Source organism: Rhodococcus sp. Z6_132, from assembly GCF_058133635.1.
This window is the reverse complement of sequence record NZ_JBYUNP010000003.1, coordinates 56,279-282,456: the sequence shown is the minus strand read 5'-3', so window position 1 is coordinate 282,456 and position 226,178 is coordinate 56,279. Positions and strand designations below refer to the sequence as shown.

208 protein-coding genes, 1 tRNA gene and 2 riboswitches (2 of these 211 running past the window's edge) are annotated in these 226,178 nt (G+C 71.8%); of the genes, 74 read left to right on the top strand and 135 right to left on the bottom strand.

The features are described from left to right. Both AC3YO9_RS14455 and AC3YO9_RS14450 read right to left on the bottom strand, forming a co-directional pair. A protein-coding gene (locus tag AC3YO9_RS14455; protein WP_489983668.1) for a crotonase/enoyl-CoA hydratase family protein crosses the window boundary here: on the bottom strand, positions 1–697 show its 5' portion. It extends 110 nt beyond the left edge of the window; only the first 697 of its 807 coding nucleotides appear in the window; it begins with the start codon at positions 695–697; its stop codon lies beyond the left edge, outside the window. A gap of 31 nt (positions 698–728) precedes the next feature. Continuing rightward, a complete protein-coding gene (locus tag AC3YO9_RS14450) occupies positions 729–2,243 on the bottom strand; it encodes an acetyl-CoA acetyltransferase (protein ID WP_489983667.1) in 1,515 nt (504 codons plus the stop codon). Between the two features lie 151 nt (positions 2,244–2,394). Between AC3YO9_RS14450 and AC3YO9_RS14445 the strand changes: the two genes are divergently transcribed. The 5 genes from AC3YO9_RS14445 (at position 2,395) to AC3YO9_RS14425 (ending at position 6,169) form a co-directional block, all read left to right on the top strand. After that, a complete protein-coding gene (locus AC3YO9_RS14445) occupies positions 2,395–2,790 on the top strand; it encodes a response regulator (protein ID WP_489983666.1) in 396 nt (131 codons plus the stop codon). Continuing rightward, a complete protein-coding gene (locus AC3YO9_RS14440; RefSeq protein ID WP_489983665.1) occupies positions 2,787–3,173 on the top strand; it encodes a response regulator transcription factor in 387 nt (128 codons plus the stop codon). Before AC3YO9_RS14445 ends, AC3YO9_RS14440 begins: the two co-directional genes overlap by 4 nt. Further along, complete coding sequence (locus AC3YO9_RS14435) at positions 3,167–4,867, top strand: sensor histidine kinase (protein WP_489983664.1); 1,701 nt, start codon at positions 3,167–3,169, stop codon at positions 4,865–4,867. Before AC3YO9_RS14440 ends, AC3YO9_RS14435 begins: the two co-directional genes overlap by 7 nt. Then, a complete protein-coding gene (locus tag AC3YO9_RS14430; RefSeq protein WP_489983663.1) occupies positions 4,864–5,553 on the top strand; it encodes an Hpt domain-containing response regulator in 690 nt (229 codons plus the stop codon). Before AC3YO9_RS14435 ends, AC3YO9_RS14430 begins: the two co-directional genes overlap by 4 nt. An 82-nt stretch (positions 5,554–5,635) precedes the next feature. After that, the gene (locus tag AC3YO9_RS14425) at positions 5,636–6,169 is read left to right on the top strand and encodes an arsenate reductase/protein-tyrosine-phosphatase family protein (RefSeq protein WP_489983662.1); all 534 of its coding nucleotides are present in this window, start codon (positions 5,636–5,638) and stop codon (positions 6,167–6,169) included. Between the two features lie 9 nt (positions 6,170–6,178). On the opposite strand, the gene AC3YO9_RS14420 is transcribed toward AC3YO9_RS14425, so the two are convergent. The 16 genes from AC3YO9_RS14420 to AC3YO9_RS14345 all read right to left on the bottom strand — a co-directional run bounded on the left by AC3YO9_RS14420 (position 6,179) and on the right by AC3YO9_RS14345 (position 27,213). Then, on the bottom strand, positions 6,179–6,952 hold the full coding sequence (locus AC3YO9_RS14420) for an SGNH/GDSL hydrolase family protein (protein ID WP_489983661.1): 774 nt from the start codon (positions 6,950–6,952) through the stop codon (positions 6,179–6,181). 434 nt (positions 6,953–7,386) lie between these two features. Further along, a complete protein-coding gene (locus AC3YO9_RS14415) occupies positions 7,387–8,064 on the bottom strand; it encodes a class F sortase (RefSeq protein ID WP_489983660.1) in 678 nt (225 codons plus the stop codon). Positions 8,065–8,202: 138 nt separating this feature from the next. Next, a complete protein-coding gene (locus AC3YO9_RS14410) occupies positions 8,203–8,901 on the bottom strand; it encodes a hypothetical protein (protein ID WP_489983659.1) in 699 nt (232 codons plus the stop codon). An 85-nt stretch (positions 8,902–8,986) separates the two neighbouring features. Then, on the bottom strand, positions 8,987–10,669 hold the full coding sequence (locus AC3YO9_RS14405) for a DUF4012 domain-containing protein (RefSeq protein WP_489983658.1): 1,683 nt from the start codon (positions 10,667–10,669) through the stop codon (positions 8,987–8,989). A gap of 173 nt (positions 10,670–10,842) precedes the next feature. Beyond that, positions 10,843–12,300 (bottom strand): tyrosine-protein kinase domain-containing protein, encoded by a 1,458-nt coding sequence (locus tag AC3YO9_RS14400; protein WP_489983657.1) that lies wholly within the window; start codon positions 12,298–12,300, stop codon positions 10,843–10,845. A gap of 264 nt (positions 12,301–12,564) precedes the next feature. Further along, the gene (locus AC3YO9_RS14395) at positions 12,565–13,392 is read right to left on the bottom strand and encodes a glycosyltransferase (RefSeq protein ID WP_489983656.1); all 828 of its coding nucleotides are present in this window, start codon (positions 13,390–13,392) and stop codon (positions 12,565–12,567) included. A gap of 6 nt (positions 13,393–13,398) precedes the next feature. Then, on the bottom strand, positions 13,399–14,658 hold the full coding sequence (locus AC3YO9_RS14390; RefSeq protein ID WP_489983655.1) for a lipopolysaccharide biosynthesis protein: 1,260 nt from the start codon (positions 14,656–14,658) through the stop codon (positions 13,399–13,401). A 45-nt stretch (positions 14,659–14,703) separates the two neighbouring features. Then, positions 14,704–15,411 carry an O-antigen ligase family protein gene (locus AC3YO9_RS14385; protein ID WP_489983654.1) on the bottom strand — a complete coding sequence of 236 codons (708 nt, stop codon included), beginning with the start codon at positions 15,409–15,411 and terminating at the stop codon, positions 14,704–14,706. A 671-nt stretch (positions 15,412–16,082) separates the two neighbouring features. After that, on the bottom strand, positions 16,083–17,255 hold the full coding sequence (locus AC3YO9_RS14380; RefSeq protein WP_489983653.1) for a glycosyltransferase family 4 protein: 1,173 nt from the start codon (positions 17,253–17,255) through the stop codon (positions 16,083–16,085). A 65-nt stretch (positions 17,256–17,320) separates the two neighbouring features. Beyond that, positions 17,321–18,559, bottom strand: a complete 1,239-nt coding sequence (locus AC3YO9_RS14375; RefSeq protein ID WP_489983652.1) for a nucleotide sugar dehydrogenase — start codon at positions 18,557–18,559, stop codon at positions 17,321–17,323. Positions 18,560–18,690: 131 nt separating this feature from the next. Then, positions 18,691–19,257: a GNAT family N-acetyltransferase gene (locus AC3YO9_RS14370; protein WP_489984065.1), complete on the bottom strand. Its 567-nt coding sequence runs from the start codon at positions 19,255–19,257 to the stop codon at positions 18,691–18,693. A gap of 1,116 nt (positions 19,258–20,373) precedes the next feature. Then, the gene (locus tag AC3YO9_RS14365; protein ID WP_489983651.1) at positions 20,374–21,033 is read right to left on the bottom strand and encodes a sugar transferase; all 660 of its coding nucleotides are present in this window, start codon (positions 21,031–21,033) and stop codon (positions 20,374–20,376) included. Next, positions 21,033–21,632 carry a GNAT family N-acetyltransferase gene (locus AC3YO9_RS14360; RefSeq protein WP_489984064.1) on the bottom strand — a complete coding sequence of 200 codons (600 nt, stop codon included), beginning with the start codon at positions 21,630–21,632 and terminating at the stop codon, positions 21,033–21,035. The genes AC3YO9_RS14365 and AC3YO9_RS14360 overlap by 1 nt, the downstream gene beginning before the upstream one ends. Positions 21,633–22,051: 419 nt before the next feature. Then, a complete protein-coding gene (locus tag AC3YO9_RS14355; protein ID WP_489983650.1) occupies positions 22,052–23,191 on the bottom strand; it encodes a DegT/DnrJ/EryC1/StrS family aminotransferase in 1,140 nt (379 codons plus the stop codon). Then, positions 23,191–25,038, bottom strand: a complete 1,848-nt coding sequence (locus AC3YO9_RS14350) for a polysaccharide biosynthesis protein (protein WP_489983649.1) — start codon at positions 25,036–25,038, stop codon at positions 23,191–23,193. Before AC3YO9_RS14350 ends, AC3YO9_RS14355 begins: the two co-directional genes overlap by 1 nt. A gap of 705 nt (positions 25,039–25,743) precedes the next feature. Then, entirely contained in the window at positions 25,744–27,213 is a 1,470-nt protein-coding gene (locus AC3YO9_RS14345; RefSeq protein ID WP_489983648.1) for an NAD-dependent succinate-semialdehyde dehydrogenase, read from the bottom strand. 116 nt (positions 27,214–27,329) lie between these two features. On the opposite strand from AC3YO9_RS14345, the gene AC3YO9_RS14340 reads away from it, so the two are divergent. Next, positions 27,330–28,130, top strand: a complete 801-nt coding sequence (locus tag AC3YO9_RS14340) for a DUF732 domain-containing protein (RefSeq protein WP_489983647.1) — start codon at positions 27,330–27,332, stop codon at positions 28,128–28,130. Between the two features lie 59 nt (positions 28,131–28,189). Next, entirely contained in the window at positions 28,190–29,272 is a 1,083-nt protein-coding gene (locus tag AC3YO9_RS14335; protein WP_489983646.1) for an acyltransferase family protein, read from the top strand. On the opposite strand, the gene AC3YO9_RS14330 is transcribed toward AC3YO9_RS14335, so the two are convergent. After that, complete coding sequence (locus AC3YO9_RS14330; RefSeq protein ID WP_489983645.1) at positions 29,263–30,039, bottom strand: ESX secretion-associated protein EspG; 777 nt, start codon at positions 30,037–30,039, stop codon at positions 29,263–29,265. The two genes, AC3YO9_RS14335 and AC3YO9_RS14330, sit on opposite strands and share 10 nt — an antisense overlap. Then, complete coding sequence (locus tag AC3YO9_RS14325) at positions 30,032–31,711, bottom strand: hypothetical protein (protein ID WP_489983644.1); 1,680 nt, start codon at positions 31,709–31,711, stop codon at positions 30,032–30,034. Before AC3YO9_RS14325 ends, AC3YO9_RS14330 begins: the two co-directional genes overlap by 8 nt. A gap of 403 nt (positions 31,712–32,114) precedes the next feature. Between AC3YO9_RS14325 and AC3YO9_RS14320 the strand changes: the two genes are divergently transcribed. Beyond that, positions 32,115–33,359 carry an HNH endonuclease signature motif containing protein gene (locus AC3YO9_RS14320; RefSeq protein ID WP_489983643.1) on the top strand — a complete coding sequence of 415 codons (1,245 nt, stop codon included), beginning with the start codon at positions 32,115–32,117 and terminating at the stop codon, positions 33,357–33,359. A gap of 309 nt (positions 33,360–33,668) precedes the next feature. Here AC3YO9_RS14320 and AC3YO9_RS14315 read toward each other — a convergent pair whose 3' ends face one another. The 3 genes from AC3YO9_RS14315 to AC3YO9_RS14305 form a co-directional block, all read right to left on the bottom strand. Further along, positions 33,669–34,244: a DUF3558 family protein gene (locus AC3YO9_RS14315; protein WP_489983642.1), complete on the bottom strand. Its 576-nt coding sequence runs from the start codon at positions 34,242–34,244 to the stop codon at positions 33,669–33,671. Then, the gene (locus AC3YO9_RS14310) at positions 34,241–34,639 is read right to left on the bottom strand and encodes a hypothetical protein (protein ID WP_489983641.1); all 399 of its coding nucleotides are present in this window, start codon (positions 34,637–34,639) and stop codon (positions 34,241–34,243) included. Before AC3YO9_RS14310 ends, AC3YO9_RS14315 begins: the two co-directional genes overlap by 4 nt. Positions 34,640–34,718: 79 nt before the next feature. Then, positions 34,719–36,335 (bottom strand): class I adenylate-forming enzyme family protein, encoded by a 1,617-nt coding sequence (locus AC3YO9_RS14305; protein ID WP_489983640.1) that lies wholly within the window; start codon positions 36,333–36,335, stop codon positions 34,719–34,721. A 181-nt stretch (positions 36,336–36,516) separates the two neighbouring features. Here AC3YO9_RS14305 and malQ point away from each other — a divergent pair, with 181 nt between their 5' ends. Genes malQ through AC3YO9_RS14290 form a run of 3 tightly spaced genes read left to right on the top strand, consistent with a single transcriptional unit; the run spans position 36,517 to position 40,087 of the window. Continuing rightward, the gene (gene malQ / locus AC3YO9_RS14300; protein WP_489983639.1) at positions 36,517–38,358 is read left to right on the top strand and encodes a 4-alpha-glucanotransferase; all 1,842 of its coding nucleotides are present in this window, start codon (positions 36,517–36,519) and stop codon (positions 38,356–38,358) included. Continuing rightward, positions 38,355–39,116: a meso-2,3-butanediol dehydrogenase gene (budC, locus tag AC3YO9_RS14295; RefSeq protein WP_489983638.1), complete on the top strand. Its 762-nt coding sequence runs from the start codon at positions 38,355–38,357 to the stop codon at positions 39,114–39,116. The genes malQ and budC overlap by 4 nt, the downstream gene beginning before the upstream one ends. Further along, positions 39,113–40,087, top strand: coding sequence for an asparaginase (locus tag AC3YO9_RS14290; RefSeq protein ID WP_489983637.1), 975 nt, complete (start codon positions 39,113–39,115; stop codon positions 40,085–40,087). Before budC ends, AC3YO9_RS14290 begins: the two co-directional genes overlap by 4 nt. On the opposite strand, the gene AC3YO9_RS14285 is transcribed toward AC3YO9_RS14290, so the two are convergent. Next, positions 40,084–41,583 (bottom strand): FAD-dependent oxidoreductase, encoded by a 1,500-nt coding sequence (locus AC3YO9_RS14285; RefSeq protein ID WP_489983636.1) that lies wholly within the window; start codon positions 41,581–41,583, stop codon positions 40,084–40,086. The two genes, AC3YO9_RS14290 and AC3YO9_RS14285, sit on opposite strands and share 4 nt — an antisense overlap. Before the next feature lie 148 nt (positions 41,584–41,731). On the opposite strand from AC3YO9_RS14285, the gene AC3YO9_RS14280 reads away from it, so the two are divergent. The 4 genes from AC3YO9_RS14280 (at position 41,732) to AC3YO9_RS14265 (ending at position 44,808) form a co-directional block, all read left to right on the top strand. After that, positions 41,732–42,535 (top strand): GAF and ANTAR domain-containing protein, encoded by an 804-nt coding sequence (locus AC3YO9_RS14280; protein WP_489983635.1) that lies wholly within the window; start codon positions 41,732–41,734, stop codon positions 42,533–42,535. 5 nt (positions 42,536–42,540) lie between these two features. Then, positions 42,541–43,302 carry a 1-acyl-sn-glycerol-3-phosphate acyltransferase gene (locus AC3YO9_RS14275; RefSeq protein ID WP_489983634.1) on the top strand — a complete coding sequence of 254 codons (762 nt, stop codon included), beginning with the start codon at positions 42,541–42,543 and terminating at the stop codon, positions 43,300–43,302. Between the two features lie 250 nt (positions 43,303–43,552). Further along, complete coding sequence (locus AC3YO9_RS14270) at positions 43,553–44,110, top strand: CsbD family protein (protein WP_127782081.1); 558 nt, start codon at positions 43,553–43,555, stop codon at positions 44,108–44,110. Positions 44,111–44,139: 29 nt separating this feature from the next. Next, positions 44,140–44,808 carry an IF2 family translation initiation factor gene (locus tag AC3YO9_RS14265; protein ID WP_489983633.1) on the top strand — a complete coding sequence of 223 codons (669 nt, stop codon included), beginning with the start codon at positions 44,140–44,142 and terminating at the stop codon, positions 44,806–44,808. Positions 44,809–44,931: 123 nt separating this feature from the next. Here the strand turns inward: AC3YO9_RS14265 and AC3YO9_RS14260 are convergent, their stop codons facing one another. After that, positions 44,932–45,975, bottom strand: coding sequence for a DUF4352 domain-containing protein (locus tag AC3YO9_RS14260; RefSeq protein ID WP_489983632.1), 1,044 nt, complete (start codon positions 45,973–45,975; stop codon positions 44,932–44,934). A gap of 275 nt (positions 45,976–46,250) precedes the next feature. On the opposite strand from AC3YO9_RS14260, the gene AC3YO9_RS14255 reads away from it, so the two are divergent. After that, on the top strand, positions 46,251–46,442 hold the full coding sequence (locus tag AC3YO9_RS14255) for a DUF1990 family protein (protein WP_489983631.1): 192 nt from the start codon (positions 46,251–46,253) through the stop codon (positions 46,440–46,442). A 6-nt stretch (positions 46,443–46,448) separates the two neighbouring features. Here AC3YO9_RS14255 and AC3YO9_RS14250 read toward each other — a convergent pair whose 3' ends face one another. After that, on the bottom strand, positions 46,449–46,904 hold the full coding sequence (locus AC3YO9_RS14250; RefSeq protein ID WP_164860559.1) for a helix-turn-helix domain-containing protein: 456 nt from the start codon (positions 46,902–46,904) through the stop codon (positions 46,449–46,451). 225 nt (positions 46,905–47,129) lie between these two features. Between AC3YO9_RS14250 and AC3YO9_RS14245 the strand changes: the two genes are divergently transcribed. Both AC3YO9_RS14245 and AC3YO9_RS14240 read left to right on the top strand, forming a co-directional pair. Then, positions 47,130–47,202: transfer RNA gene (locus tag AC3YO9_RS14245), tRNA-Arg, on the top strand. A gap of 32 nt (positions 47,203–47,234) precedes the next feature. Then, a complete protein-coding gene (locus AC3YO9_RS14240; protein WP_127782076.1) occupies positions 47,235–47,570 on the top strand; it encodes a DUF6966 domain-containing protein in 336 nt (111 codons plus the stop codon). 515 nt (positions 47,571–48,085) lie between these two features. On the opposite strand, the gene AC3YO9_RS14235 is transcribed toward AC3YO9_RS14240, so the two are convergent. Together AC3YO9_RS14235 and AC3YO9_RS14230 are read right to left on the bottom strand one after the other, a co-directional pair. Next, positions 48,086–48,499 carry an excalibur calcium-binding domain-containing protein gene (locus AC3YO9_RS14235; RefSeq protein WP_489983630.1) on the bottom strand — a complete coding sequence of 138 codons (414 nt, stop codon included), beginning with the start codon at positions 48,497–48,499 and terminating at the stop codon, positions 48,086–48,088. A 235-nt stretch (positions 48,500–48,734) separates the two neighbouring features. Continuing rightward, positions 48,735–49,244: a hypothetical protein gene (locus AC3YO9_RS14230; RefSeq protein WP_489983629.1), complete on the bottom strand. Its 510-nt coding sequence runs from the start codon at positions 49,242–49,244 to the stop codon at positions 48,735–48,737. A gap of 277 nt (positions 49,245–49,521) precedes the next feature. Between AC3YO9_RS14230 and AC3YO9_RS14225 the strand changes: the two genes are divergently transcribed. Continuing rightward, positions 49,522–51,504, top strand: coding sequence for an esterase-like activity of phytase family protein (locus AC3YO9_RS14225; protein WP_489983628.1), 1,983 nt, complete (start codon positions 49,522–49,524; stop codon positions 51,502–51,504). Positions 51,505–51,526: 22 nt separating this feature from the next. Here the strand turns inward: AC3YO9_RS14225 and AC3YO9_RS14220 are convergent, their stop codons facing one another. The 4 genes from AC3YO9_RS14220 to AC3YO9_RS14205 form a co-directional block, all read right to left on the bottom strand. Continuing rightward, positions 51,527–51,823: a MoaD/ThiS family protein gene (locus tag AC3YO9_RS14220; protein WP_127782072.1), complete on the bottom strand. Its 297-nt coding sequence runs from the start codon at positions 51,821–51,823 to the stop codon at positions 51,527–51,529. After that, a complete protein-coding gene (locus AC3YO9_RS14215) occupies positions 51,820–52,935 on the bottom strand; it encodes a WD40/YVTN/BNR-like repeat-containing protein (RefSeq protein ID WP_489983627.1) in 1,116 nt (371 codons plus the stop codon). Before AC3YO9_RS14215 ends, AC3YO9_RS14220 begins: the two co-directional genes overlap by 4 nt. A 66-nt stretch (positions 52,936–53,001) precedes the next feature. Beyond that, positions 53,002–53,805 carry an alpha/beta fold hydrolase gene (locus AC3YO9_RS14210; protein ID WP_489983626.1) on the bottom strand — a complete coding sequence of 268 codons (804 nt, stop codon included), beginning with the start codon at positions 53,803–53,805 and terminating at the stop codon, positions 53,002–53,004. A 55-nt stretch (positions 53,806–53,860) separates the two neighbouring features. After that, positions 53,861–54,949 (bottom strand): phosphotransferase family protein, encoded by a 1,089-nt coding sequence (locus AC3YO9_RS14205; protein ID WP_489983625.1) that lies wholly within the window; start codon positions 54,947–54,949, stop codon positions 53,861–53,863. Between the two features lie 104 nt (positions 54,950–55,053). Between AC3YO9_RS14205 and AC3YO9_RS14200 the strand changes: the two genes are divergently transcribed. Next, positions 55,054–56,181, top strand: a complete 1,128-nt coding sequence (locus tag AC3YO9_RS14200) for a TIGR03857 family LLM class F420-dependent oxidoreductase (protein ID WP_489983624.1) — start codon at positions 55,054–55,056, stop codon at positions 56,179–56,181. Here the strand turns inward: AC3YO9_RS14200 and AC3YO9_RS14195 are convergent. Continuing rightward, entirely contained in the window at positions 56,141–57,469 is a 1,329-nt protein-coding gene (locus tag AC3YO9_RS14195) for a M1 family metallopeptidase (RefSeq protein ID WP_489983623.1), read from the bottom strand. The genes AC3YO9_RS14200 and AC3YO9_RS14195 overlap by 41 nt on opposite strands. Further along, positions 57,466–61,323 carry a Pls/PosA family non-ribosomal peptide synthetase gene (locus AC3YO9_RS14190; protein WP_489983622.1) on the bottom strand — a complete coding sequence of 1,286 codons (3,858 nt, stop codon included), beginning with the start codon at positions 61,321–61,323 and terminating at the stop codon, positions 57,466–57,468. The genes AC3YO9_RS14195 and AC3YO9_RS14190 overlap by 4 nt, the downstream gene beginning before the upstream one ends. Before the next feature lie 171 nt (positions 61,324–61,494). Here AC3YO9_RS14190 and AC3YO9_RS14185 point away from each other — a divergent pair, with 171 nt between their 5' ends. Together AC3YO9_RS14185 and AC3YO9_RS14180 are read left to right on the top strand one after the other, a co-directional pair. Continuing rightward, positions 61,495–62,391, top strand: coding sequence for an NAD(P)H-binding protein (locus AC3YO9_RS14185; RefSeq protein ID WP_489983621.1), 897 nt, complete (start codon positions 61,495–61,497; stop codon positions 62,389–62,391). Beyond that, positions 62,388–63,206, top strand: coding sequence for a CPBP family intramembrane glutamic endopeptidase (locus tag AC3YO9_RS14180; protein WP_489983620.1), 819 nt, complete (start codon positions 62,388–62,390; stop codon positions 63,204–63,206). Before AC3YO9_RS14185 ends, AC3YO9_RS14180 begins: the two co-directional genes overlap by 4 nt. On the opposite strand, the gene AC3YO9_RS14175 is transcribed toward AC3YO9_RS14180, so the two are convergent. Continuing rightward, positions 63,160–64,056 (bottom strand): oxidoreductase, encoded by an 897-nt coding sequence (locus tag AC3YO9_RS14175; protein ID WP_489983619.1) that lies wholly within the window; start codon positions 64,054–64,056, stop codon positions 63,160–63,162. The two genes, AC3YO9_RS14180 and AC3YO9_RS14175, sit on opposite strands and share 47 nt — an antisense overlap. A 141-nt stretch (positions 64,057–64,197) precedes the next feature. Here AC3YO9_RS14175 and AC3YO9_RS14170 point away from each other — a divergent pair, with 141 nt between their 5' ends. Genes AC3YO9_RS14170 through AC3YO9_RS14160 form a run of 3 tightly spaced genes read left to right on the top strand, consistent with a single transcriptional unit; the run spans position 64,198 to position 67,777 of the window. Next, positions 64,198–66,465: a xanthine dehydrogenase family protein molybdopterin-binding subunit gene (locus tag AC3YO9_RS14170; RefSeq protein WP_489983618.1), complete on the top strand. Its 2,268-nt coding sequence runs from the start codon at positions 64,198–64,200 to the stop codon at positions 66,463–66,465. Further along, positions 66,465–66,965 (top strand): (2Fe-2S)-binding protein, encoded by a 501-nt coding sequence (locus AC3YO9_RS14165; RefSeq protein WP_127782062.1) that lies wholly within the window; start codon positions 66,465–66,467, stop codon positions 66,963–66,965. Before AC3YO9_RS14170 ends, AC3YO9_RS14165 begins: the two co-directional genes overlap by 1 nt. After that, complete coding sequence (locus AC3YO9_RS14160) at positions 66,962–67,777, top strand: FAD binding domain-containing protein (protein WP_489983617.1); 816 nt, start codon at positions 66,962–66,964, stop codon at positions 67,775–67,777. Before AC3YO9_RS14165 ends, AC3YO9_RS14160 begins: the two co-directional genes overlap by 4 nt. A 13-nt stretch (positions 67,778–67,790) precedes the next feature. On the opposite strand, the gene AC3YO9_RS14155 is transcribed toward AC3YO9_RS14160, so the two are convergent. Next, positions 67,791–67,997: a hypothetical protein gene (locus tag AC3YO9_RS14155; protein ID WP_127782060.1), complete on the bottom strand. Its 207-nt coding sequence runs from the start codon at positions 67,995–67,997 to the stop codon at positions 67,791–67,793. A 118-nt stretch (positions 67,998–68,115) separates the two neighbouring features. On the opposite strand from AC3YO9_RS14155, the gene AC3YO9_RS14150 reads away from it, so the two are divergent. Further along, a complete protein-coding gene (locus AC3YO9_RS14150; protein WP_489983616.1) occupies positions 68,116–68,544 on the top strand; it encodes a CBS domain-containing protein in 429 nt (142 codons plus the stop codon). Positions 68,545–68,752: 208 nt separating this feature from the next. Here the strand turns inward: AC3YO9_RS14150 and AC3YO9_RS14145 are convergent, their stop codons facing one another. The 5 genes from AC3YO9_RS14145 to AC3YO9_RS14125 form a co-directional block, all read right to left on the bottom strand. Beyond that, the gene (locus tag AC3YO9_RS14145) at positions 68,753–69,085 is read right to left on the bottom strand and encodes a hypothetical protein (protein WP_489983615.1); all 333 of its coding nucleotides are present in this window, start codon (positions 69,083–69,085) and stop codon (positions 68,753–68,755) included. A 194-nt stretch (positions 69,086–69,279) separates the two neighbouring features. After that, entirely contained in the window at positions 69,280–70,224 is a 945-nt protein-coding gene (locus tag AC3YO9_RS14140; RefSeq protein ID WP_127782057.1) for a helix-turn-helix transcriptional regulator, read from the bottom strand. A gap of 114 nt (positions 70,225–70,338) precedes the next feature. Continuing rightward, positions 70,339–71,178 (bottom strand): aldo/keto reductase, encoded by an 840-nt coding sequence (locus tag AC3YO9_RS14135; RefSeq protein ID WP_489983614.1) that lies wholly within the window; start codon positions 71,176–71,178, stop codon positions 70,339–70,341. Positions 71,179–71,233: 55 nt separating this feature from the next. After that, positions 71,234–71,425 (bottom strand): ferredoxin, encoded by a 192-nt coding sequence (locus AC3YO9_RS14130; RefSeq protein WP_127782055.1) that lies wholly within the window; start codon positions 71,423–71,425, stop codon positions 71,234–71,236. Positions 71,426–71,462: 37 nt separating this feature from the next. Further along, positions 71,463–72,755: a cytochrome P450 gene (locus AC3YO9_RS14125; RefSeq protein ID WP_127782054.1), complete on the bottom strand. Its 1,293-nt coding sequence runs from the start codon at positions 72,753–72,755 to the stop codon at positions 71,463–71,465. Positions 72,756–72,896: 141 nt separating this feature from the next. On the opposite strand from AC3YO9_RS14125, the gene AC3YO9_RS14120 reads away from it, so the two are divergent. After that, entirely contained in the window at positions 72,897–73,676 is a 780-nt protein-coding gene (locus tag AC3YO9_RS14120) for an enoyl-CoA hydratase/isomerase family protein (RefSeq protein ID WP_489983613.1), read from the top strand. 57 nt (positions 73,677–73,733) lie between these two features. On the opposite strand, the gene AC3YO9_RS14115 is transcribed toward AC3YO9_RS14120, so the two are convergent. The 4 genes from AC3YO9_RS14115 to AC3YO9_RS14100 form a co-directional block, all read right to left on the bottom strand. Then, positions 73,734–74,435: a hypothetical protein gene (locus AC3YO9_RS14115; protein ID WP_127782052.1), complete on the bottom strand. Its 702-nt coding sequence runs from the start codon at positions 74,433–74,435 to the stop codon at positions 73,734–73,736. Beyond that, positions 74,432–74,581, bottom strand: a complete 150-nt coding sequence (locus AC3YO9_RS14110; protein WP_489983612.1) for a hypothetical protein — start codon at positions 74,579–74,581, stop codon at positions 74,432–74,434. Before AC3YO9_RS14110 ends, AC3YO9_RS14115 begins: the two co-directional genes overlap by 4 nt. 78 nt (positions 74,582–74,659) lie before the next feature. Beyond that, positions 74,660–75,400: a tyrosine-protein phosphatase gene (locus AC3YO9_RS14105; RefSeq protein WP_127782051.1), complete on the bottom strand. Its 741-nt coding sequence runs from the start codon at positions 75,398–75,400 to the stop codon at positions 74,660–74,662. Continuing rightward, a complete protein-coding gene (locus tag AC3YO9_RS14100; protein ID WP_489983611.1) occupies positions 75,397–77,058 on the bottom strand; it encodes a DUF885 domain-containing protein in 1,662 nt (553 codons plus the stop codon). The genes AC3YO9_RS14105 and AC3YO9_RS14100 overlap by 4 nt, the downstream gene beginning before the upstream one ends. An 87-nt stretch (positions 77,059–77,145) precedes the next feature. On the opposite strand from AC3YO9_RS14100, the gene AC3YO9_RS14095 reads away from it, so the two are divergent. The 4 genes from AC3YO9_RS14095 (at position 77,146) to AC3YO9_RS14080 (ending at position 86,109) form a co-directional block, all read left to right on the top strand. Then, entirely contained in the window at positions 77,146–78,777 is a 1,632-nt protein-coding gene (locus AC3YO9_RS14095; protein ID WP_489983610.1) for an ABC-F family ATP-binding cassette domain-containing protein, read from the top strand. 253 nt (positions 78,778–79,030) lie between these two features. Beyond that, the gene (gene gltB, locus AC3YO9_RS14090) at positions 79,031–83,611 is read left to right on the top strand and encodes a glutamate synthase large subunit (protein WP_489983609.1); all 4,581 of its coding nucleotides are present in this window, start codon (positions 79,031–79,033) and stop codon (positions 83,609–83,611) included. Further along, entirely contained in the window at positions 83,604–85,052 is a 1,449-nt protein-coding gene (locus AC3YO9_RS14085; RefSeq protein WP_127782047.1) for a glutamate synthase subunit beta, read from the top strand. Before gltB ends, AC3YO9_RS14085 begins: the two co-directional genes overlap by 8 nt. Positions 85,053–85,098: 46 nt before the next feature. Further along, positions 85,099–86,109 (top strand): sensor domain-containing diguanylate cyclase, encoded by a 1,011-nt coding sequence (locus tag AC3YO9_RS14080; protein ID WP_489983608.1) that lies wholly within the window; start codon positions 85,099–85,101, stop codon positions 86,107–86,109. A gap of 14 nt (positions 86,110–86,123) precedes the next feature. On the opposite strand, the gene AC3YO9_RS14075 is transcribed toward AC3YO9_RS14080, so the two are convergent. From AC3YO9_RS14075 to AC3YO9_RS14015, 13 genes are all read right to left on the bottom strand, one after another. After that, complete coding sequence (locus AC3YO9_RS14075) at positions 86,124–87,128, bottom strand: diguanylate cyclase domain-containing protein (RefSeq protein ID WP_489983607.1); 1,005 nt, start codon at positions 87,126–87,128, stop codon at positions 86,124–86,126. A gap of 116 nt (positions 87,129–87,244) precedes the next feature. Continuing rightward, positions 87,245–88,723, bottom strand: a complete 1,479-nt coding sequence (locus AC3YO9_RS14070; RefSeq protein ID WP_489983606.1) for an FAD-binding protein — start codon at positions 88,721–88,723, stop codon at positions 87,245–87,247. A 118-nt stretch (positions 88,724–88,841) separates the two neighbouring features. Beyond that, the gene (locus AC3YO9_RS14065; RefSeq protein ID WP_489983605.1) at positions 88,842–89,648 is read right to left on the bottom strand and encodes a prepilin peptidase; all 807 of its coding nucleotides are present in this window, start codon (positions 89,646–89,648) and stop codon (positions 88,842–88,844) included. 12 nt (positions 89,649–89,660) lie between these two features. Then, positions 89,661–91,274, bottom strand: a complete 1,614-nt coding sequence (locus tag AC3YO9_RS14060) for a hypothetical protein (protein WP_489983604.1) — start codon at positions 91,272–91,274, stop codon at positions 89,661–89,663. Next, entirely contained in the window at positions 91,271–91,948 is a 678-nt protein-coding gene (locus AC3YO9_RS14055; protein ID WP_489983603.1) for a prepilin-type N-terminal cleavage/methylation domain-containing protein, read from the bottom strand. Before AC3YO9_RS14055 ends, AC3YO9_RS14060 begins: the two co-directional genes overlap by 4 nt. Continuing rightward, positions 91,942–93,981, bottom strand: a complete 2,040-nt coding sequence (locus AC3YO9_RS14050; protein ID WP_489983602.1) for a putative Ig domain-containing protein — start codon at positions 93,979–93,981, stop codon at positions 91,942–91,944. Before AC3YO9_RS14050 ends, AC3YO9_RS14055 begins: the two co-directional genes overlap by 7 nt. 15 nt (positions 93,982–93,996) lie before the next feature. After that, entirely contained in the window at positions 93,997–94,650 is a 654-nt protein-coding gene (locus tag AC3YO9_RS14045) for a hypothetical protein (protein WP_489983601.1), read from the bottom strand. Beyond that, positions 94,650–95,414: a hypothetical protein gene (locus tag AC3YO9_RS14040; protein WP_489983600.1), complete on the bottom strand. Its 765-nt coding sequence runs from the start codon at positions 95,412–95,414 to the stop codon at positions 94,650–94,652. Before AC3YO9_RS14040 ends, AC3YO9_RS14045 begins: the two co-directional genes overlap by 1 nt. Beyond that, positions 95,411–96,490, bottom strand: a complete 1,080-nt coding sequence (gene pilM / locus AC3YO9_RS14035) for a type IV pilus assembly protein PilM (protein ID WP_489983599.1) — start codon at positions 96,488–96,490, stop codon at positions 95,411–95,413. Before pilM ends, AC3YO9_RS14040 begins: the two co-directional genes overlap by 4 nt. Before the next feature lie 104 nt (positions 96,491–96,594). Next, on the bottom strand, positions 96,595–97,047 hold the full coding sequence (locus AC3YO9_RS14030) for a type IV pilin protein (RefSeq protein WP_489983598.1): 453 nt from the start codon (positions 97,045–97,047) through the stop codon (positions 96,595–96,597). A gap of 180 nt (positions 97,048–97,227) precedes the next feature. After that, entirely contained in the window at positions 97,228–98,454 is a 1,227-nt protein-coding gene (locus AC3YO9_RS14025; protein WP_489983597.1) for a type II secretion system F family protein, read from the bottom strand. A 4-nt stretch (positions 98,455–98,458) separates the two neighbouring features. Continuing rightward, the gene (locus AC3YO9_RS14020; protein ID WP_489983596.1) at positions 98,459–99,586 is read right to left on the bottom strand and encodes a type IV pilus twitching motility protein PilT; all 1,128 of its coding nucleotides are present in this window, start codon (positions 99,584–99,586) and stop codon (positions 98,459–98,461) included. Positions 99,587–99,730: 144 nt separating this feature from the next. Further along, positions 99,731–101,401, bottom strand: a complete 1,671-nt coding sequence (locus AC3YO9_RS14015) for a GspE/PulE family protein (RefSeq protein ID WP_489983595.1) — start codon at positions 101,399–101,401, stop codon at positions 99,731–99,733. Positions 101,402–101,710: 309 nt separating this feature from the next. On the opposite strand from AC3YO9_RS14015, the gene AC3YO9_RS14010 reads away from it, so the two are divergent. From AC3YO9_RS14010 to AC3YO9_RS13965, 10 genes are all read left to right on the top strand, one after another. Next, positions 101,711–102,280 (top strand): pyruvoyl-dependent arginine decarboxylase, encoded by a 570-nt coding sequence (locus AC3YO9_RS14010; RefSeq protein WP_489983594.1) that lies wholly within the window; start codon positions 101,711–101,713, stop codon positions 102,278–102,280. Then, on the top strand, positions 102,277–102,879 hold the full coding sequence (locus AC3YO9_RS14005) for a hypothetical protein (RefSeq protein ID WP_489983593.1): 603 nt from the start codon (positions 102,277–102,279) through the stop codon (positions 102,877–102,879). The genes AC3YO9_RS14010 and AC3YO9_RS14005 overlap by 4 nt, the downstream gene beginning before the upstream one ends. A 24-nt stretch (positions 102,880–102,903) precedes the next feature. Continuing rightward, on the top strand, positions 102,904–105,279 hold the full coding sequence (locus AC3YO9_RS14000) for a putative bifunctional diguanylate cyclase/phosphodiesterase (RefSeq protein ID WP_489983592.1): 2,376 nt from the start codon (positions 102,904–102,906) through the stop codon (positions 105,277–105,279). Between the two features lie 57 nt (positions 105,280–105,336). After that, a complete protein-coding gene (locus tag AC3YO9_RS13995) occupies positions 105,337–106,350 on the top strand; it encodes an NADP-dependent oxidoreductase (RefSeq protein WP_489983591.1) in 1,014 nt (337 codons plus the stop codon). A gap of 54 nt (positions 106,351–106,404) precedes the next feature. Next, a complete protein-coding gene (locus AC3YO9_RS13990) occupies positions 106,405–107,298 on the top strand; it encodes an ABC transporter ATP-binding protein (protein ID WP_489983590.1) in 894 nt (297 codons plus the stop codon). Continuing rightward, on the top strand, positions 107,295–108,479 hold the full coding sequence (locus tag AC3YO9_RS13985) for an ABC transporter permease (protein ID WP_489983589.1): 1,185 nt from the start codon (positions 107,295–107,297) through the stop codon (positions 108,477–108,479). The genes AC3YO9_RS13990 and AC3YO9_RS13985 overlap by 4 nt, the downstream gene beginning before the upstream one ends. A gap of 91 nt (positions 108,480–108,570) precedes the next feature. Beyond that, a complete protein-coding gene (locus tag AC3YO9_RS13980) occupies positions 108,571–109,257 on the top strand; it encodes a hypothetical protein (protein ID WP_489983588.1) in 687 nt (228 codons plus the stop codon). Positions 109,258–109,339: 82 nt separating this feature from the next. Continuing rightward, positions 109,340–110,077, top strand: a complete 738-nt coding sequence (locus AC3YO9_RS13975; RefSeq protein WP_489983587.1) for a (Fe-S)-binding protein — start codon at positions 109,340–109,342, stop codon at positions 110,075–110,077. Further along, positions 110,074–111,543, top strand: a complete 1,470-nt coding sequence (locus AC3YO9_RS13970) for a lactate utilization protein B (RefSeq protein WP_489983586.1) — start codon at positions 110,074–110,076, stop codon at positions 111,541–111,543. Before AC3YO9_RS13975 ends, AC3YO9_RS13970 begins: the two co-directional genes overlap by 4 nt. Further along, entirely contained in the window at positions 111,540–112,157 is a 618-nt protein-coding gene (locus AC3YO9_RS13965) for a LutC/YkgG family protein (RefSeq protein WP_489983585.1), read from the top strand. The genes AC3YO9_RS13970 and AC3YO9_RS13965 overlap by 4 nt, the downstream gene beginning before the upstream one ends. Positions 112,158–112,218: 61 nt before the next feature. Here the strand turns inward: AC3YO9_RS13965 and fmdA are convergent, their stop codons facing one another. Then, positions 112,219–113,472 carry a formamidase gene (gene fmdA, locus AC3YO9_RS13960; RefSeq protein WP_489983584.1) on the bottom strand — a complete coding sequence of 418 codons (1,254 nt, stop codon included), beginning with the start codon at positions 113,470–113,472 and terminating at the stop codon, positions 112,219–112,221. A gap of 50 nt (positions 113,473–113,522) precedes the next feature. Further along, the gene (locus AC3YO9_RS13955; protein WP_489983583.1) at positions 113,523–113,813 is read right to left on the bottom strand and encodes an FmdB family zinc ribbon protein; all 291 of its coding nucleotides are present in this window, start codon (positions 113,811–113,813) and stop codon (positions 113,523–113,525) included. Positions 113,814–113,960: 147 nt separating this feature from the next. Between AC3YO9_RS13955 and AC3YO9_RS13950 the strand changes: the two genes are divergently transcribed. Then, on the top strand, positions 113,961–115,730 hold the full coding sequence (locus AC3YO9_RS13950; RefSeq protein ID WP_489983582.1) for an FAD-dependent oxidoreductase: 1,770 nt from the start codon (positions 113,961–113,963) through the stop codon (positions 115,728–115,730). Positions 115,731–115,811: 81 nt separating this feature from the next. On the opposite strand, the gene AC3YO9_RS13945 is transcribed toward AC3YO9_RS13950, so the two are convergent. From AC3YO9_RS13945 to pdxH, 4 genes are all read right to left on the bottom strand, one after another. Beyond that, positions 115,812–116,171 carry an FKBP-type peptidyl-prolyl cis-trans isomerase gene (locus tag AC3YO9_RS13945; RefSeq protein ID WP_127782023.1) on the bottom strand — a complete coding sequence of 120 codons (360 nt, stop codon included), beginning with the start codon at positions 116,169–116,171 and terminating at the stop codon, positions 115,812–115,814. A gap of 35 nt (positions 116,172–116,206) precedes the next feature. Then, positions 116,207–117,532, bottom strand: coding sequence for a citrate synthase (locus AC3YO9_RS13940; RefSeq protein ID WP_489984063.1), 1,326 nt, complete (start codon positions 117,530–117,532; stop codon positions 116,207–116,209). A 145-nt stretch (positions 117,533–117,677) separates the two neighbouring features. Further along, positions 117,678–119,021, bottom strand: a complete 1,344-nt coding sequence (locus tag AC3YO9_RS13935; RefSeq protein ID WP_127782022.1) for an MFS transporter — start codon at positions 119,019–119,021, stop codon at positions 117,678–117,680. Between the two features lie 52 nt (positions 119,022–119,073). Next, positions 119,074–119,718 (bottom strand): pyridoxamine 5'-phosphate oxidase, encoded by a 645-nt coding sequence (pdxH, locus tag AC3YO9_RS13930; protein WP_489984062.1) that lies wholly within the window; start codon positions 119,716–119,718, stop codon positions 119,074–119,076. A 194-nt stretch (positions 119,719–119,912) separates the two neighbouring features. Here pdxH and AC3YO9_RS13925 point away from each other — a divergent pair, with 194 nt between their 5' ends. From AC3YO9_RS13925 to AC3YO9_RS13910, 4 genes are all read left to right on the top strand, one after another. Further along, complete coding sequence (locus AC3YO9_RS13925) at positions 119,913–121,034, top strand: citrate synthase 2 (protein WP_127782021.1); 1,122 nt, start codon at positions 119,913–119,915, stop codon at positions 121,032–121,034. 76 nt (positions 121,035–121,110) lie between these two features. Beyond that, entirely contained in the window at positions 121,111–122,235 is a 1,125-nt protein-coding gene (gene serC / locus AC3YO9_RS13920; RefSeq protein ID WP_489983581.1) for a phosphoserine transaminase, read from the top strand. Positions 122,236–122,348: 113 nt separating this feature from the next. Beyond that, positions 122,349–123,230, top strand: coding sequence for a septation protein SepH (gene sepH / locus AC3YO9_RS13915; protein ID WP_489984061.1), 882 nt, complete (start codon positions 122,349–122,351; stop codon positions 123,228–123,230). A gap of 47 nt (positions 123,231–123,277) precedes the next feature. Then, entirely contained in the window at positions 123,278–125,743 is a 2,466-nt protein-coding gene (locus tag AC3YO9_RS13910; protein WP_489983580.1) for an HAD-IC family P-type ATPase, read from the top strand. Between the two features lie 4 nt (positions 125,744–125,747). On the opposite strand, the gene AC3YO9_RS13905 is transcribed toward AC3YO9_RS13910, so the two are convergent. Next, positions 125,748–126,248: a DUF2537 domain-containing protein gene (locus AC3YO9_RS13905; protein ID WP_489983579.1), complete on the bottom strand. Its 501-nt coding sequence runs from the start codon at positions 126,246–126,248 to the stop codon at positions 125,748–125,750. Then, on the bottom strand, positions 126,245–127,051 hold the full coding sequence (locus tag AC3YO9_RS13900; RefSeq protein WP_489983578.1) for a TrmH family RNA methyltransferase: 807 nt from the start codon (positions 127,049–127,051) through the stop codon (positions 126,245–126,247). The genes AC3YO9_RS13905 and AC3YO9_RS13900 overlap by 4 nt, the downstream gene beginning before the upstream one ends. 81 nt (positions 127,052–127,132) lie before the next feature. Here AC3YO9_RS13900 and AC3YO9_RS13895 point away from each other — a divergent pair, with 81 nt between their 5' ends. Beyond that, entirely contained in the window at positions 127,133–128,629 is a 1,497-nt protein-coding gene (locus tag AC3YO9_RS13895) for a glutamate-cysteine ligase family protein (RefSeq protein ID WP_489983577.1), read from the top strand. Between the two features lies 1 nt (position 128,630). Here the strand turns inward: AC3YO9_RS13895 and AC3YO9_RS13890 are convergent, their stop codons facing one another. Continuing rightward, complete coding sequence (locus tag AC3YO9_RS13890) at positions 128,631–129,539, bottom strand: universal stress protein (protein WP_489983576.1); 909 nt, start codon at positions 129,537–129,539, stop codon at positions 128,631–128,633. Positions 129,540–129,583: 44 nt separating this feature from the next. Beyond that, positions 129,584–130,018: a MarR family winged helix-turn-helix transcriptional regulator gene (locus AC3YO9_RS13885; protein WP_127782015.1), complete on the bottom strand. Its 435-nt coding sequence runs from the start codon at positions 130,016–130,018 to the stop codon at positions 129,584–129,586. Positions 130,019–130,069: 51 nt separating this feature from the next. On the opposite strand from AC3YO9_RS13885, the gene AC3YO9_RS13880 reads away from it, so the two are divergent. Further along, positions 130,070–130,330, top strand: coding sequence for a DUF2530 domain-containing protein (locus AC3YO9_RS13880; protein ID WP_127782014.1), 261 nt, complete (start codon positions 130,070–130,072; stop codon positions 130,328–130,330). On the opposite strand, the gene AC3YO9_RS13875 is transcribed toward AC3YO9_RS13880, so the two are convergent. Genes AC3YO9_RS13875 through AC3YO9_RS13865 form a run of 3 tightly spaced genes read right to left on the bottom strand, consistent with a single transcriptional unit; the run spans position 130,327 to position 134,749 of the window. Beyond that, positions 130,327–131,001 carry a phosphatase PAP2 family protein gene (locus AC3YO9_RS13875; RefSeq protein ID WP_489983575.1) on the bottom strand — a complete coding sequence of 225 codons (675 nt, stop codon included), beginning with the start codon at positions 130,999–131,001 and terminating at the stop codon, positions 130,327–130,329. The genes AC3YO9_RS13880 and AC3YO9_RS13875 overlap by 4 nt on opposite strands. Further along, on the bottom strand, positions 130,998–133,772 hold the full coding sequence (locus AC3YO9_RS13870) for a sacsin N-terminal ATP-binding-like domain-containing protein (protein WP_489983574.1): 2,775 nt from the start codon (positions 133,770–133,772) through the stop codon (positions 130,998–131,000). Before AC3YO9_RS13870 ends, AC3YO9_RS13875 begins: the two co-directional genes overlap by 4 nt. 26 nt (positions 133,773–133,798) lie before the next feature. Further along, positions 133,799–134,749 (bottom strand): DUF3027 domain-containing protein, encoded by a 951-nt coding sequence (locus AC3YO9_RS13865; RefSeq protein ID WP_489983573.1) that lies wholly within the window; start codon positions 134,747–134,749, stop codon positions 133,799–133,801. 67 nt (positions 134,750–134,816) lie between these two features. On the opposite strand from AC3YO9_RS13865, the gene AC3YO9_RS13860 reads away from it, so the two are divergent. From AC3YO9_RS13860 to AC3YO9_RS13850, 3 genes are all read left to right on the top strand, one after another. Further along, positions 134,817–135,638: a glutaminyl-peptide cyclotransferase gene (locus tag AC3YO9_RS13860; RefSeq protein ID WP_489983572.1), complete on the top strand. Its 822-nt coding sequence runs from the start codon at positions 134,817–134,819 to the stop codon at positions 135,636–135,638. Between the two features lie 201 nt (positions 135,639–135,839). Next, complete coding sequence (locus AC3YO9_RS13855) at positions 135,840–137,594, top strand: MFS transporter (protein ID WP_489984060.1); 1,755 nt, start codon at positions 135,840–135,842, stop codon at positions 137,592–137,594. A 21-nt stretch (positions 137,595–137,615) separates the two neighbouring features. Beyond that, a complete protein-coding gene (locus AC3YO9_RS13850) occupies positions 137,616–138,098 on the top strand; it encodes a DUF2771 domain-containing protein (RefSeq protein ID WP_127782011.1) in 483 nt (160 codons plus the stop codon). On the opposite strand, the gene AC3YO9_RS13845 is transcribed toward AC3YO9_RS13850, so the two are convergent. Beyond that, entirely contained in the window at positions 138,095–138,499 is a 405-nt protein-coding gene (locus AC3YO9_RS13845; RefSeq protein WP_489984059.1) for a cold-shock protein, read from the bottom strand. The two genes, AC3YO9_RS13850 and AC3YO9_RS13845, sit on opposite strands and share 4 nt — an antisense overlap. A gap of 153 nt (positions 138,500–138,652) precedes the next feature. Here AC3YO9_RS13845 and AC3YO9_RS13840 point away from each other — a divergent pair, with 153 nt between their 5' ends. Continuing rightward, the gene (locus AC3YO9_RS13840; RefSeq protein WP_489983571.1) at positions 138,653–138,877 is read left to right on the top strand and encodes a hypothetical protein; all 225 of its coding nucleotides are present in this window, start codon (positions 138,653–138,655) and stop codon (positions 138,875–138,877) included. A 9-nt stretch (positions 138,878–138,886) separates the two neighbouring features. Here the strand turns inward: AC3YO9_RS13840 and AC3YO9_RS13835 are convergent, their stop codons facing one another. Next, positions 138,887–140,563, bottom strand: coding sequence for an AMP-binding protein (locus AC3YO9_RS13835; RefSeq protein WP_489983570.1), 1,677 nt, complete (start codon positions 140,561–140,563; stop codon positions 138,887–138,889). Positions 140,564–140,948: 385 nt separating this feature from the next. Here AC3YO9_RS13835 and AC3YO9_RS13830 point away from each other — a divergent pair, with 385 nt between their 5' ends. Continuing rightward, complete coding sequence (locus AC3YO9_RS13830) at positions 140,949–141,329, top strand: YccF domain-containing protein (RefSeq protein WP_489983569.1); 381 nt, start codon at positions 140,949–140,951, stop codon at positions 141,327–141,329. 105 nt (positions 141,330–141,434) lie between these two features. On the opposite strand, the gene AC3YO9_RS13825 is transcribed toward AC3YO9_RS13830, so the two are convergent. The 5 genes from AC3YO9_RS13825 to AC3YO9_RS13805 all read right to left on the bottom strand — a co-directional run bounded on the left by AC3YO9_RS13825 (position 141,435) and on the right by AC3YO9_RS13805 (position 145,372). Further along, positions 141,435–142,196, bottom strand: coding sequence for an HAD-IIA family hydrolase (locus AC3YO9_RS13825; RefSeq protein WP_127784616.1), 762 nt, complete (start codon positions 142,194–142,196; stop codon positions 141,435–141,437). A gap of 107 nt (positions 142,197–142,303) precedes the next feature. Then, complete coding sequence (locus AC3YO9_RS13820) at positions 142,304–143,380, bottom strand: sulfate/molybdate ABC transporter ATP-binding protein (protein WP_489983568.1); 1,077 nt, start codon at positions 143,378–143,380, stop codon at positions 142,304–142,306. 11 nt (positions 143,381–143,391) lie between these two features. Further along, a complete protein-coding gene (locus AC3YO9_RS13815; protein ID WP_127782008.1) occupies positions 143,392–144,198 on the bottom strand; it encodes an ABC transporter permease in 807 nt (268 codons plus the stop codon). Then, complete coding sequence (gene modA, locus AC3YO9_RS13810) at positions 144,195–144,965, bottom strand: molybdate ABC transporter substrate-binding protein (RefSeq protein ID WP_489984058.1); 771 nt, start codon at positions 144,963–144,965, stop codon at positions 144,195–144,197. Before modA ends, AC3YO9_RS13815 begins: the two co-directional genes overlap by 4 nt. Before the next feature lie 2 nt (positions 144,966–144,967). Continuing rightward, positions 144,968–145,372, bottom strand: coding sequence for a TOBE domain-containing protein (locus AC3YO9_RS13805; protein ID WP_489983567.1), 405 nt, complete (start codon positions 145,370–145,372; stop codon positions 144,968–144,970). Between the two features lie 106 nt (positions 145,373–145,478). Here AC3YO9_RS13805 and moaA point away from each other — a divergent pair, with 106 nt between their 5' ends. The 3 genes from moaA (at position 145,479) to AC3YO9_RS13790 (ending at position 148,031) form a co-directional block, all read left to right on the top strand. Continuing rightward, complete coding sequence (moaA, locus tag AC3YO9_RS13800) at positions 145,479–146,549, top strand: GTP 3',8-cyclase MoaA (protein ID WP_489983566.1); 1,071 nt, start codon at positions 145,479–145,481, stop codon at positions 146,547–146,549. Between the two features lie 3 nt (positions 146,550–146,552). Next, positions 146,553–146,849, top strand: coding sequence for a MoaD/ThiS family protein (locus AC3YO9_RS13795; RefSeq protein ID WP_489983565.1), 297 nt, complete (start codon positions 146,553–146,555; stop codon positions 146,847–146,849). A gap of 256 nt (positions 146,850–147,105) precedes the next feature. Beyond that, positions 147,106–147,296, top strand: a riboswitch (cyclic di-AMP (ydaO/yuaA leader). Between the two features lie 6 nt (positions 147,297–147,302). Beyond that, positions 147,303–148,031 carry a transglycosylase family protein gene (locus tag AC3YO9_RS13790; protein WP_489983564.1) on the top strand — a complete coding sequence of 243 codons (729 nt, stop codon included), beginning with the start codon at positions 147,303–147,305 and terminating at the stop codon, positions 148,029–148,031. Between the two features lie 90 nt (positions 148,032–148,121). On the opposite strand, the gene AC3YO9_RS13785 is transcribed toward AC3YO9_RS13790, so the two are convergent. The 4 genes from AC3YO9_RS13785 to AC3YO9_RS13770 form a co-directional block, all read right to left on the bottom strand. After that, complete coding sequence (locus AC3YO9_RS13785) at positions 148,122–148,550, bottom strand: molybdenum cofactor biosynthesis protein MoaE (protein ID WP_127782003.1); 429 nt, start codon at positions 148,548–148,550, stop codon at positions 148,122–148,124. Next, positions 148,547–149,005: a MogA/MoaB family molybdenum cofactor biosynthesis protein gene (locus tag AC3YO9_RS13780; RefSeq protein ID WP_206518173.1), complete on the bottom strand. Its 459-nt coding sequence runs from the start codon at positions 149,003–149,005 to the stop codon at positions 148,547–148,549. Before AC3YO9_RS13780 ends, AC3YO9_RS13785 begins: the two co-directional genes overlap by 4 nt. 11 nt (positions 149,006–149,016) lie before the next feature. After that, positions 149,017–149,493 carry a cyclic pyranopterin monophosphate synthase MoaC gene (gene moaC / locus AC3YO9_RS13775; protein ID WP_489983563.1) on the bottom strand — a complete coding sequence of 159 codons (477 nt, stop codon included), beginning with the start codon at positions 149,491–149,493 and terminating at the stop codon, positions 149,017–149,019. A gap of 96 nt (positions 149,494–149,589) precedes the next feature. Next, positions 149,590–149,784, bottom strand: a complete 195-nt coding sequence (locus AC3YO9_RS13770; RefSeq protein WP_206518083.1) for a hypothetical protein — start codon at positions 149,782–149,784, stop codon at positions 149,590–149,592. Between the two features lie 61 nt (positions 149,785–149,845). Here AC3YO9_RS13770 and AC3YO9_RS13765 point away from each other — a divergent pair, with 61 nt between their 5' ends. Further along, positions 149,846–152,098 carry a helicase-associated domain-containing protein gene (locus AC3YO9_RS13765; RefSeq protein ID WP_489983562.1) on the top strand — a complete coding sequence of 751 codons (2,253 nt, stop codon included), beginning with the start codon at positions 149,846–149,848 and terminating at the stop codon, positions 152,096–152,098. A gap of 19 nt (positions 152,099–152,117) precedes the next feature. Here the strand turns inward: AC3YO9_RS13765 and AC3YO9_RS13760 are convergent, their stop codons facing one another. Next, entirely contained in the window at positions 152,118–152,867 is a 750-nt protein-coding gene (locus AC3YO9_RS13760) for an LppU/SCO3897 family protein (protein ID WP_489983561.1), read from the bottom strand. A gap of 151 nt (positions 152,868–153,018) precedes the next feature. On the opposite strand from AC3YO9_RS13760, the gene AC3YO9_RS13755 reads away from it, so the two are divergent. After that, positions 153,019–154,698, top strand: a complete 1,680-nt coding sequence (locus AC3YO9_RS13755) for a DNA repair helicase XPB (protein WP_127781997.1) — start codon at positions 153,019–153,021, stop codon at positions 154,696–154,698. Between the two features lie 68 nt (positions 154,699–154,766). Here AC3YO9_RS13755 and AC3YO9_RS13750 read toward each other — a convergent pair whose 3' ends face one another. The 15 genes from AC3YO9_RS13750 to AC3YO9_RS13680 all read right to left on the bottom strand — a co-directional run bounded on the left by AC3YO9_RS13750 (position 154,767) and on the right by AC3YO9_RS13680 (position 172,803). Continuing rightward, a complete protein-coding gene (locus AC3YO9_RS13750; RefSeq protein WP_489983560.1) occupies positions 154,767–155,687 on the bottom strand; it encodes an SRPBCC family protein in 921 nt (306 codons plus the stop codon). A 96-nt stretch (positions 155,688–155,783) separates the two neighbouring features. Continuing rightward, positions 155,784–156,113: a hypothetical protein gene (locus tag AC3YO9_RS13745; RefSeq protein ID WP_127781996.1), complete on the bottom strand. Its 330-nt coding sequence runs from the start codon at positions 156,111–156,113 to the stop codon at positions 155,784–155,786. A gap of 36 nt (positions 156,114–156,149) precedes the next feature. Then, a complete protein-coding gene (locus AC3YO9_RS13740) occupies positions 156,150–157,007 on the bottom strand; it encodes an FAD binding domain-containing protein (protein ID WP_127781995.1) in 858 nt (285 codons plus the stop codon). Beyond that, positions 157,004–159,505 (bottom strand): xanthine dehydrogenase family protein molybdopterin-binding subunit, encoded by a 2,502-nt coding sequence (locus AC3YO9_RS13735; protein WP_489983559.1) that lies wholly within the window; start codon positions 159,503–159,505, stop codon positions 157,004–157,006. The genes AC3YO9_RS13740 and AC3YO9_RS13735 overlap by 4 nt, the downstream gene beginning before the upstream one ends. Next, a complete protein-coding gene (locus AC3YO9_RS13730) occupies positions 159,505–159,981 on the bottom strand; it encodes a (2Fe-2S)-binding protein (protein WP_127781993.1) in 477 nt (158 codons plus the stop codon). The genes AC3YO9_RS13735 and AC3YO9_RS13730 overlap by 1 nt, the downstream gene beginning before the upstream one ends. Before the next feature lie 152 nt (positions 159,982–160,133). Beyond that, positions 160,134–161,066 carry a vWA domain-containing protein gene (locus AC3YO9_RS13725; RefSeq protein ID WP_241249674.1) on the bottom strand — a complete coding sequence of 311 codons (933 nt, stop codon included), beginning with the start codon at positions 161,064–161,066 and terminating at the stop codon, positions 160,134–160,136. Further along, a complete protein-coding gene (locus AC3YO9_RS13720) occupies positions 161,063–162,004 on the bottom strand; it encodes an AAA family ATPase (RefSeq protein ID WP_127781992.1) in 942 nt (313 codons plus the stop codon). The genes AC3YO9_RS13725 and AC3YO9_RS13720 overlap by 4 nt, the downstream gene beginning before the upstream one ends. Continuing rightward, a complete protein-coding gene (locus AC3YO9_RS13715; protein ID WP_127781991.1) occupies positions 162,001–163,116 on the bottom strand; it encodes an NDMA-dependent alcohol dehydrogenase in 1,116 nt (371 codons plus the stop codon). Before AC3YO9_RS13715 ends, AC3YO9_RS13720 begins: the two co-directional genes overlap by 4 nt. A 93-nt stretch (positions 163,117–163,209) precedes the next feature. Further along, the gene (locus AC3YO9_RS13710; RefSeq protein ID WP_127781990.1) at positions 163,210–166,530 is read right to left on the bottom strand and encodes an EAL domain-containing protein; all 3,321 of its coding nucleotides are present in this window, start codon (positions 166,528–166,530) and stop codon (positions 163,210–163,212) included. Between the two features lie 241 nt (positions 166,531–166,771). After that, positions 166,772–167,254 (bottom strand): DUF309 domain-containing protein, encoded by a 483-nt coding sequence (locus AC3YO9_RS13705; protein WP_489983558.1) that lies wholly within the window; start codon positions 167,252–167,254, stop codon positions 166,772–166,774. Positions 167,255–167,280: 26 nt separating this feature from the next. Continuing rightward, the gene (gene mftF / locus AC3YO9_RS13700; protein ID WP_489983557.1) at positions 167,281–168,732 is read right to left on the bottom strand and encodes a mycofactocin biosynthesis glycosyltransferase MftF; all 1,452 of its coding nucleotides are present in this window, start codon (positions 168,730–168,732) and stop codon (positions 167,281–167,283) included. 70 nt (positions 168,733–168,802) lie between these two features. Then, the gene (mftE, locus tag AC3YO9_RS13695) at positions 168,803–169,537 is read right to left on the bottom strand and encodes a mycofactocin biosynthesis peptidyl-dipeptidase MftE (RefSeq protein ID WP_489983556.1); all 735 of its coding nucleotides are present in this window, start codon (positions 169,535–169,537) and stop codon (positions 168,803–168,805) included. A gap of 108 nt (positions 169,538–169,645) precedes the next feature. Then, complete coding sequence (locus AC3YO9_RS13690) at positions 169,646–171,115, bottom strand: FAD-dependent oxidoreductase (protein ID WP_489983555.1); 1,470 nt, start codon at positions 171,113–171,115, stop codon at positions 169,646–169,648. A gap of 60 nt (positions 171,116–171,175) precedes the next feature. Further along, positions 171,176–172,108 (bottom strand): pseudouridine synthase, encoded by a 933-nt coding sequence (locus AC3YO9_RS13685; RefSeq protein WP_489983554.1) that lies wholly within the window; start codon positions 172,106–172,108, stop codon positions 171,176–171,178. Then, positions 172,105–172,803, bottom strand: coding sequence for a TetR/AcrR family transcriptional regulator (locus tag AC3YO9_RS13680; protein ID WP_489983553.1), 699 nt, complete (start codon positions 172,801–172,803; stop codon positions 172,105–172,107). Before AC3YO9_RS13680 ends, AC3YO9_RS13685 begins: the two co-directional genes overlap by 4 nt. Positions 172,804–172,934: 131 nt before the next feature. On the opposite strand from AC3YO9_RS13680, the gene AC3YO9_RS13675 reads away from it, so the two are divergent. Continuing rightward, positions 172,935–173,873 (top strand): NAD-dependent epimerase/dehydratase family protein, encoded by a 939-nt coding sequence (locus tag AC3YO9_RS13675; RefSeq protein ID WP_489983552.1) that lies wholly within the window; start codon positions 172,935–172,937, stop codon positions 173,871–173,873. A gap of 16 nt (positions 173,874–173,889) precedes the next feature. Here the strand turns inward: AC3YO9_RS13675 and AC3YO9_RS13670 are convergent, their stop codons facing one another. From AC3YO9_RS13670 to mftA, 7 genes are all read right to left on the bottom strand, one after another. After that, complete coding sequence (locus tag AC3YO9_RS13670; RefSeq protein ID WP_489983551.1) at positions 173,890–174,690, bottom strand: hypothetical protein; 801 nt, start codon at positions 174,688–174,690, stop codon at positions 173,890–173,892. 235 nt (positions 174,691–174,925) lie between these two features. Then, positions 174,926–176,866, bottom strand: a complete 1,941-nt coding sequence (locus AC3YO9_RS13665; RefSeq protein ID WP_489983550.1) for a mycofactocin system FadH/OYE family oxidoreductase 2 — start codon at positions 176,864–176,866, stop codon at positions 174,926–174,928. Further along, a complete protein-coding gene (locus AC3YO9_RS13660; RefSeq protein WP_489983549.1) occupies positions 176,863–178,755 on the bottom strand; it encodes a mycofactocin system FadH/OYE family oxidoreductase 1 in 1,893 nt (630 codons plus the stop codon). Before AC3YO9_RS13660 ends, AC3YO9_RS13665 begins: the two co-directional genes overlap by 4 nt. Continuing rightward, positions 178,755–179,954, bottom strand: coding sequence for a pre-mycofactocin synthase MftD (mftD, locus tag AC3YO9_RS13655; RefSeq protein WP_127781981.1), 1,200 nt, complete (start codon positions 179,952–179,954; stop codon positions 178,755–178,757). The genes AC3YO9_RS13660 and mftD overlap by 1 nt, the downstream gene beginning before the upstream one ends. Next, complete coding sequence (mftC, locus tag AC3YO9_RS13650) at positions 179,955–181,202, bottom strand: mycofactocin radical SAM maturase (RefSeq protein WP_489983548.1); 1,248 nt, start codon at positions 181,200–181,202, stop codon at positions 179,955–179,957. Then, entirely contained in the window at positions 181,199–181,498 is a 300-nt protein-coding gene (gene mftB / locus AC3YO9_RS13645) for a mycofactocin biosynthesis chaperone MftB (RefSeq protein ID WP_127781979.1), read from the bottom strand. The genes mftC and mftB overlap by 4 nt, the downstream gene beginning before the upstream one ends. Before the next feature lie 2 nt (positions 181,499–181,500). Beyond that, on the bottom strand, positions 181,501–181,599 hold the full coding sequence (gene mftA, locus AC3YO9_RS13640; RefSeq protein WP_127781978.1) for a mycofactocin precursor MftA: 99 nt from the start codon (positions 181,597–181,599) through the stop codon (positions 181,501–181,503). A 133-nt stretch (positions 181,600–181,732) separates the two neighbouring features. On the opposite strand from mftA, the gene mftR reads away from it, so the two are divergent. The 3 genes from mftR (at position 181,733) to AC3YO9_RS13625 (ending at position 185,306) form a co-directional block, all read left to right on the top strand. Beyond that, positions 181,733–182,344 carry a mycofactocin system transcriptional regulator MftR gene (gene mftR, locus AC3YO9_RS13635; RefSeq protein ID WP_489983547.1) on the top strand — a complete coding sequence of 204 codons (612 nt, stop codon included), beginning with the start codon at positions 181,733–181,735 and terminating at the stop codon, positions 182,342–182,344. A 12-nt stretch (positions 182,345–182,356) separates the two neighbouring features. Beyond that, positions 182,357–182,800 (top strand): DoxX family protein, encoded by a 444-nt coding sequence (locus tag AC3YO9_RS13630; protein ID WP_241249651.1) that lies wholly within the window; start codon positions 182,357–182,359, stop codon positions 182,798–182,800. Between the two features lie 208 nt (positions 182,801–183,008). Next, entirely contained in the window at positions 183,009–185,306 is a 2,298-nt protein-coding gene (locus AC3YO9_RS13625) for an MMPL family transporter (RefSeq protein WP_489983546.1), read from the top strand. A gap of 101 nt (positions 185,307–185,407) precedes the next feature. Here AC3YO9_RS13625 and AC3YO9_RS13620 read toward each other — a convergent pair whose 3' ends face one another. The 15 genes from AC3YO9_RS13620 to AC3YO9_RS13550 all read right to left on the bottom strand — a co-directional run bounded on the left by AC3YO9_RS13620 (position 185,408) and on the right by AC3YO9_RS13550 (position 201,335). Beyond that, complete coding sequence (locus tag AC3YO9_RS13620) at positions 185,408–186,019, bottom strand: TetR/AcrR family transcriptional regulator (RefSeq protein WP_127781975.1); 612 nt, start codon at positions 186,017–186,019, stop codon at positions 185,408–185,410. 61 nt (positions 186,020–186,080) lie between these two features. Further along, a complete protein-coding gene (locus AC3YO9_RS13615; RefSeq protein ID WP_489983545.1) occupies positions 186,081–186,869 on the bottom strand; it encodes an N-acyl homoserine lactonase family protein in 789 nt (262 codons plus the stop codon). Beyond that, a complete protein-coding gene (locus tag AC3YO9_RS13610) occupies positions 186,866–187,861 on the bottom strand; it encodes an ABC transporter permease (protein ID WP_489983544.1) in 996 nt (331 codons plus the stop codon). The genes AC3YO9_RS13615 and AC3YO9_RS13610 overlap by 4 nt, the downstream gene beginning before the upstream one ends. Before the next feature lie 9 nt (positions 187,862–187,870). Next, positions 187,871–188,749 (bottom strand): ABC transporter permease, encoded by an 879-nt coding sequence (locus AC3YO9_RS13605; protein WP_489983543.1) that lies wholly within the window; start codon positions 188,747–188,749, stop codon positions 187,871–187,873. After that, the gene (locus AC3YO9_RS13600) at positions 188,749–190,578 is read right to left on the bottom strand and encodes a dipeptide ABC transporter ATP-binding protein (protein WP_489983542.1); all 1,830 of its coding nucleotides are present in this window, start codon (positions 190,576–190,578) and stop codon (positions 188,749–188,751) included. The genes AC3YO9_RS13605 and AC3YO9_RS13600 overlap by 1 nt, the downstream gene beginning before the upstream one ends. 1 nt (position 190,579) lies before the next feature. After that, a complete protein-coding gene (locus AC3YO9_RS13595) occupies positions 190,580–192,145 on the bottom strand; it encodes an ABC transporter substrate-binding protein (protein ID WP_489983541.1) in 1,566 nt (521 codons plus the stop codon). Between the two features lie 95 nt (positions 192,146–192,240). Next, positions 192,241–193,008: an SDR family NAD(P)-dependent oxidoreductase gene (locus AC3YO9_RS13590; protein WP_127781969.1), complete on the bottom strand. Its 768-nt coding sequence runs from the start codon at positions 193,006–193,008 to the stop codon at positions 192,241–192,243. A gap of 1 nt (position 193,009) precedes the next feature. After that, positions 193,010–194,392, bottom strand: coding sequence for a glutamate--ammonia ligase (locus tag AC3YO9_RS13585; protein ID WP_489983540.1), 1,383 nt, complete (start codon positions 194,390–194,392; stop codon positions 193,010–193,012). A gap of 14 nt (positions 194,393–194,406) precedes the next feature. Continuing rightward, positions 194,407–195,192, bottom strand: coding sequence for a creatininase family protein (locus AC3YO9_RS13580; protein WP_489983539.1), 786 nt, complete (start codon positions 195,190–195,192; stop codon positions 194,407–194,409). Then, the gene (locus tag AC3YO9_RS13575; protein ID WP_489983538.1) at positions 195,189–196,226 is read right to left on the bottom strand and encodes an isopenicillin N synthase family dioxygenase; all 1,038 of its coding nucleotides are present in this window, start codon (positions 196,224–196,226) and stop codon (positions 195,189–195,191) included. The genes AC3YO9_RS13580 and AC3YO9_RS13575 overlap by 4 nt, the downstream gene beginning before the upstream one ends. A gap of 103 nt (positions 196,227–196,329) precedes the next feature. Then, positions 196,330–196,431: riboswitch (guanidine-I (ykkC/yxkD leader) on the bottom strand. 93 nt (positions 196,432–196,524) lie between these two features. Then, positions 196,525–196,941 (bottom strand): GtrA family protein, encoded by a 417-nt coding sequence (locus AC3YO9_RS13570; protein ID WP_489984057.1) that lies wholly within the window; start codon positions 196,939–196,941, stop codon positions 196,525–196,527. Positions 196,942–197,097: 156 nt separating this feature from the next. After that, positions 197,098–198,087 carry an LLM class flavin-dependent oxidoreductase gene (locus AC3YO9_RS13565; RefSeq protein WP_489983537.1) on the bottom strand — a complete coding sequence of 330 codons (990 nt, stop codon included), beginning with the start codon at positions 198,085–198,087 and terminating at the stop codon, positions 197,098–197,100. Positions 198,088–198,182: 95 nt separating this feature from the next. Then, on the bottom strand, positions 198,183–199,316 hold the full coding sequence (locus AC3YO9_RS13560) for an XdhC family protein (RefSeq protein ID WP_127781965.1): 1,134 nt from the start codon (positions 199,314–199,316) through the stop codon (positions 198,183–198,185). Further along, entirely contained in the window at positions 199,309–200,460 is a 1,152-nt protein-coding gene (locus AC3YO9_RS13555) for a vWA domain-containing protein (protein WP_489983536.1), read from the bottom strand. The genes AC3YO9_RS13560 and AC3YO9_RS13555 overlap by 8 nt, the downstream gene beginning before the upstream one ends. Before the next feature lie 11 nt (positions 200,461–200,471). After that, positions 200,472–201,335: an AAA family ATPase gene (locus AC3YO9_RS13550; protein ID WP_206518080.1), complete on the bottom strand. Its 864-nt coding sequence runs from the start codon at positions 201,333–201,335 to the stop codon at positions 200,472–200,474. Between the two features lie 60 nt (positions 201,336–201,395). On the opposite strand from AC3YO9_RS13550, the gene AC3YO9_RS13545 reads away from it, so the two are divergent. Together AC3YO9_RS13545 and AC3YO9_RS13540 are read left to right on the top strand one after the other, a co-directional pair. Continuing rightward, positions 201,396–202,268, top strand: a complete 873-nt coding sequence (locus AC3YO9_RS13545) for an alpha/beta hydrolase (RefSeq protein ID WP_489983535.1) — start codon at positions 201,396–201,398, stop codon at positions 202,266–202,268. Positions 202,269–202,443: 175 nt separating this feature from the next. Beyond that, complete coding sequence (locus AC3YO9_RS13540; RefSeq protein WP_127781963.1) at positions 202,444–202,623, top strand: hypothetical protein; 180 nt, start codon at positions 202,444–202,446, stop codon at positions 202,621–202,623. An 87-nt stretch (positions 202,624–202,710) separates the two neighbouring features. On the opposite strand, the gene AC3YO9_RS13535 is transcribed toward AC3YO9_RS13540, so the two are convergent. Further along, the gene (locus AC3YO9_RS13535) at positions 202,711–203,274 is read right to left on the bottom strand and encodes a nucleotidyltransferase family protein (protein ID WP_489983534.1); all 564 of its coding nucleotides are present in this window, start codon (positions 203,272–203,274) and stop codon (positions 202,711–202,713) included. 71 nt (positions 203,275–203,345) lie between these two features. Here AC3YO9_RS13535 and AC3YO9_RS13530 point away from each other — a divergent pair, with 71 nt between their 5' ends. After that, positions 203,346–203,642, top strand: coding sequence for a putative quinol monooxygenase (locus AC3YO9_RS13530; RefSeq protein ID WP_489983533.1), 297 nt, complete (start codon positions 203,346–203,348; stop codon positions 203,640–203,642). 2 nt (positions 203,643–203,644) lie between these two features. Here the strand turns inward: AC3YO9_RS13530 and AC3YO9_RS13525 are convergent, their stop codons facing one another. The 4 genes from AC3YO9_RS13525 to AC3YO9_RS13510 are packed head-to-tail and all read right to left on the bottom strand — an operon-like array spanning position 203,645 to position 209,185. Further along, on the bottom strand, positions 203,645–204,796 hold the full coding sequence (locus AC3YO9_RS13525) for an acyl-CoA dehydrogenase family protein (RefSeq protein ID WP_489983532.1): 1,152 nt from the start codon (positions 204,794–204,796) through the stop codon (positions 203,645–203,647). Then, positions 204,797–205,738 carry a hydroxymethylglutaryl-CoA lyase gene (locus tag AC3YO9_RS13520; protein WP_489983531.1) on the bottom strand — a complete coding sequence of 314 codons (942 nt, stop codon included), beginning with the start codon at positions 205,736–205,738 and terminating at the stop codon, positions 204,797–204,799. Further along, positions 205,731–207,671, bottom strand: a complete 1,941-nt coding sequence (locus AC3YO9_RS13515; protein ID WP_489983530.1) for an acetyl/propionyl/methylcrotonyl-CoA carboxylase subunit alpha — start codon at positions 207,669–207,671, stop codon at positions 205,731–205,733. The genes AC3YO9_RS13520 and AC3YO9_RS13515 overlap by 8 nt, the downstream gene beginning before the upstream one ends. A gap of 5 nt (positions 207,672–207,676) precedes the next feature. Further along, positions 207,677–209,185, bottom strand: a complete 1,509-nt coding sequence (locus AC3YO9_RS13510) for a carboxyl transferase domain-containing protein (protein WP_489984056.1) — start codon at positions 209,183–209,185, stop codon at positions 207,677–207,679. Between the two features lie 147 nt (positions 209,186–209,332). Between AC3YO9_RS13510 and AC3YO9_RS13505 the strand changes: the two genes are divergently transcribed. Genes AC3YO9_RS13505 through AC3YO9_RS13495 form a run of 3 tightly spaced genes read left to right on the top strand, consistent with a single transcriptional unit; the run spans position 209,333 to position 211,595 of the window. After that, the gene (locus tag AC3YO9_RS13505; RefSeq protein ID WP_489983529.1) at positions 209,333–209,908 is read left to right on the top strand and encodes a TetR/AcrR family transcriptional regulator; all 576 of its coding nucleotides are present in this window, start codon (positions 209,333–209,335) and stop codon (positions 209,906–209,908) included. Next, on the top strand, positions 209,905–210,585 hold the full coding sequence (locus AC3YO9_RS13500) for a carbonic anhydrase (protein ID WP_127781956.1): 681 nt from the start codon (positions 209,905–209,907) through the stop codon (positions 210,583–210,585). Before AC3YO9_RS13505 ends, AC3YO9_RS13500 begins: the two co-directional genes overlap by 4 nt. Continuing rightward, positions 210,582–211,595 carry a Gfo/Idh/MocA family protein gene (locus AC3YO9_RS13495; RefSeq protein WP_489983528.1) on the top strand — a complete coding sequence of 338 codons (1,014 nt, stop codon included), beginning with the start codon at positions 210,582–210,584 and terminating at the stop codon, positions 211,593–211,595. The genes AC3YO9_RS13500 and AC3YO9_RS13495 overlap by 4 nt, the downstream gene beginning before the upstream one ends. A 120-nt stretch (positions 211,596–211,715) precedes the next feature. Here the strand turns inward: AC3YO9_RS13495 and groL are convergent, their stop codons facing one another. Both groL and AC3YO9_RS13485 read right to left on the bottom strand, forming a co-directional pair. Beyond that, positions 211,716–213,344, bottom strand: a complete 1,629-nt coding sequence (gene groL / locus AC3YO9_RS13490) for a chaperonin GroEL (protein ID WP_127781954.1) — start codon at positions 213,342–213,344, stop codon at positions 211,716–211,718. Positions 213,345–213,580: 236 nt separating this feature from the next. After that, positions 213,581–214,711 (bottom strand): serine/threonine-protein kinase, encoded by a 1,131-nt coding sequence (locus AC3YO9_RS13485; protein ID WP_206518076.1) that lies wholly within the window; start codon positions 214,709–214,711, stop codon positions 213,581–213,583. Between the two features lie 104 nt (positions 214,712–214,815). Here AC3YO9_RS13485 and moeA point away from each other — a divergent pair, with 104 nt between their 5' ends. The 4 genes from moeA to pssA all read left to right on the top strand — a co-directional run bounded on the left by moeA (position 214,816) and on the right by pssA (position 218,174). Then, positions 214,816–216,009, top strand: coding sequence for a molybdopterin molybdotransferase MoeA (moeA, locus tag AC3YO9_RS13480; protein WP_489983527.1), 1,194 nt, complete (start codon positions 214,816–214,818; stop codon positions 216,007–216,009). Between the two features lie 72 nt (positions 216,010–216,081). Next, the gene (locus tag AC3YO9_RS13475; RefSeq protein WP_127781952.1) at positions 216,082–216,384 is read left to right on the top strand and encodes a GlsB/YeaQ/YmgE family stress response membrane protein; all 303 of its coding nucleotides are present in this window, start codon (positions 216,082–216,084) and stop codon (positions 216,382–216,384) included. Positions 216,385–216,525: 141 nt separating this feature from the next. Then, the gene (locus tag AC3YO9_RS13470; RefSeq protein WP_127781951.1) at positions 216,526–217,260 is read left to right on the top strand and encodes a phosphatidylserine decarboxylase; all 735 of its coding nucleotides are present in this window, start codon (positions 216,526–216,528) and stop codon (positions 217,258–217,260) included. A gap of 38 nt (positions 217,261–217,298) precedes the next feature. Next, entirely contained in the window at positions 217,299–218,174 is an 876-nt protein-coding gene (pssA, locus tag AC3YO9_RS13465; RefSeq protein WP_489984055.1) for a CDP-diacylglycerol--serine O-phosphatidyltransferase, read from the top strand. A gap of 24 nt (positions 218,175–218,198) precedes the next feature. Here pssA and AC3YO9_RS13460 read toward each other — a convergent pair whose 3' ends face one another. The 5 genes from AC3YO9_RS13460 to AC3YO9_RS13440 all read right to left on the bottom strand — a co-directional run bounded on the left by AC3YO9_RS13460 (position 218,199) and on the right by AC3YO9_RS13440 (position 221,931). Further along, positions 218,199–218,633, bottom strand: a complete 435-nt coding sequence (locus AC3YO9_RS13460) for an Rv3103c transmembrane domain-containing protein (protein ID WP_489983526.1) — start codon at positions 218,631–218,633, stop codon at positions 218,199–218,201. Beyond that, the gene (locus tag AC3YO9_RS13455) at positions 218,626–219,531 is read right to left on the bottom strand and encodes a mechanosensitive ion channel family protein (protein WP_206518075.1); all 906 of its coding nucleotides are present in this window, start codon (positions 219,529–219,531) and stop codon (positions 218,626–218,628) included. Before AC3YO9_RS13455 ends, AC3YO9_RS13460 begins: the two co-directional genes overlap by 8 nt. An 80-nt stretch (positions 219,532–219,611) precedes the next feature. Beyond that, entirely contained in the window at positions 219,612–220,163 is a 552-nt protein-coding gene (locus AC3YO9_RS13450; RefSeq protein ID WP_127781949.1) for a LytR C-terminal domain-containing protein, read from the bottom strand. Next, complete coding sequence (gene napA, locus AC3YO9_RS13445; RefSeq protein WP_489983525.1) at positions 220,160–220,492, bottom strand: nucleoid-associated protein NapA; 333 nt, start codon at positions 220,490–220,492, stop codon at positions 220,160–220,162. The genes AC3YO9_RS13450 and napA overlap by 4 nt, the downstream gene beginning before the upstream one ends. Before the next feature lie 191 nt (positions 220,493–220,683). Beyond that, positions 220,684–221,931: a sensor domain-containing phosphodiesterase gene (locus AC3YO9_RS13440; protein WP_489983524.1), complete on the bottom strand. Its 1,248-nt coding sequence runs from the start codon at positions 221,929–221,931 to the stop codon at positions 220,684–220,686. 232 nt (positions 221,932–222,163) lie between these two features. Here AC3YO9_RS13440 and AC3YO9_RS13435 point away from each other — a divergent pair, with 232 nt between their 5' ends. Both AC3YO9_RS13435 and AC3YO9_RS13430 read left to right on the top strand, forming a co-directional pair. Further along, positions 222,164–222,754, top strand: coding sequence for a peptide deformylase (locus AC3YO9_RS13435; protein ID WP_489983523.1), 591 nt, complete (start codon positions 222,164–222,166; stop codon positions 222,752–222,754). Next, complete coding sequence (locus AC3YO9_RS13430) at positions 222,754–223,671, top strand: N-acetylglutamate synthase, CG3035 family (protein WP_489983522.1); 918 nt, start codon at positions 222,754–222,756, stop codon at positions 223,669–223,671. Before AC3YO9_RS13435 ends, AC3YO9_RS13430 begins: the two co-directional genes overlap by 1 nt. Here the strand turns inward: AC3YO9_RS13430 and AC3YO9_RS13425 are convergent. From AC3YO9_RS13425 to nirB, 3 genes are all read right to left on the bottom strand, one after another. Beyond that, entirely contained in the window at positions 223,661–224,095 is a 435-nt protein-coding gene (locus AC3YO9_RS13425) for a MarR family winged helix-turn-helix transcriptional regulator (RefSeq protein ID WP_127781946.1), read from the bottom strand. The two genes, AC3YO9_RS13430 and AC3YO9_RS13425, sit on opposite strands and share 11 nt — an antisense overlap. Before the next feature lie 110 nt (positions 224,096–224,205). Then, positions 224,206–224,550, bottom strand: coding sequence for a Rieske (2Fe-2S) protein (locus AC3YO9_RS13420; protein ID WP_489983521.1), 345 nt, complete (start codon positions 224,548–224,550; stop codon positions 224,206–224,208). Then, positions 224,547–226,178: the 3' portion of a nitrite reductase large subunit NirB gene (nirB, locus tag AC3YO9_RS13415; protein WP_489983520.1), read on the bottom strand. 882 nt of this gene lie beyond the right edge of the window; the window shows 1,632 of its 2,514 coding nt (coding positions 883–2,514); the start codon falls outside the window, past its right edge — the gene reads right to left on this strand; it ends in the stop codon at positions 224,547–224,549. The genes AC3YO9_RS13420 and nirB overlap by 4 nt, the downstream gene beginning before the upstream one ends.

Here is a 226,178-nt window from a genome sequence, read left to right as displayed (position 1 = left end):
CGTCGCGCTCGGCGGGGGTGCTGCCGTCGACGATGCCGCGGGCCACACGCTTGCTGGCCTGCACCGCCAGCGGGGCGCCGGCGCTGACCTGCTCGGCCAGGGCCAGCGCGGTGTCGAGCACCTGGTCCTGCGGCACCACCCGGTTGACGAAGCCCCAGCGGTGGGCGTCGGTGGCGGGCATCGGCTCGCCGGTGAGGATGAGCTCCAGGGCCACGTGCTTGGGCAGCGCCTGGGTCAGCCGGAACACCCCGCCGGCGGCGGCCATCAGTCCACGGTGGACCTCCGGCAGGCCGAACTTGGCGTTGTCGGCGGCGACGATGAGGTCGCTGGCCAGGGCGAGCTCGGTGCCGCCGCCCATCGCGGAGCCGTTGACCGCGGCGATCACCGGCACGCTCACCGGGTGGTCCACCATGCCGGCGAAACCCCAGTGCTTGGTCTCCGGGGGCAGCACGCCGTCGCCGCCCTTGGTGCCCAGCGCCTTGAGGTCGGCGCCGCCGCAGAACACCCGGTCGCCGGCGCCGGTGAGCACCACCGCGCGGATCTCCGGGTCGTTCTCCGCCTGCTCCAGCGCCTCGCCGATGCCGTTGTGCACGTCGGCGTTGATGCTGTTGGACGCCTTGGGGCGGTTGATGGTGATGAGCAGGGTGTGGCCCCGCCGCTCGGTGAGGACTACTGCCTCGGGTGCCTCGTCGGTCACGCTCGCCTCGTTCCTGTCGGTGATGGTGGGTTCAGCTGCTGATGCGCACGTGGGCGCCGTCGACCTCCACGGTGACGGTGCGGCCCACCACCTCGCGGCGCTCCCCGGGCTCGCCCATCGACAGCGCCTCGGCGCTGGCGGTGTCGCCGGGGGCGGTCTGCGCGGCGAAGCGGGCGCCGTCGGCGGTGCGGGCCACCAGGAAGCCGGTGGCGGGCTTGCCGTCGCGGCCGTGCTCCACGGTGGCCGTCTCCACGGTCACCGTGCCGGAGACGGGGGCGATGATCGCGGGGGCGTTGGCCGACTCGATGCGCACCGGCTCGGGGTTGCCCACGTAGCCCTGGGCGTGCGGGGCGTCGCTGAGCAGCACCGCGTGCTGGTAGGTGACAAAGCCGCCGTTGCCGTGCAGCAGCGCCAGGCCCGGCTCCGTCCGCAGCCGCTGGGTGATGCTCACCGCGGCGAAGAGGGTGTAGGTGTTCATCGGCCCGCCGAAGGCGGAGTGCCCGCCGGTGACGCTGAGGCTGGCGTCGCGGGGCAGGTCCAGGGCGATCGACGCCAGCTTGGGCACCACCGGGAAGCAGCTGTAGATGTCCACGAGGTCCAGGTCGTCGGCGTGCACCCCGGCCTGGGACAGGGTGCGCTCGAAGGCGGCGGCCATGGCCGGGGAGTCGGTGAAGCCGTCCCGGCGCAGGTGCTCCTCTGCCTGGTCGGCACCGGCCCCGCCCCACACGTACACCAGCTTGTCCTCGGCCACGCCGTGCTCGCGGGCGGCGGCCAGGGAGGTCATGATGACCGCCGCGCCCTGGTCCACCTGCGGGTTGGCGTTCATCGACAGCGGGTAGGGCTCGGAGATCATCCGGTTGCCGGGGGTGACGGTGGCGATGTCCTCGGCGCTGCGCTGCACCGGGTTCCACGCCGCGGGGTTGGCCGCGGCCTCGGCGGAGAAGGCGGCGTAGATCTCCGCCGACCACGCCGTCGCCTCGTCCGGGCTCTGGCCCAGCTGGTGCGACAGCGCGTTGTCGAACAGCGGGTACACGCGGGTGGGCAGGATCAGCCCGGCCGCCTGGTTCTCCGGGCCGCCCAGCAGCTCGGGGTCGAACGCCGCGGGCCCGCCGGGTGCGGCGCTCCACGCGCAGTCCTGCACCGGGTCGACGCCGGCCTTGGCCAGGGCGCCGGTGGAGGACTGCGCCTCCCCGCCCACCAGCAGGGCGATGGTGCTCTCCCCCGCGGCGATGCGGGCGGCGGCGGCGTCGAGCAGCCGGGCCGGCCACTGCCCACCCACCGGGGTGTACTGGCGGTGCTGCGGGTCGGCACCCACGCGCTGGGCCACCAGGCCGGGCAGGTCGTCGTAGCTCCAGCTCACCACGTTGACCACGTCGATGCTGTCGGCGTGGGCGGGCAGCTGCGGGACGCCGGCGTCGGCGGCGGCCAGGGCCACCGCGTCGAGCATCAGCTCCAGGGGCTCGCGGGCGTCGGCCACCGTGCGCTCACGGTTGTGCCGAAGCTGGCCCACTCCGACGATGACGGGGATGTGGCGCGGGTCAGGCACGTCGCTCGCTCCTCAGGGGTCGGGATCTGGCCTGACAGTAGTGCAGCCAATAGTGACGCCCGCCACCCCCCTTGCGGCGTCGACCTCACGAACGGGGCACCTCAGCCGATGTGGGGTGGGTCACTGCTGATCACCGGAAGGCTGCTGCCCCATGGACACCCAGGACGTGCTGGACCGACCCGCCCGGCGGCGCCCGCCCACCGTGCTGCTGGTGGAGGACGAGGACGACCAGCGCGAGCTGGTCACCGTCTACCTGCGGCGATCGGGCTGCGAGGTCATTTCCGCCCCCTCCGCGGAGGCAGGGCTGGACCTCATCGAGGGGGTGGACCTGGACCTGGCGGTGGTGGACCTGTGCCTGCCCGGGATGAGCGGCTGGACGCTGTCCTCGGCGCTGCACGAGCGCGACCCGCGCTGCCCCATCGTGGTCACCTCGGTGCTCGACCTGGAGTCCTACCCGCCGGCGCACACCGCGCTGCCCAAGCCGTTCAGCATCGGCCAGCTGCGCACGGCCCTGGGCCGGCTGCTGCCGCACTGGAGCCCCACGTGAGCGGAGCCGTCCGCACCGTGCTGATCGCCGACGACGACCCGGACATCCGCCGGCTCATCGAGCTGGCGGTGCAGCGGGCCGGGTTCACCGTGCTGGCCTCGGTGGGTGACGGCCAGGCCGCCCTGGACGCCGCGTCGGTGCAGCTGCCGCACCTGGCCATCCTGGACGTGTCCATGCCGCAGGTGACCGGGCTGCAGGTCTGCGCCGCGCTGCGGGCCGAGCACGGCGACGCGCTGCGGGTGCTCATCCTGTCGGCCAACGCGGAGGTCTCCGCCGTGCAGGCGGGGCTGGCCGCCGGCGCCGACACCTACCTGCCCAAGCCGTTCGCGCTGCGGGAGCTGCGGGCCAAGCTGGGCGAGCTGCTCGCGGACCCGGTGTGCTGAGCAGCCGCGACGCGCTGGTGCGTCGCTGGCGGGCCACCCCCACCTTCGCCCAGCGCCAGGTGATCTTCTGCGCGATCTTCCTGGTGTCGGTGTCGGGCATCCCGCTCACCCGCATCGAGGTGCACGGCGTGGTGCTCACCGCGTCGGTGGTGGCGGTGCTGGTGATCACCCTGGCCGCGCTGGCGCTGCCGTGGCGGCGCTGGGCCCCGGGCTGGCGGATCAGCGTGGACCTGGCGAGCATCACCGCCTCGGGACTGCTGGGTGCGGCCACCGGGGAGGCCAGCTCGCCCTACGGGATCATGCTGGTGCTGCCCGCGCTGGCGCTGGGGGCGCAGGCCCGGCGCCCGCAGACGCTGCTGTGGGTCGTCGCCGCCACCGACCTCACGGTGTTCATGCCGTACCTGGTGCTGCCCGACCCCACCCCGTTCGCGCTGGACATGACGCTGCGCTGGCTGTTCACGCCCACGGTGGCGCTGCTGGCGGCGATGGCGATGTTCCAGGTGACCAGCCGGGTGCGCTACCGGATGGCCCAGCTCACCGAGTCGTCGCTGCACCTGGCCGGGGCCCGCGACGCCTTCGCCGGGGTGCTGGACGCCGTCACCGAGCAGTCCATCATCGCCACCGATCGCAGTGGCCTGGTCACCATCTTCAACCCGGGCGCGGAGAAGATGCTGGGGGCGGCGCGCACCCAGGTGGTGCGCGAGCGCCGCGTCACCGACTTCCTGGTGGACGCCGAGCTGGACGTCGTCGACGCCGCGGGGCGCAGCGGCTTTGCCGCGCTGGTGGCGCTGGCCGCCGACGGTGCCGCCGACGTGCGCGACTGCACCTACCGCACCACCGACGGACGGCTGCTCAGCGTGGAGCTGGCCATCACCCCGCGCCACGACGCCCACGACGAGCTGGTGGGCTACCTGTTCGTGGCCACCGACATGACCAAGACCCGGGAGGTGGCCCGGCTCAAGGACGAGTTCATCAGCCTCATCTCGCACGAGCTGCGCACCCCGCTGTCGTCCATCCTGGGCTACCTGGAGCTGGTGCTGGACGACCCCGACGACCCGCTGACCGAGCAGCAGCAGCAGTACCTGACCACTGTGGAGCGCAACGCCAACCGGCTGCTGCACCTGGTGGGCGACCTGTTGTTCACCGCGCAGGTGGAGGCGGGCAAGTTCGTGGTGGCCCAGCGCGAGGTGGACCTGGTGGCGGTGCTGGCCGCCTCGGCCGACACCGCGGTGCCGGTGGCTGCGTCCGCCGGGGTGCTGGTGGAGACCGAGCTGCCGGAGCACCCGGTGCTGGTGGCCGGGGACGCGGTGCGCCTGGGGCAGGCCTGCGACAACCTGCTGTCCAACGCGGTGAAGTTCACCCCGCGGGGCGGGTCGGTGTGCCTGTGCCTGGTGGTGGAGCCCGACGGCGAGGACGGGCCGGCGGCGCTGGTGAGCGTGCGCGACACCGGCTACGGCATCCCGGCCGGCGAGCTGGAGCAGCTGTTCACCCGCTTCTTCCGCGCCACCACCGCCACCACCAACGCCATCGCCGGGGTGGGCCTGGGGCTGGCCATCACCCGCGCCATCGTCACCGCGCACCAGGGCACGCTGGCGGTGCGCAGCGTGGAGGGCGAGGGCACCACCTTCAGCTTCCGGCTGCCGCTGCGGGTGGGCGCGGAACAATCCAGGCAGGACGCAATGGGGGCCACATGAGCACTCAGCTTCCGTCGCCGGGCACGCTCATCGCCCTGGTGGTGGACGACGACGCCGGCGACCTGGCGCACGCGGCCGGGGTGCTGCACGAGGCCGGGTACACGGTGCTCACCGCCAGCGGCCCGGCGCAGGCGCACGCGGTGCACGCCGACACCGAGATCGACCTGGTGCTCTCCGACGTGGCGATGGCCGAGCAGGACGGGCCGACCATGCTGTGGGCGCTGCGCAGCAACGGGTGTGCGGCCACCTTCATCACCATGACGGCGGACCCCTCCCCCACGGCGCGGCGCCGCTCGGAGGCGGCGGGGGCGGCGCTGTGCCTGCCCAAGCCGCTCAACGCCACGGTGCTGGTGACGGCGGCGCACCAGCTGCTCACCAACGGGCCGGTGCGCGACCCGCTGGAAGATCTTTACGACGCCGAGCTGCTCAACCAGATGCGGGCGGGGTACCTGCAGCTGCTGCCGGAGCGCACCGCCGCGCTGGCCGCGGCGAGCGAGGCCGGTGACCTGGTGGCGCTGGCCAAGGTGGCGCACGTGCTGGCCGGGGCGAGCGGGCAGTTCGGCTATCCCGGGCTGGCCGAGCTGTGCCGGGTGGTGCAGACCAGCGCCCAGGCCGGCGAGCTGGCGCACGCCGAGGTGGAGGCCGCGCTGGTGGCCGCCGGGCACGTCCGTCGCACCGGTCAGTAGCCGCGGCCAGCAGCCCGCCGGCACCGTCTGCACCCTCCACTGCGGAGCCAAGCTGCAGCAGCCCGTGCTGCATGATGACTCCATGCACCTGCTCTTCGTCTGCACCGGCAACATCTGCCGCAGCCCCACGGCCGAGCGGCTGACCCAGGCCTACGCCGCCCACCACAGACTCACCGGGCTGACCGCGAGCAGTGCCGGCACCCGGGCGGTGGTGGGCTACGGCATGGAGCCGTCAGCGGCCCAGGTGCTCACCGAGCTGGGCGGTGACCCCACCGGATTCCGCGCCCGCCAGCTCAAGCCCGCCATGGTCAACGACGCCGACCTGGTGGTGGGGTTGAGCACCCGGCACCGCAACCGGGTGCTGGAGGAGTCGCCGCGCGCCATGCGCCGGGCGTTCACCCTGCGGGAGCTCTCCACGCTGTTGGCGGTGCCGTCGAGCGAGACGACCCTGCTGCCCCGGCTGGCCCAGGCCCGGGCCGCGCGTCCACCGGCGCCGGACGCACTGGACATCACCGACCCGATGGGGCAGGACCTCGCCACGTTCCAGGAGATCGGCCGGCAGATCACCGCCACGCTGCTGCCGGTGCTCGACGCGCTGCGAGCCGAGCTCAGCTGAGGCTTGTCCTCACTGGCCGAGGATCGCCTTGCGCACGGTCTGGCCGATCGCCGCGGCCGCCGCCGCGTTGGGGTTCTCCCCGTCCGCCGACATGCCCCTGGCGTAGCCGTCACCCGAGCGCACTGACGCTCCGACGTCCACAAAGGTCCAACCCCGCTGGCTGGCCAGCTTCTGCAGCGCGGCGTTGGTCTGCGTGGCCAGGGTGGGCTCGGCCGCACTGGGCAGCGCACCGGTGAGGATCACCCGGGGGGCGTTGACCGCGCGCACGATCCTCTCGACGTTGGCCGTGGTGGACGAGGTGGGCACGTCCCGCTCCGCGTCAGTGAGATCGACCCCGACCACCACCACGTCAGCGGGCATGGACTTGGCCGCGGCGGCCATGCGCTCCGTGGTGGCCCCACTGTCGGCCCAGCCGCCGACGAAGGTGATGCGGTCCTTGGCTGCGTGGGAGACCCACGAGGTGTTGCCCAGGCTCTTGCCGATGAAGTCCGGGCTGTTGCCGTTGGCTGAGGAGCCGCCGATCACCACCATCCGCACCGTCTGGGGCATCGCGGAGGTCGGAGCGGTGGACGAGGCAGTGGGGCGGGCCGGCACCGAGGCCTGCGGCAGCGGCGCCGACGTCATCACCGGCGGCGCAGTGGCCATCGGGGCGGCTCCGGCGCTCTGCGGCTCCACTGGGGGCGTCCGGTTCTCCAGCGCGGTCCACATCACGGCGCCCGCCACGATGGCCGCCGCGATGAACACCGGGAACCCGTACTTCTCGACGCCGTCGTTCAGCTTCATGGGGTCATCATGCCCGAGACCGTTGCTGACCCACGAGCAACTTCCTTCCAGCCCAACGGATCTCACGCTCCGTGACGCACCCCGGGGCCCCTCCCCGTCGCCCCGAACCTTCGCGCCATTGCGGAGTAGCGACTTATCGCTGCTCCGTGTTCGTAATATCAACGAGCAGTGGGCGCCATTCTTTGGTTTACACTATCGATCACCTATCGTGACCTTGCTTAATGTCGTGAGATGCGGAGAATTCCCGTCATGCCACGCCATCACCGAAACGTCGTCGAGCGGCGACGTATGCAGAACCTTGCCTTTTGGGCCTTCCTCGCGGTCGCCCTCGTGGTGGGCGCCATCATGTACCTGACGTTGCAGAATCGTGGCGTACCGGCCAGTCGGCAGTCCATGGTGGAGCTGGTGGTGCTCGCGCCTTCGCCCACGGCCGGTCAGGCGGGTACCGCGGTCACCACCACGTTGTCGCGATAGGTGTTGCCGTAGCCGGGCACGTGCACAATGGGGCCCCCACAGGTCACCAGCACCAATTTGCGCTCACCCACGGGGCCGGCGAACACCGACTTGGGCAGTGCGGCCTTTACCACCACTTCTTGGCCGGTCACCCGCCAGCGGGTGGTGTGGCCTGCGGCGTCGGCTGCGTGCACCACGGCGCCGGGCTGCACCTTGTACAGGTCGTACAGCACGCCGTTGCCCTGGCTGTAGTCGTTGACGTGCCCGGCCAGCAGCGTGGTGCCCTCGGCCACGAGTTCACCGGCCGGGCCTGCGAGCGGGGCGCCGTGGTCCCACATTCCCACCACCTGTACGTCGCGGGGAACGTTGAGTGCGCCGGTCTCGGTGGTGCTGGCCGGAACCAGCCGTCCGCTGAGGCAGAGCGAGCCGATCACCACCGTGGAGGGGGCCACTGCCAGCTCGCACCCGGCAGGCTTGTCGCGGAGCGGGTCGGCTGCGGGGGCTGCCTCCAGCGGCGGCAGCTCAGCTGCGGGAACGTTGAACTGCACGCTGGGCAACGGCGCCGCGGCGGGCTCCTCTGATCGCGATCCCTGCACGATCAGCACCACGCCGGCCACCAGTGCCACCAGGATCACGACGACCAGTCCGCCTTGTGCCACTCGTCCTTTGGTGGTTTGTCCGCTCATGCCGCGCCTCCGCTAGTGGTCGCCGGAAAATGGGCTAAGCCCCGCCTCTGGTGCAGAGGCGGGGCTTAGCGACCAGGCGCCGAGGCGCCCGGGGTGAGAGCTAGTGCCTGATCAGGCAGCGTTGCGGCGACGCAGCACCATGACGCCCGCGCCGGCACCGGCGACGGCCACCAGGGCGATACCGCCAGCGAGAACCGTGCCGTCGGGGCCAGTGCCCTCGCCGGGAACGCCGGTGTCAATGCTGGAGGCGTTGTAGGACGAGGCGGAGCCGGTGCTACCGGTGCCGGTGCTACCGGAACCGGAGCCGTTCACGCCCGAGCCCGAGCCGTTGCTGCCCGTGCCGGTACCGGTACCGGAGCCGCCGCCGGTGCCACCCGCGCCGTTGCCGGAGCCGTTGCCCGAACCGGTGCCGTTGCCGCCGGGGATACCGCTGCCCTGGCCGGGGGCCACGACGGTGAACTCAACCCGGGCGACGTTGCCCTCATCGCCGACGAGGTCCACGTGGTGCGGACCGGCCTCGAGGCCTGCCGTCGAGAAGGTGAACGACACCGAACCCGCGCCGTTGGCCTCTGCACGGCCGATCTCCCGCGGCGTGGAGTACACCGTGCCGATGACGAGCTCACCGATGTTGAAGTTGACGCCGATCACGGTGACGTTCTGTCCCGCGACGACGATGGTCTGGCTGATGGACGCGACCGGCGGGGCGTCGGGGTTGTACACCTGGGCGGAGGCGGGTGCGGCGGCCAGCAGCGAGCCGCCCATGACCAGAGTGGCGGCCGCCAGGACGCGAGTAACTCGGAGTGCCTTCATCGCACTACTCCCTTTGAGATCGTATTTAGCAGACCTAGCGGCATGCTCAGTGAAACCCTAACAGCACCAAGGGTAATCAACAATCCTAGTTGGAACATTGCGGAACGTTGATCTCTGTACCCATCGGCTCCACCAGTGGCTGTACCGGGACAATCGCCCGGCCAGGGGCGGTGGGCTCGGTCAGGTTGTACTGCAGCTTCTTTGTGGCACCGGGGGGGATTTGCACGTCCACTGTGTACACCGGATGACTACGCTCCGTAGCTACACGGGCAGTGGCAGGTACTCCGTCCACCGTTACTGAGAGTAGTTCCGCTCCGTTGGTGGCATTCAGCGCGACGAGCAGCCGGGAGGTGCCCGGCGGTCCCACCGCGCCGCGGTCGATGCGGCCGTAGACGTAGGAGGGTGCGTCGGGCCCACCGGCGGGGACGTTGTTGGTGAGGTCCACCGTCACCGTCGATGCGCGGACAGGGCCGACGCAGGGGCCGGCTGTGTAGCTGACCTGGCGGCCCAGGTAGTACTCCAGCTTGTTGCCGGCGGCGTTGTTCACCACCACCTGCGCGTAGGGCTGGTCCGTCTCGGGCACCGTGTGGCCCAGCGGAGTGGCCGCCAGCACCTCTGCCTCGCCCGAGTTCTTGCTCCACACTGCCAATCGACCCTCGCCGGCCGCCTTCCCCAGGGCACTGACCAGCGCTGTGGTGGACCCGCCACCGCCACCGAGCATCTTGCTCACCACTGCGGAGGAGATCGACTGCAGGTAGGTCTTGCGCGCGCGCTGGTCGTCGGGGTAGCGGAGGTATGCCTCTGACTGGGTCAGCCGCACCACGTTGTCGGCGTCCACCGTCTCGCCGGTCAGGGACTTCACCGGTCCGGCCGCCTTGAGCAGGTAGCTCAGGGCCACGGGGTCGGTGGCGATGGCTCCGTCCAGCTCCTGGCCCGTCTGCTGCTTCCAGAGGGACAGCCAGATCTGGGCGGCGTAGGGGAAGTGCGCGCTGGCGTTGCTGTTCGACCAGCCGCTGGTGGATCGATAGACGTCATACTGCTGGGCGTACTCGGGCCCGAGGTCAACAGCCTCGCCGCCGTTGCTCTTCAGTTCGGTGTTGCTGCTCAGCGTGTCCAGGGTGATCCGGCCCTGGTCCGCGGTGAGAATCCCAAAACCACCCACCAGGCCCCCGGTTCCGCGAGCCTCCGCGTTGGTCTGGAAGGCCAGGAAGTAGTTGCGCGGGCCGTCTGCACCGAGCATCGGTGGCAGCAGGGTGGCCGCTTGCGACGCGTTGGCGAGCAAGCCGTCCAGCTCGGTGGCCTGACTTTTCAGGTCCGCCCGGGCGTTGTCCACAGCGCCCAGCCATCCGCCGGCAGGGATCGATGCGATTCGCCCCTGCAGCCGAGACGACGCGTTCACCGCCCGCACGAGGGGCTCCCGCGCCTGCGTCAGCGCAGCCAGGTCGATCTGCGACCCGGAGAGGCGCAACCGGTCGAGCGAGAGCACACCGGCCTGCGCGGCTACCGGCTCCAGCACATCCACCACCAAGTCGTCGACTGACTCAGCGATGGCAGCTGTGGCGTCGAAGGGTTGCCCAAAGTAGGGGACGGCTGCAGCAGCCCGCCAGACAATGCCCGACGTGGTCTTGCGGGCGTCTGCCGTGCTGGCGGCGGCCAAGCCCACTTCCCGCTCGACCCCGGCGCCGTCGCCCTTGGCCAAGAGCGACCGTGCTGCCTGGACGTGCTCCTGCGCGTCCTTCAGCGCCGACTTGGCGGAGAGGGCAGCCACCCCGGTCCACACGCCGACACCAACCAGTGCGGTGAAGGCGAGGCCCCCAGCGATCAGGGCCGTCCGGTGCCGCCGGTGCCACGCAATCTTCCGCCGTCGTCGTACCCGCCGGACGCCGGGAACCGGGGCTGGAGCGCTCGCCTCTGCGTCCGCCGAGCGCTCATCCGGCTCCGTCACCGGTCCCGTCCCACCCCAGCCGCCGGCTCGGGCCGGGTGTCCTGAGTCGACGTTCCGTCGTCGCTGTCAAGCTTGGTGGCTGTTGCCGGAGGAGCGGACCTCGGCTCCGTCTCGTAGTAGTAGGCGTAGTCGTAGCCGCTCGACTTGGTCGGCACCATGTTCAAGATGGTGCCCAACACCCGCCCGTCCACTGCCCGCAGGTTCTCCGCCGCTCGGGCGAGCTTGTCCCGCTCCGTGTGACCATGCCGGGCCACGAGGATTGCTCCATCGGTGTGCGCAGCCAGCACTGCGCCGTCAGTGACCGGAAGGAGCGGCGGAGCATCAAAGATGATGTAGTCGAAGCGCGCTCGCAACGTTCGCAGCAGCTCCTGGAGCCGGGTCGATCCCAGCAGCTCGCTCGGGTTCGGCGGGTGCGGGCCGGCCGCCAGCAGCGTCACCGCGGGGTTCGCGGTGGGCTGCAGCACGTCGTCGAGATCCGCGGTGCCCGACAGCACGTTGGTCATGCCCACGTTCTCCACCATCTGCAGGTAGCGGGCCAGCCGCGGACGCCGCAGGTCTGCCTCAATGAGCACCACCGAGTGCCCCGACTCGCCCAGCACGAAGGCCAGGTTCAACGCGGTGGTGCTCTTGCCCTCGTTGGGCACGGCGCTCGTGACGACCAGCGCCCGTGGCGGGTTGTCCACGTCGAGGAACTGCAGGCTGGTGCGCACCTGCCGGTAGGCCTCCGCGCTGCTCGAATGCCCCTCGGTGAACGAGACCAATGGCTGCTTGGGGCGGTCACTGTCGAATGGGATCGTCCCCACCACCGATGCCTGGGTCGCCTGCAGGATCTCCCGACGATCTTTCACCGTGTTGTCCAGACGGTCTCGCAGCGCCGCAGCGCCCGCTCCCGCGAGTAGGCCAAATATCAGACCAAGAGTCAAGTTCCGCGATGTCTTGGGCACCACTGGTGTCGTCGGCAAGCCAGCTTGTTCCACAACAGCAACTTTTGCCGAAGCCGTGGTGCCACCCTGAGGCGTTTCCAGTTCCGCTACGAAGCGGGTGAACTCCGTGGCCAGAGCATTCGCGATGTCTCGAGCACGCTCCGGGGATGCGTCCGTTACCGTGACCCCCAGTATGACCGTATCCGCGACAACCTTGACCGCGACCTTGGAACTAACTTCTTGCGCATTGATGTTGAGCCCGAGTGACGAGACCACCCGCTCGGCTACTTCTTTTCCACGAACCAACTCAGAATATGAAGCTACTCGCTGCTGCGAAAACAACCCGCCTTGATAGGCAGCCGCGGTCGTCTCCTGACCCGTCGTAGTCGAGACGAATAGCTGGGTAGAAGCGGCGTACTTCGGCGTTGTCATCAGCGACCAGGCGAGCGCAGCTAGCACGCAAACGACCGACACCGACACAATGACTCTCCAACGAGACCGAACCACGCGCACAATCTCTTTAATCTCCACTGCAGCGCCTTAACCTCCCTCAGGGCCACACGCTCCCTGTATGTCATCGCACGAATGTCACATCACGAAATTTCCCAACCAGGGCGGCAAACAAGCCAAGCGTGACCCGGCGTGGTGGAGCCAACACGAGACGCTACATCGGCGCTGTCCGCCACGCACACCGCGGGACGTCCGCTGTCAGCTGGAGATCAACCCCCCCGGCCCGAGCCCCCGCCGCACCGCGTTCGTACAGTGCAACGCACAACCAGGACCGCGCGACCCCGCCTAGCGGACCCCGTACAGGCGTTGCCAGACGTACTCAGCAGCCTCACTTTGCGCTCGTAGAATGGCACGACCCCGAAATACGCCGGTACTAACATGTTCCTCGTGAACCACGCGCATAGACGGTAAGTACTCCACACCGAGACCAGCGGACACACAGTTCTCGGCCATGGTAATTTCCTCCCCAAACAAAAACACCGGGTGACTAATAGTGCAACCTGCCCTAAAGTATGCACGACTTATCGCGAAACACGACCCATGGCCAGCATAGATCGCCGACTCGCCACCTGCAGCCGCCCGCGGGCCAACGCTACTATTTCCCCCCCGTAACTGTCGGGCGCTAAGCCAACTGGAGGCCGCTACGACCCACTTCGAAACGGCGGGGTAACGCAGCACCAGGCGACGCCGCAATGTCGCGTAGCGCCCCGGGCGGGTCGTCATATATGGGTTCTGGTTCCGCCCAGTTAGCAGACTAAACACGGCCGGAGCCACTACACCAACATTGGCCGACGAGAAGCTTTCTAAGGCGCTAAGAGCTCCCCCGCAGAATCTAATATCCATATTCGTAACCACCGTCCAGTCGCATTCCGCGCCATGGTGACGGTAGCCGAACGCGGCACCATTTAGATAACCCAAGTTCCTCCCGGCATCCACCACTTGCACCCTTGAATCACCCAACGAGATACGCTGAAGTACTTCCAGTTCGGAGGTGGATTCACTGTTCTCCACGACCACTAGATTCCACTGCGTGTCCCCCTGGGCCTGCAGCGACTCCAAGAGGCTACTGAGATATTCGCTCGACCAAAAATTCACGGCAATTACAAGAATCATCGCTCTTCAAGCCTTCCGCAGTTGCGTCAATGACCGGACAATAGTCCGCCGCGTTAATAGAATCAGGCAGAGATACACAGCCGGACCGACAAGAGCGCCGATCGCGGCACCCCTAATCCCAATAAGATTAGCCAGTACAACACCAACCAATAATCCGACGGCCCATGCGCCGGTGATACACATGAGCATCACGCCAGTCCGCTCGGCAAGCTCGTGGTACTTGTGCGCAAGCAACGCGACGTTCCACAGCACTGCCGACGAAGCAATCCCGCCGAGGGTGAAGGCATCCACCCCGTCGGTGGATACCGCGAGTTCAAGGACCGGCCGGCCCGCCACCATGATCCCCAGCACTACCACGATGGCGGCCACCCACAGGGCGCGTGACCAGGTCCGAATTAGGGCTAGCGATTCCAGGGTATCGCCCGCGTTGTAAGCCGCCATAATACGGGGATGCGACAGCATAGTGAGCGGAATCATCAACATCCCAATGCCACGGACCAGCAGGTCCGAAATCGTCGCATATATGCCCGAAACGTCGCCGCCAATAGCGAACTCGACAATGAACCGATCCGAGTAGAGGGTAAGTGTAGATACCGCGAGCCAAAGGGACATCGGCCATCCGTATGACCAGAATGCACGCGCAACCAGAAACGACGGCATCGTCCCAGTGTCGCGATCCGCCGACCACACAACCGAGCTCGCAACAAGATTCCCAAGCGTAGCCGTCAGCAACAATATGGCGACGCCATCACGCCCATGGACTGCGCCAATTGCCACGGGGACGCCAAAAGCAACGATACTGCGAGAGATCTCGGCGATGTTGTAGGAACGAGAATCCTGTTTACGCTGGGCCGACGCCAGTTTTAGCGCATAAACCCCCCCCGAGACAGTCATCGCGACCGCCAGGAAAACGCCGATGGCCTGCTGCGTTCCGCCAGTCGGCGACAACTCAAGTCCCGCGTATAGGCCAACCGGAACCGAAGGCGCGCACAATGCAGCCAGAAGAACCGGTCGGGGTATCTGGCGAGCACCGAAGTCGACTCTTCCAGCGTGCCGCAAGATCGCTTGGCGTGCCCAACCCACGGCAAGCGAAGAGGCAACGACTGAGACAGCCCAGAATCGGGCAAAGGAACCGTACTGAGACGCACCAAACATGTAAACCAGGAAAGGGATAGAAACAAACGTAATAATACCGGGGACCAATTTCGCAGTGAAGTAACTTAAGAGCGCTAAAACCTCCCTGCGCCATCCCTCAAGTATGCTCAAGTTCGACTCCACCCTCGCAGGCGACGTGACTGGAGCTCCAAATTGTCAGGCAGCACGCATCTCACCAACACCACCGTTACGTCCTCCGTCCGTCCGGCTCACCCCTTCAGCAAGCCGGCTTCCGCAGTACAGTCCCACCGAAAGCATGACCAGATGGGTGGACATCACCGCGGTCAGTGATTCCTGAACGGTGCCCGCGATAAACACACACAGGACCATTAACGCGGCGAGGCTACTGTAGAAGGACTCAACCTGCGTACGCCTCACGTTCAGCGCGTCGCGGGCAGAGCGAAAAAACACCACGACGAAGATGGAAAGATACACAGCGCCCAATAGCACCCCGTGATCCAACGCCGCACGGAGGAGGATCGAGTGCGCCTCGGTCCAGGGGAATGCATCTGTACCCAGGCTCCCGGGCCCAATTCCCACCAGCGGCCGATCCGCAACGATGTCGCTCAGCGGACCCCAGATCCCCCCACTGCGACCGGACAGTCCAGAGGATACGCCGGACTCGCTTAGTCGACCGACACTCGGCAAGCTGGGAAAGACGAGATAAGCAAGTAGTCCCAAACCGGCAGCCGGCAGGACGTTGAACGAAATTCCCGGACGTGGCGACAGGACGAGAATGATGGCACAGCAGGCTATACCCGCGAGGGAGATGCGAGATTGCGAAAGATATCCGGCCCAGAATGCCAGAGCCAAGCCCGCGAGGCAGAGCGACTTAGGGAGGATGCCCGAGCGATAGGCGCTCACAGCGACAGCGGCTACAAACACATAGAAGAAGCCGGTGCCGAACGCACTGCCCTCTCCAACCAGCCTAGGGCCATATGCCGCCAGCTGGTCACCAACACCCGAGCCGAAGAGCGTCTCCTTCGAGCCCCGGAGCATTTGTAGCAAAGCCCAAGCGCCGTTTCCGCAGATGACCACGGCTAGGGCCAGAACTACCGCTCGGTGAGCCCTTCGGCCCGCCATCCAATACAGCGTGGCTACAACAGAAGCTAATAGTAGCGCCTCGACAGTTCGCCCGTAGAAGGCGAGGGTTCTGAGGACCGACATTGATGGCTCAATGACCAGCCTTCCTACGACAAGCAATGTGGCACATGTGACAAACAATGGAACTGTCCGTCCCCATACTGAGCGGAGGGACCTTAGGCTTGCACCGACACACATCAGCCCAGCGAGGAGGACAAAATCTTGGAACCGGAGATCGACCGCACGGTCAAGTCCGCCGGGCAGACGTATGCGCGGCCCAAGCGCAATTGCTAAGACCACCGCCACGAGCAGCGTAGTCGCGCCGACCGCTGAGAGCCGTGATCGCGGGCTGACTTGTGCGTAGTCCCGCGCATAATTGTTCGGTAGGCCCGCATCTTCTCGGTTCCTGTCCTCCTGCCCAGCGAATCGAGTGGACGACATGTCAGGGAGCTTCATGCGGCAGGGCCCAGCACGGCGTCTCGAAACCGCCGATAGAGCATTTCACGATCAAACTGTGTCGCCAACTCGGCACTGCATCTGCCAGCCGCATCCCGCGCGGCAGGATCAAGCACAACACGTCGGACGGTGTCTGCAGCTGATTCAATGCTGCGGCCCGCTACGCTCCAGCCGGCACCCGCACTCCGGACGAGCTCGTTGAGCCAACCGCCATGGTTGAAAAGTACTGGCTTACCAGCACCCAAGGCATCGAAAACCTTATTTATGGATGCGGGATAGAGCGAGGGCTCTTCAATAACCGTAGAAAGCGCGACGTCTGCCGCACCGAGTAGCCCGACGACCTCAGCTTTTGCTAAAGGCCCGAGGAACATCCCATCTACGTTAAGACCAAGTTGATCAGCGAGAAGTCTAGACGGTGGTGCCATCGCACCATCACCTACCACCACGATCCGGATTGGCTGCGCCTTCAACGCGGCAGCTAGCCTCACTGTCCACTCGATATCGTATATCTTTCCGAGCGACCCTGCGTAAAGCACGACAACCTCTGACTCGGCCCACCCCATCCGGCGGCGTACGATATCTCGCTGTTCCGCCGCATGCGCGTACAGGTCGATATCAGCAGCATTCGGCACGACAGTTACCGGCACGTTGCTGTTCACACGACGGACACCAGCCTCCATGCCAGGCGACAGCGCAATGACCTCGTCAGCATAGTGGTATGAAATGCGCTCGAGGAGTCTCGCGATCGTGTGCAGATGCCGCGGAAGGAAGCCCAACGCGATCGGCACCTCCGGCCAAAGGTCACGAATCTCCAATACAAACCTGGTACGCCTTATGCGCGATGCCAGGATTCCGGGAACTGCGACAGTGAGTGGCGTACTAGAAGCGAATACAACGTCCGCCGGGGCACGGGCCGCTGCCACAGATGCGCTGACCATGAATTGAGCAAATGCGAGAAGCCGTCTACCGATCCCCATGGTATTTGCGTATGGAGTTGCTAATACTCGGATAGTCACGCCCTCGACCACCGAGGTTTCAGTTGACGCCCCCCCGCAAACAACCGTGACCTGGTGCCCGTCCTTAGCCAGTCGGCGGGCAAACTCCCATGGCCGGCTCCCTCCCGGCTGGTGAGGCAAGCGGAAATGTTGGTGTATGTAGGTTACCCGCATAGACATGTCCTTCAAGATTAGTGCTCATTGGCAATCCGCTTTACCAACCGTCTTTCGCGGATTCGCTACAGGCGCAACACTCCGGGCCCGTTCAACCTCCCCTTAGTGTCAAAGAGGAGCTTTGCAGCGTTCGCAATCTCGCGAAGGTCGAAAACCTCATGATCTTGCAAAAGGACCGTGAGATCGGATGACCCCAAGGCACTTGGAAGGTCTTCGACCGGTTGCGCTCCCGACCCATGCCAGCGTTCAACGTGCGGGTCATAGTAAGTAACCTGCGCACCCATTTTCTCTAGAATCTTTGATAGAGGCAAAGCAGGTGACTCACGTTGATCCGCGATGTTCGGTTTATATGTTACGCCCAACAGTAGCAACTTTGAGCCGTTGACAGCCCTGCCTGCGTCATTCAGGATTTCTTGAACCCGACTAGCGATGTACCGAGGCATACCTATGTTTATCTCTTGCGCTAACTCGACAAACCGGAACGGATATCCGAGGGTTGACCTCACCCTATGTGATAGGTAATTCGGATCGATTGGTATGCAATGCCCACCTACTCCCGGTCCCGGAAAAAATGACTGGAACCCGAAGGGCTTGGTCGACGCGCACCGAATCACGTCCCAAATGTCGATCCCCAGGTCGTGTGAGAACTTTGCCATCTCGTTGATGAGAGCAATATTAATATGCCGGTAAGTGTTCTCCAGCAATTTCGACATCTCCGCCTCCCGTGTGCCTGCGGCCTCGACAACAGTCGATACAAACTGTCGATAGAACTGTGCCGCAGCCTCGGTGGATTTGGTATTGACCCCGCCCACCACCTTCGGCGTATTCGCCAACCCGAATTTGGCATTGCCGGGGTCTATACGCTCAGGGGAAAATGCCAGGTCGAAATCAACTCCGGCCTGTAAACCAGAATTCTCGAGAAGTGGTCGGACAAACTCTTCGGTGGTACCCGGCCAAGTGGTCGACTCCAAGATAATAAGTTGGCCACGCTGCAGGTGCCTAGCGACAGACTCGACAGCCATGCCAACCGGCCCAAGATCCGGCCCGCCGTCGGATGACAGCGGAGTCGGTACACAGATCACGACGACCGACGCGTCCTGAAGAACAGTAGGGTCGGTGGTGGCTACAAATTCGTGACTGATCATATCCGCGACGTCGTCGTCGCTGATGTCGTCAACGTGGCTGCGACCGACGTTCAGGAGGTCGGTGACCTTTGAGCTCGTATCGAGCCCGACTACACGTATCCCAGCGCGTGTCGCCTCACGTACGAGAGGCAGTCCGACGTAACCTAGGCCGATAACCACTAATCTATCTGACACAACACATCCTTCTATTGGTATATTGCCCGTGTCAGCATTTTCTGCGTAGAGAATATCTGACTTGGTCTATGGTCGCCGATATCGCCCGTAGCGGGATTTTCCGCGCCACCGCTAAACTATGACTGTGCGCCACTGCGTACAAGGTCACGGTATCTACCGGCTTCCGGTAACGAGTCAAAGTCACTGCGCAGGACCCCAACCTGCAACAGGTCAACAAAGCTTCCATGCCTCCACACGTGGCTTCGAGATACGCCCTCGATTCTCCATCCGCAGCGCTCAGTGTATGCCTTGACCGAAGCTGCGTTATGTTCCAGTATCGACCCGTACAGACGCTCAAGACCGACGTCGTAGAACGCGAACGCCATCACTGCCATGATCGTGTCGACTCCGTATCCGCGCCCACGCTGCGGGTGCGCGCCTCCCAGCTTCACCGCGGTCAGCGCATTACGGTCATGCCAGTTGATATCCCAAAGTCCTGTGAGGCCGAGGGGGTTGCCCGCCAAGTCCTCAACTATCCATCGTCGAGTGGATCCTTCCCGAGACTCCGAGAACCACCTGGTCTGCGCAGTCAAAGACGACGGAAAGTCCCATCCTACAACGTTGCCGCGGACCATCGCCTCATTATTCAGTTCGTAGATAAACTGCTGGTCGCCAGCCTCGATCGGACGCGACCGTGTGCGCACTCCGTAGATCACCGTGTTTCACCTCTCGCGGTAGGTCGCCGTTCACTAAAGTAGTCAAGCACGTTTCTAGCGACCCGGTCCATATCAGCGGAATCATATCGTTGATCGACTGGAATTGATAGATAGTTCCTTGGCCAGTCGACCCCAAGCGCGCCCAGGATGCGGGAAGGCGGCCAATGGATCGGGCAGTAGATTCGCTGGCCCGCTAGGTGGACCTGCAGGCCCTTCGGATCTTCGGTCTTTATTACCAGGTGGGAAGGCAACGTACGGTCACCCGGCGGATTTATGATTTCGAAATGCCTTGCGTCCTTTAGTGCGCACGCGAGCTGGACGGCGTTTCGGCGACGCAGTTCGGCAATCTTTGCGAGGTCTAATCGCTTAAGTAGGCCCAAACTCGCTGGGCTCATTTCCGAAACCCGAGTCCGCCCTGCAAGGTACCGCTCAGCCTTGGCGAAAAGATTGAGGACCCCGTCAGATCCCCCCTCAACCATGCTGGTCGTCTTTACTTGCATCGCGTCCTGGCGGAGGCGCGCTACCAGCGGGTCCGGTTGGTCGATGACTTCCCTGGCAGACTCAGGCAATCCGGTAGCGTAACCTCCGTCATACAGTGGAAGCAACTTGCGGAGGCTCGCGAAAGTATAGTCCGAATTTTCTGTCGGGCCGGACAGCACTCGATGAGTCTCATCAGTAATGACAATAACTCCCCGCGCCCGCGCCCGAGCTATTTCCTCGGCCAACGGCCCGCCGTCCTGGCGGCCGAAATAGGGTGCATGCAGGAGTACCTGGCCGCTGGGAACGGCTCGAACCTTTTTCACAGACAACGAAAGGTCGTCATTTAATTGCATCGGGACGATCTTCCATTTTCCGGCCACTGCGAACGGCTCGATCATGCTGTCGCACAAGTAGTTGGGGACATGTATGTCGGCGTGCCCGAGTTCCCGTAAGTGCGATTCCAGCGCGGCCATAGCCTGCCGACCGGATTGGACGTACACGCAATCTGTTGGGGCGTGCCACTGAGTCTGCCCTGACGGCAGCAGAAGATGGTCGTCAACCAGCTCGAAGTCCGCCCCAACCGGGCGACCCATGGCCCGATGGCCGGCCGGGCGCATTCGATGGTCAGATGATTCCATGACGTCTCGCCGCCGCAACAGTGCCGCTCCCCAAGTCATCGACCTCACATGCCGTTTGGCCAACTTCCTGACCGTCCCCTCTCAGCGTTGCGGGGATGGTCCTTAGGATGAGGGCTAGATCAGTGAGGAACGAGATCGATGCGACGTATTGCAGATCGGCTTCGATGCGCCGAGACCACGGGGCACTGTTCCTAAAGTCGACCTGAGCCCGCCCGGTTAATCCAGGCCGCACGACCAATCTCCCCCGCTGGAGCGCCGTGTAACGTGCCGCTTGGTCAGGTAAAGCCGGACGCGGCCCCACGAAACTCATCTCGCCGACCAGGATATTTAGCAATTGCGGCAGTTCGTCCAGACTGAATCTGCGCAACAATTTGCCGATTGGCGTAACCATCTCCGGCGTCGGGTAGTTGTTGCTGCGTTGCTCCGTGCCGACGCTCATTGTGCGGAACTTGTGTAGACGAAACGGTACCCCCCGCCGGCCGACTCGCTGCTGGTGGAAGTACACCGGCCTGCCATCACTAAGAGCGATGCCGAGTGCGCACAGCACATGCACCGGCAGGGTGGTCACAAGCAGGACGGCGCTCCCTCCTATATCTATTCCCCGCTTGACACGCTTGGCGTAGAATCCGGACACCCCATGGCTCATTACTTGCCTCCGTAAGCCGGGAAATGACGTCTGAGCGACATGCTCTCCACACTGACCCCTTCAAGGGACGCTCGCCTCTGGACTTGGCGACTGTATGCGTTGGGGTTAACCACGATTCCCGTCGCAGCGTACTGCTTTCGGTCGCCGCCGAAGCTCCGCTTGAACTTGAACAGAGAGTCGCCGTTGACCAAACCACCGCCCAAATGAAATCGAGTCATTTGGGCGGCAGCGGCATGCTGACATGCTTCCCATAACATTAGGTTGTTCCCCCCGTTGCGACTGCCGTCGGGCGTCGAACCTGAGAGGTGGTAGTGAAGCGTCCTCCGGTAGGCCATCAATAGGCAGGACGCTACAACGTCGCCCTGTTCATTCCGCACCCGCGTGATGAACAGGTTGGAGCCCAAAGCATCGATTAGTGCTGCGTAATATCTATCGGTAAAGGCGTACGAGTCGGTGGCTTCGCGGCGCGCCATCGTCGAGTCGTATAGCCCTCGAAAGTCGCTATGTGCAGCAAGACTGGTGGCGTCGGCCACGGCAACTGATGCCCTTAGACCAGCGCGGCCAGCCTTCCGCACAGCAGTACGGCACCTACCCTCCATTGACTCCCACATAGCTTCGGGTGCGGCGATAGGTATCACGATCGTCTCGTGGCCGGTCACAATCGGCAACTGGTCAGAAGACATAGGTGCTTGGTGGACGAGCGGGGAATGTCGGAGAAATACGGAGACGACCTCTAGGTCCCGCAACAGGGAGAGTGTGCTTTTCCATGCACCGGCGATGTCTCCCTGTGACAGTTCCGGCGATGCGTGTACTCCTGAGTATCCATAAGGCGACGATGCGTCTATTACTCCGTTGCTGGCGTCCAACAGTAGCGGCACCTGCCACTTACCGTCGAATGCTTCTACCAGGATCCATCGGCCACCTGAGTGTATCTCGCACGCACGCCCGTAACCCGGCGTGAAGTACACGTCCGGGTACGCAATTTCACCTGGAGCGTCGGTGACGGAGAACTGATTAATCACGATGCCCTAGCATGCTTGAACACAGAGTCGATTACGGTTTCAATCTCGCTGTCGCCGAGGCTTGATCCGCTAGGCAAGGCGACTCCGCGCATAAATAGGCGCTCGGAGCACCCATTTACGAACGCCCGTTCGCCGGAGAACACTGGCTGTAAATGCATTGGCTTCCAGAGGTGCCGTGCTTCCACCTCCCATTCTTCAAGGTGAAGAATAAGGCCGTCGGCAAGACCCGGGAAGTAATAGGGATCTAGTTCGATGGTGGTTAGCCAGCAGTTGTCGCGCTGTTCAGGTGTGCCTTCCTCAGCGGCAAGAAAGCGGATCCCTGGGATATCAGAGAGTGCATCACGATACCGGCGGCGGATGGCGCGGCGTCGGTTAACCATCTCATCCAGGCGCGTTAACTGTGCCCGGCCCAACGCCGCCAGGACGTTGGAGAGGCGGTAGTTGTAGCCGATCTCGGTGTGGTGGTAGTACGGCACGGGCTGCCGCGCCTGCGTCGAGAGGTACCGGCACCGGTCGAGCAACTCCTCGTCGTTGCTCAGCAGCATGCCGCCACCGGAGGTCGTCATGATCTTGTTGCCGTTGAACGACAGTGCTGCCGCCCGCCCGAACGATCCGGCCTGGCGCTCGCCGTAGCTCGCGCCCAGCGCCTCTGCTGCGTCCTCCAGAAGCGGAACCCCCCGTGCGTCGAGCGCCTCCACGATCTCGTCGTAGTCGGCGCAGCGGCCGAACAGGTCGACGGTCATCACCGCGGCCACCGTGGTGCCCTCGGTCTGCAGGGTGTCCACCGCGTCGAGCAGCAGCTGCGGGTCGACGTTTCCATCGCTCGCCTGGGCATCCACGAACACCGGCGATGCGCCGGTGTAGGCGATGGCGTTGGCCGACGCCGCGAACGTCATGCTCGACACCACCACGGCGGTTCCCGGCTTGGCGCCCAGCTCCAGCAGGGCCAGGTGCAGCGCCGCCGTGCCGGAGGCGAGCGCCAGTGCCCCAGCAACCCCCACCCGCTCCGCGATCTCCGCCTCGAAGGCGTCGACGTGCGGGCCCAGGGGCGCCACCCAGCCAGAGCGCACCGCGTCGAGCACGTACTGCTCCTCGACCTCGGTGACGTCCGCCTTGGACAGGAAGATGCGCGACATCAGCGGCCTGCCGACACTGCGTGAGTGGAGTCCGCAGTGCGCGAGGCGCGTTCGCGCATCCAGTCAGCCGCATCGTCGTGGCTGGTCTGCACCACCTCGCGCACCCAGTCAGCGTCGATCAGCGGCACCGACACGCTGGAGACCAGCGGGTGCGCCGTCGGCTCCCGGGTCTCGCCCGGGTAGAACAGCTCCTCGGCCAGCTTCTCCCCCGGCCGCAGCCCGGTGAAGTTGACCTCCACGTCGGTGCGCCCAGACATGCGGATCAACGTGTGCGCGACGTCCACGATCTTCACCTGCTCACCCATCTCCAACACCATCACTTCTCCGTCCGAGCCGATCGCGGCCGCCTCCAGCACCAGCTGGCAGGCCTCGGGGATGAGCATGAAGAACCGCTTGACGTCGGGGTGGGTCACCGTCACCGGGCCTCCGCGCTCGATCTGCGCGGTGAAGGCCGGCACCACGGAGCCACGCGAGCCGAGCACGTTGCCAAAGCGCACGCTGACAAAGCGGCCCTTGCTGCGCCGGGCGAAGTCGGCCGTCAGTCGCTCGGCCACCCGCTTGCTGTAGCCGAGGACGCAGCTGGGGTTGGCCGCCTTGTCGGTGGAGATGTTGACGAAGGTGCCCACCCCCGCGTCGTCGGCGGCCTGCAGCACGTTGAGCGTGCCGATGACGTTGGACTTCCACGCCTCCAGCGGGTACCGCTCCAGCAGTGGCAGGTGCTTGAGCGCGGCGGCGTGGAACACCACCTCCGGACGCTGGCTCTGGAACACCGCGCGCAGCGCCTGGGGGTCGCGGATGTCCACCAGCAGCACGCTGTCGTCGTCCAGCAGCCCGTGGCCGGCGAGGCTCAGCTGCGTGGCGTGCAGCGCCGACTCGTCTCGGTCGAGCAGCAGCAGCTTGGCGGGGCCGAACTTGGCGATCTGCCGGCACAGCTCCGACCCGATGGAGCCACCCGCCCCGGTCACCAGCACCGTCCGCCCGCTGATCTGCTCGGCGATCGCCTCCTGGTCCAGCTCGATCGGTCTGCGCCCCAGTAGGTCTCCCAGGTTGACGTCGCGCAGGTCGTTGGCTGTGGGCTGGCCGTCCATGATCTTGCGCAGCGGCGGCAGCACCATGGTGCGCAGCCCCAGCGCCTCGGCCCGGGCCGTGACGTCGCGGATCAGCGCAGCGTCGGAGTTGGGCAGCGCAATGGCCAGGTCGGTCGCCTCGTACTTGGCCGCCACTGCTGCGAGGTCGTCGCGGGTACCGCGCACCCGGATGCCCTCGATGCGCAGGCGCGCCTTGCTCTTGTCGTCGTCCAGCATGGCTACCGGGATGAAGGAGTCGTCGCCGTCGCGCAGCATGCTCCGCAGCAACCGGCGGCCAGCTTCCCCAGCACCGAAGAGGATGACGCGGCGCTCCCGCTCCTGGGCGGCGTAGCGGTTGGTATTCAGGGTCCGCACCGCGAAGCGCAGGGCGAACATGGCCATCAGCGCGAGCGCGCCAGCGCTGATGGGGATGCTGCGGGGAATCATCACGGGGTTGACGCTCATGGCCCACACGAACAGTCCACAGGCGACCCCGGCGACGGTCCGCGCGACGTCCACGATCTCCTCGAACGAGCCCCGCTGGTGCCCCACCGCGTACGGGCCGATCAGGCCACCGATGACCAGCTGCCCGATCACCGCGACAAGGGCGAACCAGGCAGCGCCACCCACCGGGATGTCCGCGAGGACGAAGTCGAACCGCAAGAGGCACGCCACAAAGATCGCCGCACCCCAGAGGAGCGCGTCCGCGCAGGCCCAGGTCCACCGGACCAGCCGGTCGCGTTGCGCACCAGCCAGCTTGGCGTCTAGCGGATTCACCACCGGGGTGCGCTCTCTGGTAGCGGTCACTGCTGCCTGCGGTGGGTCGATGGTGCGCCGAGCAGGTGCGCAGTGGCGCTGGGCGTCGAACCGGTCTTCATGTGTGCGGCGTTCCCCTCCGAGTGCGGGCCGAGCAGCGCCGTCAGGCGGTCGGCCGGCGAGCGCAGTTCCCCCTGATCGCTCCCCCGAGAAGGCAACTCTACTGGGGCACTTGACCACTCAGGAATCGCGTCGCTCCTCATGAGACTCAACTTCTTTCTGAAGTCACCTGCACGCACGCAAACGTTGAAACTGAACGTAAACGAACGTGACCGTCAGTAACGACGGTAGACCCTGCAGCGCCAGGGATCAATCCCCCTCCAACCGGGACGAATTCACTGAAACGGGGGCAGATGTGCTCACCCGCCTGAACCCGTCGTGGCGATCAAATGCCTTTGTGGACTGGACGCGCAGGTGACATCACCGTGAATTGTTCACCTCTCGGCGAGTCGTCCCAGGTGGACCCGCGTCCTGCAACTTTTGACGATGCGCGCCAGGGTCAAAGCATTGCCCACCGACTGCACTCTCGGCATCTCAGTGATGATCTTCTTGACGTGACAGGGATCACGTCACTTGCACGAGAGAGAAGCCGCTCGGCGTCACCTTCTCGCCGGCCGACCGAGGGTGCCGTCCACGGTGGACGGCACCCTCGGCGCCGGCGTCTGGAGCTCAGCTGGTCAGTGCGACGTACTTCGTCTCCAGGTACTCGTGGATACCCTCGCTGCCGCCCTCGCGGCCAAAGCCCGACTCCTTGATGCCGCCGAACGGGCCGGCCACGTCCGACACCACGCCGCGGTTGATGCCCACGATGCCGCTCTCCAGCGCCTCGGCCACCCGCAGTCCCCGGTCCAGACCCTGGGCGTAGATGTACGCGCACAGGCCGTACTCGGTGTTGTTGGCCAGCGCGATGCCCTCCTCCTCGGTGTCGAAGCCGGTGATCGGCGCCACCGGGCCGAACACCTCCTCGGCCAGGATGCGCGCGTCAGCGCGCACGTCGCCCAGCACCGTCGGGGTGTAGTACGTGCCCTTGCCCTCCGGCGCCGATCCTCCACACAGGACCTTGGCGCCCTTGTCCACCGCGTCCTGCACCAGCTCGGTGACGGTGTCCACCTGGTCCTGGTTGATCAGCGGACCCACGTCGGTGTCGTCCTCGGTGCCGCGGCCCACCTTCAGTGCCTGCATCTTGGCCACCAGCTTGGTGGTGAACTCCTCGCGCACCGCGTTGGCCACGTGGAACCGGTTGGCCGCGGTGCACGCCTCTCCCCCGTTGCGGATCTTCGCCAGCATCGCGCCCTCCACCGCCGCGTCCACGTCGGCGTCGTCGAACACCACGAAGGGCGCGTTGCCACCCAGCTCCATGGACGTGCGCAGCAGGTGCTTGGAGGACTTCTCGATCAGCGTGCGCCCCACCTCGGTGGAGCCGGTGAAGGTGAGCTTGCGCAGCCGCGGGTCGGTGAGCAGCGGCTCGGTGACCTCGCTGGAGCGTGAGCTGGGCAGCACCGAGAACACCCCGCGCGGCACACCCGCCTCGGCCAGGATCTCCCCCAGCAGCAGCATGGTCAGCGGGGTGGCGCCGGCCGGCTTGACGATCATGGTGCAGCCGGCGGCAAAGGCCGGGCCGATCTTGCGGGTGCCCATGGCCAGCGGGAAGTTCCACGGGGTGATCGCCAGGCACGGCCCCACCGGCTGCTTGGTCACCAGGATGCGGCCCGTGCCCGCCGGGGAGTGGGTGTAGCGACCGTTCACCCGCACCGCCTCCTCGGCGTACCAGCGCAGGAACTCCGAGCCGTAGGTCAGCTCGGCCTTGCTCTCCGACAGCGCCTTGCCCATCTCCAGCGTCATCAGCAGGGAGAGGTCGTCGGTGCGGGCCACCACCAGCTCCCACGCCCTGCGCAGGATCTCCCCGCGCTCCCGCGACGGTGTGGCCGCCCACTCCTGCTGCACGGCGCAGACGGCGTCCAGCGCCATGACGGCGTCCTCCGGGCTCGCGTCGGCCACCTCGGTGAGCGTCTCCCCGGTGGAGGGGTCATCCACCGCGAAGGTCGCGCCGCCCTGCGCGTCCACCTGCGCACCGCCGATCCACAGCTTGGTGGGCAGCGAGTCGATGAGCTGCTGTTCGCGCTGACTGAGACCGGACACGGGGGCTCCTTGCGTCGCTGAGGTGTGCTCGCTCCTGCCTATCACGGACGGGGGTAGGGCCGCCGCGCGGCGAGTGGCATCCTCATGACTCTCGGTAGGCAGCGAAGGGACAACACATGGGCAAGCTCGGAATGGCGTTGGCACGCACGATGGTTGTGCCTGCGGCGTTGCTGCTGGCCGCCTGCGGTGACGGCTCCGCCGCCCCCGACGCGCAGTCCAGCACCGCCCTGCCCAGCACCACCACGGCCGAGCCCACCACCACCACCCTCGCCGCGCCCACCAGCACCGCAGTCCCCACCACCACGGCCCCGCGCACACAGCCGCCCGTGGCCATCCCGTCGCCGACGGCCGCCCGCCCCACCACGCCGCCGCTGGTCACCACCACCGCCACCACCCCGATGGCCGTCAAGGACCAGGCCTGCCCGCCGGTGCAGGGCCTGCAGGTGCTCACCCGCTCGAGCAACGGCACCAGCGCCGTCGGCTGCGCGGACGCCGCCGGGGTGCTCGACACCTACACCGCCCAGGGTGGCGGCACCCGCACCGTGCAGGGCTGGCAGTGCGCCTCGGCCGGTGCCGGCGTGGCCGTGACCCGCTGCACCAAGGGCGAGCTGGTGCTGGCCACCTACGACACCGCGGCCGCCACTGCCGCCAGCGCCACGGTGAACCAGGCGTTCCTGTCCCAGCTGGCCGACTTCACCGTCCCGCTGGCCGTGCGCATCGGTGGCGGGGTGGCCGAGCAGGTGACGCAGGCGCTGGGCCACCAGGTGTGCGGCCAGCTCTCCGCCGGCACCGACTACGAGACCATCGCCAACGGCATCTCCGGCTCCTTCGACTACAACGCCGACGACGCGCGCACGGTGATCACCGCCTCAGTGCTGGCGATCTGCCCGCAGCACAAGAACCTCGTCGGGGGCTGACCGCTCCGCGCTGCGGTGAACGGACCGACGTCGGGTACCGGGCGGTAACCTGACTTGCCGTGATCGACTCGAGCGGCAGTGCGGCGGACACCCGCCACGCCCTCGACCGCGCGCGCAAGGATCTCGCCATCCAGTCGCTGCGCGGGCTCGCGGTGGTCCTCATGGTCTCCGGGCACATCGTCGGCGGCCACGCCGAGCAGGGCATGCAGGTGGACGCCGGCTCGCTGTGGCACTACTTCACCGTGGGCCTGGAAGACATCCGGATGCCGCTGTTCACCCTCATCTCCGGCCTGGTCTACGCGCTGCGCCCGGTGCGCACGGTGCAGGACTACCGCCGGATGGTGCGCGGCAAGAGCCGGCGGCTGCTGCTGCCCCTGCTGAGCGTGGGGACCGTGCTGTTCGCGCTGCTGTTCCTGGTGCCCTGGACCAACTGGACGCCGGCCCTGGACGACTACTGGCGGGTGTTCGCCTACGGGTTCAAGCACCTGTGGTTCCTGCAGGCGATCTTCCTGGTGTTCCTGGTGGTGGCGGTGCTGGACCTGTTCGGGCTGCTCGCCTCGGTGCGACGCTGGCAGCTGGCCACGCTCGCGGCCATGGTGACGTTCGTGGTGGTCAACCTGCCGCCCGAGGCGGACGTGTTCAGCATCAACGGGGCGCTGCGGCTGCTGCCGTTCTTCCTGCTCGGCTACGGAATGCAGCGCCATGGCCGCCTGGACGCGCGCGGCTGGGACGCAGCGGTGGTGAGCGCGATGTTCGTGGCCGCCTACGGGGCCAAGTGGCTGCTGCTGGAGGACGTCTGGTCGCCGTCGGAGCTCACCCGCCGGACGCTGAGCGTCATCGTCGGCACCCTGGGGGTGGTGCTGGTGTACTCCGCGCGCCAGTACCTCAGCTCGCGGCTGCTGGCCTGGATCGGCGGGTTCTCCTTCGCGGTGTACCTGCTGCACGTGTTCGGGCTGTCGGTGTCGGACACGGTGCTCTACCTCGCCGGGGTGGACAACCACGTGGTGGTGTTCGGGATGGGGCTGCTGGTGGGCGTGGGTGGCCCGATCCTGTTCCAGCGCGTGCTGGAACGGCGGTGGGCCTGGCTGCTGCTGGTGCTGCTGGGCGAGCGACCCCGGGCACCGAAGCCCGTTCAGCGGTAGCTGAGCACCGCCGCGCACCGGGTGAGCTGGGACTGCAGCGCGGCGGTGAGGGTGACCCCGTCGGCCGGGCGCACGGTGGCCGGGGCGGTGTGGTCGGCCAGGTAGCGGCCGTCGTCCTCGCGGTCGAACCAGCGCAGCGTGTTGCGGGTGTGCTCGTGCCCGTCCCCGGCCAGTGCGGTGACGCTGAGCTGGCCGGCGCTGGGGAACGGCCCCGCCACCAGCTCGCGGAAGCGCCGGTCCTCACGCTGCTCGGCGCTGCGCACGGCGGTTTCTGGGCCGTGCGGCCCGGTCGCCATGGTGGCCGGGCGCTCCCGCCCCGGGGGTGCCGGCGGCAGTGCCCCGACCACCGACTCGGCCAGCGCTGCGTTGGGCACGGTGCGCAGCAGCACGTCGCCGCCGACGTCGTCCTGCGGTCCTGGCAGCTGCACCACCAGCACCCCGGCACGGCCGGCGTGCGCGGCGCGGATGCGCACCAAGTCGCTGGGGCCGTCGGTGCGGGTGCCGTGGAAGCCGAAGGCGGTGCACCACAGCCGGGCTGCGGCCAGGATGCGCAGCGCCGCCTCGAGGTCGGCGTCCACGCGACCGTCGCGGATCAGGCCGCCCTGCTGCAGGCGGGCGGTGGCGTGCCGCATCGCCATGTCGCGCTCGTTGAGGGTGGGGGTGGTGTCACGGACCTGCAGCGGGAACGGGAAGCGGGCCACCCCGGTGACGGGCCACAGCGTCAGCAGCTCGTGCGGGGTGAGCCGCCAGCTGGTGGGGCTACTCACCGATGACGGGTGGAGCGACGGGCGGCAGGTAGCCGACGATCTCCGAGCCGTGGTCCTCGGTGATCAGGTACGACGGGGTGTTGTGCTCGAGGTCGTCCCCGCCGCCCTGGCCGCGTCCGGCACCCATGGCGCCCATCCCGCCCATGCCCATGCCCCGGCCGGCCGCACTGCTCCCGCTGCCCGCGCCACCTCGGGCGGCCATCGCCTCGGTGGCGCCGTTGGCCCCGATCCCGCTGGCCCCGCCGCGACCCATCGCGCTGCCTGCACCGGAGCCCGAGCCGCCTCCGGGCCCGATGCCGCTACCGCTGCCACCGCCGCCCAGCTTGCCGGCGCCGAACCCCCCGGCCCCCTTGGCTCCGACACCGCTCGCGCCAACGCCGCTGGCGCCGCCGAGCTTGCCCACGCCGGCGACCCCGCCCCCGCCGGCCTTGCCTGCTCCAATGCCGGAGGCGCCGCCAGCGCGGCCTGCTCCGCCGGGGCCGGCGAATGCACCGGGGACTCCTGCACCTGGCACTGTCCCTGTCCCGCTGGCGAAGCCGCTGCTGGAGCCGATACCGCCGGTGCGGGTGCGGTCACTGGAGTCACCCGTGCCGAAGCCACCGGCACCAGCCCCGCCCACGCCTTGGCTGGAGCCGGGCAGCTCTCCACCCGCGCTCGCGGCGCTGACATTGGGGTTGCTGCCCGGGCCGAAGCTGCCGCCGCCTGCACCCTGACCCGCGCCCTGGCCCTGGCTCTGGCCGGCCCACTCGGCCGAGTAGCCGCCGTTGCCTCCGTTGCCTCCGGTGCTCACCAAGCCCGCTTGAGCGACACCCGCACCACCGCCGTACCCGGCTGAGCCCGGGCCCGCGGCGCCGGAACCAGCCGACCCCGCCGAGCCTGCGGTGCCCGGCGCGGCGCCCGCACCAAGGCCACCCGTCCCCGGCATGGCCGAGAGCGCAGAGCCCCCGCCGCCGGGTGCTCCGGTTGCGTCGGGCCCGGTGGGAGACGTGGGCGGGGGCAGCACGGGGACACCTGAGTCGGACTGCTGGTAGACGGGCAGGTACCGGCTGTTCATCACCTGCACCGCTTGCTGCCGCGCGTCCTCCTGCTCCTTCATCTGCTGGGCGAGGTCGGCGACGGCCGCCATCGGGTTCACGCTCGCCGCTGCCACAGTGCGCTGCTCGTCGTAGGCGACCGGAGGGGGCATGGCCGCCTGGGTCTCCGAGGCGGCGACGGCGGCCTCATGGATCTTGGTGCTGGTCAGCATCATTGCTGCGCCGAGCTGCCCGCCCCGGGAGGTGTAGGCGCTGGAAGCCACCGTGGCCTGGTCGGCGCCGGGCCCGGACCACGAGCCGTTGATCGCAGAGCTGATCGACTGTCCCAGCGTCTCCATGTCCGCACTGACCGCCTTGCCCATGTCGCCCCAGGCGTTGGCCGTGGAGTGCATGGTGGCCGGTTGCAGCTGCGCGGCCGCGGTAGCCATGTCTGGGTGCGACCAGGAGTCGAAGTTGTCCGGGTTTGTGATCGCCAGCGGGTCGAACTCGTCGCCGACCTTGTGCGCCAGCGCATCCTGCTGGTCCTGGATCACCCCGTGCTGGGTGGCGTAGAAGCCGTACTCGTCGCCCAGGCCGGCGGCCTGCGTGAGCACCTGGACGAGCCCGAGCGGGGAGAGGCCGCCTGGTACTGGGGTCACGGGCGTCAGCGAGATACCCGGCAGCGGAATCTCCCCGGTCCCTGCCGGGCCGGACGGACCGGGCAGTCCTGGCACTGACGGTGTGGTCATTGAATCCCCCCAGATTCTTGCGGTGCTAGGTGTTCTCGAGCAGTAGAGCTACCACCGTCCGGCCGACTGCTGTACACGCCGGACCTCCTGATAGTCGCCTGCCGTAGGACGCGCCGACGTCGCCCACGGTTCCGACGACTGTGGGTACGAAGCGCTCTAAGCGGGTGCAACCCTAGTTCGATGAGATCCGCCGCCGGCTGGCTTTGGCAAAGCCTGTGGACAGCCTGACCAGCAGGTACGGGTCTGTGCACAGATCTGCGCGAGGTCACCTGACTTCTCAAAACTGTCGGCGGTTCGAACTAGTGTTCGATACATGGAGATCGCCGCCGCACTCGCCGAGCCCGCTGGGGTCGAGCTGTGGCGGCTGGGCACGGACGAGCTCCGCGCATTCGCCCGCGAGCTAGGAACCACGGTCTCTGCCATTCAGGGCCTGCAGCTACGAACCATCACCGAGATCGACCGGCGGGGAGCAGCAATCGAGCTGGGCGCCGCGAACACCGCGCGGTGGCTGACCGACGTGAGCCACGTGTCCCCGGGTGCGGCATCGCGAATGGTGCGGTTGGGCCTGGCCCTGGATCGGCTGCCCGATGTGGCCGCCGCGCTGGACTCCGGCGCCCTGCTGAGCGAACACGCCGAGGTGATCGTGCGGGTGTTGCAGCAGCTGCCCAACGACCTGCCCGATGACGGTGTCGACGCCTGCCGCACCTACCTGCTGGACGCCGCCCGCCTGGAGGACCCACAGGCCCTGAATCGGCGCGGTCGCGAGCTGCTCGCGCGCATCTCCCCCGACGATGCTGAGCTCACCGAGGAACAAGCAGTCGCCCGCCGGGAGCTGCGCATCAGTGACTGCGGCGACGGGCTGCACAAGATCACCGGCTGGCTGGACACCGAGGCCGCCGAGCTCGCCCGCTCCGTCCTTTCACCGCTAGCCAAGCCACGCCCCGCCGACGACGGCGAGCGCGACACCCGGTCACCGGCCAAACGCCTCGGGGACGCCTTCGTCGACCTCCTCGGCCGCGCCGCCGACCACGCCTGCGTGCCCGGGGAGGGCTACGCCCGCCCCCACCTCACCCTGCACGTGCGCGCCGACGCCCTCGCCACCGGCCATGGCCCCGCAGCAGAGCTCACCTTCCTCGGACCCCTGTCCATCGCCGCTGCCCGCCGCCTGGCCTGCGACGCCGAAGTCACCCCCATGACCCTGGACGAGAACGGCGTCCCACTCGACGTCGGACGCACCACCTACGTGGTGTCCGGTGGTCTGCGACGCGCCTTGGTGGCCCGCGACCGCGGCTGCGCGTTCCCCGGCTGCGGCCGACCACCAGGCTGGTGCCACGCCCACCACATCGTGCACTGGGCTGACAACGGCGACACCGCACTAAGCAACCTCGTGCTGCTGTGCGGACACCACCACCGCGTTGTCCACCACCAAGGCTGGTCCGTAGCCACCGGTGACGACCGCCAACCCTGGTTCACCCCACCGGCCTGGATTGACCCCGACAGCACCCCACGGCCATCACACCAACGACGACATCAGCCTCAAGCTCCATGCTTGGGCTAGGGGTCGGTACCGCTACTCGGGCGCGCTTCGCGCGACTCGGGGAGCGTCAGCGTGGCGTGAGCAGAATCGGCGCAGACCTTTCCATTATCCGAATCGCCAGCGTGCACGAATCCACACCCACGGCCGCCTCGTGCTCACAACCACATCCGGCTATTTGGCGGCCAATCCGCGCCCGGCCAAGCGCTGCCTACCTTTTCGATGTTGGCCATACACAGTTGACTTGATGGGCGTCAGCACGAGGGGCTTACCCAGTGAAGACGGATGGGCTTCATGCACTTAACGGCCTCCGCCAATCCACGCGGGGAGCGGCTAACGCTGCTTGAGTAGTCCGGGCGACAACTTCGCCATCACTTCCACTGCAGCAGCGCAAGAGTCGCCAACGGCAGCCTGATGCTCAGATTTGGCGCTCATGAGAACCAGCAGTGCGCCACCTGACTCGAGGTTGGAAACCACAGTGCAGCCGCCCGGGTCGTTAGGGACCCGGAACGCGATCGAAGGCAGATTGGCAACCACCGGACGGGTCACATCGGCTAGATCAGCTCTTGCTTCATAGGAAGCGACCGTTGCCGTAGTGCTGAACACTCCGACAAATCTGTCCGATCCGCTCCAACGGCAGCCACGTTGCTCGACCAAATCAGCGTTCTTTCTCGTGGCCGGCTGCAGACCGAGCGACGCGAGATCCTCGTCAGACACGTCCACACAGGTATCGATGTCGGCGGCCGTCCGCGAGCCGGCCGCGGTTGTCGATTGCGGGGCCCCCTCCGGCGACGAGGGTAGCCGCGTGGGGTCCGCCACCGGATCAGCGTCGGATTCACCACATGCAGCCGCCGCTAGCAAGAGAGCAAGAGAGACAATTGCACAGCCAACTTTTGCTCCGCCGCTCATTGCGGGCTACCAAAGGCCGATGCCGACGAACTATCGGTTGTCGAGTACGCCCGCCCAGCGCTGCGGTAAGTATCACGCATCTGCATTAGAACTTGTTGGTGCTCAGTGAGGATGCCCACAGCTTCTTGCGCCTTCCTACTGAACTTCCCCGCAAGCGCCACTCCAGCATTGGGGCTGCCGAACCCTTCAGTATTGAAGAACTGTCGCGCATCGAAGAGGTACCCGTCAATTTTGTCTATGACGTCTTGGCACGCCTTCGCGCACCGCTCCGCCGCCTCCGGCTCAAAGCACAGCTCGCCCCGCCCCGCCGACGCCTTCAGCGCCGTCCACTCCGTCTTGCTCCGCTCCACTGCGGCACTCGACTCCGCCAGCGCGCGATCATCCTCAGGCAACATCGGACACACCCCTCCCCCGTCAGGTCACACCGTCCGACGCGCCGCCGCCCCCCACGGTTCCTGGCGCCACAGGATCAGCTCAGGGCTGCATCTCGTTGGCCAGGTCGCGCAGCTTGTTCTTGGCCACCTTGTCCAGGGTGGCCCGGGGCAGCTCGTCCAGAAAGTAGACCTCCCGCGGACGCTTGAAGTCCGCCAAGCCTTCCTCGCACCCCTGCAGCACCGTCGTGCGGATCTCCTCCTCGGTGAGCGTGGTGTGTCCGCTGCGCACCGCGAACAGCACCGGCACCTCGCCGAGCATCTCGTGCTTCTGCGCCACCACTGCCTGCGCCTCCAGCACCCCACGGGCGAACAGCCCCAGCACGAAGCCCTCCACCTGGCTGGCCGAGACGTTCTCCCCACCGACCTTGAGGATGTCCTTGTCCCGGTCGCCGAAGTAGAAGTAGCCGTCCTCGCCGATCCGGGCCACGTCGCCGCTGCGGAACCAGCCGTCGTCAGCGAACGAGCTCGCCATCGCCTCCGGGTTCTTGAAGTACTCCAGGAAGATCTGCACCCCGCGCGTCCCCCGCACCCACAGGTCACCGTTCACCCCGGGCGGGCACAGCTCACCGGTCTCCGGGTCCACGATGGCGAACTCGTAGCCCGGCGACGGGATCCCGATGTTCATCTCCGGGGAGTCCTGGATGACGTCGCCGCGGGTGGCGTGCGTGACCGTCTCGGTCATCCCCCACGTGGCGAACGTCGTGACCTTCCAGTGGTTCTCGATGTCGTGCAGCTTCACCCCGGTGGCCCACGTCTTGTAGGAGTGCTCGGGCACCGCCTGCGACGAGATGGCCTTGATGCAGAACGGGATCATCGACGCCCGCGTCACCTGGTGCTTGAGCGAGAGGTCCCAGAACGTGCTGGAGGAGAACTTCGGCTGCAGCACCACCGTGCCGCCCACCCACATCATCGACCAGAACGACCAGCTCTGGGCGTTGACGTGGAAGCACGGCAGGAACACCAGGTAGGTGTCGTCGCTGGTCATCAGCACGTTCTGCGACCCGCTGCGTCCACCCCACAGCGCGTTGGCGTGGGTGTGCACCACCGCCTTGGGCCGCGACGTGGTCCCGGACGTGTACTGGATCCCCACCGGCAGCATCGGCTCCGCGGGCCGCGCCGGCGGCTCGTCGCCCTCGGTGTAGAGGCTGTCCCAGGTGGGCTGGCCGTGGCCGAGCTGCTCCTCGGTGGCGGCCTCGCCGGAGTTGTCCTCGGTGACCACGAACCACCCGAGGTTGGTGGCGTTCTTGGCCAGCTGCTCCACGAACTTGGGCTGAGTGATGCACCCCACCGCCTCGGAGTGCTCGGCGAAGTACGTCAGCTCCTCGCCGATGCAGCGGGTGTTGGTGGTGACCGCCACCGACCCCACGATGGCCGAGGCGTACCAGGCGATCATCATCTCCGGGCAGTTGTCGGAGTGGATGAGCACCTTGTCGCCCTTGGTCACCCCACGGGCGATCAGCCCGCACGCCACCTGGTTGATCTCCTGCCAAAACTGCTGGTAGGTCCACGTGCGAGTGCGGCCGTCGCGGGGCTCCCACACCAGGAACACCTTGTCCGGCGTCTGCTCCGCCCACAGCTTGGCCAGCCACGGCACGTCCTTGCCGGCGAAGTCGTAGTACTGCGCGGACCGGTGCACGTCGAGCTGCGGCTTGATCATGGCTGCCAATCTGGTGAGTGGGGCACGTCTCATCGAGGCCAAGGCGGAGTGTAACCAGTGTCACTTTTCTTCCGCACCGCACTGAGCAGGGTCGACACAGACAGAGAACAATCAGCCCCATGAGCGCACCCTGGCTGAACCCCGGTCTCGTTGTCCGCCGCCAGGTTCGGGCGGTGACGGCATGAGCTCCCCCGAGGTGAGCACCGACGAGTGGGGCATCTCGCTGACCTGGCTGGACGACTTCGACCAGGAACAGCACCCCAGCGAGCAGACCCTGCAGGCGCTGCGCACGGTGATCGGCACGCCCCCAGCCGACCTGGACCAGCGCGCCCCCCTGGTGCTGGCCACCGGCGACGCTGTGACCCTGCCCAGCGGCCAGCTGGTGTGCGAGGACGGCACCACCCTGGACGTGGGCGGCCCCGCAGGTGAGCTCCCGCTGGGCTACCACCGGCTGGTCCCGGCCGAGGGACCCGAGCGCCGCGTGATCGTCTCCCCCGGCCGCTGCTTCCGCCCGGAGCCGCTGCGCGAGTGGGGCATGGCCGTGCAGGTCTACGCCGCCCGCGCCCGCGGCAGCTGGGGCACCGGTGACCTGGCCAGCCTGCGCACGGTGCGCGAGTGGGCCCAGCAGCGCGGCGCCGGCTTCCTGCTGGTGAACCCGCTGCACGGCGTGGCCCCCACGCTGCCGCAGGAGGACAGCCCCTACCTGCCGGCCACCCGCCGCTTCCGCAACCCGCTGTACCTGCGCATCCCCGAGGTGCCCGGCGCCGACGACGTGCTCACCCCCGCCGACCACGCCGCGGCCGCCGAGCTGGCCGCGCTGGACACCCTGGACCGCGACGCGGCGTGGACGCTGCAGCGGGCGGTGCTGCGGCGCATCTTCGACGCCGCCCAGCCCCAGGAGTTCGCCCAGTGGCGGGCCGAGCAGGGCGCCCCGCTGCAGGAGTGGGCCACCTGGTGCCTGCTGGCCCAGCAGCACGGCGACGACTTCCACGACTGGCCCGAGGAGCTGCACGACCCGGCCGGGCCCGCGGTGGCCGCCGCCGTCGCCGCCCAGCCCGACGAGGTGGCCTTCCACGCCTGGTTGCAGTGGAACCTGCAGCTGCAGCTGGAACGCGCCTGCGACGGGATGACCGTGCTGCAGGACCTGCCCGTCGGGGTCTCCGGCGGCGGCGCCGACGCCTGGGCCTGGCAGGGCGTGATGGCCGACGGCGTCACCGTGGGCGCACCCCCGGACGAGTTCAACGGCCTCGGCCAGGACTGGGGCTCACCGCCGTTCGTTCCGTGGCGACTGCGGCTGGCCGACTACGAGCCGTTCATCCAGGGCGTGCGCGCCACCCTCGCCGGGGCGGGCGGGCTGCGGGTGGACCACGTGATGGGACTGTTCCGGCTGTGGTGGGTTCCGCCGGGCAAGGGCCCCACCGAGGGCGCCTACGTGCGCTACCCGTGGCAGGACATGCTCAACATCGTCGCGCTGGAGAGCCACCGGGCGCAGGCGCTGGTGGTCGGCGAGGACCTCGGCGTGGTGGAGGACGGCGTCCGCGAGGCGATGGCCGACTTCGGCATCCTCAGCTACCGGTTGCTGTACTTCGAGGAGGACGCCCCCGCCACCTGGCCGGTCGAGGCGATGTCCGCCGTGACCACCCACGACCTGCCCACCGTGTGCGGGTTGGTGGACGGCACCGACATGGCCGAGCAGCAGGCACTGGTGCTGGGCAGTGACGAAGAGCTGGCCGCCGCCCGCGCCGGGATGCTGACCAAGCTCGGCGTGCGCCCGGAGATGACCGGTGAGCAGGCGGTGCTGCAGGCCCACGAGAAGCTGGCGCAGGCCCCCTCGGCGCTGCTGTGCGCCACCATCGACGACGCGGTGCTCGCCGTGCGCCGGCCCAACGTGCCGGGCACCACCACCCGCGACAACTGGTGCATCCCGCTGCCGGTGCTGGTGGACGACCTGGGCGAGACCGCCTCAGCGGAGGCGCTGGCCGAGGAGCTGGGCAGCGCCGTGCGCCCCGGTGGCGCCGCATGAGCCGCTTCGCCGGAAAGGTCGTCGTGGTCACCGGCGGCGGCACGGGCATCGGCGCGGCCACGGCACAGCGCTTCGCCGCCGAGGGCGCGATCGTCACCATCACCGGCCGCCGTCGGGACAAGCTGGAGCAGGTGGCCTCCGCGGCCGACGGCGACGTGCGGGTGGCCGAGGTCGACGTCACCGACCGCGACGCGGTGGAGCAGCTGGTGGCGGACGTGGTGTCCGCCTGCGGCGGGCTGGACGTGCTGGTGAACAACGCCGGCACCGGCGCCCCCGGCGACGTGCTGCACACCAGCGACGAGGACTGGAACCGGGTGCTGCGCACCAACGTCGACGGTGTCTTCAACGGCTGCCGGGCCGCCATGCCGCACCTGATCAGCAGCGGCGGGTGCATCGTCAACGTCTCCTCGGTGTCCGGCCTGGGCGGGGACTGGGACAACGTCGCCTACAACGCGGCCAAGGGCGCGGTGGTCAACCTGACCCGCGCGCTGGCCATGGACCACGCCGCCGACGGGGTGCGGGTGAACGCGGTGGCTCCGTCGTTCACCTTCACCGAGATGACCCAGGGCATGGTCGGCAACGACGAGGTGATGGCCCGCTTCACCGACCGCATCCCGATGGGCCGGGGCGCGCAGCCGGAGGAGGTCGCCGCGGTGATCGCCTTCCTGGCCAGCCCCGACGCGGGCTTCGTCACCGGGGTGAACCTGCCGGTGGACGGCGGGCTCAGCGCCTCCAACGGCCAGCCGAGGATGACGTGACCACAGTCGCGGTGCTCACCACCGGCGGCACCATCGCCAGCAGCGCCGACGCCACCGGCGCCAAGGTGGCCGGGGTCTCCGGGGCCGAGCTGCTCGACGGGGTGGACCTGCCCGCCGGCGTGCAGGTGCAGGTGCGCGACGTGCTCAGCAAGAACAGCGCCGCCCTCACCCTGGCCGACCTGGACGTGATCCGCCGCGCGGTGGCCGCCGCCCTGGCCGAGGGCGTGGACGGCGTGGTGCTCACCCACGGCACCGACACCACCGAGGAGACCGCCTTCCTGCTCGACCTGGTGCACGACGATCCTCGCCCGGTGGTGCTCACCGGCGCCCAGCGCGGTGCGGACGAGCCGAACACCGACGGGCCCGGCAACCTGCGCGACGCGCTCGTCGTGGCCGCTGACCCGGCCGCCCGCGGCCTGGGCGTGCTGGTGGTGTTCGACGGGGCGGTGCACGCCGCGCGCGGCACCCGCAAGATGCACACCCTGGCGTCGGCTCCCTTCGCTGATCCCGAGCTGGGCGCGGTGGGCCGCGTGGTGCTCGGCGAGCTGGTGGTGCAGCGGCCGCCACAGCGCCCGGCCCCGTTGTCCGGGCTGACCGACCTCGCCGACGTGCGGGTGGACGTGGTGGCGCTCTACCCCGGCGCGGACGCCACCGCGCTGGACGCCTGCGCCGCCGCCGGCGCCCGCGGGCTGGTGCTGGAGGCACCCGGGCTGGGCAACGCCAACCCCACCGTGGTGGCGGCGGTGCGCCGGCACGTCCAGCGGGGCGTGCACGTGCTGCTGTCCAGCCGCGTGCCGGCCGGTCCGCTGCGCGCGGTCTACGGCGGCGGGGGCGGGGGCCGCGACCTGGTGGCCGCCGGCGCGGTCCTCACCGGGACGCTGCGCCCCAGCCAGGCCCGCGTGCAGCTGGCCGCGCTGCTGGCCGCGGGCGCCGACGACACGCAGGTGCGCACCGCTTTTGCCGCCAGCTAGCGAGGACTGAGCCCCGAGGTGCTCGGCCCCTCCAGCACCGTGCCGTCGGCGGCGAAGCGGGAGCCGTGCAGCGGGCAGTCCCAGGACCGCTCGGCGTCGTTCCAGGAGACGATGCCGCCCAGGTGCGGGCACATCGCCGACACCGTGTGCGTGGTGCCGTCCACCGTGCACACCGCCACCGGGGCGGGCAGGTTGCGGCGCACCTCGCCGTGGCCCTCCGCCGGCGGCGCCACAGGGCCGGGACTCAGCAGCGGCTTGATCCAGCCCTCGGCCAGGTTCCACCCCACCTTGGCGTTGAGGCTGGCGCCCTTGGGAAAGCCGACCAGCTCATGCAGCCGCCAGCTGTCCAGCACCCGGGCCCACGGGGCGCTCTGCTCGCCCAGCACCCGCTTGGACAGCGACAGCGCCGCGGCCACGGCGTTGGTCATGCCCCACTTGTCGAAGCCGGTGGCGATGAGCACGCGCTCGTCGCCGGGGGTGAGCGGGCCGACGTAGGGCAGCCCGTCGATGGACTCGTAGTCCTGCGCCGACCACCAGTGCGTCAGCCTCGCCCCGGGGAAGTGCTCCTCGGTCCAGCTGCGCAGGTCGTCCACCATCGCCTGCTCCGACGTCACCCGGCCGACGACGTGGCCGTTGCCGCCCACGATGAGCCGGGGCGTGCGGGCTCGCCGGCCGCGGAAGGTGGGCGCCGTGCGCAGCGAGCGGGTGGTGGCGTCGGCGCTGAGGTACATGCCGGTGGGGATCGGGCCGGGCACCGTGAACGCCAGGCAGTACGAGCGCAGCGGCTCCAGCCGCGCGAAGTAGCCGGCGCGGTCCAGGATCGGCATGCCGGTGGCCAGCACCACCCGGTCAGCGCGGACGTCACCGTGCTCGGTGACCACTGTGGTCTCCTCGCTCGGGTGCACCTCGGTGACGCGAGTGTTCTCGAAGATGTCCGCGCCCAGCTCCCGCAGCTCGGCGGCCAGGGCGAGCAGCACGTCCATCGGGTCGAGCTGGGCCTGGTCGTCCAGGCGCACCCCGCCCAGGGTGGGGTAGGGCAGGTCGAGGTCGCGGTCCCACCGCGCGTCCAGGCCGACCTTGACGGCCACGGCCAGCTCAGCCCGGGCCTGCCGCCGGCCCCGCGGGGTGGTGCCGTAGGTGATGGCGGGCGTGCGCTGCACGGGAACCTTGCGCTGGACGCAGTAGTCGAGCAGCCACTGCTGGCCCTCGCGGTTGGCCTCCACGTAGCTGCGCACGGAGTCAGTGGGCTGCTTGCTGGCCAGCTGGCTCAGCCGGGTGCCCTGCAGCAGGCTCACCTTGGCGGTGGTGTTGCCGGTGGTCACCGCACCCACCGTGCGTGCCTCCACCACCGCGACCCGCCGACCGGCCCGGGCGAACAGCAGCGCGGTGACCAGACCGGTGAGCCCGGCGCCGGCCACCACCACGTCGTAGCGTCGCCCCTCGGTCAGCGGGGGGTACCGGGGCAGCCCGGGGCGGTCGAGCCAGAGCGAGGTCAACGCGGGTCCTCCTGGGAGCCGGTGCGGGAGCCCCCCATGTAATCACCGTCGTGACCTGGTCGCACGTCGGTGCCGGTGGGGGACAGATCTGCGTCGCGAGTCGGGTCGTTCGGTGCCATCCTGGACCCGGCCCACCTGAGGAGTGCACATGAGTGACGTCATCGGCATCGGCGCCGCGACCTGCCCCCCGCCGACCGTTCCCGCCGACGAGCCGGCCCGGCTGAGCACGCTGCGGCGCTACGAGGTGCTGGACACCCCCCGCGACGGTGCGTTCACCCGTGCCGCCCAGGTCGCTGCGCACGTCTTCGACGTGCCGATGGCCACGGTGACCCTGGTGGACGAGGACCGGATCTGGTTCAAGGCCGCGGAGGGCTTGCCCCCCGGGGTCGCCGAGATCAGCCGCGAGCCCGGGCTGTGCGCGTCGGCGATCCTGCAGGACGAGCCCTACGTGCTGCCGGACACCCTGCGCGACCCGCGCACCCTGGAGAACAGCCTGGTTCGCGGCCGGCTGGGCGTGCGGTTCTACGCTGGGGCGCCGATCGTCACCGAGGGCGGGCACCGCCTGGGCACGGTGAACGTGCTGGACACCCGGCCCCGGGAGCCCACCTCGGAGCAGCTGTGCACCCTGCGCAGCCTGGCCGGCATGGTGATGCAGCAGCTGGACCTGCGGCTGGCCGCGCTGCGCGCCGCGCGCAACCAGGAGATGAACCTGCGCAACGCCCTGGCCTCACGCACCGACACCGATCGCGCGGTGGGGATGGTCATGCAGCACCGGCAGTGCACCGCCGAGCAGGCCTGGCAGGTGCTCACCCTGTGCTCGCAGGACTCCAACATCAAGGTGCGCCGGATCGCCGAGGCCATGGCCGAGCTGGTCGCCAGCACCACCCCGGCCCTGCTCGAGCCGACCGCCTACCGGGCCGCGCGGCGCGTCCTGCAGCTCACCGACCGCTAGTCCACGTGGCTTCTGCGCCCGCGCTGCTGCGGCGCCTGGGCACCGAGGTCGCCCGGCGCTACCACCGCCTCGAGCTGGCGGTGGCCGGCGACCTCCCCGACGCACCGGTGCTGCTGGTGGCCAACCACGGCTTCGGCGGGCTGCTGGACGTCACCCTGCTGGCCGTCGCCGCTGCGCTGCACGAGCTGCGGCCAGAGCGCCCGGTCACCGTGCTCGCCCACCCGCTGGCCTGGACGCTGGGCTTCGGAGCGCTGGCGGAGGCCTTCGGCGCCCGGCCCGCCAGCATGGCCAACGCGCTGGAGGCGTTCGCGCAGGACCACCACGTGCTGGTGCTGCCCGGCGGGGACGTGGAGGCGGCGGCCACCTGGAACAACCGCAACCGCATCATCTTCGACGGTCGGCCGGGCTTCGCCGCCCTGGCCCTGCGGGCGGAGGTGCCCATCGTCCCGGTGGTTACGGCGGGGGTGGGCGAGACGCTGCTGGTGCTCGCCGACGGGCAGAACCTGGCCCGAGCTGCACGGCTGGACACCTGGCTGAACCTGCGGGCGCTGCCGTTGTCGGTGTCGCTGCCGTGGGGGCTCAACCTCGGACTGGTGGGGCTGGTGCTGCCCTACCTGCCGCTGCCGAGCAAGCTCTGCACCGCCGTGCTGCCGGCCGTGCAGGCCCGCGACGGGGAGAGCGCGGAGGAGCTCGCCGGACGCGTGCAGACCCTGATGCAGGACCGCCTCACGGCGATGACCGAGGGCAGGCGACCGGTGCTCGGCTAGCGGCGCGAGGTTGCGGTTGACAGCACCGCGGGCCTCTGACCAGGGTGTTAGCCACGCCACTGCCGGGTGCGAATGCCGTGCACAGACGTACACTTAGGACTTCACGCGTCCTCGAGAAGCCGGGATCGCTGCCACCGTCCGCCCTGGGCCCCGCCTGCACAAGCACGGGTTGCTCGGGGCCGGAGCGGGTGGCCACCGCACCACGGACGCCCGTCGGCGTCCGACCACGCGAGACCACTAGGAGTGCTGAATGACTGAGCAAGACAAGTCTGGTGAGGCCCGCAAGGGCATGTTCGACTCGATCAAGGGCAAGGCCAAGGAGGTGGCCGGCGCGCTGTCCGGCAACGACTCCCTGACCGCCGAGGGCCAGCTGGACCAGACGCAGGCCGCCCAGCGCAGAGAGGCCAACGCCGACGCCGCCGTGGCCGACGCAAAGGCCAAGGACGCTGCCGAGGACCTCACCGAGGTCCGGCAGGAGGCCGCCCAGGAGCGCACGGCCACCGCCCAGGAGTCCGCCGCGGCCAAGCAGGCTGCCGAGGCCCGCCAGCAGGCGGAGCGTCGCCAGGCCGAGGCCGCCAAGCAGCAGGAGACCGCCCGCGAGCAGGCCCAGGCCGAGCGGGACGCCAAGGCCAAGGAGCAGGGCGCCGAGGCCACCGCCCGCGCCAAGTCCACCTCCGCCGCACAGGACGCCGCCCAGGCGAGCGCCGAGCACACCGCCGCCAACGCCGAGGCGGCCAACGCCGAGGCCGCCGCCGAGAAGGCCCGCCGCGAGGCGGCGAAGCTCAGCGGCGACGCCGAGCTGTCCTGACCACCACCACACCGATCGAAGGAGACCGCATGAACGTGCTCAGCATCCCCAAGGCCGCGCTGCGGCTGCCCTACCAGGTGGCCCGACTCCCGCTGCAGCTCATCGAGACGCAGGTGGTGTCCCGCATGCACGACGAGGCGCCCGTGCGGCTCGCCTACGAGCGCACCCTCGGCGCCATCGACGGTGCCGTCGGTCGCGCCCTGGGCGACCCGGCCGCCATCCGCCGCGGGGAGGCCCTGCAGGAACGCAGCGCCGCCCTCACCCGGGCCGTGGAGCTGCAGGAGGAGGCCGACCGCAAGCGCGAGCAGGCCGACGCCGAGCTGAAGGCCAAGCAGCAGCAGGCCCGCGAGGACCAGGTGGCCGCGCAGCGGGAGAAGCAGCAGAAGCAGGCCGCGGCGCGCAAGGCCGAGGAGGACCGCAAGAAGAAGGCGGCCGAGCAGGCCGAGCAGCGCGCTGCGGCGGAGAAGAAGCAGGCCGACGAGCTGGCCGCCAAGCGCAAGCGGGACGCCGAGGCGGAGAAGAAGGCCGAGCAGGCCAAGATCGACGCCAAGGAGAAGCAGGCCGCGGCGCCGGCGACGGCCGAGCTGAAGGAGGCCGCCGCCAAGCGTGACGAGGCCACCCAGAAGCGGGCCGACGCCAACCAGGTGGAGAAGCTGGCCGAGGCAGAGAAGACGCAGCGGCAGAACGCGCAGAGCTAGTCGGCGCAGAGCCGTCAGCGCAGAGCTAGTCGGCGCAGGGCCAGTCAGCGCAGCACCGCACCACGCAGAGAGCCCGGCAGCCGGACGCAGTGTCCGGTTGCCGGGCTCTCTGCTGTGCGGCGCCTAGCGCTTGTTGATCCAGACGATGCGGTCCTCGTCGCCCAGCTGCGGCTCGAAGGTGACGGCGTAGGTGCCCGACGGCAGCCCGTTGGGCTGCTCGAAGCAGACGTTGCCGGTGATCTCCGCGCCCGGTGCCACCGCGCCGGACTTCAACCGGTTGGGGATGTCGGAGGCGTAGCTGGCGTCCTCGATGCGCCCCGTCGGGTCAGCCAGCTCCCAGCGCAGGTTGGTGAAGGTGCGCTCCTTGGTGTCCTGGTTCTTCAGGACCACCGACGTGCAGAGCAGGTCGTCGTACCGGCCCTTGAACTCGGTGAGCGCCGTGGTGGTGACCGCGATGCTGTCCTTGGTGCCCAGCTCGCCGGCTTGGACGATGGTGTCGCCCGAGCTCTTGCCCGGGTAGTTGTCACCCGAGGTGGTCGACGAGCTCGACGGCGCCGCACTGGAGCTGGAGCTGGAACTGGAGCTGGACGGGCTGCCGGAGCTGGACGGGGCAGCGGAGCTGGTGGGGGCAGCGGTGTCGCCGCCGCCGTCGTCGGAGCTCTGCACGGCCACGATGGCCACGCCGGCGCCGATCACCAGCACCGCGAACGCCGCAGACGCCCAGATCCAGGTCTTGTTGTTGTTCTTCTGCGGCGGCACCGGCCCCTGCGGGAAGCCGGGCTGGCCGTACGCGGGCTGGCCGTAGCCGGGCTGGCCGTAGGTGGGCTGGCCGTACTGCTGCTGCTGGTAGGCGTTCGGGTCGTACTGTCCCTGGGCGTACTGCTCCTGGCCGTAGCCGGGCTGGCCGTACTGCGGCTGCCCGTAGCCGGGCTGGCCGTACTGCGGCTGGCCGTAGGCGCTGGGGTCGGTCTGCCCCTGCGGGTACGGCCCCGAGGGGTAGGAGCCCTGCGGGTAGGGACCGGACGGGTAGGAGCCCGGTGCGTAGCCCTGCTGACCCTGGTCACCCTGCTCGTTCTGCGGGGGGGTCGGGTTGGACGGCTTCTGCCAGCCGGTGCTCTGGGGCTCGCTGGACGAGTCATCTCCGGTGGGCGGAGGCTGCTGAGACATCGACGTGGTCCTTTGACTGGGGGGAGGTCGGCCGGGGCCGAAAGCCGCTCCTCGTTGGACCCAAGTGGCCGAAAGAGCAACCTTCGCAGCGCATTCTAAACAGATGCCGGCTCACACCCGTCACATTCCGACGCGGCCGCCGAGGCGGTGGCGGGGCACATCACGGCTGGTTGCGCGAGTGCTGCGGCCGCGAGGGGGCGAACACGAGTGCACGCAGACAGGACGAGCGACCGTCTGGCGCGAGCCACGGCGCCGCAACCACCCGCACCGCCACCGTGCTGATCGGGCTGGGCACCGAGCGCGGGATCGAGCGCTTCACCGTGGAGCTGACCCCCGAGGGCGTGGTGACCGGCCGCGTGCAGGCGTCGCCGCCGGCCTGGCCGGTGCTCAGGCCGCTGGGACCAGCGCCTCGGTGGGTGCAGCGGTGCATCGCTGCGCTGTACCCGCGGCGGCTGCAGGCACGCTGAGCACGCTCAGGCTCGGGCGCAGCAGCCCCAGTCAGCCAGCTGGTTCAGCAGCTGCGCGCCCGTGGTGTTGTTCGCCGACGCCAGCACGTCGAGGTCCGCTGCGCGCATCTCCAGCAGCGTGGACGTGCCGCCGCGGCGGTGCAGGACGGTCTCCACGTGCTGGCGCACTGGCTGGGCCTGCTCCTGCGTCAGCTGGCGCACCCGGTCGACGTTGAGCACCAGGCGCACCGGCTTGGCGTCCGCACGAAGCTCCGGGATCAGCTCGGCCACACCGACACCGTAGAAGCGGGCGAGCGCGGCCAGGCGGATCATCGTGAGGCCGCGGTCACCCCGCTCGTAGGAGCCGACGACCACAGCCTTCCACTGGCCGTCGGACTTCTCCTGCACGGCCTGCAGCGACAGTCCCAGTCCCTTGCGGACCTCGCGCAGCCGTCCGCCCAGCGCCTTGTTGAACTCTGACATGGTGCCCCCACCCCTACCCGTACCGCTCGTCCCCCCGGACGTGCTCACCCACCATGGCACAGGGCACCGACACCGGTCAGTCGTGCGAACGCAGTACGGCCACGCCTGGGCGCCCCGCCGCGGTACGCGGAGGCCTCCAGTACCATCATCAGGGCTGTTCGCCGACCGCTCTGGCCGCCGAGAGCCTGTGGTGGGAGATCTCTTGACGGTTCTCTTGCTACCCCCGCCTCTATAGCTCAGGGGATAGAGCATCGGTTTCCTAAACCGTGTGTCGCAGGTTCGAATCCTGCTAGGGGCACCCAGCGCGGGGCGGCTGACACAATCGGTCTCGTGGATTCGCTTGAGGCAGAAGATCGTTCCCAGCGACTGCTCGGTAACGTCGCGCGAGCCCACGAGCTGCTCAACCGTTGCGGTGAGTCCTGGTGGGCGCGGTGGATCGCCGTCGTCCAGCGCGAGCTGACGGCACACGACGCCCACGGGCTGGAGCGGCTCCTCAACGGATATGGCGGCATGGGCGGCTTCCACGATCTGGTCATCCACCCCATGAATGGCCACTCCGTGGCGGCGGACGACGTCGATGCCGTCAACAACGAGCTCGTCCGGCTCAGCGCGGAGATGCATGGCGATGCCCGCGCGCTGCTCGGCGCCCTCCGTCGGGAGCGATAGCCGGTCCCTCGTCCGCTCCCACCACAAAGCCCGTGACAGGCTGCGGGCATGACCACTGGCGGCCACTCCCGAGGAACCGAGCAGCTACCTCGGTGGCAACGGTGGGCGGGCCTGACCCCCGCACCACAGTGGTCCTTGCGCCGCCGGATCGCTTACGGCGTGCTTGCAGCCGTCGTCATCCCGGGCACGTTCTCCCTGGCAGTGGGCGCGCGAGGGCCGTGGTTCGGCGTGTTCGCTGCACTCACCTACACGGCGATGTTCGCATCCGGCGTTCTCGCACCCAACCGATATGACCGCTGGATGCGCCGGCACCCCCGAGTCGACGGCGCGTTCTTCGGTCCGCTCGTGTTCATCCCACTGGGCTTGTTCACTGATCTCAGTCTCGGGTGGTGCGGAGCAATCGCCGTGGTGGCAGCTCTCGTGCTGGTCTTCCTGCCTCGGCGCCAACGTCCGAGCGGGTCAGTCTGATGACGGGTCGGGTCCACACCGGCTAGCTCCGCGCGTGCCCCCGACAGCTACTGCTCGCAGGCGACACCGTCGCCGTCTCGGTCGAGACTGGCCTCGTACCCGGGATCGCCGGTGCGCAGCGGGGCCGCGCCAGCAGCCTGGGCGGCTGAACAGTTCTCGTAGGAGGCGCCGGCTGGGGACCTCGGCGCTGACGGCGTTGCCTTGGTGGAGCTGGTCGGTGTCGTGGGCGTGGTTACGGTGCTGGCCGGACTCCGCGTGGTTACCGGCGGCGCGACTGGGGCGGCTGTGGTCGTCAACACCAAGGAAGTGGGCGTCAGGCTCGTGGGGGCCGTGGTCGAAGCAGTTGTGGTCGAGGCGCTTGTGGTCGTGGTCGGATCGGCTGTGAAAGTTGTCGTCGAGGACGGTTCAGCAGTGGGGGTCGCGATGGTGGTGGGTGTCGACGTGGGTGCCGTGGTGGTCATGGTCGGCTCAACAGTGGCACCGGACAGCAACGGAGTCGTTGTCGAGGACGGAGCTGTGGTGGCACTGGGATCCGTCGGCTCGGCACCGTCCCCGTCACCACACCCCGCAAGCGCAACAACCGCTACGACGAGTCCGGAGATCACCACACTGTGCACTGGGCCTGCCCTCCCACGAAACCTGCGCGCTCAGCACAGGATGCCTCGACCAGGAGCGCTCGCGCCCGTCACGATCTGGTCACGAGGATCGGCGCAGCTGCCGCACCACCAGGGGCAACGCGGCCGCCACCACCACGATCAGCACGGCGAAGGCCAGCGGCCGCAGCACCGAGTGGGCCGGCGCCACCACCGAGGCCAGCAGCGCCAGCCCGCTCAGCACGCCCAGCGCCAGCAGCAGGCGGTCCTCGGTCGTGGGCAGGCCGCCGGTGATGGCCTCGCTCTCGGAGTTGCCGGTGAGCACCAGCCAGTCGGTGTCGCGGTAGGGCGGCTTGAGCTGGTGCGCGCGCTCGCTGACGTGCGCCACGTGCAGGGTGCGCTCCTCCCCGTCGGCCAGGTTCACCACCACGCGCGGGCTCTTGCGCACGTCGCCGTAGCTGGCCTGCACCGAGTGGCTGCCCGGCTCCAGCGGCATCGTGCGGGCTTGGCCCCGCTTGAGCCTGGCCACGACGACGTCGTCGACGATGATCTCGAACCGCTTGGTCGCCCCCAGCCGTGCCGTGTTCCGGACAACCGTGATGTGCGCTGACACGTTGAGCCCCCCGCTCCCCGCCGTGCGCCACCTAAATCAGCTGGGCTGCACGGACATTCAGACACTACAACTGCTCACGGTCCGTGTCAGGACTGTTGCGCAACGTGTCTCACCTGCTTCTTCGGCGGCAGCACCTCCCCCCGGCCCAGAATCGTCAGCCCCCGTTCACCCTGGCGGCACCGCAACACCCCTGCCGATTCACCACGGCGCCGGATCATCGCAGCCGCCTGACCAACCGGGCAGGCACCAGCGAGCACACGTCCTGATTGGATCCCCCGTGCGTCGTCCCACCTCTCGTCCCCGAGCTCGCCTGTACGCCGGTTGCGCCCTCGCCGTGGTCGGCGCCACCAGCGCGGCTCTGGCCGCACCTGCCGGGGCACTCGCGCAGCCCAGCAGCCCCACCGCGGGCGCCACCACGCTCTTCCGCACCGACCTGCCGCCGCTGGCCGTGGTGGGCGGCGCCTCCCTCAGCGCAGGCGCCTACGGCTCCTCGCTCTACCCCAAGCCGGGCACCAGCGACGAGTTCTACGGCCTCACCGACCGGGGCCCCAACGTGGACAGCCCCGTGGCCGGCCAGAAGATCGAGCCGCTGCCGAGCTACCAGCCCCAGATCGGGTTGTTCCGCCTCGTCGGCGGCACCGCCACGCTGCTGCAGGTGATCGGCCTGCAGGGCCCGGACGGCAGCCCGTACAACGGCCAGGTCAACCCCGAGGCCTCCACCAAGGAGACCATCGTCGACCTCGACGGCAACCGGCTGGCCGACTCCCCGCTGGGCTACGACTCCGAGGGCCTGGTGGCCATGCCCGACGGCACCTTCTACGTCTCCGACGAGTACGGGCCCTACATCACCCACTTCGACGCCACCGGACGCCAGCTCGACCGGCTGAGCCCGTTCGACGGCTCGCTGCCTCGCGAGCTGGCGATGCGCGACCCCAACAAGGGGATGGAGGGCCTCACCGTCACTCCCGACGGCACCACCCTGGTCGGGGTGATGCAGAGCGCGCTGATCACCCCTGACCTGAGCGTCAAGCCCAAGAACGTGGTGCCGCTGCGCATCGTCACCATCGACCTGGCCACCAAGGCCACCCACGAGTACCTCTACCTGCGCCACCTGGACAGCGCGGAGACCAACGTCAGCGAGATCACCGCGCTGGGAAACACCACGTTCCTCGTCGACGAGCGCGACGGCAGCACCGGGCCGGACACCTTCAAGAAGCTGTTCAAGATCGACCTCGCTGGCGCCACCGACGTGGGCCCGGCCAGCACCGTCGCCGGCGCCACCTACGACCCAGCGGCCGGCGGCCTGCTGGTGCAGGGCAGGTCCATCGAGGCCACCGTGGGCAAGGCCACGGAGGCCGCCGCAGCCACCGCCCTGACCGCCGCCGGCATCACCCCGGTGACCTCCCGGGAGTTCCTCGACGTCACCGCCCTGGTGCACGACGTGGACCCGACCGGCGGGTACTTCGCCCACGACAAGATCGAGGGGGCGGCCGTGCAGAACGGCACCGGCCTGGTGACGCTGAGCAACGACAGCGACTACGGCATCGACGCCGTGGCCGAGGGCTCCACCTCCGCCCCGTACTCCCTGCACGTCAAGACCACTCCGGACGGCAAGCAGGACGACGGCGCCTTCCTGCAGGTGGACATGACCAAGGTCGCCGCTGCGTTCGCCCCCGGCTACACCGCCCCCACCCTCACCTCGGCGGTCACCGGCTCCACGCTCACCGTGAGCGCCACCGGGCTCGAGCCGGCCACCACCTACGCGCTGCGGCTGCGCACGGAGTCGGCCGCGCTCGGCACGCTGACCACCGACGCCCGCGGCACCGCCTCCGCCGCGGTCGCCGTGCCGGCGGACTTCGGCGGCGCCCAGGTGGTGCAGGCCGCGCTGCCCCACGGCGTCGCGGCCAGCACCACGGTCACGCTGCCCGCGGTGTCGCGCCCCGGTCACCTGCAGGTGCTGCCCGGCACCGCCGAGGCCGGCGGGGTGCTCGGCGTGCTGCTCACCGCCTGGGCCCCGGACACCACCCTCACCCTGCAGGTCGAGGGCAGCAGCCAGACGCAGACGGTGCGCACCAACGCCTTCGGCTTCGCCGTGGGCGCCACGGTGCTCGACGCCGCCACCCCCGCAGGCACCCACACCCTGCGGGTGACCGCCGCCGACGGCGCCACCCGCACCGGCGAGCTCACGGTCACCCCGCTGGTGCCGTGGTCGCCCTACCAGGTGCTCAGCACAGTGCTGCGGGTGCTGCTGGGCCTCTGATCCCCCAGCCGCACTGCCCCTGCTAGCCGCCGGCCATCGCCCCCACCACCAGGTACGGCTCGTCCCCGGCGAGCACGGCCTGGGGCAGGGGCGTGTCCGGCAGCTCGTGGGACAGGTCCTCCTGGCAGGCGAAGAACCGCACGAACGGGCGGCGCTTGCCGCTCTCCCGGTCCCGGATGGTGCCGCGCAGCACCGGGTACTGCTGCTCCAGCAGGTCCAGCACGGTGCGCTGGGTGGCCTGGCCACCCAGGTCCAGCTGCACCTCGCGGTCGGTCTTGGCCAGCACCCGCAGGTGGGCGGGAAGCACTACTCGGATCATGACAGCGTCTGCACCTCCACGGAGAGCACGGCGGGCAGGTCCCGCACGATGGGCGACCACGTGTCGCCGGAGTCGGGCGAGCAGTACACCTGCCCGCCGGTGGTGCCGAAGTACACCCCGCACTGCTCCAGCGCGTCCACCGCCATGGCGTCGCGCAGCACGTTGACGTAGCAGTCGCGCTGGGGCAGCCCCACGGTGAGCGGCTCCCACTCCTCGCCGCCGGTGCGGCTGCGGTACACCCGCAGCCGCCCGTCCGGGACGAAGTGGTGGTAGTCGCTGGTGATGGGCACGACGTAGACGGTGTCCGGCTCGTGGGCGTGCACCTGGATGGGGAACCCGAAGTCGGTGGGCAGGTTGCCGCTGATCTCGTTCCACGTCCCGGCGCCGTCGTCGCTGCGCATCACGTCCCAGTGCTTCTGCATGTACAGCACCTCCGGCCGCAACGGGTGCATGGACAGGCTGTGCACGCAGTGGCCCACCTCGGCCGCCGGCGACGGGATGCCGTCGGACAGCAGCCCCTTGTTCACCGGCTGCCAGCTCTGCCCGAAGTCGTCGGTGCGGAACACCCCGGCGGCGGAGATGGCCACGAACATCCGCTCCGGCCGGTCGGGGTCGAGCAGGATGGTGTGCAGGCACATCCCGCCGGCGCCGGGCTGCCACTGCGGCCCGGAGCTGTGCTCGCGCAGGGCGGTCAGCTCGGTCCAGGCCTGGCCGCCGTCGGTGGTGCGGAACAGCGCGGCGTCCTGCACCCCGGCGTAGACGGTGTCCGGATCGGTGGACGAGGGCTCCAGGTGCCACACCCGGGTGAACTCCCACGGCCGCTGGGTGCCGTCGTACCAGAGGTGGTTGCCCGGCGGAGTGGCGTAGGAGAAATCGCTGTCCACGGCGTCCCAGGTGGCACCGCCGTCGTCGGAGCGGTGGATGAGCTGGCCGAACCACCCGCCCGAGGGGGCGGCGTAGAGCCGGTTGGGGTCGGCCGGCGAGCCCGCCACGTGGTAGACCTCCCAGCCCGGGAAGAACGGGCCCTGCACGTCCCAGTCGCGGCGCCGCTCGTCGGAGGTCAGCACGAAGGCGCCCTTGCGCGTGCCGACCAGTACGCGTGCTCCACTCATTCGACTTCCCCTCTCCGCCGTGAACGTCCTCCTCGGTGGACGCCACGGGTGCGGGGAACTCATCGCTCAGCCGGTGGCGGCGTCGTCCAGGAACTGGGCCAGCGCGGAGAGGAAGGTGTCGGGCTGCTCGGAGTGCACCCAGTGGCCGGCGCCCTTCACCCGCACCAGCCGGGTGCGCGGGAACAGCGCCGTCATCGCCGCGCGGTTGTCCTCGCGCACGTAGCCCGACTCCGCCCCGGCGATCCACAGCACCGGCTTGTCGAACACCGCCCCCTCGGGCGGCTCCGGGAAGCGGCCGAGGTCAGCCAGGTGGGCGTGCAGGACGTCCAGGTTGAGCCGCCAGCGCCAGCCCACCTCGCGGTCGCGCACCAGGCTCTGCAGCAGGAACCCCCGCACCGTGGGGTCGGGCACCGCCTCCGACAGCGCCTTGTCCGCGTCGCCGCGCGAGGTCAGCGCGGCCAGGTCCATCGCCCGCATGGCGGTGAGGAACCGGTCGAAGTCCGAGCCGCTGCGCTCGGCCGGGTAGCTCACCGGGGAGATGTCCACCACCACCAGCGCGGTGAGCAGCTCGGGCCGGCGCAGCGCCAGCGTCATGGCCGCCTTGCCGCCCATCGAGTGCCCCACCAGCGCGACCGGCTCGCCCAGCTCGGCCAGCAGCTCGGCCACCCCCTCGGCCATCACCCCGTAGTCCTGGGTCTCCGTCCAGGGCGAGCGCCCGTGGTTGGGCAGGTCCACCGTGGTGACCCGGTAGCCGCGCTCGGCCAGGCGCAGCGCGATGGTGTGCCAGTTGCGCCCCTGGCCGAACAACCCGTGCAGGAAGACCACGCGGGGCCCGGACTCGCCGACGGTGCGGCTGGCAAGAGTGCTCACCCGCCCATCTCACCAGAGCCGGTCCGGACCGCGGCGAGGTCAGGGCAGTGCAAGGTCAGGGCAGCAGCGCGAACGGGTCGTGGTCACGGATGGCGGCGCAGGAGCGCTGCGCCATGGTCGCGAACATGGCCTCGGCCCGCTCGCTGCGCTCGGCCTGGGCGTACACCGCGCCCAGCACGGTCACCAGCGGTCCCTGCAGCAGCCCCAGCCGGTAGTCGCGCCAGGCGTCGTCGTCGGTGTAGCCGGTGACTCCCCCGGCGCGCAGCGCCTGCAGGTAGGCCGCCAGCAGGTCCTCCTCGGCGTCGCGGCGCACCTGCGGATCGAGGCTGGTCTCCAGGAAGTAGCCGACGTCGCGCCCGGGTGGGCCGGTGGCCGCGGTCTGCCAGTCCAGCGCGGTCACCGTCCCGTCGGCGCCGAACATGAGGTTGTCCAGCCGGTAGTCGCAGTGCATCAGCGCGAACGGCTCGGTGCCGGTGACCACCCAGGCGGCGACGGCGTCGGCGGCGCGGGTGAGCACCGCGACGTCGTCCGGGCTGAGCCGGCTGCCCATCCGCTCGGTGAACAGCGGCACCGAGTCGACCATCAGCGGACCCAGGAAGTCCGGCGTGTTGAGGCCCCCCGCCTGCAGCCACGCCCGCGCGGCCAGGGTGGGGTCGCACCAGGTGGAGGCGTGCAGCCCGGCCAGGTTCACCAGCGCCGCCCCGGCCTGGGTGGCGTCGCAGCCGGCCAGCTGGTCGCCCGGGCGGGCGTCGGCCACGTCGTCGAGCACCAGGGTGAACACCGAGCCGTCGGCGGAGATGTCGCCGAACCAGCAGCGCGGCACGCGAGCCAGCACCTGCCCACCCAGCTCGGTGTAGAAGCCGACCTCCTTGAGGTACCCCTGCCGGACGATGTCACGGCTGCCCGGGTCCCCCGCGGCCAGCTTCACCACCAGCGTCTGCGGCCCCTGACCGTGCGCCCAGCGCACGTGCAGCCGCAGGTTGGTGCCGATCTGGCCGACCCCGATGGGTGCGGCTCGCACCTCGGCCACCGCCAGGTCGTGCCCGGCCGAGCGCAGGGCCGCGGTGAGCCAGTCGGCGGTGAGCTCGGCCGGTGAGTCGATGGGGCCAGGTGATCCGGTGGCGACCCCGGCGTCGGTCTGCATCGCACGTCCCCCTGCTGCGTTGCCGCCCAGTGCATCTGGGCCATGGTGTGACTAACGTAACAACGAACTCCCTCCGGCGGTGAGGGCCAAGCGGAGGAGACGCGGTGGACCAGCTCACCGAGCTCGGCTTCTACACCCTGGCCGGAGCGCCCCGCTCCCCCGCCGAGGTGCGCCCGGAGGTGGCCGCGGCCGAGGAGATGGGCCTGGGCTCGGCGTTCATCTCCGAGCGGTTCACCATCAAGGAGGCCGTCACGCTCTCCGGCGCGGTGGGGGCGCTCTCGCGCACGCTGGGGGTGGCCACCGCCGCCACCAACCACAACACCCGCCACCCCGCGGTGACCGCCTCCTACGCCACCACCATGCACGGGCTCACCGACGGCCGCTTCACCCTGGGGCTGGGCCGGGGCATCGAGCCGCTCTTCGACGCGTTCGGCATTCCGCGGATCACCAGCGCCCAGATCGAGGACTTCGTCGGCCTGGTGCGCCGGCTGTGGCGGGGGGAGACGATCATCGGCCACGACGGCCCGGCCGGGAAGTACCCCGTGCTGCACCTGGACTCCAGCTTCGACGCCGACATCCCGGTGGGGATGGTGGCCTTCGGGCCCCGCTCGCTGGCCCTGGCCGGGCGGACCATGGACATGGTGGTGCTGCACACCTACTTCACCGACGACACCGTGCGCCGGGCCGTGCAGACCGTGCGCACCGCCGCCGAGCAGGCCGGGCGCGACCCCGCCGCCGTGCGCATCTGGTCCTGCTACGCCACCGTCGGCGACCACCTGCCCACCGAGCTGCGGCTGAAGAAGACGGTGGGTCGCCTGGCCACCTACCTGCAGGGCTACGGCGACCTGCTGGTGCGCACCAACGGCTGGGACCCGGCGGTGCTGGAGCGCTTCCGCGCCGACCCGGTGGTGCAGGGGGTGCCCGGCGCGATCGACACCGTCGCCGACGTCGAGACGCTGGGCCACGTGGCCGGGCTGCTGCCGGCGGAGTGGCTGGAGCCGGCGGCCACCGGCAGCCCGCGCCGCTGCGCCGAGCGGGTGCTGGCGCAGCTGGACCTGGGGGTGGACGGGGTGATCCTGCACGGCGCCACCCCGGCCGAGCTGGAGCCGGTGGTCGCCGAGTACCGCGGGCTGCGCCCGGCCGGGCGCTTCGACGGCCTCGACGCCAACCCCGGGCGACCCCGGGCTGCCGCTACGAGCTGGGCAACTTCGGCTGGTCCAGCCACGCGGTGAACAGCTCCCGCAGCGGCTGCCCGGCGTGCGCGCCGGCGAGGTCGATGAAGTCGTGGGTGGTCACCGTGAGGTACCGGTAGCGCGTGGTCCACTCCCGCAGCAGCGCGAAGAACGCCTCGTCGCCGAGCGTGCCGCGCAGGGCGTGCAGCAGGAGCGCACCCCGCTTGTAGAGCCGGTCGTCGAACATCCGCTCGGGCTGCGGGTCGGCGAGGAGCAGGTCCTGCGGCAGCCTGGCCAGCTGGGTGCGGGCCTGCTCGGCCAGCCGCGCGGCGGTGGGTCCACCGCACTCCTCCGACCACAGCCACTCCGCGTAGCAGGCGAAACCCTCGTTGAGCCAGATGTGCTGCCAGCCACGGACGGTGAGGCTGTTGCCGAACCACTGGTGGGCCAGCTCGTGGGCCACCAGCCGCTCCCAGCCCCGGCCGCCGTCGACGTGGTTGGCGCCGAAGATGGACGCGCCTTGCGCCTCGACCGGAATCTCCAGCGGATCACCGGTGACCACCACGGTGTAGGCGGCGAAGGGGTACGGGCCGAACAGCCGCTCGAACAGCGCCATCATCTGCGGCTGCCGGGCGAAGTCGTGCGCCACGGCGGAGCGCAGCGCGCTGGGCGCCAGCACCCGCTGCGCCACGCCGCTCTCGGTCAGGGTGGTCGACTCGTACTGCCCGACCTGCACCGTCGCCAGGTAGCAGGCCATCGGCTCGGGCTGCTCGAACACCCAGGTGGTGCGGCTGGACCGGGTTCGCTGGCTGGTCAGCGTGCCGTTGGCGAACACCGTGTAGGGCGAGTCGGTGGTGATGGTGGTGCGGAAGCTCGCCTTGGCGCTCGGGTGGTCGTCGCACGGGAACCAGGACCGCGCGCCGTCGGGCTGGCTGGCCACGATCACCCCGTCGGTCAGCTCCTCCCAGCCGACCTCGCCCGACGGGCCGGTGACCGGGGTCGGGGCGCCGGTGTAGTGCACGTCGACGGTGAGGGTGGCCCCGACGGGGAGCGGGGTGGCCACGCTGACGTGCAGCTTGTCGTCCCGCTGGGCGAACTTCGTCGCCTTCGTGCCGTTCACCGACACCTTGCTCACGGTGAGCCCGGCGAGGTCGAGGCTGAAGCGCTTGAGGGACTGGGTGGTGACCGCGGACAGCCGGGCCCGCCCGCTCAGCCGGTTGCTCGCCACCCGGTAGTCGAGGTCCAGCTCGTAGCGGGTGACGCTGTAGCCGCCGTTGCCGCGCTCGGGCACGTACGGGTCGCCGACGGAGGCCGAACCCTCCAGCTGGACAGCGTCACGGGACTTCACCGGCAAGTTGTAGCAACAGCGATGGGGTTGCCGACCCAGCGGGTGCCGGCCGGAACCTCGTCCCCGCGCATCACCAGCGAGGCCGGGCCCACGGTGGTGTGGGCACCGATGACCGCCGCGGGCAGGACCACGCTGTGCGGGCCGAGCGTGGCGCCCGCGTGCAGCGTCACCGTGTCCATGCTCATCACCCGGTCGTGGAACAGGTGCGTCTGCACCACGCAGCCGCGGTTCACCGTCGCCCCGTCCCCCAGGGTCACCAGGTCGGCCTCGGGCAGCCAGTACGACTCGCACCAGACCCCGCGACCGATCCGGGCGCCCATGGTGCGCAGCCACGCACCCAGCACCGGGGTGCCCGTGGCGGCGCGGGCGAACCACGGGGCAGCGAGCACCTCCACGAAGGTGTCGGCCACCTCGTTGCGCCACACGAACGAGCTCCACAGCGGGTGCTCCACCGGCCGGAACCGCCCGACCAGCAGCCACTTCGCCGCACTGGTCGCCAGCACCGCGACCGCGCCGGCCGCGATCAGCACCAGGCCCGCGCACGCCGCGGCCACCGCGCCGCCGAATCGGGCAAGCAGCAGCTGCAGGGTCGCCAGCACGCCAAGACCCAGCGCGGCGGTCGCGATCACGGGCACCACCCGGAGCAGCTCCACCAGCGCGCGCGCCACCCGCACCCGTCGCGACGGCGCGAACGTGCGGCCCTCGTCCCCACCGGTGGCCGCGCGACGCAGCCGCACCGGCGGGTTGCCCAGCCACGACGAGCCGGCCTTGGCCTTGGCCGGCGCCGCGGACAGCACCGCCACCAGACCGTTCTTGGGCACCGATCGACCACCGGCGGTCACTCCGGAGTTTCCCAGGAAGGCCCGCTTGCCGACCTTGGCCTCGGCGATGTGCAGCCAGCCACCACCCAGGCGGTAGCCGGCGACCAGGGTGTCGTCCGCCAGGAAGGCGCCGTCGCGCACCACGGTCATCCGGGGCAGCAGCAGCACGGTGGAGGCCTCCACGCCGCGGCCGACACGAGCGCCGAGCGCGCGCAGCCACACCGGGGTGAGCAGGCTGGAGTAGAGCGGAAACAGCCAGCCGCGGGCGGCGTCCATCAGCCGGATGCTCGCCCACACCTGCCAGCCGCGCCGGCTGTGCACCGCCACGGTGCCCGCCCGCATGCCCACACCCAGCGCCCGGACGAGCACACCGGTGAGCAACGCGTAGCCGAGCAACCACAGCAGGGTCGCTCCCGGGAGGGCGAGCAGGCCCCGCCCGGTCGCCGCGCCCAGCGACGGTGCGTCCCCGATCGCCCAGGCCAGCAGGGCGATGCCCGGCAGCCCGGCCAGCACGGGCAGCGCGGCCAGCAGCAGCGAGCCCACGCCGTAGGCCAGCACCCAGACCCTGCTGCGGGCCGGTGCGCGCTCGGGCCAGGGGTGCTTGGCCCGACCCATCCGGGTGGCCGGCGAACCGGCCCAGCGCTGCTCGGCGGGCACGGTGCCGGTGACGGCCGAGCCCGCGGCGATCTCGGCGTCGGCGCCGATGCGGGCGCCGGGCAGCAGGGTGCTGCGGGTGCCGACGGTGGCCCCCGCCCCGACGTGGATCCGCCCCAGGTGCAGCACGTCCCCGTCCACCCAGTGCCCGGCCAGATCCACCTCGGGCTCCACCGAGCAGCCCCGCTCCAGGGTGAGCATGCCGGTGACCGGGGGCAGCGAGTGCAGGTGCACGTTCTTGCCCACCCGCGCCCCCAGCGCCCGGGCATAGACCGTGACCCACGAGGACCCGGCAAGCCCGACGGCCCCGCTGGCATCGGCCAGCCGCTCGGCCAGCCACAACCGCAGGTGCACGCTGCCCCCGCGGGGGTGCTCGCCCGGGCGCACGCCGCGCAGCAGGATCCGGGCACCGGCCACGGCGATCGCCATCCGGCCCGGCGGGCTGACGAGCACCACGACGCCCAGCACCACCCACCACCAGGACACCGCCGGCGCCCACGAACGCGGTCCGAGCACGTTGTTCAGGGCGGCCAGGCAGGTGAACCAGCGCAGTCCGACCACCGTCTGCAGCGGGATGGCCAGCAGCAGCTGCAGCACCTGCGTGCGCCGCGGGGTGGGCACCACGGTGCGCCCGACGGTCACCGGTGGCGCCGCCAGCTCCTCCAGCGCCGCGGCCAGCGCGCTGATGCGCGGGTAGTCGTAGACGTCGGCCACGGTCACCGCCGGATAGCGCTGCCGCAGCGCGGACACCAGCTGCGCGGCGGCCAGGCTGCCCCCACCGGCAGCGAAGAAGTCGGCGTCCGGACTGTGCACCGGGGCGCCGAGGACAGCAGTCCACTGCTCGGCCACCCAGGCCAGGGTGCCCGTGAGCTCCTGCTGCTCGGCGTGGGCGGACGCCACGGGAAGCGGCCAGGGCAGGGCGGCCCGGTCGACCTTGCCCGAGCTGCGGGTGGGCAGGGCGGGCACCACCGCCAGCATCGGCACCAGCGCGGCGGGCAGCACGGCACCCAGCTGCGCGCGGGCGGCGGCGACGTCGAAGTCCGGGCGGCTCGGGGCCAGGTAGCCCACCAGCACCGGGTGCCCGGCCGGGGTGGTGCGCACCGCCGCGGCGGCGGCAGCCACGTCCGGCAGGGCCTGCAGCGCGGCGTCCACCTCGCCCAGCTCGATGCGGCGCCCGCCCATCTTGACCTGGTCGTCGGCACGGCCGACGAACACCAGCCCCGCGGCGTCGTTGCGCACCAGGTCACCGCTGCGGTAGGCCCGGTCCCAGCCCAGCGCGGGCAGCGGCGCGAACTTCTCGGCGTCCTTGGCCGGGTCGAGGTAGCGGGCCAGCCCGACGCCGCCGATGATCAGCTCACCTATCTCGCCCTCGCCCAGCCGGGCGCCCGTCGCGTCCACGACGGCGAGCTCCCACCCATCCAGCGCCTGCCCGATGCGCACCGGTCCCTCGCCGGTGAGCCGGGCGGCGCAGGCCACCACGGTCGCCTCGGTGGGGCCGTAGGTGTTCCACACCTCGCGCCCGGGCACGGTGAGGCGGGCGACCAGCTCCGGCGGGCAGGGCTCGCCGCCGAAGATGAGCAGCCGCACCGCCTCCAGCGCCTCGGCGGGCCACAGCGCGGCCAGGGTGGGGACGGTGGAGACCACAGTGATGTCGTGCGCCACCAGCCACGGGCCGAGGTCGCTGCCGCTGCGGACCAGCGAGCGGGGCGCGGGCACCAGGCAGGCGCCGTGTCGCCACGCCAGCCACATCTCCTCGCACGAGGCGTCGAAGCCCACCGACAACCCTGCCAGCACCCGATCCCCGGGACCGACGGGGTGGTCCGGCAGAAAGAGGCGCGCCTCGGCGTCCACGAAGGCCGCGGCACTGCGGTGGCTGACCGCCACCCCCTTGGGCACCCCGGTGGAGCCCGAGGTGAAGATGATCCAGGCGTCGTCGTCCACCGTCGGTGCGCGCGGCGTGGCTGGCACCACCTCCAGCGGCTTGCCGTCGAGGACCAGGCGCACCTCGGCCTCGCCGAACACCAGCGTGGCCCGCTCCTCGGGGTCGTCGGCGTCCACGGGCACGTAGGCCGCGCCCGCGGCGAGCACACCCAGGATGGCGACGTAGAGCTCGCAGGACCCGGACGGGATGCGCACCCCCACCCGGTCCCCGGGGCCGATCCCGGCACCGGCCAGCACGGCGGCCAGCGCTCGAACCTCCAGCCACAGGTCCGCGTAGCCCAGCCGGCGATGACCGTCGTCCAGGGCGTCGGCATCCGGCCAGAACGCAGCAGTGGCAGCGAGGATGTCGAGCAGGGTGCGGGGCTCCGGGGCAGCCGAGCCAGGCAGCTTCTGCCCAGGCAGCGTCTGCCCAGGCAGCGGTGGATCAGCGTGGATCACGGCAAGGTCAGTCCTATCGGGGTCTCAGCGCGGAGTCCTGCTGCGGCAGGCGCGGGCCAGCTCGGGCCTTCGCCCACGGTGTACCACCAAGGTGTCCGGAAGGTGAACGCCGCTGCTCCCCCACCACAGCCAGGACGAGCACAACCGCGCCACACCAGCGATCCTGGGGACATGCGTGTTCTGGTTGCGGGTTCGTCCGGTTTCGTGGGTCAACGACTGTGCCCTGCCCTTGTCGAGGCTGGGCAGGAGGTGCGGGCCATGACGCGCCACCCCGACACCTACGACGGCGCGGGTGAGGCGGTCTACGGCGACGTGCACGACGCCGGCTCGCTCGCCACCGCGCTGCAGGGCTGCGCGGCGGCCTACTACCTGGTGCACTCCCTGGACGCCGCCGACTTCCAGCAGCGCGACCTGGCCGCCGCGGAGAACTTCGCCCAGGCCGCCGCGGACGCGGGCCTGGAGCGCATCGTCTACCTGGGCGGGCTCGGCGACGACGACGACGACCTCTCCGAGCACCTGCGCAGCCGCCGCGAGGTGGAGCACGCCCTGGGCTCGGCGGGGGTGCCGGTGACCACGCTGCGCGCCGGCATCATCGTCGGCCACGGGGGCATCTCCTGGGAGCTGACCCGCCAGCTGGTGGAGCACCTGCCGGCCATGGTCACCCCGCGCTGGGTGCGCACGCGCACCCAGCCCATCGCCATCGACGACGTGGTGCGCTACCTGGTGGGCGTGCTGCAGGCACCCGAGGCGCGCGGGCGCGCCTTCGACGTGGGCGGGCCCGACGTGCTGGCCTACGTGGACATGATGCGGCGGGTCGCGGCCATCGAGCAGCGGCCGCTGGTGATCGTGCCGGTGCCGCTGCTCTCGCCGGGGCTGTCGTCGCGGTGGTTGTCCCTGGTCACCGACCTGGACACCCAGACCGGCCGCTCGCTGGTGGAGTCGATGCGCAACGAGGTGGTCGTGCGCGACGACAGCATCCGCCAGGTCGTGCCCTTCCAGCCGATGAGCTACGACGACTCGGTCCGGGCAGCGCTGGCCGAGCGCGCCGAGGCCCTGCTGCAGCTGTGAGGATCCCAGCGCCGGCGTGGCTGACGGAGCGGGTGCCGCGCGACCACTGGGAGCCTGACGCCGCCTTCGCCCGGCGCCGCAAGGTGGTGGGCGCGGTGTCGGTGGCCGGGGCCGGGCTGCTGGGGGTGTCGCTGTCCACCGAGCCGGGCTCGCCCGAGTTCTACGGCCTCACCCTGGCGGTGGCCGCCACCTACACCGCCGGCGGCCTGGCGTCGGGGCCGCTGCACCGGGGCTGGGCCCGCGGCCCGGACGGGGCGCTGCACCGGCCCGTGCTGGTCCCGGTGCTGGTGGGTGCGGGCGCGTTCGGCGTCTTCTACGCCGCCGCCCTCGTCGCCCGGCACGTGCCGGTGCTGGACCGCGCGATCTCCTCGGTGCTGCAGTACTCCGACGAGGGCGCCGACCGGCTGGTGCTGCTGACCACGCTGGCCAACGGGGTGGCCGAGGAGGTGTTCTACCGCGGCGCGGTGTTCGCGGCGCTGGGCGCCGGGGCACTCGGGACCGGGCGCCCGGTGCTGGCCACCACCGCGGTGTACACGCTGGCCACCTGCGCCACCCGCAACCCCGCCCTGGTGCTGGCCTCCACCGCGATGGGCACCCTCTTCGCGCTGCAGCGCCGCGCCACCGGCGGCATCCAGGCCCCGATGATCAGCCACGTCACGTGGTCGGCGCTGATGCTGCGCCACCTGCCGCCGCTGTTCGGCAAGCAGTCCTCCGGACTGCTCGGCCCGGGGGCCCGGGTCAGCTCGGCGACACTCAGCTCGGCGACACTCAGCTCGACGACACGGTGGAGGGCAGGTCGAACTCGACGCCGGTGAGCTCCTCGGAGAGGTCCCACAGCCGCCGCTGCACCTCGCGGTCACGCGACCGGCGGTTGGATCCCACCGGCTTGGGGTGCCCGCGCTGCTGGCCCAGCCCGTCCGGGCCCACGTAGGTGCCGCCCGGCAGGTCCGGTGCGGTGGCCGCGTAGAGGGTGGGCAGCGCCCCCATGGTCGCCGACTGCGCCCACACCCGGTTGAGCACGTTGGTCACCCTGTCCAGCGGCGACTCCGTGCGCGACTGCAGGTTGGTGCGGGCGTACCCCGGGTGCGCGGCCATCGAGCGCACGGTGGAGCCGGCGGCGTCCAGGCGGTGCTGCAGCTCGTAGGCGAACATCAGGTTGGCCAGCTTGGACTGCCCGTACGCCGGCCACTGGTGGTAGCCGCGCTCCCAGCTGAGGTCGTCCAGCCGGATGGTGCCGATCCGGTGCATCACGCTCGACAGGGTGACCACCCGGTCGGTGACGCGGTCCAGCAGCAGACCGGTGAGCGCGAAGTGGCCCAGGTGGTTGGTGCCCACCTGCATCTCGAAGCCCTGCGCGGTGCGCCGCAGCGGGATCGCCATGACGCCCGCGTTGTTCACCAGCAGGTCCACCGGGGCGTCCACGGTGTCGGCGAACCGGCGCACCGAGTCCAGGTCGGCCAGGTCGAGCCGGCGCACCTCCACGTCGCCGGTCATCCGGCTGGCGGCGTCGGAGCCCTTGCCGGTGTCGCGGCAGGCCAGGATCACCTGGGCCCCGGCCCGCGCCAGCGCGGCGGCGGTGCACAGCCCCAGCCCGCTGTTGGCGCCGGTGACGATGGCCGTCCGTCCACTCTGGTCGGGGATGTCGGCAGCTGTCCACTTCGTCATGCCGGCAGCCTAGGCGGCCACCTGGCCCGCGGCGACACCGCGAAGGCGGTCTGCCGCAGCGCGTCCGGAGCGAACGCGCGCCGGGCAAGCACAGGGTCAACAACCGTTGACCGAGGGTGTAACGCAGGGCACAGTGAGGGCATGAGCATCCTGGGCACGCGGGTCGTGCGCATCGAGGATCCGAAGTTCCTGACCACCGGCGGCACCTACACCGACGACCTGGTGGACGACCAGCTGACCGGAGCGCTGCACCTCACGCTGGTCCGCTCGCCCGCCGCGCACGGCCGCATCCTGGAGATCGACACCTCCGAGGCCCTGCAGGCACCCGGGGTGGTCGCGGTGATCACCGCTGCTGATCTCACCGAGCTGAGCCCCATCCCTCCCGGCATGCCCTTCTTCCCGGAGGCGATGACCCGCCCGTGGCTGGCCCACGACGTGGTCCGCTTCGTCGGGGAGCCGGTGGCCGCGGTGCTCACCGAGGAGCGCTACCAGGGTGAGGACGCCGCCGAGCTGGTGTCGGTGGACATCGATCCGCTGCCCGCCGTGATCGGCACCGCCAAGGCCGTCACCGACGAGGTGCTGCTCTTCCCCGAGGCCGGCACCAACACCGTCTTCGCCATGGGCGAGGAGGTGCCGGAGGACTTCTTCGCCGACTGCGAGGTGGTGGTCCGCCGCGAGATCGTCAACCAGCGGGTGGCGCCGGCTCCGATGGAGGTCCGCGCCGCCGCCGCGGCCTGGGGCGCCGACGGCCGGGTGACGGTGTGGTGCTCCAACCAGGGCGCGCAGGCCACCCGCCGGGAGATCGCGGCGTGGCTGGGCCTGGACGCCGAGCTGGTGCACGTGCGCACGCCCGACGTGGGCGGAGGCTTCGGCGCCAAGATGAACGCCGACCCCGAGTTCGCCCTCATCGTGTGGATCGCCCGGCACCTGGGCCGCCCGGTGCGCTGGGTGGAGACCCGCTCGGAGAACCTCACCGGCATGGTCCACGGCCGCGGCCAGGACCAGGTGGTCACCATCGGCGGCACCCGGGACGGCCGTGTCACCGCCTACGCCCTGGAGCTGGTGCAGGACTCCGGGGCCTACCCACGCACCGGCGCGGTGCTGCCCATCCTCACCGGCATGATGGCTCCCGGTGTCTACGACATCGCCAAGCTGCACACCAAGGTCCGCAGCGTGGTCACCAACACCACCACCATCGCCGCCTACCGCGGCGCCGGTCGTCCGGAGGCCACGGCCGCGGTGGAGCGGGCGATGGACCTGTTCGCCGCGGAGATCGGCATGGACCCCGCCGAGGTGCGCCGCCGCAACCTGATGGAGCCCTTCGACCAGCCGCGCCTCAACGGCACCGGCGCCACCTACGACTGTGGCGACTACAGCCGGGCGCTGGAGCTGGTGCTGTCCGCGGCCGACTACGACGGGCTGCGCAAGGAGCAGGCCGAGCGCCGGGCCCGCGGCGACCGCAACCAGCTGGGCCTGGGCCTGGCGGTGTACGTCGAGGTGACCGGGGCGGGGCCGGACGGACCGGCCGAGGACGCCGAGATCGAGGTGCACGCCGACGGCAGCGCCACCATCCTCACCGGCACCTCCCCGCACGGGCAGGGCCACGCCACCTCCTACGCCATGCTGGCCAGCGAGCGGCTGGGCATCCCGATGGACCGGATCACCGTGCTGCACGGCGACACCGACCTCATCCCCGTCGGTGGCGGCACGATGGCCTCGCGCAGCCTGCAACAAGGCGGGGCGGCGGTGAACCAGGCCGCCGAGGAGCTGGTGGAGCTGGCGCGCACCCGCGCCGCCGAGCTGCTCGAGGCCGACGCCGCCGACCTGGTGGTCGACCAGGTCAACGCCCGGCTGCAGGTGGCCGGCACCGACGTGGGCATCAGCTTCGCGGCGCTGGCCGAGCAGGAGCGGCTGATGGTGCACACCACGTTCACCGCGGGAGCCACCACCTTCCCCTTCGGCGCCCACCTGGCCGTGGTGGAGGTGGACACCGGCACCGGCAAGCCCACCCTGCAGCGGGTGATCACCGCCGACGACGCCGGCCGCATCCTCAACCCGCTGCTGGCCGAGGGTCAGCGGCACGGCGGCATCGCCCAGGGCGCGGCCCAGGCGATGCTGGAGGAGGTGCTCTACGACGAGGACGGCAACCCGCTGACCTCCACCTTCGCCGACTACCCCATCGTCTCCGCCACCGAGGTGCCCAGCTTCGAGCTGCTCTCCATGGAGACACCGACGCCGGTGAACCCGTTGGGCGCCAAGGGCATCGGCGAGTCCGGGACCATCGGCTCCACCCCGGCGGTGCAGAACGCGGTGATCGACGCCGTGGCGCACCTGGGCGTGCGCCACATCGACATGCCGACCACCTCGATGCGGGTGTGGGAAGCGCTCCGAGCAGGAGAGGGATCCTGATGCAGGTCAGCATGAACATCAACGGCGCCCAGCGCACCGACGAGGTGGAGGCCCGCACCCTGCTGGTGCACCACCTGCGGGAGACCTGCGGGCTCCGCGCGGCCAACGTCGGCTGCGACACCTCCTCCTGTGGCGCCTGCACGGTGCTGCTGGACGGCGAGGCGGTGAAGAGCTGCACCGTGCTGGCCGCCCAGGCCGACGGCTCCGAGGTGACCACCGCCGAGGGGCTGGTCGCCGAGGACGGCAGCATGCACCCGGTGCAGGAGGCCTTCCGCGCCGAGCACGGGCTGCAGTGCGGCTTCTGCACCCCGGGCATGGTGTGCGCCACCGTGGGGCTGCTGCGGGAGAACCCGCACCCCACCGAGCGGGAGGTGCGCGAGGGCTTGGAGGGCAACCTCTGCCGCTGCACCGGCTACCACAACATCGTCCGTGCGGTCCTGGCCGCCGCCGAGCTGAACACGGCAGGGTCCACCCCAGCAGAGGCAGAGGTGCGCGCATGATCCCCGCCGAGTTCGACTACGTGCGGGCCGGCTCGGTGGAGGAGGCGCTGAGCCTGCTCGCCCAGCACGGCGACGAGGCCAAGCTGCTGGCCGGTGGGCACTCGCTGCTGCCGCTGATGAAGCTGCGGATGGCGGTGCCCGGGGTGCTGGTGGACATCGGCGGGCTGGCCGAGCTGCGCTACGTGCGGGTGGAGGCCGACGAGGTGGCCATCGGCGCGCTCACCCGCGACAACGAGCTGCACACCTCCACCGTCGCCCAGGCGGAAGTGCCGCTGCTGGCCCACGTCGCCGGGCAGGTGGGCGACCCACAGGTGCGCGCCCGCGGCACCCTCGGCGGCTCGCTGGTGCACGGCGACGCCGCCTCCGACCTGCCCACCGCGGTGCTCGCCCTGGGCGGCACGCTGGTGGTCCAGGGACCACAGGGCACCCGCACGGTCGCGGCCACGGAGTTCTTCCGCGGGTTCTTCGAGACCGCCGTCGGCGAGGACGAGATGCTGGTGGAGGTGCGGGTCCCGCGCACCGGCCACCTCGGCTGGGGCTACGAGAAGTTCACCCGCCGGGCCAACGACTGGCCGATCATCGCCGCGGCCGCCGTGGACGGCCGGGTGGCGCTGGCCAACATGGGCCCCACGGTGCTGCGCGCCACGGCCACCGAGCAGGCCCTGGCCAACGGTGCGTCGATCGCCGACGCGGCCGCGCTGGCCGACGAGGGCACCTCGCCGACCGCGGACATGCACGCCAGCCAGGACTACCGCAGGCACCTGGCCCGCGAGCTGACCCGCCGAGCGCTGGAGAGCGCCGCCGCGGGCTAGGAGCGAGCCAGCCTCAGCTGGCCTCCTCGGAGGTGCGTCGGCCCGACTGCTTGCTGGCGTCCGGGTCGGGGTCGACGGTGCGGCGCTCGGAGTCGTCCAGGATGGCCTGGGCCTGGGCGTCCGGGTTCTCGCTGCCGGCCGCCTGCTCCTCGGGCAGCAGGTCGGCGCGGGTGGCCCGCTGGTCGTCAGGCTCCGGGGTGTTCTGCTCGGAAGAGGTCATGAGGACTGTCTACCGCATGCGCCCCTGGTGAGGCCTTCCCCCCGCCCCGCCGAGCGCCTACCCTTGCCCCACCGTGGCAGTGATCCGTGTCACACCAGGCGGCGGGGAGGTGGCCAGCGTGCGGATCTCAGACGTGTTGCACAGCAAGGGCGTCCAGGTGGTGTCCGTCGCACCGGACACCCCGGTGCCCGAGCTGCTGAGCCGGCTGGCCGCCCACGAGGTGGGGGCAGCGGTGGTGCTGACGGCCGACGAGGTGGTGGGGATCGTCTCCGAGCGCGACGTGGTTCGTCGGCTGGAGCGGCTCGGCCCGGCCCTGCTGGAGCAGCAGGTGGCCGACATCATGACCAGCCCGGTGCACACCTGCTGCCCCGAGGACAGCCTGGACAGCGTCTCGGTGACCATGACCGAGCAGCGGGCCCGGCACATGCCGGTGCTGGTGCAGGGCCGACTGGCCGGGATCGTCAGCATCGGTGACGTGGTCAAGAGCCACATCGCCGAGCTGGAGCACGACCGGGAGCAGCTGACCGCCTACATCTCCCAGGGCTGACCCTCCTGCGCCCACTCTCCTGCGCCCACCCTCCTGCGCACGGCCGAGCACGGGCCTGCGACGATAGGGGCCGGTACCGAGTCCCACAACGGAGGTTTCGCCATGGTCGTCGTCGGTCTCATCGTGGTCGCGCTGACAGTGCTCGTCGTGGTCGCCCTGACGCTGGTGCTGCTCGTGCAGACCATCCGCGGCTGATCCACCCCCGCAGCTAGCCCGAGCCCGCGCCGTCTCGCAGAGCGGCGTCGAAGGCCGCCTGCACCTGGTCCAGCCCCGTGGGCAGCACCGTGCCCTCGCTCGGCTGCACCACCCAGTCCCAGCGCCCGTCGAAGTGCACGCGGGCCACCGCACGGCCGGACTCGGTCGTCAGGCACGGGATGGACACCGTCCAGAACTTGTGGCGCTCGACGGTCGGCTTGCCGTGCCAGAACCGCTCACCGCGGTAGGTGCCGGGCAGCCGTGCCCGTCGGGCCGACTCCACGAACCCGGGGACGCACCACTCGACCATGGACTCGAGGCCCTCGACGGTGTCGGTGGTGCTCATGCCCTCACGATATTCGCCGTCGAGTGGTGCCACCGATCCAGCGGTACCACCAGCAACCCTGCTGTCCCCTCTTCAGCAGGGTCACCGGAGCCGCCCCACGGGCGCGGCTCGCGACGATCTTGGCTGCGCCTGCTGACGCCGAGCAAGTTGCGTTGCGTGAATTGCAAAGTTCTCTTGACCTACCGGGTCGAGCCTCAGTGCCGGTACTCCCGGGGGGTGTGTCCGGTGCTGGCACGGAAGGAACGGGAGAAGTTCGCGTGGTCGCGGTAGCCGCAGGCTTCCGCGATCTCCGCGATGGTCATGCGGCGGGCCATCGGGTCGCGCAGCATCTTGCCGGCCTTGGCGATGCGCAGCTCCCGGATCTGCTGGGCCACCGAGGGGCCGCCAGCCAGGATCTGCTGCAGCCGGCGCACCGAGATCCCCAGCTCTGCGGCGACCGTGGCGGTGGACAGCGCAGGGTCGGCCAGCCGGGCACGCACCACGTCCCTGGCCTGCTGCCGCCGCACGGCGACGGTCCCGCTGTGGTCGGGCTGCCGTCCGATCGCCGAGCGCACCAAGATCTCGACCAGGCCGTTCAGGTACAGGCCCATGCCGGTGGCGTCCAGCGGCGCAACGCTCTGCCGGGCGGCCCGCGCCGCCCCGGTGAGGGCGGCGCTGAGCGCTGGATCGACGCGCAGCGGGCGGAACATCATGGCGCGCAGCGTGGTCATCGGGATGGACAGCTCGGCAGAGTTCACCGACAGCAGCACCATCGGCGCCCGGATGGCGTGCGTCTTGACGATCGGCTCGTCGTCGGACTGCAGCAGCAGGGTGTGCCGGCCGTAGGAGGACTGCTGGCCCCGGGCGTCCACGAAGAGCTGGCCGTCGCTCGGCAGGGTGACCAGCAGGCGGGTGGCATCCTGGTGGCCGGCCTGCGCGGCGGTGACCTCGGAGCGGTAGGGGTCCACCACCCCGCTCATGATGGTGGCGCCGTTGGCGCGGGCGCTGACCGCCTCAGCCCGGAAGTCGGTGGAGTGCCCGCCCAGCGGACGCATCAGCACAGGCTGCAGGCTGGAGCTCACCGAGCGCTCCCAGTAGGCGAACCGGTCCGACGGCGACACCTCGGTCGTCCGGATGCGGTCAACGACAACGCTGTCCACGCGGCGGTCCCCCCTGGCTCATCCCTGTCTCAGGGTTTTCGCCATTGTGCCCTACCGCCCAACGGGTGCTCCACCACAAAATCCGTTGTGGGGCAACTTGAGCGGGCGGGAGCACTAGCCGTTGAAGGTGTCCGGGTCCGGTCCGCGGCGCTCGCCGTTGCCCATGGTGTCGATGGTGACCATCTCGTCGCCGGTCAGCTCGAAGTCGAAGACGTCGATGTTGGCCGCGATCCGCTCCGGGGTGACCGACTTGGGGATCGCCACGTTGCCCAGCTGCACGTGCCAGCGCAGCACCACCTGGGCGGCGGTCTTGCCGTGCGCCTCGCCGATGGCCACCAGCGCCGGGTCGGCCAGCAGGTCGCCCTGGGCCAGCGGGCTCCAGGCCTCGGTGACGATGCCGCGCTCCTTGTGGAAGGCCCGCAGCTCCTTCTGGGTGAAGTTCGGGTGCAGCTCCACCTGGTTGACCACCGGCACCACCGACGTCTCGTCCATCAGCCGGGTGAGGTGGTCGATGGTGAAGTTGGAGACGCCGATGGAGCGCACCTTGCCCGCCGCCTGGAGCTCCTCGAACGCCCGGTAGGACGCCACGTAGCGGTCGCGCTCGGGCGTCGGCCAGTGGATGAGGTAGAGGTCGAGGTAGTCCAGCCCCAGCTCGGCCAGGCTGGCGTCGCAGGCCTGCAGGGCGGAGTCGTGGCCGTGGTCGTCGTTCCACAGCTTGGTGGTCACGAACAGCTCGCCGCGGGGCAGCCCGGAGTCGGCGATCGCGCGACCCACCGCCGCCTCGTTGCCGTAGGCCTTGGCGGTGTCGATGCTGCGGTAGCCGGCCTGCAGAGCGGCGGTCACCGCGTCGTAGGTCTCCTCCGCGGGGACCTGGAAGACGCCGAACCCGAGCTGCGGGATCGTGTGGCCGTCGTTGAGGGTGACTGCGGGCACGGACGTTGTCGGTGAAGTCATGCTGGGTGCAACCGGGCCCGAGGCCACCGTGTTCCCCGCGCGCGGAACGTGCTGGTCAGTCCGCCAGCGACAGCGCTCCCGTGGGGCAGGAGCTGACCGCCTCCTCCACCAGCGCGCGCTGCTCGTCCGCGGGTGTGGTGTCCAGGATGTGCAGGTAGCCGTCGTCGCCGATCTCGAAGAGGTCTGGCGCCACCGCCTCGCACATGCCGGTGGAGGCACACGCGTTCTCGTTGAACTCGATCTTCACGGACACTCCTCGGGTTCGGGATCGGGCAGGCGTCGGCTCACCGGGCCGGGGTGAAGCGGACCGGCAGGTGGTTCACGCCGTGGAAGAAGTTACTCCGGGTGGGCAGCAGCTCCCCGCTGACGTGGATGTCGGGCAGGCGGTGCAGCACCTCGTCCCACAGGGCACGGATCTGCTGCCGGGCGAGCTGGCCGCCCAGGCAGTGGTGGATGCCGCCGCCGCCGAAGCTGATGTGGTGGTTGGGGTGGCGGGAGAGATCGAGCCGCTCGGGGTGGTCGAACACCTCGGTGTCCCAGTTGGCGGAGGCGTAGAACATCACCACCTTGTCCCCGGCGGTGATGCGCTGACCGGCCAGCTCGCAGTCGCGGGCGGCGGTTCGGCGGAAGGTCATGATGGGGGTGGCCCACCGGACCATCTCCTCCACCGCCATGGCGATGCGGCCGTCGAAGTCCGCCATCAGCCACGCTCGCTGGTCGGGGAAGTCGTGCAGCGCCTGCATGCCGTGGCTCAGGCTCTGCCGGGTGGTGTCGGTGCCGGCCACCATGAGCAGCCCGAAGAAGGAGATGATCTCCATGTCGGTGAGGCGCTCGCCGTCCACCTCGGCCTGGGTGAGCGCGGTGAGCAGGTCCGGGGTGGGGTTCTCCCGGCGCTGGGCGATGAGCCCGCCGACGTACTCCCGCTGCTCGAGCATGGACTCGAACAGGGTGGGCAGGACCTCGCGCCCACCCATCACCTCCGGGTCGTGCATGCCACCGGCGAACTGCGAGGAGGCGAGGATGCGCTCCCGGTCGGCCTCGGGCACGCCCACCATGTCGAAGATGTTGTAGGCCGGCAGCAGCGCGGCGACGTCGGTGGCGAAGTCGGCCTCACCCTTGGCGGCGATGGCGTCGACCACCCGGCGCGCGTTGGCCCGGATCTGGTCGTCGATGCGCCGTATCTGCTTGGGCGTGAACGCCGCCGTGAGCAGCCGGCGCACCTTGGTGTGCCGCGGCGGGTCCATGGCGATGAACCCCTGGGCCCCGTCGAGCAGCTCCTGGGGCACGGAGTCGAACATGATGCCCTCGCCGGAGAGGAAGTCCTCGTGCCGCTTGGTCACCTCGATGAGGTCGGCGTGGCGCACCACCGCCCAGAAGCCCTGGTCGTTGGGGTCCTCGATGAGCGGCTCCGCGGCAGGGCGGTGCCAGGACACCGGACGCTCGGCCCGCAGCACCGCGAAGACCCGCTCCCGCTCCTGCGCCGTCGCCGACCAGAAGTCCATGGACGACAGGTCCACCTCGTCGTACGGGCGTGCGGCTCGCTCGGCAGCGCTGCCGGTCAGCTCACTGGTGCTCATTGCGCGTGCTCCTCGCTCGTGCGGTGACGCCCATCACCTTTACACCCTTGCCCGCCATGTACAAGCCGAGCCGGCCATCGGTTCCCCGGCCCGGGCCGGCACGGCATGCTGGGCGAAACCGATTGCTACCCAGGAGGTCTGATGTCTGAGTCGGCTGGCTACGTGGAGCACGTGGGACGGGTGCTGCGCTGCACCATCTCCACCGGGGCCAAGGGGTCCTCGCTCAACGACGACGCGCTGCGGGAGGCGGCAGCCGCCATCGGGGCCATCACCCCCGACGACGGCACCGGCGCCATCCTGCTGGTGGGCACCGGGTCCAGCTTCTGCACCGGCGGCGACGTGCGCGCCTTCGCCGCCGCCGAGGACGTCGCGGGCTACGTCGGCGCGGTGGCCCGCAGCTTCCACACCTTCGTGCTCGCGCTCAGCGAGGCACCGGTGCCGGTGGTCGCCGCGGTGCACGGCTGGGCCGCCGGCGCCGGGATGAGCGTGGCGTGCGCGGCCGACCTGGTGGTGGCCGGTCCCGGCACCAGCTTCCGCCCGGCCTACCCGGCGCTGGGCTTCTCCCCCGACGGCGGCATGTCCTGGACGCTGCCCCGCATCATCGGTGCCGCGCGGGCCCGCGACCTGCTGCTCACCGACGGCACCCTCACCGGCCGCCAGGCGCACGAGCTGGGCCTGGTGAGCCGGCTGGTCGCCGACGACGACGTGGCCGAGCACGCGCTGGCGCTGGCCACGCAGCTGGCCCAGGGTCCCACCGGCGCCCTCGGGGCGATCAAGGGTCTGCTGCGCGACGGCAACCACCGGGGCCTGGCCGAGCACCTGGACGCGGAGGCGCAGTCCATCGCGGCCCGCGCGGAGTCCCCGGCCGGCCGGGAAGGGGTGCAGGCCTTCGTGGAGCGACGCACCCCGCGCTTTCACTGAGGCGCTCCCCCTGAGGCCCTTTCACTGCAGCCCTTTCACTGCGGCGCGTGGCTCCGCTCAGCCCGAACCCTTCTGGTCGCCGATCAGCCGGGCCACCAGCGGCACCGCACCCACCTGGGCCGTCACCAGACCGATGACGACGGCGATCCAGCCCCAGTGCGCGGGCGGGCCCTGGGGCAGCAGCAGAGCGGCGGAGTAGAAGCCCACCAGCGCCACCACCCACACGCACAGGGCGGCCCGCATGTGCCGGCGCGCCACCCCGGGAGTGGGGTCGATGCCCAGCTCCCGCAGGTCGGACGGGGGGTGGTCGCGCACCATCTTGCGGCGCGAGGTGTAGCGCTTGGCGTGGGGGTAGCGGGTGGCGAGCATCCGCCGGGCCCGCCGCGCAGCGCCCGGCCGGGCCCACATCGACCACGGCAGCGCCACGGCCTCGATGCGCGCGGCCGCCGCCCGGAAGCCCTGCTCCCCGAGGATGCTGCGGCCCCGCACCGCGACCACCGCGCTCACCTCGTCCACGAACCCGGTGGCGCTGTCCGGGTGGTACCAGCCGTAGAGCCCGCAGCTGCAGTCCCTGTCCGGCGCGCCGTGCTCGGCGCCGTTGCCGCACACCGCCTGCTGCACGCCCCCGCTCCACGGACCGAGCGCGGCCTGCACCAGCGGGTAGAGCCCGTCGCCCTCCAGCCGGAACTGCCGGTAGCCCCGCAGCTCGCCGGGCACCAGCGCGGCGGGGCCGACGAAACCGCCCCGCGCCGTGCTCACCGGGTCCTGCCTGGCCCTTGCCGCGCCGGCTGCTGGTCGGCGTCCGCCGGAGCCTCCGCCGACTCAGGGATGGACACCGGAGCCTCCACCGCCGGCTCCAGCGGCTCGAACTCGACTTCCCGGATCTCCATACCGATGTTGCACATGGGGCGCTCCCTCTGCCGTGGTCAGTCCGGTGTTCCCCTTCGATGATGACTGCGCGAGCCGGACTCGGCCACCACTGCTCAGGTGAGCAGGTTGTCACGCAGAGCGACCAGCTCCGCGTGGGAAAACCCCTGGTCAGCAAGGTAGGCCGCCGCCCCACCCCACCCGTCGAGGTGGGTCAGGAAGCGGCGCATGGTGTCCGGCTCCGCGGCCAGGATCCAGTCGGGCACCGTGAAGGTCTCGCGGAGCTGGGCGCTGGGGCTGCGGAACAGCCGCTCTCGCACCCGCGGCATGTTCGCGGCGGTGGCGGCGTAGTCGGCCACCACCTCCTCCGCGGCCACGCCGAGGGCCTGCAGCACCAGGGCCACGAGGATGCCGGTGCGGTCCTTGCCGGCCGCGCAGTGCACCACCGAGGCCGTGCGGGTCTGGCCCAGCAGGCGCGCAGCAGCCACCAGGTTCGGGCCGCTGTGCTCCAGGTAGCTGGCGTAGTGCGCCGCCAGGTCACCGTCCTGCCCGGCGTCGGCGGCCAGGTCCAGGCGCACCTGGTGCTGGCCCTGCAGCGGCAGGTTGGCAAAGCGCACCGGCCGCTGGGCCAGCGGGCCCCGCCCGTCGCGCTCCACCTCCGCGGCCGCGCGCAGGTCGATGATCAGCTCCAGCTGCAGCTCGTCCACCAGGGTGCGGACGTCGGACTCGGTCAGCTCCGAGAGGCTGTCGGAGCGCAGCAGCCGCCCGCTGCGCACCGTCCGACCGTCAGCGGTGGGCAGCCCGCCCAGGTCGCGGACGTTGACCGCGCCCTGCAGGTCCAGCTCGCGCGGGCTCATGCCGGTGCCCCGGCCGTGCGCAGCGCGTCCACCAGGTCGTCCAGGCCCAGCGAGCCCATGGACAGCGCGGCCATGTGCCAACGCTTGAGGTCGAAGCCGTCCCCCTGCTCGGCGCGGGCCAGCTCCCTGCCCCGCAGCCAGGCCCGCTCCCCCAGCTTGTAGCTGATGGCCTGGCCGGGCATCCCGAGGTAGCGGATCAGCTCGGAGTCGGCGAACTCCGCGCTGCGCCCGCAGTGCAGCCCGAAGAACTCCCGGCCCAGCTCCGGGGTCCACTGCTCGCCGGGATGGAAGTCGGCGTCGTCGGGGATGCTCAGCTGGCAGTGCATGCCGATGTCGATGATCACCCGCACCGCCCGCATCTGCTGGGCGTCGAGGTAGCCGATGCGCTCGCCCGGGGTGCGCAGGTAGCCCAGCTCGTCCATCAGCCGCTCCGCGTACAGCGCCCAGCCCTCCGCGTTGGCGCTGACCATGCCCAGGGTGGTCTGGTACTTGCTCAGCTGTGGGGCCACCAGGATCCACTGCGCCAGCTGCAGGTGGTGGCCGGGCACACCCTCGTGGTACCAGGTGCTCACCAGGTCCCACAGCGGGAAGCGCTGCTGGCCCATGGTGGGCAGCCAGGTGCGGCCCGGGCGGGAGAAGTCCAGCGACGGCGGCGTGTAGTACGGCGCGGCGGCGCCCCCGGCGGGGGCGATCATCGCCTCCACCTTCTGCACCGGCTCGGCCAGGTCGAAGTGGGTGCCGTCCAGCTCGGCCACGGCGGTGTCCATCATCGCCTGCAGCCGCTGGCGCACCTGCTCCACGCCCTCCACCGCCTCGCCCTCGCTGGCCAGCAGGGCCATCGCCTCGGCCGGGGTGGCGCCGGCCCGCACCCGCTGGGCCTCCGCACGGAGGTCGGTGTCGATGCGGGCGAACTCCTCCCACGCCCAGGCGTAGGCCTCCTGCAGGTCCACGTCGGAGCCGGTCCAGTACCGCGCACACCGGGCGTAGCGCTCCGGGCCCACGGTGTCCGGCTCCACCGCGGCGACCGGCGCGTAGGTGTCGCGCAGGAACTCCCGCAGCGCCACGCACGCTCCGGTGGCCTCGTCGGCCGCGGCGGCCAGCCCTGCCGCCATCGACTCCGGTGCCGGGGCGACCAGCTCGGCCCAGTAGCGGCTGTCCAGCCAGGCGGTGAGCTGGTCGATGGCGGTGCTCACCTGCCGCGGCCCCGCGAGCAGCCCCTGCCGCACCCCCTCCCGCAGCGACTCGGTGTACCCGGCGTAGGCGCGCGGCACCGCGGTGAGGCGCAGGCGCACCTGTTCCCAGTCCGCCTCGGTCTCGGTGGGCATCATCGTGAAGATCTCCCGCACCGAGTGCATCGGGGAGAACAGGTTGCGGATGGCCCGCAGGTCCTCGCCGTGCTCGATCTGGGCCAGCTCGGCCTCCAGCCGCTCGCGCAGCAGCGTGGCGCAGCGCGCCTCCACCGGGTCGGTCGCGTCAGCGTCGGCCAGCGCGTCGAGGGTGGCCCGCACCAGCTGCAGCTGCGCGGCGGTGCCGGCCGGGGAGAAGTCGTCCAGCTCGCCGGTGCCGTAGGGCAGCCCCAGCTCGGTGGACACCGTGGGGCTCAGCCGAGCCACCCCGTCCAGGTAGCGGTCCGCAATCTGCCGGGGAGTGTCAGCCATGCCCGCATCTTCCCCGCCCACCTCCCTCCCGCGCACCCCGGCAGCCGCCAGGGCGGGTTCGGCCCGCCAGTACTGTCAGGCCCCACCATGAGCGCAACGCTGCAGACCACCGCCCTCGCCGCCGCCCACGGGGAGCGGACCCTGTTCTCCGACGTCGACCTGGTGGTGGCCCCGGGCGACGTGGTCGGCCTGGTGGGCGCCAACGGGGCCGGCAAGTCCACCCTGCTGCGCATCCTCGCCGGCCTGGACCGCCCCGCCGAGGGCACCGTGGCACTGAGCCCGCCCGACGCCACCGTCGGCTACCTGCCGCAGGAGCCCGACCGGGTGCCCGGCGAGACGGTGCTGGACTTCCTGGGCCGCCGCACCGGCGTCACCGAGGCTGAGCGGCTGATGGACGCCGCGGCGGAGGAGATGGCCACCGGCGGCGGCGAGGACTACTCCGCGCTGCTGGAGCGCTGGCTAGCCCTGGGTGGGGCGGACCTGCCCGAGCGCGCCCAGGCGGTGGTCGCCGACCTCGGGCTGGGCGCCGACCTGAGCGCCCCGATGACCACTCTCTCCGGCGGGCAGGCCGGGCGTGCCGGGCTGGCCTCGCTGCTGCTGTCGCGCTACGACGTGCTGCTGCTGGACGAGCCGACCAACGACCTGGACCTGGACGGGCTGGCCCGCCTGGAGCGCTTCGTCAGCCAGCTCAGCACCCCCGCGGTGATCGTCAGCCACGACCGCGAGTTCCTGGCCCGCACCGTCAACCGGGTGGTGGAGCTGGACCTCGCCCAGCAGCAGGTGGGCCAGTACTCCGGCGGGTACGAGGCCTACCGGACCGAGCGCGAGACCGCCCGCAGGCACGCCCGCGAGGCCTACGACGACTACGCCGACACCCGCTCGGGCCTGGAGGACCGGGCCCGCATGCAGCGCGGCTGGATGAAGGCCGGGGTGGGCAAGGCCAAGAAGTCGGCCAACGACTCCGACAAGCAGAGCCGCAAGTTCAAGGCCGACGCCAGCGAGAAGCAGGCGGCCAAGGCCCGCCAGACCGAGCGGCGCATCGAGCGGCTGGAGGAGGTGGTGGAGCCGCGCAAGGAGTGGGAGCTGCGGATGTCCATCGCCGCCGCCCCGCGCGGCGGCTCGGTGGTGGCCGCGCTGGACAGTGCTGTGGTGCAGCGCGGCGACTTCACCCTGGGTCCGGTCACCGTGCAGGTGGACGTCGGCGACCGCATCGTGCTCACCGGCGCCAACGGCTCCGGCAAGTCCACCCTGCTGGGACTGCTGCTGGGCCGGCTGCAGCCCACCTCGGGCACCGCCCACCTGGGCAGCGGCGTGCAGCTGGGCGAGGTGGACCAGGCTCGGCGAGCCTTCCTGGGCGAGCAGAGCCTGGCCCGCGCGTTCGGCGAGGCGGTCCCCGAGCTGCCCGACGCCGAGGTGCGCACCCTGCTGGCCAAGTTCGGGCTGCGCGGGGCCCACGTGGGCCGCAGCGCCGCGTCGCTGTCCCCCGGTGAGCGGACCCGCGCCGGGCTGGCGCTGCTGCAGGCCCGCGGGGTGAACCTGCTGGTGCTCGACGAGCCCACCAACCACCTCGACCTGCCGGCCATCGAGCAGCTGGAGCAGGCGCTGCAGGACTACGCCGGGACCCTGCTGCTGGTGACCCACGACCGCCGGATGCTCACCACCGTGCGCAGCACCCGCCGCTGGCAGCTGACCGCCGGCCGGTTGCACGACAGCGAGTGACGCGGTGAGTGGTGGGAGTCACTGCCCGTCGTTCTGACTTGGCGCGGAAGGGCTCCCATGACCTAACGTTCCCCTTCGGGCAAAACCCGATTCGATTATTTGCTGACCGGTCTGTTCACGAGCCGCACCGGTCAGCCACCAGAGCGCGGCCCGAGGGCCGCCCGGACTGTGCAGCGTCAGGTATCGTGATCCATCGGGCCAGTGTCGTCCCGAGTGGTGCAATCTCCGTGTTCCCCGCTGCTGAAAGCGACCAATGAGTGAACTGCCTGGCCGGCAAGGCCTGTACGACCCCGCCAACGAGCACGACGCCTGTGGTGTCGCCTTCGTCGTGGACATGCACGGCCGTCGTAGCAGAGACATCGTCGACAAGGGCATCGCCGCACTGATCAACCTCGACCACCGTGGTGCTGCCGGTGCCGAGCAGAACAGCGGCGACGGCGCCGGCATCCTCATCCAGGTTCCCGACACGTTCTTCCGTGCCGTCTGCGACTTCGAGCTGCCCGAGCCGGGCAGCTACGCCACCGGCATCGTGTTCCTGCCGCAGGCCGCCAGCGAGGCCGTCGCCGCCGCCGAGCAGATCGAGCAGGTGGTGGTCAGCGAGGGACTCAAGGTCCTGGGCTGGCGCGAGGTTCCGGTGGATCAGTCCTCCCTGGGGGCTCTCGCCCGCGACGCGATGCCGACGTTCCGTCAGCTGTTCATCGCGGCCGAGGATGGCGCTGTTACCGGCATGGACCTCGAGCGCAAGTGCTTCGTGGTGCGCAAGCGGGTGGCCCGCGAGCTGGGCACCGAGGGGCCCGGCCGGGGCCAGGGTCGGGAGACCGCCTACTTCCCCAGCCTGTCCGGACGCACGTTCGTCTACAAGGGCATGCTCACCACCCCGCAGCTGCGCGAGTTCTACCTCGACCTGCAGGACGACCGGATGGACAGCGCGCTCGCGCTGGTGCACTCCCGGTTCTCCACCAACACGTTCCCCTCCTGGCCGCTGGCGCACCCGTACCGGCTCGTCGCCCACAACGGTGAGATCAACACCGTCAACGGCAACGAGAACTGGATGCGGGCCCGCGAGGCGCTGATCAACACCGACAAGTTCGGTGACCTCGAGCGCCTGTTCCCCATCTGCACGCCGGGTGCCTCCGACACCGCACGCTTCGACGAGGTGCTGGAGCTGCTGCACCTGGGCGGGCGCAGCCTGCCGCACGCCGTGCTGATGATGATCCCGGAGGCGTGGGAGAAGCACGCCACCATGGACCCCGCCAAGCGGGACTTCTACCGCTACCACGCCGCGCTCATGGAGCCCTGGGACGGACCCGCCTCGGTGGCGTTCACCGACGGCACCGTGGTCGGCGCGGTGCTCGACCGCAACGGCCTGCGCCCCTCCCGGGTGTGGGTGACCGAGGACGGCCTGGTGGTGATGGCCTCCGAGGTCGGCGTCCTGGACATCGACCCGGAGACCGTGGTCCGCAAGATCCGCCTCAAGCCCGGCCGCATGCTGCTGGTCGACACCGCCCAGGGCCGCATCGTCAGCGACAAGGAGCTCAAGTCCGAGCTCGCTGCCGAGCACCCCTACGGCGAGTGGCTGGCGCAGGGCGTGGTCAAGCTGGCCGACCTGCCCGCCCGCCCGCACGTGCGCAACTCCCACGAGTCGGTGCTGCGCCGGCAGCAGATGTTCGGCTACACCGCCGAGGAGCTGGAGCTGCTGCTGGCCCCGATGGCCACCACCGGCGCCGAGGCGATCGGGTCGATGGGCACCGACACCCCCATCGCCGTGCTGTCCAAGCGTCCGCGGCTGCTGTTCGACTACTTCTCGCAGCTGTTCGCCCAGGTGACCAACCCGCCGCTGGACGCCATCCGCGAGGAGCTGGTGACCAGCCTGGGCAACACCATCGGGCCCGAGGGCGACCTGCTCGACCCCACCCCGGACTCGTGCCGGCACATCATCCTGCCGCAGCCGATCGTGGACAACGACGACCTGGCCAAGCTGATCCACGCCAACGACGACGGGGACCAGCCGCGCTTCCGCTCGGCCGTCATCTCCGGGCTGTACCCGGTGGCCGATGGCGGCCCCGGCCTGGCTGCGGCGCTGGACGACATCCGCCGCCAGGTCTCCGCGGCCATCGCCGACGGCGCCGCGCTGATCGTGCTCAGCGACCGCAACTCCTCCGCCGAGCTGGCGCCGATCCCCTCCCTGCTGCTCACCGCCACGGTGCACTTCCACCTGGTGCGCGAGCGCAGCCGCACCAAGGTGGGCCTGATCGTGGAGGCCGGTGACGCCCGCGAGGTGCACCACATGGCCCTGCTCATCGGGTTCGGCGCCGCGGTGATCAACCCCTACATGGCCTTCGAGACCCTCGAGGACCTGCTCGACCGGGGCCGGCTGCGCGACAACGACCTGACGCTGGACCAGCTGATCCAGAACTACGTCAAGGCCGCGGGCAAGGGCGTGCTCAAGGTGATGTCCAAGATGGGCATCTCCACCCTCGCCTCCTACACCGGCGCCCAGGTCTTCGAGGCCATCGGGCTGTCGGAGGAGCTGGTCGGGGAGTACTTCACCGGCATCACCAGCCGCCTCGGCGGCATCGGCCTGGACGAGATCGCCGCGGACATCGCCGTGCGCCACCGCAACGCCTTCCCGGACCGTCCCGAGGAGCGCGCCTACCGCGAGCTCGAGGTGGGTGGCGAGTACAAGTGGCGCCGCGAGGGCGAGTACCACCTGTTCAACCCGGACACGGTGTTCAAGCTCCAGCACTCCACCCGCGCCGGGCGCTACGACGTCTTCAAGGAGTACACCGCGCTGGTGAACGACCAGGCGGAGCAGCTGGCGTCGCTGCGTGGGCTGTTCCGGCTGCGCACCGACGAGCGCGAGCCCATCTCCATCGACGAGGTGGAGCCGGCCAGCGAGATCGTCAAGCGCTTCTCCACCGGCGCGATGAGCTACGGCTCCATCTCCGCCGAGGCGCACGAGACCCTCGCCATCGCGATGAACCGCCTCGGCGGCAAGTCCAACACCGGTGAGGGTGGCGAGGACGTCGCGCGGTTCACCGCCGACGCCAACGGCGACCTGCGCCGCTCGGCCATCAAGCAGGTGGCGTCGGGCCGCTTCGGGGTCACCTCGGAGTACCTGACCAACGCCGACGACATCCAGATCAAGATGGCCCAGGGCGCCAAGCCCGGCGAGGGTGGCCAGCTGCCCGCGCACAAGGTGTACCCGTGGGTCGCCAAGACTCGGCACTCCACGCCTGGCGTCGGGCTCATCAGCCCGCCGCCGCACCACGACATCTACTCGATCGAGGACCTGGCCCAGCTGATCCACGACCTGAAGAACGCGAACCCGTCCGCACGGGTGCACGTGAAGCTGGTCTCGGAGATCGGCGTGGGCACGGTCGCCGCCGGGGTGTCCAAGGCGCACGCTGACGTGGTGCTCATCTCCGGCCACGACGGTGGCACCGGCGCCACCCCGCTGACCTCGCTCAAGCACGCCGGCACCCCGTGGGAGCTGGGCCTGGCCGAGACGCAGCAGACGCTGCTGCTCAACGGCCTGCGGGACCGCATCGTGGTGCAGGTGGACGGCCAGCTCAAGACAGGCCGCGACGTGGTGGTCGCCGCCCTGCTGGGCGCGGAGGAGTTCGGCTTCGCCACCGCCCCCCTGGTGGTCTCCGGCTGCATCATGATGCGGGTCTGCCACCTCGACACCTGCCCGGTGGGCGTGGCCACGCAGAACCCGCTGCTGCGCGAGAAGTTCAACGGCAAGCCCGAGTTCGTGGTCAACTTCTTCACCTACATCGCCGAGGAGGTCCGCGAGCTGCTCGCCGAGCTCGGCTTCCGCAGCATCGAGGAGGCCGTTGGCCACGTCGAGATGCTGGACACCACCGGGGCGATCGACCACTACAAGGCCGCCAAGCTGGACCTGACGCCGATCCTGCACCAGCCGGAGTCGGCCTTCATGAACCAGGACCTGCACTGCACGGGCACCCAGGACCACGCGCTGGACAAGGCGCTGGACCAGCGGCTGATCGCGGAGAGCCAGGAGGCCCTCAACCACGGCACCCCGGTGCAGATCTCCACGGAGATCAACAACGTCAACCGCACCGTGGGCACCATGCTGGGGCACGAGGTGACCAAGCTCTACGGCGGCGCGGGGCTGCCCGACGGCACCATCGACATCACCCTCACCGGCTCCGCCGGGGTGAGCATGGGGGCGTTCCTGCCCCGCGGCATCACCCTGCGGCTCTTCGGCGACGCCAACGACTTCGTCGGCAAGGGTCTCTCCGGCGGGCACGTCGTGGTGCGTCCGCCGCTCAACTCGGCCAAGGGCTACGTGGCCGAGGACAACACCATCGCCGGCAACGTGCTGCTCTACGGCGCCACCAACGGCAAGGCGTTCGTCCGCGGACTGGTGGGTGAGCGGTTCGCGGTGCGCAACTCCGGCGCCACCGCGGTGGTCGAGGGCGTGGGTGACCACGGCTGCGAGTACATGACCGGCGGCAAGGTGGTCATCCTCGGTGAGACCGGGCGCAACTTCGGTGCCGGCATGTCCGGCGGCGAGGCCTACGTCTACGACCCCGAGGGCGTCTTCCCCGCCGACCTCAACCGCGAGATGGTGGACCTGGAGGAGGTCGGCGCGGACAGCGAGTGGCTGCGCGAGATCATCGAGGAGCATCGCTCCTGCACCGACTCCGACGTCGCCACCCGGATCCTGGCCGACTGGCCCAACCAGGTCGGACACTTCGTCAAGGTCATGCCCCGCGAGTACAAGCGGGTGCTGCTGGCGATCGAGACTGCACAGAAGGATGGAAGCAACGTGGACGAGGCAATCATGGCGGCCGCTCGTGGGTGACGTGCGCGGTTTCCTGAAGCACGAGCGGGAGCTCCCCACCCGGCGGCCGGTCGAGCTCCGCCTGCTGGACTGGAAAGAGGTGTACGAGGAGTTCCAGGACGACCGGCTCCGCACCCAGGCCAGCCGGTGCATGGATTGCGGAATCCCGTTCTGCCACAACGGTTGTCCGCTGGGCAACCTGATTCCGGACTGGAACGACCTGATCTACAAGGACGAGTGGTCCGAGGCCAACGTCCGCCTGCACGCCACCAACAACTTCCCGGAGTTCACCGGGCGGCTGTGCCCGGCGCCGTGCGAGGCCGCCTGCGTGCTGGGCATCAACGACGACCCGGTCACCATCAAGCAGGTGGAGGTCGAGATCATCGACCGCGCCTTCGACGAGGGTTGGGTCAAGCCGATCCGGCCGACCAAGCTGACCGCCAAGTCGGTGGCCGTCGTCGGCTCCGGGCCGGCCGGCCTCGCCGCGGCCCAGCAGCTGACCCGGGCCGGGCACACGGTGACGGTGTTCGAGCGGGCCGACCGCATCGGCGGCCTGCTGCGCTACGGCATCCCCGAGTTCAAGATGGAGAAGCGCCACATCGACCGGCGCCTGGAGCAGATGACCGCGGAGGGCACCCAGTTCCGCACCAGCGTCAACGTCGGGGTGGACATCACGGTCGAGCAGCTCCGCGAGGACTTCGACGCAGTGGTGCTGGCCGGCGGAGCCACCCAGTGGCGCGACCTGCCCATCCCCGGTCGTGAGCTCGAGGGCATCTACCAGGCGATGGAGTACCTGCCCCCGGCCAACCGGGTGCAGCAGGGCGACCTCGAGGTCTCCCCCGTCTCGGCCTGGAAGAAGAAGGTCGTGGTGATCGGTGGCGGTGACACCGGCGCGGACTGCCTGGGAACTGCGCTGCGCCAGGGCGCGGAGACGGTGCACCAGTTCGAGATCATGGCCAAGCCGTCGGCACAGCGCGACGTCAGCACGCCGTGGCCGACCTACCCGCTGATCTTCCGCACCTCCTCGGCCCACGAGGAGGGCGGCGAGCGGGTGTACGCCGTCAACACCGAGGAGTTCATCGGCCAGGACGGCAAGCTCACCGGCCTGCGCGCGCACGAGGTGGTGATGGTGGACGGCAGGTTCACCAAGGTCGAGAACAGCGACTTCACGCTGGACTGCGACATGGTGCTGCTGGCCATGGGCTTCACCGGTCCGGAGAAGACCCCGCTGATCGAGGACCTGGGCGTGGAGCTCACCGAGCGCGGCAACGTCGCTCGCAGCACGCAGTGGGCCAGCACGGTCGACGGGGTGTTCGTGGCCGGTGACATGGGCCGCGGTCAGTCGCTGATCGTGTGGGCCATCGCCGAGGGTCGCGCGTGCGCGGCTGCGGTGGACACCTTCCTGGAGGGCGAGACCGCTCTGCCCTCCCCGGTGACGCCGACCACCCAGCCGCAGCGCTGACCAGCGAGGTTGTGAAGATCCTCGCTCGTCCTCGACACTGAGCCCCATGACCGCCCGCCCTGCACGTCCCCCGACGAGCAGGGCGGGCGTCGTGCTTCCCGCCCTCTCCGCGAACATGCGCTTCGACGAGGCGAGCCACGCGGTGGTGGCCTACCTGCAGGCGACCATCCCGATGGGCTTCTGGTCGGTCACCCGCTACGACGGCGAGCGCCAGGTCTACCTGGAGGTGGACGCCCCCGACTACGGCACCGCGGTCGGCGACTCGGTGGCGTGGTCAGAGTCGTTGTGCCAGCACGCCGTTGCCGGTGACGCGCCGGAGGTGGCCCCGGACGTGGAGCAGGTGGAGATCTACCGCACCGCCGCGGTGCGCGAGACCGTGGCCATCGGCGCCTACATCGGGGTACCCATCTACCGCGGCAACGGTGAGCTCTACGGCACCTTGTGCGGCCTGGACCCCGCACCGCGGGGCGCCGAGCTCACCGACCACCACCCGTTGCTGCGCCTGCTCACCGGCCTGCTGGGCACGGTGCTGGAGGCCGACCTGGAGCACACCGCCATCGAGCGCGACCTGGAGCGCGCCGAGCTCGCCGCGGAGACCGACGCGCTGACGGGGCTGCTCAACCGGCGCGGCTGGGACCGGGTGCTGACCATGGAGGAGGACCGCTACCGGCGCTTCGGCGATGCCTGCACGGTGGTGGTGGTGGACCTGGACGACCTCAAGGTGGTCAACGACAGCCAGGGCCACGACGCTGGGGATGCGTACCTGCAGCTGGCCGCGCGGACGCTCACCGCCGCCGTCCGCCCCACCGACGTGGTGGCCCGCCTCGGCGGGGACGAGTTCGGGGTGCTGCTGGACGGCGTGGGCTCCGAGCGGGCGGTCGCCCTGGTGCAGCGCCTGCAGGCCACGCTGGACGAGTGCGGCGCGGCGGGCTCCTGCGGGCACGCTTCGTACACCATCGGCGGCGGCCTCGTCGGCGCCGTGCGGGACGCCGACGCCGCGATGTACGCCCAGAAGCGCACCCGCCGTGGCGCTTCCGCCCGGCACCGGCAGGGCTAGCCGCCCCGCGGGCCTCAGCCCAGCCGGGCGCGGTGCTTGTTGGCGTACATCGCCGCGTCGGCCGCGGCCAGCACCTGCTCCGGGTCGTTGCCGGTGCCCGCCACCGCGCACCCCACGCTCACGCTGATCTCCGAGCTGAGCCCCACCCGCGCGGAGGCGTCCGCACAGGCCTGCTGCACCCGGTCCACCAGCCGGTCGAGCTCCTCCTCCCCCGCGGAGAGGTCCTCGCACAGGATGATGAACTCGTCGCCGCCGAGGCGGGCCACGGTGTCGGAGGGGCGGAGCACCTCGGACAGGCGCTCGGCGATGGCCACCAGCAGGGCGTCACCGGTCTGGTGGCCGAAGCGGTCGTTGACCGCCTTGAAGTCGTCGAGGTCCAGGAACAGCACCCCCACCTGCCGCGCCCGGCGAGCCGGGCTCACCAGCGCGTGGGTCAGCCGGTCCAGCAGCAGCGCCCGGTTGGCCAGCCCGGTCAGCGGGTCGTGCATCGCCAGGTGCGCCAGCTTGGCCCGCTCGGCGGCGAGGCGGTCCTGCAGGTCGTAGCGCTTGACGTCGAACTCCCGGACCATGTGCACCAGGCTGGCGTCGCAGCTCTGCCGGACGATCCGGTACACCTGCCGCAGCAGCTCGTCGTCCACGCCCAGCCGCGCACCCTCCTCGCGGGCCACGCTGATGGTGACGTCGCGCCAGGCCAGGTAGCACCGCGTGATGTCGGCCAGGCCGAAGTTGTCGGTGGCCGACGGCCCGCCGCTGTCGGCCAGCGCGCGGGACTCGCTCGGCGTCGCCCCCTCACCGGTGGCGAGGTAGCGGCCGATGAGCTCGGTGGCCAGCACGCACGGCACCATGATGAGCCGGCTGACCACGTCGGCGGCAACCCCGTCCGGGCGTCGCTCGATGGTCACGGTGGCGGCCACCGTCTCGGCCACGCTCCGGGCCCGGTCGATCAGGGCGTTCCCCAGCGCCCGCTGACCGTCCGCCGCCGACGGAGATACGTCGGCGGTCTCCCCCCGTTGAGTCATGCGGACATCTCCCCCACCACCATTGTGACTACACGTCGTACTTCCAACTTGGACACATCGTGACACACACCTCGGTGCGCGAGGCGCTGACCACTGTGTTTGCGTTGTCCCACTGGTTAATTCGCGCACTCGGCAGCCGCGGTGCAGGTGGTCGCGGCATGGCGTCCCGCGCGGCGGCCGAAGAACGATCCCTCCCCCAGCTGGGTCCCGCTGCAGTAGCCCTTGCCGTCCTGGGCGATGTTGGCCGCGCAGGCGCCGGCGGCGTAGAGCCCGCCGACAGCCTCGCCGTCGGCGGTGAGCACCTCGGCGTCCACCGAGGTGCGCAGCCCACCCATGGTGAAGCCGGCGTAGAGCGCCTTGCCCAGGGAGAGGTCGAAGGCGGCCCACGGGCCGGTGCCCTGCGGGGCGAGCCACTCGGGCGCCTTGTGGAAGTCGGGGTCCTCCCCGCGCTCCGCGTGGGCGTTGTACCGGTCCAACGTGGACTGCAGGTGGCCGGCCGGGATGCCCAGCGCCTGCTCCATCTCCGCCACCGTCTCCCAGCCGTCGATGAACGGCGCCAGCGGGAAGTCCGGGCGCTGCACGTGCTCGGAGTCCACCACCAGGTAGGCCACTGCGCCCGGCTGCTCCAGGGCGAAGGCGGACGTGCGGGAGTGGTAGGAGTCCTCGGTGACGAAGCGCTGCCCGTCGGCGTTGACGATGACCCCGGTGAGCAGCTGGGAGGGTGGGTAGACCGGTGCGGTGATGAACGCCTGGTCCATGTGCAGCGTCTGCCCGCCGGCGGAGATCCCCATCCGCAGACCGAGCCCGTCGTCGTAGGTGCCGCCGAGCACGAAGGGCTTCTCGGCCAGCTGGGGCACGTGCTGGGCCACCATCTCCGGGTTCATCACGAACCCGCCCGCGGCCAGCACCACCGCGCCCGCGCGGATGAAGCCATGCTCGGCGAAGCGCCGCCACCCCACGCCCACCACGCGGCCGTCGGAGTCGGTGACCAGCTGGGTGGCACCGGTCTCGCAGCGCAGCTGCACCCCGAGCTCGTCGGCACGCCGCACCAGCAGGTCGATGACCATCGCCGCTCCACCGGTGTCCCCGGCCACGGGGACCTTGTGGCCGCGGGGGGCGGGCACCGCCTGGTCCCGGTAGGGCCACACCTTCTCGTTGCCGGTGAACATCAGGCCCTCGGTGCCGGGCTGGATCACGGCCTTCTCCGGGTAGTAGCTGCGCTCGAACTCGAAGCCCAGGCCCTCCAGCCAGTCGAAGTGCGCCACGCTGCCCTCGCAGTAGGCGCGGATCTTCTCCGGCTCCGGCTCGCGGGAGACGGCCATCAGGTACTCGTACATCTGCTCGACGGAGTCCTCGTGCCCGGTCGCCTGCTGCACGGCCGTGCCCGCACCGAGGTAGAAGTGCCCACCGGCCAGCGCCGTGGTGCCGCCGGGCACCGCGGCGCGCTCGAGCACCAGCACCCGGGCACCGGCCGCGGCCGCCTCCACCGCAGCACAGCCGCCGCCGATGCCGAACCCGACCACCAGGACGTCGACCTCGTCGGACCACTCCTGCACCGAGCTGGCGGGGACGGTCTCGGGGATCGCAGTCGTCATCGGTGCCTCCAGCAGGGCGTGGAACGAAGAAACTGGTACGTGTTCCAGTTCTGGGTTCCCAATGTAGGGCACCGGGACCGGCTGTGGCGGTCGACGCGAGCGGCCGCGCGGGAGCTGCTCAGGCAGGCGCGACGAGGCCCAGGTACCAGCGCACCACCTCGTCCGCGGCGAGTACGGCGAGCAGCGCGCCGGTGATCATGTACGGGCCGAACGGGATCGCGGTCTTGCGGGAGCCACGGCGCGAGGCGATGATCACCGCCCCCACCACGGCGGCGAGCAGGAAGGCCGCGAAGCCACCCACCAGCAGGGTGCCGAAGGACAGGTAGCCGAGCACGGCGCCCACCACGCCGGCGAGCTTGACGTCACCCAGCCCCATCCCGGCCGGGTGCACCAGGGCGAGCACCAGGTAGCAGCCGAACAGCGCAGCGCAGCCGATCACCACCCGCAGCAGCGCGGCCCAGTCGCCCTGCCAGGCGGCGGCGACCACCAGCAGGCCCAGCACCACCGGGTAGGAGGGCAGCACGATGGCGTTGGGCAGTCGCCGCACCTCGAGGTCGATGGCGGCCAGCGCCACGCCCGCAGCGACGAAGTAGAGGTACGCCGGCAGGGCGGGCAGCTGGTCCAGGGCGACCAGGCGCCAGGCGACGGCCACGAACAGCACCGCGGTGAGCAGCTCCACCAGCGGGTAGCGCGCGCTGATCGGGCCGCGGCAGCCCGCGCACCGCCCCCGCAGGGCCAGCCAGCTCAGCACCGGCACGTTGTGCCGGGCCTTGATGGGCGCCGCGCAGTGCGGGCAGTGCGAGGTCGGGCGCACCAGCGAGTCACCGGCCGGCACGCGGTGCACCACCACGTTGAGGAAGGAGCCGACGGCCAGACCCAGCACGGCCACCACCACGAGCAGGAACGCGAGCACGCCGTCGATCATGACGCCCCCACGTCAGGGCGCCTGGAACGGCAGCTCGGCGGTGTTCTCCACCCGGGAGGCACGGACGTTGGGGTCGGAGTTCCACTTCTGCAGGGGCGAGCCGTCACACGCCGAGACGATCACCTTGTAGGACGGTGGGGAGCTGTCGTACCGGGCCGGGCCCTCGCCCAGGCACAGCCCGGGGTTCGCGCTGTCCCGGATGGTGAACTTGTCGCCGTAGGCCAGCTCGGTGCCGTCGGCGGCCTGGGTGGTGTAGTAGGTCCAGGTCTGACCGGGGTCGTTGGTGGCGCACCTGGCCACCGTCACCGCCTGCTTGCTCACGCGCGGACTCTTCAGGCAGTAGGCGGTGCTGTTCGGCGGGGTGGTTCGCCACTGCACCTGGGTGGGCTTGGTCGCGTTGATCGTGGTGCTGGGGGTGAACTTCTGGTTCCACTCGTCCACCAGGTCCAGCTTCTGCTTGCACGGGTAGATGATCATGAACGACGACCCGTCCCCGGCGGCGTCCTTGTTGGGCACGTCCAGGCAGCGGCCGAAGTCACCGAAGTTCACCAGCTGCTTGCTCCCCAGGCCTGCCGCGCCGGCACCCACCGTGGGCTGGGCGGTGTAGGCCTGGGAGCCGTTGCCGCACCCGGTGGTGGTGAACGCCGCCTTCAGCGCCAACGTCGGCAGGGTCAGGCAGCTGCCGCTGGCGGAGAGGAAGCGACCCACGGCGTCGGAGCGCCACTCCTGCCCGGTCGTCGGAGTGGCGTCGCTCTTGGCGGCACACTTGCGCACGATGGTGGGCGAGCCCTGGTGCAGGCACAAGCCGTTCAGGTTGGTGTTGATCGCGGCGTCGTTCTTGGTCTGCACCAGCTGCAGGCTCAGGTCCACGTTGTAGTACCAGCTGCGCATCTTCACGGCGTCGGCGGAGTTGTCGTAGCAGTTCTTGGCCACCACCGCCGCGCCCTCCTGCAGCTTGTCCACGCCCATGCAGAACGGCTCGGTGCCGTCGGCCCGCCCGAACGAGATGGAGCCACCCCCGGCGGCGGTGTAGGCGTTGGACGTCTGGAAGACGTAGGTCGCCTGCAGGGTGCGCCCCGGTGAGCTGCCCGCGCCACCGGGCGGGTTGATCCCGGTGGCGGTCAGCAGTGCGTAGGAGGGCACGTAGAGGTCGGGCGTGGTCCCGCTGGCCTTGAGGTACACCCCGTAGCCGGACACGCAGATCATCTTGTTCTTCGGGTCGGCCAGCCACGCGTCGTCGTGGCCGTAGGGGTCGGCCGCGTAGTAGGCGATGTCCACGCTGTAGGTCGCCTGCCCCCCGTCACCCACTGGACCGGCCAGTGGCCCGCAGGGCAGCTTTCTGGGGTCCCCGGCCCCGGTGGTCGCAGTGGGGCTGGTGTCCGCCGCCGAGCGGATGAGGCCGGTGGCCACCTCCAGCCCGCTCTGGGCGGCGTGCAGCGCCTGCACCCGGCTGGTGACGAGCCGGGTCGACTGGGTCTGGGTGATGACCATCGGCAGCAGCAGCGCGCCGAAGGAGATGCCGACCAGGATGACCAGCAGCGCCATGGGCATGGACCCGCGGTCGTCGGTGATCAGCCGCTGGCGCAGCGTGCGGGCTCGGTGCACGGGCGGGTGAGGGTGGGTCATCGTCGGCCTGCTTCCGTGCAGATCCCGGACAGCGGGGTGGTGGGTGCGCTGTTCAGCGCGGTGAACGTGGTGTCGCTCACGGAGACTCTGTCGCCCAGGCTGTTCAGGCTGGAACGCAGCACGACCCGCAGCTGCTGGTAGGGCACAGCCGCGGTGGCGGCGACCCGGGTGAAGGGCTGCTGCGCGCCTGGCGCCACCGCGCCGTTGATGATGTCGGACGCGACCGGGGTGAACGTCGTCAGGCCGGTCTGCGCCCCGGGGCTGGTCACCGTCCAGGTGCGCTGCTGCAGCTGGCGCGGGGCGGCACCGTTCGCGTCGCTCGGGCCGGTGACCCGCAGCTGCGTGCACCGCACGGCGGCGGTCTCCCGGTCCACCGACTGCAGCTCCACGTACCAGGAGCCGCCGGACTCACCCGGCTGGCTCAGCGCCGTGGCGTAGCGCACGGTGGAGTCGAGCCGGTTGAACGCGGTGCTCAGCTGGCCCGAGGTCTGCGCCAGGGACTCCGCGGTGGTGGTGGAGCTGAACATGCTGGTGATGGCGGCGGTGAACATCACCATGAACACGCCCATCACCGTCATGCCCACCATCAGCTCGATCAGGGTGGTGCCGGCATCGCGCTGATCAGCACTCCGGCGCAGCCGGCTGGACGCTCGACGCCACGCCAGCCTCACCACGTGATCACCCAGCGGAAGGCAGGACTGGACACGGTCGCGCCATCCCTGTCGGTCACGGTGACCACCAGACCCGTGTAGGTGCGGATGATCGGGGGGATCGGCGCGTCGCCCACGATGCGGTCACCCTCGATCACCAGTCCAGGCGGCAGGCTCGAGCCCGTGCTGGTGTAGGTGTACGGGCCGGTGCCCCCCGCCGCCGCCAACGGCAGGTTGATGTCGCGCCAGCGCTCCCGCTGGTCGCCGACCACCAGGCGCAGGTCGGTGACGTTCCACTGGAACGGCGTGGTGGTGGCCCGGCCCCCGCCGGCGTCCACCACGGAGATCGAGATGTCGCGGTACACGCCGTTGGTGTTGGCCGTGGTCCCGGAGATCACACCGGTCCTGGGGTTGAGGGTCAGCCCCGGCGGCAGCGCGCCGTTCAGCGTGTAGGTGCAGCTGGTGCACGTCCCCAGCTGCAGGTTGACCACCTGGTTGCGCTGGCTGGTCTGGTTGCCCGGGGACAGCAGCGACGGTGCGGGCGTGACGTTCCAGGAGAAGGTCACGGCGGACGTCTGGGTGGTCTCGGTGTCGGTGACGGTGACGGTGACGTTGCGCGGACCGGTGGTGTTGCTGGCGGCCACCACGCCGGCGATCTCGCCGTCCGGGCCCAGGGTGAGCCCGGCGGGCAGCCCAGTCTGGGTGAAGGCGTAGCTGCCGGAGCCGCCCTGCACCGCCAGCTGGAGCGCGACGGTCAGCAGCCGGCTGGTGGTCTGGGTGCCAGGGTTGGTGACGGCCAGACCGGGGTTGACGGTCCAGGTGAACGCCGACTGGGCGATGGCCCCGGTGGCGGTGTTGGTGGCGCGCACCGTCACCGGGAAGGATCCCGCCGTCGTGGCCGTCCCGGTGATCGCTCCCGTGGCGGTGTTGATCGAAAGCTGCGGGGGCAGCCCGGACGCCGACCACACCGTGGCGCCCGTGCCCCCGGTGGCGGTGGACGGCACGTTCACCAGCTGGCCGACGTTGCTCGACCGGTCCCCCGTGGGCGCGGTGACCACCAGGGCCGGGTAGACCCGCCAGCGGAAGGTGGCCGTCGCCGTCTTGAGGAAGCCGTCGGTGACGGTGACGGTGACCAGCGCACCGGCGGGGTTGGGGGCGGTGGCCCGGCCGGTCACCACCCCGGTGACGGCGTTCAGCGTGAGGCCCGGCGGCAGGCCGGTGGCCACGTAGGTGAAGGTGGGCACGCCACCGGTGACGGCGCAGCCAGGGCTGCCCTCGGCCGGCAGGATCGAGCGGGTGACCTCGTCGTTCACCGTGGAGGCCTGGTCCTGACAGCCGGTGAGGGTGGGCGCGGGCGGGGGTGCGGCGTTGAAGTTGAAGGTGAGGTCGCCGCTGCCGTTGAGCAGCATCGCCGTCAGGTAGGTGCACCTGGACGCGGTGCAGCTCTTGTCCGCCCAGGTGACGGCCACCACGACGCGCACCTGCTGGGTGTAGTGCCTGGTGGGGGTGTACCCACTCATGTTGCTGGCTGCGCAGTCGGTCGAGGCCGCCGTGTCCACGGCCGGTCGCAGGCACCAGCCCACGAAGTAGCTGACCTGGTAGCCGACGTTGTTGAGGGTGGACGACTGCGGGGTGGTGGGCAGTGCCTTCGGCGCGACCGAGGTGGTGTCGGTCGCGGGGGCCATGGAGGTGAGCCACGAACTGACCGGTTCGCTGGTCGCCAGCGGCGTGCGCCACTGGTTGCTCACGTCGGCGGGGCTGTGGCCGGCCACCGCGCCGGCGGCTCCCAGCCCGCGCACCAGCTCCATCGCGGTGTCGGACAGCTGGATGGCGCCCTGCCGGGCGCGCTGCTGGCTGGCGGAGGACATGGTGGAGATGAAGAACGACGTCAGCGCCGTCATCACCACGGTGATCACCGCGATGGCCATCACCGACTCGAGCAGGACGAAGCCGTCGTCGGGCCGCTCTGCGCCAGTGCTGCTGGTACCGCGACGGCTGGGCCGGCGCGCGATCAGGGTGAGCAGCGACCGCCGCGGCGGTGAGCTGGCAGGGCGCATGTCGCGGTGCTCAGGTCAGCCGCCGAGCTTCTGCAGCTCGGCCTGATCGGTGGGGGTCTGCGGGGCCACGAAGACCTGGAGCTTGACGGTCATCCGCGTGGCGGAGTCCACCGAGGTGCCGGTGGTGGTGGCGCCCTCACCGGGCCCGAAGCCCACCGAGTCGATCAGTGCCGCGCGGGGGCCGCCCTCGATGGCGGACACGAAGGCGCGGTGGTTGGGCAGGGCCCCGTCCGCGACCAGCGTCACCGGGACGGAGAACAGGTTTCCGGCCGCCGTGACGGGGGCGTTGCTGGTGGCCGGTGCCGCGCCAGCGCCGGCCACCGTGGGGGCCCCAGCCACGATGCTGAACACCACCACTCCGGCGCTGCGGGCCTGGTCCTCCACCTGGCGGGTGAAGTCGGGCATGCCGCTGGTGATGGGCAGCGCCGCGCGAGCGTCCTGCAGCTCCTTGTTCAGGCCGTTCATGTCCTTGCTGGCCGCCTCGAGCTTGCGCACCTTGTTCTGCAGCACCATGTTCTGGGTCTCCGCCGACTGCGCCTGCTCGTCCAGCTCCGAGGCGCTGGAGAGCTGGGGGCCGATGAGCACCACCCACCCGAGGGCGAGCACGACCACGGCGAGCAGGGCACCGCCACCGATCCAGACCCGACGGTCCTGGCGCAAGGAGGTCATCAGTTGCCGCCCTTCGTGCTGGGGTCGTACTTCTTGGTCAGCAGCACGTCGGTGAGGGTCAGCTGGAGGCTGAACTGCGTGCCGGGGGCGGCCGCCTTGTTCGACAGCGGGTAGGGCTCCACCACCCCGGGCACCGTGCGCAGCGCGTCGACGTAGGTGGCCAGGTCGGCCAGCGTCCGGCCGGTGCCGCCGATGGTGACGGTGCCGATGTGCTTCTGCCCGGAGGCGTCCAGGCTGGCGGTGTCCGAGGCCTGCGTTCCCCCGGTGGTCGCGGACTTGCCGGTGTCCACCGTGATCTCCAGCTGGTTGATCGCCATGGAGTCCGGCAGCTTGGCGCGCAGCTGCTCCAGCAGGGCAGCGTGCGAGACGTCGTCAGCCAGCAGGACCGGCAGCTGCTGCTCCACCTGGGCGACGTCGGCCTGGATGCGGACCACGTCGGCGTAGTTGTTCTGCTTGACCAGCAGCTGGGACGTCTGGGCCTGCACGTCGGCGAGGTTCTCCGAGGCCTGGTGCTTCTGGAACATGCCGAACACGAGGCCGAGCACGCACACCCCGAGCACTCCCGCCATGGCCACGCTGACCCGGCGGCGGATGACGTGGACCCGGCGCTGGGCGAGGACCTCCGGCGGCATGAGGTCGGCGACGATGCCCCAGCCCGGCAGGGCCGTCCAGATCGGACCGGTCAGCTCCTGTGGCTGTGGCTGTGGCTGTGGCTGGGGCCGCTCCGGCATCCCGTGCCTGCCGCCCCCGGAGTGCTTGCTCATGCTGCTGCCCCCATCGCCAGGCCCACCGAGACCGCGCTGGCGGAGACGCCGCTGCCCATCTGACGCATGAAGGTGCTCCAGCGCGTCTCGATGTGGTGCGCCGGCGCAATCACCTCCACCGGCATGGCGTGCTGCGCGGCGATCAGGTCAGCGAGGCCGGGCAACCAGGCTCCGCCACCGGTCAGCGAGATGCGCTCCAGGTCGACGTCGGAGTTGGTGGCCGCGAAGAAGTGCAGCGAGCTGCGGATCTCGGCCAGCAGGGGACGCACACCCTCGGTGAGGATGGTGGCGATCTCCGTGCCGCTGGTGAGCCCTTCGGAGTACTTGGCACGCTCGGCGTCGTCGAAGCTGAGATCGGCGCGGTCGGCGAGGCGCTCGGTGAGCTCCTGGCCGCCACGGGCCACCGTGCGCACCACCTTGGGCATGCCATGGCTGTGCACCACGATGCTGGTGAGGTGCGCCCCGATGTCGATGACCGCCTCGGCGGTCATCCGCTCCTGCGCCAGGAAGCGCAGCGTGGCGATGGACGACAGGTCCACCGTGGCCACGCGCAGCCCGGCGCGCTCCACGGCGCTGACCGCGGCCACCACCGGCAGCCGGGGCGCGGCGATCAGCAGGCCGTGCAGCATGTCCGGGGCGCCGTCGACCAGCCCGAAGGGCGTGTAGTCGAGGATCACCTCGTCCAGGGGCAGGGCCACCAGCTCGCGGGCCTGGAAGGGCAGGGCGAGGCGGACCTGCTCGCGGGGAAGGTTGGGCATCTGCAGGTCGCGGACGACGACCTGCGGGTTGGTGGTGCCGACGATGACGTTGGCCCCGGTGAAGCCGTTCTCCTGAGCCAGGTGCCTGACCGCGTTGGTCACCACCGCCTGGTCGCGCACCGCTCCGTCGACCACGGCCGCCAGGGGCAGGCTGATGTGACCGAGCGCCTGGATCTGCACGGAGGGCAGTCCCGGCCCGCGCACCGCGTTGAGCACGGCGGCCCGCACGCCGGTGGCGCCGATGTCGAGCCCGATGATGCGACCGTCACCGTTGACCGCGGGGACCGCAGCCTCACCGGGTCGCCGGCGTGTCTTCATCATGTCTCCCCGAAAGGGCGTCGAGCTCGGAGTCTGCTGGGTGGGTGGATCGTTCGGGCAGTGATCCGGTGGGGCCACGTGGTGTGGCCCCACCGGAGGGGTTGCTAAGCCGCTGCCGCCTTCGCCGTCTCGGCCGTGGCGCCCGTGTCGCTCTTGTAGAGGTACTGCTTGTCACCCGTGCCAGAAGCGACACCGAGGATCTCGTAGTTCGCGCCGTTGACGGTCACGCTCAGGGTGACACCGTCAGACACCACCAGCTTCTGCGTCGTCGACGATCCCGCAGGCCCGCAGGTGATGTCCTTGCTGGTGGTCGTCGCGGGGACGGCTGCCGGCATTGTGCCGCCGCCGGCGCGGCAGGCCTCGACCGCGGTGATGGCGTTGCGGACGTCAGACTGGGCCGCCTTGTTCGCGGCACCCTTCTGGTAGTTGAGGTACAGCGGGATGGCGATGGCGATCAGGATGCCGAGGATCACCACGACCACGAGCAGCTCGATCAGGGTGAAGCCCTTGTCGTTCTTGGCGCGCTCCTCGCGGAGCTTCTGGAGCTGGTTGAGCATGGGAGCCTCCGGGCTCTGGTAGGGACTCGGCGAGGGGGTGCCGGTTAACCGGTAGATCGACCGCCGAGGGGGGAACCTGAGTTGCAGCAGCGCAGCGCCCGGCATAGGGCACGCAGCGTAATTGCACTCTCACACAGAGTACGCAGATCCACTGCCGCGTAGGGACATTGCCAAGTCTGGTTAGGACTGGATGTTCTGGTAGATGCTGAACATCGGCAGGTACAGGCAGACCACCATGGTTCCGATCACCACACCCATGAGCACCACCAGCAGCGGCTCCATGGCCGCGGTCAACGAGTCGGTGGCCGCCTCCACCTCGTGGTCGTAGAAGTCGGCGACCTTGTCCAGCATCTCGGTGATCTGGCCGGTCTCCTCCCCCACCTCCATCATCTGCACGACCATGGTGGGAAAGAGCGGGTGCCTGCTCAGCGGTCCGGACATCTGGTTGCCCGCGCGCACCTCGTCCATCACTTCCTTCATGGCCTGGGTGATCACCGCGTTGCCGGAGGTGCCGCCCACCACCTCCAGGGCCTGCAGCATGGGCACACCCACGTGCAGCAGCGTGCCCAGCGTGCGCGCCCAGCGGCTGATGGCCAGCTTGGCGGAGAGCTTGCCCATCACCGGCAGCCGCAGCTTGAGCCGGTCGACCTTGAGCCGGAACGCCGGGTTCTTGCGGTAGGCGTCCCGGAAGTACTTCAGCCCGACGACCACGGCGACGATGGTCAGGGGGGCGACCCACCAGAGGTTGTTGGAGAGGATCACCATCACCTTGGTGGGCAGCGGCAGCTCACCGCCGAGGTCGGCGAACATCCGCTCGAAGATCGGGACGATGAAGATGATGACGCCCATGCCGAGGATCAGCGAGAACATCAGCACGATGACCGGGTAGGTCATCGCGCCCTTGATCTTCGCCCGCAGGTTGGCGTCGGCCTCGTACATCGAGGCGATCCGGTCGAGCGCCCCGTCCAGGAAGCCGCCGGCCTCGCCCGCGCGCACCATGTTCACCATCAGCAGCGGGAACTGGTCCGGGTGCCTGCCCATCGCGGTGGACAGCGTGACACCACCCTGCACCTCGCTGCGCACCCGGCTGATCGCCGCCTGCAGCTTCGGCTTGCTGGTCTGCTCGTCCAGGATGGACAGTGCCCGCAGCAGCGGAAGACCCGCCGACATCATGGACGCGAACTGGCGCGACATGATCGCCAGGTCCTTGAGCGTGGTCCGCCCGCCGAGGCCCGGGATCTTGATCTCCCGCTGCAGGCCCTGGCCCGCCGTGGTGACGCTCAGCGGCACCAGCTTCTGGCTCAGCAGCGCCTGCGCGGCGGCCTCGGTGGACTCCGACTCCAGGCTGCCCTTGATGGCGGCGCCCGTGGAGTCCAGCGCCTCGTAGGCAAAGGTCTTGGTGGCCACGGTGCTACACGCGCTTCGTCAGTCGGGTGAACTCGCTGGGGTCGTGGGCCAGGCTCAGCGCGGTGTTGCGGCTGATCTGGTTCTCGTTGTAGCGCATGGCCAGGTGCTGGTCGAAGCTGATCATCCCCACGTCGCCGGAGGACTGCAGGAACGACGGGATCTGGTGCACCTTGTCCTCCCGGATGAGGTTGCGGATGGCCGGCGTCGCCAGCATCACCTCGCACACCACGGTCCGGCCCTCGCCGTCCTTGCGCGGCACCAGCGCCTGGGTCACCACTCCCTGCAGGCAGTTCGCCAGCTGCACCCGGATCTGCTGCTGCTGGTGCGAGGGGTAGATGTCGATGAGCCGGTCGATGGTCTGCGCCGCCGACTGGGTGTGCAGGGTGGCGAGCACCAGGTGCCCGGTCTCCGCGGCGGTCACCGCCACCGAGGTGGTCTCCAGGTCGCGCAGCTCACCGACCAGGATGATGTCGGGGTCCTGGCGCAGCGCGTGCTTGAGGGCGGAGCCGAAGTCCTCGGTGTCCGAGCCCACCTCGCGCTGGTTGACCACGCACTTCTTGTGCGAGTGCACGTACTCGATCGGGTCCTCGATGGTCATGATGTGCCCGGAGCGGGTCCGGTTGATCAGGTCCAGCAGGCTCGCCAGGGTGGTGGACTTGCCCGAGCCGGTGGGCCCGGTGACCAGCACCAGCCCGCGGGGCAGTCCCCCGAGGTCCTCCACCGCGAAGGGCAGACCCAGGTCGGTGAGGTTCTTGATCTCGTGCGGGATGGCGCGGAAGGCGGCTCCCACCGAGCCGCGCTGACGGTAGACGTTGACGCGGAAGCGGCTGACCCCGCGCACGGAGTAGGAGGTGTCCAGCTCCTGGGCGTCGGCGAACTTGTCCCACTGGACGGGCGTGAGGAAGGAGCGCACCAGCAGCTCGGTGTCCACCGGCGTCAGCTTGTCGTAGTCCGGGATGGGGGCGAGGGCGCCGTTGAGCCGCATGCACGGGGCGATGCCGGCGGTGAGGTGCAGGTCCGACCCGCCCAGCGCGACCAGCTCGGTCAGCAGCCGGTCGAGCTCGGCGCGCACCGGCGCGGTGTCGACGGCTTCGTCAGCCGGTGCTAGTGACGTCAACGTCATGCCCTTCATGCAGTCCCGGTAAAACCTTGCGGGGAGCCATCTTTGGCATGCCTCACGGTCACAGGGACGATATCCCCGTTCGCCCGCTATCGATAGCCCCTAGTGTTCTATCGACCACGCAGAGTGATTTGGGAGCGCGTCCGCGAAATCTCTCTACACCGTGACGCGGAGCACCTCCTCCACCGTGGTGGTGCCCTCCGCGGCCTTGCGCAGCCCGTCGTCGCGCAGGGTCAACATGCCCTCCGCCCGCGCTGCCTTGGCGATGTCGCCCGCGGGCGCACGGGCCACGGTGAGCCGCTCGATCTCCTCGCTCACCGGCATCACCTCGGTGATGGCCAGCCGGCCCCGGTAGCCGGTGTCCCCGCACTGGCGGCAGCCCGCGGCCCGCCAGAGCTGCTCCGGGAAGTCCAGCTCGTGCAGCGGCCAGCGTGCGGTTCGCAGCGTCTCCTCCTCCGGGATGTAGCCCTCCTTGCACCACTCGCACAGCCGCCGGGTGAGGCGCTGGGCGAGCACCGCGTCCAGGGAGGAGCCGACCAGGAAGGGCTCGATGCCCATCTCCACCAGTCGGGTCATGGCGCTGGGGGCGTCGTTGGTGTGCAGCGTGGAGAGCACCAGGTGCCCGGTGAGTGCCGCCTCGATGCCCAGCTGCGCCGTCACCCGGTCGCGGATCTCACCGACCAGCACCACGTCGGGGTCCGAGCGCAGGATCGCCGGCAGGATGGCCGCGAAGGTCAGCCCCGCCTTGGCGTTGACCTGCACCTGGTTCACCCCGGGCATCCGGTACTCCACCGGGTCCTCCACGGTGATCACGTTGACCTCGGGCCGGGCGATCTCGTGCAGCGTGGCGTAGAGGGTGGTGGACTTTCCCGACCCGGTGGGCCCGGTCACCAGCACCATGCCGTGCGGCTTGCGGAAGCTGGCCGAGAAGCGCCCGTAGTTGTACTCGGTGAACCCGAGCTTGTGCAGGTCCAGATCCACGCCCCCGGTGTCCAGGATGCGCAGCACCACCTTCTCCCCCCACACGGTGGGCAGCGTGGCGGTGCGCAGGTCCACCCCGCGCCCGCCCACGTCCATGGTGATGCGGCCGTTCTGCGGCACCCGACGCTCGGTGATGTCCAGCCCGGACATGATCTTGAAGCGGGAGATGAGCGCCGACTGGATGCCCTGGGGCACCACGTCCACCGCGTGCAGCACGCCGTCGATGCGCAACCGGATCTTGAGGTCGAACTCGCTGGGCTCGAGGTGGATGTCGGAGGCACGGGAGTTGATCGCCCGCTCTAGCAGGGCGTAGACGTAGCGCACCACCGGCGAGTCGTCGCTGAGGCCGTCGAGGTGGTCGTGGCTGGGCCCCTCCGCGGCGGTGATCGCGGCGGCGGCCTCGTCCAGGTCGGCACTGTCGCGGGCGTAGCGGCCCAGCAGGCGGTTCAGCTCGTCGGTGGTGGCCACCACCGGGACCACGGTGAGCCCGGTCGCCGCGCGCACGTCGTCCAGCGCCAGCACGTTGCTCGGGTCGGCCACCGCCACCGTGATCGTCGTGTCGGTCACCGCGATCGGCACCACGTGGTGCCGGCGCGCCAGGGCCAGCGGGATCTTCGACATCGCCGACATCTCGACCGGGTAGGAGCCCAGCTCGACCGCCTCGACCCCGTAGGCGTCCGCCACCGCGGAGACCAGCTCGAAGTCGGTGACCACCTGGTCCTCGACGAGGACGCTGCGCAGCGGTCGACCGGTCTTCTCCGCCCGGTCCACCGCAGCCTGCAGCGCGTTCTTGTTGAGCCCGCGGTCGGTCAGCGCGCTGACGATCGAACGGAGTGCCGGATCCATGGAGCCCCCAGAGAGCGAGCGGGAACGGGCGCAGCGACCTGCTCGCGCGCCGAGTGTCCACACCGTACATCGACGCTCCGTAACGAGAGTTAAGCAATTAGTAACAACAGCGGGGAAGCCACTCGACGTCGGCATTTCGGACAGAAACCTAGCTCGACGCGAAATGGCAAGTCGTCAAAGAGATTTCCGCGGAAATTCGGCGAACAAGCGATATGGTCACCTGGCCAACAAGGGGTGATGGCGACTACTGCGCCTCCCCCCTCGGATGGCGCTCTGTTGTGCTGACCCACTTTCTCTGGAGGACCCCCCATGACCAGGTCCATGGACCGCACCGGTCACCACCGCTACGCCGACGACGTCGAGACCATCCCGGCCCAGCCCAACCGCCGCGACACCGCGATGGCCATCCAGATCGCCACCGGGGTCGGGACCGCGTCCACGCCGCTGGCCGCCTTCGACGCCGCGCTGTGCGAGATGGGAGTGGGCGACTACAACCTCATCCGGCTGTCCTCGGTGATCCCCTCCGGTGCGAGCGTGCGCCACGTCGACCAGGTGGACCAGCGGGCCCGGCACGGCGACGGCCTGTACTGCGTGTACGCCGAGGAGCACGCCACCGTCCCCGGCGCCAGCGCCGCGGCCGGAATCGGCTGGGTGGTGAAGTCCGACGGCTCGGGCTCCGGGCTGTTCGTCGAGCACGAGGGCAGCAGCGAGCGCGAGGTGGCCACCCAGATCCGGGCCAGCCTCAAGGACATGACCGCCTACCGCGGCGGCGGCTACGACGCCCCGCAGATGTGCATCGAGACGGTGGTGTGCGTGGACAAGCCGGTCTGCGTGATGGTGATGGCCGCCTACACCGGCATGTGGTGGGACATCCGATGATCCGCAAGGGGGTCACGCCGTTTCGCCGCCAGCTGATCGACCGGCCGGCGGCGTCGGTCACGGTGGAGTCCACCGTGGACGCGGAGAACACCGAGATGTTCTGGGAGCTCTACCTGGCCGCCTTCGGCCCGATGCGCACTCGCGCGGCGGCCCGCAACGTGCTGCACCGCGAGGAATTCGTCGAGGAGATGGCCGACGCGCGGGTGGACAAGTACGTGGCGTGGGACGCCGAGGGCAAGGCGGTGGGGCTCACCACGCTCACCAACGACCTCAGCTCGGTGCCGTGGATCAGCCCGGAGTACTTCGCCGCCCAGTTCCCCGAGCACACCGCCCGCGGGGCGGTCTACTACCTCGGATTCACCCTGGTGCACCGAGATGCCCGGCGCGGCACCACTTTTACGGACATGATGAGTCACGTACTGTCACGGCTCGTAGCAGACCGTGCGGTCGTCGGGTGTGACATCTGCGCCTACAACAACACGGCGCTGAGCTTCGACAAGAACCTCATCAAGATGTTGACCTCCTCTGCCGATGTGACAGTGGAAGTGCTGGACACCCAGACCTACTACTCGGCCGAGTTCCACGGCTCAGCGAAGTAGGCCGGAAGCGAGCGGAGCACGGACGTGAGCACGGCGGCAGAGTCCCTGGCCCATCCGGTCCAGGTGCAGACGCGTGACGCGTGGTCGTTCTTTGGCTTCGCCGTGGCCACCTGCGTGATCTACCTGTTGTTCCCCGGCGACGCCGTCGCGGCCGTCTGCTTCGGCTCGGCCGCGGCGGGGTCGGCCATCGCCATCGGCATCGGGGTGCGCCGGCACAAGCCGCGCAAGCGTGCTGCCTGGAAGTGCGTGCTGCTGGCCAGCCTGCTGTTCATGATCGGCGGAGGCCTGCGCACCGCCGAGCGCAGCACCAACGCGGTGCCCGAGCTGCTCGCCGCCGCCTTCACCATCGGCGGCTACGTGGCGGTGGCCGCGGCCCTCACCATCTTCCTGCGAGCCCGCAACGTGCACGCCAGCAGCGACACCGTGCTGGACACGGTGCTCGTGGGGCTGGGCGCCACCCTCGCCTCGTGGGTGCTGCTCATCGCCCCGGTCACCGACCACGGCAGCATCATCAACGTGACCACCGCGGTGGTGGCGCTCTACCCCATCCTCGACTCGGTGCTGCTGGCCCTGCTGGTGCACCTCACCTTCACCACCGCTCCCGGCGACCGCACCTTCGGGCTGCTGGGCACCTCGCTGCTCGCCATCTTCGTCGGCGACCTCGGCTACGCGGTCACCACGGCCGGCTTCCTCCACCTGCCCGACGCGGTGCTGGACGCCCCGTTCCTCATCGCCTTCGGCGCACTCGGGGCCGGTGCCCTGCACCCGTCGATGAAGCGGATCTCGCTGCCCCAGCCCGGCTTCGCCTACCGCGGCCGACGCCGGGTGCCTGGCCTGGTCATGGCCCTGGTGCTGGCGTCGGTGGCGCTGGCGGCCGTGCCCGCCCACCACACCCTCGACCAGGTGGTGCGGGCCGTGCTGTTCGGCACGCTGCTGCTGGGCGTGCTGGCGCGCAGCGAGCGAGCGGTGCGCCGGCACGCCACCAGCGAGCAGGCCGCGCGGCACAAGTCCACCCACGACGACCTCACCGGGCTGCCCAACCGGGTGCTGCTGCACTCGCGGGTCACCCGACAGCTGGAGGCCAACACCGGCATCGGCCGGCTGAGCCTGCTGTTCATGGACCTCGACGGCTTCAAGTTCGTCAACGACAGCTACGGCCACAGCGTCGGCGACGAGCTGCTGGTGGCCGCGGCCGAGCGGCTGCTCAAGGTGGTGCGCCCCGAGGACGTGGTGGCGCGCTACGGCGGCGACGAGTTCGTGGTGACCGCGCCACTGGAGCGGGCCGGTGCGGAGGGGCTGGCCGACCGGATCCTGGCCGTGCTCAGCGAGCCGTTCGTGCTCAGCGTGGGCCGGGTCTACGTCTCGGCCAGCATCGGCATCGCCCGCGCCTCCCCCACGGCGGCCTCCGCCGACATCGAGGGGCTCATCCGCGAGGCCGACGCCGCGATGTACCACGCCAAGGCCAGGGGCCGCGGCGGCTACGCCTTCTTCGACGACAGCCTGCGCGCCCGCGCCCGGATGCAGATCGAGACCTCCACCGCTCTGCGCGACGCCCTGGGTCGCAAGGAGTTCGAGGTGTTCTACCAGCCCATCATCAGCCTCACCGACCGCAGCGTGGTGGGCTACGAGGCACTGCTGCGCTGGTACCACGACGGCGAGCTGCGCCGGCCCGACCACTTCATCCCCATCGCCGAGGCCTCCAACATCATCGTGTCCATCGGCGCCTGGGTGCTGCGCACCGCGTGCGAGCAGCTGGCCACCTGGTGGGAGCAGGGCCACACCACCCTGCACATGGCCGTGAACGTCTCCGCCCGCCAGCTGCGCGACTACGACCTGGTGCACACGGTGGAGTCCGCGCTGTCGGACACCGGGCTGCCCGGCACCGCGCTGTGGCTGGAGCTCACCGAGACCGCGCTGGTGGACGACACCGACACCGCGCTGCGCACCCTGCAGGCGCTGCAGGACCTGGGCGTCGTGCTCTGCGTGGACGACTTCGGCACCGGCTACTCCGCGCTGGGCTACCTGCAGCGCTTCCCCATCTCGGTGGTGAAGATCGACGGGGCCTTCGTCCGCGCGCTCAACGAGCAGCTGCCCGAGTCCAGCATCGTCGGCGCCATCGAGAAGATGTCCCGCGCCCTGGGCATGAACACCGTCGCCGAGGGCGTGGAAACCACCATGCAGGAGGCACAGCTGCGCTCGCTGGGCTGCGAGATGGCACAGGGCTGGCTCTTCGGCTACCCGTTGCCCGCCCGGGAGATCATTCGCCCGCAGGCCCTGCCCGTCTCCCAGCTGGCCGACCTGGCCGAGGAGGACCTGGTGGACGCAGAGCTGGACGGCCGAGAGCTGGACGGCCGAGAGCTGGACGGCCGAGAGCTGGACGTCACCGCCGCCGACCGCTGACCCTCCCCGCGGCGCCCCGCCGTGCGGGCTTCTCGGCGACGGCCGACAATAGTTCGCATGGCTAACCCAGTTGTGTCCCGAGAGATCCGCCTCGCGTCCCGCCCCACCGGGTGGCCGACGGCAGAGAACTTCACCCTCGCCGAGGTCGAGCTGCCCGAGCTGGCGCCCGACCAGGTCCTGGTCCGCAACACCCTGATGAGCGTGGACCCCTACATGCGCGGCCGGATGGACGACCGTCCCTCCTACGTGCCGCCCTTCCAGCTCGGCGAGCCCCTCGACGGCGGGGCGATCGGTGAGGTGGTGGCCAGCACCGCCGACGCCGTCCCGGTCGGCACCACCGTGCTGCACAGCTTCGGCTGGCGCGAGCAGGTGGTGCTGCCGGCCAAGCGGGTACAGCCGGTGGACACCGACGCCGCCCCCGCCAGCAGCTACCTCGGCGCCCTGGGCATGCCCGGCCTGACTGCCTACGTCGGCCTCACCCGCATCGCCGCGATGCAGGAGGGTGACGTGGTGTTCGTCTCCGGCGCGGCCGGTGCGGTCGGCTCGCTGGTGGGCCAGATCGCCAAGCGTCGCGGCGCCGCCCGGGTGATCGGGTCGGCGGGCACGCCCGAGAAGGTTCGCCACCTCACCGAGGACCTCGGCTACGACGCCGCCTTCTGCTACAAGGACGGACCCGTCCTGGACCAGCTCCGCCAGGCCGCGCCCGAGGGCATCGACGTCTACTTCGACAACGTCGGCGGGGAGCACCTCGACGCCGCCATCGAGTCGCTCAACACCTTCGGCCGGGTCGCCGTCTGCGGGCTGATCTCGCAGTACAACGACCCGAACCCGGAGCCGGCGGTGCGCACCCCCTGGCACCTGGTGGCCAAGCGGCTCAGCATCCGGGGCTTCATCGTCAGCGACCACAACGACCTGCGCGAGGCGTTCCTGGACGAGGTCGCCCCCTGGGTCCGGGACGGCTCGCTGGTCTCCGAGGAGACCGTCGTCGACGGTGGCGTGCAGGCGGCTCCGCAGGCGTTCCTCGACCTGATGCGCGGGGCCAACACGGGCAAGATGCTGGTCCGCTTCTAGGTGGAGCGCCTATAGTTTGTCCGGTTCGTACCCTGCCGTCCCCCGGGAGAGCTCATGAGCCAGCTGCAGATCGAGGGCTTGCACAAGCGCTTCGGCACCACGGTTGCGCTGCAGGACATGACCTTCGACGTCCGGCCCGGGGAGCTGTTCGGCTTCGTGGGCAGCAACGGGGCCGGCAAGACCACCACCATGCGCATCGCGCTGGGGGTGCTCTCGGCCGACGCCGGGCAGGTGCGCCTGGGCGGGCGGCCCATCGACCTGGCCCTGCGTCGGCGCATCGGGTACATGCCCGAGGAGCGCGGGCTCTACCCCAAGATGAAGGTGGGCGCGCAGCTGTCCTACCTGGCCCAGCTGCACGGGTTGTCCGCCGCCGACGCCGCCGACGCGGTCACCCGGTGGACGACCCGGCTGGGCATCGACGGGCGCCTGCAGGACACGGTCGACTCCCTCAGCCTGGGCAACCAGCAGCGGGTGCAGCTGGCGGCGGCGCTGGTGCACGACCCCGAGCTGCTGGTGCTGGACGAGCCGTTCTCCGGCCTGGACCCGGTGGCGGTGGACGTGATGAGCACGGTGCTGGCGGAGAAGGCGGAGCAGGGCGTGCCGGTGGTGTTCTCCAGCCACCAGCTGGAGCTGGTGGAGCGGCTGTGCGACCGGGTGGGCATCGTGGCGCGTGGCCGGATGCAGGCCTGCGGCACCGTGGACGAGCTGCGCGCCGGTGGCAGCACGCAGCTGGTGGTGCACGCCCCCCAGGCGCCACGCGGCTGGGCCGACGCACTGCCCGGGGTGAGCGCGGCCGACCAGCACGACGACCGGACCGTGCTCACCCTGGACGCCGGCGCCGACGACCAGGCCGTGCTCGCCGCGGCCCTGCGCACCGGACCGGTGCACGAGTTCTCCCGCCGCCAGCAACCGTTGGCCGAGCTGTTCCGAGAGGCGGTCGCCGCATGAGCTCCACCTTGCGCACCGTGGGCCTGGTGGCCCGCCGCGAGTACACCAGCCGGGCCAGCTCCAAGGCGTTCCTGATCAGCAACGCCGTCATGCTGGTGCTGCTGGTCGTCGGCATCGTGGTGGCCTCGCTGGTGGGCGGAAGCTCCGACGCCACCAAGGTGGGCCTGGTCGGCACGGCGGAGCAGCTGGCCGCACCGCTGCAGCAGGCCGGCACCAGCCTGGGTGAGGATCTGCAGACCTCGGTGCTGCCGGACGCCGAGCAGGCCCGCGCCCAGGTGCGCGACGGCGACCTGGAGGCGGCGGTGCTGCCCAGCGACAGCGGTGGCTACGTGGCGGTGGTGGACAAGGAGCTCTCCCCCGAGCTGCAGGCGGCCATCAGCGCCACCGTGCGCCAGCAGGCGGTGGACACCGTGCTGCGGGCCAACGACGTGGACCCGGCGGTGCTCGCCCAGGCCGTCCAGCAGGCCGGGCCCACGGTGGAGGCCCTGAACCCGCCCGACCCGGCCAGCGCCCAACGCACCGCCCTCGCCTACCTGGCGGTGCTGTCCATGTTCTTCCTGCTGCTGATGTTCGGCCTGTACGTGGCCATGGGCGTGGTGGAGGAGAAGTCCAGCCGGGTGGTGGAGGTGCTGCTGGCCACCATCAAGCCGCTGCACCTGCTGTGGGGCAAGGTCATCGGCATCGGCGCGATCGGGCTCACCCAGCTGGTGGGCATCGGGGCGGTCGCCCTGGTCGCCGGGGTGGCCACCGACCTGGTCACCGTCACCGGCACGGCGGTCGCGGTCTTCGCCTCGGTGCTGGTCTGGTTCATCCTGGGCTACACCCTCTTCGCGGTGCTCTACGCCGCGGCCGGCTCGCTGGTGTCGCGGCAGGAGGACGTCAACTCCGTCGTCACCCCCATCACCTCCGTCATCATCGCGATGTACGTGCTGGCGCAGGTCACCCTGGGCGAGCCGGACGGCACCCTGGCCGCGGTGATGTCCTGGATCCCACCGTTCTCGGCGATGCTGATGCCGATGCGCATCGCCGCGGGGGTCAGCAGCCCCGGACAGGTCATCGGCTCCGCCCTGCTGATGCTCGCCGTCACCGTGGCGCTGTCGCTGCTCGCCGCCCGCATCTACGAGCGGTCGGTGCTGCGCAGCGGCAGCCGGGTCAGCCTGCGCGAGGCGCTGCGCTCCTGACCTGCTGCGACACGGGCGGAGAACCGGTGCACCTGCCACGCTGACGTGCAACAATCCAACAAATCCGTTGTGCGTCAACAAGAGAGCAGCCATGAACTCCAAAGCCACCCGCGTCCGGTTCGCCACCCTCGTCGCCACTGGTTGTGTCGCGGCCCTCACGCTCACCGCGTGCGGCGGCGACTCCTCCGAGTCCGAGGCCGCCCCCGCCCCCACGACCACCACGAGCGCAGCGCCCAGCTCGAGCGCCGCCACCAGCTCTGCGTCGGCCTCGCCCACCAGCACCACCGCGGCCGCCAGCAGCTCGGCCGCTCCCGCGGCCGGTGGCGCGGCCGGCAAGTCGGTCCCGGTGAACAAGACCATCGACGACCCCGAGATGGGCGACAAGGTGGTCATCGAGGAGTACGTCCGCGGCTTCCCCGTGCCCGCCTCGCTGCCGGCCATCAAGGACCGCGAGATCATCCTGGTGAAGGTCTCCGCCACCGCGGGCGACAAGTACTACGGGGGCTGGCAGACCGGTTCGCTGCGGCTGCTCACCGCCAACGGCCAGGAGAACGCCGCCGGCTCGTCCACCGCGGTGGTCGAGGCGATGACAGCGGCGGGCTACCCGCTGATGAAGGACGTCAAGACCGGCAAGGCCGGTGCCGGTTGGCTGCCCTTCGTCGTCGTGCAGAAGGACAGCCCCAGCCTCACCCTGCAGGTGAAGCGGTCCGCGGCCACCACCTCGGGCGGCGGCACCATCGCGGCGCAGACCTGGGACGTCCCGCTGCCCACCGCCTGATCCGCGCCCCCGCCTGACCCGCACCCGCCACCAGCGGGTCGCGCGCCAGGCCAGGTGGCGAGCACCGTCGTACGCTCGATCCGTGCGCATCGCGTTGTTCGCCACCTGCCTGGCCGACGCCCTCTTTCCCGAGGCAGCCAAGGCCACGGTGCTGCTGCTCGAGCGGCTGGGCCACCAGGTGGTCTTCCCGCCGGAGCAGACCTGCTGCGGCCAGATGCACGCCAACACCGGCTACCTCACCGAGGCGCTGCCGCTGGTGCGCCACCACGTGCAGGTGTTCGCCGACTGCGACGTGGTGGTCGCCCCGTCCGGATCCTGCGTCGGCTCGGTGCGCCACCAGCACGCCATGATCGCGCGCCGCACCGGCGACGACGCCCTCGCCGAGCGCGCCACCGCCGTGGCCGCCCGCACCTACGAGCTCTCCGAGCTGCTGGTGGACGTCCTCGGGGTGACCGACGTGGGCGCGCACTACCCGCACCGCGTCACCTACCACCCCACCTGCCACTCGCTGCGGCTGCTGCGGGTGGGCGACAAGCCGCTGCAGCTGCTGCGCGCGGTCGGCGGCATCGACCTGGTGGAGCTGCCCCAGGCCGACGTCTGCTGCGGCTTCGGCGGCACGTTCGCGCTGAAGAACGCCGCCACCTCCACCGCGATGCTCGCCGACAAGATGGCCACCGTGCTCAGCACCGGCGCCGAGGTCTGCACCGCCGGCGACTCCTCCTGCCTGATGCACATCGGCGGCGGGTTGAGCCGCCTCCAGGCCGGCGTGCGCACGGTCCACCTGGCCGAGATCCTGGCGTCCACGGAGACGGGCCGATGAGCACGTTCCTGGGCACCCCGACCGCCCCTCCACCGGCCGGGGCGGGCCACCTGCGGGGCACGGAGAGCTTCCCCGACGCAGCGCGCCACGCCCTGCAGGACACCCAGCTGCGGCGCAACCTGGGCGCGGCGACCGCCACCATCCGGGCCAAGCGCGCGGGCGTGGTGGCCGAGGTGGACGACTGGGAGCAGCTGCGCCTGGCCGGCAGCGCGCTGAAGGCCGACGTGCTGGCCCGGCTGCCCGAGCTGCTCGAGGAGCTGGAGCAGCAGGTGAGCGCCCCCGGCGGGGTGGTGCACTGGGCCCGCGACGCCGCGGAGGCCAACCGCATCGTGGTCGACCTGGTGCGGGCCACCGGCAGCGACGAGGTGGTCAAGGTCAAGTCCATGGCCACCCAGGAGATCGCCTTGAACGAGGCGCTGGAAGAGGCAGGCATCTCCCCGTGGGAGACCGACCTGGCCGAGCTGATCGTGCAGCTGGGCGACGACCGGCCCAGCCACATCCTGGTGCCGGCCATCCACCGCAACCGGGCGGAGGTCCGGGAGATCTTCCTGCGCGCGATGCCGGACGTGGACCCGGACATCACCGACGACCCCCACCAGCTCGCCATGGCGGCCCGGGCGCACCTGCGCCGCCGGTTCCTCTCCGCCCGGGTGGCCGTCAGCGGGGCCAACTTCGCCGTGGCCGACACGGGCACCCTGTCGGTGGTGGAGTCGGAGGGCAACGGCCGGATGTGCCTGACGCTGCCGCAGACGCTGATCACGGTGCTGGGCATCGAGAAGCTGGTGCCCACCTGGCAGGACCTGGAGGTGTTCCTGCAGCTGCTGCCCCGCTCCTCCACCGGCGAGCGGATGAACCCGTACACCTCGATGTGGACCGGGGTGCACCCCGGCGACGGACCGCAGGAGTTCCACCTGGTGCTGCTGGACAACGGGCGCACCCGGGTGCTGGCGGACGAGGTGGGCCGCAGCGCGCTGCACTGCATCCGCTGCTCGGCCTGCCTCAACGTCTGCCCGGTGTACGAGCGGACCGGTGGGCACGCCTACGGCTCGGTGTACCCGGGCCCGATCGGCGCGGTGCTCAGCCCTCAGCTGACCGGCACCACCGGCCACGACGACCCGAACGCGTCGCTGCCCTACGCCTCGTCGCTGTGCGGGGCCTGCTTCGACGCCTGCCCGGTGCGCATCAACATCCCCGAGCTGCTGGTGCACCTGCGGGCCGAGCAGGTGGACGCCGAGCGGGGCGGGCTGCCCAGCGGCCAGGACGTGGCCATGCGCGCGGCGGGCTGGGCGATGGGGGCGCCGGGGCGCTTTGCCGCCGCGGAGAAGGCGCTGGGCCTGGGCCGGGTGCTCGGCGGGCGCTCGCACACCATCAGCTCGCTGCCCTGGCCCGGCTCGCTGTGGACCGGCGCCCGCGACCTGCCCGCGCCGCCCGAGCAGACCTTCCGGCAGTGGTGGGCGCAGCGGTGACCCCCCGCGAGGAGGTGCTGGCCCGCATTCGCACCGCCCTGGCCGACCGGCCGGTGCCGCCGCCGGTGCCCCGCGACTACCACCACCGCGGCGACCAGCCGCCCGGCAGCCCAGAGGCGGTGGCGCTGCTGGCTGCGCGGGTGGACGACTACCGCGCCCAGGTGCACCGGGTGGACCTGGCCGAGCAGGTGCCCGCCACGCTGGCGAGGCTGCTGGCCGGGCACCGCGCGGTGGTGGTGCCGCCGGACCTTCCCGCGGAGTGGGCGCAGGTGTGCCCGGGCGTGGTGCGCGACACCGGGCTGTCCCCGCAGCAGCTCGACGAGGTGGACGCCGTGGTCACCGGGTGCGCGGTGGCCATCGCCGTCACCGGCACGCTGGTGCTGGACGCCGGAGCGGCGCAGGGACGGCGCGCGCTCACCCTGGTGCCCGACCACCACGTGTGCGTGGTGCGGGCCGAGCAGGTGGTGGCGAGCGTGCCGGAGGCGCTGGCGCAGCTGGACCCCACCCGTCCGCTCACCTTCATCAGCGGGCCCAGCGCCACCAGTGACATCGAGCTGCAGCGGGTGGAGGGCGTGCACGGCCCGCGCACCCTGGACGTGGTGATCGTCGGCTGAGCCCGCTTGGTGGTACTTGCAGTACCACCGCGGGCCAGCATGGGCGTACTTGCAGACGCCCCTAGAAGCTCGACCGCGGCACCGGCGTCCCCTGGGTCACCTGGTGCGGGCCACCCACCGACGGGCGCACGTCGAAGTCGAACAGCGCCGTGGGCAGGTACACCGTGGAGCAGGAGTTGGGGATGTCCACCACCCCGGACAGCCGGCCCTCGATCGGCGCGGCGCCGAGGATCATGTAGCCCTGCTCCGGGGTGTAGCCGAACTTCGTCAGGTAGTCGATCGCGTGCAGGCACGCCCGCTGGTAGGACAGGTGCGAGTCGAGGTAGCGCTGCTCCCCCTCCAGGGTCACCGACGTGCCGGAGAACGCCAGCCACTCGCTGAACTGCGGCTCCACGTTGCCCGGCAGGAAGATCGCGTTCTCGTGCACCCCGTAGGTGTCCATGCCGCCCTTGATCAGGTCCACGTGCAGGTCGATGAACCCGCCCATCTCGATGGCCCCGCAGAAAGTGATCTCGCCGTCGCCCTGGGAGAAGTGCAGGTCGCCCACCGACAGGTGCGCCCCGTCCACGAACACCGGGTAGAACACCCGCGTTCCCCGGCTGAAGTTCTTGATGTCCTGGTTGCCGCCGTTCTCCCGCGGCGGCGCGGTGCGCGCCCCCTCCGCGGCCACCCGGTCGAAGTCGGCCCCGGAGAGCGAGCCGAGGATGGCGTCGGTGGCCAGCGGGGGCAGCGCCAGGGCGGGGACCCGGTCCGGGTCGGTGGCGATGAGGGCTCCCTCGCGGGTGTTCCACCGGTTGAGCAGCTCGTGCGAGGGTGCGGTGCCCATCAGCCCCGGGTGGGTGATGCCGGTGAAGGACACCTCCGGCACGTGCCGCGAGGTGGTCCGCTGGCCCTGGAAGTCCCACACCGTCTTGTAGGCGTCCGGGAACTGATCGGTGAGGAACCCGCCGCCGTTGTCCCTGGCGAAGATGCCGGTGTAGCCCCACCCCTGCCCGGCCAGCGGCCCGGAGTCCTCCTGCGGGATCGGCCCGAGGTCCACGATGTCCACCACCAGCAGGTCACCGGGTGCCGCACCCTCCACCGCGAACGGGCCGCTGAGCCGGTGCACCTGGGACAGCGGGCAGTCCCGGACGTCGTCGGCGGAGTCGTTGTTGCCGATCGCCCCGTCGAACCACTCCCGGCAGTGCACCCGGAACGTGTCGCCGGGCTTCACCTGCACCGCGGCCGGGATGTCCGGGTGCCAGCGGTTGTGACCGACGATCTGCTGGTCGGTGAACGGCTTGCTGCTGTCCAGCGGGAAGACGAGCTCGGGCATGGGGTGCTCCCTCGGGTGATCAGGGTCGGCGCAGTCAGGGCCGGCGCAGGTCAGGGTTTTGGCAGCCTCCGCAGGACGGGGTTGTCGGGGGCTGTCGGCGTGCGCCGGCGGGCGCCGCTGCCGGGCACGGACGTGACCACCGCCGGCTCGTCGGCCGAGCGCCGGGTGGCGTCGATGGCGGCGAGGCGGCCCCGGTCGGCCAGGCCCAGGTGCGGGGCGGCGAAGACGCGAGCGGTGTCGCCCCCGCACTCCGGGCACGGCCACTGGGCGGGGGCGCTGCCCATCGGCCGCTGGACCTCGCACACGCCGTGCTCGGCGCACCGGTACTGGTATGCGACCACTGCGCGGCCTCCTGCTGCCGGGAAACCTCGACGGTAGCCACGGTCACCACAGGTTGTCGACGGGAGAACTGCCCGCACAGAGGCGTTCGCACAGGGTCACCGCAGATACATTCAGTCCAGTCTGTTTCTAGTTGTTAGGCTGCTGCGGTGGGTACCGCACAGCAACTTCAGGGACAGACCAGCGCCGCCGAGCCCGACTACGACGTACTGGTGATCGGATCAGGCTTCGGTGGCTCGGTGGCCGCGCTCCGGCTCACCGAGAAGGGCTACCGGGTCGGCGTGCTCGAGGCGGGCCGTCGCTTCGCCGACGACGAGCTGCCGAAGACCAGCTGGAACTTGCGCCGCTACCTGTGGGCGCCGCAGCTGCGCTGCTTCGGCCTGCAGCGCATCCACCTGCTGCCCGACGTGCTGGTGATGGCCGGCGCCGGCGTGGGCGGCGGCTCGCTGAACTACGCCAACACCCTCTACCAGCCGCCCCCGGCGTTCTTCCAGGACCCGCAGTGGGCGCACATCACCGACTGGCAGGACGAGCTCAACCCCTACTACGAGCAGGCCCGGCGGATGCTCGGCGTGCGCCCCAACCCGCTGTCCACCCCCGCCGACGCGGTGATGCGCGAGGTGGCCGAGGAGATGGGTGTGGGCCACACCTTCACCACCACGCCGGTGGGCGTCTTCTTCGGCACCGAGGAGAACACCCCGGGCGGCACCACGGTCCCCGACCCGTTCTTCGGCGGCGCCGGCCCGGAGCGGACCAGCTGCACCGAGTGCGGTGGCTGCATGACCGGCTGCCGCTACGGCTCCAAGAACACCCTGGTGAAGAACTACCTGTACCTGGCCGAGCAGGCCGGCGCCACGGTGCACCCGCTCAGCACCGTGACCTCGCTGCGCCCGCGCACCGACGGCGGCTACGAGGTGGCTGTGCAGCGCACCGGCACCGTGCGTCGCCGGCACCAGCGCACCATCACCGCCGGGCAGGTGGTGGTGGCGGCCGGCACGTACGGCACGCAGCGGCTGCTGGGCTCCATGCAGGCCGAGGGCAACCTGCCCAGCATCTCCCCGCGACTGGGCTCCACGGTGCGCACCAACTCCGAGGCGGTGCTCGCCGCCACCGCCCGCACCCGCGCCGTCGACTACAGCCGCGGCATCGCCATCACCTCGTCGTTCCACCCGGACGAGCGCACCCACATCGAGCCGGTGCGCTACGGCAAGGGCTCCAACGCCATCGGGCTGCTGCAGACCGTGCTGGCCGACGGCGGCGGCCGGGTTCCGCGGCCGCTGAAGACCCTCGGCGTTGCGGTGCGCCACCCCATCGCGTTCGTGCGCAACCTGTCCGTCTACCACTGGTCGGAGCGCACGGTGATCGCGCTGGTGATGCAGACCGGGGACAACTCCATCGAGCTGACCACCAAGCGCGGCCTGTTCGGCCGGCGCAAGCTCACCAGCCGCCCCGGCCCCGGCGAGCCGCCGCCGCGCTGGATCCCGCAGGGCCACGAGGCCGTGCGCCGGGCCGCGGACAAGATCAACGGCCACGCCGGCGGCTCCATCGGCGACGTGTTCAACATCCCGATGACGGCGCACTTCCTGGGCGGCTGCGCCATCGCCGACTCCCCCGAGGGTGGCGTGGTCGACGCCTACCACCGGGTGTTCGGCCACCCCGGCCTGCACGTGTCCGACGGCTCCACGGTGAGCGCCAACCTGGGCGTCAACCCCTCGCTGACCATCACCGCACAGGCCGAGCGGGCCTTCGCGCTGTGGCCGAACAAGGGCACCGCCGACGTCCGCCCCGAGCTGGGCGCGGCCTACCGGCGCTGCGACCCGGTGCCCCCGGCCCGCCCCGTGGTGCCCGCGGACGCACCGGGCGCGCTGCGGCTCCCCCTCACCGTGCTCGGCGCCTCAGCGCGCGCCCACACCGCCTAGCGCGGCCGCACGAGAAGGCACGCGAGCGCGGGGCCGGTCAGTGACCGGCCCCGCGCTCGTGCACGACGTGACGCTCGGGGTCTAGCCGACGCCCAGCAGGTCGATGACGAAGATCAGCGTCTTGCCGGAGAGGCGGTGCCCGCCGCCGGCCGGGCCGTAGGCCAGCTGCGGGGGGATGACCAGCTGGCGGCGTCCACCGACCTTCATGCCGGGGATGCCCTTCTGCCAGCCCTCGATGAGGCCCTGCAGCGGGAAACTCAGCGACTCCCCCCGGTTCCAGGACGAGTCGAACTCCTCGCCGGAGTCGAACTCCACGCCGAGGTAGTGGACCTCGACCTTGCTGCCCGGCGCCGCCTCCGGGCCGTCACCGACGACGAGGTCGGTGATCTGCAGCTCGCTGGGCGCTTCCCCACCGGGGAACTCGATCTCTGGCTTGGTCACCGTGGTGCTCCTCAGTCTGGGCGAAGTGGTTGGCGCTACCGGCGCTCGGCGAGCGGTACGTAGTCGCGCTCGGTGTAGCCAGTGTAGATCTGGCGCGGACGCCCGATCTTGGTGTCCGGGTCGCCGATCATCTCCCGCCAGTGCGCAATCCAGCCGGGCAGCCGGCCCAACGCGAACAGCACCGTGAACATGCGGGTGGGGAAGCCCATCGCCCGGTAGATCAGTCCGGTGTAGAAGTCGACGTTGGGGTAGAGCTTGCGCTCCACGAAGTAGTCGTCGGTGAGCGCCTTCTCCTCCAGCGCCTTGGCGATGTCGAGCAGCTGGTCGTCGCCGCCGAGCTTGCGCAGCACCTCCTCGGCCGCCTTGCTGACGATGGCCGCGCGCGGGTCGTAGTTCTTGTACACCCGGTGGCCGAAGCCCATCAGCTTGACGCCGGGCTCCTTGTCCTTCACCCGGCGCACGAAGTCGCCGACGTCGCCACCCTCGCGCTTGATGCCCTCGAGCATGTCCAGCACCGCGGCGTTGGCCCCGCCGTGCAGCGGCCCGAACAGGGCGTTGATGCCTGCGGAGACCGAGGCGAACAGGTTGGCGTTGGACGAGCCGACCATGCGCACCGTCGACGTCGAGCAGTTCTGCTCGTGGTCGGCGTGCAGGATCAGCAGCATGTCCAGCGTCTTGACCAGGTCCGGGTCGATGTCGTACGGCTCGGCCGGGAACCCGAAGGTCATCCGCAGGAAGTTCTCCGTGAGGCTCAGCGAGTTGTCCGGGTACAGGAAGGGCTGGCCCACCGACTTCTTGTACGCGTAGGCGGCGATGGTGGGCAGCTTGGCCAGCAGCCGGACGGTGGACAGCTCCACCTGGTCCTGGTCGAAGGGGTCCAGGGAGTCCTGGTAGAAGGTGCTCAGCGCGGACACGGCGCTGGAGAGCACGGGCATGGGGTGGGCGTCCCGGGGGAAGCCCTCGAAGAACCGCTTGAGGTCCTCGTGCAGCAGGGTGTGCCGCTGGATCTTGTGGGTGAAGGCGGTCAGCTGGGTCTCGCTGGGCAGCTCACCGTGGATGAGCAGGTGGCTCACCTCGGCGAAGGTGGACTTCTCCGCCAGCTGCTCGATGGGGTACCCGCGGTAGCGCAGGATCCCGGCCGCACCGTCGATGTAGGTGATCGCCGAGGAGCACGAGGCGGTGTTGACGAAGCCGGAGTCGTAGGTGGTGTAGCTGGTGTCGGCGAGCAGCTTGCCGAGGACGAAGCCGTCGTTGCCCTCCGTCGCCCGGGCGATCTTCATCTCGTGCTCGCCACCGGGGAAGGTCAGCGTGGCAGTGTCGACCTTCTCCTCGGCCGAGCTCTCGGCTGTCGTCTCGTTGATGGAGACCGTCTCGTTCTCGGGCACAGAGGGCTACCTCTCCGACTCAGTCGTCCCACCCCGACCCCGGCGCCTCGTGGGCGCAGCGACGAACGGCATGAGCACAGGGCTCTTCAGCGACGGACTCAACCTAGCGCCTGTACCCGCCTCATGGCAGCGGGAGCCCACTCGGCGGGGGAGGCTGTGCCGGTGCCGGTGCCGGCTCGGGCAGCCCGCTGCGGGCGGGGGTGCGCACGTGGTGGACCTCCACGCGGTAGCGGACGAAGGCAGGCAGCGCGAGCACCGCGACCACGGTGCAGACCACCACCAGCAGACCGCCCCCGGCCGCCGCGGCGGTCGTGCCCACCGCCACCGCCGCCGCGCCGTGCGCGGCGTCGCCCAGCCGCGGCCCGCCGGCCACCACCACGGTGAACACCCCCTGCAGCCGTCCACGCACCTCGTCGGTGGCCGCCTGCTGCAGCATGGTGGAGCGGTAGACCGCCGAGACCATGTCGGCCGCGCCGCCCAGCGCCAGGAAGCCCACCGCCAGCACCAGCCAGCCCGGACCGAGGGCGGCGACGAGGCCGAAGCCGGTCATCGCCAGGCCCCACACCATGATGGACACCACCACCGCCACACCCTGGCGCTGCACCCGTGGCAGCCAGCCGGAGAACACCCCGCCCAGCACCGCGCCGAGGGAGATGCCGGCGAACAGCAGGCCCAGCGCGGGGCCGCCGTCGGTGGGGTCGCCGAAGCTCTCCTGGGCCATCTGCGGGAACAGCGCCCGTGGCATGCCGAAGACCATGGCGATGATGTCGACCACGAACGAGGCCAGCAGCACCTTGTGCCCGGCCAGGTAGCGGAAGCCCTCGAGCACCTCCCGCAGCCCGGCCCGGCGCGCGGTGCCGGTCGGGGGGATGCGCGGCAGGCGCCACACCGCCCACAGCGTGGCCAGCAGGAACACCGAGTCCACCAGGTACAGCGTGGCCAGGCTGACGAACGGCAGCGCCACCCCGGCCAGCACCGGGCCTGCGATGGAGCCGAGCTGGAACACCGTCATGTTCAGCGCGTTCGCCGCAGGCAGCTGTTCGGGGGGCAGCAGCCGCGGGATGAGCGCGCTGCGGGTGGGCGAGTTGATCGCGAAGAACGCCTGCTGCACCGCGAGCAGACCCAGCACCAGCCAGACGTTGTCCACGCCCAGCAGCGCCTGCAGCCAGAAGCCGAGCGAGGTGAGGCCGATGCCGGCGGAGCTGACCAGCAGCAGGGTGCGCCGGTCGAGCACGTCGGCCAGCGCCCCGCCCCACAGCCCGAACACCACCAGCGGCACCAGCGCGAAGAGGCCGATCAGCCCGACGTAGGCCGAGGAGCCGGTGAGCTGGAAGACCTGCAGCGGCACCGCCACCACGGTCAGCTGGGCGCCGACCACGGTGACCACCCCGCTGACCCAGAGCCGGCGGTAGGCAGGCGTGCGCAGCGGGGTGGTGTCGGCCAGCGCGCCGCGCAGGCCGAGCACTACCGCACCTCCCGCAGGAGCTGGCCGCCCGCCGCTGCCCGGCGGGGCCCGCTCAAGGCTGCAGACGTTCGAGCAGCCACTCCCGGGTGGTGGGGGTGAAGCGGAACTGCAGCCGGTCGTGCAGCCGGTCGCGCTGGCCCTGCCAGAACTCCACGTGGTCGGCGACGATGCGGATGCCGCCCCAGTGCGGGGGCACCGGGACCTGCTCGTGGTCGGCGTAGCGCCGCGTCACCTCCGCGAGCGCGTCCTCCAGCACCTGCCGCGACCCGGCGACGGCCGACTGCACCGAGGCCCAGGCCCCCAGCTGCGAGCCGCGGGGCCGGGTGGCCCAGTAGGCGGCGGTCTCCTCCTCGGAGACGTGCTCGGTGATCCCCCGCACGTGCACCTGCCGCTGCAGCGCGAACATCGGGAAGGTGGCGCTGGCGTAGGGCATCTCGCCCAGCTGGTGGGCCTTGGCCGACGTGCGGTTGGTGTAGAAGACCACGCCGCGCTCGTCCAGGCCCTTGCACAGCACGGTGCGGCTGGACGGGCGGCCCTCGGAGTCGGTGGTGGCCAGCACCATCGCGTTGGGCTCCACCACGCCGGCGTCAGCAGCCTCGCCCAACCAGCGGCCGAGCTGCTCGTACCAGGTGTCGGCGATGGTCTTCTCGTCCAGCTCGGGCACCTGCATCGTCTCCGTGTCGTATGCAATCCGCATGCTCGCCAGGTCCGGGACGACGTCGAGCCCCTCACCCGGTTCCACGGCGCAGACGGTACGCCGGACCGACCGCGCCGACGGTGCCAGGATCCCGACGTTGCACACTTACCTCGTACCAGGGCAGGGTGAGCCACGCCGCGACACGCGCGTGGTGACAGATATTGCAGTGCGACGACCAGGAGGCTTCAGCGGACATGGCAGATTCAGGGCTACCGGAGGGCTTCTCCGAGGGTCTGGAGGGCGTCGTCGCCTTCACCACCCAGATCGCCGAGCCAGACAAGGACGGCGGCGCGCTGCGCTACCGCGGGGTGGACATCGAGGACCTCGCGGGCAAGGTCACCTTCGGCAACGTGTGGGCCCTGCTGGTCGACGGCCGCTTCGGCCCCGGCCTGCCGCCGGCGGAGCCGTTCCCGCTGCCCATCCACACCGGTGACGTCCGGGTGGACGTGCAGGCCGCGCTGGCCATGCTCGCCCCCATCTGGGGCTACGCACCGCTGCTGGACATCGACGAGGCCACCGCGCGCGACGACCTCGCCCGGGCCTCGGTCATGGCGCTGTCCTACGTCGCCCAGTCCGCCCGCGGGATCTACCAGCCGGCCGTGCCGCAGAAGGTCATCGACGAGTGCTCCACCGTCACCGAGCGCTTCATGACGCGCTGGCGCGGCGACCCGGACCCCAAGCACGTCAAGGCCATCGACGCCTACTGGGTATCGGCTGCCGAGCACGGCATGAACGCCTCCACCTTCACCGCCCGGGTGATCGCCTCCACCGGTGCCGACGTGGCCGCGGCCATGTCCGGCGCCATCGGCGCGATGAGCGGCCCGCTGCACGGCGGCGCCCCCGCCCGCGTGCTGCCCATGGTCGCCGAGACCGAGCGCACCGGTGACCCCGTCGGTCTGGTCAAGGGGATCCTGGACCGCAAGGAGAAGCTGATGGGCTTCGGCCACCGGGTCTACCGGGCCGAGGACCCCCGCGCCCGCGTGCTGCGGCGCACCGCCAAGGAGCTCGACGCCCCGCGCTACGAGGCCGCCGCCGCACTGGAGCAGGCTGCGCTCACCGAGCTGCGCGAGCGCCGTCCGGACCGTCCCATCGAGACCAACGTGGAGTTCTGGGCCGCCGTGATCCTGGACTTCGCCGAGGTACCCGCGCACATGATGCCGGCGATGTTCACCGCCGGGCGCACCGCCGGCTGGGCCGCGCACATCATGGAGCAGAAGCGCCTGGGCAAGCTGGTCCGCCCGGCCGCCTACTACGCCGGTCCCGCGCCGCGCCGTCCCGAGGACGTCGAGGGCTGGAACGAGATCTCGCACGCGTGAGCACCCGACACCGGGCGGGCGCCGCACTGCCCGCCCGGTGCGGGGCACCCCTCGGGGAGCCTGCGAGAATGACCACATGACGACACCGGCCATCACCATCCCCGCTGACCTGCTCCCGTCCGACGGCCGCTTCGGCTGCGGTCCCTCCAAGGTCCGCCCGGAGCAGCTGGACGCCCTCGTCGCCGCCGGCAGGACGGTGATGGGCACCAGCCACCGTCAGAAGCCGGTCAAGGACGTGGTGAAGCGGGTCCGCGGCGGTCTGCGCGAGCTGTTCTCCCTGCCCGAGGGCTACGAGGTGGTGCTGGGCAACGGTGGCACCACGGCCTTCTGGGACGCGATGGCCTTCGGCCTGGTCCGGGAGCGCACGCTGAACCTGGTCAACGGCGAGTTCAGCGGCAAGTTCGCCGGCGTGGTCAAGGGTGCGCCGTTCCTGGGCGACCCGGTGGTGGTCAACGCGGAGCCGGGCACCGCCGCCGAGCCCGTCGCCGACCCCTCCTGCGACGTCATCGGCTGGGCGCACAACGAGACCTCCACCGGCGTGATGACCCCGGTGCAGCGCCCCGCGGGCTCCGAGGGTGCGCTGGTGGCCATCGACGCCACCTCCGGTGCCGGTGGGCTGCCGGTGGACGTCCGCGACACCGACGTCTACTACTTCGCCCCGCAGAAGTCCTTCGCCTCCGACGGCGGGCTGTGGCTGGCCCTGATGAGCCCCGCCGCCCTGGAGCGCGTGGCCGAGATCGCCGCCACCGACCGCTGGTCGCCGGAGTCGCTGTCGCTCACCACCGCGCTGGACAACAGCGTCAAGGAGCAGACCTACAACACCCCGGCGGTGGCCACGCTGCTGATGCTGGCCGAGCAGGTGGAGTGGATGAACGGCAACGGCGGGCTGGACTGGTGCGTCTCGCGCACCACCGACTCCTCCTCGCGGCTCTACGACTGGGCCGAGGCCAGCTCCTACGCCACCCCGTTCGTCGCCGAGCCCGCGCACCGCTCGCTGGTGGTGGGCACCATCGACTTCAGCGACGACGTCGACGCAGCCGCCGTGGCGAAGGTGCTGCGCGCCAACGGTGTTGTGGACACCGAGCCGTACCGCAAGCTGGGCCGCAACCAGCTGCGCGTGGGCATGTTCCCGGCCATCGAGCCCGATGACGTGCAGGCGCTGACCGCCTGCATCGACCACGTCGTCGGCAAGCTCGGCTGAGCCGGCTGTAGCACAACCGGTTTCGCCGCCCGAGGCGTGTTGGGTGCCCGGACCTCTGCACGGGTGAATTACACTCGTGTCGTTAACCCTTGCAGAGGCTCCAGGAGGCCGACGTGCGCGCACTTCGAGTAATCGGTCTAGAGGCCGACGGAAAGTCCCTGGTCTGCGAGGACACCGAGAGCCAGGAGAAGTTCAGCCTGGTGGTGGACGACAAGCTCCGGGCCGCCGCCCGCGGTGAGCTGACCCCGCAGGGCAAGGCGGACACCGACCGCCAGAGCCAGCTGCGCCCCCGCGACATCCAGACCCGCATCCGCGCTGGCGCCACCCTGGAGGAGGTCGCCTCCGCCGCCGGCGTCCCGGTCTCGCGCATCGAGCGCTTCGCCTACCCCGTGCTGCTGGAGCGCTCCCGCGCCGCCGAGGTCGCCCAGGAGGGCCACCCCGTGCGCCCGGACGGCCCCGCCGTGCTCACCCTGGTGGAGATCGTCGCCGACGCGATGCAGCAGCGCGGTCAGGACCTGGCCAACGCCACCTGGGACGCCTGGCGCGGCGAGGACTCCCGCTGGGTGGTGCAGCTGCGCTGGACCACCGGCCGCTCCGACAACCGGGCGCACTGGCGCTTCCAGCCGGGTGCGCACGGTGGCACCATCGTCGCCCTGGACGACCCGGCCGCGGACCTGATCGACCCGAACCCCACGCGTCCGCTGCGCACCATCCCGACGGTCTCCGAGGCCGCCGAGGCCGTGGCCGAGCCGGCGGTCAAGCCCGTCGCCGACCCCGCCCCCGCCCCGACCGCCGAGGTCACGGTGGAGGTGGACGTCGAGGTGGAGCAGGCTCCTGAGCAGCCCGCCCAGGAGCAGGCGCCGGCCGAGCCGGTGGCCGAGCGCGCCCCGCGCCCCAAGCAGAGCAAGGCCGCCACGTCGCGCAAGGACCGCCAGAAGGCGGCCGTGCCGTCCTGGGAGGACGTCCTGCTGGGCGTCCGCAGCCAGCGCGGCTAGCACCGCCGGTGCGTGATGCCCGCTCGAGGGCGACCTAGGCTGCAACCATGTCTACCGAGCGGCCTGTGCTGCCCCCTCAGGCCCGCGGAGCCACCCCGCCCCGGGGGCTCAGCATCGAGCAGGTGGCCGAGCGGGTCAGCGCCGGGCAGACCAACGACGTCCCGCTGACCGGTGGCCGCACCGTCGGCCAGATCGTCCGCTCCAACGTCTTCACCCGCATCAACGCGATCTACGCGGTGCTGCTGGCCATCATCCTGTCCACCGGGCACTTCCTGGACGGGCTGTTCGGCTTCCTGCTGATCGTCAACAGCAGCGTCGGCATCGTCCAGGAGATCCGCGCCAAGCGCACCCTGGACCGCCTGGCCATCGTGGGCGCGGCCCATCCCCGGGTGCGCCGCGACGGCACCAGCGCCGAGCTGACCGCCACCGAGGTGGTCCTGGACGACATCATCGAGGTCTCCGCCGGCGACCAGATCGTGGTGGACGGCGTCACCGTCGAGGCGGGCGCGCTCGAGGTGGACGAGTCGATGCTCACCGGCGAGTCCGACCCGGTGGCCAAGAACCCCGGTGACGAGCTGATGTCCGGCAGCTTCGTGGTGTCCGGCTCCGGCGCCTACCAGGCCACCAAGGTCGGCCGGGACGCCTACGCCGCCCGCCTGGCCGAGGAGGCCAGCAAGTTCACCCTGGTCAGGTCCGAGCTGCGCAGCGGCATCGACAAGATCCTCAAGTTCATCACCTACCTGCTCGTCCCCACCGGCGCGCTGACCATCTACAACCAGCTCAGCGGTGACCAGGACCTGCCGGACGCCCTGGTGGGCATGGTGGCGGCCCTGGTGCCGATGGTGCCCGAGGGCCTGGTGCTGATGACCTCCATCGCCTTCGCCGTCGGCGTGGTGCGGCTGGGCCAGCGGCAGTGCCTGGTGCAGGAGCTGCCCGCCATCGAGGGCCTGGCCCGGGTGGACGTGGTGTGCGCGGACAAGACCGGCACGCTCACCGAGGTGGGCATGCGGCTGTCCGAGCTGCGCGTGCTCGGCGGCGCGGACCGGGCCACCGTGGAAGCCGCGCTGGGGGCACTGTTCCACGCCGACCCGCGGCCCAACCTGAGCCTGGCCGCCATCGGTGAGGCCTTCCCCACCGACCCGGGCTGGACGGTGCAGGCGCTCGCCCCGTTCTCCTCGGCCCGCAAGTGGAGCGGCAACAGCTTCGGCCCGGACCAGCGCTGCAGCGACGGCCACTGGCTGCTCGGCGCCCCGGACGTGCTGCTCGACCCGGACAGCCCCGCCGCGGCCGAGGCCGAGCAGGTGGGCGCCCAGGGCCTGCGCGTGCTGCTGCTGGCCCGCAGCGACCGGCGGGTGGACGCCCCCGACGCCCCCGGCGTGGTCACCCCCTGCGCCCTGGTGGTGCTGCAGCAGCGGGTGCGCGACGACGCGCGCGCCACCCTGGAGTTCTTCCACGCCCAGGACGTCACCGTGAAGGTGATCTCCGGCGACAACGCCGTCTCGGTCGGTGCGGTGGCGTCCTCGCTGGGCCTGGTCGACCCCCACGGACCGGTGGACGCCCGCGAGCTCACCGACGACCCGCACGCCCTGCAGGAGCTCGCCGACCGCACCACCACCTTCGGCCGGGTCAACCCGCCGCAGAAGCGGGCGCTGGTGCGGGCGCTGCAGGACTCCGGGCACACCGTGGCGATGACCGGCGACGGCGTCAACGACGTGCTCGCGCTCAAGGACGCCGACATCGGGGTGGCGATGGGCTCGGGCAGCTCCGCCGCCCGCTCGGTCGCCCAGATCGTGCTGCTGGACAACAAGTTCGCCACCTTGCCCTACGTGGTCGCCGAGGGCCGGCGGGTGATCGGCAACATCGAGCGGGTCTCCAACCTGTTCCTCACCAAGACCGTCTACTCGGTGCTGCTGGCGCTGCTGGTCGGACTGGCCCAGGTGCCCTACCCCTTCATTCCCCGCCACGTCACCATCGCCGCCTGGTTCACCATCGGCATCCCGGCGTTCGTGCTGTCGCTGGCGCCCAACCACGAGCGGGCCCGCAGCGGGTTCGTCCGCCGGGTGATGCGCCTGGCCGTGCCCTCGGGCGTGGTCGTCGGCGTCGCGACCTTCGTCTCCTACCTGCTGGTCTACCAGGGCCAGGGCGCCACCCCCGAGCAGGTCACCCAGCAGTCCACCACCGCGCTGATCACGCTGATCACCGTGGGCCTGTGGGTGCTGGTGCTGGTGGCCCGGCCGTTCGCCTGGTGGAAGGCGGTGCTGGTGGGGGCGATGTGCGGACTGGTGGTGCTGGTCTTCGCGCTGCCGCTGGGCCGGCGCTTCTTCGTCCTGGACCCCTCGAACGTGGCGTGGACGACCACCGGGCTGGTCTGCGGAGCGGTGGGGATCGTGGCGGTGACGCTGACTTGGTGGCTGGCCAACCGCTGGGCCGCCACCCACGACGACCAGGACCCCGCCCACGGTGGGTCGCACGGCGGTACCCACGCCGAGGCCGCCCCGCTGCCGGTGTCCTGACTGCTCAGGACAGGGTGCTCAGCGCCAGCCCCACCCAGGCGACGCCCGCACCGACCAGCACGCCCAGCACACCCCAGCGCCACACCGGCACCGTCCGGAACAGCCACAGCGACGGCAGCAGGCCGCCGACCACCACCAGATTGGCCGCCACCACGAGCAGCGGGTGGACGGTGGCCAGGCCCGCGCTCATCGCGCCCAGCGCCACTGCCGCCACCACCGCCACGAAGGCGGCCACGGTGAGGCCGGTGCCCCACGGGGTCGGCTCCGGCGGTCGGAACAGCCGCACCTCGTCGCCGTCCACCACCGCCAGCTCCAGCCCACCACCCACCGCGTGCCGGGCGGCCAGCTGCTCGGCGCGCCGACGCACGATGCCGCGGGCCTCCCCGCGCGCGTCCTCCAGCGCCCGGCTGACCACGGCCCACTCCGCCAGGTCGGCGGGCAGCCCGGGTGCCAGCTCGCCGGCGGGGTCCTCCACCCCACCGCCGACGCGGAGGACGACGGTCACCGCACCCGCTCGTAGAAGGCCATCGCTGCGGCGGTGGCCACGTTGAGCGAGTCGGTGCCCGGCGCCATCGGGATGCGCGCCCGCACGTCGGTGGCCCGCATGGCGTGCTCGGTCAGCCCCGGGCCCTCGGCGCCGAGCAGCACCGCCACCTTCTCCCCCGTCATGGCCTGCGACAGCGGCAGCGCCGTGGGGTCCGGGGTGAGCGAGATGAGCTGGAAGCCCTGCTGGCGCAGCGCGTCCAGCCCCCGGGGCCAGTCCGGCACCCTGGCGAAGGGCACCCGCAGCACGTGGCCCATGGACACCCGCACGGAGCGGCGGTAGAGCGGGTCGGCGCAGCGGTCGCCGAAGAGCACCGCGTCCACCCCGAGGCCGGCGGCGTTGCGGAACATCGAGCCGAGGTTCTCGTGGTCGTTGACTCCCTCGAGCACCGCCACGGTGCGGGCCTCGGCGAGCACCTCGTCCAGCCCGAGCGCGGGCGGGCGGTCGGCGGAGATCAGCACCCCGCGGTTGAGGTGGAAGCCGACCACCTCGGCCATCACCTCGGCGGTGGTGAGGACGAAGGGCACGTCCACTCCAGCCAGGTCGTCGGCCAGCTCGTCCAGGCGGCGCTGCACCCCCAGCAGGGCGCGCGGCCGGAAGCGGGAGCCCAGCAGCCGCTGGGCCACCAGCACGCCCTCCCCGATGACCAGCCCCTTGCCCGAGGGCAGGTCCGGACGCCGGTCGGAGGAGTTGAGCTCACGGAAGTCGTCGAACACGGGAGCCGACGGGTCGTCACACTCGATGATCACAGCCACCGCGGGCATCTTTCCGTTGCCACCCTGCCGCACGACGGGCGACCCCGGCATGGCACCGTTGCGCTCCGGCACCGCGATCCGGGAGGACAGATGGGCGAGGACGTCACGCACCGCAAGTTCACCCGCGGGGACCGCGCACGCTTCCGCGCCAAGGCGCAGGACTGCCTGGACGCGCTCACCACCATGCTCGCCGACGGTGCGTTCGAGCCCGGCGAGCCGCAGCTGGGCATGGAGGTCGAGCTGAACCTGGTGGACGAGCACATGCAGCCGGCGATGGCCAACGCCGAGGTGCTCACCGCCATCGCCGACCCGGACTTCCAGACCGAGCTGGGCCAGTTCAACATCGAGATCAACGTGGCACCGCGCCCGTTCCCACGGGACGAGACGCTGAGCCTGGAGCAGGACCTGCGGGCGTCGCTGAACGCCGCCGACGCCAAGGCGCGCGAGCAGGGCAGCCAGCTGGTGATGGTGGGGATGCTGCCCACCCTGCGCCAGGAGCACTTCCACAGCCAGTGGCTGTCCAAGAACCCCCGCTACGACCTGCTGAACGAGCAGATCTTCGCCGCCCGCGGCGAGGACATCGAGCTGGACATCGAGGGTGTGGCCATGCCCGGGGCGGCGCGGCCGGAGCGGCTGCGGGTGAGCACCGACACCATCCTGCCCGAGGCGGCGTGCACGTCGGTGCAGCTGCACCTGCAGGTGGAGCCGGACGCCTTCGCCGCGCACTGGAACGCCGCCCAGTGCCTGTCCGGCGTGCAGGTGGCGCTGGCGGCGAACTCGCCGTTCCTGGCCGAGACGGCGCTGTGGCACGAGAGCCGGGTGCCGGTGTTCGAGCAGGCCACCGACACCCGATCGCCGGAGCTGCGCATCCAGGGGGTGCGCCCGCGGGTGTGGTTCGGCGAGCGCTGGATCACCTCCATCTTCGACCTGTTCGAGGAGAACGCCCGCTACTTCCCCGCGCTGCTGCCGGTGTGCTCCGAGCAGGACCCGCAGGCCGAGCTCGCTGCCGGGCGGGTGCCGGAGCTGCACGAGCTGAAGATGCACAACGGCACCGTGTACCGGTGGAACCGCCCGGTGTACGACACCGTCAACGGCGAGCCTCACCTGCGGATCGAGAACCGGGTGCTGCCGGCGGGGCCCAGCGTGCTGGACACCATGGCCGACGCCGCCTTCTACTACGGCACGCTGCGGGCGCTGGCCAACGACGAGCGTCCGCTGTGGACGCAGATGTCCTTCGACGCCGCCACCGAGAACCTGCACGCCGGCGCCAGGGACGGGCTGGGCGCCAAGCTGTACTGGCCCGACGCCGGCTGGATGAGCGTGAGCGAGCTGGTGCTGCGCAAGCTGCTGCCGCTGGCGCACGAGGGTCTCACCGCCTACGGGTTGTCCCAGCGCGCCATCGACCGCTACCTCGGGGTGATCGAGGGTCGCTGCGTGACCGGCCGCAACGGCGCGGTGTGGCAGCGCGAGCGAGTGGCGCAGCTGCAGCGCCAGGGCGCCGACCGGCGCAGCGCCCTCACCCAGATGCTGCACGACTACACCGAGGGGATGCACGCCGACCAGGCCGTGCACACCTGGGCGCTCTAGCTCAGCGGCGGTTGCGCACGATCATCAGCGGGCACTCCGCGGAGTGCAGCAGCGCGGTGCTGGTGGAGCCCAGCAGCAGCCCCCGGAAGCCCCCGCGGCCCCTCGAGCCCACCACCAGCAGCTGCGCACCCTCCGAGCAGGCGAGCAGGTGCCGCACCGGGCGGTCCTGCACCACCACCCGCTGCACCACCACGTCCGGGTAGCGATCGGTGAAGCCGGCCAGCGACTCCGCCAGCGCAGCCTTCTCCGCCGACTCGATCGACTCCCACGGCAGACCGCGGTCGGGGGTGGCCGGGCGCAGCGACTGGTCGCTCCAGGCGTGCACCGCGACCAGCTCCGCCCCCCGCAGGGACGCCTCCTCGAACGCGATGGCCAGGGCCGGCTCGCTCGCCGCGGAGCCGTCCACGCCGACCACCACCGCGCCCTCGCCCTCGCCCTCGCCCTCGCCCTCGCCCGAGACTGCGGGCGCCACGTCCGTGTCGTGCAGGATCACCACCGGACACTCGGCGTGGTGGGAGACCGCCGAGCTCACCGACCCGACCAGGCCGCTGGTGAGCTCACCGAGCCCGCGGGCCCCGACCACCACCATCCGGGCGCCGATGGAGAGCTCCACCAGCGCCTCGGCGGGCGCACCGGCCACCAGCTGCTTGTCCAGGCTGACGGGCTCGCCCGCCACCGAGCGCACCAGCTGCTCCGCCGCCTCCAGCTTCCGCCGGGCCTCGGCCACCTGGTCGTCGAAGAACCACTGGGGCATGCCGATCCCGCCGTAGGCGGCCATCGACACCGTCCACGCCGAGACCAGCACCAGCGGGGCGTGGTGCAGCTGGGCGGCCTCCGCCGCCCAGCGCACGGCCCGGTCTGATGCCGGCGATCCGTCGACGCCCACCACGATGCTGGGGTTAGCTGCCACCACTACCTCCTGTCCGCGCTGCACCGGTCGGTGACCGGCTCAGCTCACTCCTCGCTGCCGACCATCTGCTCGATGATGTCGGAGGCCTCGCGCAGGACGCGGCGCTGCGCCCCGGTCAGCTCGGACAGCCGGCTGTCCAGCCAGGCCTCCCGCGCGTTGATCTCCGCCTGCAGGTACTCCACACCGGGCTCGAGCACGCTGACGATCACCTGTCGGCCGTCGGTGGGGTGGGGCTTGCGCCCGATGAAGCTGAGGTCTTCCAGCACCGAGATGATCCGGGTCATCGACGGCGGCTGCACCCGCTCCTTGGCGGCCAGCGCGCCAGGAGTCATGGGTCCGTACACGTGCAAGGTGGACAACGCGGAGATGTGGGTGAGGCTGACCCGAGAGTCGGTGCGCTGGGCGCGGAGCCTCCGGTTGAGACGCAGCACGGACAACCGGAGATCGCTGGCGAGCTGGCTGTCGCGCTCCTCGGTCATGGGCACACAGTAGCGGTGATCACACCGGGGAGGCTGTGGTTACATGCACCGGTGCCCCACCACCCACCCGCCGCTCCCCCGCTGCCCCGACGGCTGGCCGACCCCCGGCCGGTGATCGCCGTGGGCACCGCCGCCTGGGTGGTGGCCCTGGTCGTGGTGCTCGTCCGTGCCGCCACCGGACACACCAACAGCATGGTCATCGCCACCTGCGCGGTGGGCGCCGCGCTGGGCGTGCTGGGCTACGGCGTCTTCTACTGGCAGCGCCGGGCGGTGCGCAGCGGCAGCCGCGGCAGCCAGCAAGGGCTGTCCTAGGGGCGGGTGCCGCTCGCGGCAGCGCCGATCACCGCTGCACTGGGCCTGCTCGTCCGCACCCAGCCCGCCACTAGCAGGCAGAGCGTGGCCCAGGCCGCGCCGATGAGCCACCCGCCCAGCACGTCCGTCGTCCAGTGCACGGCCAGGTACAGCCGGGACGCCCCGATGAGCGCCAGGTAGACCGCCGCGCCGATCCCGGCCACGGTGCGCAGCAGCACGGAGCGGGTGCAGGTGACCACCAGCACCACCACCAGGTAGGCCGCCACCATGGAGCCCAGCGCGTGCCCGGACGGGAACGACAGCGAGTGCAGCACGTTCAGCCGGGTGTCCAGCGGCGGGCGCTGCCGGTCGAACAACCGCTTGAGTCCCACCACCAGCACCACCGCACCCAAGCCGGTGACCACGGCCTGCCCGGCCAGCACCCACCAGCGCCGCAGCGCCGCGAACCCCGCCACCGCGGTCACCACCACCGTGGCCGCGATGGTGCCCCCGAGCTTGGTGACGGTGTCGAAGAAGGTGGTGGCGCCGGGGCTGCGGTGGTCCAGGGCGAAGCGCAGCACGGGGCTGTCGACGTCGCTGAGCCCGCTGCCGGTGAGCACGCTGAGGACCACCACCGCCGCCGCACCGAGCAGGGCCAGCAGGACCGCGACGCGCACGTCCAGGCGGCTCATCGGGAGTGCAGCAGCGCGTGCACCACGCCGCTGTCCTGGGCGTGCAGCACCTCCGCGTCGTCCACCCACCAGTCCACCCGGTGCGCCTGCTCCCCCACCTGCACGCGCAGCTGCTCGTGCAGCACCACCACGCCCTCGGGCACCGGGACTGCCAGGGCTGCGCAGGCCAGGACGGCCGGGGCCAGGCTCGCCCACGGGCGGGGCTGGCCGGCGGAGCGCACGTGGCCGGCGTGGCGCTCGGAGGCCAGCGGCAGGTCCAGGACGTCGGCCAGGTCCGCGGCGAGCTCGCCGGTCGGCCCCAGGACCACGGTGTCGGCCGGGCACACCTGCACCAGCCAGGGCTGGTCGAGCACCGCGGCCCCGGCACCGTCGACCACCGTGCCGCTGAGCGCGCGCACCCGCTCCGGCGGGTCCAGCTCGTCCAGCTCCACCGCCCCCGTGCGCACAGCCGTGGCCAGGGCCGAGTGGGCACCGGCCACCACCGCCACGCTGGGCTGCCGCGAGGGGTCAGCCAGGCGCCGCAGCAGCAGCGCGGCCAGCTCGGTGGAGGTGACCTCGGCGCCGGCCAGCACCGCCGCGGGCAGCGCCGGCAGCGGCGCGGGGTCCAGCAGACCAGCGAAGGTCGCGTCGTCGTGGTGGCGCCAGCACTCCAGCGGTACCCCGTCGAGCTCGGCGTGCCGGCGCAGCCACCAGGCGGTGTAGCCGCCGGGCTGGCGCAGCGCGGCCAGCGTCTCCGGCTCGGCGCACAGCAGGGTGAGCGCCTGCTCCCACCGGGCGGGGTCCACCAGGTCGAGGTCGCGCACGGCGAGCACGGTGGCCGGCTCGGGGTCGCAGCCGTCCCACCAGCGCTGCTCGTCGTCCAGGTCGTGGTCGGGCCCGGCAGGGTCGTCGTCGGCGAGGACGGCGAAGCCGTGACCCACGCCCACTGCCTGCAGCAGCCGGGGCCCGTGCTCGTCGACCACCCGCTGGGCGACCGTGGTGAACGGCGCATCGGCGGCCAGCACCGCTGCCAGCGGCGCGTCGGGCAGCAGCAGCTCGTCGGCCGGGCGCAGCTCACCGTCGACGTCGGGCAGCAGCAGCTCGCCGAGCCAGCGGTGCTCCCCCGGGCTCACCCCGGCGGCGTCCACCAGACCCAGCACCGCGGTGGCCAGCTCGGCGGCGGCCAGCGGGTCGTCCGGGTCGGCCTCGCGGACCACCTCCTGCAGCAGCTCGTCGGCCAGCAGCTCGCCGGGTCCGGCGGGCACGGCGCCGAGGCGGCGCAGCAGCGGGTGCGCCGCGTCAGGGTGCACCACCCGGATGCCGGGCACCGCCAGCGGCACCTCGGCCAGGATGGTGCTGCGCGGGCCCAGCACGGTGCGGCCGTCCACCAGCGGGACCGGCAGGCCGGCCAGCTCGTCGGCGGCGCGCTGATCGAGCACCAGCGGCTCCAGGGCGGCGTAGAGACGGTGCCACCACCCTGGCTCGCGGTGCACTGTGGACAGCTCCTCGGCCAGCGTCGCCAGCCCGGTGCGCGGCACCCCGAGGGCGACCAGCGCCGGGGCGTGCACGGCGGCGGACAGCTCGGCGTCGAGCAGCCCGGGCAGCACGTCGGCCAGCAGCGCGGTCAGCTCCGGGCCCGCCACGTCGAGCACCTGGGCGGCCCGGGGTGCCACCAGCCGGCGGGGACTCTCCTGCGCCGCGCCGTCCGGCCCAGCGTCCTCGGCCAGCGCGGCAGGCAGCCACGCGGCGTCGCGCAGCGCGGCCACGACCTCCTCGCGCAGCTGGGCGTCCACCGCACTGCGGGGAAAGCCCGGCAGCGGCACCAGCCGGGTGCGCTCCTCCGGCGGCACCGCGGCCACCAGCCGCGGGTAGGTGCCGGCCACCGGGCCCAGCGAGGTGCCGGGCAGCACCCGCCGCCGGTCCGGCTGCAGCGGCACGTCGGTGATGAGCATCGCGGGCAGCGACAGCTCCTCGTCGGTGGCGGTGGGGGCGTGCAGCACGTCGTCGCCCAGCGCGACCACCGCACCGTCCGCGCCCAGCCGGGCCAGCCACCGCACGGGGGTCACGGCACCGTCCGCAGGAGCGGCAGCATCGACGCACCACCAGCGCTGCGAGCCGACGGTCAGCTCGCGCAGCCCGGGGCCGAGCTCGCGCTCGGTGCGGTGCACCACCTCACCGTCCACCGAGATGCGCTGCAGCGCGGGCAGCGCCAGCAGCAGCTGCGGGGCCTGCAGCAGGAAGTCGGTGAGCAGGGCGGCGCCGTCCACGCCCTCGCGCAGCGGCAGCACCACCTCGGTGGCGGCGCCGGCGGGCGGCTGCTCGGCCACCGGCCAGGCCAGGCGGAGTACCGGCACCTCGGTGAGCCCGAGCTCGGCACGGGTGCGGGCAGCGGAGAACGCCACCGAGCCGGTGGTGGAGAGCAGCCGCGGCTCCTCGCTGACGGCGAGCACCGCGGTGAAGCCGACGCCGTAGCGTCCCACCCCGCTGGTCTTGCCCGAGGCCCGCAGGGCCGCCAGCGCCTGCACGCCGGAGAGCTCCAGCGGCTGTCCGGTGTTGGCCACCCGCAGCTCGCCATCGACGAGGCGGACGGTCAGCTCACCGGGCACCCCGGCCCGCGCCGCCGCGTCGGCGGCGTTCTGCGCAAGCTCGGTGAGCACCCGGTCGCGGTACCCCCCGCGCACCAGGTCGGCCTCGGTTGCCGTGTCCTCGCGCAGCCGGGTGGGTGAGCGCCGCCAGGCCTGCAGCACCGCGGCCCGCAGCTCAGCCAGACCGAACGGGTCGTCGGCCGACACTGCTGGTTCCGGAGTGCTCCGGGGGCTCACTCGCCCCGCGACGCCGAGTCAGGCTCCGGCGTCGGGGTGATCTCCTCGGACGGCTGGGCAACCCCGGCCTCGGGTGCTGCGGCGTCCGACACTGGGCTGTCCGACACTGGGCTGTCCGGTACTGGGCTGTCACCGGCGGGGCGGGTGGGCACGTCCACCAGCTCCAGGGCGGAGTCGTCGTAGACCACCTCCGAGACCGGGGTGGGCGAGAGGTCGACCACCACGGTGTCGGAGTGCGCGCCACAGCCGAACTCCGCGTGCACCACCTGGCCGTCGGCGGACATCTCGTTGCCGCACACCCCGAACGCTGCCCCCAGCGAGCCGGCGACGGGAAGGTAGTAGCCACAGGTGCCGCAGTGCAGCGGGACCACGGCGGCGCCGGGACCGTGCGGGCCGTCGTACCAGCGCTCCGCCGCGTCCAGCCGGCCCTCCAGGCTCATCACCTGGCGGCGGCCGAGCCCCACCTCGGTGGCCAGCGCCTCCACCGCGGGGTCGTCGCTGTAGAGGTAGCCCGGCACCAGGCGCGGGTCGTTCTCCGGCGGGGGCAGCAGGTCGCCGCTGCCCAGGTCACCGGCCTGGATGCGCTCCTCCCACGGCAGCCACTCCGGGGAGACCAGGGCGTCCGGGCCGGGCAGCAGCACGATCTCGCTGATGGTGACGTGGTCGGAGTCTGGCGCGGCGGCCACCACCACGGCCCACTCCCAGCCGCGGTAGCCCTTCAGCTCGGCGGCGAAGCGGTGGGTGGCGGCGCAGCCCTCGCTGTCCGGCTCGGCGTGCACCCCCAGGTGCGCACCGACCTCGCCCTCGTCGAGCTCCACGGCTGCGGCCCTGGCCAGCTCGACGGCCGCGGCGAGCACGGCACGCACCGGCTGCTCGTCGGCCGCCTGCGGCGACGCGTGCTGCTGGTCGACGGAGCTCGGGTCAGGGATGGTGCTGGTGCTGCTCACACCCCAATTGTGCCGCATCGTCTCAACCTCCTCCGCACGACCGATCCCGGACCGGCATGATGAGGCGATGTCCAGCTCGCTGCGCACCGTCGTGGCCGTGTGCTGCCTGCTGCTCACGGTGGCCGGGTGCGCCGGCCCAGCACCCGACCAGCTCGCTGCCGGCGGCGCGGGGCCGGCCCCCGAGCAGCTGCGCGTCGAGGTGCTCAGCACCCGGGCGCACGACCCGTCGGCGTTCACCCAGGGCCTGGAGGTGGCGGGCGGCCAGCTCTACGAGGGGACCGGGCTCGCCGGCCGCTCCCGGGTGACCCGCAGCGACCTGGCCACCGGCACCGAGCTGGCCTCCGCCGCCCTGCCGGCCGACCTGTTCGGCGAGGGCCTCACCGTGGTGGGCGACACCGTCTGGCAGCTGACCTGGCAGGACGGGGTGGCCCTGCGCCGGGACGCCACGACGCTTGCCGAGACGGGCCGGGCCAGCTACACCGGGGAAGGCTGGGGCTTGTGCCACCAGGACGGCCACCCGGACGGCGTGCTGGTGATGAGCGACGGCACCGACACGCTCACCTTCCGCGACCCCACCACCTTCGCCCCCACCGGGTCGGTGTCGGTGCGGCTGCAGGGGGCGCCGCTCACCCAGCTCAACGAGCTGGAGTGCGTGGCCGGCGCCGTGTGGGCCAACGTCTGGCAGACCGACCGGATCGTGCGGATCGATCCCGCGACCGGCACGGTGACCGCCGTGGTGGACGCCGCGGGGCTGCTCGACCGCTCCCAGGCACCCGGCGCCGACGTGCTGAACGGCATCGCCGCTGTGGGAGATCGCTTCCTGATCACCGGAAAGCTGTGGCCCACGACGTACGAAGTCCGTTTCGTCCCAGTTGCCGACGCGCCCTGAGCGGCGCACCCCCCTGGGCTCGCGCCAGGCGTCCGCCGTTGCGGCAGAATCAACCTCGTGACTGCTCATGGTGATGACACTGCCTCTCGTGGTGGCGCACAGGCACGGCGTGGCTGGAGCGCCGGCCGCAAGCAGTCCGCTGCCGGCGGCACCGAGCCGGCCGACGCCACCGTGCCCCTGAACCCGCGCCGGCGCGCCCGGATGGGCATCCGCCGCCCACAGGCCCGCCCCGACCGCACGCCACAGCCGGAACCCACCCCGCAGCCGGAACCCACCGCCGGCGTGGCGCCCCTCTTCCCGGCACCTGCCCACCCCGCGCCGGGGAACCTGGCGCCCAGCGAGGTGACGCCGCACGGCGTGGCGACGGAGCTGCCCGCCCCGACCGGCTACCGCCCGCCGGCACCGCTGCCCGAGCACCACCCCGGCCACGGGCACGGAGGCGACGGGCACAACGGGCACAACGAGCCGCCCACGGAGCGCTACCCCCTGCAGGCCCCGCCGACCCCGCGGCTGGCGCCGGAGGACGTCGCCACCCGCGAGCTCGAGAGCCCGGTCGGCCGCGCCACCACCCGCCAGGCGCCACGCAAGCTCACCGTCACCCGGGTGGCGGCCATGCGCAGTAAGCAGCTCACCCGCGACGGCATCCGGCAGTTCCACCGCGCCGCCAGCGCCGACGGCGCGGACAAGTCCGGGCTCACCTCGCTGACCTACGCCTCCATGGCCAACTACGCCTCGGACGCGGCGATCGCCGTCGCGCTGGCCAACACCCTGTTCTTCGCCGCCGCCACCGGGGAGAGCAAGGGCAAGGTGGCGCTGTACCTGCTCATCACGGTGGCCCCGTTCGCGGTGATCGCACCGCTGATCGGCCCGGCGCTGGACCGCATCCAGCGGGGCCGACGGCTGGCGCTGGCCGGCTCGTTCGTCGGCCGCGCCGTGCTCGCGGTGATCATGGCGCTGAACTTCAACAGCTGGCAGCTCTACCCCGCGGCGCTGGGCGTGCTGGTGTTCAGCAAGTCCTTCGGGGTGCTCAAGTCCTCCGTCATGCCCAGGGTGCTGCCACCCGGCATCAGCCTGGTCAAGAGCAACTCGCGGCTCACCGTGTTCGGCCTGGTCGGCACCATCGTGGTGGGCGGCATCGCCGGGGCCTGGGCCAGCGTGTTCGGCTCGGGCGGAGCCCTGTGGTTCAGCGCCGCGGTCATGCTCGTCGGCGCCTGGCTGTGCATGCGGATACCCAAGTGGGTGGAGGTCACCGAGGGCGAGGTGCGTACCTCGCTCGTCTACACCCACGCCGACGAGCGCGCGGAACGCTCGCCCAAGCGCCAGGGCAAGGCGGCCAAGCAGCCGCTGAGCAGCCTGGTGCTGGCCAGCCTGTGGGGCACCGGCAGCACCAGGGTGCTCACCGGGTTCATCACCCTGTACATCGCCTTCGTGGCCAAGGCCACCGCCGAGGGCGGGCTGATGTACGCGACCACCCTGGGCGCGGTGGGCGCCGGCGCCGGGCTGGGCAACTTCCTCGGCAACGCCATCGGGGCACGGATGACGCTGGGCAAGCCGGACGTGGTGATCATCTGGTGCGCGTCGGCGACGCTGGCCATGTGCGTGGTGGCCGCGCTGCTCCCCGGCCTGCCCACCGCCGCGCTGGCCACCCTGGTGGGAGCGACGGGCAGCGCGCTGGCCAAGGTGTCCCTGGACGCCACCATGCAGCGCGACCTGCCCGAGGAGGCCCGCGCCTCGGCGTTCGGTCGCTCGGAGACCGTGCTGCAGCTGTCCTGGGTGCTCGGCGGCGCGCTCGGCGTGCTGCTGCCGCCCAACTACTGGGTGGGCTTCACCGTCATCTCCGTGCTGCTGGCGCTGGGCACCACGCAGGCAGCCCTCACCCGCAATGGCCGCACCCTGCTGCCGGGACTCGGTGGCGACCGTCCCAGCCGCACCCCGACTGCTGCATCGGTGGCCTGAGCGCTCCCCTATCCTCAAGCGGTGCTGACACGCAACGGACGGCTGGTCGCGGCAGGGCTAGGAGTGCTGGCGGTGGTGGCCGCAGGCTGCTCGTCAGACCCGCACCTGCCCGAGATCACCTTCTTCGCCGACGGCGACACGGTGGCCACCGGCCCCACCACCTACTGCTCGCTGGACTTCACCGAGTGCCGCACCGGCAGCACCGCCGAGCTCCCGGTGCGGGTGGGCTCCCCGCTGCAGGTGTCACTGCCCACCGACATCGGTGACGCGCCCTGGCGGCTGCTGACCACCTACCGCACGCCGGCCGGTGCGGACGAGATCACCCAGCAGTACTTCCGGCCCGGCGAGCGCCTGGCCGTGACGGTGACCCCGCCCGACCCGTCGGCCCAGCTGACCGGCGTGGAGGTCCAGCTGCCGTCCGGGGCCACTGACGCGGACGGCAACCCGATCGCCCGCGCGACGTGGTCGGTGCGGACCGACCCCACGCCGGTCTCGGCGAGCTAGCTGTCCAGCTCGCGCGCCACCGCCCGGACCACCTCGGAGATGCGGTGCGCCGTCTTGCGGTCGGGGTAGCGCCCCTTGCGCAGGCTGGGCTGCACGGTGGCCTCGAGCATCGTGATCATGTCCTCGACCATCCCGTGCAGCTCGTCCGGCGTGTGCCGCTTCGCCGGGGCTGCCGGGGCCTGCTGCTTGATCGACGGCGTGGGCTCGACGATCTTCAGGCTGAGCGCCTGGGGTCCGCGCCGACCCGAGGCCATGCCGAACTCCACCTTCTGGCCTGCCTTCAGCGACTCGACGCCCTCGGGCAGCGCGGACGAGCGGACGTAGACGTCCTCGCCCTGCTCCTGGGAGAGAAAGCCGAAGCCCTTCTCCGCGTCGTACCACTTCACCTTGCCGGTTGGCACCCTGCTCACCTGTCCATCATTCGGTCGCAACTCCTGGGTCGCACCTCTAGCACGACGAACGCGCCCCTTGTCCGACTAGGGCGCGTTCGGTCCAGGATACCGGCCCAGGCCCGCGGCGGCACCACCATCAACCGGTCGCGCTACCGTGGGCGCGTGTCTCCCACCCCCGCCGGCACCACCCACGGCCGCTCCCGCCTGTTCACCACCGGCCTCGTCCTGTTCGCGCTGGGGGTGCTGGGCGTCCTCGCCATCTTCCTGAGCCGGCCGGTCGCCGACGTCGACCCGCCGCTGGCGCTGTACCTGATCGGCATGCTGGTGCCGGTGGGCCTGTTCCTCTCCGTGTTCTCCGCCTTCCGCGAGGGCCGCCGCACCCGCTGAGGCCCGCCCTCACGAGCCGGCGCGCCCCAGCAGCGCGGCGGACTGCTCGCGCATCTCCACCTTGCGCACCTTGCCGGTGACGGTCATCGGGAACTCCTCCACCACGTGCACGTAGCGGGGGATCTTGTAGTGGGCCAGGTGTCCGCTGCAGAACTCCCGCACGCTCTCCGCGGTGAGCGCGGGTGCGCCGGTGCGCAGCTGCACCCACACCATCAGCTCCTCGCCGTAGCGCTCGTCGGGCACGCCGATCACCTGGGCGTCGCGGATGTCGGGGTGGGTGTGCAGGAACTCCTCCACCTCGCGCGGGTACACGTTCTCCCCGCCGCGGATCACCATGTCCTTGATGCGGCCGGTGATCTGCAGGTAGCCGTCGTCGTCCATCACCGCCAGGTCGCCGGTGTGCATCCAGCCCTGCTCGTCCACCGCCTCGGCCGTGCGAGCCCGGTCGTCCCAGTAGCCGAGCATCACGCTGTAGCCGCGGGTGCACAGCTCGCCGGTCTCCCCGCGGGGCAGCACGTCACCGGTGGCGGGGTCGACCACCTGCACCTGCAGGTGCGGGCCCACCCGCCCCACCGTCTGCACCCGCCGCCGCGGGGAGTCGTCGGAGCGGGTCTGGGTGGACACCGGGGAGGTCTCGGTCATGCCGTAGCAGATGGACACCTCGGCCATGTGCATCCGATCGATCACCTGGCGCATCACCTCGGCCGGGCAGGGCGAGCCGGCCATGATGCCGGTGCGCAGCGAGGACAGGTCGTGCGCGGCGAAGTCGGGCAGGGACAGCTCGGCGATGAACATCGTCGGCACCCCGTAGAGGCTGGTGCACCGCTCCGCGGCCACCGCGGCGAGGGTCGCGGCGGGGTCGAAGCCCTCCGCGGGGATCACCATCGCCGCCCCGTGGCTGGTGCAGGCCAGGTTGCCCATCACCATCCCGAAGCAGTGGTAGAAGGGCACCGGGATGCAGACCCGGTCCCGCTCGCTGTAGTGGCAGAGCTCGCCCACCAGGTAGCCGTTGTTGAGGATGTTGCGGTGGCTGAGCGTGGCGCCCTTGGGGAAGCCGGTGGTGCCGGAGGTGTACTGGATGTTGATCGGGTCGTCCGGGTGCAGTCCCACCGCCACCGCTGCCACGGCCGCGTCGTCCCGGCCGCCTGCGGCGAGCGCGTCCCACGCGGGGGTGTCCAGCAGCACCACCTGCTCCAGCGCCACGCACCGTGGGGCCACCTCAGCGAGCATGGCGGCGTAGTCGGCGGCGCGGAAGCGCGGTGCGGCCACCACCAGGCGGATGCCGGCCTGGTCGAGGACGTACTCCAGCTCGTGCACCCGGTAGGCGGGGTTGACGTTGACCAGGATCGCGCCGACCTCGGCGGCGGCGTACTGGACGAGCGTCCACTCCGGACGGTTGGGCGACCAGATGCCGACTCGGTCGCCCACCGCGACGCCGGCCCGCAGCATCCCGGCGGCCAGCTCCAGCACCGCCGCGTGCAGCTCGTCGTAGCTCCACCGTCGGCCGGTGGGCACGTCCACCAGGGCGTCCCTGCTGCCGTGCCTGCGCACGGTGTCGGCGAGGTTGGCGCCGATGGTCGTGCTCAGCAGCGCCGGCGTGTCGGGTCCGCGCGCGAACGACGGCGCACCCGTTCCTGCTGGCTGCGCCACCCCTGGACCTGACCCCTGCTGCCGTTCCACCGGCATCCCCCTGCCCGCTGCACCCCTGCCGCCGCGCCGCGGCTGGCGGCGCCTGGTGCCATCGTGCCCGAACAGGCGGCTGCCGGGGAGACGCAGAACGCCCCGGCCGTGTGGCCGGGGCGTTCTCGTGGTTGCTGGTGGTTCTGGGTCAGTCGTCCCAGGGACCGAGATCTGATTCAGGCACTGTTGTTCCTCTCGAGCTGGCCGTCTCGACACACTTGTGGAGACGGTCTGTGACTTTCCTACTGCTTGGGGATGTCCCGCGGAGCAAGAACCGGGCGCGTGACGCGCTCTCGGGCAGCCGCTAGGTGGGCTGCTGCACCAACCGTACAGCACGGTGCGGCAAAGGGGAAGAAGGAGGGAAGAACGGACATCCGCCTACTCTGGTGGCATGAGGCTGCTGCTCAACATCATCTGGCTCGTGTTCGGTGGGATCTGGCTGGCCCTGGGCTACGTCCTGGCGGGAGCGATCTGCTGCGTGCTCATCGTGACCATCCCGTTCGGCATCGCCTCGTTCCGCATCGCCGGCTACGCGCTGTGGCCCTTCGGCAGTGACGTGGTGCGCAAGCCGACCGCGGGCGTCGGCTCGGCCGTCGGCAACGTCATCTGGTTCGTCTTCGCCGGTTGGTGGCTCGCCATCGGGCACGTGCTCAGCGCCATCGCGATGGCGATCACCATCATCGGCATCCCGCTGGCCGTGGCCAACCTGAAGATGATCCCGATCTCGCTGACCCCGCTCGGCAAGGACATCGTGGCAGCGCCACGCAGGTGACGCTGTGGCGGCGCCACGCAGGTGAGCACAGTGGCGGCGCCACGCCGATAGACATCGTGGCGGCGCCACGCCGATAGACACAGTGGCGGCGCAGGTGAGCCCCGCTCAGCCGAAGGGGCGGGCGGTGTGGCCGACCAGGTCCGCCACGGAGTCCAGCACCAGCGTGGGCCGGTAGGGAAAGCGCTCCACGCTGGCGACGGTGGAGATTCCGGTCATCACCAGGATGGTCTGCAGCCCCGCCTCCAGGCCGGAGACGATGTCGGTGTCCATCCGGTCGCCGATCATCAGGGTGTTCGCCGAGTGCGCGCCCAGCCTGCGCAGCCCGCTGCGCATCATCAGCGGGTTGGGCTTGCCGACGTAGTACGGCTCGTGGCCGGTGGCACGGGTGATCAGCGCCGCCACCGCCCCGGTGGCGGGCAGCGAGCCCTCCCGCGAGGGGCCGGTGGCGTCGGGGTTGGTGGCGATGAACCGGGCGCCACGCTCCACCAGCCGGATGGCGGTGGTGATGGCCTCGAAGGAGTAGGTACGGGTCTCGCCCAGCACCACGTAGTCGGGGTCGCGGTCGGTGAGGACGTAGCCGACGTCGTGCAGCGCGGTGGTCAGGCCGGACTCCCCCACCACGTAGGCGCTGCCCCCGGGACGCTGGGAGTCCAGGAACGTCGCGGTGGCCAGGGCCGAGGTCCAGATCGACTCCTCGGGCACGTCCAGGCCGGTGACCAGCAGCCGGGCGCGCAGGTCGCGCGGGGTGCGGATGGAGTTGTTGGTGAGCACCAGGAACGGGTTGCCGGCGGCCTGCAGCTCGGAGAGGAACACGTCGGCGCCGGGGACGATGGTGTCCTCGTGCACCAGCACGCCGTCCATGTCCATCAGGTAGGTCCAGGCGGCGGCGGCGTCCTTGCTGGCCTCGGGATCGCTGGCGCTCGGGTCGGTGCTCACCGTCCCAGTCTGACCCACCACGACCAGTCCTGGGCAGATCAGCGCAGGTGCACCCGGACCTCGGCTGCCTTGACCACGAAGTACGCGCGGTGCCCGGGCACCAGGTCCAGCTCGGCCACCGATGCCGTGGTGACGTCGGCCAGCAGCACCTCGCCGCCGTCCTGCACCGCACGCACCCGCACCAGCTGGCCCCGTGGCTCCACCGCCGTCACGCGCACCGGGACGGCGTTGCGCGGGCTGCCACCGGGTGGCTGCACGTGCACGGCCACGGCCAGCGGGTCGAACACGGCCACCGCGGGCTGCCCCGGGCGGCAGTCCTCGTCCAGCACACCGGCCAGGGCGGTGCCGCTGGTGGTGCGCAGCCCGCGCTCGGTCACGGTGCCCAGCAGCAGGTTCAGCCCGGCGATGCGGGCCGCGAAGGAGCTGCGGGGACGGCTGAGCACCTGTGCCGCCGGACCGGCCTCCACCACCTGACCGCCCTCGACCACCACCACCCGGTCGGCGAGCACCAGGGCGTCGAGCACGTCGTGGGTGACCAGCAGCGCGCTGCGTCCGCCCTCCTCGCGCAGCACCCGGCGCAGCACCGAGCGCATGGCCGGCGCCGCGCCCACGTCCAGCGCCGCCATCGGCTCGTCCAGCAGCAGCAGCGCGGGCTCAGCCGCCAGCGCCCGGGCCACCGCCACCCGCTGCGCCTGCCCACCCGACAGCGCCGCCGGCCGACGCCCCGCCAGCTCGGTGGCCCCGACCTCCGCCAACCAGCGCGCCGCGACGGTGGCGGCCGCGCGGCGTCCCTGCCCGGCGCTGCGGGGGCCGAACGCGACGTTGTCGGCCACGCTCAGGTGCGGGAACAGCAGCGGGTCCTGGGCCAGCAGCGCGACCCCGCGCCGGTGCGGTGGCACCCGGGTCCCCGTGCCGGTGTCCAGCAGCACCCGCCCGTCCAGGCTCACCCTCCCCTCGTCGGGGTGCAGCAGCCCGGCCACCACCGACAGCAGGGTGGACTTGCCTGCGCCGTTGGGCCCGAGCACCGCCACCACCTCACCGGCGCCCACCTCCAGCTCGAGCTCCACGCCGCGCGCGGCGACCTGCGCACGCACCGCCAGCGCACCGGTGCGCACCGGCCCGCCGGTCACAGCGCGCCCGAGCCGGCCCGGCCGCGCGCGGCCACCACCACCAGGACGGCGACCACCACCAGCACCAGCGACAGCGCGACTGCGGCGTCGGCGTCGGTCTCGCGCTGCAGGTAGATCTCCAGCGGCAGGGTGCGGGTGACGCCCTCCAGGCTGCCGGCGAAGGTGAGGGTGGCGCCGAACTCGCCGAGCGCACGGGCGAAGGAGAGCACCGCACCGGAGACCAGGCCGGGCAGCACCAGCGGCAGCGTCACCCGGCGCAGCACCGTCGCCGGACGCGCGCCCAGGGTGGCCGCGGCCGCCTCGTAGCGCTGCCCCGCGGTGCGCAGGGTGCCCTCCAGGCTCAGCACCAGGAACGGCAGCGCCACGAAGGTCTGCGCCAGCACCACCGCAGTGGTGGAGAAGGCGATCTGCAGTCCCAGCGCGTCCAGGTGCTGCCCGAGCAGGCCCCTGCGCCCGAAGGTGTACAGCAGCGCGATGCCGCCGACCACCGGGGGCAGCACCAGCGGCAGCAGCACCAGCGCCCGCAGCACCCGCAGGCCCGGCAGCTGTACGCGAGCGAGCACCAGGGCCATCGGCACGCCCAGCAGCACGCAAAGCACGGTGGCGGCGGCGGAGGTGCGCAGGCTCAGCCCCAGTGCGGCCAGCGCCGACGGCGAGGTGACCAGGGACGGCAGCTCGCTCCAGCGCACCGTGGCGACCATGCTCACCAGTGGCAGCAGCACGAACAGCGCGCCGATCACCGCGGGGACGAAGACCCAGCGCGGCACGCCCGAGAAGGTCCGCCCCGGACGGAGGACGTTCACGGCGCGGCGAGGCCGGCCTGGGCCAGCACGGTCCGGCCCTGCTCGCTGGTGAGCAGGGTGAGGAAGTCCTCGGCCAGCGCGGGGTCCTTGGCGCCGGTGAGGACGGCCGCGGGGTAGCGGTTGACCGCCGCGCCGCTCTCGGTGAAGTCGACCCCGCTGACGCGGCCCCCCGAGGTGGTGACGTCGCTGCGGTAGACCAGCCCGGCGTCGGCCTCCCCCACCACCACCTTGTTCAGCACGTCGGTCACGGACGACTCCTCGCTCACCGGGGCGAGGCGCACGCCCGCGGCACCGGCGGCCTTCGTGGCGGCGGTCCCGCACGGAACCTGCACGGCGCAGAGCACCACGGCGGTGCCCGGGCGAGCCAGGTCGGCCAGCCCGGTGACTCCGCGCGGGTTGCCCGGGGCGACGGCGATCTGCAGCGAGTTGGTGGCGAAGGTGGTGGGCGCGCCCGTCACCAGCCCGGCGTCGACCACTCGCCGCATCGTCGCCTCGTCGGCCGAGGCGAACACGTCGGCGGGCGCCCCCTGGTCGACCTGGGTGGCCAGCGCGGAGGAGCCGGCGAAGCTGTAGCTGACCCGGGTGCCGGGGTGGGCCTGCTCGAAGGCGGTGGCCAGCTGGGTGAAGGCCGGCTGCAGGGAGGCCGCGGCGAAGACGGTGAGCGTGCCCGGACCGTCGGCGCCGGTGCTGCACCCGGTGGCCGCGGAGACCGCCAGCACCGCCAGCCCGGCGGGCACCGCGTGGCGCAGACGCCGCCGCCGGCGCACCGTCACTGCTGCCCCTCGGGGGTCTCCACGATCACCGTCGTCGCCTTGACCACCGCGACGGCCACCCGGCCGGGCTCCAGGCCGAGCTCGCGCACCGCCTCGCTGCTCATCAGCGAGACCACGCGGTGCGGCCCACACTGCATCTCCACCTGAGCCATCACCTCGTCGGCCACCACCCGGGTCACCAGCCCGACGAAGCGGTTGCGCGCCGACCTCCCCACCCCGGACGGATCGGTGGTGGTGGGGGCGTGCGCGGTGGCGTGGGCGGCCAGCTCCGCCCCATCGACGACCATGCGTCCGGCGGTGTCGCGCTGCGCGCTGAGCGCCCCGGAGTCCACCCAGCGACGCACGGTGTCGTCACTGACGGCGAGCACTGCCGCCGCTTCACTAATCCTCAGCTGCGGCATGAATCGCACGCTATACCCGCGCGTGCGGAACAGCCATCCATGGCAGCCCCTGCGCGGGTCCCTTTGTCCTTCTGCTGCCCCTCGTCGGCCTCGATAGGCTGGCCGCATGACCGTTGTCTCACTTGGCCTGCCCGTGCCGGGCCGCGGTGGCGTCACCCCGCCACGCGACCCGGCGCGCCCGCAGACCTCGGCCCTGCTGGACTCCCACGGCCGGGTCGCCACGGACCTGCGGATCTCGCTCACCGACCGCTGCAACCTGCGGTGCACCTACTGCATGCCGGCCGAGGGCCTGGACTGGCTGCCCACCTCCGAGCTGCTCACCCGCGCGGAGCTGGCCCGGCTGATCCGCATCGCCGTCACCGACCTGGGCGTGCGCGAGCTGCGCTTCACCGGCGGCGAGCCGCTGCTGCGCGGCGACCTCGCCGGGATCATCGCCGACGCCGCCGCGCTGCGTCCGCGGCCGGAGATCTCGCTGACCACCAACGGGCTCGGCCTGGTCCGCAAGGCCAAGGCCCTGCGCGCCGCGGGCCTGGACCGGGTGAACGTCTCGCTGGACACCGTCCGCCCCGAGCTGTTCCACCAGATCACCCGCCGCGACCGGCTGGCCGACGTCCTCGCCGGGATGCGGGCCGCGGCCGACGCCGGGCTGACGCCGGTGAAGGTGAACGCGGTGCTGATGCGGGGCATCAACGACGACCACGCGCCCGAGCTGCTGCAGTTCTGCCTGGAGCACGGCTACGAGCTGCGGATCATCGAGCAGATGCCGCTGGACGCCCAGCACGGCTGGGAGCGCAGCGAGATGGTCACCGCCGAGGAGATCCTGGCCTCGCTGCGCACCGCCTACGCGCTCACTCCCGACAGCGAGGCGCGCGGAGCCGCGCCCGCCGAGCGCTGGCTGGTCGACGGCGGACCCGCGACGGTCGGCGTCATCGCCTCGGTCACCCGACCCTTCTGCGGTGACTGCGACCGCACCCGGCTCACCGCCGACGGCCAGGTCCGCAGCTGCCTGTTCTCCACCGGCGAGACCGACCTGCGCGACCTGCTGCGCTCCGACGCCGGTGACGACGCGATCGCGCAGCGCTGGCAGGACGCCATGTGGGCCAAGCTGCCGGGTCACGGGATCAACGACCCCGGCTTCCTGCAGCCCACCCGCCCGATGAGCGCGATCGGGGGCTGACTCGTGAGCGCCTCCCCGGAGAGCACCAGCCCGACGACCAGCGCACCCGCCATCGAGCTGGAGGTGCGCTACTTCGCCGCGGCGCGGGCCGCGGCGGGCACCCCCACCGAGATCGTGAGCGCGCCGGCCGGCACCACGCTCAGCACGCTGCTGGCCGTCCTCGCGGAGCGACACCCGCCCCTGGTCGAGGTGCTCAAGCGTTGCTCGTTCCTGCTCGACGAGGTCGCCGTCCGCGACCGCGAGCGGCCGCTGCCCCCCGGCGGCACCGTCGACGTGCTGCCACCTTTCGCGGGCGGATAACAGTCAGATAAACGTCTGGCCAAACGTGATCTCGGTCACATCACGGCGGGATAACGAGTCCGCAACGAACAGACGCGTCAGTGCCCTGACCTGGAGTTATGCCGGGATCGTCAACCGTGGCAGGGGCGTTACAGGTAACAAATCGGCCACAGTGGACGAGGTGACGGCAGCCTGCACCGCACGTACCGTTCCCCCTGGCCGGAACAGCCCCGGCCGAACCGGTCCGCCGCGCCAAACCCTGCTCCGTGGGAACCGGTTACCTCGAGAACCATCAGGAGCAGGGACGGAGGACCCACGTTCGGGCAGCCGAACGACGGGCCGAGGCGCAGATCTGCTGCCTAGGTCCTTGGGGTGAAGCGAAACCACTCGAGCCACGGGTGGGGAAGCCGGGCTACCTCTCAGCCCGAACCCGACAGCTGACTTCGCAGGCGCGTATGGAGAGGATCCACCCAGATGTCCCGTACCCAAGGCCGTCACCGCAAGCCCACCACCACCAGCCGCACCGTCGCCAAGGTCGCTCTGACCGGCATGGTCGTCGGCGCCCCTCTCACCGTGCTGGCCGCGCCCGCCTCGGCGGCCTCCGCCAGCCAGTGGGATGCAGTCGCCCAGTGCGAGAGCACCGGCAACTGGTCCATCGCCAACGGCAACGGCTTCTACGGCGGCCTGCAGTTCACCGCCAGCACCTGGAAGGCCTTCGGCGGCCACGCCTACGCCCCGCAGGCCAACCAGGCCAGCAAGGCCCAGCAGATCGCCATCGCCGAGCGCGTCCTCGCCGGCCAGGGCAAGGGTGCCTGGCCCGTCTGCGGCAAGGTGCTGACCGGCTCGGGCAACGCGTCGGCCACCGCCGGTGCCAGCGCCCCGCAGGCGTCCACCAAGTCGGCCCCCAAGGCTGCTGCTCCCAAGGCTGCCGCCCCGAAGGCTGCTCCCAAGGCTGTCGCCCCCAAGGCTGCTGCTCCGAAGGCTGCCGCCCCCAAGGTCGCGACCAAGGCCACCACCAAGACCACGACCAAGGCGGCGACCTCCTCGGCCGGCACCTACACGGTCAAGTCCGGTGACACGCTGTCCGGCATCGCCCGCTCGCAGGGCATCTCCGGTGGCTACCAGGCCATCTTCCAGCTGAACAAGGGCACCATCAGCAACGTCAACGTGATCTACCCCGGCCAGGTCCTCCACCTGGGCTGATCCACAGCACCACAGCAGAAGACCCCGGCAGCCTCCACGGTGCCGGGGTCTTCTGCTGCGCCACCAGGTTGTGGGGCCAGGCCGTCGCGCTCAGGCGCAGCCGACCCACTCGTCGGTGCCGTCCGGGAACACCTGGCGCTTCCACACCGGGATGCGCGCCTTGACCTCGTCCACCAGCAGCGCGCAGACCTGGAACGCCTCGGCCCGGTGGTCGGCCGAGACCGCGCACGCCAGCGCGACGTCGCCGATGCCCAGTGGACCGACCCGGTGGCTCACCGCCACCGCCCGCACCCCCGGCACCCGCGCCGCGACATCAGCGGCCACCTCGGCCACCAGCGCACCCGCCGTGGGGTGCGCGGAGTACTCCAGCGCGGTGACGGTGCGGCCCCCGTCGTGGTCGCGGACCACCCCGGCGAAGCTCACCACCGCACCAGCGGCCTGCTCGGCCACCAGCGCCTCGTGCTCGGCCAGGCTCAGCTCGTCCTCGGTCACCAGCGCCCGCGCCACGTGTGCCGTCACCGGTGGTCGCCCCCCGCCAGCTGGTCCAGCGCGTGGTCGAGCACCGGCTCCAGCACCGCGAGCCCGTCCCGGACGCCGCCGGTGGAGCCGGGCAGGTTCACCACCAGGGTGCGGCCGGCCACCCCGGCCACGCCGCGGGAGAGGATCGCCGTGGGCACTGCGTCCGAGCCCGCGGCCCGGACGGCGTCGGCCAGCCCGGGCACCTCGTAGTCGAGCAGCGCGCGGGTGAGCTCGGGAGTCGCGTCGGTGGGGCTGATGCCGGTGCCACCGGTGGTGAGGACGAGGCCGGGGGCAGCGGCGAGGGCAGTCCGCAGGGCCTGGGCCACCGGCTCGCCGTCGGCAACCACCACGGGCTCGTCCACCTGGTGGCCGTGCTCGCGCAGCCAGTCCACGATGATCGGTCCGGTGCGGTCCGGGTAGACCCCGCCGGCGGCCCGGGTGGAGGCCACCACCACCACGGCGCGGCTCACGGCCGGCTCCAGTGGCCGGTCTTGCCGCCGTCCTTGGTCTCCACGCGCACGCCATCCATGGTGGCGGCGGGGTCCACCGCCTTGACCATGTCGTGCAGGGTCAGCCCGGCCACCGCCACGGCGGTGAGGGCCTCCATCTCCACCCCGGTGCGGTCGGTGGTGCGGACGGTGGCGGTGACGGCGACGTCGGCCTCCCCCAGCCGCAGGTCCACCACCACCCCGGACAGCGCGATGGGATGGCACAGCGGAACCAGGTCGGGGGTGCGCTTGGCGGCCATGATGCCGGCGATGCGCGCCGTGGCCAGGGCGTCGCCCTTGGGCAGCCCGTCCCGGCGCAGCAGCTCGACCACCTCAGCCGTGGTGCGGAAGGTGCCGGTGGCCACCGCGGTGCGGGCCGTGGCGTCCTTGCCGGTCACGTCGACCATGCGGGCCTGGCCCGCCGCGTCGACGTGGGTCAGCTCGGGCTTGCTCATCGGAGGACCTCGTCTGCTCGGACGCGGGCGGAGCCGGTCGTCCTGCGCCGACCGACGCCGGCCGCGTGGGTGGTGCCTCCCAGGTGGGACGGCTCCCTAGCGGTTGATGACCGTCGTCGGGTGCACGTAGGGAAGCTGGTCCGCGGGCAGCGGGAACTCGGTGTCGCCGAAGGGCGAGAGCCCACCCGCGACAGTCGAGGCCAGCTCGCTCACGGCGTGCTCACCCTCCGGGACCTTCGGCCACGACGGGTCGACCCAGCGCTTGCTCTTCTTGCCATCTGCTTTCGCCACACGGACATTCTGACAGTGCGCTGCCACTGCCGTACAGGGCAGGTCACTACCGTAGGCAGTGATGTCTGACCCACGGAGCCTCGCCGCCTGGTTGAGCCGCCAGTCCGACCAGCAGCTGAGCACCCTGCTGGAGCTGCGGCCGGACCTTGCTGTGCCGCCGCCTGCCGACTCCCAGGTGCTCGCCAACCGGGCGGGCCTGCGCGCCTCGGTGGTTCGCGCCGCAGACGAGCTCACCGCGTTCGAGCTGGCGGTGCTGGAGGCCCTGGTGCTGGCCCAGGCCGACGCCGAGCCGGTGTCGGTGGCCGACGTCCGCGAGCTGCTCGGCAGCTCCGTGCCTGCCACCAAGGTCAACGCCGCGCTGGAGCGGCTGCGTGCCCAGGCCCTGGTGTGGGGACCGGACAAGCAGCTCGACGGCATCCGGGTGGCCCCGGCCATGCGGGAGGTGCTGCCGCGCGCCGGCCAGGTGGGTCGCCCGTCCGCCGCACTGGTCGACGCCGACGTCCCCGCCATGCTCGCCGAGCTCGACGCCGCCCGGCTCGGGCTGCTGACCACCTTGGCCAAGGGCGCCCCCTTCGGCCGCACCCGCGACGCCGCACCGGGAACACCAGCGGATCGCCCGGTGCAACAGCTGCTGCGGGCGGGTCTGCTGCTGCCGGTGGACGACCAGACGGTGGAGCTGCCCAGCCAGGTGAGCGCGGTGCTCCGCGGCGGCAGCCCGATGGGCGAGATCAGCCCCACCGAGCCGCGGGCGACGCCGACCAGCGTGACGCGCCAGGACATGGACTCCGCCGCCGCCGGCGCCGCGCTGGAGCTGCTGCGGCACTGCACCGACCTGCTCGCGGCCCTCGGTGCCGCGCCGGCCCCCACCCTGCGCTCCGGCGGCCTCGGGGTGCGCGAGCTGCGTCGGCTGGCCAAGCAGACCGGCATCGACGAGGCGGCGCTGCCCCTGCTGCTGGAGCTGCTGGCCGCGGCCGGGCTGGTGGCCTCCGACGAGGCGGCGGACCCGGCGTGGACGCCGACGACGCACGCCGACACCTGGGCGGTGGCCGAGCCGGCGGCACGCTGGGCCGAGCTGGCCACGGCCTGGCTGGAGCTGCCACGCCTGCCCGGGCTGGTCGGGGAGCGCGACGAGCGCGACAAAGCGCTGGCCACCCTGTCCGAGGAGCTGCGCCGCCCGCTCGCCCCGCGCGACCGCCGCCGCGTGCTGCAGGTGCTCGCCGACCTGCCGCCCGGCTCCGCGCTGGACGCCGCCCAGGTAGGGACCGCGCTGTCGTGGCGCCGGCCCCGCTGGGGCGGGCGGCTGCGGGAGGACCTCATCCGCTGGACGCTGGCCGAGGCCACCACGGTGGGCGTGCTGGGCCGCGGGGCGCTGAGCACCCCGGGGCGTGCCCTGCTCGCCGGTGGCGACGTCGAGGCGGCCATGGCGGTGGCGCTGCCCGCCCCGGTGGACCACGTGCTGGTGCAGGCCGACCTGACCGTGGTGGCGCCGGGACCGCTGGAGCCCGAGCTGGAGCAGGACATCGCCCTGGTGGCCGACGTGGAGTCGGCCGGGGCGGCCACCGTCTACCGGGTGGGCCCGTCCAGCGTGCGCCGCGCGCTGGACGCCGGGCGCAGCGCCGCGGAGCTGCACGCGCTGTTCGCCGAGCGCTCGCACACCCCGGTCCCCCAGGCGCTCACCTACCTCATCGACGACGTGGCCCGCCGGCACGGCCGGCTGCGCACGGGTACCGCCGGGTCGTTCGTGCGCTGCGACGACGAGGCGCTGCTGTCGGAGGTGGTGGCCTCACCGATCGCTGACGAGCTGGGCCTGCGGCGTCTCGCCCCCACGGTGGCGGTGGCGCCGGTGTCGCTGGCCGAGCTGCTGGAGGGGCTGCGCTCGGCGGGCTTCGCCCCGGCCGCTGAGGACCCCACCGGAGCAGTGCTGGACCTGCGCCCGCGGGGTGCGCGGGTGGAGGCACGGCGCAGCCGCCGCCGCTCGCCCGTGCCCACCCCGCCCAGCGCGGAGCAGCGTGCCGCGGTGGTGCGCGGCGTGCGCGCCGGCGACCGGGCGGCCACCATGACACCGGCCAACCGGGTGGTCTCCGACGGCAGCCGAGCCAGCGGCATGGCCACCATGGCGGTGCTGCAGCAGGCCGCCCGGGAGCGGCGCAGCGTGTGGATCGGCTACGTCGACGCCCAGGGCACCGCCAGCCAGCGGGTGGTGGAACCGGTGAGCGTGGGCGCCGGAGTGCTCGAGGGCTTCGACTCCGCCGCCGCCGGCATCCGCCGCTTCGCCCTGCACCGCATCACCTCGGTGGCCCTCACCGACGAGTGAGCGCCCTGGCCGGGTCGGGCTAGGGGTCGACCAGGCAGAAGGTGCGGGCCGGCTGCGGGAAGCTCAGCACGTCGACGTCACTGATCCCGGCGCAGAGGCTCTTGCCGGCGGAGTCCTCCACGCGCTTGGCCACCTTGACCACCGCCTCCGCGCTGGCGCAGTCAGCGTTCTTGACTCCCTTGCTCATGGCGCCCTCGGCGGCGTCGGCGACGCCGTAGCAGCTGCCTTCGGTGAAGTTGGGAACCAGGCAGAGCAGCGTGCGGTCGTCGCCGTCGCCGTCGGTCAGCGTCAGGGGGACGTACTCCTTGTTCGGGCACACGTTGGGCGCCTCGAGCTTCTTGCCCACCTGGTAGAGCGCCTCGGTCTGGTCGCAGCCGGCCCGCTCCACGTCGGAGTCGGTGTCGGAGAACGTGGCGATGACCAGGCAGTCACCCTCGTCGGCCGTGCTGACGCTGCTGCCGATCACCCCGCCCACCGCCAGCCCGACCACCACGACCACCAGGAGCACCACGGCTCCCGCCGCGCTGCCCAGGGTCCAGAACAGCCGCTTGCGGCTCCGGGGCGGCGGCCCCGGGTACGGGCCCGGCTGGGGGTACGGGTTCTGCTGGGGGTAGGGATTTGGCTGGGCGTACGGACCCGGCTGGGGGTACGGACCCGGCGGGGGCGGCGGGCCCTGCGGGTAGCCGCCCTGGTGGGGGTAGCCGGGCCCCGGGGCCCGGGCCTGGCCGAACGGCGGACCCTGGGGCGGTCCGGGTGGCGGTGTGGTCATCGGCGTGGCCCTTCCCTGGTGACGGCACGCACAGCGTAGCCACACAAGCACCGTCTGCGAACGACTTTCGGTGTGGCTCAGCACAGCAGGTGGCACCGCGGGCCTCGCAGGGAGGAAGATGAATGGTTGCCGCAGAAACCCAGGAGGACGTGTGACCGACGGACCGTTGATCGTCCAGTCCGACAAGACGCTGTTGCTCGAGATGGACCACGAGCTGGCCGGTGAGGCCCGGCAGGCCATCGCCCCGTTCGCCGAGCTCGAGCGAGCCCCCGAGCACGTGCACACCTACCGGATCACCCCGCTGGCCCTCTGGAACGCCCGCGCCGCCGGGCACGACGCCGAGCAGGTGGTCGACGCCCTGGTCCGCTTCTCCCGCTACGCGGTGCCCCAGGCGCTCCTGGTGGACATCGTGGACACCATGGGCCGCTACGGCCGGCTGCAGCTGGTCAAGAGCCCGGCGCACGGCCTGGTGCTCATCAGCCTCGACCGAGCAGTGCTCGAAGAGATCATGCGGCACAAGAAGATCGCCCCCATGCTCGGCGCACGGGTGGACGACGACACGGTGGTCGTCCACCCGTCCGAGCGGGGCCGGCTCAAGCAGATGCTGCTCAAGGTCGGCTGGCCGGCGGAAGACCTCGCCGGCTACGTGGACGGCGAGGCGCACGACATCTCCCTGGACAGCGGCGAGCCCGGGGACGAGGGCTACTGGGAGCTGCGCGACTACCAGCAGATGGCGGCCGACTCCTTCTGGGCCGGCGGCTCCGGCGTGGTGGTGCTGCCCTGCGGCGCCGGCAAGACCATGGTCGGCGCAGCCGCCATGGCCAAGGCCAAGGCCACCACGCTCATCCTGGTGACCAACACCGTGGCCGGACGGCAGTGGAAGCGTGAGCTGGTGGCCCGCACCTCCCTCACCGAGGACGAGATCGGCGAGTACTCCGGTGAGCGCAAGGAGATCCGTCCGGTCACCATCGCCACCTACCAGGTGGTCACCCGCAAGACCAAGGGCGAGTACCGCCACCTGGAGCTGTTCGACTCCCGGGACTGGGGCCTGGTGATCTACGACGAGGTGCACCTGCTCCCGGCGCCGGTGTTCCGGATGACGGCCGACCTGCAGTCGCGTCGCCGACTGGGTCTCACCGCCACGCTGGTGCGTGAGGACGGCCGCGAGGGTGACGTGTTCAGCCTGATCGGCCCCAAGCGCTACGACGCGCCGTGGAAGGACATCGAGGAGCAGGGCTGGATCGCGCCTGCGGAGTGCATCGAGGTGCGGGTGACGCTCACCGACGCCGAGCGGCTGGCCTACGCCACCGCCGAGCCGGAGGAGCGCTACAAGCTGTGCTCCACCGCGCGCACCAAGATGCCGGTGGTCAAGTCCATCCTGGAGCGCCACCCCGGGGCGCCCACCCTGGTGATCGGCGCCTACCTCGACCAGCTCGACGAGCTCGGGGAGGCGCTGGGGGCACCGGTGATCCAGGGATCCACCCGGAACAAGGAGCGGGAGAAGCTCTTTGACGAGTTCCGCCGCGGGGAGATCCAGACCCTGGTGGTGAGCAAGGTGGCCAACTTCTCCATCGACCTGCCGGAGGCCTCGGTGGCGGTGCAGGTGTCGGGGACGTTCGGCTCACGCCAGGAGGAGGCACAGCGACTGGGCCGGCTGCTGCGACCCAAGCACGACGGCGGGCAGGCGCACTTCTACTCGGTGGTCGCCCGCGACACCCTGGACGCCGACTACGCCGCCCACCGGCAGCGGTTCCTGGCCGAGCAGGGCTACGCCTACCGGATCACCGATGCCGACGACCTGCTGGGGCCGCCGATCCCCGAGGTCGGCTGACACCAGCCCCACGACCACGTCAGCCCCGCCGGAGCTCCGGCGGGGCTGAGGTGGTTCTGCGCGTCGGACTACTTGTGCCGGCGGTGGGCGGACAGGTCGACGAGTGCCCGCTGCGGGGCGAGCACCGCCTCCAGGTACGACGGGATCACGGTGCGCGGCTTGGGCTTCGGCTTGGCCAGCCAGCCGACGATCCCGCCCACCACCAGCCCGAGCGCGACCCCGGCGATCACCGGGAGCGCCTGCTTGAGCATGGCGCTGCCGCCGGCCATCTCCATCAGGTCGATGGCCTCGGCCGAGGTGGACTCCGACGGCCACCCGTGCCCGTCCGTCCCGTCGCTGGAGGAGGTCCCTGCCGCCGCGGGTGCCGGCTGGCTGCTTGGCGGCGTCGCGCTGGGCCCGGACGAGCTGGACGGGGCCGAGGTGGCTGACGTCGGCGTGGACGGCGCGGCCGCGGACGTGCCGGCCGTGGTGGTCCCGGTGGTGGTGGCTTCGGTGGTGGTGGATGGAGCGGTGGTGGCCGCGCCGCTCGCCACGGCGCCCTCGCTCGCCCCTGAGCCGAGCCGCTCGCTCAGGCACTGGGCGAACTGCCCGATGATCTTGCCGCCCACGTCCACGATGAGGCCGCGCCCCATCTGCGCGGGCTTGCCGGTGATGTTCAGGTCGGTCTTGACCACCACCTTGGTGCTGCCAGAGCCATTCTCGGAGAGAATGGCCGTCACCTTGGCACTGGCTTGCCCGTTGCCACGAGAATCCTTGCCCTTGGCGTCGATCACCGCAGTGTGGGTGCTCTCGTCGGCGCTGACGTAAGTCCCGGTTCCCTTGTACAACATGGCAATCGGTCCCAGCTTGACCTTGACGGTGCCGGTGAAGGACGTGTCGTCGGAGCCGGTCAGCGTGGCGCCGGGGAAGCACGGCGCCACCCGCGGCGGCTCGAGAAAAGCCGTCCAGACCTCGCCAATAGGTGCGTCGACCGTGAAATCGTGTTCCATCTCCATCAAATCACCCTATCCATTCAGGCCACCGCGTTCCTCCGCCAAGTTACGCCGTGGCTGTGACGGCAACCACACCCGGGCACGACCGCCCGCTCAGCGCCGCCGCAGCCACCAGAGCACGAACGTGCCCACGGTCAGCGCGACCAGCACGGGCGCGAACCAGGCCATCTCGCCGCCAGCCGGCGAGGACTGCACCGGCGCGCCACGGCCGGGTCCGGACCCGCTCGCAGCGGGTCCCGCGGGGCCCGGCTCGTCGCCCTCGCCGGACGCCCCCTGGGCGGTCTCGGTGCCGGTGGCCGAGCGCGGGGTGGGGGTGGGCGCCCCGATGGCCCCGGGCATCTCCGCCCCCGTGGGCTCGGGCCCGGCTCCCTTGCCGTCGGCCGCGCTGGTGGCGCCTGAGTCGGTCGTCCCTGAGTCGGACACGTGCCTCTCCTGTCTGCTGTGGATGGACGAGCTAGGTCAGGAGATGCCGGCGGCCGCCGACACCGCCCGACGGGTGAGCACCCCGGCCAGGTGGGTGCGGTAGGCCGCGTCGGCACCGACGTCGCTGCCCGGTGAGGTGCCGACCCCGGCCTGCGCCGCGGCGGCGCGGACCGACTCGGCGGTGGCCGGCTGGCCGAGCAGCGCGGCCTCCACCGCGGCCGCCCGCACGGGCGTGGACGCCATGTTGGTCAGCGCCACCTTGGCCTGCGCGATGGTGCCGCCCTCCAGCCGCACGGCTGCCGCGACCGCCACCACCGACCACGCCTGCGCCACCCGCTGGAACTTCTCGTAGCGGGCCCCCCAGCCGGTGTGCCGAGGGAGGCGGACCTGGGTGAGCAGCTCGCCCGGCTGCACCGCGGTGGTGAAGAGGTCCTGGAAGAAGTCCGCCGCGGCCACGGTGCGGGTGCCCGTGGGCGAGGCGAGCACCAGCGACGCGTCCAGGGCCAGCACCGGCGCGCCGAGGTCACCGGCGGGGTCGGCGTGCACCAGAGCCCCGCCGAGCGTGCCGCGGTGACGGATCTGCGGGTCGGCCACGGTGGCGGTGGTGAGCGCGAGCAGCGCCGCGTGCTCGGCCACCAGCGGGCTGTGCAGCACGTCGTGGTGGGTGGTCATCGCGCCGATCACCAGCTCGTCGCCCTCCACCGCGATGCCCCGCAGCTCGGCCACCTTGTTCAGGTCCACCACCAGGGTGGGGGCGGCCATCCGCAGCCGCAGCACCGGCATCAGGCTCTGCCCGCCGCCGAGCACCTTGGCGTCCTCGCCGCCGGCGGCCAGCACCTGCAGCGCCTCGGCGACCGTCGTCGGCGCCACGTAGTCGAAGCTCCCGGGGATCATGCGAGTCCTCCCTCGTCGGTGGTGCTGGTGGACTCGTCCACCGAGCCGGAGGCGTCGGTGGTGCCCAGGCCGCCGCCAGCCTCGGGGGTGTTGCGCCCCGCGGGCCCGCCGGCGTCCAGGCCGCCCCTGGCCTGCTCCAGCGCCCGCCACACCCGCTGCGGCGAGCACGGCATCTCGATGTCGCGCACGCCGTGCTGGCGCACCGCGTCGAGCACGGCGTTGACCACGGCCGGCGTGGAGGCGATGGTGCCCGCCTCGCCCACTCCCTTCACGCCCAGCACGTTGGACGTCGCGAGGGTCTCGGTGCGCTCGGTGGTGAAGTGCGGCAGGTCCATCGCCGAGGGCAGCAGGTAGTCGGCCATGGTGCCGGTGAGCAGGGTCCCGCCGTCGTCGTAGATCGCCTCCTCGTACAGCGCCTGGGCGATGCCCTGGGCCAGCCCACCGTGGATCTGGCCCTCCACGATCATCGGGTTGACCACCTGCCCCACGTCGTCCACGCAGACGTAGCGGTAGATCTGCACGAACCCGGTCTCGGTGTCCACCTCCACCGCGCAGAGGTGGGTGCCGTGCGGGTAGCTGAAGTTCTCCGGGTCGAAGGTGGCCTGGGAGTCCAGGCTGGGCTCCACCCCGTCGGGCAGGTTGTGCGCGGTGAACACCGCCAGGGAGATGTCGGCGATGCCCAGGCCCGCCTCGGTGCCGCGCACGGTGAACCGGCCACCGGCGAACTCCAGGTCCTCCGGGGCACACTCCAGCAGGTGTGCGGCGATCGGCCGGGCCTTGTCGATCACCTTGTCGGCGGCCTGCACGATGGCGACGCCCCCGACCACCAGCGAGCGGGACCCGTAGGTGTCCAGACCCTTGGGCGAGGACTGGGTGTCGCCGTGCAGCAGCTCGACGTCCTCGAAGGCCACGCCGAGCCGGTCGGCGACAATCTGGCTGAACGCCGTCTCGTGCCCCTGCCCGTGCGGGGTGACGCCGGTGACCACCTCGACCTTGCCGGTGGGCAGCATCCGGATGGCGGCGTGCTCCCACCCGCCCGAGCCGAAGTTCAGCTGGCCCAGCACCCGCGAGGGCGCCAGCCCGCACATCTCGGTGAACGTGGAGATGCCGATGCCCAGCTGCAGGGTGTCGCCGGACTCCCGGCGGCGCTGCTGCTCCGCGCGCAGCCCCGCGTAGTCGAACAGCTCCATCGCCTTGTCTGTGGACGCCTCGTAGTTGCCGGTGTCGTAGGTGAGCCCGGCGACCGTGGTGAAGGGGAACTCCTCGTGGGTGATCCAGTTCTTCCGGCGCAGCTCCATCGGTTCCATGTCCAGCTCGACCGCCAGCTCGTCCATGATCCGCTCGATGCCGAAGGTGGCCTCGGGCCGGCCCGCGCCGCGGTAGGCGTCCGTCCACGCCTTGGTGGTGAAGACGTTGGTGCAGCTGAAGTGGTACGCCGGGAACTTGTAGATGGAGTTGAACATGAACGCGCCGAGGATGGGCACGCCCGGGGTGACCAGCCCGAGGTAGGCGCCCATGTCGGCCATCAGCTCCACCGTGAGGCCGGTGACGGTGCCGTCCCGCCGGGCGGTGATGGTGATGTCCTGGATCTGGTCCCGGCCGTGGTGGGCGGCCAGCAGCGACTCCGAGCGCGACTCGGTGTACTTGACCGGCCGGCCGAGCCGACGGCCCAGCATCACCGCGAGCACCTCCTCCGGCGTGATCTGCAGCTTGCCGCCGAAGCCGCCGCCCACGTCGGGGGCGATCACCCGCAGCTTGTGCTCGGGGATGCCCAGCGTCATCGCCATCATGGTGCGCACCAGGTGCGGCACCTGGGTGGACGTCCACAGGGTGAGCTGCTCGCCGGTGGGGTCGCACACCACCGAGCGCGGCTCCATGAACGCGGGGATGAGCCGCTGCTGGCGGAAGCGCCGGGTGACGGTGACCTCGGCGAGGGCGTCGGTGACGCTGCTGCCGGTGCCGGCCTCGGCGGAGTCGAAGGTCCACACCGCACACTTGTTGGTGCCCAGCGCGGGGTGCACCAGGTCGGCGCCGTCGGCCAGGGCGGCCTCCATGTCCAGCACCGCGGGCAGCTCGTCGTAGTCGATGTCGATGCCGTCCAGGGCGTCGGCGGCCTCGTAGGCGCTGCGGGCCACCACCACCGCGACGATCTCCCCGGCGAAGTTCACCGTGTCCACCGCGACCGCCGGGTGGTCGGGGGTCTTCATGTCCGGCGTGATCGCCCACGCGCACGGCAGGCTGCCCTGCTCGGCGGCGAAGTCGGCACCGGTGTACACCGCGTGCACGCCCGGCCGGCTGCGCGCGTCGCTGGTGTCGACGGAGGTGATGGTGGCGTGCGCGAAGGGGCTGCGCAGCACTGCCACGTGCAGCATCCCGGGCAGCACGATGTTGTCGGTGAAGCGGGTGCGCCCGGTGATCAGCCGGGCGTCCTCCTTGCGCAGGCGCTCGCGCCCGAGCTCGGGGTCGGTGCCGGTGGGCGAGTCGACGGTGGTGGTCATCAGGCACCTGCCGGCTTCAGCGTCTGCGCGGCGGCCTGCACGGCCTTGACGATGTTCTGGTAGCCGGTGCAGCGGCAGAGGTTGCCCTCCAGCCCTTCCCGCACCTGTTCCTCGGTGGGGTCGGGGTTCTCCTTGAGCAGGTCGACGCTCTGCATGATCATCCCCGGGGTGCAGAAGCCGCACTGCAGGCCGTGGTTCTCGTGGAAGGCGCGCTGCACCGGGTGCAGCTCGCCGCCGGTGGCCAGGCCCTCGATGGTGGTCACCTCCGCGCCGTCGGCCTGCACCGCCAGCACCGAGCACGACTTCACGCTCACCCCGTCCAGGTGCACCGTGCAGGCCCCGCAGTTGCTGGTGTCGCAGCCCACCAGGGTGCCCACCTTGCCGAGGCGCTCCCGCAGGTGGTGCACCAGCAGCGTCCGCGGCTCCACCTCGTCCGCGTAGCTGACGCCGTCGACGACCATGTTCACTCGGGTCATCAGGTCTCCTCCTCCAGAGCGGCTCCCCGGCACCGCCCCGCCAGGGGGCGCAACGTGACCGGGCTCACAGCCCACCCTTGCGCAGAGCGGCGGTCGCGGCAAGTGCGGGCGGGGAGACCGGTTCGCGCCGTTGGTTCGGCGACCCGCGAGCGCTAGACCAGCAGCGCAGCGAGCACGGCCGGTGCGTCGGCCACACCGCGCAGCGCGGCCACCCGCGCCCCGCTGCGCCGACCCAGCGCCACCGCCTCCTCGTCGTCGTCGGCCGGGGCGAGCACCACCAGCTCCGGCAGCCGCGCCGCCACCAGGGCGGGGTCCTCGGTCTCGCTGGTGCGGCAGTCGCTGAGCAGCACCACCACCCGTCGCTCGGCGCTGCTGCGGGCGAGCTCCTCCCCGGCCGCGCGCAGCCCCGCCGCCAGCGAGGTGGTGCCGTGCCCGCGCAGGGTGAGCACCGAGTCCACCACCGCCGAGGCCGGCGCCTGCGAGGTGATCGCGCGCAACACCGTCACCGTCCGGGCGAAGGAGACGATCGCGTGCTCCCCCGGCGCCCGCAGCGCGCACGCGGCCGCGGTGAGGGCGGCCGCGGCGAGGCGGGCCCCACCCATCGACCCGGAGGTGTCCACCAGCAGGCACAGCGCCAGCTCCGGGCGGCCCCACTGGCGGGCGGTGAGCTCGTCCAGCCCCGGCTGCCTGCCCTGCGCGCGGGCGTCGAGCACGGCGTCCAGGGAGGCGTCCACGTCCAGGTCGCCGCCGCGGTCGGCCGGCACCGGGCGCAGTCGGCGCACCCCGCGGCTGCGGGCCAGGCCGGTGCGGGCACGGTCGAGCACCACCCGGGCGGCCAGCCGTCGCGCGGCGGCACGCAGGCCCTCGTCGGTGGCGGTGGCCATGTCCGCCAGCAGGGTCAGCGCCGCGTCGGGATCGGCGGCGGCCGCGGCGTCGAAGGCCTCCTCGTCCAGCTGGCCCACCTCCGGGGAGACCTGCTCGAACTCGGGCGCGCGGGAGAGCTCGGAGCGCGGGGTGGTGCGCTGGCGCGGACCGCGGTCGCGCCGGGCTGGTGGTGGCTCCTCGCCCGCGCTCGGCGGGCTCACGCTCCCCCCGACGCACCACCGTCCCCCGTGGGCTCGGACTCGTCGGCGGGGTCGTCGTCGGTGGGCTCGGCGCCGAACACCGCCACGTAGAGCTCGCGGACGATCTCCTCCGGCGCCCGCCCGCACGACTCCTGCAGGCGCACCCGGCCGGAGAGCGCCACCAGGGCCGCGTCCAGGCCCACCAGCCAGCTGGTGGGCTCCTGCCCGCGCAGCCCGGACAGCGACACCGCCAGCCGCACCAGGTCGATGGCGCCGCGCACCGAGGAGCCGATCCGCACGTCCGGGTGCTCGCGGGTGCGGCGCACCAGGTCCACCACCTGCGCGCGCCAGGGGTCGGGCACGGCCGGGCCGCGCAGCACCACGATGTCGGCCTCGTCCTGCGCCGACTGGTAGCCCATGGTGATGCGGCAGCAGCGGTCGTAGACGGCGGCGGAGATGCGGGCGGTGCCCACCGCGTCGAACGGGTTCATCGCGGCCACCAGCCGGAAGCCCGCGGCGGCCGGCACCCGGCCCAGCCGCGGCACGTGCAGCTCGCCCTCGCTCATCACCGTGATGAGCACGTTCAGGGTCTCCTCCGGGACGCGGTTGACCTCCTCCACGTAGAGCAGGGACCCGGCCCGCATCGCCTGCACCAGCGGGCCGTCGACGAAGACGTCCGGGCTGTAGCCCTCGCTGAGCACCTGGGCGGGGTCGAAGTGCCCGATGAGCCGACCGGGCGTGAGCTCGGCGTTGCCCTCCACGAAGACGAACGGCACCGACCCGGCCGCGGCCACCGAGCGCAGCAGGGTGGTCTTGCCGGTGCCGGGTGGGCCCTCCAGCAGGACGTGGGCGCCGCAGTCCAGGGCGGCCACGAGCAGCTCGACCTCCCGGTGGCGGCCCACCACCGCAGCGGCGGGGCCCGTCGCAACAGGCCCCGCCGCAGTGAGCAGAGTGCTCACGTGTGCTCGTGCACGATCACGCCGCGCACGTTCTTGCCCTCGAGCAGGTCGCTGTAGCCCTCGTTCACCTGGTCGAGGGTATAGGTCCTGGTGATCAGCTCGTCCAGCTTGAGGTCACCACTCTGGTACAGCCCCAAGATTTTTGGGATGTCGGTGGTGGGGTTGCAGTCGCCGAAGAGGCTGCCCTTCACGCTCTTGCGGAACAGCGTCATGATCGAACCGGGCAGCTGCACGTTCTGCACGTCCAGCCGGTTCAGCCCGGTGAGCACCACGCTGCCGCCCTTGCCGATGGCGTTGAACGCCTCGCTCACCACCTGCTGCTCCACCAGGCCGACGGTGACGATGGCGCTGTCCGCCCCCACGCCCCTGGTGAGGTCGACGGCCAGCTGCTGCGCCTCCTCGCCGGTGGCCACCGCGTGCGTGGCGCCGAGCTCCATCGCCTTCTCCCGCTTGTTCTCCAGCGGGTCGACGGCGATGAGGTTCTTGGCGCCGGCGTAGGCCGCGCCCTGCACGGCGTTGATGCCGATCCCGCCGATGCCGAAGACCACCACCGTGTCGCCGGGGCGCACGTTCGCGGTGTTCACCGCCGAGCCCCACCCGGTGGGCACGCCGCAGCCGACCAGCACCGCCTTGTCCAGCGGCAGGTCGTCGTCCACCTTCACCACGGAGTTCTGGTGGATGACGCCCCACTGGGAGAACGTGCCGAGCATGCACATCGCGCCGTAGTCGCCGTCGGGTCCGGTGTACGGGAAGCGGGGCCCGGGCAGGTAGCCCTCCAGGATGTTGGCGCCCATGTCGCAGATGGACTGCCGGCCGGTGGCGCACCAGTGGCACACCCCGCAGTTGGGGATGAACGAGCAGACCACGTTGTCCCCGGCCTTGACCCGGGTGACGCCGGGGCCGACCTCCTCGATGACGCCTGCGCCCTCGTGGCCGAGCACCATGGGCAGCCGGGCCTCCAGGTCGCCGTGCTGGATGTGGACGTCGGAGTGGCACAGACCCGCGTGGGTGTAGCGGATGAGCACCTCCCCCGCTCTGGGCCCGTCCAGGTTGAGCTCCATCAGCTCGATGGGCTTGCCGGTCTCGACGACTACTGCGGCCTTGGTCTTCATCTGGGGTTCTCCTCGCTGACCAGGACCCGCGGCTGCGGTGACGCGAGTCACACTCACCCTGCGCCGCGTGGACGTTCCCGGCAACTCCGGCGCTCAGGCCGGGGCCAGCTCCACCCGCAGCCGCTCCAGCAGCACCGCCACCGGCTCCGCCCGGGAGAACAGGAAGCCCTGCGCGCGCGAGCATCCCAGCTCCAGCAGCTTCTCCTGCTGCTGCGCGGTCTCCACCCCTTCGGCGATCACCTCCAGGCCCAGCGTCTGGCTCAGGGTGAGCAGGGCGGTGACGATGGCGGCGTCCTCGTCCTGGTCCAGGTTCTGCACGAAGCTGCGGTCGATCTTCAGCCCGCGCAGCGGCAGCTGCTTGAGGTAGCTGAAGTTGGAGTAGCCGGTGCCGAAGTCGTCCACCACCACCCCCACCCCGAGCGAGCGCAGGTCGCGGAGGCTGCCCATGGTGCGGGCGGGGTCCCACAGCGACGCCGTCTCGGTGATCTCCAGGGTGAGCGCCTGCGGGCTCACCCCGTGCTCCTTGAGCAGCCCACGGATGCGCGCGGGCAGCGTCGGCTCGTGCACGTGCAGCGCCGAGAGGTTGACGTTGACGCCGATCTCGGGCCACTCCTGGCGCACGCGGGCGACGTCGCGCAGCGCGGTCTCCAGCACCCACTGGTCCAGCCGCCGGATCAGGCCGGTGTCCTCGGCCAGGGAGATGAACTCGTCCGGTGGCACCGCGCCGCGGGTGCAGTGGTTCCACCGCGTCAGCGCCTCGATGCCCACCGGCCGGCCGGTGCCCACCTCCACGATGGTCTGGTAGTGCACCTCCAGCTCCTGGCGGTCCAGCGCCTGGCGCAGGTCGCTCTCCATGTCCAGCAGGCCGGCCACGCTCATGGACGGCTCGTACACGGCGACCTGCGCCTTGCCCGCGGCCTTGGCGCGGTACATCGCGATGTCGGCCTCGCGGAGCAGGCTCTCCGCGTCGTGCTCACTGCCGTGCGCCACGGCCAGGCCGATGCTGGCGGAGACGAACACCGAGCGCTGGCCCACCGGGAAGGGCTCGGTCAGCGCCGCCAGGATGCGTCCGCCGACCAGCTCGGCCTCGGCCGTGGCGGTGGGTCGGGCCAGCCGGTTGAGCAGCACCACGAACTCATCGCCGCCGAGGCGGCCCACCACGTCCTCCGGGCGCACCGCCGCCTCCAGGCGCTGACCCACCGCGGTGAGCAGCTCGTCGCCGGCGGCGTGGCCCAGGCTGTCGTTGATGGTCTTGAACCGGTCGAGGTCGAGGAACACCACACCGAGGCAGTGCTCCTGATCGGTGCGCCGCAGGGCCTCTCCCAGCAGGACGCCCAGCCGGGTGCGGTTGGCCAGGCCGGTCAGCGGATCCACCGAGGCCTGCTCGCGCAGCTGGCGCTCCAGCGAGCGCCGGGCCTCGAGCTCACGGTGGTTCTCCACGGCCAGGCCGGTCTCGGTGGCGAAGCGCTGCAGGATCGGCAGGCACGAGCGGCTGAGGAAGTACGGCTCGGGGTGGCGCAGGGACAGGAACCCCAGCGAGGTGCCGCCGCGGCCGGGCAGCGGCACCACCACCACACAGCCGGGGGTGCGGTCGAACAACCACTCGGCCGCCTCCGGTGGCTCGCTGATGCCGGCGGCGGTGTTGGGCACCCAGGCCGTCCTGGAGTGCGCCACCGCCCAGCCCCCGATGTTGCGGTGCATGTTGGCGGTGGTGCCGCCCCGGACGGTGCTGTCCTTGATGATGTCGGGGTCGCCGACGACGGCCACGTGGGTGGCCCCCACCCCGTCGGGGTCGACCAGGGTGATCCAGCCGGTGCGGGCCCCGGTGATCTGCAGCGTGGACTCGGCCACCCGCTGCAGGGTGGCGCCGAGGTCGTCGTCGTTGTTCATGGCCACCGCCACGTCGTGCAGCGCCGCCAGCTGCAGGCCGCTCTGCTCGGCGCGCTCGAACAGCCGGGCGTGCTGCAGCGCGGTGCCGGCCATGTCGGCGATGAGGCCGAGCATCTCCTGCGGCTGCGGCCGGTCGGCGGCGAACCACTCCAGCAGCACCACCCCGACGGCGGCGCCGTGCACCACCAGGGGTTGGGCGTGCAGCCAGCGGGCAGCACCGCTGGCGTCGTCGGTGACGGCGGCCGTCACCGCGCGCAGACCGGTCACGGCCTGCTGCAGGGTGGGGTGCTCGTCCACCATGATGCAGCCGAGCGGGCCGCGGAAGCGCGCCAGGAAGCCGCCCTCCTGCTGCGGGGACACACACATCGGGACCAGCCGGGTGCTGTCGTCGTCCAGCAGCAGCAGCGCGGAGCGGTCGGCGCCGGAGTGCTCCACCATGGCGGCACAGAACCGGCTCGCCACCTCGGCGGCGCTGAGGCTGGAGTTGAGCGCCGAGGACAGCGCACCGAGCGACTCGGCGGCCTGCCGACGCCGCTCACCGGTGAGCACCGCCCGGGCGTTGGTCATGGCGGAGGCGACCTGGCTGGCGAGCAGCGTCAGCACGTACTCGTCGTCGGAGCTGAACTCCCAGCCGCTGCGCCGGAAGGCCCCGAGCAGGGCCACCACCGTGCCGTCCACCTCCACCGGCACGGTCACCCCCGCGCGGGGACGCCAGCCGGCCCGCTCGGGGAGCTGGTTGCGGATGTCGGCCAGGCGCAGCGGCCGGCGCTCCTGCGTCAGCTGGTGCAGCAGGTCCGGGCGCAGGTGTCCGCTCCAGGTGGAGAGCAGCTCGGCGTTCAGGCCACGCTGGGCCACGCAGCGGGCGATCCTCCCGTCGTCGAGCAGCACCACGCAGGCGGCATCGGCCTCCAGCAGCGGCAGGATTCCCTCCACCGCGAGGTCCAGCACGTCCTGCTCGCTGCGGCGCGTGCCGATCCGGACGCTGTGCTCGGCCAGGTTGCGCAGCTGGGCCACCCGCTGCAGCCGGCGCATCACCAGCGACAGGTAGCTGGCCACGATGGTCACCAGCTCCGCCTCGGCCGTGGTGAACGGGGTGCCGGACTGGCGGTACAGGGAGAGCACCGTGGTGTCCGCGCTCGGCACGCAGATCCCCACGTGCGGCAGCCCGGCGGCGAGCGCCTGGGGCAGCACGTCGGGTCCGGCCAGGTGCACTGCCCGACCGGTGCGCACCGCCTCCTCGAGCGCGGCGTGGTTGGCGACCTTCTCCTCGGCGGCCGGCACCAGCACGAGCGGCGTGATGCTGGCGGAGCCGTCGGTCACCACCACCTTGTCGATCGCCACCACGGCGCTGGCGAAGAGCGCGCCCAGGTGCTCGGCCACGTCGCGGACGAGGTCACGCCAGTCCCGGTGCTCCTCGACCACCACGGCCAGCAGGCGGGCCAGCCGGGCGAGGTCGATCTGCGCCGCGACGCCTCGGCCCGCGGGACGGTCCGGCCCCGCGTCCGCTCTCGTGTCCGTGGACAACCCCAACCCCCCGGTTCAAGCCCGCAACCAGCTGCACGATGCCGCCGTGGGGGCGGTCTACGACTGGCAAAACTCACTCGCGCGCTTCATCATGCACGGCCAGTGACCTGTCTCATCGGCTTGCCGGGTCGATCTCTTAGCGTGGCGACCCCGGCTCCTGCGCTGAGACCGCCCGGGCGACCGACCGGGCGACACAGCGCAATTTCGCCTGGAGGCAACGCAATCTCCGGCGATGGCCCGGTCAGCGCCGGCGCAGCACCGGCGCGGAGAGGTCGGTGGGCACCCCGCCGGACAGCGCCGCGCTCAGTTCCCGGGCCCACGCCACCAGGCCGGCCACGTCCACCCCGTGCGGGCCGGGCGCGGGCTGCTCGGCCAGCACGTCGGCCGCGCGGGTGAGCAGGGCCTGGGCTCCGCGGACGTTGCCGCGCAGGCAGTGGGTGTGGCCCACCGCCAGCTGGGCCAGGCCTCGCCACAGCGCCCGCTCCGGCTCCGGCGCCAGCTTCCAGGCGTCCTCGAGCACCTCGTGGGCGTGAAAGGGCATGCCCGCGTCCAGCAGCTCCTGCGCCTCCGCGAGGGTCTGCTCCGGCGTGCGGTGCAGGCCCTCGGGCGCACGCTCCACCCCGGCGGCGCCGTAGGGCAGGGGCCGGCCAAGGCCGTCGCGGGGACGGGCGTTGCGGGCCCGGCCCTCCTCGTCGCGGTCGCGCCCCGGCCGCTGTCCCGTCATGGGTGTCACGGTAGCGACCGGCCTGCTCACCGGGTGAGCTCCGGGCGCAGCGCCGCCGGCTCCCCCGCCCGCAGCGCACCCCACCACAGCCCCGTGCCGTAGGCCAGGTCGTCGAGCCGCTTGGCCACCAGGTAGCGCAGCGGGTCGAGCCGGGAGGGTGCTGACCCGTCCCGGCGGGGGGTGGTGTCACGGTGGGTGGTGTCCCGGTGGGTGGCCCAGTCCGCCAGCCCGTCCAGCACCCCCGCGGCCAGCAGCACCCGCCGGGCCCGCGGGGAGAGCGCCGCCACCAGCAGCGTCACCGGCCAGTACGACCGCCACGCCGCCGACGCCAGCTGGGTGAGCGCGCCGTAGAGCCCGCGCGGGGCCAGCACCGCCGCGGTGGCCAGCGGGTGGTGCAGCCCGGTGAGGCTGCGGGACAGGCGCACCGTGGCCACCGCCGTCACCACCGCCGCACCCGTGACGCCCATGCGCCGTCCGGTCAGCAGCAGCGCCGCCGCCACCGCCGTCCACGGCGCCAGCACCACCGGCGGCACCTGCCCGGGGTGCCGAGCCGCCAGCGGGGCGGCACCGGTGCCGTAGAAGGCCTTGCGGCGCAACCAGGTGCCTACTCGCGTGCGGTGCTGGTGGGCGACCCGGGCGGCAGGCTCGTAGCGCAGCCGCCAGCCGCGGGCGTGCAACCGCCAGCACAGGTCCACGTCCTCGGCCACCGACATCTCCGCGGCGAAGCAGCCGCGCTCGTCGCCGCTGACCGCGGCCACCCGCACCAGCAGCGCGGCGCTGGGCACGTAGGCCACCCGGCTGCGCGGCAGCACGCCCGCCTCGCGCGGGCCCAGGTCCAGCGAGGACCGCAGCGTCTCGTAGCGGGCCACCCAGCCGCGCCCGGCCGGCAGCGCCACGATCCGCGGGGCCACCAGCGCCACCGCCGGGTCGGCCAGGTGCGGCAGCAGCGCGGTCAGCCAGCCGGGGGTGGGCACCACGTCGGAGTCCAGGAAGGCCACGAACGGGGTGCGGGCCCGGGCCAGGCCGGTGTTGCGGGCGGCGGCCGGGCCGCGACTGGTGGGGTGGCGCACCAGCTCGGCGCCGTGCTCGGCCACCACCGTCGCCAGCTGCCGCCGGCGGGCGCTGCCGGAGCCGTCGTCGACCACCACGACCGGGGTGCCGGGCGTCAGCGCGGCCAGCAGCCGCTGCACCCCGGCGGCGTTGTCGCGCACCGGGACCACCACCGTCACCTGCTCTGGCGTGGGTCCGCCGACGGGGCGCGGGTGGGCCACCCCGGCGTCGAGCAGGGTGCGGGCCAGCGCCGCGCTGGCACTGTCGCGCACCGTCATCGGCTGCTCGGCCAGCCGCTCTCGGGCGGCCGGGCGCAGCCGCAGCAGCCGCGGCGGGGACCCACCGAGGACGGCCGCACCCCGGTCGAGCCACCACAGCCTGCGGTCGAGCTGCACCCGGAAGCCCAGCGGCAGGGCCGGGGTGCTCACAGCGTGCGGGTGGAGCTCGGCGAGACGGCGCTGGCGTTGATGCCGGTGCCGGTCACCACCGCCGCCCGGCTCACGACAGCATCCCGTTGGCGTCGGGCGCCCAGCGGCGCACGGCCCCAGCGGCCTGCTCGGCCAGCGCGGCCAGCAGCTGCTCGCCCTCCGCGGCGTGCGCGCCCGCCGGATCACCCAGCACCCCGTTGGCGCTCACCGCGCGCACCCCGCCGGCCCGCAGCGCTGGCATCAGGGTGGCCACCGGGGCGGTGGCTCCGGCGGCCGCGACGGCGGTGCGCACGTCGGCGGGGTGCAGCGCCAGCAGCAGGGAGGTCTCGGTGCGCCCGGCGTGGGCGTCGGGGACGTGGGCGGCGGAGGCGGGCACCGCGCAGGGCAGCCAGGCGACGTCGCGGGACTCCTGGCGCAGCAGCCGCACGGCCTGCACCAGCGCCTGGGCGTTGCCCCCGTGGCCGTTGACCAGCACCAGCCTGGGCGCCCACCGGCAGGCCGAGCGACCCAGCTCGACGAGCAGGGTGCGCAGCGCCTCGGTGCCGATGGAGATGGTGCCGGGGAAGCTCTCGTGCTCCCCGCTCGCCCCGTAGGGCACCGCGGGCGCGAGCACCGCGCCGGCGGTGGTGCGCACCAGCTCCCGGGCCACCGCACTTGCCACCCGAGCGTCGGTGTCCAGCGGCAGGTGCGGGCCGTGCTGCTCCACCGAGCCCACCGGCACCACCAGCAGCGCGTCGGCGGGCACCTCCGGCCAGGTGAGCCCGGCCAGGTCACCCGCGGTGCTGAAACACGTTGGCCCGGTCACGGTGCTCACGCTAGCTGGCGGGGTGCCCGGCACGGACTTCCGCTGGCCTCGCCGGTGGTGCTGGACTCGCTGCGCGCCCAGGCCGTCACCGAGGCCGCCGAGCAACGGCTACTGGCTCGCGGCGGCCTGGCCCGCGCGGCGGCCGAAGAAGCTGCCGTCGCCCAGGGAGATGCCGCTGGCGTAGCCGCCGGCGGAGAGCCCGGAGGTGCAGCGCCCCGCGGCGAACAGGCCGGGGATGGGCTCGCCGGAGACGTGCACCACCGCCGAGTCGACGGTGGTGCGCAGCCCGCCCAGGGTGAACCCGCCGGTCATGTTGCGCAGGTCGATGGCGGCCACCGGGGAGCCGATCGGCTTGAGCCACTCCGCCTTCTTGCCCAGCACCGGGTCGGTGCCGGTGGCCGCGTGGGTGTTGTAGACCTGCACCGTCGCCTGCAGCGAGCCCTCGGGCAGCCCCATCTCGCCCTCCAGCTCGGCCACCGTCTCGCACACCCACTTGGGCCGGTGGCGCAGCAGCTCGGTGGAGCTGGGCGTGGTCAGCGCCTCCTCGTAGGCGGCCTCGTCGATCACCAGGAACGCCTGGTTGCCGTTGTCCTGCAGGGTGGCCTGCCCGACGCGGCCGGGGTAGGTGTCCTCGGTGACGTAGCGCTGGCCGCGGGCGTTGACCAGGATGCCGCGGATGAACAGCTGCGGGTCGCAGAAGAAGGCGACCTCGGTGGCGTCCATGTGCGCCAGGTCCGCGCCCAGCGCCTGGGCCATCTGGATCGCCCGCCCGTCGTGCTCCTCGATGGAGGCGGCCGGCCGGCCCACCAGGCGCGGGGCGTGGGCCTGCACCATCTGCTCGTTGTAGGCGAAGCTGCCCATGGCCAGCACCACGCCCTTGCGGGCGCGCACGGCCACCTCCTCGCCGTACTGCTTGGCGATCAGCCCAACCACCCGGCCGTCGTCGTCGACCACCAAGCTCTGCACGCGCATGTCGTAGGCGCTGCGCACGCCCAGCTCGGTGGCGAGGTCGGTGAGCGGCTTCATCAGCATGTAGCCACCGCCCTTCTCGCCGGTGCGCTTGTCGCTCATCTGCGGCACGTGCCCGCGGGGGGCGGGGGTGGCGATGGCGTTGAGCGGCGCGGCGTTCTCCCCGCCGGTGTACTGCAGGCCGTCGTCGCCCGGCGGCTCCCACCCCGGCTGGTCCCAGAAGGTCGGCTTGAACGGCACCCCGCACTCCACCAGCCAGTCGAAGTGGGCGACGCTGCCGGAGCAGTAGGCGTCCAGCTTGGCCTCGTCCACCCCCTCGCCCATGGCGGCGGCCAGGAAGGCCTTCATGTTCTCCGGGCTGTCCTCGAACCCGCACGCCTGCTGCACCGAGGTGCCGCCGCCGAGGTAGATGAAGCCACCGGACAGCGACGCGGCCCCGCCCCAGCCGCTGGTGCGCTCCAGTACCAGGACGTCGGCCCCGGCCTGCGCGGCCCCCACCGCGGCACTGGCCCCGGCCACGCCGTACCCGGCGACCACCACGTCGGCCTCGTGGGCCCAGGTGGTCACGTCGCGGGCGAGCCGAGGGCGCACAGAGCTGTTGTCAGACATGGCCCGACTCTCTCGCCAGCACGGGCGACGGTGGCCACGGGTCCCGGTGAGCGGGATCACTCAGGCCGGTGCCGGATCCAGCGCCAGCCGCCGCCGGCTGGTGAACGTCCGGCGCACCCCGGTGGCCGGGTCGGTGAAGGAGAGCTCGCGGGCCAGCAGCTGCAGCGGGGAGGAGTAGTCGTCCACCGGCACGTCGTGCACCACCGGGTAGAAGCTGTCGCCGACGATCGGGATGCCCAGCGAGCACAGGTGCACCCGCAGCTGGTGGGTGCGCCCGGTGGTGGGGCGCAGCCGGTACCGGGCCCGGCCACCGTGCACCGCCACCAGCTCCACCCGGGTCTCGGCGTTGGCCGGGCCGGGCACCTGCTGGGCGGTGAGCACGCCGCGGCGCTTGACGATGCGGCTGTGCACGGTGCGGGGCAGCGCCAGCGCGGGGTCGTGCGCGGCCACGGCCTCGTAGGTCTTGCTCACCTCGCGGCGGTCGAACAACCCTTGGTAGGCCCCGCGCACCTCGCGCCGAGTGGTCAGCACCAGCACCCCGGCGGTGAGCCGGTCCAGGCGGTGCACCGGGCTCAGCTCGGGCAGGTCCAGCTCGCGCCGCAGCCGCACCAGCGCCGACTCCACCACGTGCACCCCACGCGGGGTGCTGGCCAGGAAGTGCGGCTTGTCCACCACCAGCAGGTTCTCGTCCCGGTGCAGCACCTCGATCTCGAAGGGCACCCGCACCTCGGTGGTGGGCGGGTCCCGGTAGAGGTAGACGAACCCACCGGGCTGCAGCGGCGACGTCGCGGTCACCGGGTTGCCGGCGGCGTCGAGCACCTCTGCCCCGGCCACCTTCTCCCGCAGTCGCACAGCGTCGTCGGGGAAGCGGTGCAGCAGGTAGTCGAGCACGGTGGCCCAGGCCCCGTCGTCGGGCAGGCGCAGCCGGGTGGGGTTGAGCCCGGCGCGCACCGGCAGCGGCGCGGTGGCGCGACCGCGGGCGCCGCGGCTCACGTCGGCCCGATGCCGAGCACGCCGGCCAGCAGGTCCACCAGCGCGGCGAAGAGGACCTCGGGCTGGGCGAAGGTGTCCTTGCCGTACTGGCCGAACACCTCGAAGCTGACCGCGCCGAACAGAGCGACCCAGACCAGCACGGTGGCGGTGAGCATCGCGTCGGACACGTCCACCTCCAGCTCGGACCGGACGCGCTCGGCGTCGGCGTGCAGCGACGGCTCGACCGGTCCCGCCGAGCTGGCGGGACGGCAGCCGGCGGCCTCCGCGTCCGCGGCCAGCTGCAGCAGCAGCGCGACCACTCGGGTGCCCGGCACGGTGGTCTGCTCGGCCGGTGCGTGGTAGCCGGGCACCGGGGTGCCGAACACAAGTCCGTACCGGCTCGGCTCGGCCAGCGCCCAGCCGCGGACGGCCCCGGCGAGCGCCCGCCAGCGGGCCTGCAGATCGGTGCGCGGTGCGTCCGACTCGGCGCGGGTGACGGCCTCGCCCAGCTCGGCGTAGGCGTCCACCACCAGCAGGGTGAGCAGGTCGTCGCGGCTGGGCACGTAGCGGTAGACGGCTGAGGACACCACGCCCAGGTCGCGGGCGATCGCACGCAGGCTCAGCCCGGCGGCACCGTGCTCGGCCAGGTGCTCGCGGCCCAGCCGGGTGATGTCGGCGATGGTCCGGGTGCGGGCCTGTTCTCGCGGGGTGGGCACGGCGGCCAGTCTGCCAGACCCGAGAGCACCGTCAACTTTCGAGAGCACTGCTCTTGACCATGAGGCCGACACAGACCACACTCGAGGGAGTTCAGAGAGCACTGCTCTCTCACCCCTGGAAGGAGCGCCTCATGAGCGCACTGCACGTGATCACCGGCGCCGGCCCGGTCGGCCGCACCGTCGCCACCCAGCTGGCCCACGCCGGCCACCACGTCCGCCTGCTCACCCGCTCCGGCTCCGGTCCGCGGCACGAGAACATCGAGCGGCGCGCGGTGGACGTCCACGACGAGGCGGCGCTGCGCGCGGCCGTCGACGGAGCCAGCGCCGTGTACCACTGCGCGCACGCCGCCTACTCCGCCGCAGCGTGGGCCACCGCGCTGCCTGCGATGGAGCAGGCGGTGCTGCACGCGGCGGCCGACAGCGTGGTGGTGTTCCCGGAGAGCCTGTACTCCTACTCCGAGCCCTCCCGGCCGATGACCGAGGACAGCCCGCGGGCGGCCACCGGCGGCAAGCGCGGCATGCGCACCGAGCTCCTGCGCGCCCGGCAGGCCTCCACCACGCCGACGGTGAGCGTGGTGGCCTCGGACTTCTTCGGCCCGCACGTGCACACCGCGCACGCGGGCGACCGGATGGTCGGGGCGGTGCTGGCCGGTCGCACGGTCCGGGTGATGGGCAGCGCCGACCAGCCGCACTCCTTCACCTACGTGCCCGACTACGCCGGCGCCATGGTGGCCGCGGCGGCCCGGCCGCAGGTGTGGGGCTCGGTGCTGCACGCCCCGACCGGTCCCGCGCTCACCCAGCGCCAGCTGGTGCATGCCCTGGCTGAGGCCGCCGGCGTGCCCGCCACGGTGAGGACGTTGCCGTCGTGGGTGCTGCGAGCGGGCGCCCTGGTGCCGGGGAGCCTGCGCGAGCTGGCCGAGATGCTCTACCAGTTCGAGCAGCCGTTCGTGCTCGACTCCCGCCGCAGCGAGGAGCTGCTCGGGCTGGCACCCACCCCGCTGACGCAGGCGGTGCGCGAGACGGTGGCGTGGTGGCGCACCGAGCAGCCGGACGCCACGGGCCGGCGCTGAACCAGCGGCCGGCCGGTCAGGGAGCGCCGCTCTGCCCGGTGCCACCGGGCACGGAGCTGCCCGTCCCGGTCGAGGTCAGCGGGGCCACGCCGCCGGTACCGGGCTCCCCCTCGGTGGGCGGCGGGGTGACGGTCTCGACGGGCGTGGTGGGGGCGGGCGGCGGTGGTGTCGTCTGCACCGGCGGGGTGGTCTGCACCGGTGGTGTCGTCTGCACCGGCGGCGGCGTCGTCTGCACCGGCGGCGGCGTGGTCTGCACCGGCGGCGTCGTCGTGCGCGGCGGCGTCGTCGTGCGCGGCGGGACGGTCGGGGCCGGCGGCGGCTGGGTGGGCTGCGCAGGCACGGTCGGCCGACCAGGTCCGGTCTGGCTGGACGTCGGCGGACGCGACGGTGCCGGGGGGACGACCGACGGTGGCTGGGGAGCGGCGGACGGCGGCTGCACACCGGGAAGCTGCGGCACGGGCGCCGGCGTGCCCGGCCGGGACCCGGAGGACGAGGGCGCCCCGGTCGAGCCCACGGGGGGCGCGGGCGGCCCGGCGGTGGGCTGCTCGGGGGCGAGGACGGGGTTCACCGGCGGCGAGGTGGTGGTCTCCGTGGGTTGTGCGCCGGGGGCCGGGGCGCCGGGTGTCGGACTGGTGGTACCGGCGGTCTCGAGGTTGGGCGAGAGCGCGATGCCGGAGCCGAAGAGCAGCACACCCACTGCCACCAGCACGCCTGGCGTGCCAGGGTTGGCCCGCAACCAGGTGAAGCGGCCGGGAATGAGCGCCGCCGCGCCGACGCAGACGACGACCAGCCCGAGCACGCAGATCACTACAGTCACACCAGACCCCCTTGGTGCTGGTTGTCCTGACGAGCCCGCCACCCGTTTCCCGAGTGTGCGCTGGCGCGAGGCGCGCACGCCACTGCTGGCCGGTGCGTCCCCCCGCTCCCCCCGTCATCGCGCGACCGAGCCGCTCGGCCACAGATGACCGGGGATTGTCGGGGCAAACCGCACAACTGTTACCGGCATGTTCGGCGGGTAGAGCTGCGCTCACGCGCCGTCACAACGCGCACCGTCACAACGCCAGGGCCACCCGCTCGCCCTCGAGCACCGCGGCGTGCAACCGGCGCGGGGTGAGGCAGTCACCCACCCGGTGCACCGGCAGCCCGGAGCCCGCCAGCGCGCGCCACAGCTCGTCCTCCGGCTCCTGGTGCACCGCGCACACCACCCAGTCGACGACGCACACCGACTCCGCACCGGTGGGGTGGTGCAGCAGGGTGACCGCGAGCCGGCCGTCCCGCTCGGCGACCCCCCGCGGCACCAGGTCGGTGCGCTGGTCGATGCCGGCGGCGTGCGCGCGGCGCTGCCAGCCCTCGGTGTCCAGGGTGAGCCCGAGGTCCTGCGCCACCACCATGGCGCTGGTGCTCACCGTCACCGCGCAGCCGCGGGCCGCCAGCACCTCGGCCGCCGAGGTGGCCTGGTGAAAGCCCAGCTCGTCGTGCACCAGCACGGTGCCGGTGGGCCGCACCCGCCCCGCGAGCACGTCGCGCACGTGCACCACCCGGGGGCAGTCCCCCGCCCACGCCGGGCGCACCGGGCGGGCCCCGGTGGCCAGCACCACCACGTCAGGCGCCTCCGCGATCAGCTGCGCGGCGCTCACCGGCGAACCGGTGTGCACCTGCACCCCTCGCCGCGCGCACTCCGCGACGAGGTCGGCGGTCACCGCACCCAGCTGGGCCCGGCCCGGGGCGCTCGCCGCCAGCAGCACCTGGCCGCCGAGGCGGTCGGCGCGCTCGTGCAGCGTCACCCGGTGACCGCGCTCGGCTGCGGTGGCCGCGGCCCGCAGACCACCCGGCCCACCGCCGACCACCACCACGCGGCGGGCTCGGCGCACCGGCGCGGGCAGCGGGACCGACTCCCGGCCCGCGTGCGGGTTGACCACGCAGCCCAGCCACCGGTTGAGCCCCACCCGGCCCACGCACTCCTGGTTGCAGGACAGGCAGCTGCGGATCTCCGCGGCCCGCCCGGTGCGGGCCTTGGTGGCGAAGTCCGGGTCGGCCACCTGCGCCCGGACCACGCCCACCAGGTCGCAGACCCCGTCGGCCAGCGCCTGCTCGACCTGCTCGGGGCGGGTGAACCGGCCGACCCCGATCACCGGCAGGGCCACGGCGGCCTTGATGGCCCGCGCCACCGGGTGGGCGTGGTCGGCGGGGGTGCGCATGCTCGAGGTGATCAGGTGCTGGGTGGAGGTGGCCACGCCCAGGGTGGTGTTCAGGTAGTCCACCGACCCGGTCGCCTCCACCAGCCGCGCCACCGCAACGGCGTCGGTCAGCGTCACGCCGTGCTCGATGCCGTCGTGCCCGCTCAGCCGCACCCCCAGCGCCTTGTCCGGGCCGAGCACCTCGCGCACCGCGTCGACCACCTCCAGCAACAACCGGGCCCGCGCGGGCAGGTCGCCGCCGTAGCCGTCGGTGCGGGTGTTGGTGGCCGGGGCCAGGAAGCAGCGCAGCAGCGAGGACTGGCTGGCCTGCAGCTCCACCCCGTCGAAGCCGCCGGCCACGCAGCGGGCGGCGACGTCGGCGTAGCCGGCCACGAGCTCGGCGATCTGCCGGTGGGTCAGCGCGGTGGGCACCTCGCGGAACAGCGGGTCGGGCACCGGGCTGGGGGCGAGCACCGGGGTGCGGGTGTACAGCGACGACGCCTGGCCGCCGTTGTGGTTGAGCTGGGCCAGCACCGGCACCCCGTGCGCGTGCACCGCGTCGGTGATCAGCCGGTACCCGGGCAGCACCGCCGGGTCGTGGCCGCGGATCAGCTTCTCGTAGGCCCCGTCGGAGGGGTGCACCGACTGCTCCTCGGTGATCACCAGCCCGGCGCCACCGGCAGCACGGGCGGCGTAGTACGCGGCGTGCTGGGCGGTGGGCAGCCCGTCCACGGCGGCGTTGGTGAGGTGCGCGGTGAACACCACCCGGTTGGCCAGCGCCAGTCGCCCGACCTGCAGCGGGGTGAACAGCCTCATGCCGCGACCACCGCCTGCGCGGCCCGGCGGCCCTCCCGCACGGCCTCGGCCACGGTGCGCGGCGCCACGCAGTCGCCCACCCGCACCGCGCCGGGCACGTCCAGGGTGTGGTCGGGCAGCCGGTGCCCGCAGTCCACCACCGCAGCGCACGCCACCTCACGGCGCTGCCCGGTGTAGCGGTTCTCCAGCACCGCCACCCCGCCACCGGCCGAGCGCAGCAGGGTGCTCAGCTCACGGCGCACCCCGGCCTGCTGCAGCCGGGTGTTGGCAGCGGCGAGGTCTCCGGTGCGGCCCAGCTGGGCACCCACCACCGGGTCCGCGGTCACCACCGCCACCGGACGGCCGGCGGCGGCGAGGTGCTCGGCCACCGCCACGCCCACCGGCCCGCCCACCGGGTCGTGCACCAGCACCGGCCCGGACACGGGCGCCCCCGCGAGCACCTCGGCGGCGGTGAACCACGGTGCGTCGCCGACCACCCCCCGCGGGGCGGGCACGCTCCCGGTGGCCAGCACCACCGCCGCCCCGACCAGCTCCCCCGGCCCCACCTCGCAGCCGGTCACCAGCTCCACCCCGAGCCGGCGGCACTCCTGCTCCAGCCAGCCCACCAGCGGGGCAAAGCCCACGGCCACCACCCGGGCGAGGCCCCCGAGCTGCGGCGCGCGCTCCAGCAGCCGCACCTGCACGCCGCCGTCGGCGAGCACCCGTGCGGCCTCCAGCCCGGCCGGGCCACCGCCCACCACCACGGCGTTGCGGGCCCTGGTCGCCCTTGTCGGGTCCGAGAAAGGGCGACGAGGGACCTGAACGCCGGAGAGGGGGGCAGCCACCGGGTCGCCCACGCAGCTCACCACCGGGTTGCGCGGGTCCCGCACCCGGCACTCCTGGTTGCACAGCACGCACGGCCGCGGCGCCCCGCCCGCCCGCAGCGTGGCCACCAGCTCGGCGTCGGCGATCAGCGCCCGGGTCATCTCCACCGCGTCGCACACCCCGCCGGCCAGCGCGGCTTCGGCCGTCGCCGGGTCCACCACGCTGCCCTGCAGCACCACCGGCGCCACGCTCACCGTCCGCACCGCCGCGCACAGCTCCCGGTTGAACCCGGGCGCGGTGTGCCGGTCGGGCCGGTAGGCGTCCACGGAGTACGGGCCGCCGCGCACCACCACCAGCAGGTCCACCAGCGGCGACAGCTCCGCCACCTGGGCGAGCGCATCCTCCGGGGTGATCCCGCCCCACGGGGCCAGCTCGTCGCAGCTCAGCCGCAGGCTCAGCACCCGGCCCGGCCCCAGCTCGTCGCGCACGGCCGCCAGCACCTGCCGGGTGAGCAGCAACCGGTCGTCGCCGTAGCCGTCGTCGCGCAGGTTGGTCAGCCCGGAGTGGGCCTGCCGCAGCAGGCTGATCGCCCCGGCGTCGACCTCCACCCCGTCCACGTCGGACTGCACGGCCAGCGCGGCGGCGGCCCGGAAGCCCGCCACCACCGCATCCAGCTCGGCCTGCTCCATCGCCATGGGCAGCTCGCGGGAGACCACGTCGGCCACCCGGGACGGCGCCCAGAGCACGGTCTGGCTGTGGGCGCTGCAACCCTGCGCCCCGGCGTGGCCCAGCCCGGCCAGCACCAGGGTTCCGTGCGGTCGGCAGGCGGCGACCACGTCGGCCCAGCCCGGTCCGCACTCGGCGGCCAGCGGGGCCCGCTCGTAGGGCCAGTCCCCCGGGTGCACCGACGCGGTCTCGGTGACCACCACGCCGGCGCCGCCCGCGGCGCGCCGGGCGTAGTGGGCGACGTGCGCGGGCGAGAGCGCTCGGCCCACGCCCAGGTTGGTCTCGTGCGGGCCGAAGAGCACCCGCGAGGACGCCGTCCGGCCCGCCAGCGTGACGGGCCGGAGCAGCAGTCCGGCCATCAGCTCCGGGTGGCGGCGGGCTCGTGCGCGCCGAGGTCCCGGACGAAGCCCGGCGGCACGTAGACGTCGTCACGGGTGAGGTCGTGGATGGAGGAGCGGCCCACGCCCAGCACGGCGGAGTCGATGCCGCCGCGCAGGATGTCCAGCACGTTCTCCACCCCGGCCTGCCCGTTGGCCGCCAGGCCCCACAGGTAGGCGCGGCCGATCATCACCGCGCGCGCCCCCAGGGCCACGGCCTTGACCACGTCGCTGCCGCGGCGGATGCCACCGTCGAGCACCACCTCGATGTCCTCGCCGACGGCGTCCACGATGGGCGCCAGCGCCCGGATGGGCGCCGGGGTGCCGTCCAGGTTGTTGCCCCCGTGGTTGGACACGGAGATGGCGGTGACGCCGGCCTGCACGGCCCGCTTGGCGTCGTCCACCCGCATCACGCCCTTGAGCATGAACGGCCCACCCCACTGCTCGCGCAGCCAGGCCACGTCCTCCCAGGTGGGCAGCGGGGTGTTCATCCACTCGCCGTAGGCGCCGAAGAAGGTGGGCGCCTCGCCGCCGGGTGGCGTGAGGTTGGGGGTGGTCAGGTCGGGGACCCGGCCGGTCTTGGCGAACTCGTAGAGCCACTTCGGGCGGGTGATGCCCTCCGGGGCGAAGCGGGCCATCGCCTTGAGGTCCATCTTCTCCGGGATGGTGGGGCTGCCCCAGTCGCGTCCGTTGGAGAACGACCAGTCCAGGGTCATGATGAGCCCGACGGCGCCGGCCGCGCGGGCCCGCTCCATCCGCTGCACCAGCACCTCGCGGCTGCCCACCCAGTACATCTGGAAGAACGTCTGCGGGTTGACCGCGGCGACCTCCTCGACGGACTTGCTGGCGAAGGACGACAGGCCGACCGCGACGCCGCGGTTGGCGGCGGCCCGGGCCACGGCCACCTCACCCTCGGGGTGCACCGCCTGCACCCCGGTCGGCGAGATGAGCACCGGCATGGAGATGGGCTGGCCCATGACCGTGGTGGCCAGCTCGCGGGAGCCCGACAGCCCGGCCACCCGGGGGGCGAAGCCCAGCTCGGCGAACGCCGCGGTGTTGTCCTCGACGGTGATGCCCTTCTCGGAGCCGGCGACCAGCGCGCCGTAGACCGACCTGGGCAGCCGCTTCTTGGCGCGGCGCTGCGCCTCGGCGACGGTCTCGAACCATGCGTTCTTGCTCATTCAGCTCATCCCTGCCAGTGGGTTCTCGTTGCAGAAGCTCACCGGTGGCTTGACCATCAGCGTGAGCGGGACAGGCTTGGGCGCCTGGCCTCGGACGGGTCCGGAGTGCGAGTGGTCGCCGGTGGGCTTGGGGACGTCGCCGGCCACGTCGGCCAGCGCCACCTCGCCGTAGCCCTGCACGCACTCCGGGTCCGGCCCGTCCAGCGGCAGGCCGGTGAAGAACTTGGCCGCCATGCAGCCGCCGCGGCAGGCGTCGAAGTGCTGGCACTTGCTGCACGCGCCGCCGGTCTGCGGGGAGCGCAGGTCGGTGAACAGCTCCGAGTTCTGCCACACCTCCTGGAAGCCACCGGGGTTGAGCAGGTTGCCAGCCAGGAAGGCGTCGTGGATGGCGAACGGGCAGGCGTAGACATCGCCGATCGGGTCGATCAGGCAGACCACGCGCCCGGCGCCGCACAGGTTGAGCCCGGGCAGGGCGTCACCGAAGGCGGCCAGGTGGAAGAAGGAGTCGCCGGTGAGCACGCCCTCGCCGTTGCGCACCAGCCAGTCGTAGAGCTCGCGCTGCTGGGCCATGGTGGGGTGCAGCTCGTTCCACACGTCCGCGCCGCGGCCGGCCGGTCGCAGGCGGGTGATGCGCAGGGTGGCGCCGTAGCGGTCGGCCAGCGCCTTGAACTCGTCCAGCTGGCCGACGTTCTGCCGGGTGACCACGACGGAGATCTTGGCGTCGGCGAAGCCGGCGTCGGCCAGGTGCTGCAGCGCGCGGCAGGCCATGTCGAACGAGCCCGTGCCACGCACGGCGTCGTTGACCTCGGCGGTGGCCCCGTCCAGGGAGATCTGCACGTCCACGTAGTCGCTGGCGGCCAGGCGCTCGGCGACGGCGCGGTCGATGCGCACGCCGTTGGTGGAGAACTTCACGCCCACCTGGTGCGCGGTGGCGTAGTCCACCAGCTCCCAGAAGTCCGAGCGCACGGTGGGCTCGCCACCGCCGATGTTCACGTAGAACACCTGCATGCGCTGCAGCTCGTCGATGACGGCCTTGCACTGCTCGGTGCTGAGCTCGCGCGGGTCGCGCTTGCCCGAGGAGGACAGGCAGTGCACGCACGCCAGGTTGCAGGCGTAGGTGAGCTCCCAGGTGAGGCAGATGGGTGCGTCGAGGCCGAGCTCGAACTGGTCGATCAGCCGTCCCACCTTGGGCGGTGCCGTGGTGGTGGGGGGCTCGAGCACTGCAGCTGGATCCAGCACTGCGGTCATGCGGCATCTCTCCTGATGATCATCGTGGACTCGACGAGCGTGGCCAGGGCGGCGGCGTAGGACGGCAGCGCCGCCTCGCCGACCCCGGCGGCCAGGCAGGCCGACCGCGCGTCGGGGTGGTTGGCCAGCGACTGCACGATGCCGACCACGGTGTGGTTCTTCAGGAAGGACAGCCGCCGCGTGCCGAAGTGGTACAGCAGCGCGCCGAAGGGCTCCGGGCGGACGGCCACCTTGGGGTGCACCTGCCAGGCACCGTCCAGCACGGCGGTCTGCTGCTCGGCCTCGAGCACAGGCATGCTCAGTACACGCCGCACATGCCGTCGATGGAGACCTCCTCGACGAGGGTCTCCTCGACCATCGGCTCGTCGGTGGACTGGGGGGCGGTCTGCTCGGCCATGGGACTCTCCAGAGTGTTGGCGGGATCACCGTTGCGGTGTGACAGGCACCATAATGGCACTCAGTGCCGAAGGAAAGCCAGGAGGTACCTGGACCAGCACGGAAGGCAGGTGGACACCGCTGTGGAAGGTCCCGTGCGCGTCGACGACCTGGCCGCCCGCGCCGGACGCCGCCCCTCCACCACCCGGGCGTCCATCAGCCGGATCGCACTACCCCTGTTCGCGCGCAACGGGTTTGACGAGACCAGCGTGGACGAGATCGCCGAGGCGGCGCACATCTCCCGGCGCACGCTGTTCCGCTACTTCGCCTCCAAGAACGACATCCCCTGGGGCGACTTCGACGCCGAGCTGGCCCGCATGCGGGCCTTCCTGGTCGCGCTGCCCCCGGGCACCCCGCTGGCCGAGGAGCTGGGCGGGGCGCTGGTGGACTTCAACACCTTCCCCGCCGCGGAGGCCCCCTGGCACCGGCAGCGCATGCGGCTGGTGTTCGGCGTCCCGGCGCTGCAGGCGCACTCCGCCCTGATGTACGCCGGCTGGCGACAGGTGGTGGCCGAGCACGTCGCCCGCCGGCTGGGCGTGGCCGACGACGACCACCTGGCCCGCTCGGTGGCGTGGATGTTCCTGGGTGTGGCCATCGCCGCCTACGAGCAGTGGCTGGACGACGAGACGCTGGAGCTGGTCGACCTGCTGCGGGAGGGCGCGTCGGTGCTCGCCGCCGGCCTGCGCACGTTGACGCCTCCGTCCTGACAGGATCGCCGCATGAGAGCCCCCCGCACGAGAGCCGCCCGAGTGCTGACCAACGCCCTGCCCGGGGCCGCCCTGGTGCGCGCGACCCGGTTGCTGCGCAACCCCGAGCACCGTCGGGTGGCGCTGCTCGCCGGTGGGCTCGGCGGGTCGTCGGTGGTGCACGCGGTGCGCCCGCAGGTGTTCGAGCCGATCATCCCGCCGGGCATCGGCGACGCCCGGCGCTGGGTGTACGTCAGCGGCGTTGCCGAGGCGGCGTGCGCGGCGCTGCTGCTCGTCCCTGCCACTCGACGCCTGGGCGGCTGGGTGAGCGCCGCGGTGCTGGTCGGCGTCTTCCCCGCCAACGTGTACTCGGTGAAGGTGGTGTCCCGGTCCAAGCCGCTGCAGGCCGTGGCCCTGGCTCGCCTGCCCCTGCAGGTCCCCATGATCACTGCCGCGCTGCGCGTCGCCAAGGGCTGAGCCGCCACCGGCGCTGGTGGCGCCCCGGCGCAGTGTGCCCAGAATCACTTTTTTGCATCCGCCGCAACATTGCCCTGGCGGACAGGTGAATACACGCTTGGTCGACTGCTGCCGCGCTCACGCTGGCTGAGCGGGTCCTGACCATCGGACGCGCCGGGAGAGGGCGCCGTCGTGCCCAGCACTGCCCCGCCTCACCCCTGGAGTCCTGATGGCGAACTACCTCTACCGGCTGGGAAAGCTGGCCTACCGGCGCAAGGGCCGCGTCATCGGGGCGTGGGTGTTCCTGCTGGTGCTGCTCGGTGTCACCGCCTCCACGCTGTCCGGACCGACGGTGGACACCTTCTCCATCCCCGGCACCCCGGCCACGGAGGCCCAGGAGCTGCTCAAGGAGCGCTTTCCCTCGGCCGGCGCCGACGACCTGATCAACACCCCCACCGAGCGGTTCATCTTTGCCGCGCCGGCGGGCCAGACGCTGAGCTCCCCGCAGAACCAGGCGGCGATGGACAAGGTCGTCGCCGACCTCAAGACGATCGCCCAGGCCAAGAGTCCGGACACCCTGGTCAACCCGGTGGTGGCCGCCGCTGCGCTGGTGCAGGCCGCCGAGGGGGCGGGCAAGTCGCCGGAGGACGCCGCGGCGCTGTCGCCGCTGAGCCCAGACGGCACGGTCGGCTACCTCTCCATGAGCTTCACCGGCGCGATCACCGACATCACCCCGGAGACCCGCGACCAGCTGAAGGCCGCCGCCGAGCTCGGCCGCAGCGAGGGGCTGACGGTGGAGATGACCGGCACCGCCGCCGCGGAGCAGGCCGGCGGCCAGGCCGCCGAGCTGATCGGCCTGGCCGTGGCCGCCGTGGTCCTCACCATCACCTTCGGCTCGCTGGTGGCGGCCGGGCTGCCGCTGCTGATGGCCATCATCGGCATCGCGGTGGGCAGCCTGGCCATCACCACCGCCAGCGGCTTCTTCGACCTCAACTCCGCCACCCCGACGCTGGCCATCATGATCGGCCTGGCGGTGGCGGTCGACTACTCGCTGTTCATCCTCTCGCGCTACCGCAACGAGGTGGGCAAGGTCGGCAACCGCGAGGAGGCGGCCGGGCGCGCGGTGGGCACCGCAGGGTCTGCGGTGGTGTTCGCCGGACTCACCGTGATCATCGCCCTGGTGGCGCTGCGGGTGGTGAACATCCCGTTCATGGCCACCATGGGCTACGCCGCCGCGTTCACCGTGGCCATCGCCGTGGTGCTCGCCCTCACCCTGCTGCCGGCCATCCTCGGCCTGCTCGGCGAGAAGGCCTTCGCCGGCCGGATCAAGGGCATCACCGACCACGACGCCGAGGAGAACAAGGACCTGGTCACCAACGGCCTGCGCTGGGCGCGGCTGGTCCGCCGCGTCCCGGTGCTCACCCTGGTGGCCGGCGTGGTGCTGCTGGGCGTGCTGGCCATCCCCGCCGCCAACCTCGAGCTGGCCCTGCCCAACGACTCCACCGCCGACCCCGACACCACCGAGCGCAAGGCCAGCGACCTGGTCACCGGCGCGTTCGGCGCCGGCGTGAACGGCCCGTTGATCGTGGTGGTGGACGCCTCCCAGGCCACCGTGCCCAAGGCCGAGGCCTTCGCCCAGGTGGTCGCCACCATCAAGGCCCAGGGCGACGTGGCCAACGCCCAGGTGCTGGCGGTCAACCCGGCCGGAGACACCGCGCAGCTGACGGTGATCCCCTCCAGCTCGCCCAGCAGCACCGCCACCCACGACCTGGTCAGCCACATCCGCGACGCCGAGGGCGAGCTCAACCGCACCACGGGAGTGAGCATCGGGGTCACCGGCCAGACCGCCATCGAGGGCGACGTCTCCGAGCGGCTGTCCAGCTCGCTGGTGCCCTACCTGGCCGTGGTGATCGGGCTGGCGTTCCTGCTGCTGATGCTGGTGTTCCGCTCGATCCTGGTGCCGCTGACGGCGACGCTCGGCTTCCTGCTCAGCGTGCTGGCCACGTTCGGGGCCACCGTGGCGATCTTCCAGGAGGGCGCCCTCGGGCTGATCGCCAACCCGCAGCCGATCGTCAGCATGATGCCGATCTTCCTGATCGGCGTGGTGTTCGGCCTGGCCATGGACTACCAGGTGTTCCTGGTGACCCGGATGCGGGAGGAGTACGTGCACGGCGCGACGCCCAAGGACGCCGTGACCTCCGGCTTCCACCACGGTGCTCGGGTGGTCACCGCCGCCGCGATCATCATGATGTCGGTGTTCGGCTCGTTCATGCTGGGCGACAACGCCTTCATCAAGTCGATCGGGTTCGCCCTCGCCGCTGCCGTGCTGTTCGACGCCTTCGTGGTGCGGATGGTGATCATCCCGGCGGTGATGACTCTGCTCGGCTCGGCCGCGTGGTGGCTGCCGAGGTGGCTGGACCGCATCCTGCCCAACGTGGACGTGGAGGGCGAGCAGATCCTCAAACAGCTCGACGCCAGGGACACCCGCCAGCACAGCGACCCCGAGGAGCCGGTCGCGGTGTCCTGACCGGCCGCGTAGCGTCTTCTCCCAGCCATTCGTCGCCCTGGCCGCGAGGGATGCGCAGCGCTGGGGGGTGGCGCTGCACCAAGCCAGGGTCGCGGGTGGTGCTAGCTCTTCTCGGCGTACATCAGCCGCAGCATCCGAGCCAGCGCCTGCGTGGCTGCCGACGCCGGCGCCACTCCCTCGGCGATGTCGAAGAACGCCACCCCGTCCACCACGGCGAGGGTGAGCCGGGCTGTCGCTGGGTCGGCGGGCAGCCCACCCTTGGCCAGCACCACGCTCACCAGCCGCAGCAGCTCGGCGTTGTAGTCGTGCACCAGCGGACGCATGCGCGGGTGCCGACCGGCCTCCAGGTAGCGCTCGTACATGGCCATCACCCCCGTCGGAGTGGCCGAGGACGCCTCCGCCGGGCGGGCGGTGGCGATCTCCAGCACGGCGGCGGCCAGCGCGTCGGGCGTCTCCAGGCGCTCGGGCAACCGACCGACCAGCTCGTGGGTGGCAATGGTCCAGCGCTGGATCACTGCGGCGAGCGCCTCGTGCTTGAGGTCCTCGAGGTCCGGGAAGTAGTGAGTGGCCGCGGACACCGGCAGGTCGGCTCGTCGGGCGGCGGAGCGGTGGCTGATCGCGGTGATCCCGCGCTCCAGCAGCAGCCCGGCGGCGGCGTGGACCAGCGCAGCCGTGCGGTGCTGACCTCGGGTGGAGCGCGCGGGGGCGGACATGGGCGAACCGTCGCACGCCGTCGGCGCGCTGGTCAACGGTGAGTGATGCGATCGGCCGGGATCACGCCAGCTCGGCGGTGAGCGCCGGCCAGACCTCCGGGTCGTGGCCGGGCACCAGGCGGTAGCCGGTGCTCCGGGCGATCTCCTTCAGCCGCAGGATCGGGCCCAGGGTGTCCTCGGCCGGCACGTGCACCGTGCCGCCGACGGGTCGCTCCTCGTCCAGGTTGACCTGCAGGTCGGCGGCGTCGAAGGCGAACACGTAGCCGCTGCCGTCCTCGAGGTCCACCACGAAGCTCTGGTGTCCGGGGGTGTGCCCGGCGGTGAGCACCGCCGACACCCCGGGCACGATCTCGGCGTCGCCCTGCGCGCGCACCCACTGCAGCCCCGGGTTGTCGAAGTCCGCCCGGAAGATGCCGTGATCCACGGCGTCGTCGGCGCTGAGGCCGTAGGCCAGCTCCGCGTCCTGCACGTGCACCGGGACGTCGCTCCCGGCGAAGTGGTGCAGCCCGCCGCAGTGATCGTTGTGCAGGTGCGACACCGCCACCACCGCGATGTCGGCCACGGTGAGGCCGTGCCGGGCCAGGCCCTGCTCCAGCGGGGCGTCCTCGCCCGGCGGCAGCGACGGCTGGATGGAGGACTCCCGCGGGTGGTACCGCTCGCGCAGCACCGGGTTGGTCAGCAGCTCGGTGTTGAAGCCGGTGTCCAGCAGCACCCAGCCGTCGGTGGTGTCCAGCAGGACGGCGGGCACGGGCTCGCGGATGCGCTCACCCGCCGGTGCGCCGAGCAGCGAGTAGGCCAGCGGCAGGTCCTCGTAGCCCAGCGTCAGCGGGACCACCTTGCGCACGCTCATCGGGTGATCCTGGGGTCGGCGGCCGCCTGCAGCAAGTCGACGACGGAGTTGACCACCACGTAGATGGCTCCGAGGACCAGCGTCACCCCGGCGATGGCCGGGAAGTCCGCGCGGGGGATGGCCTGCACCACGTACAGCCCGATGCCCGGCCAGGCGAACACCGACTCCAGCACCACCACGCCGGCGAACATCAGCCCCACCTGCACGCCGGCCATGGACAGCGCCGGGCCCGCCGAGTTGCGCAGCCCGTGGCGCAGCAGCACCTGCACCTCGCGCAGGCCCTTGGCGCGGGCGGTGCGCGCGTGGTCGCCCTGCAGGTTGGTCAGCAGCGAGCTGCGCAGCGTGCGGGCGATCGCCACTGCCGGGCCCAGCGCCAGGCAGACGGCCGGCATCACCAGGTGGCGGATCGCGTCGCTGAGGACGTCCATCCGCCCCTGCACCAGCGAGTCGACGACGAGCAGCCCGGTGGGCCCGTCGGGGGCGTCGTAGAAGGACGACCTGCCGGTGGCGGGCAGCCAACCGAGGGTGCGGTAGAAGAGCAGGATCCCCAGCACCGCCAGCAGGAACACCGGTGCCGAGGCCCCGGCGACCAGCCCGACCCTGAGCACCCCGGCGCCGCGCCAGCGCGAGGCGGCGGCGATGCCCAGCCCGGTGCCCAGCACCACCGCCAGGACCAGCGCCGCCACAATCAGCTCCACGGTGGCGGGCAGGTAGGTGGCCAGGTCGGCGGAGACCGGCTGGCGGGTGCGCAGCGAGTCCTGGAAGTCGCCGTGCAGCAGGCCGCCGACGTAGTCGACGTACTGCACCACCAGCGGACGGTCCAGCCCGAGCCGAGCGGTCTCGGCATCCACCAGCTGCTGGGACGCGTTGGCCCCCAGCTTGGCCCGGACGCTGTCGATGGGGGTGTTCTTCTGCAGCAGGAAGACCACCGCGGTGAGGAACAGCAGCACCGCGACGGCGCCAGCCACTCTCGTGAGCACGAAGCGCAGCACGTCGGTCTCCTATCGGTCGGCGAGCAGGTTGCGGAGCGCGTCACCGGCGAGGTTGGCGACCAGGGCGAGCAGCAGCACCGCGACGCCGGGCATCACCGGCACCCACCAGTGCTCGAGCAGGTTGGACATGCCTCGTGCCGCCATCCCGCCCAGCTCGGGCGCGGGGGCGGGGGCACCGAGGCCGAGGAAGGACAGCGCCGCCAGGGTGATGATCAGGTTGCCCATGTCCAGGCTGGCCGCCACCAGCGTGGAGACCAGCGCCCCGGGCAGCAGGTGCTTCAGCGCGATGCGCACCGGACCCACCCCGGAGAGCCGGGCGGCCTCCACGTGCGGGCGGGCGGCCTGGGCCCGGACCTCGCCACGCACGATGCGGGCGTAGAACGGCCACCACACGATCATCACGGCGAGCAGGGTGTGGGTCAGCGAGGGACCGAGGGCGGCCACCACGCAGATCGCCAGGAGCGGCCCGGGCAGCGCCAGGAACGCGTCCGTCAGGCGCATCAGCAGCGAGTCCACCCAGCCACCCACGGCGCCGGCCACCACACCGACCAGCCCGCCCACCACCACTCCCGAGGCGATCACCAGCAGCGCCGACAGCCACGAGGAGCGGATGCCCTCCAGGACCCGCGAGAAGATGTCGCGGCCCACCTCGTCGGTGCCCAGCAGGTGCCCGCCGCCCGGGGCGAGGAAGGCCTCGCCGGCCGGCACCGACGTGGAGTGCGGGGCCAGCAGCGGGGCGAGCAGGGCCACCGCGAACACCACCGCCAGCGCAGCCAGGGCCGCGGTGTCGCTGATGCCCAGCCGGCGCAGCACGTGGTGGGCCCCGGCCGTCCGGCCCCTGCCCCACCGCTGCAGTGCTGGTCTCGTGCGATCCGCTGTCGTCACCATCACGCGGCTCCTGTCTCGGTGGTGAGCAGGGTGCCCGTGCGGCGGCGGCCGGGTCGCGGGGCGGCGTCCAGCAGCGCGCGGGTGTACGGGTGCGAGGGTGCGTCCACGACCTGTTCGGCGTCGCCCTCCTCCACGATGCGGCCCTTGGTCATCACCGCGATCCGGTCGGCGGCCACCCGGGCGGCAGCCAGGTCGTGGGTCACGAACAGCACCGCCATGTCCAGCTCGCGGCGCAGCCGACCCAGCAGGTTGAGCACGGTGGCCACCAGCGAGACGTCCAGCGCGGAGGTCGGCTCGTCGCACAGCAGCACCCGGGGCGGCACGATCACCGCTCGCGCCAGCGACGCCCGCTGGCGCTGCCCCCCGGAGAGCTGACGAGCCCGTGCGGACGCCACCTCGGCGGGCAGACCCACCAGGGCGAGCGCGCTGCGCACCGCCGCGGCCCGCTCCCGCCGGGGCACTCCCTCGGCCCGCAGCCGGTCGGTGAGCAGGTCACCGATGGTCGACCACGGCGTCATGGACGAGCCCGCGTCCTGGAACACCATCTGTGGACGCCCCCCACGGCCCAGCTCGACGTCGCCGGAGTCGGGCGGGACCAGCCCGGCCACCACCCGCAGCAGGGTGGACTTGCCGCAGCCGCTCTCCCCCACCAGGGCCAGGCACTCCCCGGGCTGAACTGACAGGTCCACCCCGTCCAGCGCCTGCAGGGTGCCACCACCGGCGAGCGGGAACGCCTTGCGCACCTCGGTGAGCACCACGCCGGGGTACTCCTTCTGCACCTGGCGGAACACCGGCCCGGCGGGCCACTGCGCGGTGGAGGCCAGTGCGCGGGCCAGCTCGTCCAGCCGCTCGGGCTGGGTGCAGGCCACCAGGTGCCCGGGGGCCGCCGCCTCCAGCGGCACCGGTTCGTCGCAGGCCGCCACGTGCAGCGCGCAGCGGGGGCCGAACGGGCACCCGGGCGGGTGGTCCTTGGGGCTCGGCGGCTCTCCGCCCAGGGTGGGCAGCGGGTGCGCGCGGTCCGACGTCGGAGTGAGCCGGGTCTGCAGCAGCCCCAGCGTGTAGGGCTGGCGGGGCGCCTCCAGCACCGCGGCGGTGGGGCCCACCTCGAGCAGCTTCCCGCCGTAGAGCACCGCGATGCGGTCGGCGATCTCCGAGGCGACCCCGAGGTCGTGGGTGATGAACACGAAGGAGCAACCCAGCTCCGTGCGCAGGCTCACCACCAGCTCCAGGATCTGTGCCTGCACGCTGACGTCCAGGGCGGTGGTGGGTTCGTCGGCCACCACCAGCGAGGGGCTGCCGGCCACGGCCATCGCGATCATCACCCGTTGGCGCAGTCCACCAGAGAGCTCGTGCGGGTAGGCCCGCAGGCGCGACTTGGCCTGCGGCACCCCGACGGCGTCGAGCAGCCGCAGCGCCTCCTGGGCGGAACCCGCCTTCTCCTCGACCTGCCTGCCCACCCGCATCGTGGGGTTCAGCGAGGTCATCGGGTCCTGGAACACCGCACCGAGGTGGTCGCGGCGAAGCAGCCGGCGCCGCTCCGCGGTGGCGGTCAGCACGTCGGTGCCGGCCACCACCACCTGCCCCGACGTCCGGGGGGCCGGGCTGGTCGGCAGCAGGCCGAGCAGGGAGAGCCCGAGGACGCTCTTGCCCGATCCTGACTCGCCGACCAGCCCGATGATCTCTCCGCGGCCGATCTCCAGCGACACGCCCCGGAGCGAGGGCACCTCGCTGCCGTTGCGCTGAAACGTGACGTGCAGGTCCTGCACCGAGACCAGGGCCTCGGCGGCAGTGGAGACGGGGGTGTGGCCCGGGGCCGCAGAGAGGGTCATGTCACTCCTTCACGAGGTCGCCGAGACGCACGGTGTTGAGGGTCGGCAGCTGGTGGACGAGGTTGCCGATGCCCTTGCGGGCGATCACCGTCTCCTTGACGTCGGCGATGTCCAGCCACAGCCCGGAGGCGGCGATGGCGTCACCGGCCGCGGCGTAGGCCTTGCTGACCTCGGCGGGATCGGCGGCGTTGAGCCCGCGGTCCATGGCCGCGTCGGCGGCGGGCACCGAGGACTGCAGCCAGTTCAGCGAGCCCGCGGTGCTCATGAAGATGCGGGCGTAGGTGTCCGGGTGCACCGCGTCGGGGTTGAGGGTGGACAGCACCATGTCCGGCCGGGCGCTCTCCGGCTGGTTGGGCAGGTCGAAGGCCTGGGCCATGGGGATCGGCCGGGTGGTCACCTGCAGGCCGGCGGCGGAGAGCTTGGTCTGGATGAGCTCGGCCATCCGCTGGTTGGTGGAGTCATCGTTGACGTAGGCCAGGTCGACCTTCTTGTTGCCCAGCCCGCTCACCAGGTTCTTCAGCACCGACGGGTCGACGGGTGCGGTGGTGGAGCCCCCGGTCGCCTGCTGCGCCGCCGGGTACACCTGGGTGCTCGGGGTGGCCCGGTCGCCGTAGACCGTCCGCACCAGCTCCTCGCGGTCCAGGGCCTGACGCACCGCCAGACGCACCTTCTGGTCGGTGAAGACCCCCTTGTTCTCGTCCAGGAACAGGAAGCTCTTGAACACCGCCGGGAAGTCGGTGACGGTGAAGCCGGGGTTGCTGCGGAACGAGCTGATGTCGTCGGTGGTGAAGCCGTGCAGGCTCATGTCCAGCTGCCCGCCCTCCAGCTGCAGCCGCTGGGTGGAGGTGTCCGGGATGATCGAGAAGACCACCTTGCCGTAGGCGGCCTTGGTCCCCCAGTACCCGTCGTAGCGGCTGAGCACGTAGCGCTGGCCGTTGATGAACTCGGTGAGCGTGAACGGGCCGGTGCCGGCGTCGTGGTCCTTGAGGTAGCTCTGGGCGTGGTCGGAGCCGGCGTGGTCGGCGAGCACCTTGGGACTGACCATCTTGGGTCCGTAGGGGGCGGCGAGGTAGTCCAGGAACGCGCTCACCGGCTTGCCCAGGGTGACCACGAAGGTCATCGGGTCCGGGGTGGTCATGTCCACCACCTCGCTGAGCATGTACGCCGGGGCGCTGTTGACGTCCAGCCGGCGCTGGAAGCTGGTCTTGGCCGCGGCGGAGTCCAGCGAGGTGCCATCGTGGAAGGTCACGCCCGGACGGATGGCGAAGGTGTAGGTCTTGCCGTCCGGGGACACCGTGTAGGACGAGGCGAGGGCCGGCTCGACCTCGGTGGAGTCCGGCTTGTAGCGGACCAGGCCCTCGTAGACCGAGGTGGTGAGGGCGTTGCCCTCGATCTCGTAGAAGATGTCCGGGTCGGGCACCTGCATGTCGGCGTTGAAGGCCAGCCGCAAGGTGTCGCCGCCGGCACCTCCGCCGGAGGCCCCGCCGCCACAGGCCGAGAGGACGAGCGCGGCCGTGGTGGCCAGACCGGCCAGCACCGCCATCCGGGACTTTCGGGTTCGCTTCATGGGAGACCTTTCTCGGGTGCAGCGGGGCGAGGAGGTGGGACGAGGCGCTGGTGCAGGACGGGGCTGGGGCAGGACTGGGCTGGTGCAGGACGGGGCTAGTGCAGGACGGATCCGCCGTTGACGCAGAGGGACTGGCCGGTGACGTAGCCGGCCGCGGGGCTGGCGAGGTAGCTGACGGCGGCACCCACGTCGGCGGGGGTGCAGAAGCGACCGGCCGGGATGGCGGCCAGGTACCCGGCGCGGACGGTGTCGGGGCTGGCGCCGGTGTGCACGGCCTGGCTGTGCCACTCGGCGTCGACCATGTCGGTCTCGCAGGTGCCGGGGCACACCGCGTTGACCGTGACCCCGGTGGCGGCCAGCTCCAGCGCGGTGGACTGGGTGAGCCCGACGACGGCGAACTTGCTGGCGGCGTAGGCGCCCAGCAGGGCTCCACCCTGCACGCCGAGGTCGCTGGCCAGGTTGACGATCCGGCCGGACCCGCGTGCCACCAGCACCGGGGTGGCCGCCTGGATGCCGTGCAGCGTGCCCAGCACGTTCACCGCGAGCATCCGCTCCAGCTCAGCGGCGGGGGTGTCCTGCACCGGTGCCAGCAGCGACACCCCCGCGTTGTTCACCCACACCGCCAGGTCGCCGAGCTCGGCAGCGGCGGCCACCAGGGCGGCGGCGGTGGCGGCCTCGCGGACGTCGCCGGCCACGGTCACCGCCCGCACCCCGCACAACCGCACCGCCTGCGCGGTGGCCTCCGCTCCGGCGGCGTCCGAGCAGTAGCCGAGCACCAGGTGGTGGCCGGCGTCGGCGAGGGACTCCGCGATGCCCCGGCCCAGGCCGCGGCTGGCACCGGTGACCACCGCTACGGGAGCCACCTCACAGCCCCAGCAGGTAGCGGTCGCGCTCCCAGGGAGTGACCTGGGCGTGGTACTCGTCCCACTCGGCGTGCTTCATGTTCACGTAGTCCTCGACGAACCCGCCGGGGAACACCTCGTGCACCAGCTCGTCGCGCTCGAACGCCTCCGTCGCCTCCAGCAGGGTGCGCGGCAGCCGGGTGCTGTTGGTGCCCAGCTGCTGGCGGCCGTCGGTGAGGGCGCTGTCCACCGGCTCGCCCGGGTCCATGCCCTTGGCGATGCCGTCCAGGCCGGCGGCGAGCAGGAACGCCGCCGCCAGGTAGGTGTTGGCCGCGGAGTCCACCACCCGGTTCTCCACCGCGGGCCGGTTCTTGGGCAGCCGCAGCATGCAGGAGCGGTTCTGCTCGCCGTAGGCGGAGTACACCGGCGCCCACGAGGCGCTGCCGTCGGCCAGCCGCGGGTTGAGCCGCTTGTAGGAGTTCACCGTGGGCGTGGTGATGGCCGACAGCGCGCCGGCGTGCTTCATGATCCCCGCGGTGAAGCAGTAGGCGATCTTGCTCCAGCCCTTGCCGCGCACGTCACCGGCGTCGCGCATCAGGTTCTCCCCCGTGCCCACGTCCTCCAGGCTCATGTTGAAGTGGTGGCCGCTGCCCCAGGACTCGGTGTAGGGCTTGGGCATGAAGGTGGCCAGCAGGCCGTGCTGCTTGGCGACCTGGCGGGCCATCAGCCGGAAGAAGGAGATGCGGTCGGCCATCACCAGCGCCGGGGCGTAGTCGAAGTCGAACTCGAACTGAGCGTCGCCGCCCTCGTGGTCGAAGCTGTAGACACCGAAGTCGGACTCCTGCATGGCCGAGACCATGGCGTCCAGGAACGGCATCGCGTCCAGCGTCGGCTCCAGGTCGTAGGCCGGGGTGGGCCGCATGGAGCCGCTGCGCGCCGTCGGCACCAGGTAGCCGTCGGCGCGCTCCAGCGAGGCCGGGTCGAAGGCGAAGAACTCCGTCTCCACTCCGAGGTTCATGGCGAAACCCGCGTCTGCCGCGGCAGCGACCTGGCGCTTGAGGATGGAACGAGGGCAGTGCACGAAGGGCTGGTCTCCGTCGAAGAGCAGGTCGGCGGCCATCCACGCGATGCTGCGGTCCCAGGGCAGCACCCGCAGCGTCGCCGGGTCGGGCATGGCCACCGACTCGTCCTCGTTGGGGGTCATCGTGCCGAGACCGCTGATGCCGCGTGGGGTGTAGCGCTCGGAGCCGGCCAGCAGGTTGGGCAGGTGGTCGATCGGCACGACCTTGGACTTGCTGCGCCCGTGCACGTCGATCCAGCCACCCACGGCGTACTTGACGCCGTCGGCGGCCAGCTCGGCAGCGAGCTGGGTGTGGGCAGGGTTGATCCCGTGCGTGGTGTCCATCAGGGTCTCCTTGGTCAGCAGGCAGTGAAGGTCGGGGTGGGGGCGGGACCGAGCGGTGGCTCCTCGGTGCGGCCCCGGGTGACGCGGTCGGCGATGGCGTCGGCGACTCGGTCGAGCAGGGAGTGGCCGAGCTCGGCGGTGGCTTCGGAGGGCCGTCCGGTGACGCCGTTGGTGGACAGCGCCGGTGCGGTGTAGCGGAAGACCAGGTCAGCGGTGCGGTCCGGGTCGTCGCCGTCGGCACAGCGGTCGAGGTGCACCAGGTGCGGCGCGACGGCCATCACCATGGCGGTCTCGCCTCGGTTGGCATGGATGTCCTCCCCGTCGCTGGTCAGCTCGGCCCGGACGGTGGGATCGGCGTCCCACCAGTCCAGGAAACCCACCCGCAGGTCGGGGCGGAACAGCCTCAGGTGGTCGGTGGCGATACCCAGCGCGGCGGCGTTGCCCATGTGCGCGTTGACGAACAGCAACCGGCGCAACCCCGATGCTGCGGCCCACTCGGCGTAGGAGCGCACCACCTGGGCCAGCAGCTCCGGGCTCACCGACAGCGTTCCCGGCAGCACCGTGCCGTGGCCGTAGCTGCAGCCCACCGGGATGGGCGGCAGCACGATCGCCCCGCACCGTGCCGCCGCCGCCTCGCACACCGCGGCGGCGACGAGGGTGTCGGTGCCGGTGGGCAGGTGCGGACCGTGCTGCTCGACGGCGCCGACGGGAACCAGGCCCACGTCGTGACCGCCGTCGGGGCGCGCGCCCAGGCCCTGCAGCTCCGGCCACGCCTGCTCGGCCCACTGCAGCGCGCTCACGAGGCCTGTTCCTGCCGCGCGCCCTGGCCGAAGGTGCCCCGGCCCAGGGCGCCGTCGGGCAGCACCAGCTCGCCGCGGGCCATCCGCTGCTGCAGGTAGGTGAAGGTCTGTGCGGTCTGCGCCAGCAGGTGGTCGCCGGCGACGATGCCCGGGCCCGGTTCCTGGCCCTCGGCGAGGAACTGCGGCAGCGGGGCCACCACGGTGTCGTAGTCGACGTTGAAGAACAGCGGGAACGACCAGCGCTCCTCGGCCACCTTGCGCACCCGGTGGGTGGTGGCCACCAGCTGGCCGTTGGTCCACACCTCCAGCAGGTCCCCGACGTTCACCACGTAGGCGTCCGGACGGGGCGGGGCGTCGATCCACACCCCGTCGCCGTTGAGCACCTCCAGCCCGGGGGCGGTGGAGCGCAGCAGGGTGAAGCACTCGTAGTCGGTGTGGGCACCAATGCCTTGCACGTCGTGGGCGTCGGGTTCGTAGGGGTAGTGGATCAGCCTCAGCTGGCTGGGCGGGGTCGTGACGTGGCTGTCGAACAGCGCCGGGTCCTCGCCCAGCGCCATGGCAAAGCCGCGCAGCAGCACTCGGCCCAGCGCCATGGCCGCGTCGTAGTACGCCCCGACCTGCTCCCGAAAGCCCGGCAGGTCCGGCCACTGGTTGGGTCCGAGCAGCCCGGGTCCGACGGCCACCGCGGGGTGATCGGCGGGCAGGTCCAGGGAGAGGTCGTAAGCCTCCTTCAGGTCGCGACTCTGCCCGCCCAGCACCTCCTCACCGACCGGCACGTAACCGCGGTGGTTGCTCGACCGTCCGATGTAGACACTCATCTTGCGCTCGTCGGGCTGGTCGAAGAACCGCTGGGCCGCGGCGACCAGGTCGTCGTAGAGCGCGGGGTCGAGACCGGTGCCGGTGACGTAGAGGAAGCCGACGTCGCGCGCGGCCGCGCCCAGCTGGGCGGCAACCGCAGCCTGGTCGGCCGGGTCGTCGCTGAACAACCCCGAGACGTCGACCTCAGGAATCTCGGTGAAGGCCGGGGTGCTCACGAGGCACCACCGGTGTTGCGGGCGCAGCGAAAAGAGGGGGCCAAGGACATGACTGCTCCTGCGGAGGCTCAGGGTGGGCGCAGGCAGAGCACGCCGTCTGAAGGTCTCCCGGGCTTTTGTCCCGCCGTGGACGCCGGCCGCTCGGCCGCCGCTGCACCCCTCGGTCCAGTCCCGGCGAGCCGGCGGAACCCTAGGTGCGCCTCGCCCCTGCGGGCGAGTCAGGAGTCATGCAACACGGGCAGCGTTCCGTCCTCGCGTCCATGCTGTTTCCAGTTCGTGAACCGCGCGCCGGGCAGCGTCAGGCGTCGACGCCCTGGCGGCGGGGGGTGAACACCCAGCCGCGCAGCGCCACGAAGCGCAGCACCCCGACCACCGCGCTGACCGCGATCACCAGCAGCACCTGGGTGAGCGGTGCCGCCCCGGGGAACCACACGTGCAGCACCCCCAGGGTGAGCGAGCTCATCACCAGCCCGATGAGCCCGAGCGCGCCACCCTCCCACTGCGCCGACCACCAGCTCACCCGCTCGGCAGCGTTGAAGGTGAGCCGGCGGTGCAGCTCGTTGGCCAGGGCGGTGCTGAGCACCACGCCGACCACGTTGGCCACCAGGTAGCCCCAGGCCGCCAGCACGGTGAAGGTGCCGGCGTAGACGATGTTGCTGGACCCGCCCACCAGCGCGAAGCGGATGAACTGGCGCACCACGTGGTCGGGGCGCATCCGGGTGGGACGCACCCGGCCACGCAGCCACGACGGCGCCCAGTAGGGCAGCGCTGCCGGTTCCGCGGGCTGGGCGGGCTCGTCCTCCTCCTGCGCCGAGGCCGCCTGTGTCACGGCCGCAGTCTGCCAGGGCTCACGCCGCGCAGCTCCGCAGGCTCACGCGGGAACGCCCATGTCGCTGACCTCGGCGAGCAGCTCGTAGGAGCGCAGCCAGCTGTTGCGGTCGTTGGCCGAGGCCACGATCAGCTCGTCGGCCTGGGCGTGGACGGCGAACTTGTCCAGGTACTCCCGCGCCTCGGTGGGGGTGCCGACCGCGGAGTAGTGCGTCATCTGCCGGATCTGCTGGCCGGCGGGGGCCTCCAGGATCATGTCGGCCTCCTCGTCGGTGAAGGTGCGCCCACGGCCCAGCAGCAGCGACACCCGGGCCCGCCGGGCAGCAAGCAGCTGCAGCTCGGCCTCCTCGGTGGTGTCGGCCACCACGATGTTCACCCCGGCGATGACGTAGGGCTCGGACAGCTGCGCCGACGGGCGGAACTCACGCCGGTAGATGGTCACCGCGTCCTGCAGGGCGCCAGGGGCGAAGTGCGAGGCGAAGGCGTAGGGCAGGCCCAGCGCCGCGGCCAGCCGGGCGCCGAACAGCGAGGACCCCAGGATGTAGAGCGGGACGTGGGTGCCGCGGCCGGGGGTGGCGTTGACGCCGGGGATCAGCGACTCCTCCCCCAGGTAGCCCTGCAGCTCCTGCACGTCCTGCGGGAAGCTCTCCGCCGACGCGGGGTCGCGCCGCATGGCGCGCATGGTCTGCTGGTCGCTGCCCGGCGCGCGACCCAGCCCGAGGTCGATGCGCCCGGGGTGCAGCGTCTCCAGGGTGCCGAACTGCTCGGCGATGGTCAGCGGTGCGTGGTTGGGCAGCATCACGCCGCCCGCGCCCAGCCGGATGCGCTCGGTGTTGGCGGCCACGTGCGCGATGAGCACGGCGGTGGCGGAGGAGGCGATGGTGCCCATGTTGTGGTGCTCGGCGTACCAGACGCGGCGGTAGCCCAGCTGCTCCGCGCGCTGCGCCAGCGCCACGCTGCGGTCAAAGCTCTCGCGCACGGTCTCGCCCTCACCGATGTGGGCAAGGTCCAGGATGGAGAGTGGGACGGTCACAGCGATCAGCCTTTCCTCGAGCAGAGCTCTCCCGGGTGACTCCCCGGGTGCACAGTTACCAACCGTGACGACGCCCGATTGCTTCCCGAGGCGCCTCAGCCGGGCCGGTGGATGGCACCGTCGGTCCGCGTCAGCGGCACCCCGTCGCCGCCCCAGCGCGCGGCGATGATCTCCGCGGCGATGGACACCGCGGTCTCCTCGGGCGTGCGGGCACCCAGGTTCAGCCCGATCGGGCTGTGCAGCCGGGCCAGCTGGGCGTCGGTCACCCCCCGCTCGCGCAGCCGCGCCTCGCGGTCGTCGTGGGTGCGCCGTGACCCCATCGCCCCCACGTAGGCCGGGCGCACCTTCCAGTCCTCGTCGCCCAGCGCCAGCTCCAGCAGCGGCACGTCGAACTTGGGGTCGTGGGTGAGCACCGCCAGCACCGTGCGCCCGTCCAGGCGTCCGGCGTCGCGCTCGGCCCGCAGGTAGCGGTGCGGCCACTCCACCACCACCTCGTCGGCGTCCGGGAACCGCTGGGGGGTGGCGAACACCGCACGGGCGTCGCACACGGTCACCCGGTAGCCGAGGAAGGCCCCGATCTTCGCGGCGGCAGCGGCGAAGTCGATGGCACCGAAGACCAGCATCCGGGCGCGCGGGGCGTAGGAGGAGACGAACACCTCCATGCCGTCGCCCAGCCGCTCCCCGTCCGGGCCGTACTCCAGGATGGCGTTGCGCCCGGCCGCCAGCAGCCCGCGGCCGTCGTCGGTGACGGCGGCGTCGCTGCGCGCCGAGCCCAGGGTGCCGCTGGTGGAGTCGGCGAACAGCACCAGCCGCTGCCCCACCCGCGCGGGGTCGGGGTGCCGGGTGGTGGTGGCCACCGCCACCGGGACCCCGGCGCGGATCGCCTCGGCCACCTCACCCAGCTCGGGGAAGCTGGTGGGGTCGATGCGCTCCACGAAGACGTCCAGGATGCCGCCGCAGGTGAGGCCCACGGTGAACGCGTCGTCGTCGGAGACGCCGTAGCGCTGCAGCTGCGGCACCCCGTCGGCCACCACCTGCTGGGCCAGCTCGTACACCGCACCCTCCACGCAGCCGCCGGAGACGCTGCCCACCACGGCGCCGTCGCCGCCGAGCATCATCGACGCCCCGGCCTGCCGCGGCGAGGACTTCCAGGTGCCCACCACGGTGGCCAGCGCGATGGGCTCGCCCCGCCGCCACCAGTGCTCGGCCTCGTCCAGCACGTCACGCACCTGCCACCACCTCCAACAGCTCGTCCAGGGCTTCCAGCGAGTGTCCGGACACCAGCTCGTGCAGGTGCGGCAGCGCCGCCACGATGCCCGACTGCACGGGCTCGTACCCTGCTCGACCCACGTGCGGGTTGACCCACACCACCGCGCGCGACAGCCGGGCGAGGCGGCCCACCTGCTCGCCCAGCAGCTCAGCGCCGCCGCGCTCCCAGCCGTCGCTGAACACCACCACCACCGCGCCACGAGCCATCCCCCGCTGCCCCCAGCGGTCGGTGAAGACCTTGAGGGTCTCCCCCAGCCGGGTGCCGCCTGCGTAGTCGGGCACCGCGGCCGCGGACAGGCGCAGGGCCATCTCCGCGTCGCGGTGGCGCAGCGCGCGGGTGAGCCGGGTGAGGCGGGTGCCCAGGGTGAAGGTCTCCACCGTGGCCGGCGCGGCCGTGGTGAGCACGTGTGCGAAGCGGAGCAGGGCGTCGGCGTAGGGCGTCATGGAGCCGGAGACGTCCACCAGCAGCACCAGCCGGCGCGGTCGACGGCTGCGGCGGTGCATCGACGGCCGCGCCACCTCGCCCCCGGCCTGCAGCATGGAGCGCACGGTGGCGCGGGGATCGACACTCCCGCGGCGGGCCGGACGCCGGCGCACCGCCCGCCGGGTGGCCGGGCGGTAGCGCAGGGCCGTGAGCAGGCTGCGCAGGTGCTCGCGCTCGGCGGCGCTCAGCTCGCTGAAGTCCTTGTGCCGCAGCCGCTCCTCGGCACTGGCCGCGGTGCTCAGCTGCTCGGCCTCCTCGGTGTCCGCACCCGTCTGCGGGTGGGGGCCGGTGAGGGAGGCGCTGACGCTGGGCAGCGAGACCAGCTCCTCGCTGGTCGCCGAGCGGGTGGTGGTGGCGCCGAACCAGGCCAGGAACGCGGCGTCGTAGCGGGGCAGGTCGTCGGGCTGCGAGCACAGGGTGATGCGCCCGGCCCAGTAGACCTGGTCGGGGCTGGCGGCGCTGAGCTCGGAGACGGCGGCGACGAACGCCAGTCCGCGACCGGCGTCGGCGGCCACCCCCGCCGCACGCAGCACCCGCACGAAGCCCAGCAGCCCCAGCACCGGCTGGGCCGGCTGCTCGGACGTTTGGCGCGGGGCCGGCGCTGCCTGGGGAGCGGTCATGGCGGCACCGCTCACCCGAACAGCAGGGCGTCGAGGCCGGACTTGATCACCTTGTCGTTGTCCTCCCGGTACTTCAGCACCGCGCCCAGCGTGGCGGCAGCGCTCTGCACGTCCAGGGAGGTGCGGCCGAGCGCGGTGAGCGCGGCGGTCCAGTCCAGGGTCTCGGCCACCCCGGGCGGCTTGAGCAGGTCCAGGGTGCGCAGGGTGCGGCTGGCCTGGGCGACCTGGCTGACCAGCGTCTCCGGCGCCTCCGGGAGGTGCTCGTGCACGATGGCCACCTCCCGCTCGAGGTCGGGGTGCTCCAGCCAGTGGTAGAGGCAGCGCCGCTTGAGCGCGTCGTGCACCTCGCGGGTGCGGTTGGAGGTGAGCACCACCAGCGGCGGCACCTCCGCGCGGATCTCGCCCAGCTCGGGGATGCTCACCTTGTTCTCGGCCAGCACCTCCAGCAGGAACGCCTCGAACTCGTCGTCGGCGCGGTCGATCTCGTCCACCAGCAGCACGCACGGCGCCTGCCGCAGCGCCTGCAGCAGCGGGCGGGCGATGAGGAAGCGCTCGGAGTACAGCTCGGTGTCGTCCACCGGTCCGCCACCGCTCTCCAGCGCCCGCAGGTGCAGCAGCTGGCGGGGGAAGTCCCAGTCGTAGAGGGCCTGGCTGGCGTCGATGCCCTCGTGGCACTGCAGCCGCACCAGCGGCACGTCCAGCGCCCGGGCCAGTGCCATGGCCAGCGCCGTCTTGCCGGTGCCCGGCTCGCCCTCGCAGAACAGCGGGCGCTGCATCTTCAGCGCCAGGAACGCCGCGGTGGCGATGCCCTCGTCCGGCAGGTATCCGACGTCGCGCAGGGCGGCGGCGAGGTCAACGGGAGAGGTGATGTCCACCCTCGCACCCTAGACGGGTTCCGTTCGGCCACGAGCGGAGCCAGCGGGCAGGATCAGCCGGTGCTGTTTCCTGACTTCGCCACCGACCACCTCGACACCGGCGACGCCACCATCGCCGTCCGCCACGCCGGGTCGGGCCCGCCGGTGCTGCTGCTGCACGGCTTCCCGCAGACCTCGGCGATGTGGCACCGGGTGGCGCCGGCGCTCGCCCGCGAGCACACCGTGGTGGTGCCCGACCTGCGCGGCTACGGCAGCTCCAGCAAGCCCGCCGCGAGCGACGACCACGCCGCGCACAGCTTCCGGGCGATGGCCGCCGACCAGGTGGCGGTGATGCGGGCGCTGGGCCACGACCGCTTCGCCGTGGTGGGCCACGACCGCGGCGCTCGGGTGACCCACCGGATGGCGCTGGACCACCCCGAGCGGGTGGAGCGGCTGGCGGTGCTGGACATCGTGCCCACCGCGCACGTGCTGGCCACCGCCGACCTCACCCTCGCCCAGCGCTACTACCACTGGTTCTTCCTGAGCCGGCCCGAGCCGCTGCCGGAGACCCTGATCGGCGGCGACCCGGTGTTCTTCCTGCACGCCAACCTCGGGGCGCTGGGCGGGAGCCTGGACGACTACGACGCCGAGGCGCTGGCGGAGTACGAGCGCTGCGCCCGGGACCCGGGCACCGTGCGCGGCTGGTGCGAGGACTACCGGGCGGCGCTGTCCATCGACGCCGCCCACGACCGCGCCGACGCCGACCGGCTGCTCACCCAGCCGCTGCTCGCGCTGTGGGGCGCACGCGGCGCGGTGGCCGAGCTCTACGACCCGCTCGCCGTGTGGCGCGGGTACGGCTCTGACGTGCGTGGCCAGGCGGTGGACGCCGGGCACTTCCTGGTGGAGCAGCGACCCCAGGAGTGCACCACGCTGCTGCAGCAGTTTCTCAGCTGACGTCGCGGCGCACTGCCTGGAGGACGAGGGGTGTTTCCGTCTCGCCTCGATGCCACAATGACGCGGTGACTCATGAGGAGCTCAGCTGGTGGCGGGTGCGCCGGGCTGACGGAGACCAAGACGCTCTCGTCGGCGGGTAACAGCTCTCGCCGGGCGTCTTCTCCGAGGAGCCTGCATGTCTGCTCACCACCGGGTCCACGACCCTGACCCCCGTCCGAACCGCACCGACGCCACCCCGTGCTGCGAGGCCACCGACCCCGACGGCTGGGGCTTCATCTGCACGATGGAGCCGGACCACGACGGTGACCACGTCGCGGGCAACGGCATCTCGATCTCCGAGGTCTGGCCGCAGTAGCACTCCGACTGACGCAGCAGGTTCCCCCTTCCGTGCGACGGGGGAACCTGCTGTTGGCCAGCCAGCTGCCGCGCGCCGGCGGACCAGTCAGGCTGGCTCCGGAGTGTCGTGGTCAGCCCCGGTGGCCAGGTCACCGCACTCCACCAGCACCACGTCGGGGCGCCCGCGCAGGAAGTCCCGCGCACCCGCGTCGCCGGTGGCGGTGTCGATCACCGCACCGAGGTGGTGGCGCCCGAACAGCACCGGGTGCCGCGGCGCACCGTGGAAGCTCGCCCGCACCAGCGCAGTGTCCAGCGAACCGGCGGCCACCCCCAGCACCCGCGCCACCACGTCCGCGCCCACGTCCGGGGTGTCCACCAGCTGCACCAGCGCCGCACCGGCGTCGCGCTCGCGCGCCGCCCGCAGCCCCGCCCGCAGCGACGCCGCCATCCCGCTCTGCCAGTCCGCGGCCATCACCACCTCGACACCCTCGGGCGCCAGGGCACGGGCCTGCTCTGCCGCCGCGCCCAGCACCACCACCACCTGGTCGCAACCGCCGGCACGCAGCGCCGTCACCGCCCCGCGCAGCCAGGACCCGTCGTGCGCCAGCGCCTTGGGGCTGCCGTACCGGGTGCCGGCTCCGGCGGCCAGCAGCACTCCCACGACGGTCACGCGCCCATGGTGCCTGATACAACTTGAGATCCAGACCACAACCCAGCCACCCCGCAACCCGAGGAGCCACCATGGCCATCACCGCGCACCTGGACCTGCTGTTCAAGCCCGAGTCGGTGGAGCAGGCCCGCGAGCTGTTCCACCAGGTGCTCACCGACACCCGGGCGTTCGAGGGCTGCCTGGGCGTGGAGGTGCTGGTGGACGAGTCCAACGAGGCGCACTGGCTGGTGAGCGAGCAGTGGGCGTCGGCCGAGGCGGACGCCGCCTACCGCGAGTTCCGGGCCGGGCCGGGCGCGATCACCGAGCTGGGACCGCTGCTGGCCGGGGCCCCCTCGCTGACCAAGTTCACCGTGGACGACCGCGTCTGACTCTAGAGCCCGAGCTCGCGGGCGATGAGCATCAGCTGCACCTCGGTGGTGCCCTCGCCGATCTCCAGGATCTTGGAGTCGCGGTAGTGCCGGGCGACGAGGTAGTCGTTCATGAAGCCGTACCCGCCGTGCACCTGGGTGGCGTCGCGGGCGTTGTCCATCGCCGCCTCGCCGGCCACCAGCTTGGCGACGGCCGCCTCCTTCTTGAACGGCCGCCCGGCCAGCATCCGGGCGGCGGCGTCGTAGTAGGCGGTGCGGGCGGCGTGCGCGCGGGCCTCCATCCGGGCGATCTTGAAGGCGATGGCCTGGTTGGCCGCGATCGGCCGGCCGAAGGCCTCCCGCTCCCGGGCGTGGCGCCCGCTCTCGTCCACGCAGCCCTGCGCGGCGCCCACCGCCAGCGCGGCGATGGCGATGCGCCCCTCGTCCAGGATCCGCAGGAAGTTGGCGTAGCCACGGCCGCGCTCGCCCAGCAGGTTCTCCTCGGGCACCCGCACGTCGTCCAGCGTCAACGGGTGGGTGTCGGAGGCGTTCCAGCCCACCTTGTCGTAGGCCTTCTCCGCGGTGAAGCCGGCGGTGGGCACCGGCACCAGGATCGTGCTGATCTCCTTGCCCCCACCCGCACGCTCGCCGGTCACCGCGGTGACGGTGACCACTCGGGTGATGGCGGTGCCGGAGTTGGTGATGAAGGCCTTGCTGCCGTTGATCACCCACTGGCCGCTGTCCAGCCGGGCGGTGGTGCGGGTGCCGCCGGCGTCGCTGCCCGCACCCGGCTCGGTGAGCCCGAAGGCGCCGAGGGCCTGCCCGGCGCACAGCTGCGGCAGCCACTGCTGCTTCTGCTCCTCGGTGCCGAAGCGGAAGATCGGCATGGCACCCAGCGAGCAGCCCGCCTCCAGGGTGATGGCCACGCTCTGGTCCACCCGGCCCAGCTCCTCCAGCGCCAGGCAGAGCGTGAAGTAGTCCCCGCCCACGCCGCCGCAGGACTCGGGGAAGGGCAGCCCGAACAGGCCCATCTCCCCCATCTGGGCCACCACCTCGTAGGGGAAGCTGTGCTCGGCGTCGTGCCGGGCTGACACCGGGGCCACCACCTCGCGGGCGAAGGCCGCCACGGTCTTGCGCAGCTGCTGCTGCTCGTCGGTGAGCTGGGTGTCGAGCATCTAGGCCTCCTCGGCGGTGGCGGAGCCGGCGAGCGCGGTGACCACCCGGGACGGGCTGGGGCGGCCCAGCTGGGCGGCCATCCAGGTGCTGGTGGCCACCAGCGCCGCCAGGTCGACGCCGGTCTCGATGCCCAGCCCGTGCAGCTGCCACACCAGGTCCTCGGTGGCGAGGTTGCCGGTGGCGGACTTGGCGTACGGGCAGCCACCCAGACCGCCCGCGCTGGAGTCCACAGTGGTCACCCCGTGCTGCAGCGCCACCAGGGTGTTGGCCAGCGCCTGGCCGTAGGTGTCGTGGAAGTGCACGGCGACGGCCTCGCGGGGCACCGGCAGCTCCTCCAGCACCGCCACCACCTGCCCCGGGGTGGCCACGCCGATGGTGTCGCCCAGGGAGATCTCCTGCGCCCCCATGTCCCACAGCGCGTGCACCACCCGGGCCACCTGCACCGGGTCGACGGCGCCCTCCCAGGGGTCGCCGAAGCACATGGACACGTAGCCGCGCACGGCCAGGCCGGCCGCGCGCGCCGCGGTGACCACCGGCTCGAACACGTCCAGGGACTCCGCCAGCCCCCGGTTGAGGTTCTTGCGCGCGAAGGTCTCGGTGGCCGAGGCGAACACGGCGATCTCGCGCACCCCGGCAGCCAGCGCCCGGTCCAGCCCGCGGCGGTTGGGCACCAGCACCGGCATCCGCAGCCCCGCCGGGGTGGGACCGAGCTCGGCCAGCAGCTCCTCGGCGTCGGCCAGCTGCGGCACCCACTCCGGGCGCACCAGGCTGGTGGTCTCCACCGCGGTCAGCCCGGCGGCGAGCAGCCGGCGCACGAAGTCGGCCTTCACCGCCACCGGCACCAGGGCGCTCTCGTTCTGCAGCCCGTCGCGGGCACCCACCTCGTAGATGCTCACCCGCCCCGGCAGCCCGGCCAGCGGGGCCGTTGCCTGCTCAGGCATCCGGGTCCCCCTCCACCGTGGCCAGGTGCTCCTCCACGGCCACCTGCTGGCCGGCCCGCACCGCCAGGGTGGTGACCGTGCCTCCGTGCGGGGCGCGGATCGTGTGCTCCATCTTCATCGCCTCCACCACCAGCAGCGCCGCCCCGGCCGCCACCTGCTCCCCCTGCGCCACGTGCACCGCGATCACCGCGCCGGGCATGGGGCTGCGCAGCTCGGCGTCCCCGGCTGCGGCGGCGCGGACCCGGTCGACGGCCAGCTCGGCCACCGGCCACGCCGACCCGCCGCGGCCCAGCCACAGCGTGGCACCGTCGCGGGCGCACAGCCAGCGCTCGGTGCGCCCGTCCAGGGTGAGCACCAGCTCGTCGCCGTCGAGCACCGCCGCAGCGGTCACCGCCTCGCCGCCGTCCACCCGCGCCTGGTCGCCGAGCAGCGACACCTCCCCCGCCGTGGTCTGCCACACCAGCGGTGCGGGCGCCCCGATCCGCCACCCCGTGCGCGCCGCCCACGGGTCGGGCGGTGGCGGCTGGGCCAGCGCGTGCAGGGCGAACCCGATGGGCACCGCCGCGGGGACCTCCTCGTGCACCAGGGTGGCCAGCTCCCGCTCCACCAGCCCGGTGTCCAGCCGTCCGGCCCGCACGTCCGGGTGGGCCAGCAGCTCCCGGAGGAAGCCGAGGTTGGTGGGCACCCCCAGCACCGTGGTGCGCCCCAGCGCAGCGCCCAGCCGGGCCAGCGCGGTGGCCCGGTCCGGGCCGTGGGCCACCACCTTGGCCAGCATGGGGTCGTAGGTGCTGCCCACCACCGTCCCCACGCGCAGCCCGGAGTCCACCCGGACACCAGCGCCGGTCGGCTCGCGCAGCAGCAGCACGGTGCCGCCGGTGGGGAGGAAGTCCCGGGCGGGGTCCTCGGCGTAGACGCGGGCCTCCACGGCGTGCCCGGTGAGCACCACGTCGTCCTGGCTCAGGGCCAGCTTCTCCCCCGCGGCCACGGCCAGCTGCTGAGCCACCAGGTCGATGCCGGTGACCAGCTCGGTGACGGGGTGCTCCACCTGCAGTCGGGTGTTCATCTCCAGGAAGAAGAACGTCTCGGGCGCCTCGGCGCTGACGATGAACTCCACCGTGCCCGCCCCGGTGTAGCCGCAGGCCCGCGCCGTCTCGCAGGCCGCCTCCCCGATGCGGGCCCGGGTGGCGGCGTCCAGCAGCGGCGACGGCGCCTCCTCGACGATCTTCTGGTGCCGCCGCTGCAGGCTGCACTCCCGCTCGCCCAGGTGGATGACCCCGCCGTGGATGTCGGCCAGCACCTGCACCTCCACGTGCCGCGGCGCCGTCACGAAGCGCTCCAGGAACAGCGTGTCGTCCCCGAAGCTGGCGGCGGCCTCTCGGCGGGCGCTGACCAGCGCCTCAGGCAGGGCGGCGGCGGCGTGCACCAGGCGCATGCCCTTGCCGCCCCCGCCGGCGGAGGGCTTCACCAGGACCGGGTAGCCCACCTCCTCGGCGGCGGCGAGCAGGTCGGCGTCGCTCATGCCCGGCTGGTTGCGGCCGGGCACCACGGGCACCCCGGCGGCGCTGACGGCGCGCTTGGCGCGGATCTTGTCGCCCATCACCTCGATGGCCGACGGGGGTGGGCCGATGAACACGACGCCGGCGTCCGCGCACGCCTGGGCGAAGGCGGCGTTCTCGGCCAGGAAGCCGTAGCCGGGGTGGATGGCCTGCGCCCCGGTGGCGCGCGCGGCCGCCAGCACGCGGTCGCCGTCGAGGTAGCTCTGGTGCGCGGGGGCGGGCCCGAGCCGGACGGCGACGTCCGCCTCGAGCACGTGCCGGGCTCCCGCGTCGGCGTCGGAGTACACCGCCACCGAGACGATGCCGAGCTCGCGCAGGGTGCGGATGATACGGACGGCGATCTCCCCGCGGTTGGCCACCAGGACGGTGCTGAACATGGCGCTCACATCCGGAAGACGCCGTTGCGGACGGGCTCCAGCGGGGCGTTGGCCGCGGCTCCCAGGGCGAGGCCGAGCACGGTGCGGGTGTCGGCGGGATCGATGACGCCGTCGTCCCACAGCCGTGCGGTGGAGTAGTAGGGGTGGCCCTGGTGCTCGTACTGCGCGCGCACCGCGGCGTCGGCGGCGGCGTCGGGCTCGCCGCGCACCGTGGCCAGCACCGCCGCGGCCTGGTCGCCGCCCATCACCGAGATGCGGGCGTTGGGCCACATCCACAGGAAGCGCGGCGAGTACGCCCGCCCGCACATCGAGTAGTTGCCGGCGCCGAACGACCCGCCGATCACCACGGTGAGCTTGGGGACCCGGGCACACGCCACCGCGGTGACCATCTTGGCGCCGTGCTTGGCGATGCCGCCCGCCTCGTACTCCCGCCCCACCATGAAGCCGGTGATGTTCTGCAGGAACACCAGCGGGATCTTGCGCTGGTCGCAGAGCTCGACGAAGTGCGCGCCCTTGAGGGCAGACTCGCTGAAGAGCACGCCGTTGTTGGCCACCACGCCCACCGGGTGGCCGTGCACGTGCGCGAAGCCGGTGACCAGGGTGGTCCCGTAGTCCGCCTTGAACTCGTGGAACCGGCTGCCGTCCACCACGCGGGCGATCACCTCGCGCACGTCGTAGGGGGTGCGGGCGTCGGCGGGGACCACCGCGGGGATCTCCGCGGGGTCGTGCCGCGGAGGCTCGGGCTCGCGCACGTCCCACGGCACCGGCTCGCGCGGGCCGAGGGTGGCCACGATGGAGCGGACCACCTGCAGGGCGTGGGTGTCGTCGTCGGCCAGGTGGTCCACCACGCCGGAGACCCGGGCGTGCAGCGCCCCGCCGCCGAGGTCCTCCGCGGTGACCACCTCGCCGGTGGCCGCCTTCACCAGAGGTGGTCCGGCCAGGAAGATGGTGCCCTGGTCGCGGACGATCACCGCCTCGTCGCTCATCGCCGGCACGTAGGCGCCGCCGGCGGTGCACGAGCCGAGCACCGCGGCCACCTGGGCGATGCCGCGGGCGCTCATGGTGGCCTGGTTGAAGAAGATCCGCCCGAAGTGCTCGCGGTCGGGGAACACCTCGTCCTGGTGGGGCAGGAAGGCGCCGCCGGAGTCCACCAGGTACAGGCACGGCAGGTTGTTGTGCAGCGCCACCTCCTGGGCGCGCAGGTGCTTCTTCACCGTCATCGGGTAGTAGGTGCCGCCCTTGACGGTGGCGTCGTTGGCCACCACCACGCACTCGCGCCCGCTCACCCGGCCGACGCCGGTGATGATCCCGGCGCCGGGCGCCGCGTCGTCGTACATGCCGTGCGCGGCCAGGGCGGAGAGCTCCAGGAACGGGCTGCCCCGGTCGAGCAGGGTGTCCACCCGCTGGCGCGGGAGCAGCTTGCCGCGCGCCACGTGGCGCTGCCGGGAGCGCTCCGAGCCGCCCAGCGCCGCGGCGGCGACCCGGGCCCGCAGGTCGGCCACCTGCGCCGCCATGGCCGCCGCGTTGGCCTGCCCCTGGGGGCTGGTGGGGTCAGCGCGGGTGGACAGGACCGGGGCCGGGTGTGTCACAGACCACACGTTAGCAGACGTTAACAGCCCGATGTTAACGTCCGCTAACACCGGTGGACTACGATGCCGCTCATGAGCACCCCCCGCCGCGACCAGCTGCTGCAGGTGGCCGCCGGGCTGATGGCCGAGCGCGGCTTCCACGGGGTGAGCATCAACGACCTCGGCGCTGCCGCAGGGGTCAGCGGTCCGGCCGTCTACCGGCACTTCGCCAGCAAGCAGGCGGTGCTCGGCGCGATGCTGGTCAGCGTCAGCGAGCGCCTGCTGGACAACGGCCGCCGGCGGGTCGAGGCCGCAGCCACGCCCGCGGCCGCCATCGCCGCGCTCATCGCCGGGCACGTGGACTTCGCGCTCACCGAGCCCGACCTCATCCGGGTGCAGGATCGCGACCTGGCGTCGACCTCCGACGGCGACCGCGCCCGGGTGCGCCGGCTGCAGCGCGCCTACACCGAGGTGTGGGTGGGCCAGCTGGTGCTGGTGCTGCCCCAGCTGGACGTGCCGGTGGCCCGCGCCCGGGTGCAGGCGGTGTTCGGGCTGCTCAACTCCACGCCGTACGCAGGCAAGGGACTGGACGAGCACCACCTGGCCGAGCTGTTGCGGGGTCTCGGCTCGGCCGCCCTGCTGACCGAGGTCGTAACCTCTGCTCCATGACTTCCTCGGACGCCACCGCCGCCAACCCCACCTCCACCACCCCGGCCACGGAGCCGCCCACCACTGGCCGCCCGAGCACCCCCGCAGAGGCCTGGGCGGCGCTGCTCGCCGGCAACAAGCGCTTCGTCGACGGAGCGCCCTCGCACCCGCACCAGGACGCCACCCGCCGGGAGTCCCTCGCCCACAACCAGGCTCCCTTCGCCATGGTCTTCGGCTGCAGCGACTCCCGCCTGGCCGCGGAGATCATCTTCGACGTCGGCCTGGGTGACATGTTCGTGGTGCGCACCGCCGGCCACGTCATCGACGAGTCGGTGCTGGGCACCCTGGAGTACGGCGTCACCCCGCTGGGCATCCCGCTGCTGGTGGTGCTCGGCCACGACAACTGCGGCGCGGTCACCGCGGCGTCGAACTCCTACAACACCGGCGAGATGCCGGTGGGCTACATCCGCGACCTGGTGGAGCGCATCGTGCCCTCGGTGATGTCCGCCGAGCGCAAGGACCTCACCGAGGTGGACGACATCGTCGGCGAGCACGTGCTGCAGACCATGCACCGCCTGCCCGAGCGCTCCACCGTGCTCAACAAGGCTGTCGAGGAGGGCAAGGTGGCCATCGTCGGCATCACCTACCGCCTGGCGGACGGCCACGCCGGCGTCGTCGACGTCATCGGCAACCTGTGACCCGGACGCCCCCCAGAGCCCGCGAGATCCGGTGGGGAGTCGTCGGCCCCGGCCGCATCGCGGAGAACGTCATGCACGACTTCGCCCTGGTCCCCGGCGCGCGGCCGGTGGCGGTGGGCTCCCGCTCCCTGGAGCGGGCCCAGGCCTTCGCCGAGCGCCACGACCTGGAGCGCGCACACGGCTCCTACGCCGAGCTGCTGGCCGACGACGAGGTGGACGTGGTCTACATCGCCACCCCGCACCCGCAGCACCACGCGGTGGCCCTCGGGGCCCTGCGGGCGGGCAAGGCGGTGCTGGTGGAGAAGTCGTTCACCGCCACCGCCGAGGGCACGGCCGAGGTGATCGCCGAGGCGCACCGCCGTGGGGTGTTCGCCATGGAGGCGATGTGGACGCGCTTCCAGCCGGCCGTGGTGCGGCTGCGCGACCTGGTCGAGGACGGGGCCATCGGTGAGGTCCGCTCGGTGTCGGCCGACCTGGGCGTGCAGCGCCGCTACGACCCCACCGACCGGCTCTACGACCCGGCGCAGGGTGGCGGGTCGCTGCTGGACCTGGGCGTGTACCCGGTGTCGTTCGCGCAGATGGTGCTGGGCGACCCGGACCGGGTCAGCGCGGTGGGCTCGCTCTTTCCCACCGGCGTGGACGCCGAGGCGGGGCTGCTGCTGGGCTACGACGACGGCCGCAGCGCCGCCCTGGCGTGCTCGCTGCGCTGCGCGCTGCCCGGCGACGCCCGGGTGTACGGCACCAAGGGCTGGATCGACGTGCTGCCGCGCTTCCACCACCCGCAGACGATCGTGCTGCACCGCAACCACGCCGAGCCGGCCACCATCACCCTGCCGCAGCGCGGCACCGGCTACGCCCACGAGCTGGCCGAGGTGACCCGCTGCCTGCAGGAGGGCCGCACCGAGAGCGACGTGATGCCGCTGCGCGACACCCAGGCCGTGATGGACGTGCTCGAGGCCGCCGCCGACCAGCTGGGCGTGCCGCTGGCCGAGGACCCGAACGTCCTCTAGGGCAGCCGGCCCAGGACAGGGTCCACACACGCCGCCAGGGGCGGTCCCGCGTGGTGCGGGACCGCCCCTGGCGGTTGTGGTGCGGGGTCTAGCAAGTGGCAGGACCCAGAGCTGCAGGACTCAGAAGTCCATGCCGCCCATGCCCATGTCTCCGCCACCGGCCGGCGCAGCGCCGGCCTTCTCGGGCTTGTCGGCGACGACAGCCTCGGTGGTGAGGAACAGGGCCGCGATGGAGGCCGCGTTCTGCAGGGCAGAGCGGGTGACCTTCACCGGGTCGTTGATGCCGGCCTGCAGCATGTCGACGTACTCGCCGGTGGCCGCGTTCAGGCCGTGACCGGTCTGCAGGTTGCGGACCTTCTCCGCGACGACGCCACCCTCGAGGCCGGCGTTGACGGCGATCTGCTTGAGCGGGGCCTCGAGCGCGACGCGCACGATGTTGGCACCGGTGGCCTCGTCACCCTCGAGCTTGAGGGAGTCAAACGCGGTACCGGCCTGGGCCAGGGCCACGCCACCACCGGCGACGATGCCCTCCTCGACGGCCGCCTTGGCGTTGCGCACGGCGTCCTCGATGCGGTGCTTGCGCTCCTTGAGCTCAACCTCGGTGGCGGCACCGGCCTTGATCACCGCGACACCGCCGGCCAGCTTGGCCAGGCGCTCCTGCAGCTTCTCGCGGTCGTAGTCGGAGTCGGAGTTCTCGATCTCGGCGCGAATCTGGTTGACCCGACCGGCGATCGCGTCCGGGTCGCCAGCGCCCTCGACGATGGTGGTCTCGTCCTTGGTGACGACGACCTTGCGGGCGCGGCCCAGCAGGGAGATGTCGGCGGTCTCGAGCTTGAGGCCGACCTCCTCGCTGATGACCTCGCCGCCGGTGAGGATGGCCATGTCGGCCAGCATCGCCTTGCGACGGTCACCGAAGCCGGGGGCCTTGACGGCGACCGACTTGAAGGTGCCACGGATCTTGTTGACCACCAGGGTCGCCAGGGCCTCGCCCTCGACGTCCTCGGCGATGATCGCCAGGGACTTGCCCGACTGCATGACCTTCTCCAGCAGCGGCAGCAGGTCCTTGACGGTGGAGATCTTGGAGCTCATGAGAAGGATGTACGGGTCGTCCAGGGACGACTCCATCCGCTCGGTGTCGGTGGCGAAGTAGGGCGAGATGTAGCCCTTGTCGAAGCGCATGCCCTCGGTGAGCTCGAGCTCGAGCCCGAAGGTGTTGCTCTCCTCGACGGTGATGACACCTTCCTTGCCGACCTTGTCCATCGCCTCGGCGATGAGCTCGCCGATGGCGGGGTCGCCGGCGGAGATGCCCGCGGTGGCAGCGATCTGCTCCTTGGTCTCCACCTCCTTGGCGGTCTCCATGAGCTTGGCCGTGACGGCCTCGACGGCCTTCTCGATGCCCTTCTTCAGGGCCATCGGGTTGGCGCCGGCCGCGACGTTGCGCAGGCCCTCGCGAACCAGGGCCTGGGCCAGGACGGTGGCGGTGGTGGTGCCGTCGCCGGCGACGTCGTCAGTCTTCTTGGCGACCTCCTTGACGAGCTCGGCCCCGATCTTCTCCCAGGGGTCCTCGAGCTCGATCTCCTTGGCGATGGAGACACCGTCGTTGGTGATGGTGGGGGCGCCCCACTTCTTCTCCAGCACGACGTTGCGACCCTTCGGGCCGAGCGTCACCTTTACTGCGTCAGCGAGGACGTTCATGCCCCGCTCGAGGCCGCGACGGGCCTCTTCGTCGAACGCGATCATCTTGGCCATTGCGAAGTGATCCTCCAGATTGGGGGGTGACACGCTGCTGGCCAGGAGGTGCCCGCGACGGACGACCTGGGCTCACCGGGGCCCACGCCTCACCGTCCCGACCTGGCACTCACGTGTCGCGAGTGCCAGCCCCATGTTTAGCACTCTCGCCCCTCGACTGCAACGTGGCCCACACCGACTTGCGGTGTTGCGCGGGCCGGTCAGGGGGCGGGCTGGGGTCAGGTGGCGGGCTGGGGTCAGGTGGCGAGAGCCACGAGCCCGATCACCAGCAGCACCAGCCCGGCCAGCGCCACGGCGACCAGGCTGGGGATCACCCACCGCTTCTCCGTGACCGGCTCGGCCACCAGCGGCGAGCCGGCGCGGGTGGGCGAGGGGTCGCGCAGCCGCAGCGTGCTGATGTGCGCCGGCGGCTGCGCGGCGCCCTGCGGCGCGGACGTGCCGCGCGGCGGGACCGACGGGTGGGCCGGCGCAGCTGCCCCAGCACCGACCACCCGACGGGCGGGCGGGGACTCCGGCTGCACCACGTGCGCCAGCGCCTGCTGGGCCAGCACCATCAGCTCGCCACAGGTGTCCGGCCGCGCGGACGGCTCGGCGGCCATCCCGCGCCAGACCACCTCGTCGAGCTGGCGGGGCAGCACCGCCTCGGCGGAGACCGGGGGCACCGCGCCGGAGAGGTGCCCGGCGATCACCTCGTCCACCGACCCGCGGAAGGGTGCGCTGCCGGTGAGGCAGGCGAACAGCACGCAGGCCAGCGAGTACACGTCGGTGCGGCCGTCCACGTGCTCGCCGCGCAGGTGCTCGGGCGCGGCGTAGGTGGGTGAGCCGAGGAAGTCGCCGTTGCTGGTGCGGTGCCCGGCCGCGCCGCGGCGGGTGAGACCGAAGTCGGCGAGGTAGACGTGCTCGCGCCCCGCGCTCTCCCGCTTGGTCACCAGCACGTTGGCCGGCTTGACGTCCAGGTGCACCAGCTTGCGGGCGTGCAGCACGTCCAGCGCCTCGGCCACCTGGCTGAGCAGGTTCACCGTGCGGCGCGGCGCCAGCGGACCGCCGGCGAGCACCGCGGCCAGGTCCTGGCCCTCCACGTAGCGCATGGCCAGGAACAGCGAGCCGTCCAGGTCGCCGAAGTCGTACAGCGGGACGATGTGGGAGTGGTCGATCGCCGAGGTGTTGCGGGCCTCGTCGACGAAGCGCTCGCGGAACTCCGCGTCGCCGGCCAGCTCCTCGGCCATCACCTTCAGCGCGACGGTGCGGCCCAGCCGGACGTCGGTGGCGCGGTACATCGTGCTCATCCCGCCCCGCCCGATCACGCCGTCCACGCGGTAGTGCCCGAGGCGACGACCCACGAGGTCGGTGGTCTCTTGGCCGGGCACGCCTCCGACTCTAGCCCGGTGCCCGCCCCTGCGGTGGCGCACTGCGCAATCCACCGTTACGCCCCGTAGTGCCCCAACCCGGGCGGAGGGGGAGGATGGCAGGCGTGCGCACCGTCTCCGAACACCAGAAGGTCGTCGCCGGGCTGCTGACCCGCCCCGCCCCGGTGCAGGTTCCGCTCGAGCAGGCGGCCGGCCGAGCGCTGGCCGCCGACCTGGTGGCGGCCCGGCCGCTGCCCGCCTTCGACAACTCCGCGATGGACGGCTACGCCGTGCGCGCCGAGGACGTCGCCGGGGCAGGGGCCGACCACCCGGTGGTCCTGCCGGTGGCCGAGGACGTGCCCGCCGGCCGGGTGGACGGCCCACCGCTGGCCCCCGGCACCGCTCACCGCATCATGACCGGCGCCCCGATTCCCGCGGGCGCCGACGCGGTGGTGCAGGTGGAGGCCACCGACGGTGGCACCACCACCGTGACCATCCGGGAGAGCCGGGCGCCGGGCAAGCACGTCCGCTCCGCCGGGGAGGACGTGCGCGCCGGCGACACGGCGCTGCCCGCGGGCGTGGTGCTCGGCTCGGCCCAGCTGGGCCTGGTCGCCGCGCTCGGCGAGCCCACCGTCGCGGTGGTGCCACCGCTGCGGGTGCTGGTGCTGTCCACCGGTTCGGAGCTGGTGGAGCCCGGGCAGCCGCTGCAGCACGGCCAGATCCACGAGTCCAACGGCATCATGCTGGCCAGCGCGGTGCGCGCGGCCGGCGCCGACGCCGAGCAGCTGCACTTCGTCGCCGACGACGTCACCGCCTTCCACGCGGCGCTGCAGCCGCGGCTGGCCGAGGTGGACCTGGTGATCACCTCCGGGGGCGTGAGCGCCGGCGCCTACGAGGTGGTCAAGGACGCGCTCACCGGCCAGGGCGTGGAGTTCGTGAAGGTGGCCATGCAGCCGGGCATGCCGCAGGGCGCTGGCCGCCTCGACGGGGTTCCGGTGGTGACCCTGCCCGGCAACCCGGTGAGCTCGCTGGTGTCCTTCGAGGTGTTCCTGCGGCCGGCCATCCGGTCCGCCATGGGGCTGCCGCCCGGCCGGCACGTGGTCCGGGCGCGGCTGAGCGAGCCGCTGGACTCCCCCGCCGGCAGGCGCCAGTTCCGCCGGGGCGTGCTCGACCGGGCCACCGGGACGGTGCACGCGATGGGTCCGCCGGCGTCGCACTTCCTGCGCTGGATGGCGACGTCGAACTGCCTGCTCGACCTGCCCGAGGACGCCGTGCACCTGGCGGAGGGCACCGAGGTCGATGCCTGGCTGATCGACTAGCGGGCGCCGGAAGTCCACAGTTGTCCGCAGGACCGCGACCGGTCCGACCAACCACGAACAAGGAGCAACGTCATGACCGAGGAACTCTTGGCCGCCGGCATCGGCGCCGGCCAGACCAGCGTCGGAGTCATCGCCTACATCATCATCGGTGGCCTGGCGGGGTGGATCGCCAGCAAGTTCATGGGCACCGACGCCCAGCAGGGCATCATCCTGAACGTCGTGGTCGGCGTCGTCGGCGCCATCATCGGCGGCCTCATCCTGCAGATCTTCGGCGTCGACGTCGACGGTGGCGGATGGTGGTTCACCTTCTTCATCGCCCTGTTCGGCGCGGTCATCCTGCTCTGGCTGGTCAAGCTGGTGACCGGTCGGCGCTGAGCACGACTGCGCGTCGCTGAGCAGCAGCGACGCCGCGACGATGGGCGGGTCACGTAGCGTGTGACCCGCCCATCGCTGTGCTCGCTCCTCTGCTCGAGGGGCACGACCGGGCGCCCCGACCTCGAGGAGATGCTCACCCAGATGGCCCGCAGACCGAAGCCCGTCGACCCCGGCGAGCAGCTGCCGACCACCAGCGTGCACGGCCTGCTGGAGCTGGCGCGCCAGAGCATCCCTCCGCTGCACCCCGCGGGTCGCCCGTTCGTGCTGGCCCCGGCCGCCCTGGCGGTGCTGGGCCGACGGTCTCGGCTGCTGCGGCGCACCGGCACCGTCGCCGCCCTGGCCTGCGCGGCGTTCTTCCGCGAGCCCACGCGCGTCCCGCCGCAGCGGCCCGGCCTGGTTGTGGCCGCCGCGGACGGCACCATCGCGCTGGTGGACACCGCGCTGCCCCCCGCCGAGCTGGGGATGAGCGAGGTGTGGGGCGAGGAGCCGGTCCCCCGCGTCAGCGTCTTCCTGTCGGTCTTCGACGTGCACGTGCAGCGCATCCCGGTGGCCGGCACCGTGCGCACGGTGGCCTACCGGCCGGGGCGGTTCCTCTCCGCCGAGCTGCCCGGCGCCAGCGAGCACAACGAGCGCTCCTCGCTGTGGCTGCACACCGAGGACGGGCACGACCTGGCCGTGGTGCAGATCGCCGGGCTGATCGCGCGCCGCATCGTCTGCGACGTGGTGGCCGACGAGCAGGTGACCCGCGGGCAGACCTACGGGATGATCCGGTTCGGCTCCCGGGTGGACGTGTACCTGCCGCCGGGCAGCCGGGTGCTGGTGGACGTGGGCCAGCGCACCATCGGCGCCGAGACCGTGCTGGCCGAGCTGCCGTGAGCACCCGCCGGACGGCGCTGAACAGCCCGGGTGCGCCCCTGGCCACCGCCGACGAGCGCGGTGGGCGCAACGGCGTGCGCCTGCTGCCCAGCGTGGTGACGGTGCTGGCCCTGTGCGCGGGACTGAGCTCGCTGAAGTTCGCCCTCGACGGGGAGCTGGGTGCGGCGCTGGCCCTGGTCGGCACCGCCGCTGTCCTGGACGCCCTGGACGGTCGCCTCGCCCGCCTGCTGGACGCCACCAGCCGCATCGGCGCCGAGCTGGACTCGCTGGCCGACGCAGTCTCCTTCGGGGTGGCGCCGGCGCTGGTCCTCTACGTGACGGTGCTGCACGGCACCAACGGCGGCTGGGTGGTCTCGCTGCTGTTCGTGGTGAGCGTGGTGCTGCGCCTTGCGCGGTTCAACACGCTGCTCGACGACACCACGGCACCGGTGTACGAGAAGGAGTTCTTCACCGGCGTGCCCTCCCCCGCCGGCGGGCTGCTGGTGCTGCTGCCGGTGGCGCTGCAGCAGCAGTGGGGCGAGGGCTGGTGGTGCGGCACCACGGCGTCGCTGATCTGGATGGTGGTGGTCTCGGCGCTGGTGATCAGCCGGGTGCCCACGCTGTCGCTGAAGACCGCACGGGTGCCGCTGCGCTACGCCAGCTTCCTGCTGATGGCCGTGGGCCTGGCCTTCGCCGGTCTGCTGCTGTTCCCGTACCTGTTCATGGTGGTGGCGCTGGTGCTCTACGCCGCGCACATCCCCTACGCGATGTACCGCTTCCGCTGGCTGGCCTGCAACCCGCAGGCCTGGATCGTGGACACGCCCACGCCCCGTCCGGCCATCCGGCGCTCGCGCTCCACCCGCCGCCTGGGGCTGCGTCCGCCGCGTCGGCGTGGCGTGCCCGCCGGCCGGCGACCCGGCGCCGGCCGGCACTGACGACCCGCGCCGAGCCGAGCTGAGCTAGGGCTCCTCGGCGGTCGCCGCGGTGGGCGACGGCGCGGAGGTGGTCGCGGCCGTGGTGGTGGGAGCCACCGAGGAGCGCGGCTGCGTGCTCGTGGGGGCGGTCCCCGGTGCCGTGGTGGTGCTGGGCCGCTCCGTGGTGGTCGTGGCCGGCGGCACGGTGGTGGTCTCCTCCGGTGCCGTCGTGGTGACGGGCGGTGCCGTGGTGGTGGACGGCGCCCGGGTGGTGGTGCTCGGCACCACCTCGGAGGTGGTGGCGGGGCCGGCTGGCTGCACCGCACGACTGGGACCCTGGGGGGTGGCGGCCGGGTCGGGGCGGACCACCAGGTACAGCGCCAGCACCAGCAGGAACAGCAGCGACAGCAGCAGCGTGGAGGTGCGCACCTTGCCGTGCAGCAGGTAGGGCGGCAGGCGCCGCGGGCTCTGGCTAGGCATCTGCGGTCTCCCCCCGGACGGCGGCGGCGGGGGCCTCCAGCTCGGCGGCGGAGACGTTGATGCCGTGCTGGCGCAGGGCCACGGCCACCCGCACCCGCAGCTGGCGGCCGACCTCGAACTGCCGGCCCGGCAGGGTGCGGGCCACCATGCGCACCGTCGTCTGCTCCACGGTGAAGCTCTCCACCCCCATGACGCTCGGCTCGTCCAGCAGCAGGGGCTGGAAGTCGGGGTCCTGGTACATGTCGGCCCCCACCTGGTGCAGGACCTCGTTGGCCACGGTGATGTCCACCGACGGCGGCAGCGGCACGTCGACCACCGCACGGGCCCAGTCGCGGGACAGGTTGGTCACCTGCACCACCTGCCCGTTGGGCACGATCACCACCTCGCCGTCGGCGCTGCGCAGCCGGGTGACGCGCAGGGAGACGTCCTCCACGGTGCCGGTGACCCCGGTGACCGAGCCGACCGCGGAGATCCGCACCACGTCACCGAAGCCGTACTGGCGCTCGGCGATGATGAAGAAGCCGGCGAGCAGGTCCTGCACCACGCGCTGGGCACCGAAGCCCAGCGCCACGCCGAGCACGGTCGCCGGAGCCACCAGGCCGGTGATGGGGATGCCCAGCGCGTCCAGGACGAGCACGGCGGTGAGGCAGTAGAGCAGCACGATGGCGATCCAGGTGATCACCTGGGCCACGGCGTGCCGGTGCTTGGACTGCTCCGAGCGGACCAGCGCGTCCGAGCTGCCGGAGGTGTCGTCGATGTGGTCGGTGATGCGCTGCCCGACCCAGCTGACGAAGCGGGCCAGCAGGATGGCACCGAGCACGTACAGCACGATGAGCAGGCCGCTGCTGCGCAGCCACGTGGTGATGTCGCCGAGCGGGGCGATGGCCTGGACTCTCACGCGGACCACTATGCCCGGTCGGTGCGGTCGCGGTGACCGTCACCCACCGTGATCAGGACCACGCACGGGGTGAGTAGCGCTCAACCGTCGTAGTCGGAGGCGAGCACCACGATCAGCCCGTCGCCGAAGGTGGCGAAGCCGGAGGGCCGAGGCTGGGCGCTGGCACCCAGGGTGCCGGCCAGCCTGGTCGCCGCAGCCTGCTCGTCGGTGCCGGGACGGAAGTAGACCACCGTGCTGGGGACGATCCCACCCGGGTAGTTGCCCACCTTGGCCACGTCCCAGCCCGCGCCGCGCAGCTGCTGGGCGGCCCGGTCGGCGAGCCCACGGGTGGTGGTGTTGTTGAGCACCTGCACGCCCACCTGGCTGGAGGCGGGCGTGGCCAAGGGGGTGGTGCTCGGGGGCGGTGTGGTGGTCGCGGGCTCCGGCGTGGTGGTGCTCGGCGGGGCGGGAGTGGTGGCCTCCGGCGAGGTGGTCAGCGCCGGCGCCGACGTGGCAGGGGCCGGGGCGGCGGCGTTGTCCTGCGAGCCACCGCTGATCAGCACGCCGACGCCGACCAGGGCCACCGCCAGGATGACCAGGAACATCCCGAGGACCCGCATCGGCGGGTGCGGGGGCTTGGGGTTGGCGCTCACGTGACCGTGAACCCGAGTCGACGGGCCGCGCGGGCCTTCTGCCGGCTGGCGCGCAGCCGGCGCAGCCGCTTGACCAGCATGGGGTCGGCAGCGAGGGCGGCGGGCGTGTCCACCAGGGCGTTGAGCACCTGGTAGTAGCGGGTGGCGGACATGTCGAAGAGCTCCTTGATGGCGTCTTCCTTGGCGCCGGCGTACTTCCACCACTGGCGCTCGAAGCTGAGGATCTCGTGCTCGCGCCGGGTCAGTCCCGCAGGGACCTCGGCGTCGGGTGCCTTGGCGATGGGGACCTGGTCCCCGTCGGTGGGCAGGCTCGAAGCTGCGACGTCCATGTCACTCCTCGGCTGACGACGATGCTGGGCGGTGACCAGGCCGGACACCAGCCGAATCACACGCGTGTTCTTCGTCGGTCATTCAACCACGGGAGCCGGGCCCGCCCCGGTAGCGGCGCACCGTGGCGGCGGCGCGGTGGGCTGTGGCCACCGGCCCCCGCTGCGGGGCCTGACCTGCGTCGTCGTCGCCGCTAGGGCTGCATGCGGGCCATCAGGCCGGTGGCGATGGTGATGGCCAGGTCGCGGTCGTAGGACAGCACGTACTCCAGGACGTGCTCGGCCCCGTCGCGGCCGTCGGGGGTGTCCCGGGCCACCAGCACGCCGGCGAAGTGCGGGCCCACCACGACCACGTCCCACTCCAGGGCGAGGGGGTCGTCGGGGTCGAGGGCGACCCCGCGGACCCCGGGGACGACGTGGTCGGGCATGTCCACCCCGAGCACCCCGATGTAGGCCGCGCCGTCGACGAGCTGGCTGTAGCGCTTCTTGGTGTGCTCGGTGAACCGGTCGGCGGACTGGAAGGCGGCCAGCAGGATGCACGCCTCGCCGACGTCGGCGGCCTGGCGCTCGAGGTGCTTGCAGACCTCCACCAGCAGGTCCTTGGTGGAGGTGCGCACCGGCCGCTCGAGGGCGGCCAGCTCGAAGGAGGTGAGCGAGGTGGGGTCGACCACCGGCCGGCGGCGGACGTGCACGGGCACGCTCGGGGCGGCCGGCAGCTCGGCGGGCAGCGGTCCGGGCCGGCCGAAGTACCAGCCCTGGCCCAGCTGGGCGCCCAGGGCCAGGGCGGCACGCAGGTGCGTCTCGGTCTCGATGCCCTCCGCGAGGACGATGCCGCCGGACCGCTCGGCCTCGGCGGCGACGGCGTTGAAGACGCGGGCGATGCGGGCGGTGGGCTTGCCCTGGATCAGGCTGAGGTCGAGCTTGATGACGTCGGGCTGCACCAGGGGCAGCAGGGCCAGGGTCTCGGTGTTGGCGCCGACGTCGTCCAGGGCGATGCCCCACCCGCGGGCGCGGATGCGGTCGACCAGGCGCAGGACGGCGGCGGGGTCGGCGGCCAGGGCACGCTCGGTCAGCTCGACCACGATGCGAACCGGCTGGGCGTCGTCGCCGGCGGCGCTCGCGGTGGGCAGGACCACGTCGTCGGCGACCTCGGGCTCCACGTTGACGAACAACGTCCACGGGGCGGTGAGCCCCGCCTCGGCGGCCCCGGCGCACGCGGCCGCCATGCAGGCGGAGTCCAGCTCGGCCAGGCGCTGCTCGGCCCGGGCGGCGCCGAACAGCTCCGCGGGGTTGGCCAGCTCGGTGCCCACCGGCCCGCGGGCGAGAGCCTCGAAGCCCACCGGCTCGAAGCTGTCCAGCCGGACGAGGGGTTGGTAGACCGGCGCCAGGTGCCCGTCGGCCAGGACCCGTTCCAGGGGCGTCAGGACTCCGGAGCTGTGCATTTCGCCAGCCTAGCCAGGATCACTGCCCTTTCGTGACAGAACGCAATTTCCTTGTGACGCAGAGCAATACGTCCCACACGCCACCCGCCGCGGCGAGAGGGCGGCGGATCGGCGCTGGTGGTGACGAGGTCGTGCGCAGCCTGGTGGACGGGCCCGGCCGCGGTCGCCGCCGGCCCGTGGTGGTCGTCGCCGGCGGAGGTGCTGGTGGGCCGCCCGACTAGACTCCGCGCTTGTGTCGATCCTGCCCATCCGCATCGTCGGTGACCCTGTCCTGCACACCCCCACCGCACCCGTCGAGCACTTCGACGACGAGCTGCACACCCTGATCCAGGACATGTTCGACACCATGGACGCGGCCAACGGCGTGGGCCTCGCCGCCAACCAGGTGGGCGTGGGCAAGCGCCTCTTCGTCTACGGCTGCCCGGACGTCGACCCCGACGACCCCGAGCACGTGGTGATGCGCCGCGGCGTGGTGGTCAACCCCACGCTGGAGACCTCGGAGATCCCCGAGACCATGCCCGACCCGGACGAGTCCGACGAGGGCTGTCTCTCGGTGCCCGGCGAGGGCTACCCCACCGGGCGGGCCGACTGGGCGCGCGTCACCGGGGTCGACGGTGACGGCAAGCCGGTGGACGTCGCCGGCCACGGCTTCTTCGCCCGCTGCCTGCAGCACGAGGTGGGCCACCTGGACGGCTTCCTCTACCTGGACGTGCTCGTCGGTCGCAACCAGCGGGCCGCCAAGAAGATGGTGAAGCGCAACGGGTGGGGCGTGCCGGGGCTGAGCTGGATGCCCGGCGAGGTTCCCGACCCCTTCGGCCACTAGTGCCGCCGCTGCCCTCGCTCGGCCAGCGGGTGATGCTGCGCTACCGGCTGCCTGCTGGCGGCAGCCACCCGATGACCGACCGGCTGGGGACCCTCCGGTCGCTGGGCCCCCTGGTGGTGGTGGAGTCCGCCGACGGCCAGCTGACCAGCGTGGCCCCCGAGCAGGTGGTGGCGCTGAAGGCCGTTCCGCCCGCTCCGGTGAGCGCCCGCGCCATCGCCAACCTGGAGGAGGCCGCGGCGCGAGCCTGGCCCGGGCTGGAGCAGCAGTGGCTGGGCCGGTGGTTGCTGCGCGCCGGTGCGGGCTTCAGCAACCGGGCCAACACGGTGCTGGTGGTGGGCCCGCCCGGCGTGGACGACGCCGTGGAGCAGGTGCGTGCCTGGTACGCCGAGCGGGACCTGCCGGTGCGCTTCCAGGTGCCCGACCGGATGCGCTTCGCCGAGCTGGGCTGGCAGCCGGCCGACCCTGTCGTGGTGCTCACCGCACCCCTTGATCCCGGGGCAGCCGCAGCGCCAGACGTGCAGATCGCCAGCGCACCTGACGCGGCCTGGCTGCAGCGCTACCACTACCGCGGACAACCGGTGCCCGACGTCGCCGCGCAGGTGGTCTCCGCGGTGCTCGACGGCGAGCTGGGCTTCGCCAGGATCGGGGGCGAGCACCCGCTCGCGATCGGGCGCGGCGCGCTCACCACCGCCCCGGACGGCACGAGGTGGCTGGGTCTCAACGCCATCGAGGTGGCGGCGGAGCACCGTCGCACCGGGCTCGGCCGCCGGGTGTGCACCGCCCTGCTGAGGTGGGGCCACGAGCGCGGCGCTCAGCGCGCCTACCTGCAGGTGGCGGAGGGCAACGAGGCGGCGCTGGGCCTGTACCGGTCGATGGGCTTCACCGAGCACCACCGCTACCGCTACCTCAGCGACTAGCCCCGGCAGGGTCGTCCCAGGAGAAGGTGCTTTCCAGCGCCCGCAGGCCCTCGATCAGCCCGTCCCGCTGGCTCGGGGAGAGCCGGTCCAGGCGGTCGGCCAGGGCCCGCGTGCGCTCGGAGACCACCCCGGTGATCAGCAGCTCCCCCTGCTCGGTGGCCCCGAAGAGACGGGCGCGGCCGTCCTGCGGGTCGGGGCTGCGCTCGACGTAGCCCTCGGTCTCCAGCATCGCCACGATCCGCGACATGGTCGGCGCGGCCACCTGCTCGCGAGCGGCGAGGTCACCGAGGCGGGTGGGCCCGAGGCGCACCAGTGCGTCCAGCGCAGAGATCGCCCCGACGGCGAGCTCGGTGGGGCGACGTGCGCGGCGGAGCTGGCGGGACAGCCGCGCCAGGGTCAGGTGCACCTCCGTCGCGACCACCATCCGACTGTCGGTGCCCGTGTCTGTCATCCCGGCCTCAGCTCTCCGCAGCGTTGATCGTCCGGCACATCATCGCAGGCAGAGCCGTGCTGCACGGTGGGCGGGGGCGCGCCTCACCGCGCGATTCGTGGACCGATCCTGATGGCTCCGCTCTCGTCGGCGCTCACCTGGTAGGCACACACTCCCGTTGCCCCGCTGGACATCTCCTGCCCGGTGGCCAGGTCGTAGGTGTAGCCGTGCAGCGGGCAGACCACCACCCGCTCGTCGGTGAGGCCGTCGGCCAGCGGGCCGCCCCGGTGCGGACAGACCGCGTCCAGCGCCCGCAGCGAGCCGTCCCGCAGCCGGTACACCGCCACCTGGTCACCGGCGACCGCGAAGGCCCGGCCCTCCCCCACCGGGATGTCCTCGAGGTGGCCCACCACCGGGGCGTCCACCTCCTCCAGCGGCTCGGCGCTCACCGGACCGGCACCTGGGGGAGCACGGTCAGCGGCAGCGAGGGGCGGAACTGCCCGGGGGTGGCCGGTTCCCTGCCGTCCGTCCACGGGTCGCGGTAGGCGTCCACCGCCTTCTGCATCTCCGCGTCCAGGCGCTCGGCGATGCCCTCGCTGTCGTCCACCACCACTGCGCGGAGGTGCTCGATACCCATCCGCGGCACCCAGCTGTAGGTGCGCTCCAGCCAGTTGGCGCTCTCCCGGTAGTACTGCAGGAAGCGACCGGTCAGCGTCATCACCTCCGCGGCGCTGGTGACGGTGGCGAGCAGGTCGCCCTTGCGCACGTGTGCACCCGCGGCCCCGCCCACGTAGATCTCCCAGCGGCCGCCCTCCACCGCCACCACCCCGAGGTCCTTGCACAGCGCCTCGGCACAGTTGCGCGGGCACCCGGTGACGGCCAGCTTCATCTTCCCTGGGCCGGCGATGCCCTTGAAGCGCTCCTCGATGGCGATGCCCAGGGCGGTGGAGTCGCCCACCCCGAAGCGGCAGAAGTCGGTGCCCACGCAGGTCTTCACCGTGCGGAAGCTCTTGCCGTAGGCGAAGCCCGAGGGCATGTCCAGGTCGGCCCACACCGCGGGCAGGTCCTCCTTGCGGATGCCGAGCAGGTCGATGCGCTGACCGCCGGTGAGCTTGATCAGCGGCACCTGGTACTTGTCGGCGACGTCGGCGATCTTGCGCAGCTGCTCGGAGCTGGTCACCCCGCCCTTCATCTGCGGAACCACGGAGAAGGTGCCGTCGCGCTGGATGTTGGCGTGCACCCGGTCGTTGATGAACCGTGCGTCGTGCTCCTCCACATACTCCTCGGCCCACATCATCTGCAGCAGCGAGGCCAGGCCCATCTTGGACTGGGCGTCCTCGGCGGCCTCCGGCGCCAGGGCGGCGAACACCGACGACACCGAGTGCAGCTCGAGCTCACGGATCAGCCGCATCAGCTCCGGCTTGGCGTAGGGCACGCCGGGCACGTACCAGCTGGCCGAGGCGTCCTCCTCCACCGCGCCGCCGGCCGCCCACTCCACGACCTGGCCCAGCAGTCCCTTGCACGAGCCGCAGCCCTTGCCGGCCCGGGTGGCGGCGGAGACCCCGCTCACCGTCTTCTGCCCGCCCTGCACGCAGCTGACGATGGCCGCCTTGCTCACCCCGTTGCAGTTGCAGACCTGAGCGTCGTCGGCCAGCTCGGCCGCCCCCACCTCCACCGACGGGGTGCCCAGGTCGAACATCAGCGAGATGCGCTCCTCGGGCAGCGGCAGCCCGCGGTCGAACGCCTGCATGAGGAACGCCACCTTGCTCACGTCGCCCACCAGGGTGGCGCCCACCAGCTTGCCGTCGCGCACCACGATCGTCTTGTAGATGCCGTTGCGCGGCTCGGAGAACTGGACGAACTCGTCGTCGGGGTGCTCCGGGTGCTTGAGCCCCATGGCGGCCACGTCCACGCCGGCGACCTTGAGCTTGGTGGCCATCCGGGAGCCCTGGTAGACGGCCTTGGGGTTGGTGCCCGTGAGGTGCTCGGCCAGCACGGTCGCCTGCTCCCACAGCGGTGCGACCAGCCCGTAGACCTGGCCGCGGTGCTGGGCGCACTCCCCCACCACGTAGATGTT

Excerpts from the sequence above, each read along its gene's own strand:
- AC3YO9_RS14445 (WP_489983666.1), top strand. The coding sequence starts at position 2,395 with ATGGACACCCAGGACGTGCTGGACCGACCCGCCCGGCGGCGCCCGCCC.
- AC3YO9_RS14430 (WP_489983663.1), top strand. The coding sequence starts at position 4,864 with ATGAGCACTCAGCTTCCGTCGCCGGGCACGCTCATCGCCCTGGTGGTG.
- AC3YO9_RS14425 (WP_489983662.1), top strand. The coding sequence starts at position 5,636 with ATGCACCTGCTCTTCGTCTGCACCGGCAACATCTGCCGCAGCCCCACG.
- AC3YO9_RS14420 (WP_489983661.1), bottom strand. The coding sequence starts at position 6,952 with ATGAAGCTGAACGACGGCGTCGAGAAGTACGGGTTCCCGGTGTTCATC.
- AC3YO9_RS14410 (WP_489983659.1), bottom strand. The coding sequence starts at position 8,901 with ATGAAGGCACTCCGAGTTACTCGCGTCCTGGCGGCCGCCACTCTGGTC.
- AC3YO9_RS14395 (WP_489983656.1), bottom strand. The coding sequence starts at position 13,392 with ATGATTCTTGTAATTGCCGTGAATTTTTGGTCGAGCGAATATCTCAGT.
- AC3YO9_RS14380 (WP_489983653.1), bottom strand. The coding sequence starts at position 17,255 with ATGCGGGTAACCTACATACACCAACATTTCCGCTTGCCTCACCAGCCG.
- AC3YO9_RS14365 (WP_489983651.1), bottom strand. The coding sequence starts at position 21,033 with ATGAGCCATGGGGTGTCCGGATTCTACGCCAAGCGTGTCAAGCGGGGA.
- AC3YO9_RS14360 (WP_489984064.1), bottom strand. The coding sequence starts at position 21,632 with ATGGAGGGTAGGTGCCGTACTGCTGTGCGGAAGGCTGGCCGCGCTGGT.
- AC3YO9_RS14355 (WP_489983650.1), bottom strand. The coding sequence starts at position 23,191 with ATGTCGCGCATCTTCCTGTCCAAGGCGGACGTCACCGAGGTCGAGGAG.
- AC3YO9_RS14340 (WP_489983647.1), top strand. The coding sequence starts at position 27,330 with ATGGGCAAGCTCGGAATGGCGTTGGCACGCACGATGGTTGTGCCTGCG.
- AC3YO9_RS14320 (WP_489983643.1), top strand. The coding sequence starts at position 32,115 with ATGGAGATCGCCGCCGCACTCGCCGAGCCCGCTGGGGTCGAGCTGTGG.
- AC3YO9_RS14315 (WP_489983642.1), bottom strand. The coding sequence starts at position 34,244 with ATGAGCGGCGGAGCAAAAGTTGGCTGTGCAATTGTCTCTCTTGCTCTC.
- AC3YO9_RS14310 (WP_489983641.1), bottom strand. The coding sequence starts at position 34,639 with ATGTTGCCTGAGGATGATCGCGCGCTGGCGGAGTCGAGTGCCGCAGTG.
- AC3YO9_RS14305 (WP_489983640.1), bottom strand. The coding sequence starts at position 36,335 with ATGATCAAGCCGCAGCTCGACGTGCACCGGTCCGCGCAGTACTACGAC.
- malQ (WP_489983639.1), top strand. The coding sequence starts at position 36,517 with ATGAGCTCCCCCGAGGTGAGCACCGACGAGTGGGGCATCTCGCTGACC.
- budC (WP_489983638.1), top strand. The coding sequence starts at position 38,355 with ATGAGCCGCTTCGCCGGAAAGGTCGTCGTGGTCACCGGCGGCGGCACG.
- AC3YO9_RS14280 (WP_489983635.1), top strand. The coding sequence starts at position 41,732 with ATGAGTGACGTCATCGGCATCGGCGCCGCGACCTGCCCCCCGCCGACC.
- AC3YO9_RS14270 (WP_127782081.1), top strand. The coding sequence starts at position 43,553 with ATGACTGAGCAAGACAAGTCTGGTGAGGCCCGCAAGGGCATGTTCGAC.
- AC3YO9_RS14265 (WP_489983633.1), top strand. The coding sequence starts at position 44,140 with ATGAACGTGCTCAGCATCCCCAAGGCCGCGCTGCGGCTGCCCTACCAG.
- AC3YO9_RS14260 (WP_489983632.1), bottom strand. The coding sequence starts at position 45,975 with ATGTCTCAGCAGCCTCCGCCCACCGGAGATGACTCGTCCAGCGAGCCC.
- AC3YO9_RS14250 (WP_164860559.1), bottom strand. The coding sequence starts at position 46,904 with ATGTCAGAGTTCAACAAGGCGCTGGGCGGACGGCTGCGCGAGGTCCGC.
- AC3YO9_RS14235 (WP_489983630.1), bottom strand. The coding sequence starts at position 48,499 with ATGACCACCACGGCACCCACGTCGACACCCACCACCATCGCGACCCCC.
- AC3YO9_RS14220 (WP_127782072.1), bottom strand. The coding sequence starts at position 51,823 with ATGATCCGAGTAGTGCTTCCCGCCCACCTGCGGGTGCTGGCCAAGACC.
- AC3YO9_RS14215 (WP_489983627.1), bottom strand. The coding sequence starts at position 52,935 with ATGAGTGGAGCACGCGTACTGGTCGGCACGCGCAAGGGCGCCTTCGTG.
- AC3YO9_RS14205 (WP_489983625.1), bottom strand. The coding sequence starts at position 54,949 with ATGCAGACCGACGCCGGGGTCGCCACCGGATCACCTGGCCCCATCGAC.
- AC3YO9_RS14185 (WP_489983621.1), top strand. The coding sequence starts at position 61,495 with ATGCGTGTTCTGGTTGCGGGTTCGTCCGGTTTCGTGGGTCAACGACTG.
- AC3YO9_RS14175 (WP_489983619.1), bottom strand. The coding sequence starts at position 64,056 with ATGACGAAGTGGACAGCTGCCGACATCCCCGACCAGAGTGGACGGACG.
- AC3YO9_RS14170 (WP_489983618.1), top strand. The coding sequence starts at position 64,198 with ATGAGCATCCTGGGCACGCGGGTCGTGCGCATCGAGGATCCGAAGTTC.
- AC3YO9_RS14165 (WP_127782062.1), top strand. The coding sequence starts at position 66,465 with ATGCAGGTCAGCATGAACATCAACGGCGCCCAGCGCACCGACGAGGTG.
- AC3YO9_RS14160 (WP_489983617.1), top strand. The coding sequence starts at position 66,962 with ATGATCCCCGCCGAGTTCGACTACGTGCGGGCCGGCTCGGTGGAGGAG.
- AC3YO9_RS14155 (WP_127782060.1), bottom strand. The coding sequence starts at position 67,997 with ATGACCTCTTCCGAGCAGAACACCCCGGAGCCTGACGACCAGCGGGCC.
- AC3YO9_RS14145 (WP_489983615.1), bottom strand. The coding sequence starts at position 69,085 with ATGAGCACCACCGACACCGTCGAGGGCCTCGAGTCCATGGTCGAGTGG.
- AC3YO9_RS14135 (WP_489983614.1), bottom strand. The coding sequence starts at position 71,178 with ATGACTTCACCGACAACGTCCGTGCCCGCAGTCACCCTCAACGACGGC.
- AC3YO9_RS14125 (WP_127782054.1), bottom strand. The coding sequence starts at position 72,755 with ATGAGCACCAGTGAGCTGACCGGCAGCGCTGCCGAGCGAGCCGCACGC.
- AC3YO9_RS14120 (WP_489983613.1), top strand. The coding sequence starts at position 72,897 with ATGTCTGAGTCGGCTGGCTACGTGGAGCACGTGGGACGGGTGCTGCGC.
- AC3YO9_RS14110 (WP_489983612.1), bottom strand. The coding sequence starts at position 74,581 with ATGTGCAACATCGGTATGGAGATCCGGGAAGTCGAGTTCGAGCCGCTG.
- AC3YO9_RS14105 (WP_127782051.1), bottom strand. The coding sequence starts at position 75,400 with ATGAGCCCGCGCGAGCTGGACCTGCAGGGCGCGGTCAACGTCCGCGAC.
- AC3YO9_RS14100 (WP_489983611.1), bottom strand. The coding sequence starts at position 77,058 with ATGGCTGACACTCCCCGGCAGATTGCGGACCGCTACCTGGACGGGGTG.
- AC3YO9_RS14095 (WP_489983610.1), top strand. The coding sequence starts at position 77,146 with ATGAGCGCAACGCTGCAGACCACCGCCCTCGCCGCCGCCCACGGGGAG.
- gltB (WP_489983609.1), top strand. The coding sequence starts at position 79,031 with ATGAGTGAACTGCCTGGCCGGCAAGGCCTGTACGACCCCGCCAACGAG.
- AC3YO9_RS14080 (WP_489983608.1), top strand. The coding sequence starts at position 85,099 with ATGACCGCCCGCCCTGCACGTCCCCCGACGAGCAGGGCGGGCGTCGTG.
- AC3YO9_RS14075 (WP_489983607.1), bottom strand. The coding sequence starts at position 87,128 with ATGACTCAACGGGGGGAGACCGCCGACGTATCTCCGTCGGCGGCGGAC.
- AC3YO9_RS14070 (WP_489983606.1), bottom strand. The coding sequence starts at position 88,723 with ATGACGACTGCGATCCCCGAGACCGTCCCCGCCAGCTCGGTGCAGGAG.
- AC3YO9_RS14065 (WP_489983605.1), bottom strand. The coding sequence starts at position 89,648 with ATGATCGACGGCGTGCTCGCGTTCCTGCTCGTGGTGGTGGCCGTGCTG.
- AC3YO9_RS14060 (WP_489983604.1), bottom strand. The coding sequence starts at position 91,274 with ATGACCCACCCTCACCCGCCCGTGCACCGAGCCCGCACGCTGCGCCAG.
- AC3YO9_RS14050 (WP_489983602.1), bottom strand. The coding sequence starts at position 93,981 with ATGCGCCCTGCCAGCTCACCGCCGCGGCGGTCGCTGCTCACCCTGATC.
- AC3YO9_RS14045 (WP_489983601.1), bottom strand. The coding sequence starts at position 94,650 with ATGACCTCCTTGCGCCAGGACCGTCGGGTCTGGATCGGTGGCGGTGCC.
- AC3YO9_RS14040 (WP_489983600.1), bottom strand. The coding sequence starts at position 95,414 with ATGAGCAAGCACTCCGGGGGCGGCAGGCACGGGATGCCGGAGCGGCCC.
- pilM (WP_489983599.1), bottom strand. The coding sequence starts at position 96,490 with ATGAAGACACGCCGGCGACCCGGTGAGGCTGCGGTCCCCGCGGTCAAC.
- AC3YO9_RS14030 (WP_489983598.1), bottom strand. The coding sequence starts at position 97,047 with ATGCTCAACCAGCTCCAGAAGCTCCGCGAGGAGCGCGCCAAGAACGAC.
- AC3YO9_RS14020 (WP_489983596.1), bottom strand. The coding sequence starts at position 99,586 with ATGAAGGGCATGACGTTGACGTCACTAGCACCGGCTGACGAAGCCGTC.
- AC3YO9_RS14015 (WP_489983595.1), bottom strand. The coding sequence starts at position 101,401 with ATGGATCCGGCACTCCGTTCGATCGTCAGCGCGCTGACCGACCGCGGG.
- AC3YO9_RS14010 (WP_489983594.1), top strand. The coding sequence starts at position 101,711 with ATGACCAGGTCCATGGACCGCACCGGTCACCACCGCTACGCCGACGAC.
- AC3YO9_RS14005 (WP_489983593.1), top strand. The coding sequence starts at position 102,277 with ATGATCCGCAAGGGGGTCACGCCGTTTCGCCGCCAGCTGATCGACCGG.
- AC3YO9_RS13995 (WP_489983591.1), top strand. The coding sequence starts at position 105,337 with ATGGCTAACCCAGTTGTGTCCCGAGAGATCCGCCTCGCGTCCCGCCCC.
- AC3YO9_RS13990 (WP_489983590.1), top strand. The coding sequence starts at position 106,405 with ATGAGCCAGCTGCAGATCGAGGGCTTGCACAAGCGCTTCGGCACCACG.
- AC3YO9_RS13985 (WP_489983589.1), top strand. The coding sequence starts at position 107,295 with ATGAGCTCCACCTTGCGCACCGTGGGCCTGGTGGCCCGCCGCGAGTAC.
- AC3YO9_RS13980 (WP_489983588.1), top strand. The coding sequence starts at position 108,571 with ATGAACTCCAAAGCCACCCGCGTCCGGTTCGCCACCCTCGTCGCCACT.
- AC3YO9_RS13970 (WP_489983586.1), top strand. The coding sequence starts at position 110,074 with ATGAGCACGTTCCTGGGCACCCCGACCGCCCCTCCACCGGCCGGGGCG.
- fmdA (WP_489983584.1), bottom strand. The coding sequence starts at position 113,472 with ATGCCCGAGCTCGTCTTCCCGCTGGACAGCAGCAAGCCGTTCACCGAC.
- pdxH (WP_489984062.1), bottom strand. The coding sequence starts at position 119,718 with ATGCGGATTGCATACGACACGGAGACGATGCAGGTGCCCGAGCTGGAC.
- AC3YO9_RS13925 (WP_127782021.1), top strand. The coding sequence starts at position 119,913 with ATGGCAGATTCAGGGCTACCGGAGGGCTTCTCCGAGGGTCTGGAGGGC.
- serC (WP_489983581.1), top strand. The coding sequence starts at position 121,111 with ATGACGACACCGGCCATCACCATCCCCGCTGACCTGCTCCCGTCCGAC.
- AC3YO9_RS13910 (WP_489983580.1), top strand. The coding sequence starts at position 123,278 with ATGTCTACCGAGCGGCCTGTGCTGCCCCCTCAGGCCCGCGGAGCCACC.
- AC3YO9_RS13900 (WP_489983578.1), bottom strand. The coding sequence starts at position 127,051 with ATGCCCGCGGTGGCTGTGATCATCGAGTGTGACGACCCGTCGGCTCCC.
- AC3YO9_RS13895 (WP_489983577.1), top strand. The coding sequence starts at position 127,133 with ATGGGCGAGGACGTCACGCACCGCAAGTTCACCCGCGGGGACCGCGCA.
- AC3YO9_RS13885 (WP_127782015.1), bottom strand. The coding sequence starts at position 130,018 with ATGACCGAGGAGCGCGACAGCCAGCTCGCCAGCGATCTCCGGTTGTCC.
- AC3YO9_RS13875 (WP_489983575.1), bottom strand. The coding sequence starts at position 131,001 with ATGAGCCGCCTGGACGTGCGCGTCGCGGTCCTGCTGGCCCTGCTCGGT.
- AC3YO9_RS13860 (WP_489983572.1), top strand. The coding sequence starts at position 134,817 with ATGTCCAGCTCGCTGCGCACCGTCGTGGCCGTGTGCTGCCTGCTGCTC.
- AC3YO9_RS13855 (WP_489984060.1), top strand. The coding sequence starts at position 135,840 with ATGGGCATCCGCCGCCCACAGGCCCGCCCCGACCGCACGCCACAGCCG.
- AC3YO9_RS13835 (WP_489983570.1), bottom strand. The coding sequence starts at position 140,563 with ATGCCGGTGGAACGGCAGCAGGGGTCAGGTCCAGGGGTGGCGCAGCCA.
- AC3YO9_RS13830 (WP_489983569.1), top strand. The coding sequence starts at position 140,949 with ATGAGGCTGCTGCTCAACATCATCTGGCTCGTGTTCGGTGGGATCTGG.
- AC3YO9_RS13825 (WP_127784616.1), bottom strand. The coding sequence starts at position 142,196 with ATGGACATGGACGGCGTGCTGGTGCACGAGGACACCATCGTCCCCGGC.
- AC3YO9_RS13805 (WP_489983567.1), bottom strand. The coding sequence starts at position 145,372 with ATGCCGCAGCTGAGGATTAGTGAAGCGGCGGCAGTGCTCGCCGTCAGT.
- moaA (WP_489983566.1), top strand. The coding sequence starts at position 145,479 with ATGACCGTTGTCTCACTTGGCCTGCCCGTGCCGGGCCGCGGTGGCGTC.
- AC3YO9_RS13790 (WP_489983564.1), top strand. The coding sequence starts at position 147,303 with ATGTCCCGTACCCAAGGCCGTCACCGCAAGCCCACCACCACCAGCCGC.
- moaC (WP_489983563.1), bottom strand. The coding sequence starts at position 149,493 with ATGAGCAAGCCCGAGCTGACCCACGTCGACGCGGCGGGCCAGGCCCGC.
- AC3YO9_RS13765 (WP_489983562.1), top strand. The coding sequence starts at position 149,846 with ATGTCTGACCCACGGAGCCTCGCCGCCTGGTTGAGCCGCCAGTCCGAC.
- AC3YO9_RS13760 (WP_489983561.1), bottom strand. The coding sequence starts at position 152,867 with ATGACCACACCGCCACCCGGACCGCCCCAGGGTCCGCCGTTCGGCCAG.
- AC3YO9_RS13750 (WP_489983560.1), bottom strand. The coding sequence starts at position 155,687 with ATGGAACACGATTTCACGGTCGACGCACCTATTGGCGAGGTCTGGACG.
- AC3YO9_RS13740 (WP_127781995.1), bottom strand. The coding sequence starts at position 157,007 with ATGATCCCCGGGAGCTTCGACTACGTGGCGCCGACGACGGTCGCCGAG.
- AC3YO9_RS13735 (WP_489983559.1), bottom strand. The coding sequence starts at position 159,505 with ATGACCACCACCGTCGACTCGCCCACCGGCACCGACCCCGAGCTCGGG.
- AC3YO9_RS13730 (WP_127781993.1), bottom strand. The coding sequence starts at position 159,981 with ATGACCCGAGTGAACATGGTCGTCGACGGCGTCAGCTACGCGGACGAG.
- AC3YO9_RS13715 (WP_127781991.1), bottom strand. The coding sequence starts at position 163,116 with ATGAAGACCAAGGCCGCAGTAGTCGTCGAGACCGGCAAGCCCATCGAG.
- AC3YO9_RS13705 (WP_489983558.1), bottom strand. The coding sequence starts at position 167,254 with ATGACGGGACAGCGGCCGGGGCGCGACCGCGACGAGGAGGGCCGGGCC.
- AC3YO9_RS13690 (WP_489983555.1), bottom strand. The coding sequence starts at position 171,115 with ATGTCTGACAACAGCTCTGTGCGCCCTCGGCTCGCCCGCGACGTGACC.
- AC3YO9_RS13675 (WP_489983552.1), top strand. The coding sequence starts at position 172,935 with ATGAGCGCACTGCACGTGATCACCGGCGCCGGCCCGGTCGGCCGCACC.
- AC3YO9_RS13665 (WP_489983550.1), bottom strand. The coding sequence starts at position 176,866 with ATGAGGCTGTTCACCCCGCTGCAGGTCGGGCGACTGGCGCTGGCCAAC.
- AC3YO9_RS13660 (WP_489983549.1), bottom strand. The coding sequence starts at position 178,755 with ATGGCCGGACTGCTGCTCCGGCCCGTCACGCTGGCGGGCCGGACGGCG.
- mftD (WP_127781981.1), bottom strand. The coding sequence starts at position 179,954 with ATGAGCAAGAACGCATGGTTCGAGACCGTCGCCGAGGCGCAGCGCCGC.
- mftC (WP_489983548.1), bottom strand. The coding sequence starts at position 181,202 with ATGACCGCAGTGCTGGATCCAGCTGCAGTGCTCGAGCCCCCCACCACC.
- mftB (WP_127781979.1), bottom strand. The coding sequence starts at position 181,498 with ATGCCTGTGCTCGAGGCCGAGCAGCAGACCGCCGTGCTGGACGGTGCC.
- mftA (WP_127781978.1), bottom strand. The coding sequence starts at position 181,599 with ATGGCCGAGCAGACCGCCCCCCAGTCCACCGACGAGCCGATGGTCGAG.
- AC3YO9_RS13630 (WP_241249651.1), top strand. The coding sequence starts at position 182,357 with ATGAGAGCCCCCCGCACGAGAGCCGCCCGAGTGCTGACCAACGCCCTG.
- AC3YO9_RS13625 (WP_489983546.1), top strand. The coding sequence starts at position 183,009 with ATGGCGAACTACCTCTACCGGCTGGGAAAGCTGGCCTACCGGCGCAAG.
- AC3YO9_RS13620 (WP_127781975.1), bottom strand. The coding sequence starts at position 186,019 with ATGTCCGCCCCCGCGCGCTCCACCCGAGGTCAGCACCGCACGGCTGCG.
- AC3YO9_RS13615 (WP_489983545.1), bottom strand. The coding sequence starts at position 186,869 with ATGAGCGTGCGCAAGGTGGTCCCGCTGACGCTGGGCTACGAGGACCTG.
- AC3YO9_RS13605 (WP_489983543.1), bottom strand. The coding sequence starts at position 188,749 with ATGGTGACGACAGCGGATCGCACGAGACCAGCACTGCAGCGGTGGGGC.
- AC3YO9_RS13600 (WP_489983542.1), bottom strand. The coding sequence starts at position 190,578 with ATGACCCTCTCTGCGGCCCCGGGCCACACCCCCGTCTCCACTGCCGCC.
- AC3YO9_RS13595 (WP_489983541.1), bottom strand. The coding sequence starts at position 192,145 with ATGAAGCGAACCCGAAAGTCCCGGATGGCGGTGCTGGCCGGTCTGGCC.
- AC3YO9_RS13585 (WP_489983540.1), bottom strand. The coding sequence starts at position 194,392 with ATGGACACCACGCACGGGATCAACCCTGCCCACACCCAGCTCGCTGCC.
- AC3YO9_RS13570 (WP_489984057.1), bottom strand. The coding sequence starts at position 196,941 with ATGCGCCCCGACCACGTGGTGCGCCAGTTCATCCGCTTCGCGCTGGTG.
- AC3YO9_RS13555 (WP_489983536.1), bottom strand. The coding sequence starts at position 200,460 with ATGACCGCTCCCCAGGCAGCGCCGGCCCCGCGCCAAACGTCCGAGCAG.
- AC3YO9_RS13540 (WP_127781963.1), top strand. The coding sequence starts at position 202,444 with ATGTCTGCTCACCACCGGGTCCACGACCCTGACCCCCGTCCGAACCGC.
- AC3YO9_RS13530 (WP_489983533.1), top strand. The coding sequence starts at position 203,346 with ATGGCCATCACCGCGCACCTGGACCTGCTGTTCAAGCCCGAGTCGGTG.
- AC3YO9_RS13525 (WP_489983532.1), bottom strand. The coding sequence starts at position 204,796 with ATGCTCGACACCCAGCTCACCGACGAGCAGCAGCAGCTGCGCAAGACC.
- AC3YO9_RS13520 (WP_489983531.1), bottom strand. The coding sequence starts at position 205,738 with ATGCCTGAGCAGGCAACGGCCCCGCTGGCCGGGCTGCCGGGGCGGGTG.
- AC3YO9_RS13515 (WP_489983530.1), bottom strand. The coding sequence starts at position 207,671 with ATGTTCAGCACCGTCCTGGTGGCCAACCGCGGGGAGATCGCCGTCCGT.
- AC3YO9_RS13510 (WP_489984056.1), bottom strand. The coding sequence starts at position 209,185 with ATGGCGGCGCAGGTGGCCGACCTGCGGGCCCGGGTCGCCGCCGCGGCG.
- AC3YO9_RS13505 (WP_489983529.1), top strand. The coding sequence starts at position 209,333 with ATGAGCACCCCCCGCCGCGACCAGCTGCTGCAGGTGGCCGCCGGGCTG.
- AC3YO9_RS13500 (WP_127781956.1), top strand. The coding sequence starts at position 209,905 with ATGACTTCCTCGGACGCCACCGCCGCCAACCCCACCTCCACCACCCCG.
- groL (WP_127781954.1), bottom strand. The coding sequence starts at position 213,344 with ATGGCCAAGATGATCGCGTTCGACGAAGAGGCCCGTCGCGGCCTCGAG.
- AC3YO9_RS13475 (WP_127781952.1), top strand. The coding sequence starts at position 216,082 with ATGACCGAGGAACTCTTGGCCGCCGGCATCGGCGCCGGCCAGACCAGC.
- AC3YO9_RS13470 (WP_127781951.1), top strand. The coding sequence starts at position 216,526 with ATGGCCCGCAGACCGAAGCCCGTCGACCCCGGCGAGCAGCTGCCGACC.
- AC3YO9_RS13460 (WP_489983526.1), bottom strand. The coding sequence starts at position 218,633 with ATGCCTAGCCAGAGCCCGCGGCGCCTGCCGCCCTACCTGCTGCACGGC.
- napA (WP_489983525.1), bottom strand. The coding sequence starts at position 220,492 with ATGGACGTCGCAGCTTCGAGCCTGCCCACCGACGGGGACCAGGTCCCC.
- AC3YO9_RS13440 (WP_489983524.1), bottom strand. The coding sequence starts at position 221,931 with ATGCACAGCTCCGGAGTCCTGACGCCCCTGGAACGGGTCCTGGCCGAC.
- AC3YO9_RS13425 (WP_127781946.1), bottom strand. The coding sequence starts at position 224,095 with ATGGTGGTCGCGACGGAGGTGCACCTGACCCTGGCGCGGCTGTCCCGC.